Origin of the sequence: Streptomyces canus, from assembly GCF_001514145.1 — a bacterium.
Classification (GTDB): Bacteria; Actinomycetota; Actinomycetes; order Streptomycetales; family Streptomycetaceae; genus Streptomyces; species Streptomyces canus.
The window spans coordinates 1-230,686 of record NZ_KQ948665.1; the positions used below are offsets into that span (position 1 = coordinate 1).

General features: G+C 70.0%; 190 protein-coding genes, 5 tRNA genes, 2 pseudogenes and 2 riboswitches (1 of these 199 cut by a window edge). Of the genes and pseudogenes, 126 read left to right on the forward strand and 71 right to left on the reverse strand.

Annotation, left to right across the window (positions count from 1 at the left end; genetic code table 11):
• The coding region (locus AQJ46_RS28985) for a maltotransferase domain-containing protein (protein WP_159064059.1) at positions 1-603 on the reverse strand (603 nt) is incomplete at its 3' end.
• 211 nt (positions 604-814) lie between these two features.
• Positions 815-2,023 (reverse strand): S8 family peptidase, encoded by a 1,209-nt coding sequence (locus AQJ46_RS28990; protein ID WP_059208382.1) that lies wholly within the window; start codon positions 2,021-2,023, stop codon positions 815-817.
• Positions 2,024-2,315: 292 nt separating this feature from the next.
• Here AQJ46_RS28990 and AQJ46_RS28995 point away from each other — a divergent pair, with 292 nt between their 5' ends.
• Positions 2,316-4,934 carry a glycosyltransferase family 1 protein gene (locus AQJ46_RS28995; RefSeq protein WP_059208383.1) on the forward strand — a complete coding sequence of 873 codons (2,619 nt, stop codon included), beginning with the start codon at positions 2,316-2,318 and terminating at the stop codon, positions 4,932-4,934.
• 30 nt (positions 4,935-4,964) lie between these two features.
• Here AQJ46_RS28995 and AQJ46_RS29000 read toward each other — a convergent pair whose 3' ends face one another.
• From AQJ46_RS29000 to AQJ46_RS29030, 7 genes are all read right to left on the reverse strand, one after another.
• The gene (locus AQJ46_RS29000) at positions 4,965-5,474 is read right to left on the reverse strand and encodes a DUF1990 domain-containing protein (RefSeq protein WP_059208384.1); all 510 of its coding nucleotides are present in this window, start codon (positions 5,472-5,474) and stop codon (positions 4,965-4,967) included.
• 71 nt (positions 5,475-5,545) lie between these two features.
• Positions 5,546-7,213, reverse strand: a complete 1,668-nt coding sequence (locus AQJ46_RS29005; RefSeq protein ID WP_059208385.1) for a M4 family metallopeptidase — start codon at positions 7,211-7,213, stop codon at positions 5,546-5,548.
• A 291-nt stretch (positions 7,214-7,504) separates the two neighbouring features.
• Positions 7,505-9,562: a M4 family metallopeptidase gene (locus AQJ46_RS29010; protein WP_057616247.1), complete on the reverse strand. Its 2,058-nt coding sequence runs from the start codon at positions 9,560-9,562 to the stop codon at positions 7,505-7,507.
• Positions 9,563-9,798: 236 nt separating this feature from the next.
• A complete protein-coding gene (locus AQJ46_RS29015; RefSeq protein WP_059208386.1) occupies positions 9,799-11,577 on the reverse strand; it encodes an ABC transporter ATP-binding protein in 1,779 nt (592 codons plus the stop codon).
• Complete coding sequence (locus AQJ46_RS29020) at positions 11,574-13,265, reverse strand: ABC transporter ATP-binding protein (RefSeq protein ID WP_059208387.1); 1,692 nt, start codon at positions 13,263-13,265, stop codon at positions 11,574-11,576. The genes AQJ46_RS29015 and AQJ46_RS29020 overlap by 4 nt, the downstream gene beginning before the upstream one ends.
• A gap of 16 nt (positions 13,266-13,281) precedes the next feature.
• On the reverse strand, positions 13,282-15,141 hold the full coding sequence (locus tag AQJ46_RS29025) for an ABC transporter ATP-binding protein (protein ID WP_059208388.1): 1,860 nt from the start codon (positions 15,139-15,141) through the stop codon (positions 13,282-13,284).
• Positions 15,138-16,934, reverse strand: coding sequence for an ABC transporter ATP-binding protein (locus AQJ46_RS29030; RefSeq protein WP_059208389.1), 1,797 nt, complete (start codon positions 16,932-16,934; stop codon positions 15,138-15,140). Before AQJ46_RS29030 ends, AQJ46_RS29025 begins: the two co-directional genes overlap by 4 nt.
• Before the next feature lie 183 nt (positions 16,935-17,117).
• Between AQJ46_RS29030 and AQJ46_RS29035 the strand changes: the two genes are divergently transcribed.
• Genes AQJ46_RS29035 through AQJ46_RS29050 form a run of 4 tightly spaced genes read left to right on the forward strand, consistent with a single transcriptional unit; the run spans position 17,118 to position 20,652 of the window.
• The gene (locus AQJ46_RS29035; RefSeq protein WP_059208390.1) at positions 17,118-18,023 is read left to right on the forward strand and encodes an ABC transporter ATP-binding protein; all 906 of its coding nucleotides are present in this window, start codon (positions 17,118-17,120) and stop codon (positions 18,021-18,023) included.
• Positions 18,020-18,754 (forward strand): ABC transporter permease, encoded by a 735-nt coding sequence (locus AQJ46_RS29040; protein ID WP_059208391.1) that lies wholly within the window; start codon positions 18,020-18,022, stop codon positions 18,752-18,754. The genes AQJ46_RS29035 and AQJ46_RS29040 overlap by 4 nt, the downstream gene beginning before the upstream one ends.
• 25 nt (positions 18,755-18,779) lie before the next feature.
• A complete protein-coding gene (locus AQJ46_RS29045; RefSeq protein ID WP_059208392.1) occupies positions 18,780-20,024 on the forward strand; it encodes a sensor histidine kinase in 1,245 nt (414 codons plus the stop codon).
• Positions 20,014-20,652: a response regulator gene (locus AQJ46_RS29050; protein WP_059208393.1), complete on the forward strand. Its 639-nt coding sequence runs from the start codon at positions 20,014-20,016 to the stop codon at positions 20,650-20,652. The genes AQJ46_RS29045 and AQJ46_RS29050 overlap by 11 nt, the downstream gene beginning before the upstream one ends.
• A 28-nt stretch (positions 20,653-20,680) precedes the next feature.
• Here AQJ46_RS29050 and glgX read toward each other — a convergent pair whose 3' ends face one another.
• Positions 20,681-22,918 carry a glycogen debranching protein GlgX gene (gene glgX / locus AQJ46_RS29055; RefSeq protein ID WP_059208394.1) on the reverse strand — a complete coding sequence of 746 codons (2,238 nt, stop codon included), beginning with the start codon at positions 22,916-22,918 and terminating at the stop codon, positions 20,681-20,683.
• Positions 22,919-23,237: 319 nt separating this feature from the next.
• Between glgX and AQJ46_RS29060 the strand changes: the two genes are divergently transcribed.
• The 6 genes from AQJ46_RS29060 to AQJ46_RS29085 all read left to right on the forward strand — a co-directional run bounded on the left by AQJ46_RS29060 (position 23,238) and on the right by AQJ46_RS29085 (position 29,466).
• Positions 23,238-24,470: a L,D-transpeptidase gene (locus tag AQJ46_RS29060; protein WP_059208627.1), complete on the forward strand. Its 1,233-nt coding sequence runs from the start codon at positions 23,238-23,240 to the stop codon at positions 24,468-24,470.
• Positions 24,471-24,632: 162 nt separating this feature from the next.
• Positions 24,633-25,871, forward strand: coding sequence for a L,D-transpeptidase (locus tag AQJ46_RS29065; protein ID WP_208617003.1), 1,239 nt, complete (start codon positions 24,633-24,635; stop codon positions 25,869-25,871).
• 88 nt (positions 25,872-25,959) lie between these two features.
• Positions 25,960-26,727, forward strand: coding sequence for an enoyl-CoA hydratase/isomerase family protein (locus AQJ46_RS29070; protein ID WP_059208395.1), 768 nt, complete (start codon positions 25,960-25,962; stop codon positions 26,725-26,727).
• A gap of 157 nt (positions 26,728-26,884) precedes the next feature.
• The gene (locus AQJ46_RS29075; protein ID WP_079072469.1) at positions 26,885-27,493 is read left to right on the forward strand and encodes an ATP-binding protein; all 609 of its coding nucleotides are present in this window, start codon (positions 26,885-26,887) and stop codon (positions 27,491-27,493) included.
• A gap of 42 nt (positions 27,494-27,535) precedes the next feature.
• The gene (locus AQJ46_RS29080; protein ID WP_059208397.1) at positions 27,536-28,267 is read left to right on the forward strand and encodes a polysaccharide deacetylase family protein; all 732 of its coding nucleotides are present in this window, start codon (positions 27,536-27,538) and stop codon (positions 28,265-28,267) included.
• A 14-nt stretch (positions 28,268-28,281) separates the two neighbouring features.
• Positions 28,282-29,466: a YncE family protein gene (locus tag AQJ46_RS29085; RefSeq protein WP_059208398.1), complete on the forward strand. Its 1,185-nt coding sequence runs from the start codon at positions 28,282-28,284 to the stop codon at positions 29,464-29,466.
• On the opposite strand, the gene AQJ46_RS29090 is transcribed toward AQJ46_RS29085, so the two are convergent.
• A complete protein-coding gene (locus AQJ46_RS29090) occupies positions 29,437-30,117 on the reverse strand; it encodes a GNAT family N-acetyltransferase (protein WP_059208399.1) in 681 nt (226 codons plus the stop codon). The two genes, AQJ46_RS29085 and AQJ46_RS29090, sit on opposite strands and share 30 nt — an antisense overlap.
• 175 nt (positions 30,118-30,292) lie before the next feature.
• On the opposite strand from AQJ46_RS29090, the gene AQJ46_RS29095 reads away from it, so the two are divergent.
• Entirely contained in the window at positions 30,293-30,511 is a 219-nt protein-coding gene (locus AQJ46_RS29095) for an EF-hand domain-containing protein (protein WP_020121116.1), read from the forward strand.
• Between the two features lie 60 nt (positions 30,512-30,571).
• Here AQJ46_RS29095 and AQJ46_RS29100 read toward each other — a convergent pair whose 3' ends face one another.
• Both AQJ46_RS29100 and AQJ46_RS29105 read right to left on the reverse strand, forming a co-directional pair.
• Positions 30,572-31,360 (reverse strand): ABC transporter ATP-binding protein, encoded by a 789-nt coding sequence (locus AQJ46_RS29100; protein ID WP_059208400.1) that lies wholly within the window; start codon positions 31,358-31,360, stop codon positions 30,572-30,574.
• On the reverse strand, positions 31,357-32,982 hold the full coding sequence (locus AQJ46_RS29105) for a 2-isopropylmalate synthase (protein ID WP_059208629.1): 1,626 nt from the start codon (positions 32,980-32,982) through the stop codon (positions 31,357-31,359). Before AQJ46_RS29105 ends, AQJ46_RS29100 begins: the two co-directional genes overlap by 4 nt.
• A gap of 244 nt (positions 32,983-33,226) precedes the next feature.
• Between AQJ46_RS29105 and AQJ46_RS29110 the strand changes: the two genes are divergently transcribed.
• Entirely contained in the window at positions 33,227-33,904 is a 678-nt protein-coding gene (locus tag AQJ46_RS29110; protein WP_057616805.1) for a FadR/GntR family transcriptional regulator, read from the forward strand.
• Positions 33,905-33,944: 40 nt separating this feature from the next.
• Here AQJ46_RS29110 and AQJ46_RS29115 read toward each other — a convergent pair whose 3' ends face one another.
• From AQJ46_RS29115 to AQJ46_RS29125, 3 genes are all read right to left on the reverse strand, one after another.
• A complete protein-coding gene (locus AQJ46_RS29115) occupies positions 33,945-34,487 on the reverse strand; it encodes an MOSC domain-containing protein (RefSeq protein WP_057616280.1) in 543 nt (180 codons plus the stop codon).
• Positions 34,488-34,514: 27 nt separating this feature from the next.
• Positions 34,515-35,072 carry a glycoside hydrolase family 25 protein gene (locus AQJ46_RS29120; RefSeq protein ID WP_059208401.1) on the reverse strand — a complete coding sequence of 186 codons (558 nt, stop codon included), beginning with the start codon at positions 35,070-35,072 and terminating at the stop codon, positions 34,515-34,517.
• 328 nt (positions 35,073-35,400) lie between these two features.
• Entirely contained in the window at positions 35,401-36,138 is a 738-nt protein-coding gene (locus tag AQJ46_RS29125; RefSeq protein ID WP_059208630.1) for an AlkZ-related protein, read from the reverse strand.
• Positions 36,139-36,337: 199 nt separating this feature from the next.
• Between AQJ46_RS29125 and AQJ46_RS29130 the strand changes: the two genes are divergently transcribed.
• From AQJ46_RS29130 to AQJ46_RS29175, 10 genes are all read left to right on the forward strand, one after another.
• The gene (locus tag AQJ46_RS29130; protein WP_059208402.1) at positions 36,338-37,513 is read left to right on the forward strand and encodes an ATP-grasp domain-containing protein; all 1,176 of its coding nucleotides are present in this window, start codon (positions 36,338-36,340) and stop codon (positions 37,511-37,513) included.
• 47 nt (positions 37,514-37,560) lie between these two features.
• Positions 37,561-38,733, forward strand: coding sequence for an ATP-grasp domain-containing protein (locus tag AQJ46_RS29135; RefSeq protein WP_059208631.1), 1,173 nt, complete (start codon positions 37,561-37,563; stop codon positions 38,731-38,733).
• An 8-nt stretch (positions 38,734-38,741) separates the two neighbouring features.
• Entirely contained in the window at positions 38,742-40,163 is a 1,422-nt protein-coding gene (locus tag AQJ46_RS29140) for a coproporphyrinogen-III oxidase family protein (protein ID WP_159064061.1), read from the forward strand.
• On the forward strand, positions 40,160-41,389 hold the full coding sequence (locus AQJ46_RS55550; RefSeq protein WP_063803857.1) for an MFS transporter: 1,230 nt from the start codon (positions 40,160-40,162) through the stop codon (positions 41,387-41,389). Before AQJ46_RS29140 ends, AQJ46_RS55550 begins: the two co-directional genes overlap by 4 nt.
• Entirely contained in the window at positions 41,376-42,590 is a 1,215-nt protein-coding gene (locus tag AQJ46_RS29150) for an ATP-grasp domain-containing protein (protein ID WP_059208404.1), read from the forward strand. The genes AQJ46_RS55550 and AQJ46_RS29150 overlap by 14 nt, the downstream gene beginning before the upstream one ends.
• A complete protein-coding gene (gene speD / locus AQJ46_RS29155) occupies positions 42,587-42,976 on the forward strand; it encodes an adenosylmethionine decarboxylase (protein WP_063803860.1) in 390 nt (129 codons plus the stop codon). The genes AQJ46_RS29150 and speD overlap by 4 nt, the downstream gene beginning before the upstream one ends.
• On the forward strand, positions 42,973-44,286 hold the full coding sequence (locus tag AQJ46_RS29160) for a tryptophan 2,3-dioxygenase (RefSeq protein ID WP_059208406.1): 1,314 nt from the start codon (positions 42,973-42,975) through the stop codon (positions 44,284-44,286). The genes speD and AQJ46_RS29160 overlap by 4 nt, the downstream gene beginning before the upstream one ends.
• Positions 44,283-45,296: a methyltransferase gene (locus AQJ46_RS29165; RefSeq protein ID WP_208617005.1), complete on the forward strand. Its 1,014-nt coding sequence runs from the start codon at positions 44,283-44,285 to the stop codon at positions 45,294-45,296. The genes AQJ46_RS29160 and AQJ46_RS29165 overlap by 4 nt, the downstream gene beginning before the upstream one ends.
• 1 nt (position 45,297) lies before the next feature.
• A complete protein-coding gene (locus AQJ46_RS29170; protein WP_059208407.1) occupies positions 45,298-46,950 on the forward strand; it encodes an amidohydrolase in 1,653 nt (550 codons plus the stop codon).
• A gap of 115 nt (positions 46,951-47,065) precedes the next feature.
• Positions 47,066-48,223 carry a hypothetical protein gene (locus tag AQJ46_RS29175; RefSeq protein ID WP_159064062.1) on the forward strand — a complete coding sequence of 386 codons (1,158 nt, stop codon included), beginning with the start codon at positions 47,066-47,068 and terminating at the stop codon, positions 48,221-48,223.
• A gap of 141 nt (positions 48,224-48,364) precedes the next feature.
• Here AQJ46_RS29175 and AQJ46_RS29180 read toward each other — a convergent pair whose 3' ends face one another.
• Both AQJ46_RS29180 and AQJ46_RS55555 read right to left on the reverse strand, forming a co-directional pair.
• A complete protein-coding gene (locus tag AQJ46_RS29180; protein ID WP_225887417.1) occupies positions 48,365-49,729 on the reverse strand; it encodes a tyrosine-type recombinase/integrase in 1,365 nt (454 codons plus the stop codon).
• Entirely contained in the window at positions 49,695-51,512 is a 1,818-nt protein-coding gene (locus tag AQJ46_RS55555; protein WP_159064063.1) for a hypothetical protein, read from the reverse strand. The genes AQJ46_RS29180 and AQJ46_RS55555 overlap by 35 nt, the downstream gene beginning before the upstream one ends.
• A gap of 534 nt (positions 51,513-52,046) precedes the next feature.
• Between AQJ46_RS55555 and AQJ46_RS55560 the strand changes: the two genes are divergently transcribed.
• Positions 52,047-52,484, forward strand: a complete 438-nt coding sequence (locus AQJ46_RS55560) for a hypothetical protein (protein ID WP_159064064.1) — start codon at positions 52,047-52,049, stop codon at positions 52,482-52,484.
• Positions 52,485-53,054: 570 nt separating this feature from the next.
• On the opposite strand, the gene AQJ46_RS29190 is transcribed toward AQJ46_RS55560, so the two are convergent.
• Complete coding sequence (locus AQJ46_RS29190) at positions 53,055-53,417, reverse strand: hypothetical protein (protein ID WP_059208411.1); 363 nt, start codon at positions 53,415-53,417, stop codon at positions 53,055-53,057.
• Positions 53,418-53,557: 140 nt separating this feature from the next.
• Complete coding sequence (locus tag AQJ46_RS29195) at positions 53,558-60,793, reverse strand: RHS repeat domain-containing protein (RefSeq protein ID WP_059208412.1); 7,236 nt, start codon at positions 60,791-60,793, stop codon at positions 53,558-53,560.
• 351 nt (positions 60,794-61,144) lie between these two features.
• Between AQJ46_RS29195 and AQJ46_RS29200 the strand changes: the two genes are divergently transcribed.
• Complete coding sequence (locus AQJ46_RS29200) at positions 61,145-65,410, forward strand: ricin-type beta-trefoil lectin domain protein (protein WP_059208413.1); 4,266 nt, start codon at positions 61,145-61,147, stop codon at positions 65,408-65,410.
• A 521-nt stretch (positions 65,411-65,931) separates the two neighbouring features.
• Here AQJ46_RS29200 and AQJ46_RS29205 read toward each other — a convergent pair.
• The 6 genes from AQJ46_RS29205 to gcvT form a co-directional block, all read right to left on the reverse strand.
• The gene (locus AQJ46_RS29205; protein WP_059208414.1) at positions 65,932-66,366 is read right to left on the reverse strand and encodes a hypothetical protein; all 435 of its coding nucleotides are present in this window, start codon (positions 66,364-66,366) and stop codon (positions 65,932-65,934) included.
• Positions 66,367-66,552: 186 nt separating this feature from the next.
• A complete protein-coding gene (locus AQJ46_RS29210; protein WP_059208415.1) occupies positions 66,553-67,104 on the reverse strand; it encodes a type IV toxin-antitoxin system AbiEi family antitoxin domain-containing protein in 552 nt (183 codons plus the stop codon).
• A 261-nt stretch (positions 67,105-67,365) separates the two neighbouring features.
• Positions 67,366-68,733, reverse strand: a complete 1,368-nt coding sequence (locus tag AQJ46_RS29215) for an L-serine ammonia-lyase (RefSeq protein WP_059208416.1) — start codon at positions 68,731-68,733, stop codon at positions 67,366-67,368.
• Positions 68,734-68,789: 56 nt separating this feature from the next.
• Entirely contained in the window at positions 68,790-70,052 is a 1,263-nt protein-coding gene (gene glyA / locus AQJ46_RS29220; RefSeq protein WP_059208417.1) for a serine hydroxymethyltransferase, read from the reverse strand.
• Between the two features lie 14 nt (positions 70,053-70,066).
• On the reverse strand, positions 70,067-70,444 hold the full coding sequence (gene gcvH, locus AQJ46_RS29225) for a glycine cleavage system protein GcvH (protein WP_007384830.1): 378 nt from the start codon (positions 70,442-70,444) through the stop codon (positions 70,067-70,069).
• Positions 70,445-70,542: 98 nt separating this feature from the next.
• Positions 70,543-71,676 carry a glycine cleavage system aminomethyltransferase GcvT gene (gene gcvT, locus AQJ46_RS29230; protein ID WP_059208418.1) on the reverse strand — a complete coding sequence of 378 codons (1,134 nt, stop codon included), beginning with the start codon at positions 71,674-71,676 and terminating at the stop codon, positions 70,543-70,545.
• Between the two features lie 46 nt (positions 71,677-71,722).
• Positions 71,723-71,834: riboswitch (glycine riboswitch) on the reverse strand.
• A riboswitch (glycine riboswitch) is annotated at positions 71,835-71,931 on the reverse strand. It abuts the riboswitch before it with no gap.
• 169 nt (positions 71,932-72,100) lie between these two features.
• Between gcvT and AQJ46_RS29235 the strand changes: the two genes are divergently transcribed.
• From AQJ46_RS29235 to AQJ46_RS29280, 10 genes are all read left to right on the forward strand, one after another.
• A complete protein-coding gene (locus AQJ46_RS29235; RefSeq protein ID WP_059208419.1) occupies positions 72,101-72,775 on the forward strand; it encodes an AAA family ATPase in 675 nt (224 codons plus the stop codon).
• A 91-nt stretch (positions 72,776-72,866) separates the two neighbouring features.
• Entirely contained in the window at positions 72,867-73,661 is a 795-nt protein-coding gene (locus tag AQJ46_RS29240; protein WP_059208420.1) for an enhanced serine sensitivity protein SseB, read from the forward strand.
• A gap of 112 nt (positions 73,662-73,773) precedes the next feature.
• Positions 73,774-74,529 carry an enhanced serine sensitivity protein SseB C-terminal domain-containing protein gene (locus AQJ46_RS29245; RefSeq protein ID WP_107117361.1) on the forward strand — a complete coding sequence of 252 codons (756 nt, stop codon included), beginning with the start codon at positions 73,774-73,776 and terminating at the stop codon, positions 74,527-74,529.
• 336 nt (positions 74,530-74,865) lie between these two features.
• Entirely contained in the window at positions 74,866-75,864 is a 999-nt protein-coding gene (locus AQJ46_RS29250; RefSeq protein WP_057616312.1) for an ABC transporter permease, read from the forward strand.
• Positions 75,865-75,923: 59 nt separating this feature from the next.
• Entirely contained in the window at positions 75,924-77,672 is a 1,749-nt protein-coding gene (locus tag AQJ46_RS29255; RefSeq protein WP_059208633.1) for an ABC transporter substrate-binding protein, read from the forward strand.
• A 69-nt stretch (positions 77,673-77,741) separates the two neighbouring features.
• A complete protein-coding gene (locus tag AQJ46_RS29260; protein WP_059208422.1) occupies positions 77,742-78,749 on the forward strand; it encodes an ABC transporter permease in 1,008 nt (335 codons plus the stop codon).
• Positions 78,746-79,837 (forward strand): ABC transporter ATP-binding protein, encoded by a 1,092-nt coding sequence (locus tag AQJ46_RS29265; protein ID WP_059208423.1) that lies wholly within the window; start codon positions 78,746-78,748, stop codon positions 79,835-79,837. The genes AQJ46_RS29260 and AQJ46_RS29265 overlap by 4 nt, the downstream gene beginning before the upstream one ends.
• Positions 79,834-81,153 carry an ABC transporter ATP-binding protein gene (locus AQJ46_RS29270; RefSeq protein ID WP_059208424.1) on the forward strand — a complete coding sequence of 440 codons (1,320 nt, stop codon included), beginning with the start codon at positions 79,834-79,836 and terminating at the stop codon, positions 81,151-81,153. The genes AQJ46_RS29265 and AQJ46_RS29270 overlap by 4 nt, the downstream gene beginning before the upstream one ends.
• 97 nt (positions 81,154-81,250) lie before the next feature.
• Positions 81,251-82,642, forward strand: coding sequence for a M1 family metallopeptidase (locus AQJ46_RS29275; RefSeq protein WP_059208425.1), 1,392 nt, complete (start codon positions 81,251-81,253; stop codon positions 82,640-82,642).
• Between the two features lie 23 nt (positions 82,643-82,665).
• Positions 82,666-83,322, forward strand: a complete 657-nt coding sequence (locus AQJ46_RS29280) for a trimeric intracellular cation channel family protein (protein WP_059208426.1) — start codon at positions 82,666-82,668, stop codon at positions 83,320-83,322.
• Here AQJ46_RS29280 and AQJ46_RS29285 read toward each other — a convergent pair.
• On the reverse strand, positions 83,231-84,451 hold the full coding sequence (locus tag AQJ46_RS29285) for an alpha/beta hydrolase (RefSeq protein ID WP_059208427.1): 1,221 nt from the start codon (positions 84,449-84,451) through the stop codon (positions 83,231-83,233). The two genes, AQJ46_RS29280 and AQJ46_RS29285, sit on opposite strands and share 92 nt — an antisense overlap.
• 147 nt (positions 84,452-84,598) lie before the next feature.
• Here AQJ46_RS29285 and AQJ46_RS29290 point away from each other — a divergent pair, with 147 nt between their 5' ends.
• Complete coding sequence (locus AQJ46_RS29290) at positions 84,599-85,453, forward strand: thioesterase family protein (RefSeq protein ID WP_059208428.1); 855 nt, start codon at positions 84,599-84,601, stop codon at positions 85,451-85,453.
• 137 nt (positions 85,454-85,590) lie between these two features.
• Positions 85,591-85,974: a hypothetical protein gene (locus AQJ46_RS54415; RefSeq protein WP_059208429.1), complete on the forward strand. Its 384-nt coding sequence runs from the start codon at positions 85,591-85,593 to the stop codon at positions 85,972-85,974.
• A 75-nt stretch (positions 85,975-86,049) separates the two neighbouring features.
• Here the strand turns inward: AQJ46_RS54415 and AQJ46_RS29300 are convergent, their stop codons facing one another.
• The gene (locus tag AQJ46_RS29300) at positions 86,050-86,676 is read right to left on the reverse strand and encodes a TetR family transcriptional regulator (RefSeq protein ID WP_059208430.1); all 627 of its coding nucleotides are present in this window, start codon (positions 86,674-86,676) and stop codon (positions 86,050-86,052) included.
• 133 nt (positions 86,677-86,809) lie between these two features.
• Between AQJ46_RS29300 and AQJ46_RS56315 the strand changes: the two genes are divergently transcribed.
• The 3 genes from AQJ46_RS56315 to AQJ46_RS29310 all read left to right on the forward strand — a co-directional run bounded on the left by AQJ46_RS56315 (position 86,810) and on the right by AQJ46_RS29310 (position 88,512).
• Complete coding sequence (locus tag AQJ46_RS56315; RefSeq protein WP_167368235.1) at positions 86,810-86,974, forward strand: hypothetical protein; 165 nt, start codon at positions 86,810-86,812, stop codon at positions 86,972-86,974.
• 35 nt (positions 86,975-87,009) lie between these two features.
• Positions 87,010-87,276: a hypothetical protein gene (locus tag AQJ46_RS29305; protein ID WP_059208431.1), complete on the forward strand. Its 267-nt coding sequence runs from the start codon at positions 87,010-87,012 to the stop codon at positions 87,274-87,276.
• A 66-nt stretch (positions 87,277-87,342) separates the two neighbouring features.
• Positions 87,343-88,512 (forward strand): cysteine desulfurase family protein, encoded by a 1,170-nt coding sequence (locus tag AQJ46_RS29310; RefSeq protein WP_059208432.1) that lies wholly within the window; start codon positions 87,343-87,345, stop codon positions 88,510-88,512.
• Positions 88,513-88,780: 268 nt separating this feature from the next.
• On the opposite strand, the gene AQJ46_RS29315 is transcribed toward AQJ46_RS29310, so the two are convergent.
• The gene (locus AQJ46_RS29315) at positions 88,781-89,446 is read right to left on the reverse strand and encodes a helix-turn-helix transcriptional regulator (protein ID WP_059208433.1); all 666 of its coding nucleotides are present in this window, start codon (positions 89,444-89,446) and stop codon (positions 88,781-88,783) included.
• Between the two features lie 72 nt (positions 89,447-89,518).
• Here AQJ46_RS29315 and AQJ46_RS29320 point away from each other — a divergent pair, with 72 nt between their 5' ends.
• The 3 genes from AQJ46_RS29320 to AQJ46_RS29330 all read left to right on the forward strand — a co-directional run bounded on the left by AQJ46_RS29320 (position 89,519) and on the right by AQJ46_RS29330 (position 91,573).
• Complete coding sequence (locus AQJ46_RS29320) at positions 89,519-90,361, forward strand: aldo/keto reductase (protein ID WP_059208634.1); 843 nt, start codon at positions 89,519-89,521, stop codon at positions 90,359-90,361.
• Between the two features lie 26 nt (positions 90,362-90,387).
• Complete coding sequence (locus tag AQJ46_RS29325) at positions 90,388-91,014, forward strand: NAD(P)-dependent oxidoreductase (RefSeq protein WP_059208434.1); 627 nt, start codon at positions 90,388-90,390, stop codon at positions 91,012-91,014.
• Between the two features lie 82 nt (positions 91,015-91,096).
• The gene (locus AQJ46_RS29330) at positions 91,097-91,573 is read left to right on the forward strand and encodes a tautomerase family protein (RefSeq protein ID WP_059208435.1); all 477 of its coding nucleotides are present in this window, start codon (positions 91,097-91,099) and stop codon (positions 91,571-91,573) included.
• A 27-nt stretch (positions 91,574-91,600) separates the two neighbouring features.
• Here AQJ46_RS29330 and AQJ46_RS29335 read toward each other — a convergent pair whose 3' ends face one another.
• Entirely contained in the window at positions 91,601-92,185 is a 585-nt protein-coding gene (locus AQJ46_RS29335; RefSeq protein ID WP_059208436.1) for a TetR/AcrR family transcriptional regulator, read from the reverse strand.
• Between the two features lie 128 nt (positions 92,186-92,313).
• Between AQJ46_RS29335 and AQJ46_RS29340 the strand changes: the two genes are divergently transcribed.
• Genes AQJ46_RS29340 through AQJ46_RS55570 form a run of 3 tightly spaced genes read left to right on the forward strand, consistent with a single transcriptional unit; the run spans position 92,314 to position 93,947 of the window.
• Complete coding sequence (locus AQJ46_RS29340; RefSeq protein ID WP_059208635.1) at positions 92,314-92,745, forward strand: tautomerase family protein; 432 nt, start codon at positions 92,314-92,316, stop codon at positions 92,743-92,745.
• Complete coding sequence (locus AQJ46_RS29345) at positions 92,738-93,748, forward strand: zinc-dependent alcohol dehydrogenase (protein WP_059208437.1); 1,011 nt, start codon at positions 92,738-92,740, stop codon at positions 93,746-93,748. The genes AQJ46_RS29340 and AQJ46_RS29345 overlap by 8 nt, the downstream gene beginning before the upstream one ends.
• On the forward strand, positions 93,741-93,947 hold the full coding sequence (locus AQJ46_RS55570; RefSeq protein WP_159064065.1) for a hypothetical protein: 207 nt from the start codon (positions 93,741-93,743) through the stop codon (positions 93,945-93,947). Before AQJ46_RS29345 ends, AQJ46_RS55570 begins: the two co-directional genes overlap by 8 nt.
• 293 nt (positions 93,948-94,240) lie before the next feature.
• On the opposite strand, the gene AQJ46_RS29350 is transcribed toward AQJ46_RS55570, so the two are convergent.
• Both AQJ46_RS29350 and AQJ46_RS29355 read right to left on the reverse strand, forming a co-directional pair.
• A complete protein-coding gene (locus tag AQJ46_RS29350; protein WP_059208438.1) occupies positions 94,241-95,764 on the reverse strand; it encodes a multicopper oxidase family protein in 1,524 nt (507 codons plus the stop codon).
• Positions 95,765-95,963: 199 nt separating this feature from the next.
• On the reverse strand, positions 95,964-96,629 hold the full coding sequence (locus AQJ46_RS29355; RefSeq protein WP_059208439.1) for an N-acetylmuramoyl-L-alanine amidase: 666 nt from the start codon (positions 96,627-96,629) through the stop codon (positions 95,964-95,966).
• A 60-nt stretch (positions 96,630-96,689) separates the two neighbouring features.
• Between AQJ46_RS29355 and mnmA the strand changes: the two genes are divergently transcribed.
• Positions 96,690-97,814: a tRNA 2-thiouridine(34) synthase MnmA gene (gene mnmA / locus AQJ46_RS29360; RefSeq protein ID WP_059208440.1), complete on the forward strand. Its 1,125-nt coding sequence runs from the start codon at positions 96,690-96,692 to the stop codon at positions 97,812-97,814.
• A gap of 284 nt (positions 97,815-98,098) precedes the next feature.
• Here the strand turns inward: mnmA and AQJ46_RS29365 are convergent, their stop codons facing one another.
• A complete protein-coding gene (locus AQJ46_RS29365; protein WP_059208441.1) occupies positions 98,099-98,881 on the reverse strand; it encodes an alpha/beta fold hydrolase in 783 nt (260 codons plus the stop codon).
• Between the two features lie 37 nt (positions 98,882-98,918).
• Complete coding sequence (locus AQJ46_RS29370) at positions 98,919-99,242, reverse strand: DUF427 domain-containing protein (protein ID WP_057616345.1); 324 nt, start codon at positions 99,240-99,242, stop codon at positions 98,919-98,921.
• Positions 99,243-99,293: 51 nt separating this feature from the next.
• Here AQJ46_RS29370 and AQJ46_RS29375 point away from each other — a divergent pair, with 51 nt between their 5' ends.
• The 9 genes from AQJ46_RS29375 (at position 99,294) to gatB (ending at position 110,030) form a co-directional block, all read left to right on the forward strand.
• Positions 99,294-99,833, forward strand: a complete 540-nt coding sequence (locus AQJ46_RS29375) for an LOG family protein (protein ID WP_059208442.1) — start codon at positions 99,294-99,296, stop codon at positions 99,831-99,833.
• A 23-nt stretch (positions 99,834-99,856) separates the two neighbouring features.
• Positions 99,857-100,546, forward strand: coding sequence for an SDR family oxidoreductase (locus tag AQJ46_RS29380; RefSeq protein WP_059208443.1), 690 nt, complete (start codon positions 99,857-99,859; stop codon positions 100,544-100,546).
• 61 nt (positions 100,547-100,607) lie between these two features.
• Positions 100,608-101,609: a methionine synthase gene (locus AQJ46_RS29385; RefSeq protein ID WP_059208444.1), complete on the forward strand. Its 1,002-nt coding sequence runs from the start codon at positions 100,608-100,610 to the stop codon at positions 101,607-101,609.
• A gap of 15 nt (positions 101,610-101,624) precedes the next feature.
• Positions 101,625-103,817 carry an NAD-dependent DNA ligase LigA gene (ligA, locus tag AQJ46_RS29390; RefSeq protein WP_059208445.1) on the forward strand — a complete coding sequence of 731 codons (2,193 nt, stop codon included), beginning with the start codon at positions 101,625-101,627 and terminating at the stop codon, positions 103,815-103,817.
• Between the two features lie 272 nt (positions 103,818-104,089).
• Positions 104,090-106,330 (forward strand): putative bifunctional diguanylate cyclase/phosphodiesterase, encoded by a 2,241-nt coding sequence (locus AQJ46_RS29395; protein ID WP_059208446.1) that lies wholly within the window; start codon positions 104,090-104,092, stop codon positions 106,328-106,330.
• Positions 106,331-106,468: 138 nt separating this feature from the next.
• Positions 106,469-106,765 (forward strand): Asp-tRNA(Asn)/Glu-tRNA(Gln) amidotransferase subunit GatC, encoded by a 297-nt coding sequence (gene gatC / locus AQJ46_RS29400; RefSeq protein WP_007384860.1) that lies wholly within the window; start codon positions 106,469-106,471, stop codon positions 106,763-106,765.
• Between the two features lie 5 nt (positions 106,766-106,770).
• Entirely contained in the window at positions 106,771-108,264 is a 1,494-nt protein-coding gene (gene gatA, locus AQJ46_RS29405) for an Asp-tRNA(Asn)/Glu-tRNA(Gln) amidotransferase subunit GatA (protein ID WP_059208447.1), read from the forward strand.
• Entirely contained in the window at positions 108,261-108,500 is a 240-nt protein-coding gene (locus AQJ46_RS29410) for a hypothetical protein (protein ID WP_007384862.1), read from the forward strand. The genes gatA and AQJ46_RS29410 overlap by 4 nt, the downstream gene beginning before the upstream one ends.
• 15 nt (positions 108,501-108,515) lie before the next feature.
• Complete coding sequence (gene gatB / locus AQJ46_RS29415; RefSeq protein ID WP_059208448.1) at positions 108,516-110,030, forward strand: Asp-tRNA(Asn)/Glu-tRNA(Gln) amidotransferase subunit GatB; 1,515 nt, start codon at positions 108,516-108,518, stop codon at positions 110,028-110,030.
• A gap of 50 nt (positions 110,031-110,080) precedes the next feature.
• On the opposite strand, the gene AQJ46_RS29420 is transcribed toward gatB, so the two are convergent.
• Entirely contained in the window at positions 110,081-110,896 is an 816-nt protein-coding gene (locus tag AQJ46_RS29420; RefSeq protein WP_059208449.1) for an SAM-dependent methyltransferase, read from the reverse strand.
• Between the two features lie 140 nt (positions 110,897-111,036).
• On the opposite strand from AQJ46_RS29420, the gene AQJ46_RS29425 reads away from it, so the two are divergent.
• The 7 genes from AQJ46_RS29425 (at position 111,037) to AQJ46_RS29455 (ending at position 118,801) form a co-directional block, all read left to right on the forward strand.
• On the forward strand, positions 111,037-111,342 hold the full coding sequence (locus tag AQJ46_RS29425) for a hypothetical protein (RefSeq protein ID WP_059208450.1): 306 nt from the start codon (positions 111,037-111,039) through the stop codon (positions 111,340-111,342).
• A gap of 192 nt (positions 111,343-111,534) precedes the next feature.
• On the forward strand, positions 111,535-113,805 hold the full coding sequence (locus AQJ46_RS29430; RefSeq protein ID WP_059208451.1) for an MMPL family transporter: 2,271 nt from the start codon (positions 111,535-111,537) through the stop codon (positions 113,803-113,805).
• A complete protein-coding gene (locus AQJ46_RS29435; RefSeq protein WP_059208452.1) occupies positions 113,783-114,358 on the forward strand; it encodes a GNAT family N-acetyltransferase in 576 nt (191 codons plus the stop codon). The genes AQJ46_RS29430 and AQJ46_RS29435 overlap by 23 nt, the downstream gene beginning before the upstream one ends.
• A gap of 35 nt (positions 114,359-114,393) precedes the next feature.
• On the forward strand, positions 114,394-114,981 hold the full coding sequence (locus tag AQJ46_RS29440) for a hypothetical protein (protein WP_059208453.1): 588 nt from the start codon (positions 114,394-114,396) through the stop codon (positions 114,979-114,981).
• Positions 114,982-115,177: 196 nt separating this feature from the next.
• A complete protein-coding gene (locus tag AQJ46_RS29445) occupies positions 115,178-115,366 on the forward strand; it encodes a hypothetical protein (RefSeq protein WP_059208454.1) in 189 nt (62 codons plus the stop codon).
• Between the two features lie 137 nt (positions 115,367-115,503).
• Positions 115,504-118,650, forward strand: a complete 3,147-nt coding sequence (locus AQJ46_RS29450) for a helix-turn-helix transcriptional regulator (protein WP_225887423.1) — start codon at positions 115,504-115,506, stop codon at positions 118,648-118,650.
• A complete protein-coding gene (locus AQJ46_RS29455; RefSeq protein ID WP_057616374.1) occupies positions 118,598-118,801 on the forward strand; it encodes a DUF6191 domain-containing protein in 204 nt (67 codons plus the stop codon). The genes AQJ46_RS29450 and AQJ46_RS29455 overlap by 53 nt, the downstream gene beginning before the upstream one ends.
• A 9-nt stretch (positions 118,802-118,810) precedes the next feature.
• On the opposite strand, the gene AQJ46_RS29460 is transcribed toward AQJ46_RS29455, so the two are convergent.
• Positions 118,811-119,989, reverse strand: coding sequence for a PQQ-dependent sugar dehydrogenase (locus tag AQJ46_RS29460; RefSeq protein WP_079072475.1), 1,179 nt, complete (start codon positions 119,987-119,989; stop codon positions 118,811-118,813).
• A gap of 670 nt (positions 119,990-120,659) precedes the next feature.
• The gene (locus tag AQJ46_RS29465; RefSeq protein WP_059208456.1) at positions 120,660-121,658 is read right to left on the reverse strand and encodes an aldo/keto reductase; all 999 of its coding nucleotides are present in this window, start codon (positions 121,656-121,658) and stop codon (positions 120,660-120,662) included.
• A gap of 75 nt (positions 121,659-121,733) precedes the next feature.
• On the opposite strand from AQJ46_RS29465, the gene AQJ46_RS29470 reads away from it, so the two are divergent.
• The 6 genes from AQJ46_RS29470 (at position 121,734) to serA (ending at position 131,707) form a co-directional block, all read left to right on the forward strand.
• Positions 121,734-122,684, forward strand: a complete 951-nt coding sequence (locus tag AQJ46_RS29470) for a 2-hydroxyacid dehydrogenase (protein ID WP_107117354.1) — start codon at positions 121,734-121,736, stop codon at positions 122,682-122,684.
• A gap of 417 nt (positions 122,685-123,101) precedes the next feature.
• Positions 123,102-126,119: a putative bifunctional diguanylate cyclase/phosphodiesterase gene (locus tag AQJ46_RS29475; protein ID WP_059208458.1), complete on the forward strand. Its 3,018-nt coding sequence runs from the start codon at positions 123,102-123,104 to the stop codon at positions 126,117-126,119.
• 219 nt (positions 126,120-126,338) lie between these two features.
• The gene (locus tag AQJ46_RS29480; RefSeq protein WP_208617006.1) at positions 126,339-128,183 is read left to right on the forward strand and encodes an acetolactate synthase large subunit; all 1,845 of its coding nucleotides are present in this window, start codon (positions 126,339-126,341) and stop codon (positions 128,181-128,183) included.
• Between the two features lie 21 nt (positions 128,184-128,204).
• Positions 128,205-128,732 carry an acetolactate synthase small subunit gene (ilvN, locus tag AQJ46_RS29485; protein ID WP_057616386.1) on the forward strand — a complete coding sequence of 176 codons (528 nt, stop codon included), beginning with the start codon at positions 128,205-128,207 and terminating at the stop codon, positions 128,730-128,732.
• 111 nt (positions 128,733-128,843) lie between these two features.
• Positions 128,844-129,842: a ketol-acid reductoisomerase gene (gene ilvC / locus AQJ46_RS29490; RefSeq protein WP_059208460.1), complete on the forward strand. Its 999-nt coding sequence runs from the start codon at positions 128,844-128,846 to the stop codon at positions 129,840-129,842.
• A 275-nt stretch (positions 129,843-130,117) separates the two neighbouring features.
• A complete protein-coding gene (gene serA / locus AQJ46_RS29495) occupies positions 130,118-131,707 on the forward strand; it encodes a phosphoglycerate dehydrogenase (RefSeq protein ID WP_057616389.1) in 1,590 nt (529 codons plus the stop codon).
• A gap of 67 nt (positions 131,708-131,774) precedes the next feature.
• On the opposite strand, the gene AQJ46_RS29500 is transcribed toward serA, so the two are convergent.
• Positions 131,775-133,307, reverse strand: coding sequence for an MFS transporter (locus AQJ46_RS29500; protein ID WP_059208461.1), 1,533 nt, complete (start codon positions 133,305-133,307; stop codon positions 131,775-131,777).
• A 76-nt stretch (positions 133,308-133,383) separates the two neighbouring features.
• Here AQJ46_RS29500 and AQJ46_RS29505 point away from each other — a divergent pair, with 76 nt between their 5' ends.
• Complete coding sequence (locus AQJ46_RS29505) at positions 133,384-133,956, forward strand: TetR/AcrR family transcriptional regulator (protein ID WP_059208462.1); 573 nt, start codon at positions 133,384-133,386, stop codon at positions 133,954-133,956.
• A 48-nt stretch (positions 133,957-134,004) separates the two neighbouring features.
• On the opposite strand, the gene AQJ46_RS29510 is transcribed toward AQJ46_RS29505, so the two are convergent.
• On the reverse strand, positions 134,005-134,649 hold the full coding sequence (locus AQJ46_RS29510) for an HAD family hydrolase (protein ID WP_059208463.1): 645 nt from the start codon (positions 134,647-134,649) through the stop codon (positions 134,005-134,007).
• A 55-nt stretch (positions 134,650-134,704) separates the two neighbouring features.
• Entirely contained in the window at positions 134,705-136,081 is a 1,377-nt protein-coding gene (locus AQJ46_RS29515; RefSeq protein ID WP_059208464.1) for a PucR family transcriptional regulator, read from the reverse strand.
• A 145-nt stretch (positions 136,082-136,226) separates the two neighbouring features.
• Here AQJ46_RS29515 and AQJ46_RS29520 point away from each other — a divergent pair, with 145 nt between their 5' ends.
• The 3 genes from AQJ46_RS29520 to AQJ46_RS29530 all read left to right on the forward strand — a co-directional run bounded on the left by AQJ46_RS29520 (position 136,227) and on the right by AQJ46_RS29530 (position 139,949).
• Entirely contained in the window at positions 136,227-137,153 is a 927-nt protein-coding gene (locus AQJ46_RS29520) for a proline dehydrogenase family protein (protein ID WP_059208465.1), read from the forward strand.
• 250 nt (positions 137,154-137,403) lie between these two features.
• Entirely contained in the window at positions 137,404-139,035 is a 1,632-nt protein-coding gene (pruA, locus tag AQJ46_RS29525; protein ID WP_059208466.1) for an L-glutamate gamma-semialdehyde dehydrogenase, read from the forward strand.
• A 65-nt stretch (positions 139,036-139,100) separates the two neighbouring features.
• A complete protein-coding gene (locus AQJ46_RS29530) occupies positions 139,101-139,949 on the forward strand; it encodes an alpha/beta fold hydrolase (protein ID WP_059208467.1) in 849 nt (282 codons plus the stop codon).
• A gap of 34 nt (positions 139,950-139,983) precedes the next feature.
• Here the strand turns inward: AQJ46_RS29530 and AQJ46_RS29535 are convergent, their stop codons facing one another.
• On the reverse strand, positions 139,984-140,982 hold the full coding sequence (locus AQJ46_RS29535) for an NADP-dependent oxidoreductase (RefSeq protein ID WP_059208468.1): 999 nt from the start codon (positions 140,980-140,982) through the stop codon (positions 139,984-139,986).
• A 93-nt stretch (positions 140,983-141,075) separates the two neighbouring features.
• Here AQJ46_RS29535 and AQJ46_RS29540 point away from each other — a divergent pair, with 93 nt between their 5' ends.
• The gene (locus tag AQJ46_RS29540) at positions 141,076-141,972 is read left to right on the forward strand and encodes a LysR family transcriptional regulator (RefSeq protein ID WP_059208469.1); all 897 of its coding nucleotides are present in this window, start codon (positions 141,076-141,078) and stop codon (positions 141,970-141,972) included.
• A gap of 217 nt (positions 141,973-142,189) precedes the next feature.
• Positions 142,190-142,321, forward strand: coding sequence for a hypothetical protein (locus AQJ46_RS58500; protein ID WP_020121043.1), 132 nt, complete (start codon positions 142,190-142,192; stop codon positions 142,319-142,321).
• A gap of 52 nt (positions 142,322-142,373) precedes the next feature.
• On the opposite strand, the gene AQJ46_RS29545 is transcribed toward AQJ46_RS58500, so the two are convergent.
• Complete coding sequence (locus tag AQJ46_RS29545; RefSeq protein WP_059208470.1) at positions 142,374-143,930, reverse strand: purple acid phosphatase family protein; 1,557 nt, start codon at positions 143,928-143,930, stop codon at positions 142,374-142,376.
• Between the two features lie 153 nt (positions 143,931-144,083).
• Here AQJ46_RS29545 and AQJ46_RS29550 point away from each other — a divergent pair, with 153 nt between their 5' ends.
• The 6 genes from AQJ46_RS29550 to cimA all read left to right on the forward strand — a co-directional run bounded on the left by AQJ46_RS29550 (position 144,084) and on the right by cimA (position 152,972).
• Entirely contained in the window at positions 144,084-145,127 is a 1,044-nt protein-coding gene (locus AQJ46_RS29550; RefSeq protein WP_059208471.1) for a 3-isopropylmalate dehydrogenase, read from the forward strand.
• A 255-nt stretch (positions 145,128-145,382) separates the two neighbouring features.
• Positions 145,383-146,471, forward strand: a complete 1,089-nt coding sequence (locus tag AQJ46_RS29555) for a branched-chain amino acid aminotransferase (RefSeq protein ID WP_059208472.1) — start codon at positions 145,383-145,385, stop codon at positions 146,469-146,471.
• A gap of 223 nt (positions 146,472-146,694) precedes the next feature.
• Positions 146,695-147,720 carry a TolB-like translocation protein gene (locus tag AQJ46_RS29560; RefSeq protein ID WP_059208473.1) on the forward strand — a complete coding sequence of 342 codons (1,026 nt, stop codon included), beginning with the start codon at positions 146,695-146,697 and terminating at the stop codon, positions 147,718-147,720.
• Complete coding sequence (locus AQJ46_RS29565; RefSeq protein WP_059208636.1) at positions 147,720-149,786, forward strand: TolB-like translocation protein; 2,067 nt, start codon at positions 147,720-147,722, stop codon at positions 149,784-149,786. Before AQJ46_RS29560 ends, AQJ46_RS29565 begins: the two co-directional genes overlap by 1 nt.
• A gap of 56 nt (positions 149,787-149,842) precedes the next feature.
• Positions 149,843-151,057, forward strand: a complete 1,215-nt coding sequence (locus tag AQJ46_RS29570) for a TolB family protein (protein ID WP_059208474.1) — start codon at positions 149,843-149,845, stop codon at positions 151,055-151,057.
• A gap of 310 nt (positions 151,058-151,367) precedes the next feature.
• The gene (gene cimA, locus AQJ46_RS29575; RefSeq protein WP_059208475.1) at positions 151,368-152,972 is read left to right on the forward strand and encodes a citramalate synthase; all 1,605 of its coding nucleotides are present in this window, start codon (positions 151,368-151,370) and stop codon (positions 152,970-152,972) included.
• Between the two features lie 7 nt (positions 152,973-152,979).
• Here the strand turns inward: cimA and AQJ46_RS29580 are convergent, their stop codons facing one another.
• On the reverse strand, positions 152,980-153,468 hold the full coding sequence (locus AQJ46_RS29580) for a hypothetical protein (RefSeq protein ID WP_059208476.1): 489 nt from the start codon (positions 153,466-153,468) through the stop codon (positions 152,980-152,982).
• A gap of 121 nt (positions 153,469-153,589) precedes the next feature.
• Here AQJ46_RS29580 and AQJ46_RS59480 point away from each other — a divergent pair.
• Both AQJ46_RS59480 and AQJ46_RS29585 read left to right on the forward strand, forming a co-directional pair.
• Positions 153,590-153,830: pseudogene (locus tag AQJ46_RS59480) on the forward strand (hypothetical protein); the annotation flags it as partial.
• Positions 153,831-153,880: 50 nt separating this feature from the next.
• Positions 153,881-155,266, forward strand: a complete 1,386-nt coding sequence (locus AQJ46_RS29585) for a hypothetical protein (RefSeq protein ID WP_059208477.1) — start codon at positions 153,881-153,883, stop codon at positions 155,264-155,266.
• Between the two features lie 109 nt (positions 155,267-155,375).
• Here AQJ46_RS29585 and AQJ46_RS29590 read toward each other — a convergent pair whose 3' ends face one another.
• Both AQJ46_RS29590 and AQJ46_RS58505 read right to left on the reverse strand, forming a co-directional pair.
• The gene (locus tag AQJ46_RS29590; RefSeq protein ID WP_059208478.1) at positions 155,376-156,158 is read right to left on the reverse strand and encodes a S1 family peptidase; all 783 of its coding nucleotides are present in this window, start codon (positions 156,156-156,158) and stop codon (positions 155,376-155,378) included.
• A 146-nt stretch (positions 156,159-156,304) separates the two neighbouring features.
• Positions 156,305-156,742 carry a MarR family winged helix-turn-helix transcriptional regulator gene (locus tag AQJ46_RS58505; protein ID WP_059208479.1) on the reverse strand — a complete coding sequence of 146 codons (438 nt, stop codon included), beginning with the start codon at positions 156,740-156,742 and terminating at the stop codon, positions 156,305-156,307.
• A gap of 60 nt (positions 156,743-156,802) precedes the next feature.
• Between AQJ46_RS58505 and AQJ46_RS29600 the strand changes: the two genes are divergently transcribed.
• A complete protein-coding gene (locus AQJ46_RS29600; RefSeq protein ID WP_059208480.1) occupies positions 156,803-157,921 on the forward strand; it encodes an FUSC family protein in 1,119 nt (372 codons plus the stop codon).
• Between the two features lie 113 nt (positions 157,922-158,034).
• On the opposite strand, the gene AQJ46_RS29605 is transcribed toward AQJ46_RS29600, so the two are convergent.
• Entirely contained in the window at positions 158,035-158,589 is a 555-nt protein-coding gene (locus AQJ46_RS29605) for a YceI family protein (RefSeq protein WP_057616433.1), read from the reverse strand.
• Between the two features lie 134 nt (positions 158,590-158,723).
• Between AQJ46_RS29605 and AQJ46_RS29610 the strand changes: the two genes are divergently transcribed.
• The 3 genes from AQJ46_RS29610 to AQJ46_RS29620 all read left to right on the forward strand — a co-directional run bounded on the left by AQJ46_RS29610 (position 158,724) and on the right by AQJ46_RS29620 (position 163,071).
• Positions 158,724-161,051: a polysaccharide lyase 8 family protein gene (locus tag AQJ46_RS29610; protein WP_059208481.1), complete on the forward strand. Its 2,328-nt coding sequence runs from the start codon at positions 158,724-158,726 to the stop codon at positions 161,049-161,051.
• Positions 161,052-161,202: 151 nt separating this feature from the next.
• The gene (locus tag AQJ46_RS29615; RefSeq protein WP_059208482.1) at positions 161,203-162,822 is read left to right on the forward strand and encodes an acyl-CoA carboxylase subunit beta; all 1,620 of its coding nucleotides are present in this window, start codon (positions 161,203-161,205) and stop codon (positions 162,820-162,822) included.
• A 57-nt stretch (positions 162,823-162,879) separates the two neighbouring features.
• Positions 162,880-163,071 (forward strand): acyl-CoA carboxylase subunit epsilon, encoded by a 192-nt coding sequence (locus AQJ46_RS29620; RefSeq protein ID WP_057616439.1) that lies wholly within the window; start codon positions 162,880-162,882, stop codon positions 163,069-163,071.
• A 161-nt stretch (positions 163,072-163,232) separates the two neighbouring features.
• Here AQJ46_RS29620 and AQJ46_RS29625 read toward each other — a convergent pair whose 3' ends face one another.
• From AQJ46_RS29625 to AQJ46_RS29660, 8 genes are all read right to left on the reverse strand, one after another.
• A complete protein-coding gene (locus AQJ46_RS29625; protein ID WP_009314218.1) occupies positions 163,233-163,814 on the reverse strand; it encodes a GTP-binding protein in 582 nt (193 codons plus the stop codon).
• Entirely contained in the window at positions 163,795-164,385 is a 591-nt protein-coding gene (locus tag AQJ46_RS29630; protein WP_059208483.1) for a DUF742 domain-containing protein, read from the reverse strand. Before AQJ46_RS29630 ends, AQJ46_RS29625 begins: the two co-directional genes overlap by 20 nt.
• A 101-nt stretch (positions 164,386-164,486) precedes the next feature.
• The gene (locus tag AQJ46_RS29635) at positions 164,487-164,900 is read right to left on the reverse strand and encodes a roadblock/LC7 domain-containing protein (protein WP_007384910.1); all 414 of its coding nucleotides are present in this window, start codon (positions 164,898-164,900) and stop codon (positions 164,487-164,489) included.
• 10 nt (positions 164,901-164,910) lie between these two features.
• Positions 164,911-168,198: a sensor histidine kinase gene (locus tag AQJ46_RS29640; protein WP_059208484.1), complete on the reverse strand. Its 3,288-nt coding sequence runs from the start codon at positions 168,196-168,198 to the stop codon at positions 164,911-164,913.
• A gap of 400 nt (positions 168,199-168,598) precedes the next feature.
• Positions 168,599-169,174, reverse strand: a complete 576-nt coding sequence (locus tag AQJ46_RS29645) for a GTP-binding protein (RefSeq protein ID WP_007384912.1) — start codon at positions 169,172-169,174, stop codon at positions 168,599-168,601.
• Entirely contained in the window at positions 169,155-169,553 is a 399-nt protein-coding gene (locus AQJ46_RS29650) for a DUF742 domain-containing protein (protein ID WP_003973454.1), read from the reverse strand. The genes AQJ46_RS29645 and AQJ46_RS29650 overlap by 20 nt, the downstream gene beginning before the upstream one ends.
• Before the next feature lie 112 nt (positions 169,554-169,665).
• A complete protein-coding gene (locus AQJ46_RS29655) occupies positions 169,666-170,079 on the reverse strand; it encodes a roadblock/LC7 domain-containing protein (RefSeq protein ID WP_003993189.1) in 414 nt (137 codons plus the stop codon).
• Between the two features lie 9 nt (positions 170,080-170,088).
• Positions 170,089-173,844 carry a sensor histidine kinase gene (locus tag AQJ46_RS29660; RefSeq protein ID WP_059208485.1) on the reverse strand — a complete coding sequence of 1,252 codons (3,756 nt, stop codon included), beginning with the start codon at positions 173,842-173,844 and terminating at the stop codon, positions 170,089-170,091.
• Between the two features lie 564 nt (positions 173,845-174,408).
• Between AQJ46_RS29660 and AQJ46_RS29665 the strand changes: the two genes are divergently transcribed.
• From AQJ46_RS29665 to gltX, 3 genes are all read left to right on the forward strand, one after another.
• Complete coding sequence (locus AQJ46_RS29665; RefSeq protein WP_057616447.1) at positions 174,409-174,591, forward strand: hypothetical protein; 183 nt, start codon at positions 174,409-174,411, stop codon at positions 174,589-174,591.
• A 151-nt stretch (positions 174,592-174,742) separates the two neighbouring features.
• Positions 174,743-175,528 (forward strand): fumarylacetoacetate hydrolase family protein, encoded by a 786-nt coding sequence (locus AQJ46_RS29670; protein WP_057616450.1) that lies wholly within the window; start codon positions 174,743-174,745, stop codon positions 175,526-175,528.
• The gene (gene gltX, locus AQJ46_RS29675; protein ID WP_079072476.1) at positions 175,512-176,996 is read left to right on the forward strand and encodes a glutamate--tRNA ligase; all 1,485 of its coding nucleotides are present in this window, start codon (positions 175,512-175,514) and stop codon (positions 176,994-176,996) included. Before AQJ46_RS29670 ends, gltX begins: the two co-directional genes overlap by 17 nt.
• A 57-nt stretch (positions 176,997-177,053) precedes the next feature.
• On the opposite strand, the gene AQJ46_RS29680 is transcribed toward gltX, so the two are convergent.
• On the reverse strand, positions 177,054-177,338 hold the full coding sequence (locus AQJ46_RS29680; protein ID WP_057616454.1) for a type II toxin-antitoxin system RelE family toxin: 285 nt from the start codon (positions 177,336-177,338) through the stop codon (positions 177,054-177,056).
• Between the two features lie 96 nt (positions 177,339-177,434).
• Between AQJ46_RS29680 and AQJ46_RS29685 the strand changes: the two genes are divergently transcribed.
• From AQJ46_RS29685 to AQJ46_RS29710, 6 genes are all read left to right on the forward strand, one after another.
• Entirely contained in the window at positions 177,435-178,169 is a 735-nt protein-coding gene (locus tag AQJ46_RS29685) for an HAD family hydrolase (protein WP_059208487.1), read from the forward strand.
• Positions 178,170-178,260: 91 nt separating this feature from the next.
• Positions 178,261-178,332 (forward strand) — tRNA-Gln (locus tag AQJ46_RS29690).
• Between the two features lie 42 nt (positions 178,333-178,374).
• Positions 178,375-178,447: transfer RNA gene (locus AQJ46_RS29695), tRNA-Glu, on the forward strand.
• Positions 178,448-178,509: 62 nt separating this feature from the next.
• Positions 178,510-178,582: transfer RNA gene (locus AQJ46_RS29700), tRNA-Glu, on the forward strand.
• Positions 178,583-178,602: 20 nt separating this feature from the next.
• Positions 178,603-178,674, forward strand: a tRNA-Gln gene (locus AQJ46_RS29705).
• Between the two features lie 28 nt (positions 178,675-178,702).
• Positions 178,703-178,775: transfer RNA gene (locus AQJ46_RS29710), tRNA-Glu, on the forward strand.
• A 52-nt stretch (positions 178,776-178,827) separates the two neighbouring features.
• Here the strand turns inward: AQJ46_RS29710 and AQJ46_RS29715 are convergent.
• Positions 178,828-179,472: a MerR family transcriptional regulator gene (locus AQJ46_RS29715; protein ID WP_059208488.1), complete on the reverse strand. Its 645-nt coding sequence runs from the start codon at positions 179,470-179,472 to the stop codon at positions 178,828-178,830.
• Positions 179,473-179,552: 80 nt separating this feature from the next.
• Here AQJ46_RS29715 and AQJ46_RS29720 point away from each other — a divergent pair, with 80 nt between their 5' ends.
• Complete coding sequence (locus AQJ46_RS29720) at positions 179,553-180,065, forward strand: DUF4188 domain-containing protein (protein WP_059208489.1); 513 nt, start codon at positions 179,553-179,555, stop codon at positions 180,063-180,065.
• Positions 180,066-180,282: 217 nt separating this feature from the next.
• Here the strand turns inward: AQJ46_RS29720 and ndgR are convergent, their stop codons facing one another.
• On the reverse strand, positions 180,283-180,999 hold the full coding sequence (ndgR, locus tag AQJ46_RS29725; RefSeq protein ID WP_007384919.1) for an IclR family transcriptional regulator NdgR: 717 nt from the start codon (positions 180,997-180,999) through the stop codon (positions 180,283-180,285).
• A gap of 188 nt (positions 181,000-181,187) precedes the next feature.
• Between ndgR and leuC the strand changes: the two genes are divergently transcribed.
• The 4 genes from leuC to AQJ46_RS29745 all read left to right on the forward strand — a co-directional run bounded on the left by leuC (position 181,188) and on the right by AQJ46_RS29745 (position 184,519).
• Positions 181,188-182,612, forward strand: coding sequence for a 3-isopropylmalate dehydratase large subunit (leuC, locus tag AQJ46_RS29730; RefSeq protein ID WP_057616461.1), 1,425 nt, complete (start codon positions 181,188-181,190; stop codon positions 182,610-182,612).
• Positions 182,613-182,617: 5 nt separating this feature from the next.
• Positions 182,618-183,211, forward strand: coding sequence for a 3-isopropylmalate dehydratase small subunit (gene leuD / locus AQJ46_RS29735; RefSeq protein ID WP_057616463.1), 594 nt, complete (start codon positions 182,618-182,620; stop codon positions 183,209-183,211).
• Positions 183,212-183,509: 298 nt separating this feature from the next.
• A complete protein-coding gene (locus AQJ46_RS29740) occupies positions 183,510-183,740 on the forward strand; it encodes an SCO5555 family protein (RefSeq protein ID WP_007384922.1) in 231 nt (76 codons plus the stop codon).
• 137 nt (positions 183,741-183,877) lie between these two features.
• Positions 183,878-184,519: an HU family DNA-binding protein gene (locus tag AQJ46_RS29745; RefSeq protein ID WP_059208490.1), complete on the forward strand. Its 642-nt coding sequence runs from the start codon at positions 183,878-183,880 to the stop codon at positions 184,517-184,519.
• A 71-nt stretch (positions 184,520-184,590) separates the two neighbouring features.
• On the opposite strand, the gene AQJ46_RS29750 is transcribed toward AQJ46_RS29745, so the two are convergent.
• Together AQJ46_RS29750 and cofC are read right to left on the reverse strand one after the other, a co-directional pair.
• Positions 184,591-184,782 (reverse strand): hypothetical protein, encoded by a 192-nt coding sequence (locus AQJ46_RS29750; RefSeq protein WP_059208491.1) that lies wholly within the window; start codon positions 184,780-184,782, stop codon positions 184,591-184,593.
• Positions 184,783-184,791: 9 nt separating this feature from the next.
• Complete coding sequence (gene cofC / locus AQJ46_RS29755) at positions 184,792-185,430, reverse strand: 2-phospho-L-lactate guanylyltransferase (RefSeq protein WP_059208492.1); 639 nt, start codon at positions 185,428-185,430, stop codon at positions 184,792-184,794.
• Positions 185,431-185,585: 155 nt separating this feature from the next.
• Here cofC and AQJ46_RS29760 point away from each other — a divergent pair, with 155 nt between their 5' ends.
• From AQJ46_RS29760 to AQJ46_RS29770, 3 genes are all read left to right on the forward strand, one after another.
• Positions 185,586-186,350, forward strand: a complete 765-nt coding sequence (locus AQJ46_RS29760) for a lysophospholipid acyltransferase family protein (RefSeq protein ID WP_059208493.1) — start codon at positions 185,586-185,588, stop codon at positions 186,348-186,350.
• Positions 186,347-187,357: an NAD(P)H-dependent glycerol-3-phosphate dehydrogenase gene (locus tag AQJ46_RS29765; protein ID WP_059208494.1), complete on the forward strand. Its 1,011-nt coding sequence runs from the start codon at positions 186,347-186,349 to the stop codon at positions 187,355-187,357. The genes AQJ46_RS29760 and AQJ46_RS29765 overlap by 4 nt, the downstream gene beginning before the upstream one ends.
• A gap of 82 nt (positions 187,358-187,439) precedes the next feature.
• Positions 187,440-188,597: a D-alanine--D-alanine ligase family protein gene (locus tag AQJ46_RS29770; RefSeq protein WP_059208495.1), complete on the forward strand. Its 1,158-nt coding sequence runs from the start codon at positions 187,440-187,442 to the stop codon at positions 188,595-188,597.
• Between the two features lie 11 nt (positions 188,598-188,608).
• On the opposite strand, the gene AQJ46_RS29775 is transcribed toward AQJ46_RS29770, so the two are convergent.
• Positions 188,609-189,091, reverse strand: coding sequence for a DUF3515 domain-containing protein (locus AQJ46_RS29775; protein WP_059208496.1), 483 nt, complete (start codon positions 189,089-189,091; stop codon positions 188,609-188,611).
• 20 nt (positions 189,092-189,111) lie between these two features.
• Positions 189,112-189,345 carry an Lrp/AsnC family transcriptional regulator gene (locus AQJ46_RS29780; protein ID WP_057616476.1) on the reverse strand — a complete coding sequence of 78 codons (234 nt, stop codon included), beginning with the start codon at positions 189,343-189,345 and terminating at the stop codon, positions 189,112-189,114.
• A gap of 206 nt (positions 189,346-189,551) precedes the next feature.
• On the opposite strand from AQJ46_RS29780, the gene AQJ46_RS29785 reads away from it, so the two are divergent.
• A complete protein-coding gene (locus AQJ46_RS29785) occupies positions 189,552-190,520 on the forward strand; it encodes a thiamine-phosphate kinase (RefSeq protein ID WP_059208497.1) in 969 nt (322 codons plus the stop codon).
• Complete coding sequence (thiD, locus tag AQJ46_RS29790; RefSeq protein WP_059208498.1) at positions 190,517-191,317, forward strand: bifunctional hydroxymethylpyrimidine kinase/phosphomethylpyrimidine kinase; 801 nt, start codon at positions 190,517-190,519, stop codon at positions 191,315-191,317. The genes AQJ46_RS29785 and thiD overlap by 4 nt, the downstream gene beginning before the upstream one ends.
• Here the strand turns inward: thiD and AQJ46_RS29795 are convergent.
• The 3 genes from AQJ46_RS29795 to rpmB all read right to left on the reverse strand — a co-directional run bounded on the left by AQJ46_RS29795 (position 191,292) and on the right by rpmB (position 195,840).
• Positions 191,292-192,497 (reverse strand): FAD-dependent monooxygenase, encoded by a 1,206-nt coding sequence (locus AQJ46_RS29795; RefSeq protein WP_059208499.1) that lies wholly within the window; start codon positions 192,495-192,497, stop codon positions 191,292-191,294. The two genes, thiD and AQJ46_RS29795, sit on opposite strands and share 26 nt — an antisense overlap.
• Positions 192,498-192,532: 35 nt before the next feature.
• Positions 192,533-195,541, reverse strand: a complete 3,009-nt coding sequence (locus AQJ46_RS29800; protein ID WP_059208500.1) for a BTAD domain-containing putative transcriptional regulator — start codon at positions 195,539-195,541, stop codon at positions 192,533-192,535.
• Between the two features lie 113 nt (positions 195,542-195,654).
• A complete protein-coding gene (rpmB, locus tag AQJ46_RS29805; protein ID WP_007384934.1) occupies positions 195,655-195,840 on the reverse strand; it encodes a 50S ribosomal protein L28 in 186 nt (61 codons plus the stop codon).
• A gap of 260 nt (positions 195,841-196,100) precedes the next feature.
• On the opposite strand from rpmB, the gene AQJ46_RS29810 reads away from it, so the two are divergent.
• Positions 196,101-197,792, forward strand: a complete 1,692-nt coding sequence (locus AQJ46_RS29810; RefSeq protein ID WP_059208501.1) for a DAK2 domain-containing protein — start codon at positions 196,101-196,103, stop codon at positions 197,790-197,792.
• 13 nt (positions 197,793-197,805) lie between these two features.
• On the opposite strand, the gene AQJ46_RS29815 is transcribed toward AQJ46_RS29810, so the two are convergent.
• Together AQJ46_RS29815 and AQJ46_RS29820 are read right to left on the reverse strand one after the other, a co-directional pair.
• Entirely contained in the window at positions 197,806-200,745 is a 2,940-nt protein-coding gene (locus AQJ46_RS29815) for a hypothetical protein (RefSeq protein WP_059208637.1), read from the reverse strand.
• 17 nt (positions 200,746-200,762) lie between these two features.
• The gene (locus AQJ46_RS29820) at positions 200,763-202,589 is read right to left on the reverse strand and encodes an HSP90 family protein (RefSeq protein WP_079072477.1); all 1,827 of its coding nucleotides are present in this window, start codon (positions 202,587-202,589) and stop codon (positions 200,763-200,765) included.
• A gap of 168 nt (positions 202,590-202,757) precedes the next feature.
• On the opposite strand from AQJ46_RS29820, the gene recG reads away from it, so the two are divergent.
• The 8 genes from recG (at position 202,758) to mutM (ending at position 209,980) form a co-directional block, all read left to right on the forward strand.
• Positions 202,758-204,959 carry an ATP-dependent DNA helicase RecG gene (recG, locus tag AQJ46_RS29825; protein ID WP_059208503.1) on the forward strand — a complete coding sequence of 734 codons (2,202 nt, stop codon included), beginning with the start codon at positions 202,758-202,760 and terminating at the stop codon, positions 204,957-204,959.
• A gap of 40 nt (positions 204,960-204,999) precedes the next feature.
• Positions 205,000-205,587 carry a 16S rRNA (guanine(966)-N(2))-methyltransferase RsmD gene (rsmD, locus tag AQJ46_RS29830; protein WP_057616491.1) on the forward strand — a complete coding sequence of 196 codons (588 nt, stop codon included), beginning with the start codon at positions 205,000-205,002 and terminating at the stop codon, positions 205,585-205,587.
• Between the two features lie 26 nt (positions 205,588-205,613).
• Positions 205,614-206,093 (forward strand): pantetheine-phosphate adenylyltransferase, encoded by a 480-nt coding sequence (coaD, locus tag AQJ46_RS29835; protein WP_057616492.1) that lies wholly within the window; start codon positions 205,614-205,616, stop codon positions 206,091-206,093.
• 57 nt (positions 206,094-206,150) lie between these two features.
• The gene (locus tag AQJ46_RS29840) at positions 206,151-207,212 is read left to right on the forward strand and encodes an ATP synthase F0 subunit B (RefSeq protein WP_059208504.1); all 1,062 of its coding nucleotides are present in this window, start codon (positions 206,151-206,153) and stop codon (positions 207,210-207,212) included.
• A gap of 133 nt (positions 207,213-207,345) precedes the next feature.
• Complete coding sequence (locus AQJ46_RS29845; protein ID WP_059208505.1) at positions 207,346-207,990, forward strand: YceD family protein; 645 nt, start codon at positions 207,346-207,348, stop codon at positions 207,988-207,990.
• Between the two features lie 2 nt (positions 207,991-207,992).
• Entirely contained in the window at positions 207,993-208,166 is a 174-nt protein-coding gene (gene rpmF, locus AQJ46_RS29850; protein WP_006139588.1) for a 50S ribosomal protein L32, read from the forward strand.
• A gap of 19 nt (positions 208,167-208,185) precedes the next feature.
• Positions 208,186-209,013 carry a ribonuclease III gene (rnc, locus tag AQJ46_RS29855; protein ID WP_059208506.1) on the forward strand — a complete coding sequence of 276 codons (828 nt, stop codon included), beginning with the start codon at positions 208,186-208,188 and terminating at the stop codon, positions 209,011-209,013.
• Positions 209,014-209,119: 106 nt separating this feature from the next.
• The gene (mutM, locus tag AQJ46_RS29860) at positions 209,120-209,980 is read left to right on the forward strand and encodes a bifunctional DNA-formamidopyrimidine glycosylase/DNA-(apurinic or apyrimidinic site) lyase (protein WP_059208507.1); all 861 of its coding nucleotides are present in this window, start codon (positions 209,120-209,122) and stop codon (positions 209,978-209,980) included.
• On the opposite strand, the gene AQJ46_RS29865 is transcribed toward mutM, so the two are convergent.
• Positions 209,953-210,354, reverse strand: coding sequence for a winged helix-turn-helix transcriptional regulator (locus tag AQJ46_RS29865; protein ID WP_059208508.1), 402 nt, complete (start codon positions 210,352-210,354; stop codon positions 209,953-209,955). The genes mutM and AQJ46_RS29865 overlap by 28 nt on opposite strands.
• Before the next feature lie 78 nt (positions 210,355-210,432).
• Positions 210,433-211,512: a CAP domain-containing protein gene (locus tag AQJ46_RS29870; protein WP_059208509.1), complete on the reverse strand. Its 1,080-nt coding sequence runs from the start codon at positions 211,510-211,512 to the stop codon at positions 210,433-210,435.
• A 175-nt stretch (positions 211,513-211,687) separates the two neighbouring features.
• On the opposite strand from AQJ46_RS29870, the gene AQJ46_RS29875 reads away from it, so the two are divergent.
• The gene (locus tag AQJ46_RS29875; RefSeq protein WP_059208510.1) at positions 211,688-211,969 is read left to right on the forward strand and encodes an acylphosphatase; all 282 of its coding nucleotides are present in this window, start codon (positions 211,688-211,690) and stop codon (positions 211,967-211,969) included.
• Positions 211,970-212,351: 382 nt separating this feature from the next.
• Positions 212,352-212,555 (forward strand): hypothetical protein, encoded by a 204-nt coding sequence (locus AQJ46_RS29880; RefSeq protein ID WP_057616507.1) that lies wholly within the window; start codon positions 212,352-212,354, stop codon positions 212,553-212,555.
• Between the two features lie 182 nt (positions 212,556-212,737).
• Here the strand turns inward: AQJ46_RS29880 and AQJ46_RS57370 are convergent.
• Positions 212,738-213,022: pseudogene (locus AQJ46_RS57370) on the reverse strand (IS200/IS605 family accessory protein TnpB-related protein); the annotation flags it as partial.
• Positions 213,023-213,213: 191 nt separating this feature from the next.
• Between AQJ46_RS57370 and smc the strand changes: the two are divergent.
• Entirely contained in the window at positions 213,214-216,789 is a 3,576-nt protein-coding gene (gene smc, locus AQJ46_RS29885; RefSeq protein ID WP_059208511.1) for a chromosome segregation protein SMC, read from the forward strand.
• 180 nt (positions 216,790-216,969) lie between these two features.
• The gene (locus AQJ46_RS29890) at positions 216,970-218,388 is read left to right on the forward strand and encodes a sugar porter family MFS transporter (RefSeq protein WP_059208512.1); all 1,419 of its coding nucleotides are present in this window, start codon (positions 216,970-216,972) and stop codon (positions 218,386-218,388) included.
• A gap of 383 nt (positions 218,389-218,771) precedes the next feature.
• On the opposite strand, the gene AQJ46_RS29895 is transcribed toward AQJ46_RS29890, so the two are convergent.
• On the reverse strand, positions 218,772-219,743 hold the full coding sequence (locus tag AQJ46_RS29895; RefSeq protein ID WP_057616514.1) for an LLM class flavin-dependent oxidoreductase: 972 nt from the start codon (positions 219,741-219,743) through the stop codon (positions 218,772-218,774).
• Between the two features lie 230 nt (positions 219,744-219,973).
• Between AQJ46_RS29895 and ftsY the strand changes: the two genes are divergently transcribed.
• Complete coding sequence (gene ftsY / locus AQJ46_RS29900) at positions 219,974-221,167, forward strand: signal recognition particle-docking protein FtsY (protein WP_059208513.1); 1,194 nt, start codon at positions 219,974-219,976, stop codon at positions 221,165-221,167.
• Between the two features lie 93 nt (positions 221,168-221,260).
• On the opposite strand, the gene AQJ46_RS29905 is transcribed toward ftsY, so the two are convergent.
• Complete coding sequence (locus AQJ46_RS29905; protein WP_059208514.1) at positions 221,261-221,917, reverse strand: bifunctional DNA primase/polymerase; 657 nt, start codon at positions 221,915-221,917, stop codon at positions 221,261-221,263.
• Positions 221,918-222,351: 434 nt separating this feature from the next.
• Here AQJ46_RS29905 and nsdA point away from each other — a divergent pair, with 434 nt between their 5' ends.
• From nsdA to ftsH, 6 genes are all read left to right on the forward strand, one after another.
• The gene (gene nsdA, locus AQJ46_RS29910) at positions 222,352-223,857 is read left to right on the forward strand and encodes a transcriptional repressor NsdA (RefSeq protein WP_059208515.1); all 1,506 of its coding nucleotides are present in this window, start codon (positions 222,352-222,354) and stop codon (positions 223,855-223,857) included.
• Between the two features lie 313 nt (positions 223,858-224,170).
• Positions 224,171-225,505 (forward strand): ammonium transporter, encoded by a 1,335-nt coding sequence (locus tag AQJ46_RS29915; protein ID WP_059208516.1) that lies wholly within the window; start codon positions 224,171-224,173, stop codon positions 225,503-225,505.
• Positions 225,502-225,840, forward strand: coding sequence for a P-II family nitrogen regulator (locus tag AQJ46_RS29920; RefSeq protein WP_003997576.1), 339 nt, complete (start codon positions 225,502-225,504; stop codon positions 225,838-225,840). Before AQJ46_RS29915 ends, AQJ46_RS29920 begins: the two co-directional genes overlap by 4 nt.
• Positions 225,841-225,866: 26 nt before the next feature.
• Positions 225,867-228,320: a [protein-PII] uridylyltransferase gene (locus AQJ46_RS29925; RefSeq protein WP_059208517.1), complete on the forward strand. Its 2,454-nt coding sequence runs from the start codon at positions 225,867-225,869 to the stop codon at positions 228,318-228,320.
• Between the two features lie 84 nt (positions 228,321-228,404).
• Positions 228,405-229,952 carry a signal recognition particle protein gene (gene ffh, locus AQJ46_RS29930; protein ID WP_059208518.1) on the forward strand — a complete coding sequence of 516 codons (1,548 nt, stop codon included), beginning with the start codon at positions 228,405-228,407 and terminating at the stop codon, positions 229,950-229,952.
• Positions 229,953-230,038: 86 nt separating this feature from the next.
• A protein-coding gene (gene ftsH, locus AQJ46_RS29935) for an ATP-dependent zinc metalloprotease FtsH (protein ID WP_059208519.1) crosses the window boundary here: on the forward strand, positions 230,039-230,686 show its start. Its footprint extends 1,290 nt past the window's final position; only the first 648 of its 1,938 coding nucleotides appear in the window; it begins with the start codon at positions 230,039-230,041; the stop codon falls past the right edge of the window.

The following is a 230,686-nucleotide window of genomic DNA, read 5'->3' on the forward strand; positions in this document are numbered from 1 at the left end:
CGCGGCCGCGAGCCGGGCGGCGGCGGGCCGGGTGTCGTCGCGGAGGGCGCGGATGGCCGCGAGGATCACGCCGTTCCGGCCGTCGTCGGGCACGCCGGCGGCGGCCCGCTCGTAGAGCCGGGCGCCCTCCTCCAGGACCAGTTCGGTGTCCATGCCCGCCGGGATCTTGATCTGGGCGTGGTGCCGCCAGGTGGTGACGGGGTCGCCCCAGGCCTCGACGGTGAAGGTCCACAGGCCAGGGCTGCCGGCGGTGACGGTGGCGCCCCAGCGGTCGGTGCCAGGGGTCAGTTCGTGCAGGGGGGTCCACGGTCCGGCGCGGCCTTCCGGATCCTTCAGTACGACATTCGCGGCGACCGCGTCATGGCCCTCACGGAACACGGTGGCCGAGATCTCGAACGTCTCGCCGGTGACCGCCTTGGCGGGCCGGCGTCCGCGCTGGACGACCGGACGGACGTCGAGGACGGGTATGCGCCCGAGGGCCGGAGCCGGTACCGCTGGGGTGGAGGGTCGCTCCTGGCGCGGTGGTCCGGGGTCGACGGGACGCGTGGTGGACGCGTCGGTGCTGGACGTCGGGGGTGCTGACGAATGGTGCGTGGCGGGCATGACCGCTCCTGTCCGCGTCAACTTTGGGTGGGCGGATGGATGTGGGGAGGGGGTCCTGCGTGGCGTACCGGTGAACCTACCTGAGCCGTGTACCGCAGGAGCCTTCCCACCCTATTCGGGTAGGCAATCCAGCACTTTGTTAACTACTCACGCGTATGTCTTTACACAAAACAGGCCCCGTTCCAGCCGAACGGGGCCGCCTTGCGGACGCTTACCCCTGGGAACCGGGCACCTGGAGAAGTTTGTCCGGTGAACCCGCCCCCCGACCGGACACCTTCCCGGAGGCCGCCAGTTTCACCAGTGCTTTGCCGACCTGCGCCGGAGTGGCCTTCGGATGGCCGGCGAGGTACAGCGCGGCCGTGCCCGCCGCGTGCGGGGTCGCCATCGACGTACCCGAGTAGGTCGCCCTGGCGGTGTCGCTCGTGATGCCCGCGGAGGTGATCGAGACTCCTGGTGCGAACAGGTCGAGGGCGGATCCGTAGTTCGAGAAGCCCGCCCTGGCGTCCTTCGGGTCGGTCGCGCCGACCGTGATCGCCTGCGGTACGTCGGCGGGCGAGTAGAGCCCGGCCGGCAGGCCGTCGTTGCCCGCCGCGACCGCGTAGGTCACCCCGGACGCGATGGAGGTGCGGACGGCGGCGTCCAGCTGGGCGTTGTGGGGGCCGCCCAGGCTGAGGTTGGCGACCGCCGGCTTCCGCGCGTTCTTCGTCACCCAGTCGATACCGGCGATGACCTGGGCGGTCGTGCCCGCCCCCTTGTTGTCGAGAACGCGTACGGCTACCACCTTCGCCCCCTTGGCGACGCCGTACCCGGTACCGGCGATGGTGGCCGCCACATGGGTGCCGTGGCCGTTGCCGTCCCCCGCCGATCTGTCGCCCCCGACGAAGTCCCAGCCGTAGGCGGCCCGGCCCCCGAAGTCCTGGTGGGAGATCCGGATGCCGGTGTCGATCACGTACACCGTCGTCCCGGCGCCCGCGGACTCCGGCGAGGTGTAGGACCTGTCCAGCGGCAGCTTCGGCTGGTCGACGCGGTCCAGGCCCCAGGACGGGGGTTTCCTCTGGGTGCGCTCCAGGGTCACCCTGGTGTCCTGGACGACCGAGGCGACGCGTGAGTCCGCCGCGAGCCGCCTGGCCTGTCTCTCGTCGGCCCGGATCGCGTAACCGTTGAGTACCGTGCCGTAGGTATGGCTGATTCTCGCCCCGTACTTCTCGGCGAGGCCTTTTCCGGTCGCCGACGGAGCCTTCGTTCCCCCCTTGAGTGTCACCAGGTAACTCCCGCTGACGGAACCGGGCTCTCCGGCGCCGAGTATCCGCCCCATCGGTGCGGCGTGCGCGGGCAGGGTGATGGCCGAAAGTGCGGCAGCACAGCTCACCGCGGTCAGGCCCCCCACCCAGCGCAGACGCCGATCTCGCGTCCGTGCCATGGCTTGAGTTCCCCTCCTCAGCTCGGCGTACGGCAGCCGCGGTCCGCCGGGTGCACCCGGCGCCGGGCCGGCACGCCATGGGGAAGCCTCTCGTGCGGTGTGAAGTACCACAAGGACGCCTGCGGGGGTGGAATCGGCCATATCGGCTATGGGGGACGTGGGGAGGTTGCGGTGATTTCCGGACCGGTCCAGGGGCGCACCCCCACCACGGGCGACATCAACGCCGATACCGTTGTCGGAGACGACGACGCACACCGCCGTGCGTCCTCCAGCGAACGCGCTGAGGTGGCAAGTGAAGGCTATCCGTCGATTCACCGTCCGACCCGTACTGCCCGAGCCCCTCCGGCCGCTGAGTGACCTGGCGCGCAATCTGCGCTGGTCCTGGCATACGGAGACCCGCGACCTCTTCCAGTCCGTCGATCCGGAGCACTGGGCCGCGTCGGGCGGTGATCCCGTACGGCTGCTCGGCAGCGTGCGGCCCGCGCGGCTCGCCGAGCTCGCCGAGGACCGCCGCTTCCTGCGCCGGCTCACCGCGGTCGCCGACGATCTCCACGACTATGTCACCGGGGAGCGCTGGTACCAGACCCACACCGGTGAACTCCCCGCCGCCGTCGCCTACTTCTCGCCCGAGTTCGGTGTCACGGCCGCCCTGCCGCAGTACTCCGGCGGTCTGGGCATCCTGGCGGGCGACCATCTGAAAGCGGCCAGTGACCTGGGCGTACCGCTGATCGGCGTCGGTCTGCTGTACCGCCACGGCTACTTCCGCCAGTCCCTGTCCCGGGACGGCTGGCAGCAGGAGCACTACCCGGTCCTGGACCCCAACGAACTCCCGGTGGCACTGCTGAGGGAGGCCGACGGCACCCCCGCACAGGTGTCGCTGGCCCTTCCCGGCGGCAAGCAGCTGCACGCCCGGATCTGGCTCGCCCAGGTCGGCCGGGTGCCCCTGCTGATGCTGGACTCCGACGTCGAGGAGAACGACCTCGGCGAACGCGGGGTGACCGACCGGCTCTACGGCGGCGGCAGCGAACACCGTCTGCTCCAGGAGATGCTGCTGGGCATAGGGGGCGTCCGCGCCGTACGGACGTACTGCCGGCTGACCGGCCACGCGGGCCCCGAGGTCTTCCACACCAACGAGGGGCACGCCGGCTTCCTCGGCCTGGAGCGGATCGCCGAGCTCTGTGACCAGGGGCTGGACTTCGACGCCGGCCTGGAGGCGGTCCGGGCGGGGACCGTCTTCACCACGCACACCCCCGTCCCGGCCGGCATCGACCGCTTCGACCGGGAGCTGGTCGCCCGGCACTTCGGTGCCGACGCCGAGCTCCCGCGCATGGACGTGGGCCGGATCCTCGCCCTCGGCATGGAGACCTACCCCGGGGGCGAACCCAACCTCTTCAACATGGCCGTGATGGGCCTGCGCCTCGCCCAGCGCGCCAACGGCGTCTCGCTGCTGCACGGGCAGGTCAGCCGGGAGATGTTCTCCGGACTCTGGCCGGGATTCGACCCCGAGGAGGTGCCGATCACCTCCGTGACCAACGGGGTGCATGCCCCGACCTGGGTCGCGCCCGAGGTGTTCCGGCTCGGTGCCCGGCAGATCGGCGCCCAGCGCACCGAGGACGCGCTGACCGTCGGCGGCTCGGACCGCTGGGACGCCGTGGGTGACATCCCCGACCAGGACGTCTGGGACCTGCGCCGTTCTCTGCGGGAGCAGCTGGTGGTGGAAGTACGGGACCGGCTGCGGGCGTCCTGGCGGCAACGCGGCGCCGGTACGGCGGAGCTGGGCTGGATCGACGGCGTGCTGGACCCCGACGTCCTCACGATCGGATTCGCGCGCCGCGTCCCCTCGTACAAGCGACTGACCCTGATGCTGCGGGACCGCGACCGGCTGATGGACCTGTTGCTGCACCCCGAACGCCCGATCCAGATCGTGGTGGCGGGCAAGGCGCACCCGGCGGACGACGGCGGGAAACGCCTGGTCCAGGAGCTGGTGCGGTTCGCGGACGACCCACGGGTCCGCCACCGGATCGTCTTCCTGCCCGATTACGGCATGGCGATGGCGCAGAAGCTGTATCCGGGCTGCGACATCTGGCTCAACAACCCGCTGCGGCCGCTGGAGGCTTGCGGCACGAGCGGGATGAAGGCCGCGCTGAACGGCTGCCTCAACCTCTCCGTCCTGGACGGATGGTGGGACGAGTGGTTCCAGCCCGACTTCGGCTGGGCGATCCCGACGGCGGACGGCGTGGGGACCGACCCCGACCGCCGTGACGACATAGAGGCCGACGCCCTCTACGAACTCCTCGAACAGCGAGTGACCCCCCGCTTCTACGAGCACGGCCAGGGAGGCCTCCCCGACCGCTGGATCGAGATGGTCCGCCAGACGCTCACCCTGCTCGGCCCGAAGGTCCTGGCCGGCCGCATGGTCCGCGAGTACGTGGAACGCCTCTACGCCCCCGCGGCCCACGCCCACCGCACGATGACCCCGGACGTGGCGCGCGAGCTCGCGGAGTGGAAGTCCCGGGTGCGGTCGGAGTGGCACGGGGTGACGGTCGACCACGTGGAGACCACGGCCGCGACGACCACGGCCGAACTCGGCACCACACTGGGCCTCAGGGTCCACGTGGGCCTAGGCGCCCTGGGCCCGGACGACGTGGAGATCCAGGCGGTCTCCGGCCGCGTCGACGAGGAGGACCGCATCGCCGACGCGGCGACGGTCCCGCTGAAGTCGGTCGGCGGCCCGGACCCGGAGGGCCGGTGGGTCTACGAGGGCCCCCTGTCGCTGGACCGCACGGGCCCCTTCGGCTACACGGTCCGCATCCTGCCCTCACACCGACTGCTGGCGTCGGGCGCGGAGCTGGGGGTGGTGGCGGTGCCTTCGGAGGAGGTGGTGGAGGGGGCCGGGGTGCTCATGCGGTGAACCGCGGGAGCGCGGGCCGGGCTTCTCGGCTCAGCCCGCGTCCTCCCCGCCGCAGAGCTTCCGCAGCGCCGTCCCGCACTTCCGCGCATACGCGTGCTGCAAGCCCCGTGTAGCCGGGCCGCCTGCTCGGGAGTACCACTTGGCGGCGCGGCTGAATGCCGACACCGTCAGCCATACCGTGCCGTCGCCCGTGCGGTCGACGACGAAGGACTCCTCGCCGGATTCGGGGTGGCCGGTCAGCGTGCCGTAGGCCCAGCCCGCGCGGCGGTGTTCCTCGATCGTCCAGACGACTCGGCAGGGGGCCCTGATGACGCCCGCGAGGGTGACCGTGACGTCCACGTCGGGGGCCGCGCGGTCCGCGGTGGCGTCGATGCCCACGCCCAGGGCGCGGTGCATCTCCCAGGTCAGGACCGCTTCGGAGGCCTTCTGGAAGACGTCGTGACCCTCCCCTATGCGGGTGCGCACGTGCAGGGGGTGGAAGCCGGGCGGGCAGAAGCCGCTCCGCCGGGTCGCGCCGACGTCGTCGTACGTGAAGGACATGGGACCCAAGAGTAGGGCGGCACCCGGACATGCCTTCGTTCCGGGTACCGCCCGTCAGTCCCTCGGGACCACTAGCTCACGTTGACCGCGGACCAGGCCGCGGCCACCGCCTTGTACTCGGTGCTGGTGGAGCCGTACAGGGCGGACGCCGCGGAGAGCGTGCCCGTGCGCGCCGACTTGTAGTTGGTCGTCGACGTGAAGTACGTCGTCAGCGCCTTGTACCAGATCTGCAGGGCCTTGGCGCGGCCGATGCCGGTGACCGTGGAGCCGTTGGACGTCGGCGAGTTGTAGGACACGCCGTTGATCGTCTTGGCGCCGCTGCCCTCCGAGAGGAGGTAGAAGAAGTGGTTCGCCACGCCCGAGGAGTAGTGGACGTCCAGGTTGCCGACCGACGAGGACCAGGAGTCCGCCGAGCCGCCGTCCTTGCTGGGCTTGTCCATGTAGCGCAGCGGGCTGCCGTCGCCGTTGATGTCGATCTCCTCGCCGATGAGGTAGTCACCGACGTCGTTGGAGTTGTTGGCGTAGAACTCCACGCCCGTGCCGAAGATGTCCGAGGTGGCCTCGTTCAGGCCACCGGACTCGCCGGAGTAGTTCAGGCCCGCCGTGTTCGAGGTGACGCCGTGGCTCATCTCGTGGCCCGCCACGTCCAGCGAGGTGAGCGGGCTGACGTTGCCCTCACCGTCGCCGTACGTCATGCAGAAGCAGCTGTCGTCCCAGAACGCGTTGACGTACGCGTTGCCGTAGTGGACCCGGGAGTAGGCCGCGACACCGTTGTTCTTGATGCCGCTGCGGCCGAAGGTGGACTTGTAGAAGTCCCAGGTCTCCGCCGCGCCGTAGGCGGCGTCGACGGCCGCCGTCTGGTCGGTGGTGGAGCTGGAGGCGGCCCCGGTGCCCCACGTGTTGTCGGCGTCCGTGAACAGGGTGCCCGCGGACGAGCTGGTGCCGTGGGACTTGTTGTACGTCTTGTGGGTGCCGCGCGTGCCGTCGGTCAGCTGGTACGTCGAGCCCGACAGGGTGGTCTCCAGGCTGACCGTGCCCGAGTACAGGCTCTTGCCGGTGCCGGTCGCGTTCTCGATGCCCTGGTACTCGAAGAGCTTCTTGCCGGTGGCGGCGTCGGTGATGACGTGCAGCTGGTTCGGGGTGCCGTCGTCCTGGAAGCCGCCGACGATCGTCTCGTAGGCGAGGACGGGGGTGCCCGAGCCGGCCCAGATCACCTTGCGCGCGCCGTCCGCCGCGGTCTTGTCCGAACCCGCGGCCTTGGCGATGGTCACCGCCTGCTTCTCGGCCTTGGCGACGGTGACCTTCGGGGTCAGGGAGGAGACTCTGATGGTGGCCTTCGTCGCCTTGGAGACGCCCTCGGTCGCACCGGACTTCGACTCGTGGACGACCAGGTCGCCGCCGAGGACGGGCAGGCCGTCGTAGGTGCGCTCGTAGCGGGTGTGGACCGTGCCGTCGGCGTCCTTCACGACGTCCTTGACGACCAGCTTCTCCTTGGAGCCGAGGCCTATCTCCTGGGCCGTGGAGCCGGCCTCGGCCTGCTGCTCCTTGATGAGCGAGGTGCGCGCGGCCGCGGACAGCTGGACCGGGGTACCCGCGGGGGCGGCCTTGCCGGAGCTTTCCGCCGGGGTCACGGCGGCGGCGCTGCCGGTGGTCAGACCGGTGGTGAGCAGGGCTCCGGCCGCGACAGCGGTGGCGATGGCCAGAGTGGTGCGCTTGTGACGCGCGTAGAGGGGGGTCACACAAGCTCCTTCGTGGGGGAGCCCGGAGGGCGTGGGGTTGCCTACCGGGGTGGTTGTGAAGTTGTGCGGCGGTTGTGAGGAAGCGTGGCATCAAGGCGCGTACATGTCATGACCCTCAAGTGATGTTGGCCGAAAGTCGACCAACGGGTGAATATTGCAGCGATGTAAACCCAGTTGACCTGGGCAAAGCCCCAACAAGCCGTCAGTCATGGGATGGCAAAAGAGGGCGCCGCCCCGGGGAGTCGAACCACCGGGGCGGCGCCTGTCCGTGTGCCTGTCGCTCGTGCCGGCCTACGGGAAGGTGAGCTTCCAGCTGTTGATGTAGCCGGTGTCCTGGGCCGCGTTGTCCTGCACCCGCAACTGCCAGGTCCCGTTGGCCACCTCGGAGGAGGCGTTGACCGTGTACGTGGTGTTGAGGTTGTCGGTGCTGCCGCCGGTGCCGTACGCCTTCAGCGTGTACGCCGTACCGTCCGGGGCGATCAGCTGGACCCGGAGGTCACCGATGTAGGTGTGCACGATGTCGACCGCGACCGCGAGGTTCGAGGGCGCGTTGCCCGTGCGGCCGGACACGGTGATCGGCGAGTTGACCGCCGCCCCGTTGTCCGGAATCGATACGTCGGTGGTCGACTCGAACGAGGTGCCGCCACCGCCGCCACCGCCGGGACGCGAGCCCACCGCCACGCCCGCCCAGGCGTTCGCCACGGCCGTGTACTCGGCGCTCGTGGTGCCGTACAGCTCACCCGCCGCCGCGAGGGTGCCGGTGCGGGCGCCCGCGTAGTTGGTCGTGGTCGTGAACTTCGTGGTCAGCGCGCGGAACCAGATCTTCTCCGCCTTGTCCCGGCCGATGCCGGTGACCGGAAGGCCGTCCGCGGTGGGCGAGTTGTAGCTGACGCCGTTGATGGTCTTGGCGCCGCTGCCCTCGGACAGAAGGTAGAAGAAGTGGTTCGCCGGGCCGGACGAGTAGTGCACGTCGGCCGATCCGATGCCGGAGGTCCAGTTGTTGTACGACGCGCCGTCCTTGCTCGGCTGGTCCATGTAGCGCAGCGGGCTGCCGTCGCCGTTGATGTCGATCTCCTCGCCGATGAGGTAGTCACCGACGTCGGAGGAGTTGTTGGCGTAGAACTCGACGGCCGTGCCGAAGATGTCGGAGGTCGCCTCGTTCAACCCGCCGGACTCACCCGAGTAGTTGAGTCCCGCGGTGTTCGACGTGACGCCGTGGGTCATCTCGTGACCGGCCACGTCGATCGACGTCAGCGGGTGGGTGTTGCCCGAGCCGTCGCCGTACGTCATGCAGAAGCAGCTGTCCGACCAGAACGCGTTGACGTAGTTGTTGCCGTAGTGGACCCGGGAGTACGCCCCGACACCGTCACCGCGGATACCCGAACGCCCCTGCACGTTCTTGTAGTAGTCCCAGGTGAGCGCGGCGCCGTAGTGCGCGTCGGCGCCCGCGGTCTCCGTGTTGGACGCGCTGCCGTTGCCCCAGATGTCGTCGGGGCCCGAGAAGAGGGTGCCCGTCCCGGAGGTGCCGCGGTTGAGGTTGTACGTCTTGTGGCCGCCGCGCGCCCCGTCGGTCAGGTTGTACGTCGACCCGGACTGGGTGGTGCCGAGGGTGACCGTGCCGCTGTACATGGTGTTGCCGGTGCCGGTCTCGATGGCCTGGTACTCGTAGAGCTTCGCGCCGGTCGCCGCGTCCGTGACGACGTGCAGCTCGTTCGGCGTGCCGTCCTCCTGGAGACCGCCGACGACCGTCTCGTACGCCAGGGTCGGCGTGCCGTTGCCGGCCCAGATGACCTTGCGCGGGGCGCGGTTGACGTCGGGGGTCTTCGCGTCCGCCGCCTTGGCGGCCTTCAGGGCCTGCGTCTCGGCCTTGGCGGCGGGCAGCGCGGCCGTGGTCGTGGCGGGCCTGATGGCCTTCTGGGTGGCCTTGACGACAGCCTCGGTCGCCCCGGACTTCGCGGTCTCCACGACCAGGTCGCCGCCGAGGACGGGCAGCCCGTCGTAGGTGCGCTCGTAGCGGGTGTGAAGCGTGCCGTCGCCGTCCTTGACGACGTCACGGACGACCAGCTTCTCCTTGGCGCCCAGGCCGAGGTCCTTGGCGGTGTCCGCCTTGGTGGCGTTCGCCTCGCGTATCAGCTCGGCGCGCTGGGCGGGGGTGAGCTTGAGGGACTCGGCGCCCGGGATCACCTTGCTCGCGGCCGACGGTGCCTTCTCCGGGGCTGCGGTGGCGGCGCCCGACTGGACGGCCGCGGCGATCAGGGCCGAGACACCGACGAGGGCCACGGCAGCGGCCTTGCGGTGCAGGGAGTGGGGGGTGCGGGGGGTGCGTCTGTGGGAGGAACTGGCTCTCAACACTGACTCCTTCTGCGCGGCCGCGGATCGCGCGGCCAGGGGAGACCGGACGGTGGGTCGACCGTCCGGGCGGTACGCGGAACGAGGTGCAGGTGGCCGCGGATCAGAACACAGCGAGAGATCTGTGAGGTTGCTGTGAAGCGGCCGTGGGAAGCCTGGCACCGGAAAGCCCGTACTGTCAGGAGCGCGTCAGGAACTTGGCCGGAAATCGTTCGTTGTCCGGGAGTTCATGTTCGCTATACGGACTTTCCACCCTGGTCGGACACCGAGGGCCGGTCCCCGTGCCACGACCCCCACAGCGCCGCGTAGGCCCCGTCCGCCGCCACCAGCTCCTCATGCGTACCGAGCTCGGTCAGCAGGCCGTCCTCCATCACCGCCACCCGGTCCGCGTCGTGCGCGGTGTGCAGCCGGTGCGCGATCGCGATGACCGTGCGTCCTTCGAGTACGGCGGCCAGGGCGCGCTCGGTGTGCCGGGCGGTCGTGGGATCGAGGAGCGCGGTCGCCTCGTCGAGGATCAGGGTGTGCGGGTCCGCCAACACCACCCGGGCCAGGGCGAGGTGCTGCGCCTGCGGACCGTCCGTACGGCAGCCGTCCTCGCCGAGCGCGGTGTCGAGCCCCGCGGGCAGCTCCCGCACCCACCCGTCGGCTCCCACGGCGGCCAGGGCGGCCCACAACTCCTCGTCCCGGGCGCCGGGTTCGGCGATGAGGAGGTTGTCGCGGACCGTACCCAGGAAGACGTGGTGCTCCTGGGTGACCAGGACCACCTGGCGGCGCAGCTGCTCCGGGTCGAGACCGACGACCGGGACCCCGCCGACGGTCACCGAGCCGGAAGTCGGCGCGTCGACACCCGCGAGCAGCCTGCTCAGAGTGGTCTTCCCGGCGCCGGACGGGCCCACGACGGCCAGGCGCTCACCGGGGCGCACGGTCAGGTCGACGCCGTGCAGGACCTCGCCGCCGCGGCCGTAGGAGTAGCGCACGGCGGTGACGTCGATGCGGTCGTCGGCGGGGGCGGGGGAGTCCTCGACGGACGTTCGCGGGGCCGCGGCGAGGCCCTCCACACGGGCGAACGAGGCGCTGCCGGACTGGAGTTGCTCGACCCGCATCAGGATCTGGTCGAGGGGGTTGGCCATCTGACGCAGATACAGGGCAGCCGCGACGACCGACCCCAGGCTCAGCATGTCCTGCGCGTGCAGCACCTCGCCGACCATGAGTACACCGGCCACGGGCAGGACGTAAGAGACGTCCACCACCGGGAAGAACACACTGCGCAGGTAGAGGGTGTAGAGGCGGGTGCGGCGGGCCGTGTCGAGGGCGTCCCGGCTCGCCCGGACGCGCCGCTCCTCGAGTCGGAGCGCCTCGACCGTGCGGGCGCCCGACGCGGTGGCCGCGAGGATCTCGGCGACGTCGGAGGTGGCGGCGCCCTCGGCCAGGTAGCCGTCCCTCGCCCGCCGCAGATACCAGCGCACGACGAACCAGATGGGCAGCAGACCGAACACGCCGACGACACCGAGCAGCGGATCGAGGAAGAACACCGCGGCCAGCAGGAACAGGAACTGCAAGGAGTTGATGAGGAGTTCGGGTCCCGCGTCGCGGAGCGTGGCGCCGACGGCCGCGACGTCCGCGGTGCCCCGGGCGGTGAGGTCACCGGTCCCGGCGCGTTCCACGACGGAGGCGGGCAGGGCCAGGGTGCGCTCCACGAACTCCTCGCGGACGCGGGCGAGGGTGCGTTCGCCGAAGCGGTGACCGACGTAGCGGGCCCAGCGGGCGAGGAGGAGCTGTGTGCTCGCGCACACGACGAGGACGAGCGAGAGCCGGTCCACCGCGGCCACACCCTCACCGGCACGCACCTCGTCGATGATCCGGCCGAGCAGCCACGGGCCGGCCAGGCCGCTGACGGCGGCGAGTGCGTTCAGGGCGAGTACGGCGGTGAAGGCGCGGGCGTCTTTGTGGATCAGCCGGACGGACGCGCGCCGGACGGTGGCCTGGTCGGCGACCGGGAGGTGACCCCTGCTCATTTCATGACCTCCGCGTCTCGGGCGACCAGGGCGCGGTATCCCGGTTCCTCGGTGAGGAGTTGCTGGTGCGTGCCGGTCGCCGCGAGTTTGCCGTCGACCAAGTAGAGGACCGTGTCGGCGTGGTCGAGGACGAGGGGGGAGGTGGTGGTGACGGCTGTGGTGCGGCCTTCCCTGGTCTCGCGCAGGCGCTTGGCCACGAGGGCTTCTGTGTGGGCGTCCAGGGCGGAGGTGGGTTCTATGGCCAGGAGGATTTCCGGGTCGGCGAGGAGGGCCCTCACCAGCCGGATGCGTTGGCGTTGGCCGCCGGAGAGATTGCGGGCCTGGGCGTCCATCGGTGAGTCGAGGCCGTCGGGGAGGGCTTGCACGATGTCGTCCGCCACGGCTGCGTGCAGGGCGGCCGTGGGGTCGGAGTCCGCACCCGTGATCACCTCGCGCAGTGTGCCCGCGAACAGGTCCGCCTCGTGGTCCGCCAGCAGGATGTGCTCTCTGATCCGGTGCAGCCGGATCTCGTCCAGGGGGACTCCGGCCCAGGTCGCCTGCGAGGGGGTGTACCGGGCCAGGCGGTCCAGGACCGTCGCCGTGTCCGAAGGGCGCGCGCAGGCCAGTGCCGTCAGGCGGCCCGGGCGGATGCTCACCCCCGACTCCGGGTCGTGCAGAACCGAGGGCTCTGCGGGAGCGTCTCGCGTCCCCCGGTCCTCCAGGGGCTCCAGGCGCAGGAACCGTACGACCCTCCTCGCCGCCACCACGCCCCGGCTGAGCTGGTAGCCGCACTCCACCCAGAAGGCCACCGGGCCCACCAGGACCGCGACATAGCCGTACACCGCGACCAACTCGCCCACGGTGATCTCCCCTTGGGCCGCCAGGCGGGCCGCGAGCCAGGTCACCACGGCGAGGAACAGGGTGGGCAGGCCCACACCGAGGGCCTGGACCCAGCTGGTGACCGCGCCGACCCGGTAGCCCTGCGCTTGCAGGTGCCGGCTGTCGCGCTGGAAGGCGTCGGCCACCAGGCCCTTGCCGCCGAGGCCGTTGAGGACGCGCAGGCCGCCCGCGAGGTCGGCGATGCGGGAGGTGAGGACGCCCTGGCGGTCGCGGTACTCCGTCTCGGCGCCCTGGAGGCGGGACAGGAACGGGCCCACGAGGAGGACGATCGCCGGAATGCCGAGGAGGACCACGGTCGCGAGCACCGGGGAGACCGCGACCAGCAGGGCGGCCACCGTCAGATAGGCGACACACGCGCCGACGCCCGGGCCGACGACGGTCAGGGACTGGGCGATCGTCTGCACGTCGCCCACACCGATCGTGACGACCTCCCCGGCCCCGGTCCGGCGCGAGAGGGCGGCGCCGAGGCGGACCGCCTGCCCGACGACCACCTTGACCGTGCGGAAGTTGGCGTCCATCCGTACCCGGGTCATCGTGCGGTGCCGCATGATGCTCAGCCAGGCGTTGAAGGAGCCGACCGCGAACAGGGCGAAGCACCAGCCGGCGAGCGCCGCCCAGTCGCCCGGTTCCAGGCCCTCGTCGATCGCCTTCGCCATCAGATACGGCGTCGCCGCCAGCAGCACCATCCAGGAGCTGCCCAGCAGCGCCCCGGCGACCGACCGCCCGGGCTGGCAGCGGACCAGCCACCACAGATACCGCCAGCCGCCCCGGACGTCGGGCGTGCCGGGGTCCTCGTACGCGTCGATCACCTGTCCCCCTGTCGATTCACGCCAGGCTGTCCCGCCAGGCCCGGTGCAGATCCGCGAACCGGCCCGTGCCCGCGACGAGTTCGGCCGGTGTGCCGTCCTCGACGATCCTGCCGTGCTCCATGACCAGCACCCGGTCGGCGATCGCCACGGTCGACAGCCGGTGCGCGATCACCACGGCCGTACGGCCCTTCAGGACCGTCGCCATCGCGCGCTGTACGGCGCGCTCGCCCGGGATGTCGAGCGAGCTGGTCGCCTCGTCCAGGATCAGGACGGCCGGATCGGCGAGCAACGCCCGCGCGAACGCCACCAGTTGGCGCTGCCCCGCCGAGATGCGGCCGCCGCGCTTGCGTACGTCCGTGTCATAGCCGTCGGGCAGGGCGCTGATGAAGTCGTGCGCGCCGATCGCCTTCGCCGCCTGCTCGATGTCCTCGCGGGTGGCGTCCGGCCGGCCGATCGCGATGTTCTCGGCGACCGTGCCGGAGAACAGGAACGCCTCCTGCGTCACCATGACCACTCCGCGCCGCAGTTCGGGCACGGCGAGGTCGCGAAGGTCCACGCCGTCCAGGAGGACGCGGCCGTCCGAGGGGTCGTAGAAACGGGCGAGGAGTTTGGCGAGCGTCGACTTTCCGGCGCCGGTCGAGCCGACCACCGCGACCGTCTGCCCTGCGGGCAGGGTCAGATCGAAGCGGGGGAGCACCTCGCCGCCGGTGCGGTAGGCGAAGCGGACGCCGTCGAAGACGACCTCGCGGCCGGGGTGCTGCGACTCGAGGGCCGGGAGCTGCCTGGGTGTCACCGGCTCGGGCACGGTCGGGGTCTGGGCGAGCAGGCCCGCGATCTTCTCCAGGGAGGCCGCCGCCGACTGATAGGAGTTCAGGAACATCCCGAGCCGGTCGATCGGGTCGTACAGCCGCCGCAGATACAGCACCGCCGCCGCCAGTACACCTAGCTCCAACGAGTCCTGCGCCACCCGGTAGGCGCCCCACAGTACGATTCCCGCGACGGCGGTGTTGGCGACCAGCCGGGAAGTGACGACATAGCGGGCCATCTCCAGCAGCGCGTCGCCGTTGACCCGCTCGTGCCGCTTGTTCAGCACCGCGAAGTCGGCGTCGTTGGCCGCCTCGCGGCGGAACGCGCGCACCGGCCGGATGCCGTTCATCGTCTCCACGAACTTGACGATCACGGCGGCGATCGCGGTCGACCGCTTCCGGTACACCCGGCCCGCGCGCCGCCGGTAACCCCGCACGAGCAGGTACAGCGGCACGAAGGACGCCACCGCGACCGCGCCGAGGGCGAGATCCAGCCAGAGCAGCAGGGCGGAGATGTAGAGGAAGGACAGGATGACGGTGACGAGTTCCTGCAGGCCCTCATTGAGCAGTTCGCGCAGCGACTCCACGTCCGTCGTCGAACGGGAGATGAGCCGGCCCGAGGTGTACCGCTCGTGGAAGTCGATGCTCAGCGCCTGCGCGTGCCGGAAGATCCGGCCGCGCAGGTCGAGCAGCACGTCCTGGTTGACGCGGGCGGAGACCAGGATGAACGCGTACTGCAGCCCGCCGGAGGCCAGCGCGGACAGCAGATAGCCGGCGCCGACCGCGATCAGCGGGCCGTTGTCGTGGTCCCGGAACGCCGGAACCGCGCGGTCGATGGCGTACGCGACCAGCAGCGGGCCCGCCTGTACGGCCGCCTGCTGGAGCAGCAGCAGGAACGTGGTGAGGGTGACCCGCGCTTTCATCGGCGCGAGCAGGGAGCGCAGCAGGAGGGAGGTGGCGCGCGGGGGAGTGGGCAGCCGGTCGCGGTCGAAGGCGTCCACCGCGTCCTCGTGACGGGGGAGTTCCGGTTCGTCGTCCGCCGTGGGGGCCTTGGTGGTGGGGGCCGTCATCGGTTGTCCTCCGCTTCCCCGGTGCCGGACATGAGGTGGGCGTACTCGGCGTTCGTGCGCAGGAGTTCGTGGTGGGTGCCCACGGCGGTGATACGGCCGTCGGACAGCAGCGCGACGCGGTCGGCGAGCAGCACGGTCGAGGGGCGGTGCGCCACGATGAGCGCCGTGGTGTCCGCGAGGACGTCGCGCAGCGCGGCCTCCACGGCGGCCTCGGTGTGCACGTCCAGCGCGGACAGGGGATCGTCGAGGACGAGGAACCTGGGCTTGCCGACCACGGCCCGGGCGAGGGCGAGGCGTTGGCGCTGGCCACCGGAGAGGCTGAGGCCCTGTTCGCCGACCTGGGTGTCGGTGCCGTGGGGGAGGGCGTGTACGAAGTCCGCCTGCGCGACGGCGAGGGCGCGGTCCAGTTCCTGTTCGTCCATGCCCAGCAGGACGTTGTCCTTGACGCTGGCCGAGAAGAGGGTGGGTTCCTCGAAGGCGACGGCGACTTTTGAGCGCAGCTCTTCTCTGGACATGGCGGTGATGTCCTCGCCGTCCAGGGTGATGTGGCCGGATGTCACCTCGTGCAGGCGGGGGACGAGGGCGGTGAGGGTCGTCTTGCCGCTGCCCGTCGTGCCGACCAGGGCCATGGACTCGCCGGGGCGGATGTGGAGGTCGATACGGTCGAGGATGGGGGGTGAGCTCGCCGGTGCGTCGGGATAGCGGAACGAGACCGCGGAGAAAAGCATGCCGTCGTCGGCTGCGGGCCGGTGGGGGCTCGTCGCGCCGTTCCCCGCGCCCCTGCGGGGCGCGTCTTCCTGCTCCGGTGATTCATTGATCACTTCGAAGTAGCGCTCCGTCGCTGTCGCCGCCTCCTGGGTCATCGCCAGCAGGAAGCCGATCGACTCCACCGGCCACCTGAGCGCAAGTGCCGTCGACAGGAAGGCCACCAACGTGCCCGCCGACAAGTCCCCGTCGGCCACCTGTACACAGCCCAGAACCAGCGCGGCCCCGATGGCCACCTCGGGGAGGGTGGTGATGACGCCCCAGATCGTGGCCAGCAGCCCCGCCTTGCGCAGCTCGGTTCCCCGCAGCTTCCCGGACAATTCACGGAAGGCCCGTGCCTGGGAACGGTGGCGGCCGAAGCCCTTGATGATCCGGATGCCGAGCACGCTCTCCTCGACGACCGTCGTGAGGTCGCCGACCTGGTCCTGGGCGAGCCGCGCCACATGGTGGTACCGCTTCTCGAAGACCATGCACGTGATCACCACGGGGATGGCCGGACCCAGGATCACCAGCCCGAGCGTCCAGTCCTGGAGCAGCATGATGATCACGCCAACGGTGATCGTCACGCTGTTGACCAGCAGGAACGTCAGCGGAAAGGCGAGGAACATACGCAGGAGCATGAGGTCCGTGGTGGCCCGGGACAGCAGCTGGCCGGACGCCCAGCGGTCGTGGAAGGCCACCGGGAGGCGCTGGAGGTGCCGGTACAGGCCCGCCCGCATCTCCGCCTCGACGTGCGAGAGCGGTCTCGCCACCAGCCATCGCCGCAGGCCGAACAGCAGTGCCTCCGCGAACCCGAGCAGCAGCAGGTACAGCGCGCCGAGCCATACGCCCGCGGTGTCCCCGTCGGCGACCGGGCCGTCCACCATCCACTTCAGGACGAGGGGGATCACCAGCCCCGTACAGGAGGCGAGGACCGCCACGAACGCGGCGGTGACCAGCCGCGCGCGGGCCGGCCGGACATACGGCCACAGACGCAGCAGGGTCCTTGCCGCCGATCGGTCCTTGGTGGTTGCACGTGTCGTGGACATCAGCTGCGAGCCTACGGACCGGCACTGACAACGCCCACCGAGTTTTGGCCGGACCTCAATCGGCCGCTGGACCTACGACCTGCATGTTCGAGGGGTCGTACGGCCGCATCCACCGATCGGTTGATGCCGGGTCGAGCGCGACGGGCGATGTGGCGACGGGGTCCGTCCCGGGACGCTGATGCCATGTCCGTCATCGAAGTCAGCGAACTGCGCAAGTCCTACGGCGGCCGGGCCGTCGTCGACGGTGTCTCCTTCGCCGTCGAGGAGGGCGAGATTTTTGGAATTCTTGGCCCGAACGGCGCCGGGAAGACCACCACCGTCGAGTGCGTCGAGGGTCTGAGGATTCCCGACGCGGGCCGCGTGCGGGTGACCGGTCTCGACCCCGTCGCCGACCATGCGCGCGTGGCCCGCGTTCTCGGCGCCCAGCTCCAGGAGAGCGAACTCCAGGCCAAGCTCACCGTCCGCGAGGCCCTGGAGCTGTACACCGCGTTCCACGACAAGCCCCTCGACTGGCGCCCGCTCGCCGAGCGCCTGGGGCTCACCCAGAAGCTCACGACCCGGTTCGGCAAGCTCTCCGGTGGCCAGAAGCAGCGCCTGTTCATCGCGCTCGCGCTCGTCGGCAACCCCCGGGTCGTCGTTCTGGACGAGCTGACCACCGGCCTCGATCCGCGGGCCCGCCGCGACACCTGGGAGCTCATCGAGGACATCCGCGCGAACGGCGTCACCGTCCTGCTCGTCACGCACTTCATGGAGGAGGCGCAGCGGCTCTGCGACCGGATCGCCGTGATCGACAAGGGCCGGATCGCCGCCCTGGACACCCCGGCGGGCCTCATCCACCGCTCGGCGGGCGCCACCGTCATCAGCTTCACCCCGTCCGCCCCGCTCGACGCACACGACCTGAACACGCTGCCCGGCCTCGCCTCGATCGAGGACCGGGACGGCCGCCTCACCCTGTCCGGCACCGACGAGACCGTGAACGCCGTGATCACCCTGCTCGCCCGCCGGCACGTCACCGCCCACCAGCTCCGTGTCGTCGACGCCACCCTCGACGACGCCTTCCTCGACCTGACCCAGGAGGCCACGGCATGAACACCGCCGTACTGCGGACCGAGGTCCGACTCTTCCGCCGCGAACCGGGCGCCCTCTTCTGGATCCTGCTGTTCCCGACCCTGCTCCTGGTGATCCTCGGCTCGATCCCGTCCTTCCGGAACCACGAGGCCGACCTCGGCGGCCTCAGGACCATCGACGTCTACGTCCCGGTGGCCGTGCTCCTCGGTCTGATCGTCGGCGGCCTGCAGTCCATGCCACAGACCCTCACCGGCTACCGCGAGCGCGGCATCCTGCGCCGCATGTCCACCACCCCGGTCCGCCCGACCGCCCTGCTCACCGCGCAGATGACCGTCTACGGCGGCGCCGCCCTGGCATCCGCGCTGCTCGCCCTCCTCGTCGGGCGGTTCGCCTTCGCCGTACGACTGCCCGAGCAGCCGGCCGGATACCTGCTGGCCCTGGTGCCGGCCGTGCTGGTCGCCCTCGCGCTGGGCGCGGTGATCTCCGCGCTGTCCCGGACGACGAAGATCGCCGGTGCCATCGGGTCCGCCGTGTTCTTCCCGTCGATGTTCTGCGCGGGCGTGTGGGCGCCGGTGCAGACCATGCCGGACGTCCTCGCCCGGATCGTCGGGTACACCCCGTTCGGCGCGGCCGCCGAGGCCCTGAACCGGGCCGCGGCCGGCGACTGGCCGGGCTGGACCCACCTGGGCGTGCTCGTCGTGTGGACGGTGCTGCTCACGGCCGCCGCGTCGCGCTGGTTCCGCTGGGAGTGAGGGACGGGCCGTGCAGACTGGGGAGATGAACGCGTCGGACGCCAGGATCGACCGGTACTGGGAACGGCTGCACGTCTGGGGACCGTACGGGCTGCTCGGCACGAGTGTCGTCCTCGCGGTCGTCTCCGCGGGCATCATGGACGGTCCCGTCGACTGGTATCTCGTCGGGGCCATGGTCGTCGCCGCCATCGTCCTCCAGACGTGGTGGCACGGCACCCGGCACCGCCGCGTCAGGCGCGGCCGCAGCCCCTCCCGGGCCGGCACCGTGTACTACGCCGTGCGCTGGGCCATCGCCTTCGTGCTGACCTGGCTCAACCCGTTCTTCGCGTTCTACGCCGCCACCGGCTACATGGACGCCGACGAGCTGATCCCGGGCCTGTGGCGGCGGCTCGGACTGTTCGCGAGCGCGGTCACCGTGGCGGGCGCGCAGGCCGGCGGGCTGATGCCGGACAGCACGGCCCAGTGGCTCGGGTTCTCCGCGCTCCTGGCCGCCAACTTCGGCCTCCAGTCGGTGGTCGCCCACATCACCGAGCAGGAGGAGCAGCGCTCCCGCGAGCGCACCTCGACCATCGAGGCCCTGCAACAGGCGCTCGACGAGAACGCCGCCCTTCACGCCCAACTCCTCGTCCAGGCCAGGGAAGCGGGCGTCGCGGACGAGCGCCGGCGGCTCGCCGCCGAGATCCACGACACCCTCGCCCAGGGCTTGACCGGCATCATCGCCCAGCTCCAGGTGGTCGCGAACACGCCCGACGAGGGCCAGGCCCGGGAACACGTCCACCGCGCCATGGACCTCGCCCGGCACAGCCTCGGCGAGGCCCGCCGCTCGGTGCACAACCTCGCCCCCGTGGCGCTGGAGCACGACGGGCTGCCCCAGGCCCTGAAGAACACGGTCGCCGACTGGGGCGAACGGACCGGAATCCGCGCCGAGTTCACCGTCGCCGGAACAACCGAGCACCTTCACGACGAGCTCTCGGCCACCCTCCTGCGCATCGCCCAGGAAGCCCTCTCCAACGCCTCCCGGCACGCCCGGGCCGGCCGCCTCGGCGTCACCCTGACCTTCCTGGGCGACGAGGTCATCCTCGACATCCGCGACGACGGGGTCGGCTTCGATCCCCTCGCCGTTGCGCCCCGCTCCCGCACCGGCGGCTTCGGACTCGACGGCATGCGGGCCCGCGCCGAACGCATCGCGGGCTCCCTCACCGTCGAGTCCGAACCGGGCCACGGCACCGCGCTGTCGGCTCGCGTACCGTTGGTCCGCCATGACCAGTGACATCTCGGTGCTGATCGTCGACGACCATCCCGTCGTACGGGACGGTCTGCGCGGCATGTTCGAGTCCGCGCCCGGCTTCACCGTCCTCGGCGAGGCGTCCGACGGCGTCGAGGCCGTCGAGCGGGCGACCGCTCTCGATCCCGACGTGATCCTGATGGACCTGCGGATGCCGGGCGGGGGCGGGGTGGACGCCATCCGCGAGCTGACCCGCGCCCGGGCCCGGGCGAAGGTCCTCGTCCTGACGACGTACGACACGGACTCCGACACCCTGCCCGCCATCGAGGCGGGTGCGACCGGCTACCTCCTCAAGGACGCCCCGCGCGACGAGCTGTTCACGGCCGTGCGGGCCGCGGCGGCGGGCCGGACGGTCCTGTCCCCGGCCGTCGCCTCCCGCCTGGTCTCCGCTGTCCGCGCCCCCAGGGTCCCCGGCAACGAGCCTCTTTCCGCCCGTGAGCGCGAGGTGCTGGCCCTGGTCGCCAAAGGCACGTCCAACCGCGAGATCGCCCGCGAGCTGTTCATCAGCGAGGCGACCGTGAAGACCCATCTCACCCACCTGTACGCCAAGTTGGGCGTCAAGGACCGCGCGGCGGCGGTCGCGACGGCGTACGAGCGGGGCATCCTCGGCTAGCCGGCCAGGCCGGCGCGGTCCTGTCGTCTCACCCGGCCACCCGCAGCAGCAGCACCGCGCGCGCCGGAACCGTGATCGACGCCCCCGCCCGATGAACCACCCCCGGCGCCTCCTCCTGCTCCTCCCTCGACGTGTCGACGACGACCTCGTACCGCTCCGCCCACGGCGGCCCCGGCAGCAGGAAGCTCGCCGGCCGGTCCCCGGCGTGCAGGACGGCGAGGAAGCTGTCGTCCACGATCGGCGCGCCGCGTTCGTCCCGGCCGGGGATGTCCCGTCCCGACAGATACATGCCGAGCGTGCCGGCGGGGGCGTACCAGTCCCGCTCCGTCATCTCCGCGCCGCGAGCCGTGAACCAGGCCAGGTCGCGCAGGCCGTCCGCGGAGTGCGCCCGCCCCGAGAAGAACGCCCGGCGCCTGAGCACCGGGTGCCGATGGCGTAGTTCGATCAGCCGGGCGGTGAGGGCGAACAGGGCCTTCCAGCCGGGGTCCTCCAGCAGACCCCAGTCCACCCAGCTGATCTCGTTGTCCTGGCAGTACGCGTTGTTGTTGCCGCGCTGGGTGCGGCCCAGCTCGTCGCCGGCGACCAGCATCGGCACGCCCGTCGACAGCAGCAGCGTGGTGAGCAGGTTCCGCAACTGCCGCCGCCTGAGCGCCCGTACCCGCTCGTCGTCCGTCTCCCCCTCCGTCCCGCAGTTCCAGGCCCGGTTGTCGTCCGTGCCGTCCCGGTTGCCCTCGCCGTTCGCCTCGTTGTGTTTCCGCTCGTACGACACCAGGTCCCGCAGGGTGAAACCGTCGTGCGCGGTGATGAAGTTGACCGAGGCGTACGGTCGGCGCCCGCCCCAGGCGTACAGGTCGCTGGAACCGGAGAGGCGATACCCGAGATCCCGGACGTCCGGCAGGGCGCCCCGCCAGAAGTCCCGTACGGCGTTGCGATAGCGGTCGTTCCACTCCGTCCACAGGGGCGGGAAGGCGCCCACCTGGTAGCCCCCGGAGCCCACGTCCCAGGGCTCGGCGATCAGCTTCACGCGCCGCAGCACCGGGTCCTGGGCGATCACCGCGAGGAACGGGGACAGCATGTCGACGTCGTGCATGGAACGGGCCAGCGCGGCGGCCAGATCGAAGCGGAAGCCGTCCACGCCCATCTCCGTCACCCAGTAGCGCAGGGAGTCGGTGATCAGCCGTAGGACATGCGGCTGGACCACGTGCAGGGTGTTGCCGCAGCCCGTGTAGTCCGCGTAGCGCCGGGCGTCGGACTGCAACCGGTAGTACCCCCGGTTGTCGATGCCCTTCAGGGACAGCGTGGGCCCCAGCTCACCCGCCTCCGCCGTGTGGTTGTAGACCACGTCGAGGATGACCTCGATCCCGGCGGCGTGCAGTGCGCGCACCATGCGCTTGAACTCGCCGACCTGCTGACCCGTCGTACCGGAGGCCGCGTAGGCCGCGTGGGGCGCGAAGTAGCCGATCGAGTTGTAGCCCCAGTAGTTCTTGAGGCCGCGCCGCAGCAGGTGGTCCTCGTGCGCGAACTGGTGGACGGGGAGCAGCTCCACGGCCGTGACGCCGAGTTTCACGAGGTGCTCGATCGCGGCCGGGTGCGCCAGCCCGGCGTACGTCCCGCGCAGTTCCTCGGGGATGCCGGGGTGCAGCGCGGTGAACCCCCGCACATGCACCTCGTAGATCACCGAGTCGGCCCACGGGGTCTTCGGGCGACGGTCCTCGGCCCAGTCGTCGTCATCGTGGACGACCACGCCCTTCGGGACGTACGGCGCCGAGTCCCGGTCGTCCCGTACGGTGTCCGCGACCTGCTGCTGGGGCCAGTCGCGGACATGGCCGTACACCTCGGGCGGCAGGCTGAAGTCGCCGTCCACCGCGCGGGCGTACGGGTCGAGGAGCAGCTTCGAGGGGTTCCAGCGGCCGCCGGTCCACGGGTCCCAGCGGCCGTGCACCCTGAAGCCGTAGCGCTGGCCGGGCATGACACCGGGCACGAAGCCGTGCCAGATCTCGTGGGTGAGCTCGGTGAGGCGGGCCCGGGTCTCCTTGCCGGCCGCGTCGAACAGACACAGCTCGACCGCCTCGGCCCCGCCCGCCCACAGCGCGAAGTTGGTTCCCGCCACCCCGTCCGGACCGACCCGGAACCGGGCGCCCAGCGGCGTCGGCGCCCCGGGCCACACCGGTGCGGCGGGCGCCTTGCGCTGCGCGCCGTTCACCAGCGCGGCGGGGCGCTCCTCGGCGGCTTCGGTCACCGCCTCCTGCTCGGCTGCGCTGGACACCGGTCGGCCTCCCACGGCTCATGGAGCAACGCGGAAAAGGGCGCACGGCGTCCCGGCCGCGACACCCCCTCGCGTCGTTCTCCCCACTGTTCTGCCCAGCGCTTGCCTCGCACTCACGTTTCGCTGCGTTTGCTTGGGCCGGGCGCCCGAGGATATGCCAGGTCAGGTTGTGAGGCGGCTGCGGGGCGGTGTACGTCCGGTGGCGCAGTTCCTCGCGATCCCGAGGGGCGCGTCCGTGGTGCCGTAGTGCCAAAGAGTGGACGTGTCTGTGGCCGCCGACCTCACGTTTCCCCGGGTGGGCCCGGTCGTTGGGCTGGGTGTGAGGCAGAGACTAGGGCGCGCTCGGCGCGCAGGGGCCGTTCTGGCCGCCGTCATGACATGGGCAGGACTGCTGGCCGGAGTCGCCGGCTGTACGGCGGACGGGGGTGGCGGGATCGGCGGTGTCGGCGGATTCGGGAAGCCTCCCGCCCCCGAGGACGTGATCAGGGTCGCGCCCGACGACGGCACCAAGGGCGTGCCGCCCGAGGAGAGGCTGCGGGTCCGGGTCCCCAGCGGACGCCTCGAGTCGGTCACCGTCGTCAAGTCCCAGGACGCGCAGGACTTCCCGGTGCCCGGGCGCATCTCGGAGGACGGCCTGCGCTGGGAACCCGACGAGGCGCAGCTGGCGCTGGCCGCCAAGTACACCGTCGACGCGGTCGCCCTGGACGCACACGGCCGCCGCTCGGCCCGGCACACGACGTTCACCACCTATGTCCCCGAGGAACGTTTCATCGGGTACGTCAGCCCCGAGAACCGCTCCACCGTCGGCACCGGGATGATCGTCTCCGTGGAGTTCAACCGGGAGATCGAGGACCGCGCCGCCGTCGAACGCGCCGTACACGTCACCTCGAAGCCGCCCGTCGAGATCCGCCCGCACTGGTTCGGCAACGGCCGCCTCGACTTCCGTCCCGAGCGCTACTGGACGCCCGGCACCCGTGTGACGGTCGCGCTCCGACTCCGTGATGTGCAAGGGGCGTCGGGCGTCTACGGCCTCCAGCACCGGACCTTCTCCTTCACCGTCGGACGCAGCCAGATCTCCCTCGTCGACGCGGCCCGGCACACCATGCAGGTCAGACGGGACGGTGAACTGCTCGCCACCGTGCCGATCACCGCGGGCGCCCCGAAGACGACCACGTACAACGGCAAGATGGTCATCACCGAGATGCTCGAGGTGACCCGGATGAACAGCCGCACGGTCGGCTTCGGCGGCGAGTACGACATCCCGGACGTCCCGCACGCCCTGCGTCTGACCGACTCCGGCACCTTCCTGCACGGCAACTACTGGGCGCCCACCGCCCCCGGCAGGATCAATGTCAGCCACGGCTGTGTGGGCCTCAGGGACGTGAAGGGCGGCAGCTCGGACACACCCGCGGGCTGGTTCTTCGACCGCAGCCTGGTCGGGGACGTCGTCGAGGTCGTCCACAGCAATGACAAAAAGGTCGCTCCCGACAATGGACTCGGAGGATGGAATATGGGCTGGAAGGAGTGGAAGGCGGGCAGTGCGGTGAAGTAACCCGGCAGGGGGGCGGGTCGGCCCAACTTTCCGTTGAAGTTGGGACGGAATGGTGACCTTGGGCTCACACGATGCTCAAAACTCTGCGGTTAATATTCGCCAACGCGTTCGTGGAACGCGCTGGGGAGCGGGCCTGACCAGGCCCTTCGAGGGGAGAAAGACTTGAACGTGCGACCGATATCGGGGGCGTCGGTTGACGCGCGGGGGCGCGGGACCAAGGGGCTGCTGGCGCTGATACTCGGCGTTCTGCTGCTGGCCGTCACCGCCTGCGGCGGGGGAGATTCCGGATCCGGTGACGCCAAGGCCGAGAAGGGCGACTCGTCCGCCACCGAGACCAAGCAGTCCGAGGCGGTCGTCTCCATCACCCCGAAGGACGGGGCGAAGTCCGTCGACACCAGCGGCGCCCTCAAGGTCGGTGCCACCAAGGGCAAGCTGACCGAGGTCCAGGTCAAGGACGCCAAGGGCACCGCGATAGCGGGGAAGATAACCGGCGACGGCGCCTCCTGGATGCCGTCCACCCACCTCGCCTCCGGCACCGCCTACACCGTGCACGCGGTCGCGAAGGACGCCAAGGGCCGTACGGCGGCCGAGGACTCCAGCTTCACCACCCTGACTCCGAAGAACACCTTCACCGGCACGTTCACGCCCGAGGACGGTTCGACCGTCGGCGTCGGAATGCCGTTCTCCATCCGCTTCACCCGGGGCATCACCAGCCCCGCGGACGTCGAGAAGGCCATCACGATCAAGACCTCGCCCGCGGTCGACGTCGAGGGCCACTGGTTCGGCAACGACCGCCTGGACTTCCGTCCCGAGCAGTACTGGAAGGAAGGCACCAAGGTCACCGTCGACCTCAACCTGAACGGGGTCGAGGGCCGCGACGGCGTCTACGGCAAGCAGGACAAGACCGTCTCCTTCACCATCGGCCGCAACCAGGTCTCCGTCGTGGACGCCAAGAAGCACACGATGAAGGTCAGCCAGGACGGCAAGACCATCAAGACCATCAAGGTCACCACCGGCAAGCCCGGTTACGACACCTGGAACGGCCAGATGGTCATCAGTGAGAAGCTCGCGGTGACCCGGATGAACGGCGAGACCGTCGGCTACGGCGGCGAGTACGACATCAAGGACGTCCCGCACGCCGCCCGGCTGACCGACTCCGGCACCTTCATCCACGGCAACTACTGGGGCGGCGACGCCTTCGGCAACTACAACGCCAGCCACGGCTGCGTGGGCCTGCGTGACGTCAAGGGCGGTTATGACAGCGGTGTGCCGGCCGCCTGGTTCTTCAACCACTCACTGATCGGCGACGTGGTCGTGGTCAAGAACTCCGACGACGCGACCGTCGCGCCGGAGAACGGCCTCAACGGCTGGAACATGTCGTGGGAGAAGTGGAAGGCGTGAGCGGCGGCTTCTGAAGCACGGCTTGCGCGGTCCCGGTGTGAGGTACGGCACCGGGACCGTTGCCGTTAGTCGCCGTTAACCTGCTGGCATGACCGTGAATCTCGAAGTCGCCGAAGGCGTCGGCACCATCCGTCTCGACCGCCCGCCCATGAACGCGCTGGACGTGGCCACCCAGGACCGGTTGAAGGAGCTCGCCGAGGAGGCGACCCGGCGCGAGGACGTGCGTGCCGTGATCCTGTACGGCGGGGAGAAGGTGTTCGCGGCCGGCGCGGACATCAAGGAGATGCAGAACATGGACCACACCGCGATGGTCCTGCGCGCCCGCGCCCTGCAGGACGCCTTCACGGCCGTGGCCCGTATCCCCAAGCCCGTCGTCGCGGCCGTCACCGGGTACGCCCTGGGCGGCGGCTGCGAGCTCGCGCTGTGCGCGGACTTCCGGATCGCCGCGGAGAACGCCAAGCTGGGGCAGCCGGAGATCCTGCTCGGCCTGATCCCCGGCGCGGGCGGCACCCAGCGGCTCGCCCGGCTGGTCGGCCCGTCCAAGGCGAAGGACCTGATCTTCACGGGTCGTATGGTCAAGGCCGACGAGGCGCTGACGCTGGGCCTCGTGGACCGGGTCGTGCCCGCCGACGAGGTGTACGCCGAGGCGCACGCCTGGGCGGCCAGGCTCGCGCAGGGACCGGCGATCGCCCTGCGCGCGGCGAAGGAGTCGATCGACACCGGGCTGGAGACCGACATCGAGACGGGCCTCGCGGTGGAACGGAACTGGTTCGCCGGTCTGTTCGCCACGGAGGACCGCGAACGCGGCATGAAGAGCTTCGTCGAGGAAGGCCCCGGCAAGGCGAAATTCCTCTGAACCGCTTGCAATTGACGCGATGTCTGATCCGAGTCCCTCGATGGGGCGGTTTATGGGAGCCTTAACGCAACCTTAAGTCTGCCTTGTCGAGGGAGCCGGTCGATTGCCTCCCAGTGAGACTCCGCCGCAGGTCAGCAGGGCTGTCGAAGGCACCAAAGTGCCTTTGGCATATGCCGATCGACTCCGTCGGAACGACGCATTCCGGGGGGCGTATTCGTCAGGAACGGCCCCGGAGGGCGCTGTGGGCGGCCATGATGGGGGCATGGCGGGGCTGGAGGGTTTCGAACAGCCGCGGGGAGACGGCCGTACGACGGCGGCGCGCTGGTCTCCGGCGGTCGAGGACGAGCACGCACTGAAGGCGCTCGAACTGTTCGGAAATCCCACAGAGGCCGAGGTCGCGTTGCCGTCCCGGCCGGAGTCCGCGGCGACCGCGCGGCGCTTGACCCAGGTGATCGTTCTTCGGCACTGGGGCCTCACTCCGAAGATGACCGAGGACGCGGTGTTACTCGTGTCCGAACTGGTGGGGAACGCGGTGCGGCATACGGGCGCGCGGGTGTTCGGTCTGCGGATGCGGCGTCGTCGGGGGTGGATCCGGATAGAGGTGCGCGATCCGTCCCGGGGGTTGCCCTGTCTGATGCCGGTGCAGGAGATGGACGTCAGCGGGCGAGGGCTGTTCCTCGTGGACAAGCTCTCGGACCGGTGGGGCGTGGACCTGCTGCCTCGTGGGAAGACAACCTGGTTCGAGATGCGGGTGGCTGACAGGTAGTCGGTGGGTCGATCAGCGGCATTCTCTGACATAACCACTTAAATGGGGCGGGTGACCGCTACCGATCGTCGGGCAGTGCTGCTCGCCACCGCCGGGCTGGCGCTGGCCGCGGGATGTGCGAGCAGCAGTGGTGCCGTCGCCCATCCAGTCCGTTCCGCCAGCACAGCTCCCGCTCTCCCCGCCCAGCTCACCCACGGCCCCCGCGACCGCCCCCGGGTCGCCCTCACCTTTCACGGCGACGGTGATCCCGCGACCGCCCGCACCCTGCTCACCGAAGCCGAGAAGCACGGTGCCCGGGTCACCGTCCTCGCCGTGGGCACATGGCTCGACGCGCACCCCGACCTCGCCCGCCGCATTCTCGACGGCGGCCACGACCTCGGCAATCACACCCTGCGCCACCTCGACATCAACGCGATGTCCGAGACCGAGGCCAGAGAAGAGATCACCGGGTGCGCGGAACGGCTGAAGCGGCTCACCGGGTCGGTCGGGACCTGGTTCCGGCCCTCCCGCACGCCCGTCGCCTCACCCCTCGTCACGCGACTGGCCCAGGAGGCCGGCTACCCCCACGTCCTCTCCTACGACGTCGACTCCCTCGACTTCACCTCGCCCGGCGCCCCCGTCGTCGCCCGCAAGGTTCTCGCCGAGATCCGCGAAGGGTCCGTGGTGAGCATGCACTTCGGGTACGCCGACACGATCGCCGCCCTCCCCGTCGTACTGGAAGAACTCGACCGGCGCGGCCTGGCCGCGGTGACCACCACGGAGCTGTTCAGCTGATGCGCCCCACACCCATGAAGCGCCACCTCGTGAAGAGCGCCCTGATCGCGGTCGCCGCGTTCGTCGCCCTCGCCGCCTGCGGCACCGAGTCCAGGGACCGGGCGAACCAGGCCCTGGGCACCAAGGCGGCCGTGCCCGCCCCGGTCAAACCGGTGCGGAGGCCGGTCCCGGGGCTGCCCGGGATGCCGCCCCTCCTCGACCCGAAGGACGTGTACGCGGCCGACCGCCCCAACAGGCTGTCGCCGGTGGTCAAGGACTTCCCGTCGCGGGTCTATGTGCCCAACACCGAGTCCGACACGGTCTCCGTCATCGACCCGAAGACGTACGAGATCATCGAGACGATCCACGTGGGGCGGCAGCCCCAGCACGTCGTGCCCTCCTGGGACCTGAAGACCCTCTGGGTCAACAACAACCGCGGGCACACCCTCACACCGATCGACCCGAGGACCGGGAAGGCAGGCAAGCCGGTCGACGTGCACGACCCGTACAACCTCTACTTCACACCCAACGGCAAGTACGCGGTCGTGATGGCCTCCCTCGACCGCGAGCTCGTCTTCCGCGACCCGCACACCATGGAGCGGGTCAAGACCGTGCCGGTCAGCTGCTACGGCGTCAACCACGCCGACTTCTCCCTGGACGGGAGGTACTTCATCGTGTCCTGCGAGTTCAGCGGTGAGCTGCTGAAGGTCGACACCGAGAAGATGAAGGTGATCGGGCAGCAGAAGCTCCCCTTCGACGGGGCCATGCCGCAGGACGTCAAGGTCTCGCCCGACGGGAAGCGGTTCTACGTCGCGGACATGATGGCCGACGGGATGTGGGTCCTGGACGGTGACACCTTCGGCAGGCCGACACTGCTGCCCACCGGCAAGGGCACCCACGGTCTCTACGTCAGCCGCGACTCGCGCGAGATGTATGTCTCCAACCGTGGCGAAGGAACCGTCTCCGTCTTCGACTTCACCCAGAACAGGCTCACCAAGAAGTGGCAGCTCCCTCACGGCGGCAGCCCCGACATGGGCGGCGTCTCGGCCGACGGCAAGGTCCTGTGGCTGTCCGGCCGCTACAACTCCGAGGTCTACGCCATCGACACTCGCACCGGCGCGCAGCTGGCCCGCGTCAAGGTCGGCAGCGGCCCGCACGGGCTCGCCGTCTATCCGCAGCCGGGGCGGTACTCACTCGGTCACACCGGCATCTTCCGCTGAACCGCCGAGCACCCGCGGGGTCGTGGCGAGCAGCACCGCCTCCGCGCCCACCGGACGGTAACCGGCCGCCTGGAACGCCCGCATGCTGCGGGCGTTCCCCGGTGAGACCTGGGCCCACAGCGGTTCGGTGACGAGATGCCTGGCCGCGGTCACCAGCGCACGCCCCAGCCCCCGGTGCCGTACGTCCTCGTCCACCTCCACCGAGACCTCCAGGCGACCGCCGACCCCGCGCCCCGTCACCAGCACCCCGCCCTGCGCGGTCCAGGCCCGGATGTCGTCGCGCCGCCTGCGGGCGTAGGCGACCCGGGGATGGTTCGCGTCCTCGATCTCCTTCAGCGCGAGCGGCGCTCCGCCCGGCAGCGGGTCGGCGACCAGCATCGCGTCGATGGTCTCGGACCTGCGTCCGGTCCGGTCCAGGAGGGCGGTCAGGAACCGCGGGTTCAGCGTCGCGGCCAGCGCGTCGCAGTCCAGGCCGCGCAGGGTGGCGTGGACCCACTCGGGGTCCTCGTCGGTGAAGACGACCGAGTGTGCCGTGAAGGACAGCACGCCCGCGTCCCGGTGACATGCCTGCGGTACGACCGTCGTGCCGCCGTCCGCGGGCGGGAAGACACCGCGGGCCGCCGCGTCGAGAATGTCCCGCAAGGTCTCCATCACACCGCTCCTCGAGACGCCACCCAGTGGAAGACCCACACTCGCAGACATGATCGAGGACGGCACCGCGGTTTTCCCCGGGTGGTCGCCGCACCGGACGTCGGGGCGGGCGGCTAATCTGACCTGCGGCAGTAAGCCGGCAGGACACGACGAAGGCAAGAAAAGGGGCGGACCGGTGGCGCACATCGACATCGAGGAAGCACGCAAGCAGTTCGAGCGGATCGATGCGGACGGGGACGGCACCATCACCGCCGCCGAGTTCAAGTCCGCCCTGGCCCAGGGCGGCGACTGGAACGTGACCGAGTCGGTCGCCGAGGCGATCATCAAGAGCCGCGACCTGAACGGCGACAAGCTCCTGTCGTTCGACGAGTTCTGGGCCTTCCTGAACAAGTAGAGCCGACGGTGAGGGGGGCGCTCCGCGAGCTTCGGCAAGCTTCGGTGAGCGCCCCCTTCGTCATGCCCCGCCCCGGATCCGTACCGTCCAGCGACCGTCGTGGCGCTCAAGGACCAGCGGCAGGTCGAAGCACTTGCCGACCTGGTCACCGGTCAGGACGTCCGACGCCGGACCCTGCACGAGGACCCGGCCCTCGCGCAGCAGCATCGCGTGGGTGGTGCCGGCCGGGAGCTCCTCCAGATGGTGGGTGACCAGGACCGTCGCCAGTGCCGGATGCTCCCGGCGCAGGGCGCCCAGGGCCTCGATCAGCTGCTCCCGGCCCGGGAGGTCGAGGCCGGTCGCCGGTTCGTCGAGAAGGAGCAGCCGCGGCTCGGGCATCAGCGCGCGGGCGATGAGCGTACGGCCGCGCTGACCCTGCGAGAGCGTAGGCCAGCGGGCGTCGCCGAGGTCGGCGAGGCCGAGGGTGCCGATGAGCCGGGCGGCCCTGTCCCGCTGCCCCTGCGTCGGCCGCCAACGGGGGAGCGGGGCGACGGAGTTGGTCAGCCCGGTCAGCACGATGTCCCGGACCCGCAGGGGCTCGGTGAGCGGATGGCGCGGGTCGACGTGACCGACGTGGGCGCGCAGCTCCCGCAGGTCGACCCGGCCGAGCCGGCGGCCCAGCACCTCCACCGTGCCGCGGGTGGGGTGGACCAGGGCGCCGCACAGGCTGAGCAGGGTGGACTTGCCCGCGCCGTTGGCGCCCAGGAGCGCCCAGTGCTCGCCGGCCCGGACGGTCAGGGAGACCTCCTGGAGGATCGGCCTCCCGTCCCGGACGACATGCACGTCCTCGGCGCGCAGGACCTCCGTCACCGCATCGCCCGGTTCAGCGCGGACAGCACGGCCTGGACGCCGGCGGCCGGACCCACGCCGGCGCCCCAGGCCGTCGTACGGCCGTTGACGCGGCACTCGGCGTAGGCCGCCGTGCCGTCCTCGGCGAAGTCGACGACCTCGACGGCGTACCCGGCACCGGCGAGCGCGTCCACGAAGGCCGAGAGCGGACTGGTGCCGGTGCCCTCGTGGTCGCCGACGCGCTCGTCGCACTCCAGCGTGCCGACGAAGCGGTGGACGCCGGGCGCCTCCTCGTACGCCGTCCCGTCGTGCAGCCGGACCTCGCCCTCCCTCAGATAGGTGGCCCTGAACAGCTCGTACAGCTCCTTGGGACTCATCTCCCGGCCGCTCGTGTCGGTGGCCTCCTGGACGGCCCGGGAGAAGTCGGGGCGCATGCGGGGCGGCAGGTCGATGCCGTGGTGGGTGCGCAGCAGATACGCCGTTCCGCCCTTGCCGGACTGGGAGTTGACGCGGATCACCGCCTCGTACGTCCGCCCGATGTCGGCCGGGTCGATCGGCAGGTACGGGACCTGCCAGGGCTCCTCCGGGTGCCCGACCCGGTGCGCGAGGCCCTTGCTGATGGCGTCCTGGTGGGTGCCGGAGAAGGCGGTGTGGACGAGTTCGCCGGCGTACGGATGGCGGGGGTGCACGGGCAGCCGGTTGCAGTGCTCGACCGTCTCGCGGACGGCGTCGATGTCGCCGAAGTCGACCATCGGGTCCACCCCTTGGGCGTACAGATTCATCGCGAGGGTCACCAGGTCGACGTTGCCGGTGCGCTCGCCGTTGCCGAACAGACAGCCCTCCACCCGCTGGGCGCCGGCCAGCACGGCGAGTTCGGCGCAGGCGACGCCGGTGCCGCGGTCGTTGTGCGGGTGGACGGAGAGGATCACGGCGTCGCGGCGGGCCAGGTGGCGGTCGACGTACTCGATCTGGTCGGCGTAGACGTTCGGGGTGGCGATCTCGACGGTCGCGGGCAGGTTGTGGGTGACCGGGCGGTCGGGGCTCGCGTCCCACAGCTCTGTCAGTCCGTCGCACAGCTCCAGGACGAAGTCCGGCTCGGTGAGGTTGAAGGTCTCGGGGGAGAACTGGAAACGCACGGCTGTGCCCTTGAGGGCCTCGGCCCGCCGCGCCATGTGCTCGGCCGCCTCCCGAACGGTCCGCCACACCTCCCTCCGGTCCCGGCCCAGGACGACGTCCCGCCACACCGGTGAGGTTGCGATGTACAGATGGACGACGGCACGCGGCAGTCCGGCGATCGAGTCGAAGGTACGGTCGATCAGGTCGGTGCGGGCCGGAGTGAAGACGACGGGAGTGACGTCGTCGGGGACGGCCCCGCCGGTCACCAGATGCCGTACGAAGTCGAAGTCGGCGCGGCTCGCGGAGGGATAGCCGACCTCGATCTCCTTGAAGCCGGTGCGCACCAGCAGGTCGAAGAAGCGGCTCTTGCGGGCGGTGTCCATCGGCTCGGCGAGGGCCTGGTTGCCGTCGCGCAGGTCGACGGGGACCCAGAGGGGGGCGTGCTCGATGCGCGCGGAGGGCCAGCTCCGGTCGCTGACCGGGACGTTCACGCGGTCCTCGAAGGGGCGGTAGCGGTGGAAGGGCATGGGGCTGGGCCGCTGGGGGTTCCAGACGGAGGTCACGGTGGGTCCTTCGGCTCGGTCGGTCGACGGAGACCGGCAGCACGGCGTCCCGCGGCGGGGTGCCGGTCGCGTCAGGCCCCGCCGCGGCAGCCGAGAAGGAGCAGACCGCTGAGCGTCATGCCGGTAGGCTAGCCACCCCTCAGGTCCTCAGACAAGTGAGAATTCACCGAGTACCGTCCTTTGCCTCGTACGAGTGGGTGAACCGCAGATGCCGCTGGGCCCCGTCCGCCCCAGTCCCCTGGTCGAACAGGCCGCCGAGCGACTGCGCGCGCAGATCACCGCGGGCCACTGGCCCGTGGGCACCAAGCTGCCCGGTGAGACCACGCTCGCGAAGGAACTGGGCGTCGGCCGCTCCACGGTCCGCGAGGCCCTGCGGGCGCTGGCCGGGGCGGGGCTGGTGCAGCCGAGACAGGGCGCGGGGGTCTTCGTCACCGCGACGCGGACGGTGGAGGACTGGCCCACGCGGCTGCGCCGGGCCGCGGTCACGGACGTCTACGAGGTCCGCATGGCGGTGGAGGTCCACGCGGCCCGCCTCGCCGCGCGCCGCCGTACCCCGGAGGACGTGACGGCGATGGAACGCGCGCTGGAGGGCCGACGGGCCGCCTCCGCATCCTCCGACGCGGCCTTCGTCGACGCGGACATCACCTTCCACGCGGCGGTGGTCGCGGCCGCGCACAACCCCGTACTCGCCGACCTGTTCAGGGAATTCACTCCCGTCCTGCGCGAGGGCCTGATCGAGTTGCTGGCCCTGACCGCCCTGCGCGACGACGACCCCAACACCGCGGACGAGGCCCACGCGGCACTGGTCCGGGCGGTGGCGGACGGGGACGCGGAGGGGGCGGCGGAGATTCTGCGGGCGGAACTGGAGGATCCGTTCGCGGGCTGAGCGTCGGGGAGGAACCGCCGCCGTACCGGCCCCCGGGCGATCACACGATGTCGAGCGGCCGGTGCGGTCCGGCCGGCGGTTCGATCCCGATCGTGTCCCCGGGACGCACCACACCTCCCACCGCGACGACCCCCATGATCCCGGACTTGAAGCGGGCGCTCCCGTCCGGACCCCGTCCGACGACCTCCTTCAGCAGGCCCTTGCGGAAGCCGTCGATCTGCGCACACGGATTCCGCAGACCGGTCACCTCGACGACGGCCTGGTCGCCCAGGTGCAGCAGGGTCCCCACCGAGAGCCCCAGCAGGTCGACGCCCCGCGTCGTCACGTTCTCCCCGAGCTGCCCGGCGCCGACCTCGAACCCGGCCACGCGGAGCTCCTCGAACAACTCCTCGTGCATCAGGTGCACCTGCCGCAGGTTCGGCTGCGAGGGGTCCTTCTTCATCCGGAAACGGTGCTTGACCGTCGCTCCGCCATGAACATCCCCCTCCACGCCGAATCCGGCGAGCAGCGTGATGCTCTCGCGGTTCGGCTTGGTGAAGGAGTACGTCCCGTTGCTGCTGACCGCAGCTATCTTCCCGCCCATGAGGACAGCCTACGATCAGGGCGCCGGTCAGAAGTCGGTCGCCCACTCGCGCAGGGCCGCCTTGCTCGCGAAGTCGGCGACGTTCTTGTCCACGGGGTCCTCGGTGTACTGGTGGAAGCGCCACTTGGCCTTGATGCGGGGCTTGCCGGCCGTGACGTAGTCGGCGATCCAGAGCCCGTCGCCGGCGTACGACGTGTTGTCCACGTCCAACCAGTAGTGCCGGTTGCAGTACAGGACGACCCGGTTGTTCGGGCGGAGCTGCTTCACCTTGCGGATGAAGCTGTCCTTCTCCGCGTTGCTCGCGTGGGTGCCGTCGCCCGTCGTCTCCCAGTCGACCGCCAGGATGTCGCCCCCCTTCTCGGGGGCGTGTTTGACGAAGTACTCGGCCTGGGCGGTGAGATTGCCGGGCCAGAGGAAGTGGTAGAAGCCGACGACCAGTCCGGCGTCACGGGCGTGCTTGGTCTGCGCGGAGAGTTTCGGGTTGGTGTAGGAACGGCCCTCCGTCGCCTTGATGAAGACGAAGGAGAGGCCCTCCGTGCTGTAGGTGGACGACTGGTAGGCGCTGACATCGATGCCGCGGAGCATGTGGGGGCTCCCTGAAGTTTGGCTGGGGGGACGGTAGTTGATGATGCCCCACATGCCGGCGGAGGAACCTCGTCTGCGCGCGGGCGCCGGTCCGGGCGGCACGGCAACCTGCGCCGACCGCGGGACACGCCGTACTGGTCCGTTGTGGCCGGAATGGAGCGAATTGTCGATGGGGGGACGTGTCGCCACTGCTCGCTCGCGCCCCACGATCGCCAGACCGGCGACCAAACTGCGTTTGCGGAACAGCGAGGGGGTGATCACCGGACGGCTGCTGCGCCGCTTGGAGGCGAGGCGCCACTGGCCGCCTGGTTGGACCTCGATCCGTGCCTCAGGACTTGAGGCTCGCAGTGGCCCTTTCCCGCGTCCATCCGAAGGCACGGCACACGGCAGCGGGCTTCGCCTCGACCATCGTGTCGACGAAACGGGCCGCCGCCCGTGCGTCGCGTTCGGCGCGGCTGCCGTGCGACGGCACGGAAAAGACCCGTGCGGTCAGTTCGATGACGCAGCTGGCCCAGCCGGGGCCCTCCTCGACACCATAGTTGGTGATCAGCAGGCGACGGCCGAGCTCGGTCATCACCTGGTCGAACCTCTTGCCCGTCGCTCCGACGGCATCGCGCAGCGCGCGAGTCGGCATCGGCCCTTCGTCGAGGAGAAGGCCCGCCAGGCGGTCGGCCTCCTCGGAGAGGCCGGTCGCCGAGAGAACGTCGTCCTCCTTGCCCTCGAACTCGTAGAGGTCCGCGAGCAGTTGGGTGGAGAGCAGGGTCTGCTTGCCGGAAAGGTAGCGGCCCAGCCAGGCGCGGCCCTGGACGGGCAGCGTGTCCTTCCAGGTCCACATCGCCTCCAGGTCCGGTCCCCACCCGGAGGGGAGGCGGGGGAGGGATTCGTCGCGTGAGGCCTCGCGCAGAGACGGGTAGCGAGCGGCCCCTCCGCCGAAGAGCAGCGAGATGTCGACATCCTCGATGTACTCCTGCGCCTCCTCCAGGGAGCGCAGCGGAGGGCCGTTCTGCCACCAGCGTTCCCGGCGTGCCTCGGTGACGGTGCCGCCTGCCACTCGAAATCCCCCCATGCGCTTCACACCGGACTTCCCGACACCTGTCCGCGTCCACCATGTGGACATTCGCGATGTGAACCTACGCGCCACGCCGATGCAAAACAAGCCTTGCTTGTCGGCTGGGAGTTGATGAATGATCAGGCCCGCCGCGGACCACAGGTCCCGACAACTGGGGGAACTTATGGGGAAGTTACTGATGGTTGGGTGCGGCTGGATGGGCCGCCCCTATCTGGGTCGGGCCCACGCGCGTGGCTTGGACGTGTCGGTCTTGGACACCTCAGCCGCACTGGGGTGGGAGGAGACCAAGGCCGCTCTGGGCCCGGGCGACCAGGTGTACCCGGTGACGGCGACGGACGACGAGGGCTGGCTGGCCGCGGCCACCACCGCCCTGGCTGATGCACCGGTGGCGGGCGTGCTGGGCTTCTCGGAGCAGCACATCGTCGCTGCCGCGATGCTGGCCGAGGAGTTGGGCCTGCCGGGGCCCGGGGTGCGAGCCGCAGTCACTTCCCGCAACAAGCTGATGCAGCGCGAGGTGTTCGGCCGGGCAGGCCTCAACCAGCCCGAGTACCTGCATGCCCGGGACGCGAGGACTGCCGAGTCGTTTGCGGCCGGCCGCTACCCGGTGGTGCTGAAACCTTTGTCCAGCATGGGCAGTCTGGGCGTGAGGATCGCTGCCGATCCCCACGAACTGCGGGCCTGGGTGAACGAGCAGCCCGGGAAGGCCTCGTTCCTGGTCGAGGAGTACCTCGACGGTCCCGAGTTCAGCGTCGAGGCTCTGGTCGTCGATGGCGCGCCGGTCTTCGAAAGCGTCACCGCGAAGACAACGACTGTGGCGCCCTACCGGGTCGAGCTGGCCCACCACGTACCCGCTGGTCTCGACACGGGGGACCGGAAGGCGATCTCGACACTGTTGCGACAGGTGATCGGGGCGCTGGGCATGCGTACCGGCGTCGTGCATTTCGAGCTCATCCTTTGCTCCCGTGGCCCGCACATCGTGGAGATCGCCACCCGCACGCCCGGTGACTACCTGATGGACGTCATCCAGGCCGCCACTGACGTCGACCTCTACGACGCCGCGGTCGCAGCGGCCTGCGGACTCCCGCTCAACCTGCCGCCCGGCGTGGCAGGGATCCCACCGCGGGTGGCCTCGGTCTGGTTCCCGACGCCCCCGGCCGGCACGGTGAGCGCCATCGAGGGCGTGGAGCGGGTGGAGAAGCTCCCCGGCGTGGTGAAGATCGAGATCGATGTGGCACCAGGCGACGAGGTCCACGAGCTGCGCTCCTCGATGGACCGAGTCGGCATGGTGGTCTACCAAGCCCCCGACCGGCGGGAACTCGATGCAGTGCTGGCCCGTGTGCGTGACGAGCTGCGCATCGCGGTGACTGCGTGAGCCGGTCCCCGGCTCACGGGGGAAGCGTCGTCCTGGTGGACCCGGCCATGACCGGGCACCCGTTCAAGGACGCCTGCCGCCGTCGGGCTCTGCCGACCATCTCGCTGTACACCCTGGACGAGACGCTGCTCGCGTCCTACGACCCCGACTACCAGCTTGACGACGAACAGGTCGTGCACGCCGCGGACGCGGATGAGGCCGTCGGTCGGCTGACGGGGCGGATCCGCGCGGTTGTCCCGACCACCGAGCCGTCGGTGGAGATCGGGGACCGGCTGAGCGAGCTGCTCGGGGTGCCGGGGAATCCGGCGGTCACCGCGTCGGCCCGGCGCTCCAAGGCGGCGATGCGAAGACACGCCGTGGATTCGGGCATCAGGGTTCCCGCCTTCGAGGTCGTCTCCCGGGACCAGGTCGCCGAGGCCGCGTCCCGGATCGGCTTACCGGCCATCGCCAAGCCGCAGCGTGGTGCGGGCTCGCACGGGGTGACCGTTCTCCCGGCTCTGGCAGACGTGGATGACCTTCCGGCTCACGACCTGTTCGGCGGCGTGAACGAGGAATGGCTGGTCGAGGAGTATGTGCGCGGCCGGGAGATCGCCGTCAACTGCTTCAGCCAGGACGGCCGCCACCGGGTGCTGGACATGTGGGAGTACCGGCAGCCCGGCAGCAGCGACTACGACCAGCCGTACTGGGACCTGGTCCAGCTCCGCCCGGACGATCCGGACTGGCCGACCGCGGAACGCTTCGTCCTGGAGGCGCTGGACGCCTACCAGGTGTGGCTGGGTCCCAGCCACACGGAGATCAAGACGGATGCCGCCGGCCCCTGCCTGGTGGAGCTGGCCAGTCGCCTTCCCGGCGCGCACATGACCGACCACTGGCGCCTGCACAGCGCCATCCGTCCCTACGACGACACCCTCGCCGCCTACCTGGGCGAGGACACAGGGTTGCTTTCCCGCGACCTCGGATTCGATGCGGCGCTGGGCATCTGCTGCCTGCGCAACGACGAACGGCCCGGAGTGCTCACGGAGCTGGCCGGCCTGGACGAGGTCCGGCTGGCGGCCGGGGTCGACGCTGTTTACCCCTGCGTCGCTCCCGGCGACTTCGTGCCCCTCACCCGCGATCTCGGATCCCTCACCGCTTTCGTGCTCGTCCACGGCCGGGACGCGGCCGAGGTCGACGCCCTGCTGCGCACTGTCCGTCAAAGCGTGCGATTGGAACTCAAATGATCAACCTCATGCCCGGCAAGACCCTGATGAAGTTCGACCGTCAGCTCCCCTTCTACAACTGGCTCTACCCGATGAAGGGCCAGGAGCTGGACACGGTCACGCACCACGAATTCCACTCCGGGATGCGGACAGAGGGAGTTCGGTCTCGCGCGCTCTACTTCCACATACCGTTCTGCGACACGATATGTACCTTCTGCACGCTCAATCGGGGCCTGGGGAGCACCGGGGACGAGCAGATCGAGACGTACGTTCAGGCACTGCTCAAAGAGATCGCACTCAAGGGCCGTTACGCCGAGGCCACTTCGATACCGATCCGTGCGATCTTCTTCGGTGGCGGCACGCCGACCACGCTGACCGCCGGTCAGATCACCCGTATCGGCCAAGCCGTGCGCGACCACTTCGACCTCTCCAAGCTGCAGGAGTTCACCTTCGAGGCCGAAGTCAAGAGCGTGACCGAGGAGAAGTGCGCGGCGATGCGGGACATCGGCGTGGACAAGGTCCGGTTCGGCCTGCAGAGCTTCGACCCGCTGTACCGCGAACTGTTCAACATCACCGCGACGATCGAGCAGGAGTATGCCGCGGTCGAGCTCTTCAAGCGGTACTTCGAGCACACGAGCTTCGACATGATCTACGGGATGCACGGACAGACGTTCGAGCAATTCTCCCGTGACATCGAATACGCAACGAGTCTCGGTACTCCGACGATGGAGCTGTACCCCATCAGCAACGTCGTCACCCAGGCACCGCTCCACCACTCCTACGCGGCGCGCGACCTGAAGCCGCCGAGCTTCATCGACAAGATGGCCATGACCATCTACCTGAATCAGTACATGCGCGCCTCGGGGTTCCAGCAGCACAACGGGCACGGCTATGTCCGCCTGCCCGAGGGGCAGCGGCCGACGACACCCTTCATCTCGCGCGACTACCTCAACCTGTACAACACCCACACCTGGTCGTACCACGACGACGAGCTGATCGGTCTGGGCAACAGCGCCATCTCGCAGGTCGCCAACTACACCGTGATGAACGACGAAAACCGCGTCACGTACGTCAAGAACCTGCTGGAGAACGACGACGTGAAGATCAACCTCACTGTCGGCGACGGCATCCCCTACGAGCGGGGAATCATCCTGCATCTGCCCTACTTCGGCTGGCTCGACAAGAGCCGCATCGCCTGGGAGCACATCCCCGACGAACTCACCGGCAAGCTCGCCCTGCTGGTCTCCGAGGGAATGCTGGAGGAGGACGCGGAGGAGTTCCGGATCACCGAGCTGGGCTGGGTCTGGTACGCCAACATGATGTACTACCTCTCGCCGGCCTCGGACCAGAAGGTGCTGGACGAGTTCACCGCTCTCAAGCGCAGGACCAAGGGCCTCACCGACGGCGACGACCGCATGCTTCCCCTGCTCCCGATCGCTTCGGCCCAGTGAACGAGCCCGCCGGCAAGAAGGCTCCGCCACTGTGGCAGGTCGACGGTACGCAGGCGCTGCTCGCGGCCGGCTCGCTGCTCAACGCCATCGCGTTCTTCGCGGCCATGCCCTTCGCATCGATCTATCTGGCCTCCCACACCTCGTTGTCCGAGGTGTCCATCGGGGCCGTCGTCGGATCCATCGCGCTCGTCGCCTCGGTCGGCGGCGTCCTGGGCGGGATGCTCGTCGACCGCTTCGGCACCGTGCCCATGATGGTCCTGGGGCTCTCCGCGTATGTGGGCATCTACGTGGGACTCAGTGTGGTGGACGGGGCGGCCGCGATCGTCTGCCTGCTCCTGGGGCTGGGCGTGGCCCGCCTCTTCGTGGAGCCCGGCGGCAAGAAACTGATGTCGCTCGCGGCCGACGAGGACGGTCGTATCTTCCGCGTGCGCTACATGGTCCTGTGCTTCGGCGGCATCGTCGGTCCGGCGATCGGCGGAGTCCTCTACAACATCAGCGTCGTCGCGTTCTTCGCCGTTCCGGCCACGTTCTACACAGGCTACCTTCTGCTGATTCTGGCCCGCCGCAAGCGGCTTGCGGCGCTCGAGGGCGGCGCCGAGGACAGAAGTCCGCGCTTCCCGCTCCGCGCTGCTCTGCGCGACAGGCTGCTGCTCGCCGCGACGGCCGCCGGGCTGGTCATCTTCTTCGTGTTCTCCCAGTTCGAGTCGATGATTCCGCTGTATATCGCGGGCGAGTGGGGCGAGGACGCCGTGCGTTACTTCGCAGGCCTCTTCATCGCCAACGCCGTATTGGCGTTGCTGCTCCAGGTACCCATCGTGTGGCTGTCGCGGAAGGTGCAGCCAAACCTCATGGTCGTCATCGGCTGCGTCGGTTTCGCCCTGTCGTTCCTGTGCTTCTACGCCGCCGCTACCGAAGGCCTGTTCATGCTCTACCTGGGCATCGTCTTCTGGACCGTCGGTGAGGGCGTGCTGTTGCCGCTGCCCGACATCGCCGTCCACGAGATCGCGCAAGACGACCGCAAAGGCACTTACTTCGGCGTCGCCGAAATCCGCTACCTCGGGTTCTTCGCCGGCCCCTTCGTCGGCGGACTGCTGCTGGGCGGCGACGCCGTCTACTTCGTGGTGATGGCCCTGTCGATATTCGTGTGCGCGCCGCTGCTGATGTCGAGGCGCAAGACCGCGGTGAGCAACGGACGAACGGAGGTGACCGTCGGTGCGGACGTATGACGACGGCCTGATCCTGCTGGCGCACCGGATTCCAGCCCAGGTCACGCCGGTGGGCGAGTGGCTGGCCGAGGTGGCGGACCGGGTCGTGCTCATCACCAGTGAGGAGGCCGGGCCGGGATACGCCGGCCAGTTCGGCGAGGTGATACCGGTCGCCGACTACTCCGGTTCAGACGCCGTGATCGCCCATGTCGACCGGCTGTGCGCCAAGCACCCTGTGTCCGCCGTCGTCCACGGGACCGAGGATGACATCCTGCGGCTCGCCCGGGCGCGCGACCGGCACGGGATCGCCGGACTCACCGGGGCGGACGCGTTGGTCTTTCGGGACAAGCACGCCATGAAGACCGCTGTGGCCGCGGCCGTGCCGACGCCCCGGTTCCTCGCCCCCGCCGCAAACGCCGACGCCCAGGAGTTCGCAGAGCGGGCCGGCTGGCCGGTGGTCGTCAAGCCGCGGCTGGGCTACGGATCGCGTGGCGTCGCCGTGGTCCACGACGTGGGCGAACTGACGGCCCAGCTGTCCGGCCACGATCCGGACGACGTTCTGATCGAGGCTTACCTGCCGGGTGCTGTCCACCATGTCGACGGCTTCATGCAGGAGGGCAAGGTGCTCTTCGCCCTTCCCTCACGTTATGTCAACTCGTGTCTGTCCTTCGCGGACGGAGAGAGTCTGGGCAGTGCCCAGCTCGACGAGCACGACCCGCTCGGGGAGCGCCTCGTCGACTTCGCCGAGAGAGTCGTCGCCGCTCTCCCCCCGACCGGGTTCACCCCCTTTCACCTCGAGGTGTTCCTCCACGAGGACACGGAGGAGCTGTACTTCTGCGAGATCGGTGCGCGCCTGGGCGGGGGGCACGTGTACGAGACGCTCACCCTCAGCACGGGAGTCAACCCTGTCGAGCTCTGGTTCCGGGACCAGGCCGGGGTGAGCTGCGGCGACGTCCCCGTCGCCCGTGGACTCGAGTGCTACGGCTGGCTCCTCGTGCCCCCGCGCCGGGGCACTTTGGAGGAGATCACGGACATGCGCCTGCCCGATTCGGTGGTCCAGTGCCGCCTGCCCGACGAACTCCCCGCCGCCTACACCGGGGCCACGGCGTCGACGGACGCCGTCGTGTCGTTCGTCGTACGCGGCACCGACAACGCGGCGGTGGAAGCCGCTCTGCACGAGTGTGCGCAATGGGCCTCGGACGCTCTGCGGTGGTCGGTATGAGCGAGTACGCCTTCTCCGGGACCCATGTGCTGTGCGATGTCGTGGGCATCGCCGCAGAGCGGATCAAAGACAACGAGCTGATTCTCGAGGCCGTCAGGAAGGGCATCGAGGCCAGTGGGGCGGAACTGTGCGGGGTGCAGACCAAGGAGTTCGAACCGGTGGGCGTCACGGCGGTGTACGTCCTCGCCGAGTCGCACGTGTCGGTGCACACCTATCCCGAGCAGGGAGCGTTGTTTCTGGACGCCTTCACCTGCGGCACGCGCTGTGATCCGCAGCGCATCGTGGACATGGTCCTCGAAGCGCTCGGGTCGTGCGAGCACCGCACCAGCGTGCTGAGTCGTGGGGAGCCGGTCCGCGTCCTGGCTTCCGCGGGGTACGCCGCATGATCGGCGAGGAGGTCCGGGCGGCACACGAGGAACTCGTCCGGCGCGGCACGGGTCTGGGGGCGGCCTGTGAGGCCACCGCGGACGCCACCAGCCGTCAGCGGGTCGGCTCGGACGCGCATGCGGCCCTGGACGCCTGGGAGAATCGATTCCTCTCGTTATTCCCCTACACGGAAGTAGTCACGCACTTCCAGTCGGTGGGGCGCGCCCAGGCGGATCCGGCCCTGGTGCGGCGCCTCTCCTCCATCCCCGCGAACCGGCAGGACGCGTTCCTGGCGGCTTGGCTCCCGATGACCCGTGACCAGGAGACCGGAGGATACGTCACCTACGCGGGCCTGCGTCCGCACCTGCTGGCGACAGGAGCCGATCACGGCGAGGATGTCGATGCAGCCCCGCCGCACGGTGGCGGGCGCAACCGGCTCCGTTCCCGCCTGGACGAACTCACCGTGGCGGTCCTGGGCGACCTCCTCCGCACGGAGGCAGCGGCAGCCCGGTTGGGGGCACCGGTGCCCGCGGTCCGCACTCGTCTCCGAGCGACGGCGCGACTGCTGGTCCTGTCCGGCGAACTCGCCCCCGACTACCCGCTCGACCCGTCCGGCACCGCTGACGTAGCCGCGGCTCTGGCGCGGACGCAGGACTCTCTGGAGCCGCTGGCCGAGGCATCGGAACGCGCCGCGAAGACCGTCCTGGAGCTGGTGTCCCCCTTGCTGGCGCAGTCCGTTGCCCGTTCCTTGCTTCCGGTCACCCGCCTGCACGACGAGATCATGTTCATCCGCTCCATCCAGGTGTTCGAAGCGCTGTACGAGCAGATCGGACTGGCCGTCACCGAATCGCGCGACGCCCTCCTCGACGGGCGGCTCGACGAGGCGGCCGACGCCCTGGCCACCGTCACCGATCGGATGACCGTGCTCCCGGCCCTGTTCCGGCTTTTGAGCACCATGCCGGTCGAGTCGTTCGCGGTGATCCGCGGGTACACCAGCGGCCGCAGTGCGGTCCAGTCCCGCTCTTACCGGCGCATCGAAGCGGCGTGCGCGCCCCGCCCACCGTCCGGTGTCGAGGACGCCTTGTGGACCGGACCGACCCTTCAGGAGGTATGGACCGACGTCTGCACCCGCCCTGGCGCAGACCGGCTCACCGAGCAACTCAGGCGCCTGGACACGTCATGGCGCGGGATGAAGCGCAGCCACTGGGGCATCACGCTGCGCATCATCGGCGAGGTCCCCGGCACCGGCGGCACCGCCGGGGCCTCCTACTTGAAGACCACCTCCGAGGCACCGCTGTTCCCGGCGCTGAAGGGGAAGGGAGAACGTTGACAAAGGAAGAGGCAACCGCAGTCCGGCACAACGAGCTGCTCCGCCGCAAGATCATGGGATACCTGGTGTCCCGGTCCGTCTCCGCCGTCTGCGAACTCGGCGTCCCCGACCGCCTCGCGGATGGACCGTTGCCGGTGGCCGAACTCGCGCCGGCGGTGGGGGCACATCCCGGAGCGCTCGGCCGATTCCTCCGGGTGCTCGCCGGAGAGGACCTGTTCGACGAGGTGGCGCCGGACGTCTTCGGTCTCACTCCGCTCGGCACCCTGCTGTGTGCAAACACCCCGGGCTCGCTACGCGAGTTGGTGGAGCTGATGGGCGGCGAGGCCTACCGGGTCTGGGAGGCCGCGGATCACTCGCTGCGCACCGGGGAAGCCGCATTCCCCGCTGTCTTCGGTCAGCCCTACTTCGAGTGGCTCACCGAACACCCCGACGCCGCCAAGCGCTTCGACCAGGGGCAGGCCGGACTCGTCGAGCTGCGGTTGCTGCCGTTGCTGGGCCTCGACTGGTCCGGCGTCGGCACCGTCGTCGACATCGGGGGAGGCACCGGCGCTCTGCTGATCCGGCTGCTGACCGGCAACGCCCATCTGCGGGGAACGGTGTTCGACCTGCCCCATGTGGTGGCCGCCGCGGCCCCGGCGCTGGCCGACGCCAAAGTCGCCGACCGGGCCACCGTCGCCGAGGGCGACTTCTTCGAGCGGCTCCCGCGGGGCGCCGATGTCTACGTCCTGTCGCAGATTCTCCACGACTGGGCGGACCGTGACGCCGTGCGCATCCTGCAAAGGTGCCGCGAGGCCATGGACGCCGACTCCCGCCTGCTCATCGTCGAGCATGTGCTCCCGGACAACGCCGGGGCCGGCGCCGCGGGGCTGCTCGATCTGCACATGCTGGTGCTGCTGGGTGGCCAGGAGCGGACCCGGCCCCAGTGGGAGAGCCTGCTGGCCCGGGGCGGCTTCCGCCTCACATCCGTCACCGAGGGACCGCGGTCCTCGGTACTGGAAGCTCGGACATGACGTGACGGACATCGTTCTCACGGGCGGCCGAGTGATGGGTCATGAGCACGCGGACACGATCGTCCTGCGCGAGGACCGCGTACTCGCGACGGGCTGCGCGCGGGACCTGCTCACTGTGGCGGGCAAGGAAGCCCAAGTGGTACACACCGAGGGCCGGTTGGTCATGCCCGGCTTCCAGGACGCCCATGTGCATCCGATGGCGGCCGGAATGCTCGAGTCCTGGTGCGACCTGAGCGACGCCGTCGGCCTCGACGACGCGCTGATGCGGGTGGGTGCGTACGCCCGGCGGCACCCGGATCTCCCGTGGATCGTCGGGGGCGGCCTCACCTCGGCGTTCCTGCCCGATGGCACACCGGTGGCCGAACTGCTTGACACGGTCGTACCAGACCGGCCCGTCCATCTCCTGGGCTCGGACCTGCACGACGCGTGCGTGAACAGCGCGGCACTGACCAGCGCCGGCATCGGCGCGCATACGCCGGACCCGTTGTTCGGCGCCATAGGCAGGGACATCGGCGGCCGGCCGACGGGCCTGCTGCACGAGGCGGCGGCCGACCTGGTGGGGCGGCACGTCCCCCCGCCGGACCGAGTCACGCAGGAGAACGCACTGCTCACGGCTCAGCGTCTGCTGCACCGGTACGGCATCACCGCATGGCAGGACGCACTGGTCGGCCCCTATCTCGGCCTGCCCGACCCGCTCCCCGCCTACCTGGAGCTGGCCCGCCGGGGCGAGGTGACCGGCGCTGTGTCACTGGCATTGTGGTGGGACCCGTGTCGGGGACTCGAACAGATCGAGGAACTGCGTGAACGACGTTCACTGGCCCGCGTCGTGGGGCTTCCCGCCGAGCATGTGAAGATCATGCAGGACGGCATCTGCGAGAACGGATGGGCGGCGCTGCTCTCGCCGTATCTCGACAGGTCCGTCACCCCGCCAGGCCGGCTGGACGCCACGGAGCTGCGCGAGGCCGTGACCGCGTTGGTCCGGTCGGGGTTCTCCGTGCACTTCCACGCCGTGGGAGACAGGGCGGTGCGCGAATGCCTCGACGCCGTCGAGGCGGCGGGCCCCTCCTTGGGCCGGCGGCACCACATCGCCCACGTACAACTCGTCGACGACGCCGACCTGTCCAGGTTCGCCGAACTCGACGTGACGGCGAACGTGCAGCCGCTGTGGGCGGCGGAGATCCCGCACATGCGGAAGACCTACGAGCCGATGCTCGGCCCGCGCCGCGTGGACCGGCAGTACCCCTTCGCGGGTCTGACGCGGGCCGGTGCGCGGCTGGCGGCCGGCAGCGACTGGCCCGTCAGCAGCCCGAATCCGCTCTGGGGCGCCTACGTCGCGGCCACCCGGCTGCCGGCTCTGGCCAGCGCTCCTTGGATGGGACCGGACTACCGGCCGGCCCCGTTCAACCCGCAGGAGCGGATCGGCGTGCCGGAGATCCTCCGGGCCTACACGGCCGGCTCGGGCCATCTGCACGGGCGTTCGGCCACCCTGGCGCCGGGCTCCCCTGCCGACGTCGTGGTCCTCGACGTCGATGTGCTGCGGGAGGGACCGGACGCCTTGTGCGAGGCACAGGTGGACCTCACGATCGCCGGCGGCCGACTCGTCCACGACCGGCTGGCGGGACAGCAGCAGAACCCACCGGCGCGGGCCGCTTAACGGCCGAACAGCAGGAAGAAATCGACCACTTGACGGTGATGAGGTTCCGTCCCGCCGGGCGCCGCTTGCTCCGAGCGCTGCTCTGCGGGCCGTACATCTGGAGAGGAAAGCAGTCATGACGACGACCCAATTGTCCGTGCAGTCCCCCACGACCGGCGCCAGCACCCGGGTCGAGGGGTGGAATTGCGGACTTGTTACCCCCGAAGTCGTCTGGAAGGGAGTGATCGGCGCTGTCCGCGCAGTCATGGCGGGCGACGACCAGCGCGAGCTGATCAAGATCACCGTGGGCGGTGACGTGCTCTCCGACCATGCCGTGATGCCGGCTCCGGACGGCAGCGAATCGCCGGACGCGTGGCTGACCCGGATGCAGCAGAAGTTCGGCGCGGAGACCCCGATTCTGCTCTACGCGCGCGAACTGGCCTCCCACGAGAGGAGTCTGTTCGACCTGCTGGTCTCCGCCTTCGGCCGCCCGGTTTTCGAGGAGCACGGGCTGGTCCGGGGAAACATAGACATCGAGGTGTTTCTGGGCGAGTACCGCGCCACCCCTGGCGGCATTCACCGCGAGCAGTGCGGCAACAGCCACTTCGTCCTCCAGGGACGCAAGTACATGCATTTCTGGCACGGCGAGGACTGGATACCCGAGACCGCCGGCTGGCGGGCGGCGGAGGGCGACAACGCCATCGACCCGGAGGAGTACCTGCCCTCCCTGCAGGTGCCTGAGGTGGTCGACCGCGGCACCTCGCTGATCGCTTCGGCCGGTGAGTTCTTCACCTGGGACCCGGGAACCTGGCATGTGGCCGAGACGGTCGGCCCGGCCTTCGCCGTCAACATCGCGCGCTACACCAGGTCGTTCGTTCCCGGGGAGGGGGCCTATCCCTTCGCTGCGGAGCCCGACGGCCGGGTGAGCATCGAATGGCTCGAGGGCTATCGAGACTTCCTCGGCGGCAAGGCCGACCTGGCTGCGGCGCTGGCCGCTGCCTCCGCCTACGGGCTTGCGGGGGCGGATCCGGAGCACAAGGAGACCACCGATCCGCGCCGGGTGGCGGTCTCCAGCCATGCGCGCCGTCTGTGGTACGAGTCGCGGGGCTCCGTGCGGGTGGCCGCCCACGGCAGGAGCAGTGTCTTTTCCGCCTCCGTACTGCCCTGGCTGGTCGATCTCGCCGACCTGCCGTACGAAGCCATCTGTGAAGTTCCCGCCGACCCGGACACCCGCGCTCTCGCCCGGTTCCTGGTGGAGAACAACTCCTTGCGAGCCGTCCAGGGCTTGGCGTAAGGCCCGGCGGCCGGGGCGGGCCGGGCCGCGGTGCGGGAGTCGGGGAGAGTCCAGGGGACTTTGCGGGGACTCTCACGTCTGTACCAGGGACGTTCCCGACAGCGCTGAAAGAAACGAATACGCTGGTCAGGGCCTATTTCCCTAGCACTCGATGATGTTCACCGCCAGCCCGCCCCGGGCCGTCTCCTTGTACTTCACGTTCATGCTGGCGCCGGATGCGATGAGTTCCTTGACCTGCGGATTCAAGGTAAGTTTCTTGATCCACTCGGAGGCTGGGGACTTCTCGGGGACAAACTGCGGTTGATCTTGCTCCAGCCATGCGTCCATCGCGGCCAGGCCGCGCCGACCGGCCCCGGGCATGAAGTGAGCGTAGTGGTCGAGCGTGATCTTTGGAGAAGAGTGCCCCAGCCATGTGGACAGGCTGACGATCGACTCGCCCGCCTCCAGCTGCACGCTGGCATAGGTGTGCCGAAGGACGTGGAACATGTCCTCGCGCTGAGCCGCGTAGATGGGAGTCCGCCGGATCCGGCTGCCGTCCCGGCGGACCTTCTCGCCCACGGCCGTGATGAAACCGGCTGCTGCCAGGGCCGGCTTCCAGCTGCGGTCGTTCCATGTCCGGTAGTAGATGCGGTTGCCATGTGACGTCGTAAACACCAGCTGCACAGTGATGGGCTTCCGTTGCCGGGCCTCCAGGGCGTTGGTGGACGGCTCTGGGTTTCGCCACGGCAAGGTGCATGGGGTGGGCGGGAAGCGCCGGAAGTGGTCGCGTGCTCGGGCGGCGAGGTTGGGGGACAGCGGTATTTCGCGCGTCTTGCCGCCCTTTGGGAGGCAGAAGTACGGCCTCCCCTTGATGTCCCACCTGAGCTGGCGCCGGACGTGCACGACTTTCGCCTCGAAGTCGAAGTCGTCTTCGGCCAGACCAAAGGCTTCACCTTGGCGCAGACCGAGGCCGAGCCCGATATCGACCGCGAACTTGTAGCGGTCCTGAAGGTGGAGCCGGACAGCGTCCACGACCGTCCGCGTCCATGCCTTCGCCTTCTTCTCTGTACGCCGCGGAGGCTTGACGCTCTTGTGGACCTTGATCGGGTTCCGCAGCAGCCGCTTGTCGTCGACGGCGCTGTTGAGGATGGATGAAAGGTGGCCCCAGATCACCTCGGCGGTCGAGCTCTCGACCCGGGCCAGCAACTCGGCAGCGAACGAGCGCAGAGCCGAGGCGTCAATCTCCCGGAGGGCGAAGTCGCCCAGGATCGGAATGATGTGGTTCCAGATGCGGCTGCGCATGGGATCCGCAGTCGACGGCTCGTCCGTCCGGCTCGGCCACCAGTGGTCGATGATGTAGTTGGTGAGGGAGATCTCGCCGTCGCGTGGGTCGACGAACTCGCCCCGCCTGGTGTCGGTGTTCGCGGTGGCGAGCCACTGCTTGGCGTCCTCGCTGGTGTCGAAGGCGCGGTCCTGGACACCGGGAATCCCCTTAGCCACGTTCGCAGACCAGGGAGGCAAAACCAACTCCGCTCCGGGACACCGAAACTTCGCATGAATCGGCTTCGTCGTACGCGGCGAGTAGATTTCTCCTTTGTAGCTCATGGTCTGCCAGCCTTCTCCAGGCGCTATCGCTGAAAGGGAGTGAAATGCTGTGATGCGCCTTTTCTAGCGAATTGCCGATATCGTCGCGCAATGTGATCAACAGTTCCGCCTTCGTGTCTGGCGGACCGTCGATTGAGAGGCTTGCCCGGCCATCCCAGAGCTCGGTCAGTTTCGGACGCGCTGGAGTGGCAAACAGCCGGATACCTGCTCCCTCGGTGGTTTCACCTAGGCTCGTGTGAGGGTCGCAGATCGTAACCGAGAGTGAACCACTAACACCGGCTGCGCCCACCTCTGAGTTCAAAAGCGTAATGTCAACCTCGTGGGTGCCCACGGTGAGGTCCTCAAGGGCAAATATCAATTCATGCCCACCAGCTGGCCACTCAAGCACAATCGGGTGTCCACCATCGACGGTCACTGCGCACATTTCTGTGGCCCGATTGGATCGCACCGCGAGCAGGGCCGGCTCCCCGGCTAGCCACTCGACAGCACCTTCCCCGTCCCAGGAACCGGGTACGAGTCCGACCGGCCGAATCGATACATCTGTCACCACCGACAACTCGGCAGCCGCAAGCTTGGCAATTTCCGCTTCGTGGATTACTTCGGGCATTGCTAACTCGAAGGCGTGTATTCCGTTAGCCAGTGCTGTCGCTTCGTTAATGTACGGCACTGCGGGCGGTTTACTGTCGAGTTGGCCGACCAAGAAATATTCGTGGCCTGGTCGCACGAATTTTCCCTTGACCTCTATAGCCAGCCCACCCAGGAGCTTTCGGAAAACCCACCACGGGCCCTGCGTGATGGAGCAATTCTCTGCGATCAGACTGTTCACGACCGACGAACCCCGCTCCAGTTGGATGATCGGGTTCTCGGGTCGAGGCCATGCGGACAAGGCCACTTCGCCCGGGTACAGCATTTTTCCGCTGGGAAGCGGTTTCCGACGGCCCTCAATTTTTGGTCGGAGAGTCCGAAGTTCCTGGCTAACTTGGTTCTGCCGACCTTGCAGCGGTGTGAGATCAGGAAGGTCCAAGTAAGGGCGCCAGCCGCTGTCTTCCTGTCGTAGGAGAAGCTTCGGGTTGGCGGCAGCTGTGAGTGGCTGCGCTCGATTCACGGGCCCTGTACGCGAGTTGATGGGGAGAAAGCCCCTTGAACGTACCAAGTTGGCCGAGTGCTTGGCGCGGGTCAACCAGGTTCGTGATTGACGCTCGTTGGTTAGGTCATCGACAAGGCGAGTGAGTGTCGATTGCACCAAGTACGGGGAGCTCTCGTCGTCACCTGAGAGCATTGCGGCGGCCACCTGCCCGAGGAGGCTCTGGTTGCTGCAGAAAATCTGGAAACGCTCACTATATCCACCCGTGCGCGAAGCCAGGCACGCGCCCAGAGCGTTGGGATCGCTAAGAAGATTTGCGGTCAACACCGCGCGCGATTCAAACAGAAGCTGCGCCAACTGCCGTTGAAGATCGGCCGGTATGATGGCGTGGGTGATTGGCCAGGCAATGATGTTAAAGTTGGCCGCAAACCCTCCCTTCGGCTCGGCCCCGCCATAGTCGGCTGCGAATTGCTTGAACCACTGCTTTATGCGTTGGCGGTTAGTGGCCAAGCTCCAGCCAGGAGTGCTTTCCCAGCCCGGTGTCTGCTGGGCGAAGAGCGGCCAGTACTCATCGCCAACGTACCTATAGCCAATCTCTGCCGCATGTACTACAAACGGCAACCATCAAGTGCGGGAGCGAGTATCAAGTCCCTGACTGACAGCCCCACGCACCGCCGCTAGAAGCAACTCGAAGTCGCTACTGCTGAGGTCATGCTCCAGTGCAAAGACAGGAGCCGCCGGGTGCAGCGCCTGACGGTGTTCGTGGAGGGTCCGGAAGTGGTCATGCAATCGCATGTGCAGATACTTGAGAATCGCTACCGAACCGTCACGTGCCGTCCCCCTCACGCTTGGTGTCACCTCTCTCGGGTCTTGCTTTGCCGTAGAGACAGTGTCTGACAGAGCGCCGACGCTTAGGGGAGCGTCGCGCAAGATCGACTCCTGAGGGTGGTACCTCACGGTCTTGTGTGCAGCATCACCGGCAGGCGTCTAATGTGACAGGCGTGTCTCCTGACAGAGAGTACGCTGGAGATGGCGGAGCGTCGTGCGCCAGGACCCGCCGGCGGCTTCTGTTGAATCTCGCAGAGCGTCCTGTGGCTGGGGTAGGAGACCTCTGCACGTCGATTGCCTCCGTCGGCGTCACCTCCCAAGAGCAGCATGGACGACCTCAACGTCGACCACGACGACAATCTCCTTGCGCTCAGCGTGCCGGATCTCGTCGGAGACATCGACCAGGCGCACTGCGAGGCCGTCCAGCCCTGCGGCGGAAGGAGCGGCCAGGACTTCATCCAAGGGGGACTGCTCGGAAAGGAGCAGGTCGACGCGACGGTCTTGATACTGCAGTGCGTGGGGCACTCACATCTCGGTCAGGCGATGTCAGTTCCCTCTGGGGCACCAAAGCTCGTCAGAGTCGTGCTCGGCGATCACCTGGAACCTGTTGGCCACGGCGTGTGCGAGCGTCCTCTTCATCGAGCAACTGGAGCCGGTGAGTTTGAAGAGCATCGTGCCAGGCGTCAGCGTGATTCGATCCCCCTCGACTGGTTTTCCATCGGAGTCCACGACCCGTTGCCGGGCGCGCTGCTTTGGGGAGAATGAAGAGACGGCGCCGACCACCTGCTCGCATTGTTAGATGGTGACAACCCGGTCGCACGCAGGCAGTTGGGTCGTTGTCTGGGACTGGAGTGTCACCGGTGGCGACCGGGGGAGCGCAAGGGGAGCGCGGACGCCTTTAGACGGTGCAACACGGGGTACGAACAGCAGGACCGCGACAGGTGCTCTGATCTGGGAAAACGGGATCTGGTACGACCACGGGGCACAACCCGGCACGATCCCTATCGGTCTCGTAATGCGTAGGTCGGGGGTTGTGTTTCCGTGACCATGTTGCGGGCTTGAGTCTCTGAGCTGGCTTTTGCGTATCCGGGAGGGGCGGGTCGGGCCAACGCAATGAGGTTCGGTGGACGACCGGTGGACAGGCGTGCGTGACACTCCATCAGCGGCCTGTCGTTGCCCCTGGATCCACGAGGCGAAAATGAGAGCGTCTTCGATGCCGCGGTGGGAAGCAGCGGGACTGTCTGGTCCTGACAACTTCAGTTTCGGAGGGGGGACCTCTCCGAGGGCAGGGATGGTGGGCACGGCTGGGACGGGCGAGTCGGCCGGATGAGGCTTTCAGTGTCCGCGGGGGCGGCGGGAGATCTTCTGAGGGAGCTTTCCCGTCTTCCAGTAGCCGTCGAGAATCTTGAGCAGTCGCTCGGGGTCACGGAAGACCTCGGCGATCCGGTCGCCGTACTGCTCAAGGAGCGGGTCGCTTTCGACCGTCTTGCGGCCGGCACCCGTGAAGGACGACGAGTAGGCGTGACAGTTGCCGCACCAGAGGTAGTTGATCCAGGAAGGCTCGCTCCGCCCGTACTTCGTGTGGTGGTAGAGGCGCATGGTCGTGTGGCCGCAGATGGGGCAGGTCCGTTCGTTCACGGGCAGGTGCAACTGAGCGCCGAGGGCCTCGAGGTGGTGCTGGTCGTAGGGCCGGGTCATGGAGGGGGGACCTCTCTGAGGGGCAGGGGTGGTGGGCACGGCCGGGGCCGGCTGCGACGGGATTCTGTCTCGTCGCAGCCGGCCCGATGACGCTTCAGCTCAACGAAGCCGAGGCGCTCGAACTATTCGGAAGGGAGGTGTCACCCACCGCCCCCGGAAATCCTTCGCCACATCATCTGTCCGAAGTCCTCGGCGTCTTCCTCGGTGCCGGTGTCGCCGAAACCGGCCATCCGCTTCTGATGGTAGGTCTCGTGGAAGAAGGTCACCACGGCCTCCTTCATGTTCCGCAGACCCTTGTTCGACATCTCGATGATCGGCTTGCCGTTCGCTGCGCGGTTCGGCACCGGCCGGTAGTAAGGGGCCTGGTTGAGCCCGTGCGGGCTGTTGCCCTCGGCCAGGTCTCCGGTCCGGTGGTCGACGATCCGCTCCACGTGGACGACTTCGTAGTTGTCCCACTCGGAGCGATACCCCGCTCTGGCCAGCGTCTGCTTGAGCCTGCCGAGGCTCACCACCGGTCCCTGCGGGTACTCGTTCGGCTTCTTGTCGGGTTTGCTGCGGTAGGTGTTGCCCTGTTTCGACTCCGACCCCGGGCTCGGCTCGTCGCCGCTCCTGGCGCCGGACTTCCCGCTGCCACCCGGCTCCTTGCCGCCCTTGCCGGTGCCCGCCTTGGGTGTCGAGGGGGCGTCGCCGGACTTGGGCGTCGTAGGTGCCGGGTCGGCCGAGGTGGTGGTGGGCAGGTCACCGGAGAGCAGTCGCTTGACCGCACCGACGAAGTCCTCACCCTCCGACATGGCGAGCTTGACCGCCTTGACGGCCTTGATTCCGCCGCTGACCGCCTTGTAGGCGCCGTAGCCGTCGACGGCGAAGGTGCCGACCACGCCGGTCCACTGGCCGGACACGTAGGAGGTCGAGCCGGTGTCGACGCCGAAGAGGTTGGCCAGCGGGTGGTCGTCGACGTAACCGGTGTGGCCGAGCTGGAACGGCGTCTCGTTCGAGTAGCCCGTCCAGCCGTTGAACCACTGGTTGTCGCCGTTGGCGATGCCCGCGAACCCGTTCCAGCCGTCGGAGAGCTTGTTGACGCTCCACTGCCACGGGTCGCCGACGAAGCTGTCGCCCACGCCGCAGAAGAAGCTGCCGATCGAGCTGCCCCAGCCCGAGTACCAGGCCAGGCCGTCGGGATCGCTTCCCGAGACGGGGTTGCCGGCTCCGTAGCCGTAGCCGCCCATCTGGTTGGGGTCGTCGTTCTCGAAGACCGGGTCGACCGACAGGAAGCGGCCGGTGACGGGGTCGTAGTTCCGTGCGCCGAGGAGGTTCAGACCGGAGGTGGGATCAGCGGGCTTGCCCAAGTAGCCGTGGTTGTCCGCCCAACCGGTCGGCGCGGGGCCGCGCGGGTTGCCGTACGGATCGAAGGCACGCCGTGTGATGGCCAGTGTGCTGCCGTCCACCTGGAGTTGGGCGGTGCCCTGCGGGGTGGTCGGCTGGTAGCTGATGCCGCCCTTGCTGGAGCGGACCGTCGTCGTGCCGTCGGGGGCGCAGTAGTAGCGCAGTGCGGTGACGGCCTTGGTGGAGGTGTCGAGGCTGAGCTGCTCGTTGCCGCCGAAGAGGTAGAGCGTGTTGTTGCCCGGGCCACGCTGGATCAGCAGCTGGCCGTCGGCGTCGTAGAGGTAGCCGGTCTTCTTACCGTCGGTTGTGGTCGCGGAGGTCAGGCCCTCCTCGTTGTACTCGATCCCCTGACTGCCGGTACGGGCTCCCGTGGTGGTCCTGGTCTTGGTGTTGCCCGCGTCGTCGTACTCCGGGGTCAGGACGGAGGTGCCGGTGGTGGGGTTGCGGATGGTGACGGTGGACACCGCGTTGGGCTGCTTGGCGGGGGCCGTGCCGGCGCCCGGGTAGGCGAACGTCTGGGTGGTGTCCTTGGCCGCGTTGCCGGTCACGTCGTGGGTGACCTGCTGGGTGCGGTCTCCGAGCTGGTTGAACTGCCAGTCCGTCCAGTACGGGGCCGGTCCGCCGACGGTCGCCGGGCTGGGACGCGAGGTGGTGCACCGGGAGAGCTGGCCCGCGGTGGCCGTGGTGAGTCCCTTGGTGTCCGTCCAGGCGGTGGTCAGCCGGTCCTGCGCGTCGTAGGCGAAGCACTGGGTGTCGGCGGTGCGGTCCGTGCCGCCGCTGGAGCGGACGTCGGAGACCGCGGTGATGTTGCCGGCCTGGTCGTAGCCGTAGGTGGTGTCCGAGATCGGGTTGGCTGTGTTGGTCTGGAGGGTGACCCGGTTGGTGGCCAGCCGCCCGGTCGCCTGGTCGTAGGTCTGCGCGGTGCGCAGCTGCTTGGACGGGGTCCCGACAGTGGTCTGGAGGACCTCCCCGAGCGGGCTGTAGTTGACCGTGGCGACGTACGGCCGGCTGGGCGAGCCCATGCTGACCAGGCCGCCTTCGAGGTTGTAGCCGTAGCCGACGGTCTCGGCCGGCAGTCCGCCGTCGGCGCCGTACGTGGTGGCCGCCAGCAGGCCGACGTTGTCGGTGTAGGAGGCCTTGGCGGTGTAGGTGCCCGCCAGGGCGCCCTCGGCGTCAGGGATGACGGTCGAGGTGCTGGTCGGCTGGCCTACCGCGTTGTACGCGTCGATCTTCTGGACATAGGCGCTGCCGTTCTTGCCGCCGACGTAGCGGGTGGACGCGACGGGCAGGCCCTTGCCGAGCTCGTCGTAGGTCCACTCCGCCAGCAGCTTGTTCGGGTCCGTCGTGCCGTCGCCCGAGTACTGGGCCTTGCGTCGGCCCAGCAGGTCGTAGGCGAAGGACAGGGTCTGCTTGCGGGCGTCGGTGGTGCGGTCCAGCCGGCCCAGGTCGTCGTAGTGGGAGGTGGAGGTGCCGGCGTCCGGGTCGGTCTGGGAGATGACGCGGCCCTGCAGGTCGTAGCCGTAGGACCAGGTGTTCCCCACCGAGTCCTTGACGGTGTCGACCTGTCCTGTCGGCGTGTAGGTGTAGCGGGTGGTGATGTCCGCGGTTGCCGCTTTGCCGGCGGTCCCGGTCGACCAGAGCGCGGCGTTCGACGCGTCGTACACCGCGACGTTGTCGTCAGACTGCACCTTGAGGTAGCCGCCGGTGTGACCGGAGGTGCCGCTGGACCACAGGGTGGTCTTGCCGGTCGCGTCCAGGACCACGAAGTTGCCGTCGGCCTGCATGACCGCGTAGGCGCCCGGCTTGCCGGACGTCTTGGACGACCACAGCGTCTTGTCACCGGCCAGCGAGGTCAGCACCAAATTGCCGTCGGCCTGCATGGCCAGGCGGACGCCGGCGGAGACGAGCGAGGTGCCCGAGGCCAGCTTGGCGCCGCCGGTGAGCTTGCGGTCCGGCGTGGTGTCGCGCACCACCTTGGACGTGGTGCGGCCGAGCGCGTCCGTGTAGGTCGTGGTGACCTTGCCGCCCTGCGGCGGAGTGGTGTCGACCCGGTCGACGCCCCGGTAGTCGGCCGACGACTGGAACAGGGTGCTGGCGAAGGACACCATCGTCCGGGTGACCGGCCTGCCCTGACCGTCGTACGACGTGCGCGTCACCGACGGGCCCGTGCGGTTGGTCTCCGCCCACATGGTGCTGCCCGGGGCGTGATCCGCGTCGGAGTACGCCGCGATGTTGGAGACGGTCCACCCGTGCGAGTCGTAGTACGTCGAGGAGACGAGCCTGCCGGCCGAGTTGTCCGCCGGGGTCGACTGCGTCTGACGGGGCTGCAGTGTGCCGTCGTAGATGGTGACGGAGGTGCTGTAGGTGCCGTCCTCACGCAGGCCCTTGGTGGTGACCGAGGACGGTGTGGGGTTGTCGCCGGCGCCGTGCACGTCGTAGCTGTAGATCCGGTCGGGGGTCTCGCTGTCCCTGTCCCGGCCCGGCGACCAGACCTTCTCCCGCCGGCCGAGCGCGTCATAGGTCGCGTCGGTGACCTGCTTGTTGACGTCCACCGCGTGGGTGACCGAGCCGCGGCCCGGTGAGACCGTGCTGGTGGCCGTCCACTTCAGGGGGTTCGTCGTGGACAGGGTGGTGGGCAGGATGCCCGAAGTGGGCTCGTACGACGAGGTCGTGGTGTTGCCCGCCGCGTCCGTGTTCGCGACGACCCGGCCGTACTTGTCGTACGACATGCCGCCGAGCGTCTGGTACTTCGGGTCACCGCTCGCGTCGTACGAGGTGACTGCCTGGGTCGCGGTGACCAGGCCGAGCGAGTCGCCGTTCTGGCCGAGCTTGCCCAGGCTGCCGATCTTGTCGACCGAGCCGTCCCCGTCGTAGAAGATCCGCTTGTCGGAGAGGGGGGTGTCCTTGCCGGGGGTGGTGCCGCAGGGTCCGGCGACGCTGATGGTCTCCTTGGGGTAGACCAGCATCATCGGGTTGTCGGCGGGCGCGTCGGCGTAGGTCGTGGTGGTGCAGGTCTCCTGTTCGGGCTTGGAGACGTCGCCCTCGTCGTCGACCTTCCAGGTACGGCCCTTGTCGTCGAAGGTGGTGCTGGAGCGGGTGGTCCGCCAGGTGCCGTCGGAGAGCAGGCCCATCGTGCGGGACGAGGTCGCCGTTATTCGGCGTGCCGTCATGTCCGGCAGCGTGGAGAGCTTGTCGGGCTTGGGGTCCTCGGACGTCCACGCCGTACGGTCACGGGACGCGGTGACCTTGGAGGTGGGCGGCTGGGTCAGGGTTCGGCCCACGACGGTGCTGCCAGCCTTGGTGTAGGTCAGCGACTGGTAGGGGGTGCCGGCCAGCCAGGGGCTGTCGGTGATCTCCTCGTCCAGGGCGTTCTTGACCTTGACGCTGCGCTTGGACCCGTCGGCCTTGTAGTCGCCGTCCATGCCCTGGAGGTAGGAGACGCTGTTCTGGGTGACCGGGTCCGGTGCCGCGCCGGTGGTGGTGGTGACGGTGCGGAAGCCCCGGAAGTCGTTCCAGGTGCGGTGCTTGTCGTCGGTCAGGTCGGAGTCGTCCCGGTGCCAGGCCGCGCCGCCGCTGTAGGTGTAGTTGGTGACCTTGGCGGGTGAACCGGCCTTGGTTCGGTCGCTGTCGGTGACCTGCGCGACGAGCGTCTTGTGGAACCAGTCCTTGATGGGCTCGTTGCCGCCGGGCGTGTTCCACCACACCGGGTAGCAGGCCATGGTGTTGCTGTCGGCCGCGTCCGGCATGTTCTTCTTCTCCCGCGAGCACTCCGGCGCGCGGTAGGTGACCGCGACCGACTCACCGGTCTCGGTCTGCACGCTGGAGATCCGCGGGTGGAACAGCGGCGGGGCGGCCGGCGTCAGGCCGTCGACGCGGTTGTCCATCTCGATTCCGGCGAAGCTGACCGGGTCGAGGGTGATCGGCTTGTCGCCGCCCGCGGAGGTGTCCTTGCCGGTGTGGACGATGGAGGACAGCCACATCACGGACTGCAGCGAGCCGGTGCTCTTGGGGTCCTGGGTGTTGCCGGTGACCGGGTCGTAGGTGCCGCCCGCGTCGGAGAAGACCTGCTTGAGCTCGTAGCTGTCGACGTCCTGCCAGCCGGAGGCCGTCCGCACCGAGGTGTCGACGCCCTTGAGCCGATACGTCGTCCAGAAGGTCGGGCCGCTGGTCAGGCAGACGCCGTCGGTGTCGTCGTCCTTGGGCTTGTTCTTCCAGTCGGATTCGCAGTGCAGGTCGTAAGGGGTGTCCGGCCAGTCCTTCGCGGTCTTGGAGGAGAGGTTGTCCGCCTTGCAGACCGTGTCGGAGGTGGTGCAGCGCTGTGCGGTGCGGAAGACAACCTTGGCGGCAGGTTCGCGGCCCGCCCTCGCGTCGGCCAGCTGGTAGCCGTAGGAGATCCGGGTGAGGTGGCCGCCGCGGACGTACTTGGTGATCTTGCCACCCTTGTCGTCCTCGGCGACCTGGCCGTAGCCCATGTTGTAGTAGTTGGACTCGGTCGCCCAGTCGTAGCGCTGGACGTTGCCGTGCGGGTCGACGACGAAGTCGAGGTTGAACCGGTAGCCGACCGGCTTGTCGCACTGCGAGTCGTCGCCCTTGTCCGAGTCGTGGCAGGGGTCGCCCGACTTGGGGTGGTAGACCGGCACGCCCCAGGCGCTGTCGGTGGCGTCGTCGTCGGTGGTGCCGGGGGCGTGGTTCAGGCCCAGGTAGTAGGCGGTGCCGTCGGTCGTGGTGACCTTGAAGTACTCGCCGTCCCACAGGCCGTTGGCCGCTCCGGTGAGCCGCTGGATCCTGGTGCCGTCGTCGGCCTGGAGGTGGTACTCGCCGTCGGAGTCGCGGACCAGCTGACCGTTGTGGGTGCCGAGTTGGATGGTGGCGTTCCAGCCGCCCCAGCACTCGTCGCCGGAGTCCTCGATGCCCTGGTCGTTGCAGCTCTTGTAGGAGCGCTCGATGAACCCGGGGCTGTAGGACCAGCCGTCGCCGACCCAGGAGGACTGTGAGTTGCGGGCCGAGGTCTCGCCGTCGACCGACTGGGAGTCGTAGGACAGGCCGACGTTGGGCGCCTCGCCGCCGAGGGACGGGGGCACCGTGATCGGGTAGTTGTACGTGAAGGCGCCCGAGGCCGAGGAGGACCAGGCGCCCGAGGCGGAGAGCGAGGTGGCGCCGAAGTCGCCCTGCGAGCCCTTGCTGCCGGCCACCGCCGCGACCGCCATGCCCGAGGAGGCCAGGGCGCCGCGGCCTGCGGGTGCGGCGAGCCTGCCGGCCGGCTTGGCGGTGGCGGCGGGCACGGCGACGGTGCCGGTGACCTTGCGGGCGTGCGGGTCGTTGACCGACTCCAGCGGCGTGCGGGTACGGCAGGCCGTGAGCTGAGGGGTCGTCAGGGCGCAGGCGGGCATCGCCACCAGGTGCAGCCGGGAGGCCCAGCCGCCGCCGTAGGCCTGCTCGACGGCGCCGTAATCCACCGAGACGGAGACGCCGCCGGCGGCGGTGCGGTGATCGGTGCGCGAGAGGCCCACCAGCAGTCCGTCGACGCCGGCCTGCTTCGCCTTTGCGCGGTCGGCGAGTCGTACCTGTACCGACCGGGCCGCCTCGACCGGCACGCCGTGGCCGACGAGCGCGCGGGCGCCCGGGCCGATCGCCGACGGTGCGGCGGGCGACAGCGAGACGGGCAGCGAGGAGGCCTTCACCCTCCCGGGCGCCGCGGCCGCGGCCCGGCCGTGCACCTGGTGCGCCGTGCCGAGGTCGACGGTGGCGGTGCCGCCCGCGGGCCACTTCGGTGCCTTCACCCGGTGCCGGGCGAGCTCGTGGGCGCCGGGTGGCGGGGTGGGGTCCTTGACGCCGGGGTCGTCCGCGGGGTGCCCCGGAACCTTCGGCTGTTCAGGCAGCGGATCGGCCGCCCAGACCTCGTCCTTGTACTGGTAGCCGCCGACCACGACGTCGGCGACGGCCGGCTGAACGACCAGTGAGAAAGCGGCGGTTGTCGCGGCCCAGACAGTCACCCGCCGCAACCACGCCCGTTTCCGGGCAGGTTGAATTCCGCGCGGTCTTGCGCGCATGTGTAATCCCCCATGTAAGAAGTCCAGGAGCCGAATTGATCAGTGGTCAGCTGGCGGCTCGTCTGGTCAGACCGGAACCGTATTGCCATGACATGTGCGCAGCAATACCCTTCCTCAGCGGTCACACTGCTCACATCCTGAACATGGGTCCATCACAGGCCCTTCACGGCAGGGCATGGCGCGACCAAGTACCGCAATTCCGACATGCGGCGGCCCTCGGGGGGACGCGCTCTGTGAGAAGGACCACAGCGGCGCGCCGGGGGTCCCCGCCCACGCTCCTCGAAAGGGCGATTCATGGGGGAAACGACCCGCGTCCGGAGTCATCCGGCGCGCAGTCTGACACGCCGTCTGGCGCTGTCGGCGGCCGTCACCGGCCTGCTGCTCGGCGCCGTCGGCCCGGTCTCGGCGGCAGGCCCGCCCACGTCGGCGGCCGCCGACGGCGCGGACGGCTCACCGCTCGCGACCGCCAGTGCCGAGGCGGCCAGGACCGGACAGCCGGTCACCGTGGATCAGCTGACCACTGAGACCTCGGAGACCGTCGCCAACACGGACGGCACCTTCACTCAGACCACGCATCTCCAGCCGGCCCGCGTCCGCAAGGACGGTGCCTGGACGGACGTCGACGCCGGCCTGGCGCGGAACTCCGACGGCACCTTCTCCACCAAGGCCACCCCGTCGGCGCTGACCCTCTCCGGCGGCGGCGACGGACCGCTGGCCACCCTTGTCGACGAGGCCGGGCACCGGTTGTCGTACACGCTCCCGTTCCGCCTGCCCGCCCCGGACGTGAGCGGTGACAGCGCCCAGTACAGCGACGTGCTGCCGGGTGTGGACCTCAAGTTGACCACCACCGACCAAGGTGGCTTCCACGAGGTCCTGATCGTCCACGACGCCAAGGCCGCCGCCGACCCCGCTCTCGCCTCGCTCCGGCTGACCACCGGGACGAGCGACGGCGTGACCGTCGACGCCGACCGGGACGGCGGGGTGACCGCCACCGCGGCCGACGGCACTGCCTTGTTCAGCTCGCCCACCCCGATGATGTGGGACTCGTCCGGGGCGCAGGTGACCACCCCGGCGCAGAAGACGGCAGCCCGCCGCTCCGCCCGTGCGGCCGACACCCCGCCGACGCAGGGCACCACCGGCGACACGGCCTCGACCGCGGAGCAGCCGGGCAGCGGCGCACAGGTCAAGCCCATCGCCGTGACCAGCGAACCGGGCGCGCTCACCCTCACCCCGGACGCGGACCTGCTCGGCGGGAAGAGCACGGTCTGGCCGCTCTACATCGACCCCTACACCAGCCCGATCACGAGCAAGAAGAGCCACTTCATCACCGTCAAGGAGGGCTGCCCCTCGCAGAGCCCGTACGACGACGCGCAGGACAACGGCGAGGGGGTCGGCTACGAGCACTGGCGCAACTGCTTTGGCCTCAACCGGGCGTACTACGAGCTCAACATCGGCAACCTCACCAAGTCGATGGTGATCTCCAAGTCCGTCGTCCACCTCACCTCGACCTACGGCGCCTCCTTCGACTGCGACAACGAGACGGGCGTGCGCCTCGCGACGGTGTCGGGAATCAGCAAGAACACCGACTGGGACCACCAGCCGAAGCTCGCCGGCGACGGCTACATCGGTGGTACGCAGAAGGTCAAGAGTTCCAACCTGAGCCAGCACTGCGGCGACCACGACGTCAACTTCAACGTCACGGGCCAGATCAAGAAGCTGGCCGGCAAGGACGACAGCTGGACCTTCGGCCTGTGGGGCAACGAGTCCAAGTCCTCCACCAACTACGACTTCGTGCGGTTCGCGACCAACCCGTACCTGACCACGGTGTTCGACATCGCGCCCTCGGAACCGGACCGGCTGGGCACCACCCCGGCCACGATCAACCCGGCGAGCAACGGCTGCGACGGCGCGGCCGACGGCTGGATCGGTGAGTCGGGGCTCGCCGGCGACACCTCCGACATCACGCTGAACGCGCACCTGAACACCGACATGAGCGGGGTCAACCTCCGTGCCCGGTACGAGGTGTGGGACACCAAGACCGCGGACGACGACGGCGGCTCCACCAGCAAGAGCAAGCCGGTCAGCGGCTGGGTCAGCGACGGCGGCACGACCCGGGTCAACATCGGCTTCAAGGTGGCGGACGGCCACCAGTACGGCTGGCACGTCAGGGCCGACGACGACACGCTGATGAGCGGCTGGTCGCCGAACTGCTACTTCAAGATCGACCTCAGCGCGCCGAGCATCCCGTCCTTCACCGACTCGTCCGTCTTCCCGCCGCTCGGCGCCGACCAGGAGCCCACCGGCCACGCCGGTGACCAGGGCGTCAAGATCAAGGTGACCGCGAACGACCCGACACCCACCGGCTGCACCCGGGGCAGCTGCGTCAGCAGCGGCATCGACCGGTTCGAGTACTCGCTGGACGCCAACATCCCCGGCAGCGGCGCGACCAAGGTGGACGCCGTCGCCGGCACGGGCGGCACCGCCACCGCGGAGGTCCCGATCGTACTGAGCGCCGCCCAGTGGGGCGCGCACACGCTCTACGTCCGGGCGGTCGACAACGCGGGCAACACCCAGGGCACCGTGGGGCAGTACAGCTTCTTCGCCCCCTGGAACCCGAAGACCAAGGTCACCGCCGGTGACCTCGACGGCGACGCCGTCCCCGACCTCGCCGCCCCCACCCGCGACGGCGACCTCGTCCTGGTCCGCGGCAACGCCGATCCGGCCGCTCCCCCCACCACGATGTCGACCAAGGCGCAGAGCCCGGACGGCACCGGCTGGGACAACTATCTGGTCGCCCACCGCGGCACTGCCACCGGCAGCAACGTCGACGACCTGTTCGCCTACAACAAGACGACCCACGAGCTGTACCTCTACGCCAACGACGCCGTCACTCCCGGCGGGCGTGCCGGGCACTTCACCCTGACCCAGAACGTCGTTGCGATCCGCACCTCGGACTCTTGCCCCGCGAAGGGCTCGGACGGCACCTGGGACAACGTCACGCAGATCCTGGCGCCCGGCAAGCTGGCCCAGTACGCGGACGTTCCCGACTTGATCACCGTCGACAAGGGTGAACTCTGGTACTACCCGGGAACCTTCCAGGCCGGCTGCAACCTCGGCCAGGGCGTGAAGATCGGTACCGGTGACTGGTCCGACACCACCCTGCTCGCCCCCGGCACCGTGGGCGGCGTCCCGACCCTGTGGGTCCGTGACAACGCCACCGGCGCGGTCAGCAGCTTCCCGCTGACCTTCTCCGCAGGGGTGCCGACCAGCAAGCTGGCCGCCCCGCGGCACGCGCCGCTGGTCTCCGGCGTGCTCGACACCGGCAACAAGAACCTCTGCCTGGACATCGCCGGCTCTCGCACCACCAACGGCACCGCGGCGCAGGTGTACACCTGCAACGGCAGCGACGCCCAGAACGTCACCCTCGGCACCGACCACACCGTGCACGTCATCGGCAAGTGCCTGGACGTCACCAAGGGCGGCACCGACAACGGCACTGAAGTGCAACTATTCCAGTGCAACAACTCCGGCTCCCAGGAGTGGGTCCCGGGCCCGTACCAGGGCACGCTCAAGAACCCGCAGTCCGGCCGCTGCCTCGCCGACCCCGCCGGTAACCGCAACCCCCGCACCCAGGTCGTCATCTGGGACTGCAAGAACATCGCCGACCAGAAGTGGGCCGCCGACAACGGCAATGTGCTGCCCGCCGCCCAGCCGGTGCTCCCGGTCGGCGTCGGCGAGCAGGACTACCCAACCGTTGCCTCTCCGGGCGACGTGCAGGGCACCGGCTTCCCGGCGCTGTACGCCGCCTCCCGTTCCGGCCGGATGATCGAGTACCCGGGCGCCGCGGCCGACGGCGGCCTGGCACAGTTCACCGCCCCGGTGAGCATCGGTCACGTCCACCGGCCCGCCGACTGGTGGAAGCTGGACGGCACCGCCGACAGCGTTCGGCCCGCCAACGGCCTCACCCTGAACGGCGGTGCCGCCGTGACCGCCGATGCCGCACGGGGCAGCGCGCTCGCCCTGAATGGCAGCACCGGCTACGCGGCCACGTCGGGCACCGTGCTCGACACCAGCCGCAGCTACACCGTCTCGGCCTGGGCCAACCTCAGCAGCCTGAGCGGGAACTCCACCTTCGTCTCGCAGTCCGGCACCAGCGCCAACGGCCTCCAGCTGTACTACTCCAGCGGCGCGCATGGCTTCGCCTTCGGCCACGCCCACGCGGACAACACGGAGGGCGACTTCACCAGTGCGTACGGGCCCGACACGGGGGCACAGAGCCCGAAGACCAACACGTGGTTGCACCTCGTCGGCGTCTTCGACGCCGACACGCAGCAGTTGCGTCTCTACGTGAATGACGACCTGGCCGCCACCGCCGCCTACGAGGGGACGGTCTGGAACGCGACCGGGCCGGTGCAGATCGGGCGCAGGATCGCAGTGGGCCGCTACGGGGAGTACACCGCCGGCAAGGTGGCCGACGTACAGCTCTTCACCGAGGCACTCACTCCGGGCGGTGTCACCTCACTCGGCAGGAACCGCCCGGTTCCCACCCAGCTCGGCTGAGTCCGGGGTGTTGCACACGGCGCCCGCCCACCCATGGGCTGGGGGTGGGCGGGGCGCCGGGCCTGTCTCCTGGTGGCTCGCCTCGACGACGGTTCACAGGACGACGCTCCAGGCGGTCCCGCAGGCGAGGCCGCACCCATGCGGTGGCCAGGTGCCTCTGCTTCCACCACCCCCCCGGCCGGGCCGTCCGGAGGCCGTCGGGCCCGGCATCGCTGCTCTCCGCGCCAGGTCAGGACGTCAGCGGTGCGGCGTGTACTCGTGGACCGCGTCCAGAAGTTGTCGGGGGGTTGACCATGGCGTGCCCGGTGACGGTGGGCACGGTCTCGTTCCCGTCCGCCACGGAGCGGACGAACGCCGCTGCGTCTCGTCCCGCCAGATGTTCCGCCTGGTGTAGCGCAGGAGGGTGATGAGCAGGCTCAGCCGCAGGTTCATACAGAACACGCAGCCGGGCCTTCAGTGCATCACGACGCCGTCGCTTTCCTCGTACGGTGCTGCTGTCCCTGGCGGCTGGAACTGTCGGCCTAGTGGACGCAGGGGCCGGTGCCTCGGGGCATGGCCAGGATCTCGCGGCCGCGGTCCGGGGTGATCATCTGGCCCAGGACCGGGTCGGCGAACAGGGATATCGGGGCGATTTGGTCCTCGCACACCGGGTGCCACAGGCGTAACGCCGCACGGAGTTCGGGCCAGGCTTCGTCACACAGGCGGGCGCGGGCCGTGCGGACCTTGGCGGGGTCGGACAGTGGGTCGGGTTCGGGCCGCGGGCCGTCGTCCGCGTACAGGGTGACGACGATCGGCCCCGTACGGATCGGTGGCTCGTCGTGAGTCTGGAACGCCGGGTGCCCGGCGAGGCGGTCGACGACGGCGTGCACGGCCGCGTCGAACTCAGGCCCGCCGAAAGCGAGCCGGAAGCCCGGCTCGGCCGTCCGGGCCTGGTAGTCGGCGACGACCGCTCGCACAGGTGCGGGCGCGTACTCCTTGAGCCGCGGCAGGGGCCGCAGGGGGTGATGCGGCCAGGCGGTAGAGGAACCGTTCGAGGACGTACTCGACCATGACTTCGTCCGTGGACCGGCTGGTGCGGCGGGCCAGGTTGCGTAGATCGTTGCAGACGCGGCCGGCCGTGGTGTCACGGGTGGGGTTGGCCATCAGGCGAGCACCGCCTCAACGGAAGGGCGGATAACGGAGAGAGCGCCCAACTCGCGTGTGACATACGGGAGTTGGCTGACCCCGTCACGGCCGCTTCGACGCAGGTAGGGGCCAAGTGCGGAGAGAGCGAGGGTCTCACCGATGCGGCTTCGGTGGCGCATCGCGTCAACGACGCTGCGGGGGGTGTTGTACATGGGGATGGTCTCTCCGGGGGCTGCTTCGAACCGCTCGACGCCGAGAGTGAAGGTCGTTGGGGCGTACTGCGCCACTACGGTCGGCGGGTAGGAAATCGTGGGGCGGCGTGTGCCGCGCGGCACGGCGATGTGTACCGCTGCCGGGATGTCGTCGATCAGCTCGTGCAGGGCCAGGGCGGACTCGTCACACACGACAGCGCGAGGAGCCCGTGCGCACACAGCCAGCAGATCTGCGTGCGCGGTCTCCGGTGCGTCTGCCCGTCGGTAGACCCCCCGGGACAGTTCGTCTATCTCTCCCTTGGCAACCAAGGACGCCAGATCGCGAGAGGAGAGCAGGACCTGACGCGCAGTACTCATGTATCGAATGGTGCCCCTCTGGAGGCTTGAGGGGATCGATTTGATACATCCTGACGGCGGTCGGCGCTCAGGGCGGATCGGAACGGTGATCGAGGAAGTCACGAACCCCCAGGCCAGGCTTCCATCCTGTGAGATTTCCTGGGGACTTTTCGGGGACTTTTAAGCCTGTCCCAGGGACTTCTCGGGGATTTTCCGCCGAGTAAGCAGGGAAGGCCCCGACAGCACTGAAAGACACGAACGTGCTGTTCAGGGCCTGTTACCTCAGCACTCGATGATGTTCACAGCCAACCCGCCCCGCGCCGTCTCCTTGTACTTCACGCTCATGTCGGCCCCGGTCTCCTTCATCGTCTTGATGACCTTGTCGAGGGACACCTTGTGCGAGCCGTCCCCCCGCAGGGCCATCTTCGCCGCCGTGACCGCCTTGACCGCGGCCATGCCGTTGCGTTCGATGCAGGGGATCTGGACCAGCCCGCCGACCGGGTCGCACGTCAGACCCAGGTTGTGCTCCATGCCGATCTCGGCGGCGTTCTCGACCTGTTCGGGGGAGCCGCCGAGGACCTCGGCGAGGGCGCCCGCGGCCATCGAGCAGGCCGAGCCGACCTCGCCCTGGCAGCCGACCTCCGCGCCGGAGATGGACGCGTTCTCCTTGAAGAGCATGCCGATCGCACCGGCGGCCAGCATGAACCGGACCACGCCCTCCTCGTCGGCGCCCGGCACGAAGTTCATGTAGTAGTGGAGCACCGCGGGGATGATGCCGGCGGCCCCGTTGGTCGGGGCGGTCACCACCCGTCCGCCCGCCGCGTTCTCCTCGTTCACCGCCATCGCGTACAGCGTGATCCACTCCATGGAGTGCGCCAACGGATCGCCCTCGGCGCGGAGTTGGCGGGCGGTGACGGCGGCCCTGCGGCGCACCTTGAGCCCGCCGGGCAGGATGCCCTCACGGGACATGCCCCGCGACACGCACGCCCGCATGACCTCCCAGATCTCCAGCAGTCCGGTGCGGATCTCGTCCTCGGTGCGCCAGGCGCGTTCGTTCTCCAGCATCAGGGCGGAGATCGACAGCCCGGTCTCCTTCGTCAGCCGCAGCAGCTCGTCGCCGGTGCGGAAGGGGTACTTCAGCACCGTGTCGTCGAGCTTGATCCGGTCCGCACCCACCGCGTCCTGGTCGACGACGAACCCGCCGCCCACCGAGTAGTAGGTCTTCGACATGAGCTCGGCGCCCGAGGCGTCGTACGCCCACACCGTCATGCCGTTCGCGTGGTAGGGGAGTGTCTTGCGGCGGTGCAGGACCAGGTCGTCGTCGAAGGAGAAGGGGATCTCGCGCTCGCCGAGCAGCTTCAGGACGCCCGCGGCCTTGATCTCCGCCACCCGGTCGTCCGCGTTCTCCACGTCCACCGTGCGCGGGGAGGCCCCCTCCAGGCCGAGCAGCACCGCCTTCGGGGTGCCGTGGCCGTGACCGGTCGCGCCCAGGGAGCCATAGAGCTCGCAGCGCACCGAGGCGACGGAGGACAGCAGCTCCTCGTTGCGCAGGCGGCGGGCGAACATACGGGCCGCGCGCATCGGGCCGACCGTGTGGGAGCTGGACGGGCCGATGCCGATCGAGAACAGGTCGAAGACCGAGATGGCCACGGGCACTCCTTCAAAGAGGGTGGGGGCACACGTCGTCGGGTGCCCCCACCGTGGAACTACTTGTTCAGGCCGGGGTACAGCGGGTGCTTGTCGGCAAGGGCCTTCACCCGGGCCTTGAGCGACTCCACGTCGTACGACGGCTTCAGCGCCGAAGCGATGACGTCCGCGACCTCGGTGAAGTCCTCGGCCGTGAAGCCGCGGGTGGCCAGGGCGGGCGTGCCGATCCGCAGCCCCGACGTCACCATCGGCGGGCGCGGGTCGTTCGGGACGGCGTTGCGGTTGACCGTGATGCCGACCTCGTGGAGACGGTCCTCGGCCTGCCGGCCGTCCAGTTCGGACTCGCGCAGGTCGACGAGGATGAGGTGGACGTCGGTGCCGCCGGAGAGCACGTCGACCCCGGCCTCCCGGGCGTCGTCGGCCGTCAGACGCTCGGCGAGGATGCGCGCACCGTCCACCGTACGCCGCTGGCGCTCCTTGAACTCCTCCGAGGCCGCCACCTTGAAGGACACCGCCTTCGCCGCGATCACGTGCTCCAGGGGACCGCCCTGGAAGCCCGGGAAGACGGAGGAGTTCAGCTTCTTCGCGAACTCCTTCTTCGCGAGGATGATCCCGCCGCGCGGTCCGCCCAGCGTCTTGTGGGTGGTGGAGGTGACCACGTCCGCGTACTCGACGGGGTTCGGGTGCAGCCCCGCCGCCACCAGGCCCGCGAAGTGGGCCATGTCGACCCACAGATACGCCCCGACCTCGTCGGCGATCCGGCGGAACTCCGCGAAGTCCAGCTGCCGCGGGTACGCCGACCAGCCGGCGATGATCACCTTGGGCCGGTGCTCCTTGGCGAGCTTCTCCAGCTCGGCCATGTCGACGAGACCCGCCTCGTCCACGTGGTACGCGACCACGTCGAACTGCTTGCCGGAGAAGTTCAGCCGCATCCCGTGGGTCAGGTGGCCGCCGTGCGCCAGGTCCAGACCCAGGATCGTGTCGCCGGGCTGCGCCAGCGCGAACAGGGCGGCCTGGTTCGCGGAGGCACCGGAGTGGGGCTGCACGTTGGCGTACTCGGCGCCGAACAGCTCCTTCAGACGGTCGATCGCGATCTGCTCGGCCACGTCGACGTGCTCACAGCCGCCGTAGTAGCGGCGGCCGGGATAGCCCTCGGCGTACTTGTTGGTGAGGACCGAGCCCTGCGCCTCCATGACGGCGAGCGGGGCGAAGTTCTCCGACGCGATCATCTCGAGGGTGGACTGCTGACGGTCCAGCTCGGCGTCGACCGCGGCGGCGATCTCCGGGTCGAGCTCGTGCAGGGGCGTGTTCAGTGCGGACATCGGGTGCGGACTCCTCAGCCGGCGGAAAAGGCGGTGTACTCGTCGGCGGAGAGCAGGTCGGCCGGCTCCTCGGCGACGCGTACCTTGAACAGCCAGCCGCCCTCGAAGGGGGCGGAGTTCACCAGCGCCGGGTCGCTCACGACGTCCTCGTTGACCTCGGTGACCTCACCGGAGACGGGGGAGTACAGGTCGCTGACCGACTTGGTCGACTCCAGCTCGCCGCAGGTCTCGCCCGCGGTCACCGTGTCACCGACCTCCGGGAGCTGGACGAAGACGACATCGCCGAGCGCGTTGGCCGCGTGCTCGGTGATGCCGACCGTCGAGACGCCGTCCTCGGCGCCCGACAGCCACTCGTGCTCCTTGCTGTAGCGCAGCTGCTGCGGGTTGCTCATGGTCTGAATTCTCCTGTACGCGGGGGAGTGCTGATGAATGGGGGACTGCGGAAGACGTGCGTGAGCAGCGACTCTGTGCTCAGCATCACCTACGACGGCTACTTCTGACGCTTGTAGAACGGGAGCGCCACGACCTCGTACGGCTCGTGACTGCCCCGGATGTCCACACCGACACCCGCCGTGCCCGGCGTCGCGTGCGCGGGGTCGACGTACGCCATCGCGATCGGCTTGCCCAGGGTGGGGGAGGGGGCACCGGAGGTGACCTCGCCGATCACCTCGCCGCCCGCGACGACCGCGTACCCGGCACGCGGGACCCGGCGGCCCTCGGCGATCAGCCCGACGAGGACGCGCGGCGGCTCGTGGTTCGCGTTCTCCGCGGCCTCGCGCAGGGCCGCGCGGCCCACGAAATCGCCCTCCTTCTCGAACTTCACCACCCGCCCGAGGCCCGCGTCGAAGGGGGTGAGGGAGGTCGACAGCTCGTGCCCATACAGCGGCATGCCCGCCTCCAGGCGCAGCGTGTCCCGGCAGGACAGCCCGCAGGGGACGAGCCCGACGCCCTCGCCCGCCTTGGTCAGCGCCTGCCACAGCTCGACCGCGTGCTCCGGCTTCACGAACAGCTCGAAGCCGTCCTCGCCGGTGTACCCGGTGCGGGCGATCAGCGCGGGCACCCCGGCGACCGTGCCGGGCAGACCGGCGTAGTACTTCAGGCCGTCGAGGTCGGCGTCGGTCAGGGAGGCGAGGATCCCCGGCGCCTGAGGTCCCTGTACGGCGATCAGCGCATAGGCGTCCCGGTCGTCACGCACCTCGGCGTCGAAGCCGGCCGCGCGCTCGGTCAGCGCGTCCAGCACGACCTGGGCGTTGGAGGCGTTGGCGACCACCAGGTATTGAGAAGAAGCGGCCTCGGTGTCCGCGAGCCGGTAGACGATCAGGTCGTCCAGGATGCCGCCGTCGGCCTGGCAGATCATGGTGTAGCGGGCGCGGCCGACACCCACGGACGCGATGTTGCCGACGAGGGCGAAGTTCAGCAGCTCGGCCGCCTGCGGCCCGGTCACGGTGATCTCGCCCATGTGGGAGAGGTCGAAGAGCCCGGCCTTCGTGCGCACGGCGTTGTGCTCGTCGCGCTCGGAGCCGTAGCGCAGGGGCATGTCCCAGCCGGCGAAGTCGGTCATGGTCGCGCCCAGCGAGCGGTGCAGGGCGTCGAGCGCGGTACGACGGGATTCGGTGCTGCTCATCGGACGGTCGTCTCCCAAGGATCCAAGGCATGACGGGCGAGGGCTTTCCTCCCCATCTGTCATCGGAACCTGAGAGGTTCGCCCTGATCACGAAATGATCCGGGCTTGCACCGTGGGTGGAGCCGCCTTCGAGTCGGCGGCCCGCTTTTCAGATGTGCCTCGCCCGCGCGGTAACGGGGCCTGAGAGATTCAAGGGAGGGACTTGCTCCTTCGGCGCCCGGGTACACGTACCCAGGACTCTCCCGCGCGGATTCAAGCGGCCGGTATGCAGTTGGCGCGGACATCATTGCACGCCTCGCACGCGTCCGGCAGGGCGGCGTCTGTAACCAGCTTGTGGCGGTACGACTACAGAAAAGCGAGAGATCGTCCATTACCTTCTCTTTACGCTCGGTGGGGAGGGAGAACCCGACCCCGGAGGAGGACGATGACGGTGGACAGGACCACGGCGTACGCGACGACCTCGGGCATCGCGCTGCCGGAGCAGCCCGCGGCCCCGGCCGTCGAGCTCCGCGGCGCATGCCACACCCCGGTCGTCCGCGACCTGCGCGACCGCGCGGGCCGCAGTCCGCACGCCCTGCTCTTCGGCCCCAGGGACCTCGTCGTCATCACCGGCCTGCCCGGCAGCGGCAAGTCCACGCTGATGAGGCGTGCGGTGGGCGGGATCCGGATCGACTCCCAGGACACCCGCGACCGCTGGGACGGCCGGCTGTCCCGCTTGCTGCCGTACGCCGTCTACCGCCCCCTGGTCCGGCTCGCGCACTACGCCGGACTGCGCAGCGCCCTGCGCTCCGGCGAGGGAGTCGTCGTCCACGACTGCGGGACCCAGGCCTGGGTGCGCGGCTGGCTGGCCCGCGAGGCCCGGCGCCGGGGCGGCACCCTGCATCTGCTGCTGCTCGACGTCACGGCGGACACCGCGCTGGAGGGCCAGCGCGAGCGCGGCCGGGGCGTCTCGCGGTACGCCTTCCTGCGGCACCGGGGCGCGGCCGCCCGGCTGATCCGCTCCGTGGAGCGCGGTGACATGCCCCCGGGCTGCGGTTCGGCGGTGCTGATCGACCGGGACGCCGCGGACGTGCTGCGGCGGATCGGCTTCACGGGCTGACGCGGACGGGTTTGCCGGGCTGAGCCACCTTTCCACCGCACCCGCTAGCCTTTCAGCCACATCAGTAGGTTCACAGCAGGCGGTCAGACAGATGGACTTCCCGGCGGATCTTCCCGCGGACTTTCCGGCACCGGCACACCCGCACCCTCATCCGCACGGCGGATGGCCCGGCAACGAACTGGAGGAGGTGCTCTCGGCCTCCCTCGGCATGCCCTCGGCGGGCGGCCGGATCATCGAGGTGCTCGGCCGCAGCTTCGTCTGGATCCCTCTGCCGAACGGCGGCGGTCCGCACAGCGGTCCCCTCGACCTGCCCACCCTGGAGATCGGAGGCCAGGCCTTCGTCCCGGTCTTCAGCTCCGAGGAGCAGCTCCGCCAGGTCGTCGGCAGCCATCTGTCGTTCACCATCGCTCCGGCGGTCGAGTTCGCCCGCGGCCTGCCCCCGCACGTGGGCATCGCGGTGAACCCCGACGGAGTGGTCGGCGTCCCCCTTCCGCCCGCCGCGGTCGCCGACCTCTGCCGCGTGGGCCGCACCCCGCTGGACGGCCCCAACACCGGTGGCCGGGTCAAGCTCTACGAGCCGGACTGGCAGGACGACCCGGTCGACTTCCTGGCAGCCGCTTCGGCCGAGTTCGCGGCCACGGGGGTGGTCCGCACGGCTCGCCGCTGCCTGGCCGCGATCGAAACGGCCGACCCGGTGATGTTCGTGGGCGTCGAACTCTCCCAGTGGGAGGGCGATCTGCGCACGCTCCCGATGGACGCCCTCGGCAGGGCACTGGGGACGACTCCGGTCCGCTGGCCGGTCAACCTGGTTCTGCTGGACGTGGCGGACGATCCGGTGGGCCACTGGATGCGCGAACAGGTGCGTCCCTTCTATACACAGGGCTGACGGCGCACGGATCCCGAGCTCGTGGGCGCTTAAGCTGGTTTCCTACTCGGGGCAACTTTTCAAGAAGGGGCGATACAGGGTGAGCGCCACCACGACCGACCAGGTCGAGCACATGCTGCGCCAGGTGACCCCCGGGCGCTACGACGCCTACGAGGCACTGCTGCGCGCCCTGGCGACCCCCAACTCCGGCCAGATCTGGATGCTCCTGTGGCACGGCCAGGCCGGCTCCCCGGACGCCCAGTACGGAAACATGGAGGTCGACGGCTACGGCTACGCCCCCTGTGTGACCTCGGCCCAGGAGCTGAGCGCCAGTGGCTGGAACCGCTCGTACGAAGTGGTCGACGGCATCGACGTGGCCCGCACCCTCTACCCCGACCAGTACGGCCTCTGGCTCAACCCGCACGCCCCCGGCGGCGGCCTCGGCATCCCCTGGCTCGATCTGCGTCGCATCGCCACCGGCCTCGAGCGTCAGCCCGCGGGGCCGCTCAGGCTGTCGGAACCCGGCATCGAGATCCCCCAGTTCTACGCGCAGCTCGTGCAGAACGCCCACCGCACCCCGGCGGTCCGCTCACTGCGCCGCGCCTGGGTGCAGCCGGCGCTCGGGGCGCCGTATCTCGCGATCGGCCTGGACGTGTACGACACCAGCCCCTCAGCCGTGGACTCGGTGCGCGCGATGATGCAGCAGTCCATCGGCGCCGTCCCGGACGGGCTCCCGGTGTCGACCGTGGCGATGTCCGACGAGTACGACCCGGTGGCGCTGTGGATGCGCGCCGGCGCCCGTCCCTTCTACGACCGCGAGGCGCACGGAGCCCCCGCGCAGGCTCCGGCGGGCGGGTACGGCTACCCGTCGGCCCGTGGTGGTTACTGAGAGCTACTATCACCTGTTCGACTCGTCCACGTAACGGCCACATTTCTTCGCGCGTAGATAACGGCAGATCATCACGAAGATCGCCTGTTGTACCCTTTTGTCCCAACTCACATGCGTCCGAGAGGCGTTACCCGTTGTTCGGATAACGGAATCCCTCGTACTGCATCACGGTTACGCATACTTTCTTCGCCAGGCCTGGCGGGTGATCGCAGCGAAGCTGAAGACTCCCCAGGCAGACGCAGGATCAGACGTTCCCTGCGAGCTGAGCAAGTCGACAAAGCCGTAATCCACGGCAGGTGTAGGCCGGTCACCACCGGCGAGAGGGGTCGGGTCACTGTGACCGCACCGATCGAGACCACCGGGGCGCAGGCCGAGGCGCAGCCGGAGGCTGTCCTCGTCGGCGTCGACAAGGGGCAGATCGAGGGCCGTTCCCTGGGGCAGATCGCCTGGTCCCGGTTCAAGAAGGACAAGGTGGCGGTCGCCGGCGGCGTGATCGTCATCCTGCTGGTCCTCCTCGCGGTGCTCTCCCGGCCCATCCAGGCCATGTTCGGCCTCGACCCGAACGCCCTGCACCAGGATCTGATCGACCCCAACACCTCGCTGCCCAAGGGCGACTTCGGCGGCATGAGCTGGGACCACCCGCTCGGTGTGGAGCCGAAGTTCGGCCGCGACATCGCCACCCGCATCCTCGAGGGCTCGTGGGTCTCGCTGGTCGTGGCCTTCGGCGCCACGATCCTGTCCAACACGATCGGCGCCGTGCTCGGCGTGGTCGCCGGCTACTACGGCGGACGGGTCGACACGATCATCAGCCGGCTGATGGACACCTTCCTGGCGTTCCCGCTGCTGCTGTTCGCCATCGCCATCTCGGCCACGCTCCAGGGCGGTGCCTTCGGGCTCGAGGGCCTGCCGCTGCACATCAGCGTGCTGATCTTCGTGATCGGCTTCTTCAACTGGCCCTACCTGGGCCGCATCGTCCGAGGCCAGACGCTGGCCCTGCGCGAGCGGGAGTTCGTCGACGCCTCGCGCGGGATGGGGGCCAGGGGGCCGTACATCCTCTTCCGGGAGCTGCTGCCGAACCTCGTCGGTCCGATCATCGTCTACTCGACGCTGCTCATCCCGACCAACATCCTCTTCGAGGCGTCGCTGAGCTTCCTCGGCGTCGGCATCCAGCCTCCCCAGGCCTCCTGGGGCGGCATGCTCAACCAGGCCGTCGACTTCTACCAGGTCGACCCGCAGTACATGATCGTGCCTGGTCTGGCCATCTTCGTGACCGTCCTGGCGTTCAACCTGCTCGGTGACGGTCTCCGCGACGCTCTCGACCCGCGTAGCCGCTGACCCGCGACCGCGGTGAGAGTCCACCAGATTTCCGACAATTGAAGGGGAAGCAGACCATCATGCGAAGGTCAGCGCTGGCCGCAGTGGCGGCCATCGGCAGTGCGAGCCTGTTGCTCTCGGCTTGCAGCAAGGCCGATGACAACGGTGAAGACGGGAACAAGTCGGCTGGGGCCAACGCAGCGACCAAGGGTGTCGTCAACGCCTCCACCCAGAAGGGTGGGACGGTCACGTACGAGTACTCCGACGTCCCGGACTCCTTCGATCCCGGCAACACGTACTACGCCTACATGTACAACCTCAGCCGGCTCTACGCCCGCCCGCTGATGACCTTCAAGCCCGGTCCGGGCGAGGAGGGCAACACGCTGGTACCGGACCTCGCCGCGAGCGCGGGCCAGCCCAGCGACGGCGGCAAGACCTGGACGTACAAGCTGCGCTCGGGCCTGAAGTACCAGGACGGCACCGCGATCACCTCGAAGGACGTCAAGTACGCCGTCGAGCGCTCCAACTTCGCGCGTGACGTGCTCTCGCTCGGTCCGAACTACTTCCAGCAGTTCCTGGCGGGCGGCAAGGACTACAAGGGTCCCTACAAGGACAAGAGCGCCGAGGGCCTGAAGTCCATCGAGACGCCGGACGACACCACGATCGTCTTCAAGCTCAACACCGCCTTCCAGGAGTTCGACTACCTGGTCGCGACGCCGCAGACGGCGCCGGTCCCGCAGGCCAAGGACACCGGCATCGACTACGTCAAGAGCATCGTGTCCTCGGGCTCGTACAAGTTCCAGAGCTACGACGAGGGCAAGCAGGCCGTCCTCGTCAAGAACGAGAACTGGGACCCGAAGACCGACCCGCTGCGCAAGCAGTACCCGGACAAGATCGTCGTCAAGCTGAAGGTCAACGCCGAGACGATCGACCAGGACGTCCAGGCCGGTGACGCGATCGACCTCGGTGGTACCGGTGTCCAGGCCGCGACCCAGGCCAAGGTCGTCAACGACGCCAAGCTGAAGGCCAACACGGACAACACCTACGGTGGCCGTCTGGTCTACATGGCCATCAACACCCAGGTCGCGCCGTTCAACAACGTCGCCTGCCGCAAGGCCGTCGAGTACGCCGTCGACAAGGTCTCCGTGCAGACCGCCGAGGGCGGCCCGATCCGCGGTGACATCGCCTCCACCGTTCTGCCGCCGGACATCCCCGGCTACCAGAAGGCGGACGTCTACGCCACCACCGGCAACAAGGGTGACGTCGCCAAGGCCAAGGAGCAGCTGAAGGCCTGCGGCAAGACGACGATCAACACCAACATCTCGGCGCGCAGCGACCGTCAGCAGGAGATCGACGCGGCCACCGCGATCATCGCCTCGCTGAAGAAGGTCGGCATCAACGCCAGCCTGAAGCAGTACCCGTCGGGCAAGTACTTCACCGACTACGCCGGTGTCCCGACCTTCGACAAGAAGCAGAACATCGGTCTGCACATGATGCAGTGGGGTGCCGACTGGCCGGGCGGCTACGGCTTCCTCCAGCAGATTCTGAACGGTGGCGCGATCGGCGCCTCCGGCAACACCAACCTCTCGTACCTCGATGACAAGCAGATCAACGAGGCGCTGGCCAAGGCGATCGCCACCGAGGACGAGACCGCGCGCAACGCCCAGTACGCCGCGATCGACAAGCGTGCGATGGACCTGGCGGCGCTCGTTCCGCTGACCTACTTCAAGGTTCTGCTGTTCCGCCCGGACAACTACACCAACCTGGTGTCCTCGGCGGCCTTCAGCGGTCAGTACGACTACCTCAACATCGGCACGACCAAGAAGTAGCCCCGGAAGGCAGGTGAAGGCATTGGTGCCCGTGGGCCTCGCGGCCCGCGGGCACCAGCGCCGGTCCCCGTGATCTCGTACATCCTCCGTCGGACGTTCGCGGCAGTGATCCTGCTGCTGGTCGTCACCGCGGTCACCTTCGCGATCTTCTTCCTGCTGCCGCGGATGGCCGGCCAGACCGCCGACCAGCTCGCGCAGCAGTACATCGGAAAGAGTCCGACGAAGGCCGACATCGCCGCGGTCAAGCAGAACCTCGGTCTGGACGAACCCCTGTACGCCCAGTACTGGCACTTCATCAAGGGGATCGTGGCCGGCGCCACCTACGACCTGGGTCCCACCACGGCGCACTGTGACGCGCCGTGCTTCGGCTACTCCTTCAAGAACCACGTCGCGGTGTGGCCGCAGCTCACCTCGCGCCTTCCGGTGACCATCTCGCTGGCCGCCGGTGCCGCCGTCATGTGGCTGGTGTCCGGCGTGGTGATCGGTGTGATCTCCGCGCTCAAGCCGCGCAGCTTCTTCGACCGCGCCTTCATGGGCGTCGCGCTCGCCGGTGTCTCGCTGCCCATGTTCTTCACGGGCAACCTGGCGCTGCTGCTCTTCACCTACCAGTGGCCGATCTTCGGGCGAACCTACGTACCGTTCACCGAGAATCCGGCCCAGTGGGCCAACACACTCTTCCCGGCCTGGTGCTCGCTGGCGCTGCTGTACTCCGCCATCTACGCGCGGCTGACCCGCTCGGGCATGCTGGAGACGATGAACGAGGACTTCATCCGCACGGCCCGCGCCAAGGGTCTGCGGGAGCGCAGGGTGGTGGCCCGGCACGGGCTGCGGGCCGCGCTGACCCCGATCATCACGGTCTTCGGCATGGACCTGGGTCTGCTGCTCGGCGGCGCCGTGATCACCGAGACGGTGTTCTCGCTGCCCGGCATCGGCCAGTACGCGGTGCAGGGCATCACCGACAACGACCTGCCCCCGATCCTCGGCGTCACCCTGCTCGCCGCCTTCTTCGTCGTGATCGCAAATCTCCTGGTGGACCTGTTGTACGCCGCCGCCGACCCGCGGGTGAGGCTCTCGTGACCGAACTCTCCAAGACCGGTGCCGCCCTGGGCGAGCCGGCTCCCGGAAACGCTCCCGACGCCTTCCTCGCGGTCCGCGACCTCAAGGTGCACTTCCCGACCGATGACGGCCTGGTCAAGTCCGTCGACGGGCTCAGCTTCCAGGTGGAGAAGGGCAAGACCCTCTGCATAGTCGGCGAGTCGGGCTCCGGCAAGTCCGTCACCTCGCTGGCGATCATGGGCCTGCACCGGCTCGGGGCGCAGGGCAAGCACGTGCAGATGTCCGGCGAGATCTGGCTGGACGGCAAGGAACTCGTCTCCGCCGACCCCGACGAGGTGCGCCGGCTGCGCGGCCGGGAGATGGCGATGATCTTCCAGGACCCGCTGTCCGCGATGCACCCGTATTACACGATCGGCAACCAGATCGTGGAGGCGTACCGGGTCCACAACGACGTCAGCAAGAAGGTCGCCCGCAAGCGGGCGATCGAGATGCTCGACCGGGTCGGTATCCCCGAGCCGAACAAGCGCGTGGACGGCTACCCGCACGAGTTCTCCGGCGGTATGCGCCAGCGCGCGATGATCGCCATGGCGCTCGTCAACAACCCCGAGCTGCTCATCGCGGACGAGCCGACGACCGCCCTCGACGTCACCGTCCAGGCGCAGATCCTCGACCTCATCCGGGACCTGCAGAAGGAGTTCGGCTCCGCGGTCGTCCTCATCACCCACGACCTGGGTGTGGTCGCCGAGATCGCCGACGACGTCCTGGTGATGTACGGCGGCCGGTGCGTGGAGCGGGGCAGCGTCGACGACGTCTTCGAGCGGCCGCAGCACCCTTACACCTGGGGTCTGCTCGGCTCGATGCCGCGCATCGACCGGGAGACCTCCGAGCGGCTCATCCCCGTCAAGGGTCAGCCGCCGAGCCTCATCAACGTCCCCTCGGGCTGCGCCTTCCACCCCCGCTGCCCGTACGCGGACATCCCCAAGGGCGATGTCACCCGTACCGTGCGCCCGGAGCTCCAGCAGGTCGGCGGCGGGCACTTCTCCGCGTGTCACCTCTCGCCGGAGGACCGCACGCGGATCTGGACCGAAGAGATTGCGCCGAAGCTGTGAGTGAGACGAAGAAGACGGACGCGGACGTGACGGCCGCCCCCGACGAGCGCGAGATACTGCTCAAGGTCGAGGGCCTCCAGAAGCACTTCCCGATCCGCAAGGGCGTCCTCCAGCGCCAGGTCGGTGCGGTCAAGGCGGTCGACGGCATCGACTTCGAGGTGCGCAAGGGCGAGACCCTCGGCGTGGTCGGGGAGTCGGGCTGCGGCAAGTCGACCATGGGCCGGGTCATCACCCGCCTCCAGGAGCCGACCGGCGGTTCGATCCACTTCGAGGGCCAGGACATCACGCGGCTGAACGCGGCCGGGATGCGTCCGCTGCGGCGGGACATCCAGATGATCTTCCAGGACCCGTACGGCTCCCTGAACCCCCGGCACACCATCGGCGGAATCGTCTCGGCGCCGTTCCGGCTCCAGGACGTGGAGCCCGAGGGCGGGGTGAAGAAGGAGGTCCAGCGCCTGCTGGAGCTGGTCGGTCTGAGCCCCGAGCACTTCAACCGCTACCCGCACGAGTTCTCGGGAGGCCAGCGCCAGCGCATCGGCATCGCGCGCGCACTGGCCCTGAAGCCGAAGCTGGTCGTGGCGGACGAGCCGGTCTCGGCCCTCGACGTGTCGATCCAGGCGCAGGTCGTGAACCTGATGGACGACCTCCAGGAGGAGCTCGGCCTCACGTACGTGATCATCGCGCACGACCTGTCCGTCGTACGGCACGTCTCGGACCGCATCGCGGTGATGTACCTCGGCAAGATCGTCGAACTCGCCGACCGCACCGCGCTGTACGAGGCGCCGATGCACCCGTACACCAAGGCCCTGATGTCGGCGGTCCCGGTGCCGGACCCGAAGCGCCGTGGCGCCAAGTCGGAACGCATCCTGCTGCGCGGCGACGTCCCGTCCCCGATCTCCCCGCCCTCGGGCTGCCGCTTCCACACCAGGTGCTGGAAGGCCACGGAGATCTGCAGGACGACGGAGCCCCAGCTGATCGAGCTGCGCCCCGGCCAGCGCGTGGCCTGCCACCACCCGGAGAACTTCGAGGACCAGGCCCCGCAGGACACCGTGCTCCTGTCGGTGGCCAAGGAGGCGGCCTCGCTGGTCGCCGAGGAGGTCCTGGCGGAGTCTGCGGCAACGTCGGCGGCGGTCGCGGCGGAGGTGGAGGGCTCCCAGGAGGCAGAACCCTCCGAGACCTCGGCCGAGAAGCCCGCGGCCGAGGCCACGGCGGACGCCGAAGCCACGTCCGCGAAGACCGGCCCGGGAGCGAGGACCGCGCCCGCGACCGGCGTCCAGGAAGCGAAGGACGACGGTCAGGAGTCAACTGACGAGTAACGCATGACGAGTTGGCAAAGTCATGCACATGCCCGAACGGGAGAGTGAAGAGTCGTCCGTGTCCGACTGATCGGCACACGCTCGAAGGGACGACACGATGGGACTCTCCCGTTCGGCACGCTTAGGAGCCGTCGCTACCGCGGCGGCTTCCTTCTTTGTCATCGCGGCCTCGCCAGGCCCCGCCCCCGGTGCCCCCGGCATCGGCGACTCCTACTTCCCGCTCCTCGGCAACGGCGGCTTCGACGCCCGCCACTACGCCCTCGACGTGGCGTACAACCCGGACACCGACCGTCTGGACGGCCGTACGACACTCACCGCCCGCGCCACCCGGAACCTCTCCTCCTTCGACCTGGACCTCCAGAAACTCGAGGTCACGCGAGTCGAAGTGAACGGCAGACGCGCCCAGTTCACCCGCGACGGCGACGAGATCCGCATCACCCCGCGCCAATCCCTGCGCAAGGGCCACGACTTCACGGTCGCCGTCACCTACGGCGGTGTCCCCGAACCCCTCAGCGGCCCGATCGTCTTCGGCTCCGACTACGGCTGGATGAAGACCCCCGACGGCGTCTTCGTCGCCTGTGAACCCAACGCCGCCTCCACCTGGTTCCCGTCCAGCGACCATCCCTCCGACAAGGCCGCCTACGACATCCGCATCAGGACCCCCAAGGGCCTGACCGCGGTCTCCAACGGCCGGCTCGTGTCGACGTACGACAAGGGCGGCTCGACGTACACCCACTGGCGCGAGAAGAAGCCGATGGCGACCTACCTCGCGACCGCCACCATCGGGAAGTTCGACGTCCGCACCGGGAAGACGCCCGGCGGCATCCCCATCTACACCGCCATCGACCCGGTGCTGGAGAACAGCAACAACGTCGACGTGTACGGCGTGACCGCCGAGGCCACCGACTACTGGTCGCAGGTCTTCGGGCCGTACCCCTTCGAGGAGACCGGCGCGATCGTCGACGACATGCCGCAGGCGGGGTTCTCGCTGGAGGTGCAGTCGAAGCCGGTGTACTCGGCGGTGCGCAACGAGACCACGATCGTGCACGAGCTGGCCCACCAGTGGTTCGGCGACTCGGTCTCCGTCGCGCACTGGAAGGACATCTGGCTCAACGAGGGCTTCGCCACCTACGCCCAGTGGCTGTGGGCCGAGCACAAGGGCACCCGCAGCGCCCACGACTCCTTCCTCGCCGGCTACGACGCCCGCCCCGCCGACAACCCGTTCTGGCAGATCACCGTCGGCGACCCGCAGCGCGACACGATGTTCGCGTCCGCGGTCTACCAGCGCGGTGCGATGACCCTCCAGGTGTTGCGCGAACGGATCGGTGACAAGGCGTTCTTCAAGCTGCTGCCGGCATGGACCGAGCTTCACCGCTACGGCAACGCCGACACCGCCGACTTCATCCGCCTCGCGGAGAAGGTCAGCGGACAGCAATTGGACGACCTGTTCCGCACCTGGCTCTTCACGACGGGCAAACCTGCCCGGTAAAAGCCCCTGCGCAACAATGCGGTGTGCTCCAGCAACTGTTCAGCCCCTCCGTCCAGCACACGCTCGACCTCGTCGGCATCTTCGTGTTCGCCATCTCCGGCGCGCTGCTGGCCGTCCGCAAGAACTTCGACGTCTTCGGCATCGCCGTACTCGCCGAGGTCACCGCGCTGGGCGGAGGGCTGTTCCGGGACCTGATCATCGGCGCGGTACCGCCCGCCGCCTTCACGGACCTGGGCTACTTCGTCACCCCGCTGCTCGCCGCCCTGCTGGTCTTCTTCCTGCACCCGCACGTGGAGCGCATCCAGGCCGGTGTGAACGTCTTCGACGCGGCCGGACTCGGACTGTTCTGCGTCGCCGGGACGACGAAGGCGTACGAGTTCGGACTCGGCCTCACCCAGTCCGTCACTCTCGGTCTCGCCACCGCCGTCGGCGGCGGTGTCCTGCGGGACGTGCTCGCCAACGAGGTGCCCTCGCTGCTGCGGTGGGACCGGGATCTGTACGCGGTCCCGGCGATCGTCGGCGCCACCATGGTCGCCCTGTGCATCCGTTACGACGCTCTCTCTCCGTTCACCAGCGGGCTCGCGGCCCTCACGGCTTTCGTACTGCGCCTGCTCGCGATGCGGTTCCACTGGCGAGCTCCGCGGGCGTGGAACCGGCGCTCGACCGTGCGTGAGGAGTAGTGCCCGCCCGGCCGTGCAGCAGCCCCATCTCCTCGGTCAGCCACTGGAACACCGGGACCACCTGCGGACGCCACAACGCCATGTTGTGACCGCCCGCGCTCTTCGGGATGTACACGACGTGCACGGTGGTCGGCGCCTTCGCGATCTGTTCGAGACCGGTGGCCGCCTCGTAGCCGTCGCCCGGCTGGCCGGACTGGTAGAGCGCGATCGCGGGTGGGGTACGGGCCTCGCGCAGCAGCAGGTAAGGGTTGTTGGCGCGGCGCAGGGCGGGGGTCTCGGTGGCCAGCGAGTTGCGTTCGGCGATCGGGTCGTTGTAGCCCGACATGCTCACCGCGGCCCGGTAGCGGTCGGGGTGGGCGACGGCGAGCTTCGTCGCGCAGTGCCCGCCCGCCGAGTACCCGGCCACCGCCCAGCCCGCGGGACCGGCCTGGGCGCGGAAGTTGTCGGTGACCATCTTCGGCACGTCGACGCTGAGCCAGGTGTCCGCGTTCACCGTGCCCGTGATGTTGGCGCAGCCGGTGTCCACCCCGGCCAGCAGGTTCATGCGCGGGGCGACCAGGATGAAGGGCGCCACCCGGCCCTCCCGCATCAGCGGCCGCAACTGGTTGACCGCGTGCAGCGACCCGAACCAGGCCTTCGCCGAGCCCGGATAGCCCGACAGCAGTTCCACCACGGGGAACTTGTGATGCCGGTAGGCGGGTGTGCCGTACTGCGGCGGCAGCCACACGTAGACCTCGGCGTTCACGCCCGAGACCCGGCCCTTGAGCTGGGTCACCCGTACGCCGTGCATATCGGGACCGGTGGCCTTCGTGAAGTGCTGCTCGACCCTGGGCAACCGTTTCAGCGAGATGCCGCCGGTGCCGTCGGCGCCCAGGTTCGCGGCCTGCTGGACGTGGTTGCCGGTGCCGAGCAGGTCGGCCCAGTTGTCGTACAGGTTGTTCTGGTTGTTGACCACCGCGAAGACGAGGCCGACGGCCGTGCCCTGGGCGAACAGCACCATCAGCACGCGGGCGGCGGCGCGGGCGATCCGCGGGCCCCGCAGCCGCGACCACAGGGCGAGCGGCAGCACGAGGGCGACGACGGACAGCACGATCAGTGTGTAGAGGAACGCGGTCCCGGTGAGGCTCATGTCCCTGTAGAGGGGGATGCCGGGAGCTGGGTTTACGGACGAGTACGGACACTTACCGAAGAATTGCCCGCGTCTCACCTGGACCGGCCCTGTCGGGTGCCGCAAGGAAAGCTACCGCTTAGTAGTTAGTTGTTGTACCGTTCAGGCATGCCAGAAGCAGCCTCCGTCACGCGTGCCACCCTCGGCGACAGCGAGTTCGACCGGGACACCGCGGTCACCCGCCGCGCACCCGGCGTCTACGACATCGACCTCTCCGCGGGCTGGACGATCATCAGCGCCGTCAACGGCGGCTACCTGCTGGCGGTCCTGGGCCGCGCCCTCGCGGACGCCCTGCCGCACGCCGACCCGTTCACGATCTCCGCGCACTACCTGACCGCGTCCCAGCCCGGACCGGCGGTGATCCGCACGGACGTGGTCCGCACCGGTCGTACCCTCTCCACCGGCCAGGCCTCGCTCTTCCAGTACGACGAGGAGGGCAAGGAGGTCGAGCGCATCCGCGTCCTCGCCTCCTACGGCGACCTCGGCTCCCTTCCCGACGACGTCCGTACGACGGCGAAGCCACCCGCGATCCCGCCGATGGACCAGTGCTTCGGCCCCGAGGACGGACCGGCCCCGGTCGACGGCAGCTCGGCCATCGCCGACCGGCTGATGCTCAAGCTGGACCCGTCGACCCTGGGCTGGGCCCTCGGCGCCCCGTCCGGCAAGGGCGAGATGCGGTCCTGGTTCGGGCTCGCCGACGGCCGCGACGCCGACCCCTTCTCGCTGCTCCTCGCGGTGGACGCGCTCCCGCCCACCGCCTTCGAGATCGGCATCAAGGGCTGGGTGCCCACGGTGGAGCTCACCGTCCACATCCGCTGCCGCCCGGCACCGGGCCCGCTGCGCGTCTCCATCACCACCCGTAACCTCGCCGGCGGCTTCCTGGAGGAGGACGCGGAGGTCTGGGACAGCGCGGACCGGTTGGTGGCACAGTCGCGCCAACTGGCCAGGGTCAGGTTGCCCTGACCCACCCAGGGGCACGGATTTAGCCGCGCTTTGCCTTGCGCACAGGCGGGGGACAGGCCGGACTCAACGAAGGCTCAGGGGCCGTTGCGAGAGTTCCCGGCCTCAGGACTTCCTCATCCTCCCTGGAGCTGTCTCTCATGAAGCGTGTGCGTCTTCTCCCCGCCGTGGCCCTGCTGGCGCTCTCGCCCCTCGCCCTGGTGGCCTGTGGCTCGGGCGACTCGTCGTCGACCTCGAACAGCGGCAACTCGGGTCAGCAGCAGAACTGTCAGGCCCCGACCGGCAACGCCTCCGGAATGCCGAGCGGCGCCCCCTCGGGCGCTCCCACCGGCAACGCGACCGCGAAGCCGTCGGGCGCGCCCAGCGGCAACCCCTCCGGGATGCCGAGCGGCGGCCCCGGCGGCGGCCAGGGAGGCCAGGGTGGCCCCGGCGGCGGCATGGGTGGCTGCGGTGGTCCCGGCGGCGGCACGGCCCCGAGCGGCGCGCCCAGCGGAGCGCCGAGCGCGGCGGCGACGAAGAGCTGACCCCGACGTCGTACGACAGGGGGCGGCACTCCCGGTGAACGGGGGTGCCGCCCCCTGCGCGTTGCCGAACCGGCCCTAGTCCAGCCAGTGTTCGCGGCCGACGCTGATCAGCCGCAGCTGATGCTCCGCCACCTGGCAGACACGCTCCCGCTCCTCCGGGGACGCCTCCAGGGCCTCCAGGAACAGTGAGGCCGTGATCAGCATCTGGTCGACGTACAGGTTGGCCAGCATCAGCAGGTCGTCCTCGCTCCAGCCTTCGGACACCGGGTCCTTGGCCAGCTCGTCCTTCACCTCCTGCCCGAACCGGGCGAGTTGGTCCCGGATGGCCTCCCGGACCGGCTGGACTCCGCCATGTCGCTCCCGGGCGATAAAACGGACATGAGCGGGGTACGCGTCTACATGGCCGGCGATCAACTCGATGGCGCGCTTGATGCGTTGACCGTGGTCGTCGGCCGCGGACACCGTCGTCCGGATCATCGGGTGCAGGCTGCCCAGCGCCTCCTCGACCAGAGCCGCGCCGAGATCCGCGATGGAGCGGAAGTGCCGGTAGAAGGCGGTCGGGGCGACGCCGACGGCGCGCGTGACCTCGCGCAGACCCAGGCTGCTCAGGCTCTGCTCCTCCAGCAGGGCCAACGCCGCGTCCAGAAGCGCCTGTCGGGTCTTCTGCTTCTGTGCCTGCCGGATGCCGAGGGTGTGACTCATGTCATCCAGTTAACAACTGTTCTCCGTAATTGGAAAGCCGTATGACGCGCTAGACTCTGGAGTCAGTGAACAACTGTAACTACAACTGTTCACCCAAACGTAACGACAGTCATCTCGGAGGGGGATCCGTCCCATGCTGTTCCTCGTCGCCGCACTCATGCTGCTCGGCGTCGTCCTGGGCACCGTCGCCCACGCGCCGCTCACCTTCACCGCCGTCGCCGCCGTCGTGATCGCCGCCTGGCTGGGCATCTTCGCGCTCCGCGAGCGCTACTCCCGCCGCCACACCTCGGCCCACTGACCCCCGCCCCACCGTCCCCAGGAGCACTGATCACCATGCAGCTCACCGCGCAGGCCACCCCCCGCACCGGCGCCAGCGACGCCGACGGCATGGCCGTGGCGTCCTTCGTCCTCGGCCTCCTCGGCCTTCTCGTCCTCAATGTCTTCCTCGGCCCGATCGCCATCGTCCTGGCCTCGGTGGCCCTGTGGCGCGGCACCGCGCGCCGCGGCCGTGCCTACCTGGGCCTCGGTCTCGGAGTGGCCGACCTGCTGGTCCTGGTGGCGTTCATGCAGCTGGACAGCACGCCGTCCTGGAGCTTCTGAGCCTGCCGGCATCGGCCGGTCCTGGCCTGAGGGTGCTCACATGCGACCCGTAGAATCGGCGTCACCATGGCATACCTCGACCACGCCGCGACCACCCCGATGCTCCCCGAGGCGGTCGAGGCACTCACCGCGCACCTCGGCGCCACCGGCAACGCCTCTTCCCTCCACGCATCCGGCCGCAGAGCCCGCCGCACGGTCGAGGAATCCCGCGAGACCCTCGCGGAGGCGCTGGGCGCCCGGCCCAGCGAGATCGTCTTCACCTCGGGCGGCACGGAGGCCGACAACCTCGCCGTGAAGGGCCTGTTCTGGTCCCGGCGCGACGCGGACCCCGCAAGGACGCGGGTTCTCGCGAGCCCCGTCGAACACCACGCCGTCCTCGACGCCGTCCACTGGCTCGGCGAACACGAGGGCGCCACCGTCGAGTACCTCCCCGTCGACAAGTACGGCCGGGTCCATCCCGACGCCCTGCGCGCGGCGATCGCCCGCGACCCCGACGACGTCGCCCTGGCCACGGTCATGTGGGCCAACAACGAGATCGGCACGGTCCTGCCGGTCCGCGAACTCGCCGACGTCACCGCGGAGTTCGGCGTCCCGCTGCACGCCGACGCCGTCCAGGCCTTCGGTCAGGTCCCCGTCGACTTCGCCGCCTCCGGCCTCGCCGCGATGACGGTCTCCGGTCACAAGATCGGCGGCCCGTACGGCATCGGCGCCCTGGTCCTCGGCCGCGAGTGGACCCCCGTCCCCGTCCTGCACGGCGGCGGCCAGGAGCGCCACGTCCGCTCCGGCACCCTCGACGTCCCCGCCGTCGCCTCCTTCGCGGTGGCCGGCCGCCTCGCCGCCGAGCAGCGCGAGTGGTTCGAGCTCGAGATCGGCGCCCTGCGCGACGCCCTGGTCGAGGCGGTCCGTACGGCGGTCCCGGACGCGATCCTCGGCGGCGACCCGGCGCCGGGGGGCCGTCTTCCGGCCAACGCCCACTTCACCTTCCCCGGCTGCGAGGGCGACTCCCTGCTGCTGCTCCTGGACGCCCAGGGCATCGAGTGCTCCACCGGCTCCGCCTGCACCGCGGGCGTCGCCCAGCCCAGCCACGTCCTGCTGGCCACCGGCACCGACCCCGACCTGGCCCGCGGCACCCTCCGCTTCTCCCTCGGCCACACCTCCACCGAGGCGGACGTCGAGGCGGTCGCGAAGGCCATCGGCCCGGCGGTGGAGCGCGCCCGCGCGGCGGGGCTGACGTAACGCCGCCGCAGCAGGAACACTCGCCAAGCCACCCTTGTTCGTCAGCCGGCACGCAGAAGACGCTCGTCAGCGTCATGGACGTCACCCGGTACGTCCTGCTCGATGTCGAAGCCGGACGTTCCGGCCGGTGCTCGCCGCCCTCGACTCGTCGCTCGTTGGGCAGCGCAGTCGAAGTGCCGGGTGGACAAGCGCTGTCGGCCTGTCCACCCGCTGAACGGGATGGTGGTCGGCTGGAGCCCTATCCGAGCCTGTCAGTGGACGACGGTGATCACCCGAGGGCCAGGCCCATCTCGCCCGCGCGTAGTCCAGCCTGGAAACGGGAGCCCGCGTCGAGAACAACGAGCAGTTCGGCGACCCGGCGACGGTAGGTGCGCAGCGACATGCCGAGTTCCCGTGCGGCCGTCTCGTCGGTGGCGCCGGAGGCCAGGGCACGCAGAACCCTTGCGGTCTGGGCGTCGATCCGGGGCCATTCGGCGCTCAGGAAGGCAGCGAGATCGGTAGCGCTCTCCCATGCGGCTTCGAACAGCGCGTAGGCCCCGTCGACCAGGGCCGGCATGGCACTCATGGTGTAGGGGCGGCGTCCCTGGGCGGCCGGGACGGATGGCAGGGGGCTTGTGAGGATCATGGTTCGCCGGTCGATGAAGATGGTTCCCCGGGACAACGGGGCGACGGTGATCCGGATCCGCATGCCGTGTGCTGCCATCTCGCGCAGGGCTTCCCGGTCCCGCTCGTCAGCGAGCACGGCGGGGCTGTAGAGCTTGCGGGCCCGAACCGCCCCGTCACGACGCATCGTCAGGCGGGCAGCCTCACGAGCGCCGGGCCAGGTGTCGAGGTCGCGGGCGACGTTGGCCCATTCCGCGTGGTCCGACTCCGCCAACGGCTTGAGTCGCGCCCAGAGCTCGAGATCACCGCGAAGCGTCATGACCTGTGTCATGCGTCCATTGTGCCGGTGGCAGCAAAGTGCCACAGGCTCGTCGGTTGATGCCGGACCTTGCAGGCTGTGGCCATGAGCAACAGATTCCGCCTCGGCGGCGACCTGAACGTCAACAGGCTCGGCTTCGGCGCCATGCGCCTGCCGTCCAAGGACGGCATGGGCGGTCCCGCTCGTGACCCCGAGGCCGGCCGTGCCGTACTGCGGCGCGCCGTTGAACTCGGGGTCGACCACGTCGACACGGCCGACTTCTACTTCAGCGCCGGCGGTGTGGTGCGAGCGAACACCCTGATCCGTGAGGCCCTGCACCCCTACCCGTCCGACCTGGTCATCGCCACCAAGGTGGGCCCCGTCATCGGCCCCGACGGCCTCTCCCACGGTGCCCCGGGCGACATGCGTGGCTTTGTCGAAGCCAACCTCGATGGCCTGGGCGTGGACCGCCTCGACCTGGTCTACCTGCGCATCGGGGCAATGACACCCCCGCACGGTGAGTCCCTCGCCGAGCGCTTCGAGGCGCTCGCGGCGCTGCGTGAGGAGGGCCTGATCCGGCACCTCGGCCTCAGCAACGTCGACACGGGCCATCTCGCGCAGGCTCGTGCCATCGCACCTGTCACAGCCGTGCAGAACCACGCTGCCCAGGGCGACGAAGCGGACCTCCTGGCCGCATGCGAGGAGTCCGGAATCGCCTTTGTGCCCTTCTTCCCGGTGGGCGGCGGTCGGGAACTCGACGACGAGCGTCTGGCCAAGGTGGCGGCCCGGCACCGCGCCACCGTCCCCCAGATCGGTCTGGCCCGGCTGCTGGCCTCATCGCCGGTGGCCCTGGCCATCCCGGGCACGGGGTCCCTCTCCCACCTGGAGGACAACATGGCTGCCGCCGCGATCGTCCTCACCGACGAAGACCTCGCCGACCTCTCCTGACATCGCACACGAAAGAAGCCCCTGTCATGAAGCTGCTGATCCTCGGTGCGACCGGTCCCACCGGTCGTCATGTCGTCGACCTGGCCGTGCGATCCGGCGACTCGGTAACGGCCTTCGTCCGCAATCCGGCGGCTCTGGGTGACCTGACCGAGCAGGTCACCACAGTCACCGGCGACGCCACCTCGCAGCGCGACCTCGCCGCCGCCGCGGTCGGGCACGATGCGATCGTCTCCGCGCTCGGCAGGGGGAGCTCGGTGCGCGCCGACGGTCTCTTCACACGCGCCTCGGCGGCCGTGACAGGTGCGGCCGGGGAAGCGGGCGTCTCCCGCTTGGTGTGGCTGTCGTCATTCGGTGTCGGCCATACCTTCGGCTGGTCGAGCAGTGCGCAGAAGCTGATCTACGGCACGCTGCTGCGGTCGATCTACGCCGACAAGGCGATCGCGGACGAGAGCATCCGCTCCAGCGGGCTGGACTGGACCGTGGTGTACCCGACCAGGCTGACCCACGGCCCCGCCAAGGGCACCTACCGTGCGGACGACCGGCTGCCGATGAAGGGCAACCCGACGATCAGCCGTGCGGACGTGGCCGCCTTCATGCACACGGCGGCACAGGGCAACGAGTGGATCCACCGCACCGCCGTGATCTCCGACTGAGCGCCCACACCGCCTCCTATGACAGTCGTTATAGACAGGTGTAGTCTGCCGATGTCTATAACGACTGTCATAGGAGGATGTTGTGACGATCATTACCGTGAACGCCCCGAAGGGGCGCCTGGGTCTGGAGCAGCGCCGAGAGTTGGCCGAGACGCTGACGGACGCGGTACTGGTGCCCGAGGTGGGGCAGCCGGCTCCGGCCGCACGCGTCGGGTTCCAGGTGCACTTCGTCGAGCGCGAGCGGGACATGATGGCGATCGGCGGACGGCTGCTTTCGGACGCCGACCGGGAACTCGACGTGATGGTGATCGACATCGCGGTCATGGACGCCGCCTGGCAGCCGGACGTGCGAGCCCAGGTCATCGAGCGCGTCCTGGCCGCACTGGCGGTGGCTTGCGGACTGGCGGAGCCGTCACCGACGTGGTGGGTCAACTTCCGCGTGATCGACGAGGGCAGCTGGGGCTCGTCCGGGGGCGTGCTGTCCGTCCTCCCGCTCCTTGGCAGCGGGGTGTTCACGGAGCAGAGGGTCAAGGCCGTCCGCGCCGCGCTGGGTGTCTGAAGCCCGAGGCGTCGGGCGCGGGCCGGCTCAGCCCTTGATCGTGGCGAGGATCAGCGCCTGCAGTTGCTCCGCAGTGTGGTCGAGGGGCTCGATGCTGCGCTTGGCGCGGCACATGGCCACGGTCCCCTCCACGGCCGCGACGACGAGGGTGGCGAGCTGGACGGCCTGCTCGCGCTCGACGCCATGCTCGCGCAGCGAGGCGGACAGCAGGCTCTCCCATGCGGTGAAGACGTCGGCGGCGGCCACCACGGCGGGGGGCGTCTCGCCGGTGGGCGGTTCCTCGATGGAGACGGCGAGAACCGGGCAGCCCGCCCTGAAGTCACTGTCGACGACGATCTTGCGCCACAGGTCGAGGAACGCCCGCAGCCCGGCGACCGGCCCCGCCTCCAGCTCCTTGCGCAGACGGCGCGCGACCCACTCGCCCGTATGGCGGACGGCCTCGGTGGCCAACTGCTGCTTGCCTTCAGGGAAGTAGTGGTACGTCGAGCCGAGCGGCGCCCTGGCGTGCTTGGCCATCTCGCGGATGCTCGTCGCGTTCAGGCCGCGCCGGCTGATCATGTCGGCCGCACCGGCCACAATCCGCTCGCGTGCCGCCGGGCTGGGCTTGGTCACGTACACGATCCCTTCTGACCCACTGGATATAACGATCGTCATAGTCTAGCGTGACCGTGGCTTATAACGACTGTCATAGAACTGCGTCGTCGAGCGAAGAGTCGAACGAAACGAAGAGAGGTATGCCCATGCCGATGATCCGGCTCACGGCCCCGGCCGGCGCCCTGGCCGAACAAAGCCGCCAGAGCATCCAGCGCGACCTCGCCGCCGTACTGCTGCGCTGGGAGGGCGCACCCGACACGGCGTTCTTCCGCGCCCAGGCGTGGAGCTATCTCGTCGAAGTGCCGGAAGGCGCCCAGATCACCGCCGAGGACGACGCGCCGCGCTTCCTGGTCGAGGTCACCGTCCCGCAAGGAGCCCTGTCCGAGCGCCGCAAAGCGGGCCTGGTCGAGGAGGCGACGAAGACCGTCCTGGCCGCAGCCGGCCTCGGCCAGGACGACGCCCTGCGGGTGTGGGTGCTCGTGCAAGAGCAGCCCGACGGCACGTGGGGCGCGGGCGGCTCCGTCGTTCGCCATGCCGACCTGGTGGCACTGGCGAAGGGCCGGCGCGCCGATGCGTGAACTGACCTATGCCGCCCGGCGCACCGTCGAGTGGCGCGAGGCACCCGACCCGAAACCCCAGTCCGACCAGGAGGCGATCGTCGCACCGGTGGCCGCCACCTCCTGCGACGTCGATTCCTCCATCCTCGCCGGTCACGGCTTCATCGACCCGCCGTTCGCCCTCGGCCACGAGTGCGTCGCCCGGGTCGTCGAGACCGGCGACGCCGTCACCGCGGTCGCCCCCGGCGACCTGGTCGTCGTCCCCTGGTCCATCAACTGCGGCGCCTGCGAGCGGTGCCGGGCCGGACTGACCGCGCACTGCACCGCCGTCCCCTACATGGCGATGTACGGCGCACCGATCGGCGGCAATTGGGGCGGGCTCTTCTCCGACCTGGTCCGCGTGCCCTACGCCGACGCCATGCTCGTCCCGCTACCGGCCGGCCTCGACCCGGTCGCCATGGCCTCCGCCAGTGACAACTGGTCCCTGGCCTGGCGCCTGGTCGCCCCGCACCTCAAGGCCCGCCCCGGAGCACGCGTCCTGGTCGTCGCCCGCGGCAGCATCGGCCTGTACGTCTGCGACATCGCCCGCGCCCTCGGCGCCTCCGAAGTGCTCTACGTCGACCCCGACCCCGAACACCGCACCCTGGCCCGCGCGTTCGGGGCCGCCACCGCCGAGACCCTGGACCCGCTCCCCCAGGGCTACGACATCGCCGTCGAGGCCACCGGCCGCGTCGACCAGCTCGGCCTGACCGTCAAGTCCCTGAGCCCGGAGGGCATCTGCGAGTCGGCGGGCAACCATTTCCGCCCCGGCGAGCTGCCCCTGCTCGACATGTACCTCAACGGCGTCACGCTGCGCATCGCGCGCGACAACGTACGCGCCCACATCCCCCACGCCCTCGAACTCGCCGCCTCCGGCAGGGTCGCACCCGAAAAGGTGGTCTCCCACGTCATCGACTGGGAGGACCTGCCGACCGCGCTGCCGGAGAAACACCTCAAGCCGGTCTTCGTCCGGGCCGATGACTGACCCCATCCGGCCCGCACCCCACCAGCCCACCGCACCGAGATACCCGATGCGCACCTCCCTCACCGACATGCCACCCACCGGCCCTGGCACCGAACCCACGCCGGCGACAGCCGAGGAACTGGAACACCACAAGGCGGCCATCACCCGCCTCGGCCACGAACTGCGCGGCCGAGAAACGCTGCCCTGCTCGCGGCCCTGACCCATCTCGTCGTCGGCACGCTCGCCGACGCCCCGAGGTCACCCTCTGGCGCTCGGGCGTCGCCGTCCGCAACCTGCTTCTCGGGCTCGGTCTCGTCGCGCTCCACTCCGGCGAACCCACCGCGGGCCGCACCCTGATCCTCAACCTCTGCGCGTTCCTCATCGCCTCCGCGCTCGCCTTCGCCGCGTCCTTCCCGCGGCTGTGGCGCGGCGCGCCTGGCCAGGGGCTGCCGCCGGCACGTCCACTACCGGTGGCAGCCCGCTGACGAGGCTTGGAGAGACCGTCTGTTCCGGTCAGCTCTCCGTGACCATGAGGGAGGCCATCATCCCCTCGTCCTCGTGCTGGAGCAGATGGCAGTGGAGCATGTACATGTACGTGTCGTCGGCGAAGTCGGTGAACTCCATCGCGATCACGATCTGTCCGCCGCCGACGACCTCGAACGTGTCGTACCAGCCGAGGTCGACTCCTGTCGGCTCCTCACCGTTGATCGAGACGAGCTGGTAGGGCACGTCGTGCAGATGGAACGAGTGCTCCAGCTGGCTGGCGTTGGTGATCGTCCATATCTCCTTCGCGCCCAGCGTGGTGCTGATCATGGTCATGCTGGACATGCTGAGCCCGGCCGAGCCGTTGATCTTCATGGTCGCGCCCGTGTTGCTGAGGGTGATCGTGCGCGCCGTGAAGTCGGAGGTGTCGTACCGCTCGATGGTGTTGAGCGTGCTCGGCAGGTCGTCCGGGGTGTCGGTGCCGCCCGCCGTGACGGTGAGGAAGTCGTACGTACCGGAGCCGCCGCGGATCCAGCCCGTCGTGATGACGGCCTGGAGCGTGACGTCCTCGCCGACGTCCATGACGAACTCGGCGCGGGCGCCGGCCACCAGACGGATGGTGGTCACCTCGGCCGCCTCCGTCAGATAGCCCTGGTCCGTGGCGATCTGGGTGAGCGTGCCGCCGTCGCTGCGCTGGAGGGTGATGATGTCCGACGGTGAGGCGTTGAGCGCGCGGAAGCGGTTGCGGGTCTTGGTGGCGGCGAAGGAGAGCGTGGTGTCGTCGACGTTCTCGCCGTTCACCAGCAGCGGGAAGCTGAGACCGGAGCTGAGATAGCCGGTCTGGTCGTACTTGATGTCTCCGGCGCTGTCGACGGCCAGACACTGGAAGACGAGCGGGATGTCGTCGACGCCGTAGTCGCCGGGCAGTGCGGCGGACGTGTCGGAGTCGTCCTCGACGATGATCATCCCGGCCAGGCCATGGGTGGCCTGCTTGGCCGTGGTGCCCAGGGCGTGCGGGTGGTACCAGAGGGTCTTGGCCTCGTCCAGGACCGTGAAGGTGGGGGACCAGGTCGTCCCGGCGGAGAAGGCGTTCTGCGGGCCGCCGTCCATCTTGGGCGGGACATGGGCGCCGTGGAAGTGGACGGTGGTGTCCTCGGTGAGGCTGTTGGTGATGTTCAGCAGCACGGTGTCGCCCTTGGTCCACTTCAGGGTGGGGCCGAGGAATGACTGGTTGTAACCCGCGGTGCTGCTGGTGACGCCGCTGAGCACCTCGGCGGTGCCGGTCTGCGCCGCCAGGGTGAAGGTGGTGGTGCCGTCGGAGGTGGTGCCCTCCAGCAGGTCCGGAATGGTGAGGGTGCCGTCCGTCGCGGCGGCCGCCTTGCTGCGGGTGCCCTCGGTCAGCAGGGAGAAGGCGGCGCCTGCCGCCCCCACGGCTCCGAGGCCCACCCCGGCCATCCCGCCGAGGAACTTCCGCCGGTGCAGACCCTTCTTGTGGCCCCTGCTCTCCTTGGAGTGCTCGGGCTTGGCCCCCAGGCCGTCTGTGGTGTGTGTCATGGCCGGGGAGCCTCGACGTAAGAGCTGTGTGAGGACTGGGGTGAAGCTAGGCGCGAGCCCGGGAAGCTGTGAGGGCGGGGCCTGGATCAACTCCATTGAAAAAAACCAAGTTGACGGTCCGCAGGTCATGATCGGCATGCGGGACATGTCGGGCGGGCGGTCTTGGCCGCATGTTCATAACCAAGCGGAATGTTCTTGGCTAGGCCGAGGCACTGGGCACCTTCCGCACCAGCCGCATGTACCGCTCCCAGTCCCAGTGTTCGCCGGGGTCGGTGTGGTCCGTGCCCGGCACCTCCACATGGCCGATGATGTGCTCGCGGTCGACGGGTATGGCGTACCGCGCGCATATCCCCGCCGTGAGCCGCGCCGAAGCCGCGTACATCTCGTCCGTGAAGTCCTCGGGCCGGTCGACGAATCCCTCGTGCTCGATGCCCACACTGCGTTCGTTGTAGGCGCGGTTGCCCGCGTGGTACGCCACGTCCAGCTCGCGGATCATCTGCGTGACGTGCCCGTCCTTGCGGACGATGTAGTGCGCGGCCGCGCCGTGCCCCGGGTCCTGGAACACCTTCACCGCGCTGGCGAAGCTGCCCTGGGTGACATGGATGATCACCATGTCTATGCCGTAGTCGTCGGGTCGGTCCGCCCGCCGCCAGTTCGCGTCGGAGGCTGCCACCCACTGCGCGCCGCGGAAGTCGACCGCGCCCTGGACACGCGGTTTCTCCACACCCGGCGCCCGCCACCACAGGCGCGCCAACTCGTCGCGGGCCAGCACCGCCGAGCCCACGGCCGCCGCCGTCCCGCCGATGAGCAGGGCCCGTCGCCCGATGCGCCGGTCGCCGTCCGCGGATGCCTGTTTCTCCCCCATGTGATCGTCAACGGATACTCGTGGGCTTCGGTTCCCGCGTCCCCGTACCCTTGAGGGGTTATGACTGACACCACGCCGCGCCCTCTTCGTGTACTCGCCGCCATGTCCGGAGGAGTCGACTCCGCCGTCGCCGCCGCCCGCGCCGCCGAAGCCGGCCATGATGTGACCGGCGTCCATCTCGCGCTCTCCGCGAACCCTCAATCGTTCCGCACGGGCGCGCGTGGCTGTTGCACCATCGAGGACTCGCGCGATGCCCGCCGCGCCGCCGACGTCATCGGCATCCCGTTCTACGTCTGGGACCTCGCCGACCGCTTCCGCGAGGACGTCGTCGAGGACTTCGTCGCCGAGTACGAGGCCGGCCGCACCCCCAACCCCTGCCTGCGCTGCAACGAGAAGATCAAGTTCGCCGCCCTGCTCGACAAGGCGCTCGCGCTGGGCTTCGACGCGGTGTGCACGGGCCACTACGCGAAGGTCGTCACGCTCGCGGACGGCTCCCGGGAGCTGCACCGCGCCTCCGACATGGCCAAGGACCAGTCGTACGTCCTCGGTGTCCTGGACGAGAAGCAGCTGGCGCACGCCCTGTTCCCGCTCGGCGACACCGTCACCACCAAGGACGAGATCCGCGCCGAGGCCGAGCGCCGGGGTCTCGCGGTCGCCAAGAAGCCCGACTCGCACGACATCTGCTTCATCGCCGACGGAGACACCCAGGGTTTCCTCGCCTCGCGCCTCGGTAAGGCGGAGGGTGACATCGTCGACGAGTCGGGCGCGAAGATCGGCTCCCACGAGGGCGCGTACGGCTTCACCATCGGCCAGCGCAAGGGCCTCAGGATCGGCACCCCGGCCGCCGACGGCAAGCCGCGCTATGTTCTCGACATCTCACCGGTGAACAACACGGTGACGGTCGGCCCGGCCGCCGCGCTGGACGTGAACGCCCTGACCGCGATCAAACCCCGCTGGTGCGGCGCGGCCCCGACGGGCCCCGGCACCTACACGGCCCAGCTCCGCGCCCACGGCGGCGAGACCGAGGTCACCGCGGAACTGGTGGACGGCGAGTTGCGGGTGTCGTTCGCGGAGCCCGTCCGCGGGGTGGCCCCCGGCCAGGCGATCGTCCTCTACGACGGCACACGGGTGGTGGGTTCGGCGACGATCGCGACCACGGCGCGGGTGACGGCGGACGTGGCCTGAGACCCCGTCGCCCGCCAGGGTTGCCTGGCGGTGTAGGCGGGTGGGAAGGGCCGGCCCCGGTTGCTGTGTACAGGGGTGCCGCGCGCGGGTGCGTGGTCGGTGTCGGGCGGATCGTCCACCGGTGCGTGGCGCGTGCGCACGGCCCTGAGGTGTGTCAGGGTGCCACGCGCGCGTGCCCGCGGGCCTCGGGCGGGTCGCCCGGCGGTGCCGCCCGTACGCGCCGTCGCCACGGGCCCGCGCGTACGGGCACATCCCGCCACCCCCGGGTGCCGGGTGGCGGATGGTCAGGCCGCGAAGAACTCCGCCAGCACCGGTCCGAGGGCCGTCGGGTCCACCATGTGGGTCTGGCCCTCCAGGACGCGGTACGCGCCCTTCGGCGCCGCCTCCGCGACCGCCCTGGTGCCCTCGCGCATCCACTCGGGGCTCGCGCCGCCCGCAACCGCCAGCAACGGGACCGTGATCGAGGCCAGCCGGTCCCGGGGCACCAGACCGCCGGCCATGACCGAGTTGTCGTAGGCGAGCGTCGGGGCGACCGCCTCCATGCCGGGCCACATGGGGGACTGGCGGGCGCCCTGGATCATCCCCTCGCCCATGCCGGTGAGCCGCAGGAAGTGCTCCACCGCGTCCCCGCGCCGGCCCTCGGCGAGCGCTGCCGTCAGCTTCTCGGTGTACTCGGCGTTCCGCTCCGCGCCGCCGGCCAGGAAGTCGGCGTACGGCGTCTCGTAGACGGCGACCCGGCGCACCGGCAGTCCGCTCGCCGCGGCCTCCAGGACCAGCGCACCGCCGGACGAGATGCCGCACAGGCACGCCTCACCGCCCGCCGCCTCGATGAGCGCGGCGAGGTCCTCGACCTCACGGGCCACCGCGTACGGCGCCGTGTCGCCGCTCGCACCGCGGCCCCGGCGGTCGTACACGAACACGTCGAACCGCTCGGACAGCGGCACGGCCAGGGGCGCGACCGTGCCGCCCGTGGACATCGCGCCGCTGACGAGGATGACTGCCGGCCCGTGTCCGGTGCGTTCGTACGCGATCGGCGTGCCGTCGCGCGAGAGGGTCTTCTTGTCCATGCCTGTGGAGACTGCCGCACCGCACGGAAATCATCGGTCAGGACACGTCGACCTCGTAGAAACAGAGGTGGTCCTTGATCTCGGCGACGGCGGGCTTCGGCTCGGGATAGGACCACACCAGGTCGGGCGCGTCCGGCAGGGACCAATAGGACGCGGTGCCCTTGAAGGGACAGTAGGTGTGGGTGTCGGAGGGGGTCAGCAGGTCGAGTCGTACGTCCTCGGCGGGGAGGTAGTACCGCACGGGAGAGCCCGTCTCGCGCAGCACGAGGGGCCGTTCGCTCTCCGCGAGGACCTGGTCGCCGTGCACCACGCGCACGTGCTGGTCGGCTTGCTCGATGGTGATCGTGTGTCCTTCGGCCATACAGAGAAAAGCGCTCGCGGGCCCCCGGTTCTTCCCGCGTACGGTGACCACATGCGAATCTGCGTCTTCCTCTCCGCCGCCGACCTCGACGACCGCTACACGCGCCCCGCGCGGGAGTTCGCGAAGCTGCTGGGCAAGGGCGGCCACACGCTGGTGTGGGGCGGCTCGGACGTGGGCCTCATGAAGGTGGTCGCCGACGGGGTGCAGGACGCGGGCGGACGGCTCGTCGGGGTCTCCGTGGAGTTCCTGGCCGCCAAGGTCCGCCCGGGCGTCGACGAGATGGTCATCGCGAAGGACCTCGCCGAACGGAAGAAACTGCTCCTGGAGAAGGCCGACGCCGTGGTGATCATGGTGGGTGGCACGGGCACGCTCGACGAGGCGACCGAGATCCTGGAGCTGAAGAAGCACGGGCACACCGAGAAGCCGGTGGTGCTGCTGAACACGGCGGGCTTCTACGACGGGTTGAAGGAGCAGTTCCGCCGCATGGAGGACGAGGGGTTCCTGCCCCGTCCGCTCACCGATCTGGTGTTCTTCGCGGAGGAGCCGGTGGGGGCGCTGGCGTACCTGGAGGAGTCGCTCGGTACGCGCTGACGCCCTGATGCGAGCATGGCGGCATGGCTACACATGTGATCACTGGAGCGGGCTCCGGCATCGGTGCGGCGGTGACCCGCCGTCTGCACGCGCGCGGGGACGAACTCGTGCTGCACGCACGTGACGCGGGCCGGGCGAAGGAGCTGGCGGCGGAGTTCCCCGGGGCGCGGACCCTTGTCGGGGATCTGGCCGACCCCGACAAGCTGAGCTGGGCCTTCTCGCACCAGTCGCTGCCGGACCGGGTGGACTCCCTGCTGCACATCGCGGGTGTGGTCGACCTCGGCCCGGTCGGCGAGCTGACCCCGAAGACCTGGCGCCACCAGCTGAACGTCAACCTGATCGCTCCGGCCGAGCTGACCCGCCACTTCCTGCCCCAGCTCCGGACGGCCCGGGGCCATGTGGTGTTCGTGAACTCGGGCGCGGGGCTCAACGCGCACGCCGACTGGTCCGCGTACGCCGCCTCCAAGCACGGCCTCAAGGCCCTGGCGGACTCCCTGCGCCACGAGGAGCACGCGAACGGCGTCCGCGTCACCTCGATCTACCCCGGCCGCACGGCGAGCCCCATGCAGGCCAAGGTCCACCAGCAGGAGGGCAAGGACTACGACCCCGCGCGATGGATCGACCCCGAGTCGGTCGCCACGACGATCCTGACGGCGATCGACCTGCCGCGGGATGCGGAGATCAATGACCTGACGGTCCGCCCCGGTCGCTGACGGTTCGGTGGGGGCGAGAACCGTGCGAGAACCACGCCGGTCACCTACGTAGGCTTCACACGTGACCGCAGACCTTCGCTTCGCCCCCGCCACCGGCATCGGCTCCCTCCCCGGCGGCGACGCCCGTGAGGCCGCCAGGACCGCCACCGGCTCCTTCGAGGACTTCCCGTTCCTGCCCGAACTGCCCGCCCGCGGCCCCGGCGCCGACATGATCGGCCGTACCGCCGGAATGCTCGTCGAGCTGTACGCGCGCGTGGAGCCCAGTGGGTGGCGGATCGGGGACCGGCCGGGGCGGGACACCAAGCGGGCGCGGTCCTGGCTGGGCGAGGACCTCGACGCGCTGGAGGAGTTCACCCAGGGGTACGAGGGGCAGCTGAAGGTGCAGGCCGTCGGTCCCTGGACGCTGGCCGCCACGCTGGAGCTGCGCAACGGCGAGGTCGCCCTCTCCGACCCCGGCGCGTGCCGGGACCTCGCCGGCTCGCTGGCCGAGGGACTGCGCCTGCACCTGGAGGAGGTCCGCAGGCGGATTCCCGGGGCGCAGATCGTGCTCCAGCTCGACGAGCCGTCCCTCATCGGCGTCCTGCGCGGGCAGGTGAGGAGCGCCAGCGGGTACCGCACCCACCGGGCCGTCGATCGGCAGGTCGTCGAGGCCGGGCTGCGCGACGTCGTCGGGGTTCACGTGGGTGGCCCCGTCGTGGTCCACTCGTGCGCACCGGACGTCCCGTTCGCCCTGCTGCGGAGGGCGGGTGCGGCGGCGGTCTCCTTCGACTTCTCGCTCCTCACCGAGCGTGACGACGATGCGATCGGCGAGGCGGTGGAAGGGGGGACGAGGCTCTTCGCCGGTGTCGTGCCCGGGACGGACACGGCATTGTCAGACCCTGCCGGTAGCGTCATGGGTGTCAGGACGCTGTGGCGCAGGCTGGGGCTGCATCCGGGACTTCTCGCGGAGGCGGTCACGGTCACTCCGTCGTGCGGGCTCGCGGGGGCCTCCCCCGAGTACGCGCGCAAGGCTCTCGCCCACTGCGCCCAGGCGGCGAGGTCCCTCGCGGACAACCCAGAGTAACGGGAGGACAACACGGTGGCCGGCGACAAGCAAGCGGAGACGACGGTGCCCGCCGAGGCACGGGAGAAGCACGCGCAGCTCGCTGAGCAGATCGAGGAGCACCGCTTCCGTTACTACGTGAACGACGCCCCGGTCATCAGCGACGCCGACTTCGACAAGCTCCTGCGCTCCCTCGAGTCCCTCGAGGACGAGTACCCCGAGCTGCGCACCCCCGACTCGCCGACCCAGAAGGTCGCGGGGGCCTACGAGACCGACTTCACGTCCGTCCAGCACCGCTCCCGCATGCTCTCCCTGGACAACGCCTTCAGCGACGAGGAGTTGGCGGCCTGGGCCGAGCGGGTCGCCAAGGACGTCGGCACCACCGACTACCACCTGCTGTGCGAGCTCAAGGTCGACGGTCTCGCCGTCAACCTCACCTACGAGCACGGCCGCCTCACCCGCGCGGCGACCCGCGGCGACGGCCGCACCGGCGAGGACATCACGCCCAACGTCCGCACGATCGCCGAGATCCCGGACCGCCTCACCGGCGACAAGGTCCCCGACCTCGTGGAGATCCGCGGCGAGGTCTACTTCCCGATGGAGAAGTTCGAGGAGCTCAACGCCCGCCTGGTCGAGGCCGGCGACAAGCCCTTCGCCAACCCGCGCAACGCGGCGGCCGGTTCGCTGCGCCAGAAGGACCCGCGCGTCACCGCCACCCGCCCCCTCCACATGGTCGTGCACGGCATCGGCGTCCTGGAGGGCTTCAACGGCATGACCCGCCTCTCCCAGGGCTACGACCTCCTGAAGTCCTGGGGCCTGCCCACCGCCAAGCACAACAAGGTGGTCGACGGTCTCGACGGCGTCCGGGAGTTCATCGCGTACTTCGGCGAGAACCGCCACTCCGTGGAGCACGAGATCGACGGGGCCGTCGTCAAGCTCGACGAGATCCCCCTCCAGGGCCGCCTCGGCTCCACCTCCCGCGCCCCTCGCTGGGCGATCGCGTACAAGTACGCGCCCGAAGAGGTCAACACCAAGCTCATCAACATCCGCGTGGGCGTGGGCCGTACGGGCCGGATCACGCCGTACGCCCAGGTCGAGCCGGTGACGGTGGCCGGCTCGGAGGTCGAGTTCGCGACCCTGCACAACCAGGACGTCGTCAAGGCCAAGGGCGTCCTCATCGGCGACACCGTGGTGCTGCGCAAGGCCGGTGACGTCATCCCGGAGATCCTCGGCCCGGTGGTCGACCTGCGCGACGGCAGCGAGCGCGAGTTCGTGATGCCGAGCGAGTGCCCGGAGTGCGGTACGGGCCTGCGGCCCATGAAGGAGGGCGACGTCGACCTGCGCTGCCCCAACGCCCGGACCTGCCCCGCCCAGCTGCGCGAACGCCTGTTCTACCTCGCGGGCCGCAAGTCGCTGGACATCGAGCACTTCGGGTATGTCGCGGCCGCGGCCCTCACCAAGCCGCTGGAGCCCTCGGACCCGCCGCTGACCGACGAGGGCGACCTGTTCGACCTCACCATCGAACAACTGCTGCCCATCAAGGCGTACGTCCTCGACCAGGACAGCGGTCTGCCCAAGCGTGACCCGAAGACCGGCGAGGAGAAGATCGCCACCGTCTTCGCCAACCAGCAGGGCGAGCCCAAGAAGAACGCCGTCGCCATGCTGGAGAACATCGCGGCCGCCAAGGAGCGCCCGCTCGCCCGCGTCCTCACCGGTCTGTCGATCCGCCATGTCGGCCCGGTCGCCGCCGAGGCGCTGGCGCGCAACTTCCGCTCGATCGACCGCATCGAGCAGGCGAGCGAGGAGGAACTGGCGAACACCGACGGCGTCGGCCCGATCATCGCCAGGTCCCTCAAGGAATGGTTCGCGGAGGACTGGCACCAGGAGATCCTGCGCAAGTGGAAGGCCGCGGGGGTGCGCACGGAGGAGGAGGGCTCGGGGGAGGACGCGGGTCCGCGTCCCCTCGAAGGGCTCACCGTCGTCGTCACCGGCACCCTGGAGCGCTTCACCCGCGACGGGGCCACAGAGGCCTTGCAGACCAGAGGGGCGAAAGTCACCGGTTCGGTTTCGAAGAAGACGTCTTTCGTCGTCGTAGGTGACAATCCGGGGTCTAAGTACGACAAAGCGATGCAACTCAAGGTGCCCGTTCTGAACGAGGACGGCTTCGACGTGCTGCTGGAACAGGGCCCCGAGGCAGCCACCGATGTGGCGCTTCCCACGGAGGAGTAGCGAGCAGCGGAGGTTGAAGGCCACCCGATCGGCGCATACCAGATGCATACGGGTGGCCGGGGCGCATTCGGGCAACCGTCGACGACCGCTGCCCGTGGAAGCCTTCTGCGGCCTACTGTTGAGACATGCGCCTGCCGTGCCCAGCTGCGGTCGGGGCATCCCTTTGCTCCTGAAGAGCAAGGGGAAGGTTTTTCCAACGCGGCGCCGTCGAGGATTTTGTCGGGCGAACGAGCCGCGTGGCGTGGGCACCGCCGGCTGTGAGAGGGACGGGAATGGAACCGACCGAGAGCGCCGCCCCGGACTCACGGCTGCGCATGCGCCGGCTCACCGGCGCATGGCGGTCGAGCCGCTGGGCCGGGCGGCCTTCGGAGCGTCCGGGCGCGGAGCGGCGCGCCGCCGGACAGTACACCGCGGCCGGCGGCCCCGGTGCCGCACAGCTCACCGCCGAGCGCGCCCCCGGTATGCCGGACTCCGACCCCGACCGGCAGCTGTCCTGGCCCGCCCTGCCCACGGCGGTCGTCTCGGCGGCCGGCTTCGTGCTGGGCGCGGGCTTCTACCGGGCGTTCACCGGCGGCCACGCCCTCTTCCCGTCCGGCACCGTCGGCTGGTCGCTGGCCGTGCTGACCGGCGTCATCGTCGGCCATCTGGTCGCCCTCGGCCGGGCCCGCTGGTGGGGCGGCACCGGCTCGGGCGCCGCCCTGACCCTCGCCGTCCTGCTCCTGTACGGCTGGGTGCCCGCCGGGATGGTCAGCCTCACCGTCGTCCTGCTGGTCGGCATAGCCCGGCGCCACCGCTGGCGGCAGGGCATCCTGCACGGCGCGGTGGACATGCTCGGGATAGCCACCGGCGGCCTGGTCATCGCCGCGTTCGGTCAGTCGCCGTCCGTCGAGACCCCCTGGAACCCCGACACCTGGACCTTCTACACCGGTCCCGAAGTGGTCCTGGTCGCCATCGCCTACCTCGCGGTCACCCGGGCCCTGGGCTGGCACCTGCATTCCTCCCGGCACGCCGGTCTGCCCACCGTGGCCCGCACCGCCCTGGTCAGACAGGGCCTGGTCGCGGTCGCGCTGCTCGGCATCGCCCCCCTGGTCTGCGTGGTCGCCGCCGCCAAACCCGTGCTGCTCCCGTTGTTCGCGATCCCCCTCATCGCCCTCGACTCCACGCTGTGGATGGCCCGGGCCCGCGCCGAGGAGCAACTGCGCGACCCGCTGACCGGACTACCCAACCGCCAGTGGCTCCTGGAGCGCATCTGGTCCGCCCTGGACGACGCCGAGCGCATCGGCGCCCGGTCCGCCCTGATGCTCATCGACCTCGACCGCTTCCGCTCGGTCAACGACACCCTGGGGCACCTCGCCGGTGACCGGCTGCTCCTCCAGATCGCCGACCGGCTGCGGATCGCGCTGCCTCGCGGTGCGGAGGCGGCACGGCTCGGCGGCGACGAGTTCGCCGTCTTACTGCCGGTCGCCGACTCCACGACCTCCGCGACCCGGGTCGCCCGCAACCTGGTCGCGGCCCTCAGCTCCCCGCTCGATCTCGACGGGCTGACCCTCGTCCTGGAGGCCAGCGCCGGCGTCGCCGTCTTCCCCGACCACGCCGTGGACGCCGAGGGGCTGCTGCGGCGGGCCGACGTGGCGATGTACCAGGCCAAGCGGGACCGTACGGGCGTAGAGGTGTACGAGTCCAAGCGGGACTCCAACACCCCGGACCGGCTCGGGCTGCTCGGCGATCTGCGCCGGGCGCTGGACGCGCACGAGGTGCAGCTGCACTACCAGCCCAAGGTCCGCTTCGACGGACAGGTCGCCGGTCTGGAGGCCCTGGTGCGCTGGGTGCATCCGGAGCGCGGGAAGGTACCGCCGGACGAGTTCATCGCGATCGCCGAGTCGTCCGGACTGATGCCCCACCTCACCGAGTACGTCCTCGACACGGCTCTCGCCCAGGTCGCCGAGTGGCGGGCGCACGGCCTGTTCGTCCCGGTGGCGGTCAACGTCTCCCCGCGTGACGTCCACACCCCGGGCTTCGCCGGCTCGGTGGCCGCACGCTTGGCCCGGCACGGCGTCCCGGCGGGAGCCCTCCAGCTGGAGATCACCGAACACGTCCTCCTCGAGGACCCCTCGCGGGCCGCGGACACTCTCGCCGCACTGACGGGGCACGGCGTGAAGATGTCCCTGGACGACTTCGGCACGGGCTACTCCTCCCTGGTCCACCTGCGCCGCCTCCCCGTCAGCGAACTGAAGATCGACCGCTCGTTCGTGGCCAAGCTGGCCGTCGACACCGAGGACGCGGAGATCGTCCGCTGCACGGTCGACCTCGCGCACTCCCTGGGCCTCCTGGTCGTGGCGGAGGGCGTGGAGGACGACGAGACCTGGGAGCGGTTGCGCGACATGGGCTGCGACGCCGTACAGGGCTGGCTGGTCGCAGCCGCGATGCCCCCGGAGGAGACGACGGCGTGGCTCCTGGCCAGGGGCTCCCGAGGCTGGCAGAGGCCGAGGGCAGCGCTGCCGGCAGCGGAGTGACGCAGCAGCCCAGAGGTGCGAGAGGGCCCCTCAGGGGCGCGGGGAACCAACGGCGGGGGAAACCGTTTAACGGCCTGAGGCCCCCGCCCCATAGGATTGGCCCCAAACCACACGCACTCACCCCCAGAGGATCGCTGCATGCCTGGCATCACGCGCGAGGAGGTCGCCCACCTCGCACGGCTGGCGCGTCTGGAGCTGAAGCCCGAAGAGCTCGAGCACTTCGCGGGACAGCTGGACGACATCATCGGCGCGGTCGCACGCGTCAGTGAGGTCGCCGACCAAGACGTACCGCCGACCTCGCACCCGCTCCCGCTGACGAACGTCATGCGCGCGGACGAGGTCCGTCCGTCGCTCACCCCCGAGCAGGCGCTCTCCGGCGCCCCGGCCCAGGAGCAGCAGCGTTTCAAGGTGCCGCAGATCCTGGGGGAGGACTAATCGCCATGACGGACATCATCAAGCTCACCGCCGCCGAGACCGCCGCGAGGATCTCTTCCGGTGAACTCACGGCCGTGCAGGTCACCGAGGCCCACCTCGCCCGTATCGAGGCCGTCGACGAGAAGGTGCACGCCTTCCTGCACGTCGACCGCGAGGGTGCCCTCGCGCAGGCCCGCGCCGTCGACGAGAAGCGGGCCAGGGGCGAGAAGCTCGGCCCGCTGGCCGGCGTCCCGCTCGCGCTGAAGGACATCTTCACCACCGAGGGCATCCCGACGACCGTCGGTTCGAAGATCCTCGAGGGCTGGATCCCGCCGTACGACGCCACCCTCACCAAGCGGCTGAAGGCCGCCGACGTCGTCATCCTCGGCAAGACCAACATGGACGAGTTCGCCATGGGGTCGTCGACGGAGAACAGCGCCTACGGACCCACCGGCAACCCCTGGGACCTCACCAGGATCCCCGGCGGCTCCGGCGGCGGTTCCTCCGCCGCGCTGGCCGCGCACATGGCGCCCCTCGCCATCGGCACCGACACCGGCGGTTCCATCCGCCAGCCGGCCGCCGTCACCGGCACGGTCGGTGTGAAGCCGACGTACGGCGCGGTCTCCCGCTACGGCATGGTCGCCTTCTCCTCCTCCCTCGACCAGGGCGGCCCCTGCGCCCGTACGGTCCTGGACGCGGCCCTGCTGCACGAGGTCATCGCCGGGCACGACCCGCTCGACTCCACCTCGATCGACGCCCCGGTCCCGGCGGTCGTCGAGGCCGCCCGCAACGGCAGCGTCCAGGGCATGCGCGTCGGTGTCGTGAAGCAGTTCCGCGGCGAGGGCTACCAGGCCGGTGTCATCCAGCGCTTCGACGAGTCCGTCGCCCTCCTCAAGGAGCTGGGCGCCGAGATCGTCGAACTGGACTGCCCGTCCTTCGACCTCGCCCTGTCGGCGTACTACCTCATCGCGCCGTCCGAGTGCTCCTCCAACCTCGCCCGCTTCGACGGCCTGCGCTACGGCCTGCGGACCGGCGACGACGGCAGCCACTCGGCGGAGGAGGTCACCTCCCTCACCCGTGAGGCGGGCTTCGGCCCCGAGGTCAAGCGCCGGATCATGCTCGGCACGTACGCCCTGTCGAGCGGTTACTACGACGCCTACTACGGCTCGGCGCAGAAGGTCCGCACGCTCATCACGCGCGACTTCGAGAAGGCCTTCGAGCAGGTCGACGTGATCGTCTCCCCGACGACCCCGACCACCGCCTTCCCGATCGGTGAGCGCGCCGACGACCCGATGGCGATGTACCTGGCCGACCTGTGCACGATCCCGACCAACCTCGCGGGCAACGCGGCCATGTCGCTGCCGTGCGGTCTGGCGCCGGAGGACAACCTGCCCGTCGGCCTCCAGATCATCGCCCCGGCCCTGAAGGACGACCGTCTTTACAAGGTCGGCGCAGCCGTCGAGGCCGCCTTCGTGGAAAGGTGGGGGCACCCGCTCCTGGAGGAGGCACCGTCGCTGTGAGCAAGCTGACCAAGGCGAAGGACTTCAAGAAGTCCAAGTCCGGTACGTACCTGTCCATCGCCGGGACCGCGTTCGGCGCGATCGGCGTCGCCAAGCGGCTCAAGAAGGCCCGTGCCGAGAAGGACACGCTGGTCCTGATCGACGCCACCGTCTCCGCGGTCGCCATCGTCACCGGCCTCGCCATCCTGTACCGCGAGCTGAAGCGGCTGGGCGACGACGACGTCCTGCTGGGTTGAGAGGGAAGTTTCACCGTGACCACCACGACCGACCTGGTGTCGTACGAGGACGCTCTCGCGTCGTACGACCCCGTCATGGGCCTTGAGGTCCATGTCGAACTCGGCACCAAGACGAAGATGTTCTGCGGCTGTTCGACCGAGCTCGGTCAGGACGCCAACACGCAGACCTGTCCCACCTGCCTCGGCCTGCCCGGCGCGCTCCCGGTCGTCAACGCGATCGGCATCGAGTCGGCCATCAAGATCGGTCTCGCGCTGAACTGCGAGATCGCCGAGTGGTGCCGCTTCGCCCGGAAGAACTACTTCTATCCGGACATGCCGAAGAACTTCCAGACCTCCCAGTACGACGAGCCGATCGCCTTCAACGGCTACCTCGACGTCCAGCTGGAGGACGGCGAGACCTTCCGCGTGGAGATCGAGCGCGCCCACATGGAGGAGGACACCGGCAAGTCGACCCACGTCGGCGGCGCGACGGGCCGTATCCACGGCGCCTCGCACTCGCTCCTCGACTACAACCGCGCCGGTATCCCGCTCATCGAGATCGTCACCAAGCCGATCGAGGGTGCGGGTGAGCGCGCTCCCGAGGTGGCGAAGGCGTACGTCCGTGAGCTGCGCGAGGTCATCAAGGCGCTCGGTGTGTCGGAAGCCCGCATGGAGATGGGGCAGATGCGCTGCGACGTGAACCTGTCGCTGCGCCCGAACGGCACCGAGAAGTTCGGCACGCGTTCCGAGACGAAGAACGTCAACTCGCTGCGGTCCGTGGAGCGCGCGGCCCGTTTCGAGATCCAGCGGCACGCGGCCGTCCTGAGCAGTGGCGGGACGATCATCCAGGAGACCCGGCACTTCCACGAGGACACGGGGTCCACGACCTCGGGCCGCGTGAAGGAAGAGGCCGAGGACTACCGGTACTTCCCCGAGCCGGACCTCGTTCCGGTGGCCCCCTCGCGCGAGTGGGTCGAGGAGATCCGGGCGGCGCTCCCCGAGCTGCCGCTGGCCCGCCGCAACCGGCTCGTCGCCGAGTGGGGCATCACGGCCCTCGACATGCAGGCGATCCTCAACGCCGGCGCCCTGGACCCGATCGTCGCCACGATCGACGCCGGTGCCGACGCGGCCTCCGCCCGCAAGTGGTGGATGGGTGAACTCGCCCGCAGCGCCAACGAGTCCGGCAAGGCGCTGGACGAACTGGCCATCACGCCGCAGCAGGTCGCCCGGGTCACGGAGCTGGTCTCCAAGGGTGACCTGAACGACAAGCTGGCTCGCCAGGTCATCGAAGGCGTCCTCGCGGGCGAAGGCACCCCGGACGAGGTCGTCGACAAGCGCGGTCTGAAGGTCGTCTCCGACGAGGGCGCCCTGGGTGCCGCCGTCGACGAGGCCATCGCCGGGAACCCGGGCATCGCCGACAAGATCCGCTCCGGCAAGGTCGCCGCGGCCGGCGCCCTGGTCGGCGCGGTCATGAAGGCGACCCGCGGTCAGGCCGACGCGGCTCGCGTCAAGGAGCTGATCCTGGAGAAGCTGGGCGTCAGCGAAGGCTGAGCTTTGCGTGGCGTACGGCCCCGGAGGACATGTCCTCCGGGGCCGTAGCCTTACTTACGGCGTCCTACGAGCCGTACGAAGCCCAGTGTCCGGCCTTCGTCGGCGCGCACCAGGTCCACCGAGTCGCGGGCCATGTCGGCCATCCACGCGTAGGGGCTCTCCTCGGCGCAGACCTCGCTCCACAGCAGCCAGTCCTTCCAGCCGTCGGGCTGCCATTCGGCGGTCTCGACCTCGACGGCCCCCGTGCGCGTCCACTGGCGCCGCCACCAGTCGGCGGAGTGGAACGCCCAGAAACCGGGGTCCCAGAAGGGCTTGAGGTGCTCCGGAGGCTCGTCGCCCTCCAGTTCCTCCCGTACCGCGGGCATGACGACCCCGATCCGCCCGCCCGGCTTCAACAACCGGGTCAGCGTGGGCAGATAGAGGTCGTTGGTGCCGAAGTACTGGTACGCGTCGATGCTCACGATCGCATCGAAGCTGCCCTCGGCGAAGGGCAGGTCGTGTGCCTCGGTGTGCACGGGCAGCACCCGGTCGGCGAAGCCGGCCTCGGCGATGCGCTTCGCGTTCTCGTCGGGCTTGACCCACAGGTCGGCCGCGGTGACCTGGACGTCGTACTCCCTGGCCAGGAAGACCGAGGTCATCGCACGGCCGCAGCCCAGGTCGAGGACGCGGGCGCAGGGCCGCAGGGTGTCCAGGCCGAGGGCGGGCGCGAGCCACTCCAGCAGCCACAGCGCGTTCGGGCCCATCTGGTTCTCGATGACCCAGCGGGCGTCGTAGCTGTTGCTGCGCGGGTAGCGGGCCTGGGTCAGCCGCCGGGTGAGGTCCTCACTCGAGGTCCCTGTCATGGACGGGGTGATGTCGTCTGGCATCGGTGAACGGGCTCCTTGAGTCCGGGGAAACGGAAAGGGATACGGAGGAGCTCGGTCGGACGCTCAAACAACGCACCTGCTTCGGTCGGGGGCCGGACGGGCCCGGAGTCTCTCAGCGGAACACGCTACGCTCGCCCGCCATGAACGGTCCTGCGAATTCCGAGCCATCCGACATACAGGAGGAGTACGACGACCAGGTGCTGGACGCCCGGCGGGCCCGCTGGACGGCCTCCGGCACCGGCGCGTTGCTGGCCCTCGCCGGTCTGGCCGCGGCGGCGCTCCGGTTGAGCGGCTCCGCTCCCGCGCTGGTCCCGGCGGCCTACGGATTCGGCGCCGGGGTGTGCGCTCTCGCCGCGGTCCTGGGCTCCCGCGGGCGCACCCGCTGGGCTCTGTGGCTGCTGATCGCCGGCGTGATGGTGATGGCGCTGGGCGACCAGTTCGACTGACGTGACAGAGTGACCGTTACTGTCCTGTGATCTGTCTCCCACTCTTGTGAATAAACGCACGATCGCGATAAACGATCACTTTCCCCTGCGAGAGTGGTCCACGCATTGCTCATGCGTTCTTTGCGGGCTGTTCACACATGAAGGACTGTTCCCGGTCAAAGATCCACAATTCGCCTCCCCGGGAGCACGTTCGTGGCAGCCCTTGCACGCTGGTGTGTACGACGACGTCTGGTCGTCGTTCTCCTGTGGCTCCTCGCCCTCGGCGGGGTGAGCGCGGCCGCCGCCGTCACCGGCTCCGCGTACTCGAACGACTACGAGGTCCCCGGCACCGAGTCGGGCCGCGCCACCCAGCTGCTCCAGGACGGCTTCCCGCACCTCGGAGGCGACAGCGACACGGTCGTCTGGCACCTCGCATCGGGCTCGGTCCGGGACGCCGACGTCGAGCAGACGATGACCGCGACCCTGGACAAGATCGCGGACCTGCCCGGAGTGGCAACCGTCGTCAGCCCGTACGACGACGCGGGCGCCGGGCGGGTCAGCGCCGACGGACACACCGCGTACGCCACCGTGACCTTCGCCGACTCGGCCGAGGACATCGACGCTTCCGAGGCGAAGGCCGTGGTGGACACCGCCAAGGACGCAGAGGCCGACGGGCTCCAGGTGGAGCTGGGCGGCAGTGCCGTCGCCCTCACCGAGTCCTCGGGCGGGCATGTCGCCGAGATCGTCGGGGTGCTCGTCGCCGCCGTCGTGCTGTTCCTGGCCTTCGGCTCGCTCGCCGCCTCGCTGCTGCCCATCGCCACCGCTCTGGTCGGTGTGGGCACCGCGTACGCCGGGATCGGGCTGCTCGGGCATGTCATGACCGTCGCCGACTTCGCGCCCATGCTCGGCATGCTGATCGGGCTCGGCGTCGGCATCGACTACGCGCTCTTCATCGTCACCAGACACCGGCGCGGCCTCAAACGCGGGCTCAGCGTCGCCGAGTCCGTCGAGAACGCCGTCACCACCACCGGGCGCTCCGTCGTCTTCGCGGGTGCCACGGTTTGCATCGCCCTGCTGGGGATGCTGATCCTCCGGCTCGGCTTCCTCAACGGCGTCGCGATAGCCGCCTCCCTGACCGTCGTCCTGACGGTCGCCGCCTCCGTGACCCTGCTGCCGGCCCTGCTCTCCCTCATCGGCATGCGCGCCCTGAGCCGACGGGAGCGGCGCCGCCTGGCCGAGCACGGGCCCGAGCCGGAACTGCCGACCGGGTTCGCCCACCGCTGGTCCGCGTTCGTGGAACGGCACCCCAAACTGCTCGGCGGCATCGCCCTGCTGGTCATCACCGTCCTCGCCCTGCCCACCCTGGGCCTGCGCCTCGGCACCTCCGACCAGGGCAACGACCCGCGGTCCGCGACCACCCGGCAGGCCTACGACCTCCTCGCTGGGGGCACCTCCCGCGCGGAGCGTGGGGGAGGCTTCGGCCCGGGCGTCAACGGCCCGCTGACGCTGGTGACTCGTGTCGGCGGAGCCGAGGACAAGCTCCTCCTCGACAACCTCGACGCCACCCTCCGCACCACCGACGGCATCGCGTCCACCACCCCGGTGACCTACGACACCGGCGGCGACCTCGCCTACTTCACGATCGTCCCCGAGTCCGCCCCGCAGTCCCAGCAGACCAGCGAACTCGTGGACCGGCTGCGCACCGAGGTGCTGCCGCGCGCGGAGACCGGCACGTCACTCGACATCCAGGTCGGCGGGACGACGGCGTCGTACGACGACTTCGCGGACGTCATCGTCGGCAAGCTGCCGCTGTTCGTCGGCGTGGTCATCGGCCTGGGCTGTCTGCTGCTCCTTCTCGCCTTCCGTTCCGTCGGCATCCCGCTGAAGGCGGCCGCGATGAACGTGGCCGCCGTCGCCGCCGCCTTCGGAGTGGTCGTGGCGATCTTCCAGTGGGGCTGGGGGAGCGAGCTGCTCGGCCTCGGCCGCGCGGGCCCGATCGAGCCCTTCCTCCCCGTGATCATGGTGTCCGTGCTCTTCGGGCTCTCCATGGACTACCAGGTCTTCCTGGTCAGCCGGATGTACGAGGAATGGCTGGAGACCCGCGACAACCGGCGGGCCGTCCGGGTCGGCCTCGCCGAGACCAGCCGGGTGATCAACTCCGCCGCGGTCATCATGATCTCCGTCTTCCTCGCCTTCGTCCTCAGCGGCGACCGCGTGATCGCCATGTTCGGCATCGCGCTCGCCGCCGCCGTCGCCCTCGACGCCTTCGTCCTGCGCACCCTCCTCGTCCCCGCCCTCATGCACCTGCTCGGCGGCGCCAACTGGTGGCTGCCGGGCTGGCTGGACCGCCGGATGCCCCGCATCAGCATCGAACCTCCCGAGCGCCGCGCCGCGCATGAGAGGCTCACCGATGTCGTGGAGCAGGACGCCGTGGAGCAGATGGAGAGGGAGCGGGACGAGGATGTACGCGATATCCCTGGGTGACGACGGGGCCGAACTGCGGCCCCTGGAGCCGTGGCACGCGGAGGAGTTCCTGGCCAACCTGGAGCGGGGCCGGGAGTTCATCGGGCAGTTCATCCCCTTCGGCTCCCAGGCCGTCGACGTGGCCTCCGCACGCGAGACACTCCAGCGGTACGCCCGGATGCGCGCCGACGACACCGGCGGATACCACGGCATCTGGCTCGACGGAAAACTCGTCGGCGGAGTGCTCACCCTCAACTTCGACGCCGAGCAGGGAAACTGCGAGGTCGGCTGCTGGCTGGAGCCCGCCGCGACCGGCCGCGGACTGATCACACGGGCCATGCGGACACTGATCGACTGGGTGGTCGAGGAGCGCGGTGTCCACCGGGTCGAGTGGGTCGCCGCGTCGGGAAACACGGCCAGCATCAACGTCGCCCGGCGCCTGGGAATGACCCGCGACGGAGTCCGCCGTGAGGCCCACCCCTATCGTGGCGTACGGCACGACCTCGAGGTGTGGTCGATTCTCGCCCCCGAGTGGCGTGAAGCACGCGCGCGTGCAGCCCGGAACGATCATTAAGAACCCTCTCAGACAGGATCCGTACGGTGCCCGACATGGGAACGAAGACAGCTGACGAGACCGGCGCCGAGACGGGCGCCAAGGCCACGACCGACGAGGAGAAGGTGAGCGTCGCCAAGACCGACGAGGTGACGGAGGCCGAGGACACCTCGGCCGAGGACACCGCCGTCGACGAGATCGACGACGAGGACTACCTGCCCGAGGCCACCCGGGAGGAGGGCCCCACCGGGGTGGGCCAGGGCGCGGGTGCCGTGGTCTCCGCGGCGCTGGGCCTCGTCTCGCTCACCGGCAGCTGGGTCGGCACCGTGGCGTCCGCGCGGCAGTCGCTGGTCGGCCAGCTGCACGCGCAGACCGCGACGTCCTCCGACGTGGCGAAGCTCCTCGACGAGGGCTACGGCGACGCCTGGAAGGCCACCGCGTTCTGGGGCGGCGTCTTCGCGCTGATCGCGCTGGTCGTCGGTGTCGGAGTGCTGGCCCGGCCGGCCTTCGGCGCTCCCGGCAAGCCGCAGGCCACCTGGATCAAGTCCGTCGCCTGGGGCGGTGTCGCGCTCGGTGTCGTCGGCCTGCTCCTGGCCGTCCTCAAGTACACCGACCTTCTGCTGGACCTGCCTTCCGCGAGCTGAACAAGCGCAGGTCACGAGGGGTCTTAGGGCAGCCGTAGGTACCTTACGGAGGCCCTGAGGCCCCTCTCGTGCGTCTAAGGCCCCCGCGGCCCCCGAAGATGCGGAACTCTCCCGATGTGGCGGACCCCCCTCGGAGACGAAGGTAGAGGCATCGCAGAAAGCGAAGCCCGAAACCGACTCCGACAAGGACGACACCATGTACTCCGCATACGAGATCTCCCAGTACCGTTCCGCCGAACTCCGCCGCCAGGCCGAGCACGAGCGGCTCGTCCGCGAGACCCTTCGCGGCCGCCGCGCCGCCCGTCGCGAAGCCGCCGAGCGCACATCGGAGAGCGACTCGCATACCGGCCGCCCTCGGCGGCACCGGTTCCTCCGCACGGCGTGAGCGCCGGCAGGGAGGACGGCCGTACGGCTCTGTCCGTCCCCGCGGTCACCACCGCGGCCGTCCTCCCGGCAACCAGGGGCAGTTGGGGAACCGGGCCCGCCCCGAAAACCGGTGCCGCGCTGTCGGACCCGCGTGTAATGCTCGGGCCTGTGGAGACCAGGTCCGTCAGTCCCGTGTTCGTCGGCCGCACCGAAGAGCTGAACAGCCTGAACGAAACGCTCGCCCGCGCCACCGCGGGCGAGCCTCAGGCGTTGCTGCTCGGCGGCGAGGCCGGTGTCGGCAAGACCCGGCTCGTCGAGGAGTTCGCCACCGCCGCCTGCCGTCAGGGCGCGGTCGTCGCCCTCGGCGGCTGCGTCGAGATCGGCGCCGACGGCCTGCCCTTCGCCCCCTTCTCCACCGCCCTGCGCGCTCTGCGCCGCGCCCTGCCCGACGAACTGGCCGCCGCGGCCGCGGGCCAGGAGGAGGAACTGGCCAGGCTGCTGCCCGAGGTCGGCGAGGCCCTCCCCGCCCGGGGCGCCGGCCGGCACGACGAGGAGAGCCTGGCCCGCCTCTTCGAACTGACCGCCCGCCTCCTGGAGCGCGTCGCCGCCGAGCGCACCGTCGTCGTCGCCCTGGAGGACCTCCACTGGGCCGACGCCTCCACCCGTCACCTCCTGGCCTACCTCTTCCGCACCCTGCGCACCGGCCGCCTGGTCGTCCTCGCCACCTACCGCGCCGACGACATCCACCGCCGCCACCCGCTGCGCCCCCTGCTCGCCGAACTCGACCGGCTGCGCACGGTCCGCCGGATCGAGCTCGGCCGCTTCAACCGGGACGAGGTCAGCCGTCAGATAGCCGGGATCCTCGCCACCGAACCGAATCCCGCCCAGGTCGACGACATCTTCGAACGCTCCGACGGCAACGCCTTCTTCGTCGAGGAACTCGCCGTCTGCGCCACCGAGGGCTGCGGCACCGGCCTCACCGACTCCCTGCGCGATCTGCTCCTGGTCCGCGTCGAAGGGCTGCCCGAGAGCACCCAACGGGTCGCCCGGGTCGTCGCCGAGGGCGGCTCCACCGTGGAGTACCGGCTGCTCGCCGCCGTCACCCGGCTCGCCGAGGACGACCTCATCGAGGCGCTGCGGGTCGCGGTGAACGCCAACATCCTCCTTCCGGCACCCGACGGCGACGGCTACCGCTTCCGGCACTCCCTGGTCCGCGAGGCAGTCGCCGACGATCTGCTGCCCGGCGAACGCTCCCGCCTCAACCGCCGCTACGCCGAAGCCCTGGAGGCCGACCCCGCGCTCGTCCCCGCCGACGAGCGGGTCATGCGTCTGGCCAGCTACTGGTACCACGCCCACGACGCGGCCAAGGCCCTGCCCGCCGTCCTGGACGCCTCCGTCACCGCCCGCCGTCGGCACGCCTACTCCGAACAACTCCGGCTCCTGGAACGCGCGATGGAGCTGTGGGACACAGCCCCCGAGGACGTCAGGGCCGCCCTGCGCCCCGTCGACTACACCGAGGTCTACCCTCCCTGCGGCTGCGACCCGGCCACCACCGCGCTGCGCTATCTCGACCTGATGGCCGAGGCCGCCGTCGCCGGCCGCCTGGGCGGCGAACGCGAACGCGCCCTGAAAATCACCAAGCGGGCGCTGCACCTCCTGGAGGACGACGGGGACCCCCTGCGCGCCGCCTGGTTCTGGGTCCAGCGCTCCCATCTCGTCCAGGGGCTGGCCCGCGGCGACGGCTGGGCCGAACTGGCGACCGCCGAAGAGCTGGTGCGCGGGCTGCCGCCGTCCGAGGTGCACGCCGAGGTTCTGGCCAACGTGGCCAACTGGTCCATGGTCCACATTCCCGGCCCCGACGCCATCTCGGCCGCCGAACGGGCTGTGGAGTACGCGCACATGGTCGGCGCCCGTGAGATCGAGATGAACGCGCGGCTCACCCTCGCCGGCCTCATGGTGGAATCCGGCAGCGTCGGCACCGGCCTGGACGAGATGTACGAGGTCCTGCGGCGGACCCTCGACGACGACATCCCGAGCGTCGCCAGCCGCGCCTACGTCAATCTCCCCTCCTCCCTGGAAAGCATCGGCCGCTCCCGGGAAGCCGTGGAGGTCCTGCAGGACGGGCTCACCCACGCACGACGGCACGGCCTTTCCGACAAGGAGGCCTGGATCTGGGGAAACCTCGCCGAGTCCCTCTACTCCCTGGGGCACTGGGACCGGGCCGCGGAAGCCGCTTCGCAAGCCGAGCGCGTCGGCCAGAGCGCCAAGCCCCGCGGCTTCCACGCCGTGAACCGCGCCGCCCTCTCGCTCGCACGCGGCGAACTGACCGAGGCCGCACGGCAACTGGCCGCTGCACGCGGCTACTTCGGTTCCCACGACCAGGTCCCGCAACATGAACTTCCCCTCGCCGACATCACCACCGGCATCGCCGCCGCCGAGGGCCGCCTCCTGGACGCCCGCGCCGAACTCGAACGCGTCCTGGACGCTGGCTTCCCGCCCGGCACCCAGCGCTATGCCTGGCGCCTGCTGCTCACCGCCGCCACCATGGAGGCGGACGCCCTCGGCCTGCCCGTCGCCGAACAGGACCGCGCGAAGATCCTCCACCGCATCAGGGAGGCCGCCAGACCCCTCGCCACCAACGCACCCGTCTGGTTGGCCCACGAACGCTGGGTCCGCGCCGAACTGCTGCGCGCCGAGAGCGCCGACACCCCGGACCACTGGTACGAGGCCGTCACCGCCGTCGAGCCCTTGGAACGGCCCTACGACCTCGCCCGCGTCCGCCACCGGCTCGCCCAGGCCCTGCTGTCTGCATCCGGCGGCGCCGAGCAGCCCGACCGCGACCGGGCCACCGAACTTCTGCGCCTCGCCCACGCAGCCGCCGACCATCTCGGCGCCCGGCCCCTCGCCGACGCCGTCACGCTCCTCGCCCAGCGCGCCCGCCTCACCCTGACCGCTGCGCCGGCCCCCAGCCGGGACGACCCGGTCCGCTCCCTAGGCCTCACCGGCCGCGAACGCGACGTCCTGCGCCTGGTCGCCCTCGGCCGCACCAACCGCCTGATAGCCGAGGAACTCTTCATCTCCCCGAAGACGGCCAGCGTCCACGTCTCCAACATCCTGGCCAAGCTCGGCGTCTCCGGAAGGGGAGAGGCGGCGGCGGTGGCCCACCGGCTCGGGCTGTTCCCGGCCGAGGCTCTCCACGTGCCGATCACAGAGTGGGCGTACGGTGTAGGAGACCGGCAGGGGAGGCTGCATGTTCAACATGTTCGAGGAACTGTTCGCACCCGGCCGGAAGCACACCCGTGACGAGCAGAACCGGCTGGAGCTGACCCGCGAGGACGTCGGCGACGGTGACCCCGGACGCGGACCGATAGATCTCACGTCCGGGAAGGTCGTCGTCCGCCGGTCCAGGCCGGACGACGACACCGAGGAGCCCTCGCAGAGCGCGCCGGAATGACGGCTCCGGCTAGCTGACCTGTATCTCCAGGATCTTGTCGTCCCCTTCCTTGGGGCTGCCGCGGCCGTCGGTGTTGCTGGTGACGAGCCACAGCTTGTCGCCGCCCGCGGAGATCACCGTGCGCAGCCGGCCGTACTCCTCCTTCAGGAAGGACTGCGGGTCGGCGGAGGCCGCCGTGCCCTTCAGCGGGATGCGCCACAGGCGCTGGCCCTTGAGCCCGGCCATCCAGACGGAGCCCTCGGCGTAGGCGATGCCGCTGGGGGAGGCCTCGTCGGTGTGCCACTGGGCTATCGGGTTGTGGAAGTTCCTGTCGTCGGACTTGCCCTCGGCGGTCGGCCAGCCGTAGTTGTCTCCCGGCTTGATCGCGTTCAGTTCGTCCCAGGTGTCCTGGCCGAACTCCGAGGCGAACAAACGCTGTTTGGAGTCCCAGGCGAGGCCCTGCACATTGCGGTGGCCGTAGGAGTACACGGGGGAGTCCGGGAACGGGTTGCCGGGGGCCGGGTCGCCCTCCGGGGTCAGGCGAAGGATCTTGCCGCCCAGGGACTTGCGGTCCTGGGACAGGCCGGTGTTGCCGCTCTCGCCGGTGCTCGCGTACAGCATGCCGTCCGGGCCGAACGCGATCCGGCCGCCGTTGTGGATGAAGCCCTTCGGGATGCCCTTGAAGACGGTGTCGGGTGCGCCCAGTTGCTCACCGGACGTCTTCTGCTCGTCGTAGACCATGCGCACGACGCGGTTGTCCGAGTCGGAGGTGAAGTAGGCGTAGACCATGTGGTCCGAGGCGTATGCCGGGGACAGCGCGATGCCCAGGAGGCCCCCTTCGCCGGCCGCGGAGACGCCGGAGACCTGCCCCAGCTCCGTCTTCTTGCCGGACTGTCCGTCGACCCGGGTGATCGTGCCGTCGTCCCGTGAGGAGACGAGCAGGTCGCCGTCGGGGAGCGGGGCGAGGCCCCAGGGGGTCTTGAGGTCCTCGGCGACCGTGCGCACCACCTTCACCGAGCCCTTCGCCGGCGGGGTCGCCTCCGCGGCCTGCTGGGTGGGGGAGGACCCCGAGGCCGGACCGCTCGACGAGGCGCTGCCGGCGCCGTCGGGCGAGCCGCCTCCTCCTCCGCCGTCGGAGGAGCAGCCGGCCGTCAGCAGGAGCGTGGTCGCGGCCAGCACGGCCGTCACAGCTCGACGATGCACGATCATGGTCCCTTCGAAGCGGCGGGTTCTACCTGTCATACACCGCTCGCGCCTCCGAGGTTCCCGATCTCCCCGACCCGATGCGCACACCCGCCCCCACCAGTCCCGCGGCCCGTGCGCGTGCGCGGTCGGTGGACGAGCCGGCCTTACGGCGCTCGGGTGGCCGGCGGGTCTGCGGGCCGGCGGCTCGTGTGCGGTCGGCAGGCTGGTCTGCGGCGCGGGTGTCGTCTAGGGGTCTGCCGGTGGCGCGGGTCCCTGTGCAGTCGGCCGGCTTGCTGGTCCGTGGGTGGGGCATCGGCGTTGAGATGGGTGTGCCGGCCTTGCGGCGCTTGGGTGGCCGGTGGGTCTGCTCGACCCGCGGGCCCCTGCAGAGTTGGCGGCCGTGCTGGTGCGTGGGCCCGTGCGCCGTGGGTGGGGTGTCGCCGCTGGGGTTGCCGGCTCGCGGCCTGTGTGCCGCCGGCAGGCTGGGCTGCGGCGCAGGTGTGGTCTGGGGGCCTGCTCGTCCCGCGGACCGCGTCGCGCGTGTCGTCCGAGGGGCTGCTCGTCCCACGGGCCCCTGGCGCAGTCGGCAGAGAGCCGGTCCGCGGGTCTGAGGCCGCTGGGGTCTGCTGGTCCGTGGGTCGGGCGCTGCGGCTGGGTCTGCTGGTTTTTGGTGCGGGCCCCGTCGGCAGGGGCGCTAGTCCCACGACCCCTGTGCCGCCGGCAGTGCCGCCACCTCGGTGAGGTCCTGGGCGGTCAGTCGGAGGTCGGCCGCCGCCGCGTTCTCCGTCACCCACCGCTCCTGCTTGGTCCCGGGCACCGGGACCACGTGGGTGCCCTGGGCCAGCACCCACGCCAGCGCCACCTGTGCGGGGGTGACGCCCTCCCCGTGCCGGGCCGCGACGCGGCGCAGGCCGGAGATGATCGGCTGGTTCGCGGCCATCATCTCGGCGGTGAAGCGAGGGTGGCGGGCGCGGACGTCGTCCGGTTCGAAACCCTCGCCGGGGGTCAGGGTGCCGGTCAGGAAGCCATTACCGAGGGGCATCGCCGCCAGGAAGCCGATGCCGCGCGCCGCGCACCACGGCAGCAGCGTCCCCAGCGCCTCCGGCGACCACACCGACAGCTCCGCCTCCACCGCGCTCACCGGGAAGACCTGCTGGACCCGCTGCAACTGCCGGATCGTCGCGTCGTACAGCCGCCTGCCGGAGCGGCGCCCGCCTCGCGCACCCATCGCGCAGAGCCCCAACGACCGTACCTTTCCGGCCTGTACGAGCTCCGCCATCGCGCCCCAGGTCTCCTCGACCGGGACCTCGGGGTCCTCGCGGTGCAGCTGGTAGAGGTCGATCACATCGGTCTGGAGCCGCCGCAGGGAGGCGTCACAGGCCCGTTTCACATAGCCGGGGCGGCCGTTGGCCACGATGTGCTGTTCGCCCACCAGCAGACCGACCTTCGTCGACACGAAGGCGTCCTCACGCCGCTCCTTCAACACCCGGCCGAGCAGCAGCTCGTTGGTGAACGGGCCGTACATGTCGGCCGTGTCCAGCAGCGTCGAGCCCAGATCGAGCGCCCGGTGCACGGCCCTGACCGACTCGTCGCCCCGCTGCCGCGACCCGCTGTAGGCCCAGCTCATCGGCATGCACCCGAGTCCGACGGCTCCCACCGCGAGCGCCGCCGCGCCGATCTTCCTGCGCTCCACCTGCTCGTGACCCTCCCTCTTCCGGCCCCCAACCTAACCTCTGGGCTCCCAGGCGCCTGACATAGCCTCCTGACCATGAGTGCTGACGTGTGGCTTCCCATCCCGCCCGACGACATCGAGGGGCTCCCCGAGGGCCCCGACTACCACTTCTGGAACGGCGAGGAGGACTTCCCGGCTGACCCGGCCGACTGCGCGTACTACGTCGTCCCCTACATGAAGCCGCTCGATGTCGTCCTGCGGCCGATGCCCCACCTGAGCTCCGTCGAGGTCGTACAGACGCTGTCGGCCGGCGTCGACAACGTGGCACCGGGCCTGAGGCATCTGCGTCCCGGCGTGCGGTTGTGCAACGCGCGCGGTGTGCACGAGGCGAGCACCGCCGAGCTCACGCTCACCCTGGTCCTCGCCTCGCTGCGCGGGATCCCCGACTTCGTGCGGGCCCAGGACAAGGGGGAGTGGCGCGGCGGGTTCCGGCCCTCGCTCGCCGACAAGAACGTCCTCATCGTCGGCTACGGCTCGATCGGCTCCGCCATCGAGGACCGGCTCGTACCGTTCGAGGTCGCGCGGGTGGCGCGCGTCGCGCGCTCCGCGCGCACCACGGAGCGCGGCCCGGTGCACCCACTCACCGAACTGCCCGCCCTGCTCCCCGAGGCGGACGTCGTCATCCTGTCCACGCCCCTCGACGAGACCACGCGTCACCTGGCCGACGCCGACTTCCTGGCCCGTATGAAGGACGGCGCGCTCCTCGTGAACATCGCCCGCGGCCCGGTCGTCGACACCAAGGCGCTGCTCGCCGAACTGGAGACCGGCCGCATCACCGCCGCCCTCGACGTCACCGACCCCGAGCCGCTGCCCCGGGGACACCCCTTGTGGCAGGCGCCGGGCGTACTCGTCAGTCCCCATGTCGGAGGACCCACCTCCGCGTTCCTGCCGCGCGCCAAGCGCCTGTTGGTGGACCAGTTGACCCGCTATGTGAACCAGGAGCCCTTGCGCAACGTGATCCTTACGACGGGTTCCAAGAACGCTTAGACCCACGGAGTAACAGGCGCACAATCCGCTTCCGGTACCCTCCGCAACCTTCCGGACGCGGGCCGTGCCCGCATCACCGCTGGTCGTCACGGAGCGTAGAGGAACTATGTCCCTGAGTGACGAGACTGGTGTATCGTCCCGACAGGGGCAGCGCCACGCACCGTTCGGCGCCGGGGATGGACATTGCAGACTGTGAGGGGGGCGACGGGCGATGCACGGCCTATGGACCAACGATCCGACGCGGCGGGGCCGCCGGCTCCGACCCTGGCACACAGCCGCGCGCAGACGCGGCCACCACGCCGGTCACGGCGGTCACCACAGCGCTCATCACCGCAGGCACAGCAGCCGCAGGAGGCATGCGCACCCGGCGCACCCGGACCCCCGGGACCCCGGAGCGGTGCGGACCGGGAGGACCCGGTGAGTTCGCCCCCCTCTCCCACGACCACCTTCGACGGAGCGCTGCGGGCCCGGCCCGTGAGGGCGGCGCTGCTGCCCTCCCGGCCGCCGGTCCTCCGTGGCGGGTCGAGCCTGGTCCGCCAGCTCCTTCTCGCCCTGGTGTGCGCGGGATACGCCGTCGGTTCCGCGCTCGGCTGGGGCTCGCGCGAAGTCGCCCTGATCATGGGCGACTTCGGGCTGAGCGCCGCGGCGGGCACGGCCGCCGTGTCGTGCTTCCTCCACGCCCGCGACCGTCGGGTCCGCTTCCGGCAGGCCTGGCTGCTCTTCGCGCTCTCCTCCGCCATGGCGTCGCTCGGCAACCTGATCTGGGGGTGGTACGAGGTCGTCCTGGACCGGGAGGTGCCCAGCCCCAGCTACGCCGACCTGTTCTTCCTGTGCTTCGCGCCGCCCGCCATCGTGGGTCTGCTGGTCCTCGCCAAGCGCCCGGTGACGAAGGCGGGCTGGGTCTGTCTCGGCCTGGACTCCTGGCTGATCGGCGGCTCGCTCCTCACGCTCTCATGGAGCCTCGCTCTCGCCCAGGCGGCCAAGTCGGAGGGGCCCAGCGTCGCGCACACCGCACTGTCCCTGGCGTATCCGCTGCTGGACATCGCCCTCGTCAGCATGGTCCTCGCGCTGCACTTCCGGCGCTCGGCGGTCAACCGCACCGCGGTGAACACCGCGATCGGCGCGCTCGCCCTGACAGTGATGTGCGACGCCCTGTTCACCTCGCCGCTGCTCCACAACAACTACCGCTCCGGCCAGTTGCTGGACGCCGGATGGTTCGCCGGCTCCCTGCTCCTCGCGTACGCTCCCTGGGCCGCGCCCCGGCAGCCGGACGGCGACCCGCGGCGACCGGACGGGCGCACGCGCGTGGTGCACGAACACCTGCCCAGGCCGCGGTTCGGGATCCAGCGCCGCCCGTCCGTGCAGGGTGCGCAGGGAGTGCCGGGAGCCCAGGGCGGTGACCACAGCCGGTATCCGGTCACCCGGCCCATCACCGGTTCGCTGGCCGCCCTCACCCCGTATCTCGCCGCCGCCGTCTGCACGCTGGGGATCCTCTACAACGTCCTCAACGGCCGCAGCGTGGACCGCGTGGTGCTCCTCACCGGCGGCACTGTCGTGCTCGCCCTCGTGGTGCGCCAGGGCATCATGCTGCTCGACAACATCACCCTCACCCAGGAACTCGCGCAGAAGGAGAACCACTTCCGCTCCCTGGTGCAGGGCTCGAGCGACGTCATCATGATCGCCGCACCGAACGGCATCCTCAGGTACGTCTCCCCGGCTGCCGCAGGGGTCTACGGCCGCTCCGCAGAGGAGCTCGTGGGCACGGAACTGGCCGGTCTCATCCACCCGGAGGATCTGGGCTGCGTGGTGCACGAGGTGCGCCGTTTCCTCGCCGTCAGCCCTCTCGAAGAGCCCACCACCCGCATCGAGTGCCGCTTCCGGTCCGGCGACGGCGGCTGGCTCAACGTCGAGTCCACCGTCAACCGTCACCACGGCGGCCTCATCTTCAACAGCCGGGACGTGACCGAAAGAGTGCGCCTGCAGGCGCAGCTCCAGCACAACGCCGAGCACGACCCGCTGACCGACCTGCCCAACCGCGCCCTGTTCACCCGGCGCGTCCAGCAGGCCCTGTCCGGCCGCCGTTCCTCCGACCGCGGCACGGCCGTCCTCTTCATCGACCTGGACGGCTTCAAGGCCGTCAACGACACGATCGGGCACCAGGCCGGGGACGAACTGCTCGTCCAGGCCGCCCGCAGACTCCAGGACGCGGTCCGCTACGGGGACACCGCCTCCCGGCTCGGCGGGGACGAGTTCGCCGCACTGATCGTCGGGGACGGCACCCGCGACCGCACCGCCCGCGAGGGTCACATCCTGGAGCTCGCCGACCGCCTCAGGGTCACGCTCTCGCAGCCCTACCTCATCGACGGCAACGATGTCCGGGTCGCCGCCTCCATCGGCGTCGCCTTCGCCGAACCCGGCCTCGGAGCGGGCGAGCTCCTGCGCAACGCGGACCTTGCGATGTACCGCGCCAAGGCGGGCGGCAAGGGCCGCGTCGAGCTCTATGCGCCCCAGATGCAGCAGGACGTCGTACGGAAGGCGGAGCTGGCCACGCGCCTGCGGGCCGCGCTGCACGACGGCGAGTTCGCCCTGCTGCACCAGCCCGTCGTCTGTCTGGAGGACGGCCGGATCACCTCGGTCTCCGCCCAGGCGCGCTGGCGTTCCTCCCAGGGGGTGCTGTTCACGCCGGCCGAGTTCCTGCGGGTGGCCGAGGACAGCGACCGTACGCAGGAGCTGGGCCGCTGGATCCTGGAGGAGGCCGTCGAGCAGGCCGCCGAGCGGGCCGCGACCGGGCTCACCGTGCCCGTGGCGGTCCGGATGAGCGCCCAGCGGCTGCTGGACCGCTCGCTGCCCCTGGGCTCGGTGGAGGCACTGCTGACCCGGCACGGGCTGCCGTCGGGCTCCCTGGTCATCGAGCTCTCCGACACCGATCCCCGGGTCTCCCTGGACGAGCTGGAGCGCCGGCTGACCGCGATCCGCCGCGTCGGCGTCCGGATCGCCCTGGACGGTTTCGGCAGCGGCTACGCGGCGATCACCGCACTGCGCAGACTCCCCGTGGACGTACTGAAGCTCGACCGCAGTCTGGTCGAGGGTGTCGTGGAGTCCGCCAGACTGCACAAGATCACCAGCGGTCTGCTGAGGATCGCCGGAGACCTCGGCCTCCAGTCCGTGGCCGACGGCGTGGACCTCCCGGAACAGGTCGTCGCCCTGCGGGCGATGGGCTGCACCCACGGGCAGGGCATGGCATTCTCCGGACCGATGGACGAGTACCGGCTCCGCAGGGCGCTGGCCTCGGGCCACTATCCGGTGCCGCACGGCCCCGCCGAACCCGCGTTCGCGGGGGGCGGCGCGGAGGTGTACACCAGTGGGGTGACGGCGGTCCTCGGAGGCGGCACGGCCCTCCGCTCACATAATGAGACTCCCGTCCCACCCACTTGACACCACATGCGTGCCGGGGGGAGGGTCAGTGCCATGCGCACCCGAATTCTCGTACTTGGAAAGCGCGTCGGCTGACGCTGAGCCCTCGATCGCTCAGCGACCCCACCCGGCGCGCTCCCCTCGCTTGCCTTACGGCACGAGGGGTTTTTTGTTGCACAAGCACCAGTCGAACACCGCGCAAACTTCGCAAAAACCCTCAGCATCGAGAAGAGAATGACGATGACCGAGCAGGCCACCGGGGCCCATCCGCAGCCGCGGCCCCGATCCGGAGGACAGCAGTCCGCCCCCGAGCACGTCACGGGCGCGCAGTCCCTCATCCGCTCTCTCGAGGAGGTCGGCGCCGAGACGGTATTCGGCATTCCCGGCGGTGCCATCCTTCCGGCGTACGACCCGCTGATGGACTCCACCCGGGTGCGCCACGTCCTGGTCCGTCACGAGCAGGGCGCGGGCCACGCGGCCACCGGTTACGCGCAGGCCACCGGCAAGGTCGGCGTCTGCATGGCGACCTCGGGCCCCGGTGCCACCAACCTGGTCACCCCGATCGCGGACGCCCACATGGACTCGGTGCCGCTCGTGGCGATCACCGGGCAGGTGGCCTCCAAGGCGATCGGCACGGACGCCTTCCAGGAGGCGGACATCGTCGGCATCACCATGCCGATCACCAAGCACAACTTCCTCGTCACCAAGGCCGAGGACATCCCGCGGGTCATCGCGCAGGCCTTCCACATCGCCTCCACCGGCCGCCCAGGCCCGGTCCTGGTCGACATCGCCAAGGACGCCCTCCAGGCGAAGACGACGTTCTCGTGGCCGCCCGTCATGGACCTGCCCGGCTACCGCCCGGTGACCAAGCCGCACGCCAAGCAGATCCGCGAAGGCGCCAAGCTGATCACCCAGGCCAAGCGGCCCGTCCTCTACGTCGGCGGCGGTGTCATCAAGGCCGGCGCCACCGCCGAGCTGAAGGTCCTCGCAGAACTCACCGGAGCCCCCGTCACCACCACCCTGATGGGGCTCGGCGCATTCCCCGACAGCCACCCGCTGCACGTGGGAATGCCGGGCATGCACGGGTCGGTCACCGCCGTCACCGCGCTGCAGAAGGCCGACCTGATCGTCGCCCTCGGCACCCGATTCGACGACCGCGTCACCGGCAAGCTGGACAGCTTCGCCCCGCACGCCAAGATCGTCCACGCCGACATCGACCCGGCCGAGATCGGCAAGAACCGTGCCGCCGACGTGCCGATCGTCGGGGACGCCCGCGAGGTCATCGCCGACCTGGTGCAGGCCGTCCAGAAGGAGCACAGCGAGGGCCACCAGGGCGACTACAGCGCCTGGTGGAAGGACCTGTCCCGCTGGCGCGAGAACTACCCGCTCGGCTACGACCTGCCCGCCGACGGCTCGCTCTCCCCTCAGCAGGTGATCGAGCGGGTCGGACAGCTCGCCCCCGAGGGCACGATCTTCGCGGCGGGCGTCGGCCAGCACCAGATGTGGTCCGCGCACTTCATCCAGTACGAGAAGCCCGCCACCTGGCTGAACTCCGGCGGCGCCGGAACCATGGGCTACGCGGTCCCGGCCGCGATGGGCGCCAAGGCCGGAATGCCGGGCAACACGGTCTGGGCGATCGACGGCGACGGCTGTTTCCAGATGACCAACCAGGAACTGACCACCTGCGCCCTGAACAACATCCCGATCAAGGTCGCCATCATCAACAACGGCGCCCTCGGGATGGTCCGCCAGTGGCAGACCCTCTTCTACAACCAGCGGTACTCCAACACGGTGCTGCACAGCGGTCCCGAGGACGTCAACCCGGACGCCAAGGGCACACGCGTGCCGGACTTCGTGAAGCTGTCCGAGGCGATGGGCTGCGTGGGCCTGCGCTGTGAGCGCCCGGAGGACCTGGACAAGGTCATCGAAGAGGCGAACTCCATCAACGACCGTCCCGTCGTCGTCGACTTCATCGTCCACGAGGACGCGATGGTGTGGCCGATGGTCGCCGCCGGCACCTCGAACGACACGATCCTGGCCGCCCGGGACGTCCGCCCCGACTTCGGCGACAACGAAGACGACTGAGCGAGAGAGACGTAAAAGATCATGTCCAAGCACACGCTCTCCGTCCTGGTGGAGAACACCCCCGGCATCCTCGCCCGGATCGCCGCCCTGTTCTCCCGCCGCGGCTTCAACATCGACTCGCTCGCGGTCGGTGTCACCGAGCACCCCGAGATCTCCCGGATCACCATCGTGGTCAACGTGATCGAGGAACTGCCGCTGGAGCAGGTGACCAAGCAGCTCAACAAGCTCGTCAACGTGCTGAAGATCGTCGAGCTGGAACCCGGTTCCGCCGTTCAGCGGGAACTCGTTCTGGTGAAGGTGCGCGCCGACAACGAGACGCGCTCCCAGATCGTCGAGATCGTCCAGCTGTTCCGCGCCAAGACCGTCGACGTCTCCCCGGAGGCCGTCACGATCGAGGCCACCGGCAGCGGCGAGAAGCTGTCCGCGATGCTGAAGATGCTGGAGCCCTTCGGCATCAAGGAGCTGGTCCAGTCGGGCACCATCGCGATCGGCCGCGGTGCCCGTTCGATCACGGACCGCTCGCTGCGCGCGCTCGACCGCAGCGCGTAGGGCCGGGTACGGGCGGCTCCGGCCGCCCGTATACCGAGACCCGGAAACTTCATCTCAGCCCGCCGTCATACGGTGGGACGCAACACCTGCAGACCAAGGAGAGAACCCAAAGTGGCCGAGCTGTTCTACGACGCCGACGCCGACCTGTCCATCATCCAGGGCCGCAAGGTCGCGGTCATCGGTTACGGCAGCCAGGGCCACGCCCACGCGCTGTCGCTCCGTGACTCGGGTGTCGACGTGCGTGTCGGTCTGCACGAGGGCTCCAAGTCCAAGGCCAAGGCCGAGGAGCAGGGCCTGCGCGTGGTGACGCCGTCCGAGGCCGCCGCCGAGGCCGACGTCATCATGATCCTCGTCCCGGACCCGATCCAGGCCCAGGTCTACGAGGAGTCCATCAAGGACAACCTGAACGACGGCGACGCGCTGTTCTTCGGCCACGGCCTGAACATCCGCTTCGACTTCATCAAGCCCCCGGCGGGCGTCGACGTCTGCATGGTCGCCCCCAAGGGCCCGGGCCACCTCGTCCGCCGCCAGTACGAGGAGGGCCGCGGCGTTCCGTGTATCGCGGCCGTCGAGCAGGACGCGACCGGCAACGCCTTCGCGCTCGCGCTGTCGTACGCCAAGGCCATCGGCGGTACCCGCGCCGGCGTCATCAAGACGACCTTCACCGAGGAGACCGAGACCGACCTGTTCGGTGAGCAGGCCGTTCTCTGCGGTGGTACGGCCGCGCTGGTCAAGGCCGGTTTCGAGACGCTGACCGAGGCCGGCTACCAGCCGGAGATCGCGTACTTCGAGTGCCTGCACGAGCTGAAGCTCATCGTCGACCTCATGTACGAGGGCGGCCTGGAGAAGATGCGCTGGTCGATCTCCGAGACCGCCGAGTGGGGCGACTACGTCACCGGCCCGCGGATCATCACGGACGCCACCAAGGCCGAGATGAAGAAGGTCCTCGCCGAGATCCAGGACGGCACCTTCGCCCGTGAGTGGATGGCCGAGTACCACGGCGGTCTGAAGAAGTACAACGAGTACAAGACCGCGGACTCCGAGCACCTGCTGGAGACCACCGGCAAGCAGCTGCGCAAGCTGATGAGCTGGGTCGACGAGGAGGCGTAAGCGGAACGCTCCGCGACGGTGCCGCCGGCTCGGGGCGCCGTCGCGGGGCTCTGCCCCGGGCCCCGCTCCTCAAACGCCGGAGGGGCTGGATTCTGTCGATCGGCACGTCCGGGTGATCCTTCCACAGCGGCGCGGGATGTCCCTCTCCGCGCCACTACACTGCCGTATACATACGCGTCAGGCCCACAACGTCGTGCGTCTTCCACGCGGCAAGCATCCCTCCACCGCCTGCGGCCGTCGGGACGGCCGTCCGCAATGGACTTGTGAGGACTCACGTGAGCTCGAAACCCGTCGTACTCATCGCTGAAGAGCTGTCGCCCGCGACTGTGGACGCGCTTGGCCCCGACTTCGAGATCCGGCACTGCAACGGAGCGGACCGCGCCGAACTGCTCCCGGCCATCGCCGAGGTCGACGCGATCCTGATCCGCTCCGCCACCAAGGTGGACGCCGAAGCGATCGCCGCCGCGCACAAGCTGAAGGTCGTCGCACGAGCCGGCGTCGGCCTGGACAACGTCGACGTCTCCGCCGCCACCAAGGCCGGCGTGATGGTCGTCAACGCCCCCACCTCGAACATCGTGACCGCCGCCGAACTGGCCTGCGGTCTCCTCGTCGCCACCGCCCGCCACATTCCGCAGGCCAACGCCGCGCTGAAGAACGGCGAGTGGAAGCGCAGCAAGTACACGGGCGTGGAGCTCGCCGAGAAGACCCTCGGTGTCGTGGGTCTGGGCCGGATCGGTGCGCTGGTCGCCCAGCGCATGTCCGGCTTCGGCATGAAGGTCGTCGCTTACGACCCCTACATCCAGCCCGCCCGCGCCGCCCAGATGGGCGTCAAGGTGCTGTCCCTGGACGAGCTGCTCGAGGTCTCCGACTTCATCACCGTCCACCTGCCCAAGACCCCCGAGACCGTCGGCCTCATCGGCGACGAGGCGCTGCGCAAGGTCAAGCCGAGCGTGCGGATCGTCAACGCCGCGCGCGGCGGGATCGTCGACGAGGAGGCGCTGTACTCCGCCCTCAAGGAGGGCCGGGTCGCCGGTGCCGGTCTCGACGTGTACGCGAAGGAGCCCTGCACGGACTCGCCGCTCTTCGAGTTCGACCAGGTCGTCGCCACCCCGCACCTCGGTGCCTCCACCGACGAGGCCCAGGAGAAGGCCGGTATCGCCGTCGCCCGCTCGGTGCGCCTCGCCCTCGCCGGTGAGCTCGTGCCCGACGCGGTGAACGTCCAGGGCGGTGTCATCGCCGAGGACGTCAAGCCGGGCCTGCCCCTCGCCGAGCGCCTCGGCCGCATCTTCACCGCGCTCGCCGGTGAGGTCGCGGTCCGCCTCGACGTCGAGGTCTACGGCGAGATCACCCAGCACGACGTGAAGGTGCTGGAGCTGTCCGCCCTCAAGGGTGTCTTCGAGGACGTCGTCGCCGAGACGGTGTCGTACGTCAACGCCCCGCTGTTCGCCCAGGAGCGCGGCGTCGAGGTGCGGTTGACGACCAGCTCGGAGTCGGCCGACCACCGCAACGTCGTCACCGTGCGCGGCACGCTCGGCAGCGGCGAGGAGGTGTCGGTCTCCGGCACGCTGGCTGGTCCCAAGCACCTCCAGAAGATCGTCGCGGTCGGTGAGTACGACGTCGACCTGGCCCTCGCCGACCACATGGTCGTCCTCAAGTACGAGGACCGTCCCGGCGTCGTCGGCACGGTCGGCCGTATCTTCGGCGAGGCCGGCATCAACATCGCCGGTATGCAGGTGTCGCGGGCGATCGCCGGTGGCGAGGCGCTCGCCGTCCTCACCGTCGACGACACGGTGCCCGCGGGTGTGCTGACCGAGGTGGCCGAGGAGATCGGGGCGACGTCGGCCCGTGCGGTGAACCTGGTCTGACGCTTGACGACAGGAGGCTGGGCGGACCGGGAACTCCCGGTCCGCCCAGCCTCTTTCTCGTGCGAGCTCACGCGAGTGACTTCTCCGGTTCCGGCTCCGGCACCTCCGTGCGCACCTCGACGCCTCGCAGCGTCAGCGCCGCCAGGCCCGCCGCCGTGACCAGCAGCACCGCCCCGGCGATCGCCGCGCCCTGCAGTCCGCTGGTGAACGCCTCCCGGGCCGCCGTCGCGAGTCCCGGGAACCGGTCGGCCACCGCGAGCGCCCCGCCCAGCGTCTCCCGCGCCGCATCCGGCGCCGCATCCGGCATCTCGTGGCGGTAGACCGCCGTACCGATGGAGCCGAGGACCGCCATGCCGAGGGCGCCGCCGAACTCCGCGCCGGTCTCCATCAGGGAGGACGCCGAACCGGCCCGCTCCACCGGGGCGCTGCTCATCGCGAGGTCCGTGATCTGCGAGATCACGGTGACGACGCCGACGGCGAGGACACCGCACGCGGTCAGGACCAGCGCCATCGAGTCCGTGCCGGTGAAGGCCAGCAGCGCGTAGCCGACCGCGCCGATCGCGAAGCCGGCGGTGACGACGTGAGCGCGGTCGACCCCCTTCTGGACCAGCGAGGTCGCGAGCGGGGCCGCGGCGCCGATCGGCACCGAGGGCAACAGCGCCCACAGGGCCGCCTCCAGCGCGCTCTTGCCGAGCACCGACTGCAGGTACTGCGTGGTGAAGTAGGCCGAGCCCATCATCGCGAACGAGGAGATCAGGTTGAGCGCGACGGAGGGCCCGAAACCGCGGCCGCGGAACAGGGCCGGGGAGATCATCGGCGAGGCCGTGGTGCGCTGGCGGTGCACGAAGAGGACCGCGAAGAGCAGACCGACGGTGATCGAGACGACGTAACGGACGTTCCAGCCCTCGGACGGGATTTCCTTCAGGCCGTAGACGACCGGCAGCACCGCGGCCATCGACAGAGGGACGCTCAGCCAGTCGAACCGGCCGGGCGATGCGGCCTTCGACTCGGGCAGCAGGATGGGGCCGAGGACCAGGAGCAGCACCATCGCGGGCAGGTTGACCAGGAAGACCGAGCCCCACCAGAAGTACTCGACCAGCACACCGCTCATCACCGAACCGAGCGCGATCCCGGCCGTCATCACACCGGACCACATGCCGATCGCCTTCGCGCGCTGGCCGGGGTCGGTGAACATCGTGCGGATCAGCGCCATCGTCGACGGCATCAGGGTCGCGCCGCCGATGCCGAGGACCGCTCGGGCAGCGATGAGGGTCTCCGCGCTGTTCGCGTAGGCGGCGATCAGCGAGGCGGTGCCGAAGGCGACGGCGCCGATCAGCAGGAGCCTGCGGCGGCCGATGCGGTCGCCCAGGGAGCCCATCGTCATGAGCAGGCCGGCCAGGACGAAGGCGTAGATGTCGAAGATCCACAGCTGCTGGGTGCCGCTCGGCTCCAGGTCCGCGCTGATCGCCGGGATCGCGAAGTAGAGGACGGAGACGTCCATCGAGACCAGGAGCAGCGGAAGCATCAGGACGGCGAGGGCGGTCCATTCACGGCGGCCGGCGCGGCCGGACGGGGTGGTGGTGCTCGTCGGGTTCGTCATGACGGCGACTATACGAGCGTCTTAAACGCTTGTCTATGACGCTTGTATAAATCGCTTGTCTAGATAGGCTGAGCGCATGGGACATCGCGAGGATCTGCTCGAAGGCGCCAAGCGCTGCCTGCTGGAGAAGGGGTTCCTGCGGACGACCGCGCGGGACATCGTCAAGGAGTCCGGGACGAACCTGGCGTCCATCGGCTATCACTACGGCTCGAAGGACGCGCTGCTGGGGCAGGCGTACATCGCGTTGGTGGAGGACGTGTCCTTCGAGGGGGGCGACGGATTCACCGGTGCGCCCGGCTCGCTGGAGCGCTTCCGGGAGGTGTGGGCCAACATCGTCGACACCATGCGGGGGCCCGGCTCGCTGTGGCGGCTCAGCCTGGAGATCATGGGTATGGGTGACCAACTGCCCGAGGTGCGCGACCAGTTGGCGCGTGCGCAGCGCGAGGGTGGGCGGGGCCTGGTCTCCATGCTCATGGGCGTGCCGGAGGAGGAGGTGACGGACGAGACCGCCGACACCCTCGGCCGGTTCTATCTGGCGCTGATGACCGGACTCATCGGTCAGTGGGCCTTCGACCCCAAGAGCGCGCCCGACGCGGACACCCTCACCGAGGGCCTGCGGCAGGTCATCGAGGCCGCCACGCGCGAGTGATACGCCCCTCCCGCGTCTCCATCACCCGGTCCCGCGAAATGCCGTACGTCAATAATCGTCCCGACCGCCGGTCACGCGCCGGATGGCGGACGCGGTGTCCCGGGTGGTGAGGGTGGGCCGGTAGTCCGGTTCCGTCCACGGCCGGCCGGTCGAGACCCATACGCTCCGTGCTCCGACGCCCAGCGCGCCTCGGATGTCCGCAAGGGCCGAGTCGCCGATCATCCATGCGCCGTCGAGCGCGACTCCGGCGACGGCGGCCGCCGCGTGGAAGATCTCCGGCTCGGGCTTCCAGTGCCCGGCCGCCTCGGAGATCACCCAGCCGTGGACGAGCCGGTCGAGGCCGACGTTGCGGATCTTCGTCTCCTGCTGGACGGTCCGCCCGTTGGTCACGATCACGCAGGACCAGCCCTCGGCGCGGGCCTCGACGAGCGCCTCGCGGACCGGGTCGGACAGGGTGATCCGGTCGGCCGCGCCCAGGTCGAGGAAGTCCTGGGCGTCGATGCCGCCATACCGCTCGGACAGCGCCCGCGCGACCTCCCGCCGTGGTGTGTGGCCGCTCGCGTCGAGGGTCATCAGCCAGCCCAAGTCACCTTCGGGCAGGCCGTGTTCGGTGAGAAAGTCGATCGCGGCCGCGCGGAAGGCGGCGTCCCGGTCGACGAGGGTGTTGTCGAGGTCGATCATCAGCAGGGGCACGGGGATCAGTCTCCCCACGCCGCTCGCACGTCGAACGCGGCGATCACGGTGCCGCTTACAGCCGCGCCCCCTTGAGCGCCATGTGCAGCAGCAGCCGGTCCTCGCCGTCGTCCAGGTCAAGGCCGGTGAGCTGTTCGACGCGGGAGAGGCGGTAGTAGAGGGTCTGGCGGTGGATACCCAGTTCCGCGGCGGTGCGGCCGGCCTGGCCCGCGCAGTCGAGGTAGACCTCGGCGGTGCGGGCGAGTTCGCGGTGGGCGGGGGAGAGAAGGGGGCGTACGACGGGGTCGTGGGCCGTCTCCGGGGGCAGCGCGGTCAGCAGACGGTACGGGCCGATGCGCGACCACTCCGCGACCGGCCCGAACCCAGGTTCCGCAAGCGCGGCACGGGCCGCGGCCGACGCCTCCTGCCAGGCGGGGGCCAGCTCGGCAAGGCCCACACGAGCGCCGGCGACTCCGGCGGCCACGGCGCCTGGGGCTGGGGTGTGCCGTGGGGCGTCAAAGGCTGCCGTACTGCGCGCCGCCCCAGGGGCTGTGGTGTCCGCCGTGGCATCCGGGGTTTTCGTGCTGGGTGCCGCGCCAGGGGCTGCTGTGCCAGGCGTTACGCCGGGGACTGCGGTGTCGCCTGTCGCGCCTGAGGCTGCCATGTCGCCTGTTGCACCCGGTGCCGCCCGTTCCAGCAACCGCCCCGCCGCCGAGCTCGCCGGTGTCAGGGTGTCGGTCGCCCGTAGCCGTACCAGGACCGCCAGGGCCTGGCCCGTGACACCCCACGGCACCGTGCACAAGGCCGTCGCGTGCGGGACCGTACGCGACGACGGGGCGTCGTCCGGGTCGGCGGACGGCCATGGGGCGACGCACACCACGGTGTACGGGCCGTCGGCGCGGGGACCCAGCGCCGTGCGCAGGGCCGCCACCGCCATGTCGCCCTGCCAGCCGCGCTCGGCGGTCAGCACCGCCCGCAGCTCCCGGCTCAGGTCGGCCCCGTGCTGCGCCTCGTCCGCGAGCAGTGCGCCGATCCGGGCCGTCACCCGCATCGCCGCGTCCAGCTGCGGGTCGGTCGGGCCGGGATCGGAGTCCAGGAGCCAGACGTAACCGAGGACGACCCCCCGATGACGTACGGGCAGACAGATCCGCCCGCGATAGACCCCCGCCTCCGGAGTGGGCGGAATCCGCACCGGCCCGCTCGCCCTGGTGATGCCGAAGCCCTCGAACCACGTCCGGACCGCGGCCGTGGAGCGCCGGGTCAGGATCGAGCGGGTGCGGACGGGGTCCAGCGCCGACGGATCGAGGTCGCCCTCACTGTCGTACGCACCGAAGGCGATCAGCTCGAAGTCGCGGTTCTCCAGGGTCGCCGGCACGCCCAGGAGTTCCGAGATCTCGTCGACCAGCTCCTGGTAGTCACCTGCGCGGTGGAAAGCTGCGGCATCGGACGTCACTCGGGCATTCTCCCGCAATTCCGCGGTCCTTCATACATCTGTCTGAGATCTGCGGCACGGATGCGTGACAGCTGTCGATGGCCGACGATCGGGGGGATCCTTAGATTTCACGGTGGTTCTATCTGCTGGTTTGTGGAGGTGCCCCGTGCTGGGTCCCGTGATTCTTGCCGCGTCGCGCAGCGACCGGATGCGACGCCTGATCTCGGCGGCCCCGGTGACCAAGCGGGTCGTCGACCGCTTCATCCCGGGCGAGACGGTCGACGAGATCGTGCCGATCGTCCGCGAGCTGACCGACCGCGGTCTGGAGCTGACGATGGACGTCGTCGGCGAGGACATCACCACCCCGGAGCAGGCGGAAGCCGCTCGGGACGCCTATCTGGCGCTCATCGACCGGCTCAAGGCACTCGACCTGGGTACCAGGGCCGAGATGTCCGTGAAGCTGTCGATGTTCGGCCAGGCGCTGCCCGGGGGGCACGAGCTGGCTCTCGCGAACGTCCGGCCGGTCGTCGAGGCGGCCGCCGCCATCGGTACGACCGTCACGCTCGACGCCGAGGACCACACCACCCTCGACTCGATGTTCGCCATCCACGAGGAGCTGCGGAAGGACTTCCCGCAGACCGGCTGTGTGATCCAGGCCTACCTCTTCCGCACCGAGGCCGACGCCCGCCGGCTCGCCGGGGCGGGCAGCCGGGTGCGGCTCGTGAAGGGCGCGTACAAGGAGCCCGCCGAGGTCGCCTACCAGCAGAAACACGAGATCGACAAGGCGTACGTCCGGGTCCTGCGCATCCTGATGGAGGGCGAGGGATACCCGATGGTCGGCTCCCACGACCCACGCCTGATCTCCATCGCCCAGGAACTCGCCCGGCAGGCCGGCCGCAAGCCCGACGAGTACGAGTTCCAGATGCTCTACGGCATCCGCGGCGACGAACACCTGCGGCTGGCCGCCGAGGGCCACCGGATGCGCGTCTACACGGCCTACGGCACCGACTGGTACGGCTACTTCATGCGCCGACTCGCGGAGAAGCCGGCGAACCTGCGATTTTTCGTCCGCTCGATGATCAGCAAGGGGTGATGCGCTGGATGAGCCACGGCTGTCGGTCTCCGCGAAATTCGGAGGCCAACAGCTGCAGCCCTGCGGCCGGCTGAGCCGGACCCAGATCCGTGGAAAGGAGTTACGGATCTCGTGACTCCGCCCCCGAAGGGGCTTCTCACGGCTCGCTACAGCGAGACCGTGACGGTCAAGCCCTGACCGCTGCTCACCATACGCAACCGCTTCAGCTTCCTTGGGCTGAAGCCAGGGAATCACTCGGAAGAGGTAACCCATGGACGCTGTGACCCAGGTCCCCACCCCCGTCAACGAGCCGGTGCACGGCTACGCCCCCGGCTCGCCCGAGCGGGCCCGGCTGGAGGCCAGGCTCAAGGAGCTGGCCGAGAACCCGGTCGACCTGCCGATGACCATCGGCGGTGAGAAGCGGCTGGGCGGCGGCGAGGCCTTCCAGGTCGTGCAGCCGCACCACCACAAGGCCGTGCTGGGCACCTACCGCAACGCCACCCAGCAGGATGCCCAGGACGCCATCGACGCGGCGCTCGCCGCCGCCCCCGCCTGGCGCGCGATGTCCTTCGACGACCGCGCCGCGATCATCCTGCGCGCCGCCGAACTGCTCTCCGGCCCCTGGCGCGAGACGCTGGCCGCCTCCACCATGCTCGGCCAGTCCAAGACCGCCCAGCAGGCCGAGATCGACACGCCCTGCGAGCTGATCGACTTCTGGCGCTTCAACGTCAAGTACGCCCGTGACCTGCTCGCCGAGCAGCCTCCGGCCAACGCCCCCGGCGTCTGGAACCGCCTCGACCACCGCCCGCTCGAGGGGTTCGTCTACGCGATCACGCCGTTCAACTTCACGGCGATCGCGGGCAACCTGCCCACCGCCCCCGCCCTCATGGGCAACGTCGTGGTGTGGAAGCCGTCCCCGACCCAGACCCACGCCGCCGTGCTGCTCATGCAGCTCCTCGAGGAGGCCGGTCTGCCCAAGGGCGTCATCAACCTCGTCACCGGCGACGGCATCGAGGTCTCCAAGGTCGCCCTGGAGCACCGGGACCTCGCGGGCATCCACTTCACCGGTTCGACGAAGACCTTCCAGCACCTGTGGAAGACGGTCGGCGCCAACATCGAGAAGTACCGCACCTACCCGCGCCTGGTCGGCGAGACCGGCGGCAAGGACTTCGTCGTCGCCCATCCGAGCGCCGACCGCGCGATCCTCAAGACCGCCCTGACCCGCGGTGCCTTCGAGTACCAGGGCCAGAAGTGCTCGGCGACGTCCCGGGCCTACATCCCGGCGTCGATCTGGAACAGCGGTTTCCGCGAGGAGTTCGCCGCCGAGGTGGACGGCATCGCCATGGGTGACGTCACCGACCTGTCCAACTTCATCGGCGCGGTCATCGACGAGCGTGCCTTCGCCAAGAACAAGGCGGCGATCGACCGCGCGCAGTCGGACCCCACCTGCACGATCGTCGCGGGCGGTTCCTACGACGACTCGGTCGGCTGGTTCGTCCGCCCGACCGTCGTCGAGTGCACGGACCCGGCGAACGAGGTCTTCACCACCGAGTACTTCGGCCCCTTCCTCGCGGTGTACGTCTACGAGGACGACAGGTACGAGGAGATGCTGACCCAGATGGAGTCGGCGTCCGACTACGCGCTGACGGGCTCGGTGATCTCGTCCGACCGCGCGGCGGCCGCGTACACGATGGAGAAGCTGCGCTACGCGGCCGGCAACTTCTACATCAACGACAAGTCCACCGGCGCCGTCGTCGGCCAGCAGCCCTTCGGCGGCGGCCGCGCCTCCGGCACCAACGACAAGGCCGGCGCCCCGCAGAACCTCCAGCGCTGGACCCTGACCCGCGCCATCAAGGAGACGCTGGTCCCGCCCACCGACTACGGTTACCCGCACATGGGCTGACGGTCAGTCAGTCGTCAGCAGGGGCCGGGCTGTTGCCCGGCCCTTCGTGCGCGCACAATGCGGGCATGACCGCGATCACCGAGGACGGCGTACGACTGTGGGCCTCGCGTTCGGGTGAGGGCGACCCGCTGGTCCTGTGCCACGGCGGGCCGGGACTGTGGGACATGTTCGGCGACATGGCCGCGATGCTCGGCGACCGGGCCTCGGTGATCCGCTGGGACCAGCGCGGCTGCGGCCGCTCGCAGCGGTGCGCCGGACCGTGGACGACCGACCGGTTCGTGGCCGACCTGGACGTCGTACGACGCCACTTCGACCTGGACCGGATGGCGCTGCTCGGCCACTCCTGGGGTGCGCAACTGGCGTTGAGCTACACCCTTGCCCACCCTGAGCGGGTGAGCACGCTGATATACGTCAGCGGGTCGGGCATCGTGCCGGCGTCGCACTGGCACGCCCGCTACACGGACAACCTCGCCGCGCGCCTCGGCGAGGATCCCGAACGGTTCGCCCGCTGGCGGGAGTTGCCGAAGAGGGACCCGGAGCACGCGATCCTCCAGTGGACGGCCGACTTCGCGGACCGCGAGCACGCCCTGGAGCACGCCCGCCGGATGGCCGACCCCTGGTTCGACATCAACTACGAGTGCAACAAGGCCCTGAACGCCGAGACCGCGGATACCTGGGGTACCCCCGTCCTGCGGACCGGCTGCGCGTCCCTGGACGTCCCCGTCCTGATCATCGACGGCGCCGAGGACATCCGCCCGCGTTCGGCCGTGGACTCGCTGGAGGAGGCGTTGCCACGAGTACGGCGGGTGGTGCTGCCGAAGGCCGGTCATCTGCCGTGGGTGGAGGCCCCGGAGCGCTTCCGGGACGCCGTGGGGACCGTGCTCGGCCGTACGTCGAGGCCGGGGCGGAGGTGATCGCGCCCGCGTACATCACCCCGCACCGCCCACCTCACCCGCACCGCCCGCCCGCCCTCACCAGGATCTTCCCGGTGTTCCCACCGCGCAGCATCAGCAGGAACGCCTCCACGATCCGCTCGAAGCCGTCCACCACCGTCTCGTCGGGAACGAGCGCCCCGCTGACCAGATGCGGTACGGCGAACGCGTACAACTCCTCCTGCAGGTCCGCGTAGTCGCGCACCAGGAAGCCCTCGATGCGCAGGCTCTTCTCCACGACGTCCGCGTGGTCGAAGACGACCGGCGGCGTGTCCGGGGTGTTGTACTGGCCCACCGTGCCGACCCGGACCACTCGGCCGTGCTCCCTGAGCGCACCGATCGCCGCGCCCAGGTGCTCGCCGCCGACGTTGTCGACGAACACGTCGATGCCGTCGGGTGCGGCCTTCGTGAGGAGGTCCGCGACCGGGCCGGACCGGTAGTCGAACGCGGCGTCGTAACCGACCTGTTCGATCAGATGTCTGACCTTCGACGGTGATCCCGCGCTCCCGATCACCCTGCCCGCGCCCAGCAGCCGTGCGAAGCGGCCCGTCGCCGTGCCGACCCCGCCGGCCGCGGCGGAGACGAACACGTCGTCGCCCTCGCGGAGTCGGGCGATGCGGGTGAGGCCGACGTACGCCGTCAGGCCGGTACCGCCGAGAACGCTCAGATACGCGGAGAGCGGTACGCCCTCATGGAGCGGCAGGCGTCTGGTCTCGGCCGGGTTCACCACCGAGTGGGTCCGCCAGCCCTTCCGGTGGAAGACCAACTCGCCCTCCGGCAGGGACGGTTCGCGCGAGGCGACGATTCTGCCGAGCGCACGGCCCTCCAGCGGGGCGTTCAACTCGAAGTCGCCGTCCATCATTTCGCGGTGGTAGGGGTCGACGGACCAGTACAGGTTCTCGACGAGCGCCGTGCCGCGGGCGGGCTCCGGAACCCGGGACTCCACGAAGCGGAAGTGCTCGGGGGCCGGGAAGCCGGTCGGGCGGGCGGTCTGGTGCACGGTGAGCGCGGTCATGACTGGACGGTAGGCAGGAATGCGCGGGTGCGGGCAGAGGGTTGGGCTCATGGAACGGGCGGATCCATGAGCCGCCCTCATGGGGGGGCGGACATGAGCAGCGCTGTCGATCTCGCTCCGCAGGAGCTTCGTGTCCTGGTCGCGGTCGCCGAAGAAGGCGGCTTCTCGGCGGCGGCGGTCCGGCTGGGCACGACCCAGTCGGGCGTCTCGCACGCCGTGCGCGGCATCGAACGCAAGGTCGGCGTCGTGCTGTTCGAGCGGGGGCGGTTCGGTGCCCGGCCCACCCCGGCCGGTGCGCGGACGGTGGCGCACGCCCGCCGGGTGCTGCGGATGCTGGAGACCCTGGTCAGGGAGGCACGCGAGACACCTGGGGGCGAGATCGCCGGGCCGCTGCGCATCGCCGCGTTCCGCAGCGCGGCCCTGCACCTGCTGCCGCCCGTCCTGGAGCGGCTGTCCGCACGGCACCCGGGAATCGAGGCGACCGTCACCGTCGTACGGGAAATCGGTCCCGGAACGGCCGGGGAAGTGGCCGAAGGGCGGGCCGACCTCGGGATCGCCGGTCTCGGCACCAGCTCGCCGATCCCGCCGCAGCTCGTCGGGGACGTCCTCCTGGAGGAGCCGTACGCCCTCGTGCATCCGGCCGGGCATCCCGATCCGCGGTCGCTGCCGCTGGTCGACTGGAGGGAGAACTGCTCCTCGTACACCCGGCAGTGGTGGGCCGCGCAGGACTGGATCCCCGCCGCGACCGTCCGCGCCGAGGACGACGGGGCCGTGCTGTCGATGGTGGGCAGTGGGCTCGGTATGGCGATCATGCCCGCGCTCTCCCTCACCGCGGCCCCGCCCGGCACGGAGATCACCGACCTCGGACCCGGGCGGCCCACCCGTCGGGTCGGCTACGTCACCACCCCGGAGCTCGCCGCCACCGCGGCCGTCCGGGCGCTCGTGCGGGAGCTCAGGGCATCGGTGAAACCGCAGGTCAGTGGCGGGTGATCCACTCCGCCGTCTCAGATAGTAGGAAGTCCGAGTAATTGTGGAGACAGACCGGCCGTCCTCGCTTAGCTTTGTAGGAGCCGAACGTCTCGCTCGATCAAGCGAATGGCGGTCGTGAGCCGGGCCCCATGCAGGCAACCCCTGCGGTCCGCCGCTCCCCGCCCCCTCCGGCGTCTCGTTGTCCCCTTCCCTGGAAATTCGAAGGAGTCGATTTCTCATGGCCGAGACGACCGCCCGCCGTCGAGTCCGTCACACCTCCCGGACCAGCGAGTCCGACCGCAAGAACGCCGCCGCAGCCCTGCAGCGCGCCCTCGACCGCCGTGACAACGGCGGCTCGACCGGTCACTGACCGACCCCTCGAAGCCGGGAGCCGCACCCGAACGAGGTGTGGCGCGGGCCCGTCAGGCCCCGCGCCGCACCTCGAAGTGGTCGACGCGCTCCCCGTTCTGCGCGAGCGCCGACACCGTCAGCCGCGGCCGCGCCCCGCTCTCCGCCTCCACCGAGAGCAGCGAGAACCCGCGGTAGCGCACCCGCGACCACTCCACCGTCTCCTTCCGGGGCTGCTCGGACTTCGTCCACTGGAAGGTCTCGACGGACTCGTGGTCGTGCACGCGCCCCTCGTAGCTCTCCTTCACGCCCGCCGGGAAGCCGTACAGATCCCGGCCGCCCCCGCCGGCCGTCACGTACACGATCCCGTCCCGCGTCGGATCCGTGGCGCCGCCGACCGGCACCGGCCGGCCCACCTCGCCGCCGCGGATCGCGTCCGTCCGCTCGTACACGTGGTTGTGCCCGTTGATCACCAGATCCACCTGGTGCCTCTCGAACACCGGCAGCCACTCGGCGCGCACCCCGCCGTCGGAGGCGTGCGAGGACGTCGAGTACGCGCAGTGGTGGAAGTAGACGACCACGAAATCGATCCCCTTGGCCGCGCGCAGCTCGGCCAGCTTCTTCTCCAGCCACTTCGTCTGCTTCCCGCCCGTGTAACCGAAGTTGGCCTGGATCTCGTACGACACGTCGTTCGCGTCCAGCGCCACGACGCCGACGTTGCCGTAGACGAACGAGTACACGCCCGGCGCCGAGCGCGGGTCGAAGCCGCTGTCCGGGAGGGACCAGCGGGCGAGCTGGCCGCCGTAGCCGTCGGGCGAGTACCAGGCCTCCATGTCGTGGTTGCCGGTCGTCACCATCCACGGCACGCTCCGCGCGACCTCCTCGTTCTGCTTGAGGAACAGATCCCAGAAGCCCGGGTCGTAGCCGTCCGACGTCAGGCCCCGACCGTTGCCGTCGGCGTAGCAGATGTCGCCGGCGTGGAGGTGGAAGGCGGGCTTCTGGCGCAGCAGGAGGTTGTCGTTGGCGGCCGCGGCGGTGCCGACGCCCTGGTCGCCGAAGGCGGTGAAGACGAACTTCCCGGGGCTCGCCGGGGCCGTACGGAAGCTGCTGATGGTCGAGCGGCGGCTCGCGTCCGCCGGGTCGAAGCCGTCGTGGCCGACGCCGTAGTAGTACGTCGTGCCGGGGCGCAGGCCGTCCAGGGCCGTGTGCAGGTAGTACTGGTCGAGGGCGAGACGTACGCCGGTCTGCCCCGGGGTGTGCAGGTCGCGGAGCTCCGCCTCGATCTTCCGGCTCAGGTCGTCGGGCTTCAGGCCGACGCGGACGTACGGCTTCTTCACCGCGAGCGGGACCTGCCACGAGATCCGCATCTGCGTCCTCGGGTCGGCACCGAAGGCGAGATGGCGGCCGAAGGGGGCGACGGCGGAGCCGTGCACCGAGGCCGTGGGGGAGGGGGCGGTGGCCGGGCTCGAAGGGCTGTGGCCCGCGCAGCCGGTCAGCAGGCCGCCCGCGACCGCGCCCGCCGTCACCAGCGTGCGGCGCCGGGACAGCTTCGTCCGCAGGTACTCGTGCTGCTCGGCCATGGTCATCCGGCGCGCGAGGTGGGGCGGAATGCCGAAGTCGGGGAGGTCCATGGCTGTGAACTTCCCAGCGGACACCGACAACCGCCACACCTCCAGGTGAACGTGAGCCGAAGGACTGACGCCGGCCCGTGCGGGCGCTCCCGTGGCATGTCCGTATCGCGGACACGCCATGTCATCCCATGGGACGAGGAGTAGGGTTCCCGCATGTCTCGCAGCATCAATCTCGCAGTGATTCCCGGTGACGGCATCGGCCAGGAGGTCGTGGCCGAAGGTCTGAAGGTCCTCTCCGCCGTCCTTCCGCAGGATGTGAAGCTGGAGACCAAGGACTTCGACTTCGGCGCCCGCCGCTACCACGCCACCGGTGAGACCCTCACCGACGCCGACCTCGACGCGCTGAAGAAGCACGACGCGATCCTGCTGGGCGCCATCGGCGACCCGTCGGTCCCCTCCGGCGTGCTGGAGCGCGGCTTCCTGCTCAAGCTCCGCTTCGCCTTCGACCACCACGTGAACCTGCGTCCGTCGAAGCTGCTCCCGGGTGTCGACACGCCCCTCAAGGGCGAGCCGGCCATCGACTTCGTCGTCGTCCGTGAGGGCACCGAGGGTCCGTACACCGGCAACGGCGGCACCATCCGCAAGGGCACCGAGCACGAGGTCGCCACCGAGGTCTCCGTGAACACGGCCTTCGGTGTCGAGCGCGTGGTCCGTGACGCCTTCGCCCGCGCCCAGGCCCGCCCCCGCAAGAAGCTCACGCTGGTCCACAAGAACAACGTGCTGACCTTCGCCGGGCACCTGTGGACGAACACCTTCAACAAGGTGGCCGAGGAGTTCCCCGAGGTCACCACCGACTACATCCATGTCGACGCGGCCACGATCTACCTGGTCACCGACCCGGCCCGGTTCGACGTGATCGTCACCGACAACCTCTTCGGCGACATCATCACCGACCTCGCCGCGGCCGTCTCCGGCGGCATCGGCGTCGCGGCCTCCGGGAACATCAACCCGAGCGGCGAGTTCCCGTCCATGTTCGAGCCCGTCCACGGCTCGGCCCCGGACATCGCCGGCCAGGGCAAGGCCGACCCCACCGCCACGGTCCTGTCCGTCGCCCTGCTCCTGCGCCACCTCGGCTTCGAGGCCGAGGCCGCTCGCATCGACGAGGCGGTCACCGCCGACCTCGCCGAGCGCACCGGCAAGCCCGCCCGCAGCACGTCGGAGATCGGCGACGCGCTGGCCGTACGAGTAGCCGGCTGACCCGGGCGCGTCACTCGAAAAACCATTCGAAGCCGCCGGGTCACTCGTACCCGGCGGCTTTCGCATGTCCCCCGCCGGGTGCCACCATCATCCCCTGGGTCGCATTTCACGCCGTTTCTTCCTCGGCCCCCCGCTTGCGATAATCGAACGCGGAGCCGCGGAGTGAGGGAATGCTCGGACGTCCTAGCACTGGTCACTGACAGTAAAAGGGCGTGAGCGCGGCCCGTCACTACAACCGGTGAAGGACAACCACTCATGACGACGCCCACGATCGAGCTCAAGCCCTCGGCCTCGCCACTTTCCGACGCGGAGCGCGCGGCGATCCTGGCCCATCCCGGGTTCGGCCGCCACTTCACCGACCACATGGTGACGATCAAGTGGACCGAGGGCCGCGGCTGGCACGACGCGCAGCTCGTCCCGTACGGCCCCATCTCCCTGGATCCCTCCACCCACGTCCTGCACTACGGGCAGGAGATCTTCGAGGGCCTGAAGGCCTACCGCCAGGCCGACGGCTCGGTCGCCGTGTTCCGGCCGGAGGCCAACGCCCGGCGCTTCCGCAACTCCGCCCGCCGGATGGCGATGGCCGAGCTGCCGGAGGATCTGTTCATCGAGGCCCTCGACGCGCTGATCGGCCAGGACGCCGACTGGGTCCCGCCGCACGGCGGCGAGGAATCCCTCTATCTGCGGCCCTTCATGTTCGCCACGGAGGCCGCGCTCGGCGTCCACCCGGCCAACGAGTACCTCTTCATGCTGATCGCCTCCCCGTCCGGGGCGTACTTCGCCGGCGGGGTCAAGCCGGTCACCATCTGGGTCTCCGAGGACTACGTGCGCGCGGTCCCCGGCGGCACCGGCGACGCCAAGACCGGCGGCAACTACGCGGCCTCCCTCCTCCCGCAGGCCGAGGCCGCCGCGAACGGCTGCGACCAGGTCGTCTACCTCGACGCGGTGACCCGCACCAAGGTCGAGGAGTCCGGCTCCATGAACATCGCCTTCGTCTACGGCGACCGGATCGTCACGCCGTCGCTCACCGGCTCGATCCTCGAGGGCATCACCCGCGACTCGCTCCTCCAGGTCGCCCGCGACCTCGGGTACACCGCCGAGGAAGGTGTCGTCACCCTGGACCAGTGGCGCGCCGACGCCGCGTCCGGCGCCCTCACGGAGGTCTTCGCCTGCGGCACCGCCGCGGTCGTCACGCCGATCGGCCATGTCAAGACGAGGACGGACGCCTGGACCCACGGTGACGGCACGCCCGGCGAGGTCACCCTGAAGCTGCGCGAGGCGCTGCTCGGCATCCAGCGCGGTGTCAGGGAGGACAAGCACGGCTGGATGCACAAGCTGGGCTGAGCCAGCGGCCGTTCCACGGGCCCGTCCGGACGACGTCCGGGCGGGCCCGTCGCGTGTTCCGGTCACCTCCTCCACTGCTTCGGCTCCGCGCGGACGCGTGACCTTCCGCCCGGGTTGTACGCAATAAGGCCGATTGACCCTGCGGTCGATGGTGCGTTTGCCTCGTAGGGAGCCCTCGGCGCGGGGCCGGGGGTATGCGTCAACGGGGATCACAGGGGGGAACATGTCCGGAGCCGCCGCATGTCTTTTAGGCGCGGCCTTGCTCGTCGCGTTCACCGGTACCACCGCATCCGCCGCACCGCACGTCGACCGTGTCAGCACCGCCGCCGACGGAACCCAGGGCGACAGAGCCTCCAGTGCCGCGGTCACCACGCCGAACGGCCGCTTCGTGGCGTTCCGTTCGTCGGCGACCAACCTCGTGCCCGAGGGGATCACCCACCCGGGCACCTACTCCTACGTCCGTGACCTGAGAACCGGCGAGGTGACCAAGCTGGAGAACGCGCTCAGCACGCCACGGCTCAGCGCCGACGGCCGCTGGGCCACGTACATCGACTGGGGCAGCCGTCACATCAACGTCTTCCTGACCGACCTGACCAACGGCACGAGAACCCGGGTCGGGGGCGACGCCCAGGACAGCGCGGGCTCCCCGGAGATCAGCGCGAACGGCCGCCACGTCGCCTACCAGTGGGCCGGACACCCGCAGTTCCCGACCCGTATCGTCCTCTACGACCGGGTCGCCGGCACGACCGAGACCGTCAGCGCGGGCCCGGCCGACTCCACCCGGGACATGGACAACCCGTCCCTCAGCGGCGACGGCCGCCTCGTGGCCTACCAGGACAACGGCACCGGGGACGTGTGGGTCGCCGATCGCGTCACCGGTACGCAGACCGAGGTGGACGACGGCACCCGCTCGACCGTCGTGCAGCTGAGTGTCAACGGCCGTGTCCTCGTGATGGATTCGGCGGACGGCTCGTACGTACGCGATCTGCGCACGGACCGGGTCCGGCACTTCCCCGGCGTCCAGGTGCGGGCCGTCAGTCCCGACGGGCGCCGACTACTGCTCCAGGACGCGCAGTCGAACCTCTGGCTGCTGCACGGCGGACACCGCGAGCTCGTCGGAAACGGCGGTGCCGGCGACGGATCAATCTCCGACCGGGGCCGCTCGGTCGTCTACTCCACGGCGGGCGCGGACGTCGTCCCCGGTGACACCAATGGCGTGCACGACGTCTTCCAGTGGAGGTCCCGCTGATGTCCCGTGCCTCAAGAGCCCTGCTGGGAGCGGCAGTTGTCCTCGTCCTGGCCGGTACCACCGCCCAGGCCCACGCCCAGTCCCAGGCGCAGTCCCGTCCCGGGAAGTCGCCCACCCAGCGCGTGAGCACCGCCGCCGACGGCAGCCAGGCCGACGGATCCTCGAGCGACGCCGCGATCAGTGCCGACGGCCGCCATGTCGCGTTCGTGTCCGTCGCGTCGAGCTTCGGCTGCGCGGACTTCACCCCGTGCCTGTTCGTGAAGGACGTGGCCGACGGCGGGGTCACGAAGATCGACCTCGGCAGCGGCTACACCTACGGCTCACCGACGCCGAGCGCCGACGGAAGCCGTATCGCCTTCTCCGCGGGCACCCGTCTCCTGGCCCCCTATCTGTACGACCGCGCCACCGGCCGCGCGGAGAAGCTGTGGCCGCAAGCTCCGCCCGGCTTCAACGAGTTGGGCCGCGTGCAGTCGATGAGCCCGGACGGCACGCACGTCGCGTACACCATCGGAAACCGCAACGGCCCGGAGAACACCCGGCTCCTGTACGTCCGCGACACGGCCACCGGCAACGACGAACTGGTCTCACCGGCCGAGGAGGGCCAGAAGGCCGGGGCCTCGGTGAGCGGCGACGGGAAGCGGGTCGCGTACGGCGTCCGCGTCGACAGCGACGAGGATCCCGTCGACGTCTACGTCAAGGACCGCAGGACGGGCGAGCGGACCCAGGTGGACACGGGCCTCGGAGCCGCCTACCTGGTCAGCATCACCGCGGACGGTCGGCGCGTCCTCCTCGACGCCGAGAGTGGCCTGTACATCCATGACCTGCGCACCGGCGAGTCGCGGCGGGTGGCCGACGGACGGCCGCTCTCGGCCACGGCCGACGGCCGGTACGCCGTCGTCGCCGGCGAGGACGGCACCCGGGTGCGTGATCTGCGCACCGGTCTGCGCGGGGCCGCTCTGCCGCGGAGCGCCCAGGTGATGGACGGCGCGCTGGCCGCCAAGGGCCGTGCGGTGGTGTTCAGTTCGACGGCGTCCCACCTGGTGCCGGGCGACACCAACGCGGAGTCGGACGTGTTCGTCTTCTCCGGCGGGCTGCGCGGGAACCCGGCGCCGATGCCGTCCGTCACCGAGCGCATCAGCACGACCCGGGACGGGCAGCAGCGGGCCGGGGCGTCCTACGACCCGGCGATGGGGCAGGACAAGGTCGTCTCCTTCACCTCGGAGGGCGATGTCTTCGTGAACACCCCCAGCGGCGTCTCGCAGGTCAACTCGGCCGGCCAGAAACCGTCGTCCGAGGGCACCCCCTGCTACAGCGGACGCGAGGTCGGCTATGTGGCCCCCTACGCCCCCGACGGCGGCCCGGGGGTCCACATCCGCAACCGCGCGGTCGGCAAGCTCACCAGCCTGGGTTCCTACCAGGGCGTCCGCTTCACCTGGATGGGACAGCCCGTGGTGGACCCCACCTGCCAGTGGCTCACCTATGCGGCGACCCTGCCCGCAACCGACACCGACCCGGACCCGCAACCCCGCGTCTACCGCTTCAAGTTCAACGGCGGCGGCACCGACGTGGTCAGCGCGCCCACGGGCGGAGCGGCGGGCAACCCGTCGGTGAACTACAACGCCCGGTACATCGCCTTCGAGCAGGGCGGCGACGTCTACGTCCGTGACCTGGACACCGGAGCCCTGGAGAAGGCCGCCGAGCACGCGTCGGCGCCCTCCCTCAGTGCGGACGGCCGCAAGGTCGCCTACCAGCGGGGCCGCGACTCCTACGCCCGTGATCTCGACACCGGCATCACGACCCGGGTCGGCGGCACCCAGCCCTCGCTCTCGGGAGACGGCACCCGGGTGGCGTACACCGCGGGCCGTTCCGTCCACCTGCTTGAACTAGGCACCGGAAAGCGCCAGTTGGTCAGCGTCGACCGCTGGGGCGGCCGCAACGACCTCCCGGCCGGACACCCCTCTGTCAACGCCGACGGCACGGTCGTCGCATTCGAGTCGGCGTCACCCGATCTGGTGGAGGGGGACACCAACGGGGTGGCGGACGTGTTCCTGAGGACAGTGCAATGACGGACAGCGCAATGACGGACAGCGCAAGGCCAACGACCGATCACGGGGGAACAACCATGCATGGCAAGAAGCGCCTGGCAGCCGCGCTCCTGGCGGCCATCGCCACCGCGGCACTCACGGCTCCCGCGGCGAGCGCCGCACCCAGGGGCCCCTACACCGAGCCGGTCAGCGTCACCCCGGAGGGGAAGGCGGGCAACGGCGTCACCCGCACCGCGGTCATCAGCCGCAACGGCCGCCACATCGCCCTCACCTCGGACGCCGAGGACCTGGACCCCAACGTGCCGCACGGCGGTATGTACCTGCGCGACCCGCACACCGGCAAGCTCCGCTTCGCGGGCTTCGGGGGTCTGGTGGCGGTCCTGAACGACGGCCGCTACGTCTACGCCGAGTACGGCCCGGACTCCGCCGAGCTGTGGATCCACGACATCGGGACGGGCAAGCGGGTCGGGTTCGGCATCGAGGTCCCCGAGGGCTTCACCGGGCGGCCCGCCGAGATCTCCGTCAGCCCCAACGGCCGCTACGCCGTCTACACGCTCCAGGAGACCGCCGGGAACACCGATGTGGTCTTCCTGCGCGACCGCATCAAGGGCACCACCGAGCGCATCAGCCACCCCCGGCCCACCTGGGAGCCGCGCAACGCCTTCCGGCCGACGGTCAGCGACGACGGGCGCCGGATCGTCTACCAGTACACCTACGCGAACGGGCCGCGCGGCGACGACTGGGGCGACGTCTGGATGTACGACCGCGGCACGGGCGAGCACACCCAGATCGACCGCTCCTACGACGGCTCGCAGACCGAGCGGGAGTCGCTGAACCCGTCCATCAGCGGCGACGGCCGTACCGTCGTCTTCGAGTCCCGGGACACCCACCTGGTTCCCGACGACACCGACGTGAGCTGGAACGTGTTCGTGCACACCATCCGCACCGGCACCAACCAGCGCATCCACGGCACCCAGGGCGGTCCGGGCGAGGTCTACACCCGGAACGCGGCGATCAGCGCCGACGGCCGCTATCTCACGTTCATGTCGAAGGTGGCCGAGCCCGGCAGCCGGTACGGCGAGGAGTACCCCGTCTATCTGCGGGACCTGAAGAAGGGCACCACCACCCTCGTCACCCCGGACACCACCGGCGGCACCGCGACGGCCGACGTCCTGCCGGGCCGGATCGCCGACGGCGCCCGCCGGATCCTCTTCCAGTCCTCCGACCCGACGCTGATCCCGGCCGGCGACACCAACGACGGCACCGACGCGTTCGTACGACACCTCCGATGAGCTGCACAGTGCTCGCATCCTGAGACGGAGGGTGAGCACGGGGGCGGTCTGTGCCAGACTTCCCCCGTGCTCTCGTTCGCCATGATTATTGGCAGCAGGCGCGCCGGTCCGCAGTGACCGCCACGTACGACCAGGTACGGGCGGACACCGTCGTCTTCGACCCGCGCGCAGACCTCTCGCACCCGCGAGGGGTTTTTCGCTTTTTCTGGCCCACCCTCAGCCAGAAGCGAGAGCGCGAGGGAGTATGTGGAGGCGGTGGAGCCGGTCATTCCGGTACGACCGAGATCCAATCCACAGGAGCCTTGAGACCATGACCGCAACCAGCGAGCTCGACGATCAGTTCCACGTCTTCGACACCACCCTGCGCGACGGCGCCCAGCGGGAGGGCATCAACCTCACCGTCGCGGACAAGCTGGCCATCGCACGGCACCTGGACGACTTCGGCGTGGGCTTCATCGAGGGCGGCTGGCCCGGCGCCAACCCGCGGGACACCGAGTTCTTCGCGCGCGCCCGTCAGGAGATCGACTTCAAGCACGCCCAGCTCGTCGCCTTCGGCGCGACCCGACGGGCGGGCGCGAAGGCCTCGGAGGACCCGCAGGTCAAGGCCCTCCTGGACTCAGGCGCCGACGTGATCACCCTGGTCGCCAAGTCACACGACCGGCACGTCGAGCTGGCGCTCAGGACGACGTTGGACGAGAACCTGGAAATGGTCCGCGACACGGTGTCGTACCTGGTTTCGCAGGATCGCCGGGTCTTCGTCGACTGCGAGCACTTCTTCGACGGCTACCGCGCGAACCCGGAGTACGCGAAGGCCGTCGTACGGGCGGCCTCGGAAGCCGGCGCCTCCGTCGTCATCCTCTGCGACACCAACGGCGGCATGCTGCCGGCCCAGGTCCAGGCGGTCGTCGCGACCGTCCTCGCCGACACCGGCGCCCGGCTCGGCATCCACACCCAGGACGACACCGGCTGCGCGGTCGCCAACACCCTCGCCGCCGTGGACGCGGGCGCGACCCACGTCCAGTGCACGGCGAACGGTTATGGCGAGCGGGTCGGCAACGCCAACCTCTTCCCGGTCGTCGCGGCCCTGGAGCTCAAGTACGGCAAGAAGGTCCTCCCCGACGGCAAGCTGCGCGAGATGACCCGCATCTCGCACGCGATCGCCGAGGTCGTCAACCTCACCCCCTCCACCCACCAGCCCTACGTCGGCGTCTCGGCCTTCGCCCACAAGGCGGGCCTGCACGCCTCCGCGATCAAGGTCGACCCGGACCTCTACCAGCACATCGACCCCGAGCAGGTCGGCAACACCATGCGGATGCTGGTCTCCGACATGGCCGGCCGCGCCTCGATCGAGCTCAAGGGCAAGGAACTCGGCGTCGACCTCGGCGGCGACCGCGAGCTGGTCGGCCGGGTCGTGGAGCGGGTCAAGGAGCGCGAGCTCAAGGGCTACACGTACGAGGCCGCCGACGCCTCCTTCGAACTCCTCCTCCGCGCCGAGGTCCAGGGCAAGCCCCTCAAGTACTTCGGGGTCGAGTCCTGGCGCGCGATCGTGGAGGACCGCCCCGACGGCACCCACGCCAACGAGGCCACGGTCAAGCTCTTCGCCAAGGGCGAGCGCATCGTCGCCACGGCAGAGGGCAACGGCCCGGTCAACGCCCTCGACCGCGCCCTGCGCGTGGCCCTGGAGAAGATCTACCCCCAGCTCGCCAAGCTCGACCTCGTCGACTACAAGGTCCGCATCCTCGAAGGCGTCCACGGCACCCAGTCCACGACCCGCGTCCTGATCTCCACGTCGGACGGCACGGGGGAGTGGTCGACGGTGGGCGTCGCGGAGAACGTGATCGCGGCGTCGTGGCAGGCCCTGGAGGACGCGTACACGTACGGGCTGCTGCGCGCCGGGGTGGAGCCGGCGGAGTAACCACCGCTCAGCACGAGTCCTCGGCGAGCTCCTCGAACTCGCCGAGGCTCATGGCCCGGCCGTCGGCCCAGACCTGACCGGGCCTCAGGGCGGCGAGGTCGCTCGCGCGAAAGGTGACGGTGCCTGTGTACTCGTAGTTGAACTCGGCCTTCCCGAAGGCGAGTTCATAGGTGTACGACGGCACCGGCCGCTGCTCTCCGACCGCTCGGGCGTGCCAGGTGGCCGGCGGCGAGAAGAGCGGGAACTCGGCATCGGCGCCCCGCCGCTTGCCGGGCACCCGCCACCCGGACAGGTTCCGCTCGGACCCGTCCCCGGCCGGGGCGCCTTCGAGCGAGAGCCCCTGGATCAGATCGTCACCGCACGGCCGCAGCACCACGTCCGGCGCCCCGCCGTCGTCCACCCGCAACGCGACCAGCGGCAGGATCTCCGCCCCGCACCCGCTCAACAGCCCTACGGCGACGACCACACCGGCCACCGCGAAGACACCCCGCCTCATCGCCCCGCCCCCTTCACGCAGCCCTGCGAGCACATCACGGGCCGAACCCCCGCACGACCACCGTTGCGCACCGGTTGCGTTGCGGTCGTACAACTCGCCCGGGACGCAATGGCCGACGTGCCCCGAGGGCGCCGACGGGGTGGCCCCGCTCAAGGTACTCGGCGCCGCGGCCAGGGCCGCCGAACGGGCGGGCGCCGACGCGACGGGCCGCGCCCTCGTCACGAAGGCCCGGCTGATCGTCCAGCGGAAGGGCATCACCGCGGCCCTTCGCCAAGCCCTTCGCCGACGCCGATCACTCGCTGCTGACCGGCCACTACGGAGAGGCGGTGACGAAGCCGGCTCAGGCGTACAGGTCCGACTGAGAGCGGTGCCGAAGAGGTCGGTTTCGGGAGGCTTCGGGTAGCGTCGAGGTATGAAGGCCAGCGCGCAGGCCGTCGTACGGACCCGAAGCCTTCCGGGGCTGCTCCTCGCCCTGGCGGTCGCGGCCCTGTTCGTCCTGTCGCAGGGCGCCCCGACCGCCACCGCCTCGACGTCCGACACGAGCGTCTCCACCATCGGCCAGGCCCTCCGCGAGAGCCCCGTCTACGTCGATCCGGCCGCCGCGGCCCAGCTGTCCGCCAAGGACGCGGACGCGCTGGCGGACCGGATCACGAGGGCGGACAAGCCACTGTTCGTCGCGGTGCTGCCCGCCGACTACCCGAAGCAGGACCTCTTCACGAAGCTGCGCACCGCGACCGGCGTCACCGGCCTGTACGCGGTCCGCCTGGGCGACGCCTTCGACGCCCGCGCCGACGCCTCGGTCCTGTCGGGCCCGGCCGTACGGAACCTGGTGACGACCGTGCAGGGCGAGGACACCCGCGCCCAGCTGACCGACTTCACCGCCGCCGCGGTCACCAACATGGGCGGCTCGGCCCCGTCGACCTGGCAGACCTCCGACGACGGGGGCGGGGTCTCGAGCACGGCACTGATCACGGTCGGCGCGGTGCTCGTGGCCGGTGGGGCGGGCGCGTACACGCTGGTGCGGCGCAACCGGCGCCGGCACGCGGAGGAGCAGCGGGCCGCGCTGGAGAAGCTGCGGGTGGTGGTGGACGAGGACATCACGGCGTTCGGCGAGGAACTGGACCGGCTGGACTTCCACCCGGCCGAAGCGGGCGCCGACGATGTGATGCGCGCCGACTACGAGCGGGCCCTGGACGCGTACGAGCAGGCGAAGTCGCTCATGGGAGCGGCCACGAGACCCGAGGACGTGCGGGCGGTCACCCAGGCCCTGGAGGACGGCCGCTTCTCGCTGGCCCAGCTCGCGGCGCGCCGCGAGGGCCGTGCGCTTCCCGAGCGCCGGGTCCCCTGCTTCTTCGACCCCCGCCACGGTCCCTCCGTCACGGACGCCGGCTGGACGCCGCCGGGCGGGGCCGCGCGCGAGGTCCCGGTCTGCGCCGCGGACGCCACCCGCCTGGCCGACGGCCGGGACCCGGTGATGCGCGAGGTCGACACCGACCAGGGCCGCCGCCCCTACTGGGACGCGGGCCCCGCCTACGGCCCCTGGGCCGGCGGCTACTTCGGCGGCGGCCTCCTCCCCGGCCTGCTGGTCGGTACGGTCCTCGGCAGCATGATGGCGGCCCCGGCCTACGCGGCCGACTACGGCTCGGGTTACGGCGATTTCGGCGGCGGTTACGAGGGCGGCGACCTCTCCGGCTCGGACTTCGACTCCGGGGACTTCGGCGGCTTCGGGGGTGGCGGGGACTTCGGAGGCGGTGGCGATTTCGGTGGAGGAGGGGACTTCGGCGGAGGCGGCTTCTGACCGCTCGGGCTCATTCAGCCCCTCCGGCGTTTGAGGAGGGGGGCGAAAACCGCGGGCCCGGCGCCCAACGCACCGGACCCGCGAAAGACCGTACGAAACCCGCCTCACCTCACAGCGACGCGGCCGCCGAAGCGATCGCCGAGGCGAACGTGGACGCCTCGGTGTAGACCCCGGGCGCATTCGCCCGGGCGCACCCTATGCCCCAGCTCACGATGCCCACCTGGACCCAGGCGTTCGCCGAGTCCCGCCGGAACATGGGCCCACCGGAGTCCCCCTGGCAGGTGTCGACCCCGCCCGAGGCATACCCCGCGCAGATCTCCTCGTTCGCGATGAGCCCGCTGTACCCGCTGTAGCTCCGGCAGGTGGCGTCGCTCACGAACGGCACGGTGGCCTTCAGCAGATACCGCTGCTGAGCCCCGCCTTCGGTGGCCGCTCCCCATCCCGCGACCGTGAAGGTCCCGGTGTTGTACTGCGACGTCGTCGCGATCTTCAGCGTAGGAAGGTTGATCGGCGAGGCGAGCTTGATGAGCGCCCAGTCCTTGCCGTCACCGTTGTACCCGGGCGCCCGGTACACGTACGTCGACCTGACCTGTACCCGCCCGCTGCTGGACTGGAGGTCCGCGACCCCGGCGGTGGCGGTGATGCTGGTGTTCGCTCCCGTGCCGTTCACACAGTGCGCGGCGGTGAGCACGATCTGCTGGGTGTACAGCGCCCCGCCGCACCCCATGGACAGGCGCACCATGAACGGGAACTCGCCCTGCGCGGCTCGGCTGCCGCCGACGACGGGCGAGGGCGCGGCCTGCGCGGCCGACACGGGCTGGAGACTGGCCATCGCGAGCGCGACGGCTCCGACCGCCAGACATCTCTTGAGGGCCGTGAGGAGGTTCTTCAAGGTGATGCCTCTTCCAGGTGGGGGGTGGCTTTGACGAGTTCATGCCAAGTTGGGCATCAAAAGAAACGCCCAAGTTCTGACATGGGCTGGTCAAATCTGTTGATGGATTATGGGAATCCTGTGAACTCGCGCACAAGGGGTGCGATTCAGCCAGATGCGGGCGGCTCCAGGTCGGCGACCCGCTCCATCAACTCCGCGGCCAGCTCCAGCACTCCCCGCTCGGTCGCGCTCAGGGACGCCAGCGCCCCGGCCAGCCAGGCGTCCCGCTCGCCCATGTCCCGCTCCAGCGCCAGCCGCCCCGGCTCGGTGAGGGACAGCACGGACTGACGCCGGTCCACGGTGCCTGCCTCGCGAACCATCAGCCCGTCCGCCTCAAGTTCGGCGAAGACCCGGGTGAGCGACTGCGGCCGCTGTCGCAGCGCCGCCGCGACCTCGCCGGGGGTGGCGGGCCCGTGCCGGTGCAGATGCCCGAGCACCTCCAGCCGGCTCGGGGGGAGGCTGCCGTCACCGCGCTCCTGCCGGAGCCGCCGGTTCAGACGCACGACGCCCCGTCGAATGCGGGACGCGGAGGTGAGTGGGTCCATGGGGCAATCGTATGCGAATGCTTACTATCTCAACCCGCATCTCGCCCGTACTCTCGTCTAATGCCGCACAAACTCCTACGCAACGCGTACGAATCCGGGCTGACGATGGCAGCCGTGCTGCTCTGCTGGTCACTCGCCCTCTGGCTGGAGGCGGTCGCCGGACTGCACACCGACGCCCTCGTCCTCGCGGTCGCCCTGCCCCTGACCCTGGCCGGAACCCAGCGCGCCGCGGACACCCGCCTCCGTCTCACCGCGCTGGCCCTGCTGCCCGCGGCGGCGGCGGTCTCGATCCTGGTCGGCCGGTTGATCGCCGCGCACTACGTCATCGGCGCGGTGGTCTTCACGGCCGGGATGTCGGCCCCCGTCTGGATCCGCCGCTACGGCCGCGCCGCCACGAAGGCGGGCACCCTGATGACCCTCCCCTTCATCGCCCTCCTGGTCGTCCCCGGACCGGCTCTGCCGCCCAAGGCGCAGGGAGCGCTGGTGAGTTGGGGCTGGGCCGCGCTGATCGGGGTGCTGGCGGTGTCCTGCGTGTGGCTGGTGCAGGGGCTGGGGGACCGCTACGGTCCCTGGCGGCCCGATCCCGAGCCGCCGAACTCCCCACCCCGCCGTCCGTCCCGTCTCCGCCCGCGCCCGAGTACCCGCATGGCGGTGCAGTTGGCGGCCGCGATCGCCGCCGCCTTCGTCGCCGGCCGGCTCCTCTTCGACGACCACTGGCCCTGGGCGGTCCTGACGGCCTATGTCGCCGCGAGCGGCAACCGCGGCCGAACGGACGTCGTACGCAAGGGAATCGAACGCCTTGCGGGAGCCTGCGCGGGCACACTCCTGGCGGCCGGTGTCGCCACCGCCGGGGTCACCGGCCCGGCCTCGGTGGCCCTGATGTTCACGGTCCTGGCGATCGCCCTGTGGCTGCGCCCCCTCAACTACGCCTACTGGGCGGCCGGAATGACCACCGTCCTCTCGCTCCTCCTCGGCCGGCTCGGCCAGGACGCGACGAGCCTTCTGCCCACCCGCCTCGCGGCGATCGCGGTCGGCGCGGCGCTCACGGTGGCGTCCGCGTGGTGGGTCCTGCCGGTGGCGAAGCGGCGGGCGGCGGCCCGGGATGCCGTACGGCCGAGTGCCGGGACCGATCAGCGAGTTGCGCGACCGTCCGGGAGCGGTGCCGCTCAGGACACGTGACGGGCGAGGGCGTACCGCTTCCCGGCGGAGGGCCGGCTCGGGTGCAACCCGAGCCGCCGCAGTGCCTCATACTCACCCACACCGGCGACCGGTATCCGCCCCCGGCGACGGGGTCACGCGCTCTTGATCGCGGAGATGTCGAAGCTCAGCTTGATCTTGTCGGAGATCAGGACGCCGCCGGTCTCCAGGGCCGCGTTCCAGGTCAGGCCCCACTCGGAGCGCTTGATCTCCGCCTTGCCCTCGAAGCCCACGCGCTCGTTGCCGAACGGGTCCTTCGCGGCGCCGTTGAACTCGAGGTCGATGGTGAGCGGCTTGGTGGTGCCGAGGATCGTCAGGTCGCCGGTGATGCGGTAGTCCTCGTCGCCGAGCGCCTCCGCCTTGGTGGAGCGGAAGGTCATCGTCGGGAACTCCTCGATCTTGAAGAAGTCCGCGCTCTTGAGGTGCCCGTCACGGTCCTCCGACCCGGTGTCGATGCTGTCCATCTTGACGTCGATGGAGGCCGTCGACGCGGACGGGTCGCCGCCGTCCAGGTGCAGCGAGCCGCTGAACTCGTCGAACTTGCCCTTGACGTTGGTGACCATGGCGTGACGAACGGTGAAGCCGATCGTGGAGTGGGAGGCGTCGATCGTGTAGTCGCCGGTCAGCGCGGTCAGGTCGGTGTTCGTCATGACGTAGCTCCTTGAAGTGAGGATGTTGAACGTTGAACCACTCAACGCGAACGACCGTAGACCTATTCCATACAGGTTTCAACATCATCCGCGAAGTGTTGGCCTGATTGCCCGGTGGTGGTAGATGCCCCGGTATGAACCCGCAGCGCAGAGCCCTCGTGCGACCCACCCGCAGAGCCGTCTTACTCGCGGCGGCGCTCCTGGCCACCGCCGCCCCGCCCGCCCGCGCCGCCACAGCCGACCCCTACGACACCGTCCGTCGGCGCTGGCTCGACATCGCCCTCGGTACCGGCTACGACCCGGCAGCGCAGCCGTACGCCGCCCGCCTCGCCGAGACCGGCGAACGCGCCCGCGGCTTCCGCGCCACCATGGCCCCGACCCCCACCTCCCTCTGGCCCGGCCAGCCCTACGACCCCCCGGCCGGCATCACCCGGAGCTACGGCCGCCTGTGGACGATGACCCAGGCCTACGCCCAGCCGGGCACCGGCTGCACTGGTGACGAGACCCTCCTCGCGGACGTCCTCCGCGGCCTCGACCACCTCTCCGCCACCGTGTACAACCCCTCCACCACCCGCTACGGCAACTGGTGGGAATGGCAGATCGGCAGCCCACGCCTCCTCATGGACATCGCGGCCGCTCTGTACGACCACCTCGGTCCGGACCGCGTCACGGCGGCCTGCGCCGCCGTCGACCACTTCATCCCCGACGCCATGCTCACCGACTACTCCGGCACCTCCACCGGCGCCAACCGCGTCGACCTGTGCCGCTCCGTCGTCCTGCGCGGCATCCTCGGCAGCGCCCCCGACCGGATCGCCCTCGCCCGCGACGCCCTCTCGCCGGTCTTCCCGTACGTCACGAAAGGCGACGGCCTCTACGCCGACGGCTCCTTCGTCCAGCACACCTGGGTCGCCTACTCCGGCACCTACGGCCAGGTACTGCTCGACGGCCTCGGTCGCCTCTTCGCCCTGCTCGCCGGGTCCGAGTGGGAGGTGACCGACCCGCACCGGCAGACCGTCCTCGACAGCGTCGAGCGCGCCTACGCCCCGCTGATCCACGACGGACTGGTGATGGACAGCGTCAACGGCCGTGCCATCAGCCGCGGTCACCTCAAGGGCGACGACCGCCACGTCCTGCGCGGCGACCACTTCCACGGCCAGGGGATCATCGCCGCCATCGCGCTGCTGGCCGGCGGAGCGAGCGAGGAGGAGCGGTTCCGCTGGTACGGACTGGTGAAGGGCTGGATCGAACGGGACACCGTCACACCGATCCTGACGGCACCCCAGTTCGACGTGGCCGACCTCGCCCGGCTGCACGCGGTGGCCGCGTCCCCCGTCCCCGCCACCCCCGAACCCGTCGGGCACACGCTCTTCGCCGCCATGGACAGGGCCGTCCACTGCCGCCCCGGATTCGTCGCGAACATCGCCATGGCGAGCGACCGCATCGCCGCCTACGAATGCGGCAACGGCGAGAACCCGCGAGGCTGGCACACCGGCGCCGGAATGCTCTCCTGGTGGGCCGACGGCCGGGCCGACCAGTACACGGACTGGTACTGGCCGACCGTCGACTGGTACCGCCTCCCCGGCACGACCGTCTCCACGAAACGTCTTGCCGACCGGGCCGGCGGCGAGTGGGGCGAGCCCAAGCCGGACGTCCGCTGGGTCGGCGGCGCGACCGACGGTGAGTACGCGGCGATCGGCCAGCACCTGAAGGGACTGGAGTCGACTCTGCAGGCCCGCAAGTCGTGGTTCTGCGTCGCGGACGCGGTGATCTGCCTCGGCGCGGGCATCACCTGCACCGACGCCGTCCCCGTCGAGACCGTCGTCGACAACCGCAACCTGGGGGAGGGCGGGACCCAGTCCTTCGTACGGGGACGGGGCTGGGCGCACCTGGAGGGGCACGGAGGCTGGCTCGTCCCCGGCGACCTGCGCGCCCTGCGCGAGGACCGCACCGGCGCCTGGTCCGACATCAACACCTCCAGTACGACCGAACGACGCACCCGGCGCTGGCAGACCCTCTGGCTCGACCACGGCACCGACCCCGTGGACGCCTCGTACACCTATGTCCTGATGCCCGGGGCCTCCCGTCACGCCGTCGCCGCCCGCGCCGCCGACCGCCACTGGCTGTCGGTCCTCGCCAACGACAGCGTGTGCCAGGCGGTCCGCGTCGACCGCCTGGGGCTGACCGCCGCGAACTTCTGGCGGGCCGGCACCGCGGGTCCGCTCACCGCGTCGGCCGGGGCGAGCGTGATGGTCCGCCGCAGGGGTCGTACCGCTACGCTCTCCGTGGCCGAGCCACCCCGTTCGGGCGAACCGCTGGAGATCATCTGGAACCGTCCCGTGCGCTCGGTCGTACGGGCCGACGACACGGTGGAAATCCGCGCCACGGGCCGCCTGCTGCACCTGCGTGTCACCCCGGGGACGGCATGCGCCACGCATGGATGTGAGGTGACTCTCACGCCCTGACTTTGTCAGACCTCTACAAGCGGCAGCCCCCCTGAGCAGTCAGAACGCCTGCATGCCTCCCGGGTTCTGTTCAGTGGCACCAGGAAAACGGGCCGGAGACTGTGAGGAGTCGACGGCTCGCATTCCTCGCGGGTCTTCGTAAGGTCACTACATGACCGTTTTGGATGAGGCGCCGGGTGAGACGACGGGCGAGCTGACGGGTGAGCCGTCGGGTGAGCCGACGGACGCGCGCGGACGGGTGGCCGAACTGCACGTGATCCGTGCGGCGGCCCTGGCCGGCCCCAGCGAGAAGGCGACCGAGGCGCAGCACGCCAAGGGCAAGCTGACCGCACGGGAGCGCATCGAGCTGCTCCTCGACGCGGGTTCCTTCCAGGAGGTCGAGCAGCTTCGCCGGCACCGGGCGACCGGGTTCGGCCTGGAGGCCAAGAAGCCGTACACCGACGGTGTCATCACCGGCTGGGGCACGGTGGAGGGCCGTACGGTCTTCGTCTACGCCCACGACTTCCGCATCTTCGGCGGCGCGCTGGGCGAGGCCCACGCCACGAAGATCCACAAGATCATGGACATGGCCATCGCGGCGGGAGCGCCTCTGGTCTCCCTGAACGACGGCGCGGGCGCCCGTATCCAGGAAGGCGTCTCCGCCCTCGCGGGCTACGGCGGCATCTTCCAGCGCAACACCAAGGCGTCGGGTGTCATCCCGCAGATCTCGGTGATGCTCGGCCCGTGCGCCGGCGGCGCGGCCTACTCGCCCGCCCTGACGGACTTCGTCTTCATGGTCCGCGAGACGTCCCAGATGTTCATCACGGGACCGGATGTGGTGAAGGCGGTGACGGGCGAGGAGATCACCCAGAACGGCCTCGGCGGCGCGGACGTGCACGCCGAGACGTCCGGTGTCTGCCACTTCGCCTACGACGACGAGGAGACGTGCCTCGCCGAGGTGCGCTACCTGCTGTCGATGCTCCCGCAGAACAACCGGGAGAACCCGCCGCGCGTGGAGTCCGCGGACGCCGCCGACCGGCGCGGCGACGTGCTGCTCGACCTGGTACCGGCGGACGGCAACCGGCCGTACGACATGACCAAGGTCATCGAGGAGATCGTCGACGACGGCGACTACCTGGAGGTCCACGAGCGCTGGGCCCGCAACATCATCTGCGCGCTGGCCCGGCTCGACGGCCAGGTCGTCGGCATCGTGGCCAACCAGCCCTCCTCGCTCGCCGGTGTCCTGGACATCGAGGCGTCGGAAAAAGCTGCGCGCTTTGTCCAGATGTGTGACGCTTTTAACATCCCGATCGTCACTTTCCTGGACGTCCCCGGGTTCCTTCCGGGCGTCGACCAGGAGCACGGCGGAATCATCCGCCACGGCGCCAAGCTGCTGTACGCGTACTGCAACGCCACCGTGCCGAGGATCTCCCTGATCCTGCGCAAGGCCTACGGCGGGGCCTACATCGTCATGGACAGCCAGTCCATCGGCGCGGACCTCACCTACGCCTGGCCGACGAACGAGATCGCGGTGATGGGAGCCGAAGGTGCCGCCAACGTCATCTTCAGGCGTCAGATCGCCGAGGCCGAGGACCCCGAGGCCATGCGGGCCCGCATGGTCAAGGAGTACAAGTCCGAGCTGATGCACCCGTACTACGCGGCGGAGCGCGGCCTGGTGGACGACGTCATCGACCCGGCGGAGACCCGCGAGGTCCTGATCCGGTCCCTGGCGATGCTCCAGTCGAAGCACGCCGACCTGCCCTCCCGTAAGCACGGCAACCCTCCGCAGTAACCCCGCGGACCCTCCGCGACACCCTCGCGGAAACCTCTCTCACGGAGACTGTGACCTATGAGCACCCCTGACATCCGCGTCGAGAAGGGCCACGCCGAGCCCGAGGAAGTCGCCGCCATCACGGCGATCCTCCTGGCTCGCGCGGCGGCCGCCCCGTCGTCCACCCCGGCCCACCGAGCCCGCCCCAAGGCCGGCTGGCGCCGCCTGGAGCGCGAGGGCGGCTTCCGCGCCCCGCACAGCTGGCACTGAGCCCTCAGACAACGCCTAGGGCCCCCTCTCGACAGAGAGGGGGCCCTAGGCGTTGTCAGGGGCGCGGGGCTGTATCGATTTGCGGCTCCGCCGCGTGGGCGCGAGCAAGCACAGGGCTGCCCGCAGACGGCACACAACCGTCCGAGGCAGCCCCGTAGCCGTTACCGCAAGCGAGCCATCAACGCGTGCTCGACCAACGTGATGAGAGCGGACTTCGCATCTGCCCGGTGCCGCGCGTCCGTCGTGATGATCGGAGTGTCCGGCCCGATCTGCAGAGCCTCCCGCACCTCGTCCGGGTTGTACGGCTGCTGCCCGTCGAACCCGTTCAGGGCGATCACAAAAGGAAGCCCCGAGTTCTCGAAGTAGTCGACCGCCGGGAAGCAGTCGGCAAGGCGCCTCGTGTCAACGAGGACGATCGCACCGATGGCACCGCGGACCAGGTCGTCCCACATGAACCAGAAGCGGTCCTGACCGGGCGTACCGAAGAGGTACAGGATCAGGTCCTGGTCCAGGGTGATGCGGCCGAAGTCCATGGCGACCGTGGTGGTCGTCTTGTCACCGGTGTGGGTGAGGTCGTCGATGCCCGCCGACGCGGATGTCATCACGGCCTCTGTGCGCAGCGGGTTGATCTCCGAAACGGCCCCGACGAACGTGGTCTTGCCCACGCCGAAGCCACCCGCCACCACGATCTTCGCCGAGGTGGTGGAGCGGGAAGGACCGCCGCTAGAGCTTGCGAAGTCCACTGAGCACCCTTTCGAGCAGTGTCACGTCTGGCTGGCCGCCGGCGTTCTCGTCGCCGCCGGGCTGATGGATGGCGACCAGGCCCGCCTCCGCCAAGTCGGCGACGAGGATCCTGGCCACGCCGAGGGGGATGGTCAGCAACGCCGAGATCTCGGCTACCGACTTGATCTCCCGGCAGAGGTTGCAGATCCGCTGATGCTCGGGCAAATGGCCCTGCATCTGGTGCGGCTGCGCGGTGGTGTGCACCAGCGCCTCGATGGCGAGCTGGTAGCGCGGGCGGGTACGGCCGCCCGTCATGGCGTACGGGCGCACCAGGGGATTGCTGGCGCCTCCCGCGGGTGAAGGCTCAGGGGTGCGTCGCTGCGGCTGCACGGGCTGGATGCGCGGGGCGGGCGGCTGGTCGTACGGCGACGGCCCGGGACCCTGCGGGCCCTGGGGCGCGTACGGCTGCTGACGCCGCTGGCTGGGTGCGGAGGGGAAGTTGTAGCGGTTCGGGTTCTGGGAACCGTCGTTCTGACCCTGGCCAGGGCCGTACGACCAATTGCCAGATGAACCACCTGGGGGTGTTGCCACTTTCTCTCCTCCTCCGACTGTGCCGGGGCACCCATCACGCTGTGTGGAGCCGCGTCCCGAAACCTTACGGCCCCGGGACGCCAAAACGCACCGTCTGTCTGTCAGTTGAGCAAGCTGCCCTGGAGCTCCGCACGCAGATCGGGCGTCAGGACCGAACCGGCTCGGTCCACCAGGAGGGCCATCTCGTACCCAATGAGGCCGATGTCCGCCTCGGGGTGCGCGAGGACCGCGAGCGAGGAACCGTCGGATACGGACATGATGAACAGGAATCCCCGCTCCATCTCCACAACCGTCTGATTCACGGCGCCGCCCTCGAAGATGCGCGAGGCACCCGCGGTCAGCGAGGTCAGACCGGAGGCGACGGCCGCAAGCTGGTCGGCCCGGTCGCGCGGAAAGCCTTCGGACATCGCCAGAAGGAGTCCGTCGGCGGAGACCACCACGGTGTGGGACACCCCCGGGGTGTTGTCCACGAAGTTGGTGATCAACCAGTTCAGGTTCTGCGCCGCCTGGCTCATCGGGCTCACACTAACGCTCCTGGTTGTAGGTGCTGTCAGAACCGAAGCCCTGACCGTTCGTTTCACTGCCGGCGTTGCGGCCCCGCTGGACACCGCGACGCAGATTGCTCAGCCTGCCCCGGACGTCCTCGGGAGCACGGGAGACCGATGGGCCCCCCTGGGGGGTGGATTCGGCGGCTCCCTCGACCAGGTTGGCCTTGGGCACCCGCCGCGGCAGACCGGAGGAGGTGACCCCGCCCGCCTTGGGCTTCCGGAGCTGGGAGGCCTGCTGCCACCGCGCGTCGTTGGCCGAGCGCCAGGATTCGCCGCCGCCGTTGCTCTCCGGCGCGGAGGCCGACGGCTCCTGGGTCGCGTGCCGCGTGCCGTTCGAGCTGTTGGCGCCGCTTCCGGTGGAGCCACGGCGGGGGAGCCCGGCGTCGGTCATCTCGTGACCCACGGTGGCGGGGGCCGGCCCCGGACGTTCGAAGCCTACGCGGTCGCGCTCACTCACGTCAGCGGCCTGCACAGATTCCGCTTCCGGAGCGTACTGGTCCGGGTAGCCGTTCTGGTAACCGTCCGCCTGCGGCCAGTCATCCTGGTAGCGGCGCTCCTCGAATCCCGAGAAGGTCTCCGGCGCGGCCGCGTGCACCGGCGCGGGCTCCTCCTGGACCGGCTCCGTATAGGAGGGCTCCGGGTAGCCGCCGTTGGGGGAGAAGGTGTCGTTCTGCGGCAGGCCGCCGTTCTGCGCGAAGTACGGCTCGTCGTACGCCGGGCGCTTCGGCTCCTCGTACGCCGTCTGCCGCTGCTCCTCGTACGGCGCCTGCTGCGCCTCCTCGTACGACGTCTGCTGGTCGTACGCGGCGGGCTGCTGCTCCGGGAAGCCGCTCCGGCCGTTGTCGTAACCGGTCTGCGGGGCGCTCTGGGGAGCGTCGAACGCTTCGGTGTACGACGGGTTCGGACCCTGGAGAGCGGGCGGCTCGCCGCCGTTCTGGGACTCCAGGGCCGCGCGGCGCTCCTCGCGCATCAGGGAGCGGCCGACCGGGTCCAGCTCGCGTATGTCGTCCGGGACCTCGGAGTAGCGGCTGTCGTCGAAGCCGAGCTCCGCGGCCGTACGCATCGGCAGGCCGTTGTTGAAGTTCTCGCCGCCGAAGTTCTGCTCCGGGATGATCTGCGAGACCGTGAACTCGTCACGGTCCGGCTGGTGCTCGCCGCCGCCGCCGTGGGTGATCGCGTCCGGCAGCATGACCAGCGAGGTGGTGCCGGCCTGCTCGCCCGAGGGGCGCAGCTGGACGCGGATGCCGTGCCGGTCGGACAGCCGGCCGACCACGAACAGGCCCATGCGCTGGGAGATCGCGGCGTCCACGGTCGGCGGGTTGGCCAGCTTGTGGTTGATGTCCGCGAAGTCCTCGGCGGTGAGGCCGATGCCCTTGTCGTGGATCTCGATCATGACGCGGCCGTCGGGGAGACGGGTCGCGGTCACGCGGACCTTGGTCTGCGGGGAGGAGAACGTCGTGGCGTTCTCCAGGAGCTCGGCGAGCAGGTGCACGAGGTCGGTGACCGCGCGGCCGTGGATCTCGGCCTCCGGGACGCCGGACAGCTCGATGCGCTCGTACTGCTCCACCTCGGAGGAGGCGGCGCGCAGCACGTCGACCAGCGGGACCGGCTGGTCCCAGCGGCGGCCGGGCTCCTCGCCGGCGAGGACCAGGAGGTTCTCGCCGTTGCGGCGCATACGGGTCGCGAGGTGGTCCAGGCGGAAGAGGTTCTCCAGCTGGTCCGGGTCTGCCTCGTTGTTCTCCAGGTCGGTGATCAGGGTCAGCTGGCCCTCGATCAGCGACTGGTTGCGCCGGGACAGGTTGGTGAAGATCGCGTTGATGTTGCCCCGCAGCAGGGCCTGCTCGGAGGCGAGTCGTACGGCCTCGCGGTGGACCTGGTCGAAGGCGCGGGCGACCTCGCCGATCTCGTCCTTGGTGTTGATCGGGATCGGGGCGACCCGGGTGTCGACGCGGCCGGGGTCGGTGCGCGAGAGCTGGTCGACCAGCATCGGCAGGCGCTGCTCGGCGATGCCGAAGGCGGCGTTGCGCAGCTGGCGCATCGAGCGGGACATCTGGCGGGCGACCGCACCGGCCAGGATGAACGCGAGGAGCAGGGCGACCACGACGGCGGCACCCACGATGAACGCGTCGCGCTTGGCGTCGTCGGCGATGCTCGCGGCCTCGTTCACCGCGGTGTCGGCCAGGTCGGTCTCGATCTGGCGGTACGCGTTGTACTTGAGGGTGTTGACCGCCCACCAGTTCTCGGCGGTGATGCCGTCCTTGCCGAGCGCCTCACGGGCGCTCTCGTCCATCGACGGCAGCTGGGCGAGGCTGGAGACCATGTCCACGGGGTTGGACGGCGGCGGGACGTAGTTCGGGTTCTTGGCCGCCGCCTCCTTCGCGAGCGCCGCGCCCTCGGCCTGGATCTGCTTCTTCGCGGTGTCGAGCTTCGCCGCGTCGGCCTCGGTGCCGCCGCCGACGTACTCCTCGACGGCGATGCCCTCCAGATACGCGTACGAGGAGAGGGCGACCTTCTGGCTGGCGAAGCTGCTCAGCCCGGGGCCGGGCTTGATCAGCAGGTGCATGCCGATGGAGCGCTGCAGCGACAGGGCCGCCTTGGTGAGCTCGATGGCGTAGACGGTACGGCCGTAGCTGGTGATGTTGCCGGTGCCCAGGCCGAGCTCGTTGGCGAACTCCGTCAGCGGGTGCGCGATCTGGGTGTAGCCCTCTTCGGTCTTCACGCCGGTGAGCTTGGAGGAGGTGTAGGCGCCCGCGCGCAGCGTCTGGAGCCCTCCCTCGCCGTCCCGGAACAGCGTGAGGCGGCGCTGCAGGCCCGCCTTCTGCGGCATGTTCTGGGCGGCCTCGTCGAAGGCGTCCGCGGCCTCGTCGGTCTTCTTGCGGGCGGCGACGACCGTGGCGTTGTCCTGGCCCTGGCCGCTCAGCAGCGGGGCGGCGGTGCTGTCGCGCTCGTTGTAGAGGGCGTCGGCGTAGCTGAGGGAGGCCCGCACCAGACGGGCGGTGTTCTCCGCGTCCTCGGCCTCACGCCAGGTGTCGATCGAGCTCTTGACCTGGAAGCCGCCCATGACGAGGCCGACGATCACGGGTATGAGCAGGATCGCGTTCAGCCGGGTGGGCACCCGCCAGTTGCGCGGGGAGAACCGGCCACCGCTGGACGACGGCGCGGCCGTCGAGTCCGGACCGGGCACAGGGGCGGGCGCCGCTCCGCGCGGCGGCGGGGTGAAGTTGCCCCGGGCCGACGGCTCGGGACCGTTCTTGCTTCGCCTCACTCGACCAACAACCTCTCGGAGGGGTCGGCACCTACGTTGTGCCGCAGTCTCTCAGAGCCCAGTGTCATCGACTGATGAGTACGTCTTTGACTATTGGGCAGTTCACGCATTCCAGCACGACGGCCTCCGCACCACCAAACAGTGGTACGCGCGGATTCCGCGTGATGTAAGCCCCAGATAAAACGGTCATAAAGAACGAGCCCCGTCAAAAGACGGGGCCGTTGTGAGCGCAGCGAGACCGGCTGGCAACCACGCGTGGCCGTACCACCCGATTCCTCTGCCGAAACGTTATGAACGCCGGGGCCGGCCGTGTCAAAGACCACAGCCGGCTCCGGGACATCTACGACAACTGCCGTATGACGCTTTTGACTTGGGAGCAGATCGACACGCCTTCGGGGCGTTACCGCAGACGCGCCATGAGGGCGTGCTCGACCAGTGTGATCAGGGCACTCTTGGCGTCCGACCGGTGCCGGGCGTCCGTCGTGATGATCGGTGCGTCCGGCCCGATCTGCAGGGCCTCGCGCACCTCCTCGGGAGCGTACGGCTGGTGCCCGTCGAAGCCGTTGAGGGCCACGACGAAGGGCAGACCGCTGTTCTCGAAGTAGTCGACCGCGGGGAAGCAGTCGGCCAGCCGCCGGGTGTCGACCAGCACCACCGCGCCGATGGCACCGCGGACCAGGTCGTCCCACATGAACCAGAAGCGGTCCTGTCCGGGCGTACCGAAGAGGTACAGGATCAGGTCCTGGTCCAGGGTGATGCGGCCGAAGTCCATGGCGACCGTGGTGGTCGTCTTGTCACCGGTGTGGGTGAGGTCGTCGATGCCCGCGCTCGCGGACGTCATGACGGCCTCTGTGCGCAGCGGGTTGATCTCGGAGACCGCGCCGACGAACGTGGTCTTGCCCACGCCGAAGCCACCCGCCACCACGATCTTCGCGGAGGTGGTGGCCCGCCCCGCGTCAGAGCTTGCGAAGTCCACTGAGCACCCTTTCGAGCAGCGTCACATCGGGAGCGCCGCCGTTGTTCTCGTCGCCGCCCGGCTGGTGGATGGCCACCAGTCCGGCCTCGGCGAGGTCCGCGACGAGGATCCTGGCCACACCGAGCGGCATGGCGAGCAGGGCCGAGACCTCGGCGACCGACTTCACCTCACGGCACAGGTGGCAGATGCGCTGGTGCTCGGGGAGGAGCCCCATCAGCGCCGCCGGGTCGGCCGTGGTGCTGATCAGAGCCTCGATGGCGAGCTGGTAGCGCGGCCGGGTCCGGCCGCCGGTCATCGCGTACGGACGTACCAGCGGCTGGTCGCCCTCATCCTCGTACGGCTCCGCGTACGGATCATGAGAGGCGGTGGGCGGGGTCATGAATCCTCCGGGCGGGACAGCAAGTCGGTAGGGCAAGCCGTCTGAAGAGGCCGGTGGGGGGAGACTGTGGCGGCCGGACGGTGATTTGGTGAGACGGGTGGATCCGGGCGGGTCAGTGGAGCAGACTGCCTTGAAGCTCGGCTCGCAGGTCGGGCGTGAGCACTGCGCCCGCGCGGTCGACCAGCAGGGCCATCTCGTATCCGACCAGGCCGATGTCGCATTCCGGATGGGCGAGGACCGCGAGCGAGGAACCGTCCGAGACGGACATGAGGAAGAGGAATCCCCGCTCCATCTCCACGACGGTCTGGGCCACGCTGCCGCCCTCGAAGATCCGTGAGGCACCCGCCGTGAGCGAGGTCAGCCCCGAAGCGACGGCCGCCAGCTGATCGGCACGGTCGCGCGGGAAGCCCTCGGACATCGCCAGAAGGAGGCCGTCGGCGGACACGACGACGGTGTGGGACACCCCTGGGGTGTTGTCCACGAAGTTGGTGATCAACCAGTTGAGGTTCTGTGCCGCCTGGCTCATCGGGCTCAACTAACGCTCCTGCTGGTGAGTGGGGTTCGGGAAGCTGCCCGTCTGGCCGTTACCGCCGACCTGACGACCTTGCGCGATACCCCGACGGAGATTGGTCAGCCGACCGCGCACGTCGTCAGGCGCACGCGAGACAGCCGGACCGCTTTGGTGCTGTTGCTGCTGAGCCGTACCCGGGACGAGGTTCGCCCTGGGTACCCGGCGCGGCAGACCGGAGGTGGTGACACCGCCCGCGGCCGGCTGGCGGACACGTTCCGCCTGCCGGACGAGGTCGTCGTTGGGCGAACTGCGCCAGGCCGCGGAGGCCGCGGGCCGTTGCGGAGCGCCGGCAGAACTCTGTGGGGCCGCGGGAGCCTGCTGCTGCCGCGGGGCCTGAGCCGGGGAGGAGCCGTTGCCGTTGGCCGGCTGCCCCTGTCCCTGCTGCTGGCTGCCGTGGAACCAGTTGGTCTCGAGCGTGTCGTACAGCGGCGTCCGGCCGTCACCGGGACCCGCCGGCGGCAGCGCCTCCGGCTCCTGGCGGACCGGCCGCTGCTGCGGACGCGGCGGCATGGGCGGCCGCGGGGCGCCGAAGTCGGCGCCGTTGGCCTGGGGGCGCTCGAACTGGCCCGTGGACGCGGGGTCCTGACGGCCCGGCAGGGAATGCTGCCCGGTGGAACTGCCGTCATAGCCCGGCATCGCGAACTGGCCCGTCGAGCCGCTGTCGTACGCCTGCGGAGTCGCGAACTGCCCGGTCTGCGAACCGCTGTTCTGCCCGGGCGGAGTACCGAAGACGTCCGTGCGGACGAACTGGCCCGTGTTCTGAGGGCCGACCGCACCCGGACGGGGGAAGTCGCCCTGCGGACCGCCGGCACCCGGCCCCGGGAACTGGCCGGTGTTCTGCGGCGCGTCGAAGTCCGGCCGCGGGAACTCGGAGGTGCTCGCCGGACCCCGGTGGTCGTCGATCCGCGGCATCCGCGAGGTGGCGGCCGGGTCCTGCTCGTCGTGGCCGCGCGGGACGTCGAGCGAGGCGCGCGGCACCGGCGGCTGCGCGTTCTCGTCGCTCCAGCTCGGCGTGCGGGGCTGCTGGTTGCTGCCCGGCAACTCGGCCCGCGGACCACCGCGGCCCGGCAGCTGCGGCCGACGGCGCCGGCCGCCGGACTCGGGAGCCTGGCCGGCGTTCGGGGCCTGCGACTGCGGGGGAACGGTGCCCCGGCCGCCGCCGAAAGCGTCCTGACCGTTGAAGGCGTCCTGACCCGGACCGCCCGTGCCCGCGGCCTGGAGGCCCTGCGGAGCACCCGGTGCCTGGCCGCCGAACCCGGCACCGGCGGGAGCGGGCCGGCCCTGCGGAGGCGTACCCGGACCCTGCGGTCCTCGCGGTCCGCCCGGCGCACCGGGACGACCGCCCTGGCCACTGCCGGGCAGCGCGGCCCGCGGTCCCTGACCGGAGCTGAGCCGCCCGCCCGAGGGGGCACCGGCACCGAGGGCGCCACCGCCCGCACCGGGCGCACCGCCAAGGGCTCCGCCCTGGCCGCCGCCACGACGGGCCGCGGCCACACCGGCGGCGGCCTGAGCCGCCGCGGGGGTACCGGGCGCGCCCTGGCCGGGCTTGGGCTGCGGCTTCTTGCCGCCCTGGGCGACATCCACGGGCAGCATGACCAGCGCGGTCGTACCACCGGAGTCGGACGGGCGCAGCTGGATGCGGATGCCGTGCCGCTGCGACAGCCGGCCGACCACGAACAGGCCCATGCGTCGGGAGACGGAGACGTCCACGGTGGGCGGCGAGGCGAGCCGCTCGTTGATCGCGGCGAGGTCCTCGGGGGAGAGGCCGATGCCGGTGTCGTGGATCTCGATCAGCACGCGGCCGTCGGGCAGCGCGTGACCGGTGACCTTGACCTTGGTCTGCGGCGAGGAGAACGAGGTCGCGTTCTCCAGCAGCTCGGCGAGCAGGTGCACGAGGTCGTTGACCACGCGGCCGGCCACTTCGGTGGTCGGCACGGAGGCCAGCTCGATGCGCTCGTACTGCTCCACCTCGGACGCGGCGGCACGGAGCACGTCGACCAGCGGGACCGGACGGGTCCAGCGGCGGCCGGGCTCCTCGCCCGCGAGGACGAGGAGGTTCTCACCGTTACGGCGCATGCGGGTCGCGAGGTGGTCGAGCTTGAAGAGCGAGGACAGCTGGTCCGGGTCGGCCTCGCGGGACTCCAGTTCGGAGATGAGCGAGAGCTGACGCTGGATGAGGCCCTGGGAGCGGCGCGAGAGGTTGGTGAACATCGCGTTGACGTTGCCCCGCAGCAGGGCCTGCTCGGCGGCGAGGCGGACCGCCTCGCGGTGCACGTCGTCGAAGGCCGCGGCCACCCGGCCGATCTCGTCCCGGGAGTGCACACCGACCGACTCCACGGACGTGTCGACGTCCTGCGGGTCGGACTCGGAGAGCTGCTTGACCAGCTCGGGCAGCCGGTCCTGGGCGACCTTGGTGGCGGTCTCCTGGAGTCGGCGCAGCGAGCGGATCATGGACCGGGCCACGACGAAGGCGCCGACCAGCGAGACGCCGAGCACGAGCAGGATCAGCGCACCGGCGATGATCGCGTCGCGCTCGGTGGCGCTGCGCAGCTCGCGGGCCTTCTGCTCCATGTCCTCGAGCAGCGTGTGCTCGATGCGGCCCATCTCCTGGATCTTGGTCGAGCTGTCGTCGACCCAGTCCTTGTAGGAGCGCTTGTCCAGGTCGGCGAGGCCCCCCTGGCGGCCGAAGGCACGGCCGGCGTACTGGTCGGCGGCCTCGATGTTCGAGTTGCCGTCCTCGATGGGCTGCAGGAGCTCCTCGGCGTTGTTGTCGCCGTAGATGCTCCGGAAGGTGTTGAGGTCGGACGCCTCACTGTCGAGCGCACCCTGGCCGTACAGCCGGTCGGTCTCGGAGAGGCTGCCCAGTGTGCTCTTGTTGGCGGGCAGCGCCGCCGCGAGGATCGCGCGCTGGCTGGACGCGTACTCCTTGGCGGAGGAGAAGGCCGCCAGGGCACGCGTGCTCTGGATCATCTCCGGGTTGCTGGTCGCCTGGGCCATGTCCTGCGAGAGGTCGAGCAGGTGCGTGATCAGGCGGTGATAGGACTCCACCGTCTGCGTCGCGTTGCCCTTGGTCTCGTAGGCGTCGCTGCGGATCTTGCTCAGCGTGTCCAGGTCGCGGACGAGGCCGACGAGGCTGTCGCGGACGCCCTGGAGGTTGCCGTCCTTGCCGGCGGTGTCGATGTCCTCGGCGGCGTTGATGAAGTTGGTCGCGGCCCGGTCCGTCTTGTCCCGGTAGCCCTTGACCGTGATGTTGCTGGCCGTGGAGTCGTGCGCCAGCGGACCGGCCGACTGGTCGCGCTCGTCCTGGAGGGCCGCGGCCAGCTCGGTGGCCTGCTTCGTCATCTCCGTCAGCAGCTTCATGTTGTCGAGCTGCTGGATGTCGTCCATGGAGTCGTTGATGCGCAGCGCGCCCAGCGAGGTGGCCGCCACCACGGGGAGCGCGAGCAGCGACACCAGGCGCGTGGAGATGCGCCAGTTGCGCAGGGCTACGCGCGATCCCGGGCCGTTCGGGCCCTTCGCGGGCTTCGCCGTCGGCTTGGCCGGGGCCGCCGGGCCCGAGGACGCCGACGTGCCGAGGCGCCCGGGGCCGGAACCGCCGTCGACGGCCGGGCCCGGGTTCTGGGCGTGCTGGGGGGAGGAACTGCCGACATTGGGGCCAGTCCCGCCGTGCTGCTCCGGCTCGGCCGAAGCGCTGCCATCCCTCTTGAAACGTCCCTGCACTAGCGTCGCAACCTCTGGACCAGGCGCTCCTCCGCAGGACGGCGGAGCACGGTGTCGGCGTTGTGGGGAGCGCCCTGAATACGCACCCCGGGTGATCTGAGTGACCGGCGCTGCTCCCCCTTCTCACCGCCGCTCGGCGCTTCTCTGCGCCCCCTGTGCGCCGGTTCGATCCCGCGGCGGTCCGTGGAATTCCAGCACAGTGCCGGATCTCCAACAAGGTCCGAGGGTCAGACCGTGACCTACGTGACACCGCGTGAGGGCAGCGTCACGCGGTGTGGGAAGCGTTCCCGTCGATAACGGGCATAAGTCCGCGAGTCACCCTGCGGGGGTAGGTGTCCCAGTCGCCATGATCAGGAGCGGAATGATGGCTTCAGGGAGTCAATGTCCGTTTCGTAGGGGTGGGTTAAGACTGTGGATTGTCCGGTTTGCCCACAGGTCAGTGAGCAAACTCACACAGCGATCATGAGGTCTTCGCGGCTTCGGAGGGGAATGGCATGTTTAGCCTGGCGCTTTACAAGAAGGCTCCATCTGTCCAAACCACCACTGTCGAGGTCGAGTACAACCGTGAAGACGACGATGATGTTCCGGAACATTGCCAACCCGCGGCGCACGACGCTGGCGCACCTCGAGGACGCCGACGCACTGCAGATCCCGGAGCAGCCGGAGCACTCGCTCGCCCTCCCGGCCCAGACCGCCAACCCCCGGCGGACGGTCCTGATGGAGATCCCGGTCTCCGCCGCCAAGTAACCGTAGCGCGCCCGGATCACCGCCCTGCGGGCAGGTGGCCCGGGCGTATCACGCGAGGCACGGGCCTGTCCCAGAGCCTCGGGGCACCCCTCCCCGCGTTAGCCTGGAGCGTCAGACTCCAGCCGGCCGAGTAGAGGGGCGCCCAGATCCCGTGCGCATCGCCAGATTCTCCATCGACGGGAACGTCGCCTTCGGCGCGGTCGAGGGCGACAGGCCGGACGAGCTCGTCCTCGACATCATCAAGGGCATCCCGTTCGCGGACTTCGAGCTCTCCGGTACGAAGGTCCCGCTCAGCAAGGTCCGGCTGCTGCCCCCGGTGCTCCCCAACAAGGTCGTGGCGTACGGCCGTAACTACGCCGACCACGCGAAGGAACTCGGCAACGAGGTCCCGGACGTCCCCTTCGCCTTCTTCAAGCCCTCCACCTCGGTGATCGGCCCCGGCGACGAGATCCAGTACCCCTCCTTCTCGGCGGACGTCCACCACGAGGCCGAACTCGCCGTCGTCATCGGCCGTATGTGCCGCGAGGTGCCGCGCGAGCGCGTCAAGGACGTGATCTTCGGCTACACCTGCGCGAACGACATCACCGCCCGGGACGTCCAGAAGCGCGAGAAGCAGTGGGCGCGGGCCAAGGGCTTCGACACCTCCTGCCCGCTCGGCCCCTGGGTGGAGACGGACCTGGACCTGGAGACGGCCTCCGACCTGACGATCCAGCTCACCGTCAACGGCGAACAACGCCAGCTCGGCCGTACCAGCGAGATGATCCACCCGATCGAGGATCTGATCGTCAACATCTCCGAGGCCATGACGCTGCTCCCCGGCGACGTGATCCTCACGGGCACCCCGGCAGGCGTCGGGCCGCTCACCGTCGGCGACGAGGTCGCCGTCACCATCGAAGGCATCGGCACTCTCACCAACAAGGTTGTCAAGCGTGGCTAGCGCACCCGTCCGCGTACGTTTCTGCCCCTCGCCCACCGGTAACCCCCACGTGGGTCTGGTCCGCACCGCCCTGTTCAACTGGGCGTTCGCCCGGCACCACCAGGGCACGCTCGTCTTCCGCATCGAGGACACCGACGCGGCCCGCGACTCCGAGGAGTCGTACAACCAGCTGCTCGACTCGATGCGCTGGCTGGGCTTCGACTGGGACGAGGGCCCCGAGGTCGGCGGCCCGCACGCGCCGTACCGGCAGTCGCAGCGGATGGACCTCTACAAGGACGTCGCCGCCAAGCTCCTGGACGCCGGTCACGCGTACCACTGCTACTGCTCCCAGCAGGAGCTGGACACCCGTCGCGAGGCCGCCCGCGCCGCCGGCAAGCCGTCCGGCTACGACGGCCACTGCCGCGACCTGACCGACGAGCAGGTCGCCACGTACGTCGCCGAGGGCCGTACGCCCATCGTCCGCTTCCGTATGCCCGACGAGACGATCACCTTCACGGACCTGGTCCGGGGCGAGCTGACGTTCACTGCGGAGAACGTGCCGGACTACGGGATCGTACGAGCCAACGGGGCGCCCCTGTACACGCTCGTGAACCCGGTCGACGACGCGCTGATGGAGATCACGCACGTCCTGCGCGGCGAGGACCTGCTGTCCTCCACCCCACGCCAGATCGCCCTGTACAAGGCGCTGATCGAACTCGGCGTGGCGAAGTCCGTGCCCGCCTTCGGGCACCTGCCGTACGTGATGGGCGAGGGCAACAAGAAGCTCTCCAAGCGTGACCCGCAGGCCTCGCTCAACCTGTACCGGGAGCGCGGCTTCCTGCCCGAGGGCCTGCTCAACTACCTGTCCCTGCTGGGCTGGTCGCTCTCGGCGGACAAGGACATCTTCACCACCGACGAGCTGATCGCGGCCTTCGACATCGCGGACGTGAACCCCAACCCGGCGCGCTTCGACCTGAAGAAGTGCGAGGCGATCAACGCCGACCACATCCGTCTCCTGGACGTGAAGGACTTCACGGAGCGCTGCGCCCCGTGGCTGAAGGCTCCCTTCGCCCCGTGGTCCCCGGAGGACTTCGACGAGACGAAGTGGCAGGCGATCGCCCCGCACGCCCAGACCCGTCTCAAGGTCCTCTCCGAGATCACCGACAACGTCGACTTCCTGTTCCTGCCGGAGCCGGTCTTCGACGAGCCCTCCTGGACCAAGGCGATGAAGGAGGGCTCGGACGCCCTGCTGCGCACGGCCCGCGAGAAGCTCGAGTCCGCGGACTGGACCTCGCCGGAGTCCCTCAAGGAGGCCGTACTGGCCGCCGGCGAGACCCACGGACTCAAGCTCGGCAAGGCCCAGGCCCCGGTCCGCGTGGCCGTCACCGGCCGCACGGTCGGCCTGCCCCTCTTCGAGTCCCTGGAGATCCTGGGCAAGGAGACGACGCTGGCCCGCATCGACGCGGCGCTGGAGAAGCTGACGTCGTAACGCACGCACGCGTGAGGGGCGGCAACCGGGACTCCGGCTGCCGCCCCTCGGCCGCTCTCAGACCGCGTCGCTCTCGTCGATCAGGTAGGCGCTCTCGTCGAAGATCTCCAGCACCACGACGACCATGATCGCGCCGGCCACCATGTACTCCAGCATCACGCCGGGCGCCACATAGGCCTTACGCAGGTGCTCATCGGGCCCGAGCTGCGCGGTCGATGTCTTGCGGAACGGGTCCCGAGCCAGTATCCGCACGGCCTTGTCCAACTGGGCTCGACGCTCTCCGGGCAGGGCGTCGTACGTCGCCCGGGCCTCGACGGTGAACTGGACGCGGTACTCGGTCATGAGCCCAGTGTGCCAGTCCACCCCGCGTCGCTCGCCCGAGTCCTGAGGGGCCCCAATCGCCGGACGCGGCCCCGGACGCCGGGTTACCGTCGGATCATGAGCATTCGGGCCGTGGTCTGGGACGTGGACGACACCCTCTTCGACTACACGGGGGCCGACCGCATCGGAATGCGTCTGCATCTGACGGCCGAGGGGCTGCTCGAGGCGTACGAGAGCGTCGAGCAGGCCATCGTGCGGTGGCGGGCGATCACGGAAACCCAGTGGGCGCGGTTCTCGGCGGGGGAGGTCGACTTCCAGGGTCAGCGGCGGGACCGGGTGCGGGTGTTCCTGGGCGAGGAGCTGACCGACACGGAGGCGGACGCCTGGTTCCAGCGGTACATCGCGCACTACGAGACCGCCTGGGCCCTCTTCCCCGACGTGCTGCCCGCCCTCGACGCCCTCGCCGCCAGTCACCGACACGCCGTGCTGTCCAACTCCAGCATCCGCGTCCAGGACCACAAACTGCGCGTGCTCGGCGTGCACGACCGCTTCGAGGTCATCCTGTGCGCCGCCGAACTGGGCGTCTCCAAGCCCGAGGCCGGAGCCTTCCTCGCGGCCTGCGACGCCCTGGAGCTGGCCCCGCACCAGGTGGCGTACGTAGGCGACCACCCGGAGATCGACGGCCGGGGTGCCGCCGAGGCCGGACTGCTGTCGGTCTGGGTCGACCGCGACGGCAGTGTGCACGCCCATGTCCCCACCCCCGCCGGACCGCGGCGCATCGCCTCGCTCGCCGAACTCCCCGCGATCCTCGGCGCGGATAGTCGTTTTGGAGCCCCGTCCACCTTCAGGTAATGTTCTTCCTGCGCCGCCGGGGAGCGGGCCGAAAGGCCGGGATCCGGAGGAGCAAACTAGAACAAGATCCCCGTAGGGGCTTGAGTTCCAGTGGCCTATGGTGTAATTGGCAGCACGACTGATTCTGGTTCAGTTAGTCTTGGTTCGAGTCCAGGTAGGCCAGCTCGCAGAGCTCATCTGCAAAGGCGGAGATCAATTCCGCGAAGCCCCCGTTGTGTAGCGGCCTAGCACGCTGCCCTCTCAAGGCAGTAGCGCCGGTTCGAATCCGGTCGGGGGTACAGATCCTTCCCGGAGGGTCAGTCAGGGTCGCACCCGCTGACTCTCATGCAGGATCGCTAGGGCCCCCGTTGTGTAGCGGCCTAGCACGCCGCCCTCTCAAGGCGGTAGCGCCGGTTCGAATCCGGTCGGGGGTACGATTTAGTCTAAATCACCTTGGTCTATGGTGTAATTGGCAACACTACGGTTTCTGGTACCGTCATTCTTGGTTCGAGTCCAGGTAGACCAGCTCGGACCTGCGGAAACGCAGGCTCCACGCCCCCGTTGTGTAGCGGCCTAGCACGCCGCCCTCTCAAGGCGGTAGCGCCGGTTCGAATCCGGTCGGGGGTACGTAGAGGAAGGCCCTTCACTTCGGTGGAGGGCCTTCGCCGTGTCCGGGAGCTCATTCGAAGCCGTACCGCCGCGTCGACTCCTCCTCCTGGGCCAGCCGGTGCAGAGCCTGCAGCAGCGGCTCGTTGATGATCGCGCCCAGGATCGCGAACTCGACCCGCTCCGCCTCCGAGGGGTGCGTCTCCAGGTTGTCCAGGTCGAGGACGGCTGTCCGGTGCATCAACTCGGCGTACGGCGCGAGCTGTTCGGCCCCCCACGCATAGCCGAGCCGGCGGAACGCGGCCACCGTCACCACCAGCGAGCGGTATGCGGGGGAGATGGTGGTGAGTTGCTTGGCGTTCTCCCAGCCGAGCCGGTCCAGGAGTGCGATGACCTCCTGGTGCGCGGCCCGGACGTACTCGTCGTCCTCGTCCGGCTCGGGCACCTGCGGCAGGGCCCAGAGTGCCGCGCCGAGACGGATCGAGCGACCCAGGGAGTCGTCGTCCACGTGTCCGAGGACCTCGCGCACCTTCGCCACCGGCACCCGGCCCACCTGGATCATCGCGCGCACCAGCCGCAGCCGCCGTAGGTGCTCCTCGTCGTAGTCGGCCGTGGTGGCGTTGATCTGACGGCCCGGCGGCAACAGCCCTTCGCGCAGGTAGTACTTGATCGTCGCGGTCGACACACCGCTGTGCTCGCTGAGTTCGGCCAGGCGCATCTCTTGCACCCCCTCTCGGATACCGGCACTATCCAAACATGCCGCAGTCGGATAGTGCTGCTCGCCAACGAGGGGGTCCCATGGTCGGGAAGAAGGTCGCCGCAGGCCGCACCACCGCGTCCGCGGAGAAGGACGTGGTCGTCCTGCTGATCGGAATGCGCATCAACCACTTCTGGGCCGTGCACCACTGGGCCCCGGTACTCCTGGCCATGCCGCGGATGCTGCGGGAACTGCAGAAGGCTCCCGAGCGGGGGCTGCTCTCGCATGTACTGCTGACGGCCTCACCGCGGACGTACTACGTCGTCCAGTACTGGGAGTCGAAGGAGAAGCTGTACGCCTACGCGCACTCGCCTGAGATGTTCCACCACAGGGCGTGGGCGATCATCAACCGCAAGGAGAAGGCGGGGAGGACACGCCGGCACGTGGGGCTGTGGCACGAGGCGTACGTGGTGCCGGAGGGCTCCTACGAGTCGATCTACGCGGACATGCCGGCGTTCGGACTGGCGGCGGCGCATGGTCAGGTGCCGGTTGAGCGCAGGGGGCGGTCTGCCAAGGAACGGTTCGCCTACAAGTCCGGGAGCGTGACTCCCTGAGGGGCGCGGGGAACTGCGCGACGAGCCACGACGGCGGGTCGGACGGGCGACTGCCTGTGGTGGCAGATTCTCTGCGCCGTACGGGCTTCGGAGGGGAGCAGGTGCGGGCCCGTGGGGGCTGGTCGCGCAGTTCCCCGCGCCCCCGGGTGAGGCATCTTCCCGTCGGTCCAAGACCTGCCGCGGCGTTGAGGCCGGTCTCGTTCCGACGGGGTTCTCCTCAGCCCGTGCGGCGCAGTGCCTCGGAGAGGCGGGCGGCGGCGTCGATGACCGCCTGGGCGTGCATGCGACCCGGGTGGCGGGTCAGGCGCTCGATGGGGCCGGAGACCGAGACGGCGGCCACCACGCGGTTGGAGGGACCGCGTACGGGCGCGGACACGGACGCGACACCCGGCTCGCGCTCACCGATGGACTGGGCCCAGCCGCGGCGCCGTACGCCCGACAGGGCCGTGGCCGTGAAGCGGGCGCCCTGGAGGCCGCGGTGCAGGCGCTCCGGCTCCTCCCAGGCCATCAGGATCTGGGCCGAGGAACCCGCCTTCATGGTGAGCGTCGAACCGACCGGGACCGTGTCCCTGAGGCCCGACAGGCGCTCCGCCGCGGCGACGCAGATACGCATGTCGCCCTGGCGGCGGTAGAGCTGTGCGCTCTCGCCGGTGATGTCCCGCAGATGCGTGAGCACCGGGCCGGCCGTCGCGAGGAGGCGGTCCTCGCCGGCGGCCGCGGCCAGCTCGGCCAGGCGCGGGCCCAGAATGAAACGGCCCTGCATGTCGCGTGCCACCATGCGGTGGTGTTCCAGAGCCACGGCCAGCCGGTGGGCCGTGGGTCGTGCCAGTCCGGTCGCCGCGACCAAGCCCGCGAGGGTGGCCGGACCGGACTCCAGAGCGCTCAGGACAAGGGCTGCCTTGTCCAGAACGCCGACGCCGCTACTGTTGTCCATGAAACGATACTCACGTCTCACTCTGTGAAACGCAAGTTCCTTTTTTCGTGAGACGCGCAACCCTTGTAGACACAGCGGCCCGGTGACCGTACGGGCCTGGTGACGGGCGCCCGTGAACTGGGGCCGGGCGCCGTCTCCTCAAGATCTCTAGTTGGGCCGGTGGACGTTTGCCGGCCGGAGGGAAAGCGATGGGTAGGACACTCGCGGAGAAGGTCTGGGACGACCATGTCGTCCGGCGCGCCGAGGGCGAGCCCGACCTCCTCTTCATCGATCTGCACCTGCTGCACGAGGTGACCAGCCCGCAGGCCTTCGACGGTCTGCGCAAGAGCGGTCGCCAGGTGCGCCGGCTCGACCTGACCATCGCCACCGAGGACCACAACACCCCGACCCTCGACATCGACAAGCCCATCGCGGACCCGGTCTCCCGGATCCAGCTGGAGACGCTGCGCAAGAACTGCGCCGACTTCGGTGTGCGCCTGCACCCGCTGGGCGACGTCGAGCAGGGCGTCGTGCACGTGGTGGGTCCGCAGCTCGGACTGACCCAGCCCGGCATGACCGTGGTCTGCGGCGACTCCCACACCTCCACGCACGGTGCCTTCGGCGGCCTGGCGTTCGGCATCGGCACCTCCCAGGTCGAGCACGTCCTGGCCACCCAGACGCTGCCGCTGGTCCGCCCGAAGACCATGGCCATCACGGTCGACGGCGAACTGCCCGACGGCGTCACCGCCAAGGACCTGATCCTGGCGATCATCGCCAGGATCGGCACCGGCGGCGGCCAGGGCTACGTCCTGGAGTACCGCGGCTCCGCCATCGAGAAGCTCTCGATGGAAGCCCGCATGACCATCTGCAACATGTCGATCGAGGCCGGCGCCCGCGCGGGCATGATCGCCCCCGACCAGACCACCTTCGACTACCTCGAGGGCCGCCCGCACGCGCCCAAGGGCGAGGACTGGGACGCGGCCGTCGCGTACTGGAAGACGCTGAAGACGGACGAGGACGCCGAGTTCGACGCCGAGGTCGTCATCAAGGCCGACGAGCTGGCGCCGTTCGTCACCTGGGGCACCAACCCCGGCCAGGGCGCGCCGCTTTCGGCGGACGTCCCCGATCCTGCTTCGTACGAAGACGCTTCGGAGCGCCTCGCCGCCGAAAAGGCCCTGGAATACATGGGGTTGGAGGCCGGGCAGCCGCTGCGCTCCATCAAGGTGGACACCGTCTTCGTAGGTTCGTGCACCAACGGCCGTATCGAGGACCTGCGCGCCGCCGCCGAGCTCGTCAAGGGCCGCAAAGTCGCCGACGGCGTACGGATGCTGGTCGTTCCCGGCTCCGCGCGCGTGGGTCTGCAGGCCGTCTCCGAGGGCCTGGACGTCGTCTTCAAGGAGGCCGGCGCCGAATGGCGGCACGCGGGCTGCTCGATGTGTCTGGGCATGAACCCGGACCAGCTGGCCCCCGGTGAGCGCTCCGCGTCCACCTCCAACCGCAACTTCGAGGGCCGGCAGGGCAAGGGCGGTCGTACGCACCTGGTGTCGCCGCAGGTCGCGGCCGCGACCGCCGTGCTGGGCCACCTGGCTTCGCCCGCCGACCTGTCCGACGCCCCTGTCGCCGCTGGAGTCTGAGAGTCATGGAAGCATTCACCACGCACACCGGCCGGGCCGTCCCGCTGCGCCGTTCCAACGTCGACACCGACCAGATCATCCCTGCTCACTGGCTCAAGAAGGTGACGCGGGACGGGTTCGAGGACGGACTGTTCGAGGCCTGGCGCAAGGATCCGTCGTTCATCCTCAACCAGCCCGAGCGCAAGGGTGCGACCGTGCTGGTCGCCGGTCCCGACTTCGGTACCGGGTCCTCCCGTGAGCACGCCGTCTGGGCGCTGCAGAACTTCGGCTTCAAGGCCGTGATCTCGTCCCGCTTCGCCGACATCTTCCGCGGCAACTCGCTCAAGAACGGCCTGCTCACGGTGATCGTGGAGCAGAAGATCGTGGACGCGCTGCAGGAGCTCACCGAGAAGGACGCGACTGCTGAGGTCACTGTGGACCTCGAGGCCCGTGAGGTGCGTGCCGCGGGCATCACCGCCGCCTTCGAACTCGACGAGAACGCCCGCTGGCGGCTGCTGAACGGCCTGGACGACATCTCCATCACCCTCCAGAACGAGGCCGACATCGCCGCGTACGAGGCCAAGCGGCCCTCGTACAAGCCGCGGACGCTGCAGAGCTGACCCCGAGGGCGGGCGGACCACCCGGAACCCTCCTTCGGAGCAACTGAACAGGTCGAGTTTCGGCCACCTCAACACCCCCGCCGTACCCCCGATCAGCCCGATCGGGGGTACGGCCGTGTCTGCGCCCGTTCGGCCCCGCGCGATGCGACACGCCCGTTCAACTTCCCACGTTACGGCGGGTGTTGTCGGGGTACGCGTCCCTTGTAGCCGTGGCTTCCGGATGTGCCCGGAAGGCCGTTTGAGGCGGCAGTTGCACCCCTAGCAGGCGACAACTCGCCCCAGATGGCACAATCTGTGCATGGAACACGACGGCCAACTCGAGCTCTATGCGGCAGTCGCGGACCAACTCAAGGAAGCGCACGCAAGGGTGCGCGCACTGCAAGTCCCGGAGGGCGTACGGATGGCGCTGACCCGGAAGCTGCTGGTCATTACGGCCGCGGCCAAGCACGACGTCGTCGAAGCGACAAGGCGTCTGGAGGGGTTCATGGCCGACCTCGACGCGGGTCGAATCCCGGAAGAGGAACGCTGAACACGTCCAGAGCAGCCGAGTTCGTTGCGGCACAAGGGTGATAAGCCCGTTTCGTGTTTGATTTGCGGTATATATCTGCCTAACGTGCGAAAAAGCTTGAACACTTTCGTTCTGGCAATGTCTCCGAAGGGGAAGACGTGAACAAGGCGCAGCTCGTAGAAGCGATTGCCGACAAGGTCGGCGGCCGCCAGCAGGCCGCCGACGCGGTCGACGCGGTCCTGGACGCCATCGTCCGCGCTACGGTCGCGGGCGACCGGGTCTCGGTCACCGGCTTCGGTTCGTTCGAGAAGGTCGACCGGCCGGCCCGTTACGCCCGTAACCCCCAGACGGGCGAGCGGGTTCGGGTCAAGAAGACCTCCGTTCCGCGCTTCCGCGCGGGCCAGGGCTTCAAGGACCTGGTGAGCGGCACGAAGAAGCTCCCGAAGAACGACGTCGCGGTCAAGAAGGCGCCCAAGGGCAGCCTGACCGGCGGGGCTTCGGCGACGGTCAAGAAGGCGGCCGCGAAGAAGGCCACCGCCAAGACCGCTGCCGCCAAGAAGACCACCGCGAGGAAGACGACGGCCAAGAAGACGACGGCCGCCGCGAAGAAGACCACGGCGAAGAAGGCGCCCGCCAAGACCACGGCGACCGCCAAGACCACCGCCGCGAAGAAGACCACCGCCAAGAAGGCGACGGCCAAGAAGGCCCCGGCGAAGAAGGCGACCGCCAAGAAGGCCCCCGCCAGGAAGTCGACGGCTCGCACCACCACCGCCAAGAAGGCCACGGCCCGCAAGAGGTAAGGGCACAGGGCACTCACGCGCCGGGCCGGACTCCGCATCGGAGTCCGGCCCGCGGCGTGTGCACAGGGGGTTCAGAAGGTCAGGAGGGTCACCAGGGTGACCTTGTCCCCGTCCATCTCGATGCGCACGCGCTGTCCGGGACGCAGCAGCCTCAGACCGCCCGCGTCGAACGCCGGTGTGTCGAAGGGGACGGGGGTGCCGTCGTCGAGAAGTACCTGCCCGCTGCGGCTTTCGGGGTCGTACGTGTACGCGGTCGCCTGCATGGCCGCAGCCTACTGCCCGGGAATCAGCAACCGCGCCGCGGCGGCGGCCGTCCGGGGGCCCACGCCCAGGGCGAGCGCGGCCCGCAGGTCCTCGCCGGTGTCCACGTCCTGCCGTACGGAATCCACCCCGGTGAGGGGGAGTTCCGTCGCTCCCGAGGCGCGATGTCGTGCGCGGGAATCCGGACCGAAGGTCGGGCGCAATTCCGCGTCTTGTCGGGCCGCCAGCAGAGTGGTGCCGATTTCTGCGGCGTCCGCGAGAAAAGCGCGCGGGAATTCCGCGGCTGCGTCGAGGACCCGGGCCAATTCCAGGGGCCGCAGCGCCGGAAGATCGGCGTTCAGGGCCGCGAGGGCGCTGTCGGGACGCGTGGACCGTACGACGGCCGCCGCGTGCGCCAGGGCCGCGTTCAGGCCGCCCCGCGGCTCGTCGGGGACGATCCGGGCGCCGAGGGCCGCCAGTTCGCGGCCCGCCAGGGCGTCATCCGTGACGACCGCCACATCGCCGACCGCGGGGCAGGCCAGCGCGGCCGCCACGGTGTCCTGGGCGAAGGCGAGGGCCAGACCCGGGCGCACCCCGTCGTCGGCGGTGTCCGAGAGCCTGCTCTTGGCCCGCGCCAAGGGCTTGAGCGGGATGACCAACGTCCACTGCACGCGTGTTCCGTCCTTCTCTCGTGGCGGCCATTGTCACTCAGTCGTCACGCGGCCCATCTGGCGGTGTCGGTGGCGGGGCGTACGGTGTTCTCGACAGACCGGCGGCCTGGGGCGACACTTGTGCGGCCCCCCAGGCCCTAGAGGAAGGTGTCCGCGTGCCCCGCCGCAGAATCGGCTTCTGGTACCGCCTGGCAGCGGTGATCGCCAAACCGCCGCTCGTGGTTCTGATCAAGCGGGACTGGCGCGGAATGGAGCATATTCCGGCCGACGGCGGATTTATCACCGCGGTCAACCATAATTCGCACATCGATCCCTTCGCGTACGCGCACTTCCAGTACAACACCGGACGCGTTCCGCGATTCCTCGCGAAGAGCGGTCTTTTCAACAAGGGATTCATCGGCGCCATGATGCGCGGCACGGGGCAGATTCCCGTCTACCGCGAGACCACGGACGCGCTCAGCGCCTTCCGGGCCGCCATCGACGCCGTGGACCGCGGCGAATGCGTCGCGTTCTACCCCGAGGGCACCATCACCCGGGACCCCGACCAGTGGCCCATGGTCGGCAAGACCGGTGCCGCGCGGGTGGCCCTGCAGACCAAGTGCCCGGTGATCCCCGTCGCGCAGTGGGGCGCCAACGAACTGCTGCCGCCGTACGCCAAGAAGCTCCACGTGCTTCCGCGCAAGACCTCGCACGTCCTCGCGGGGCCGCCCGTGGACCTGTCGCCGTTCTACGGCAAGGAGATGACCCCGGACCTCCTGAAGGAGGCCACCGAGGTCATCATGGCCGCTGTCACCGCCCAGCTGGAGCAGATCCGCGGCGTGAAGGCACCCGAGGCGGCGTACGACCCGCGCCGCGAGCGGATCGAGCAGCGGCGCCGGACCCAGGCACAGAACGGCCACGAGGGGGAGAAGAGCAAGTGAGCAAGCCCGTCAAGGCGGCCGTCTTCGGTACCGGTTCATGGGGCACCGCGTTCGGCATGGTGCTCGCCGACGCGGGGTGCGAGGTCACCCTGTGGGCGCGGCGTCCCGAACTCGCGGAAGCCGTCAACTCCACGCGGACGAACCCGGACTACCTTCCCGGCGTCGAACTCCCGGAGAACCTCCGGGCGACCTCGGACGCCGCGGAGGCCGCGCGCGACGCGGAGTTGACCGTCCTCGCGATCCCCTCGCAGACCCTGCGCGCCAACCTCGCCGAGTGGACCCCCCTGCTCGCGCCCGACACCGTCCTCGTCTCCCTCATGAAGGGCGTCGAACTCGGCTCCGCCATGCGGATGAGCGAGGTGATCGAGGACGTCGCGAAGGTCGGCGCCGACCGCATCGCCGTGGTCACTGGACCCAACCTCGCGCGGGAGATCGCCGCCCGGATGCCGGCCGCCGCCGTGGTCGCCTGCACCGACGAGGCGGTCGCCCGGCGGCTCCAGTCCTCCTGCCACACGCCGTACTTCCGCCCGTACACCAACACCGACGTGGTGGGCTGCGAACTCGGCGGCGCCGTGAAGAACGTCATCGGCCTCGCCGTCGGCATCGCGGACGGCATGGGCCTCGGTGACAACGCCAAGGGCTCGCTCATCACGCGCGGTCTCGCGGAGACCACCCGGCTCGGACTCGCCATGGGCGCCGACCCGCTGACGTTCTCCGGACTCGCCGGTCTCGGCGACCTGGTGGCGACCTGCTCCTCACCGCTGTCGCGCAACCACACCTTCGGCACCAACCTCGGCAAGGGCATGACCCTGCAGGAGACCATCGCGGTCACCAAGCAGACCGCGGAGGGCGTCAAGTCCTGCGAGTCCGTGCTGGATCTGGCCCGCAGGCACGGCGTCGACATGCCGATCACCGAGACCGTCGTCGGCATCGTGCACGAGGGCAAGGCCCCGGTGGTCGCCGTCAAGGAGCTGATGTCGCGCAGCGCGAAACCCGAGCGACGCTGAGCTACGACCTCGTTTTTTGCCTCGTTCGCCGCGGGGGCGCACGCTGTATCCGGGCACTACCAACGGGTACTCTCAACGCGATATGAGCACCGAGAACCTCCCCCAGAGCCCTCAGCAGCCGCCTCGCAAGCCGCGCGTGGCCGTCGTGTTCGGCGGGCGCAGCTCCGAACACGGGATCTCCGTGGTCACCGCCGGCGCCGTACTGCGGGCCATCGACCGGACCAAGTACGACGTCCTGCCGATCGGCATCACCCGGGACGGCCGTTGGGCGCTCACCGCCGACGAACCGGAACGCATGGCGATCACCGAGCGCCGTACGCCGAGTGTCGAGGAACTCGCCGAGTCGAGCGAGGGCGGCGTGGTGCTCCCCGTCGACCCCGCGAACCGTGAAGTCGTCTACAGCGAGCCGGGATCGGTGCCCAAGGCGCTCGGCGAGGTCGACGTCGTCTTCCCCGTCCTGCACGGCCCCTACGGCGAGGACGGCACCCTGCAGGGCCTCCTGGAGCTCTCCGGCGTCCCGTACGTCGGCGCGGGGGTGCTCGCCTCGGCCGTCGGCCAGGACAAGGAGTACATGAAGCGGGTGTTCACCTCCTTCGGGCTCAAGGTCGGTCCGTACGTGGTGATCAGGCCGCGCGAGTGGCAGCGGGACGAGTCCGCGGCCCGCAAGAAGATCGTCGACTTCGCGGGCCAGCACGGCTGGCCGCTGTTCGTGAAGCCCGCGCGCGCGGGTTCGTCGATCGGCATCACCAAGGTCGACGACCTGTCCGGCCTGGACGAGGCGATCGCCGAGGCGCAGAGCCACGACCCGAAGATCCTCGTGGAGGCGGCGCTGCGGGGCCGCGAGATCGAGTGCGGTGTCCTGGAGTTCGAGGACGGACCGCGCGCGTCGGTGCCGGCCGAGATCCCCCCGCCGCAGGAGCACGCCTACTACGACTTCGAGGCGAAGTACATCGACTCGACCCCGGGGATCGTGCCCGCGCCGCTCACGCCCGAGGAGACGGCCGAGGTCCAGAAGCTCGCGGTCGACGCCTTCGACGCGGCCTCCTGCGAGGGCCTGGTCCGCGCGGACTTCTTCCTCACCGAGGACGGCGAGTTCGTGATCAACGAGATCAACACGCTTCCGGGCTTCACGCCGATCTCGATGTACCCGCAGATGTGGGAGAAGAGCGGGATCAGTTACCCGGAGCTGGTGGACAGGCTGATCGAGGCGGCACTGCGCAGGTCGACGGGGCTTCGCTAGCCGGTCGGCAGCTAGTCGGCGATCCCCTCGGGGATCGCCTTCTTCACGGCGGATGCCAGATCCACCAGGGGTGCCATGCCGTCGCCGGCGCGGTCCTTGGGGATCGTGACCTCGACATACGCCTTCCGCAGGGTCGTGGTGAACCGGAACGACCCGTCGTCCTGCTCCTCCAGCAGCCAGCCGACCCCGTTCGCATCGACCCCGTCGGCCTCCGGGTCGTCCATCTTCGAGGGCCGCTCGACACCGCACCGCAGTATGATCGCCGGGTCACCCCAGCCCGCGGTCAGCGCGGACGCGGGCTCGGGATCCCGACGGTCCTGGTCGTCGACCTTGGACGGCAGTACCCGGTCCAGTTCTCGGCAGAGCTTCGTGACGCCCGCCCCCGGCGAGGGAACCACCGCCGACGCGCTGTCGTCTGCGGAGGAGCAGCCCGCGACCGTGATCAGCAGGGCGAGCGCGGGCAGACCAAGAGGCCGGTGACGGAAGAAGTTCACCGGCCAAGGTTAGACGGGGGCTACAGATGGACGACCGGGCAGGTCAGGGTACGGGTGATGCCATCCACCTGCTGGACCTTGGCGACCACCAAGCGGCCCAGATCGTCCACGGTGTCGGCTTGTGCACGGACGATCACGTCATACGGTCCTGTCACGTCCTCGGCCTGGATGACTCCAGGAATCTTGCTGATCGTCTCGGCGACGGTCGACGCTTTGCCGACATCCGTCTGGATCAGGATGTACGCCTGTACCACGGAACCTCCAGGGCGGCCACGAGGATCATGTGGGGAAAAGGAACGCCACGGTATCGCGTCGCCGCTCGTCGCGGGGAGACCCGCGGCGGCGTGGACGCCCGCGCCGGGGTGCGGACACGACAGAAGTTCACGGTCCCCTCGACCGTATCGAGGACACTGATGACGCGCGACCGGGCACGGCACGGCACAGAAGGGGCGTAAGGGCAATGAAGGGCACTGTTGGTGAGCTCGGTGAGTTCGGGCTCATCAGGGAGCTCACCTCCCGTCTCACCACCACCCCGGCGGTCCGGGTGGGTCCCGGCGACGACGCCGCGGTGGTCGCCGCACCCGACCGCAGGGTCGTGGCGAGCACCGACATCCTTCTGGAGGGCCGGCACTTCCGCCGCGACTGGTCCACGGCCTACGACGTCGGCCGCAAGGCGGCCGCGCAGAACCTCGCGGACATCGCCGCCATGGGTGCCGTGCCGACCGCCCTGCTGCTCGGCCTGGTCGTGCCCGCCGAACTCCCCGTCACCTGGGCCTCGGAGCTCATGGACGGCCTGCGCGACGAGTGCCAGGTCGCCGGCGCGTCGGTGGTCGGCGGGGACGTCGTACGGGGAGACACGATCATGGTCTCCATCACCGCCCTCGGCGATCTGCGGGGCCAGGAGCCGGTGACCCGGGCCGGCGCCCAGCCCGGCGACCTCGTCGCGGTGACCGGCTGGCTGGGCTGGTCCGCGGCCGGGTACGCGGTGCTCTCCCGCGGCTTCCGCTCGCCGCGCGCGTTCGTGGAGGCGCACCGGCGCCCCGAGCCGCCGTACCACGCGGGCCCGGCCGCCGCGGCGCTCGGCGCGACCGCGATGTGCGACGTGAGCGATGGGCTGATCGCCGACCTCGGACACATCGCCGAGGCCAGCAAGGTCCGCATCGACATCCGTTCCGGCGCGATCGACATCCCCACCCAGATGAACGACATCGGGCAGGCCGTCGGTGTCGACCCCATGCAGTGGGTGCTGAGCGGGGGAGAGGACCACGCGATCGTGGCGACCTTCTCGCCGGACGTGAAGCTGCCGGCCCGCTGGAAGGTGATCGGCGAGGTCCTCAACCCCTCGGCCCTGCCCCAGGTGACGGTCGACGGGGCGCCCTGGACGAGCAAGGGCGGCTGGGACCACTTCGGCGGGGACATCGAGTCGTGAAGCCCCTGGTGCTCACGGTGGCCGGCTCCGACTCCGGCGGAGGCGCCGGGATCCAGGCCGACCTGAAGACCATGCTCGCGCTCGGCGTGCACGGCATGAGTGTCGTCACGGCCGTCACCGCCCAGAACTCCCTCGGCGTACAGGGTGCCTGGGAGCTGCCCGTCGAGGCGGTGCGGGCCCAGTACCGCAGTGTCGTGGACGACATCGGCGTCCAGGCCGTGAAGACCGGGATGCTCGCCTCGGCCGAACTCGTCGAGGCGGTGGCCGAGTTGCTCGGAGCCACGGACGCCCCGGCCGTGGTCGACCCGGTCGGCGTCTCCAAGCACGGGGACCCGCTGCTGGCCTCGTCCGCCCTGGAGTCCGTCCGCACGAAGCTGCTCCCGGTCGCCACCGTCGCCACCCCGAACCTCGACGAGGTCGCCCAACTCGCAGGCGTCCAGGTGGAGTCGGAGGATCAGCTGCGCGAGGCCGCCGCGGCCGTCCTGTCGTACGGACCGAAGTGGGTGCTCATCAAGGGCGGCCATCTCCCGGGCGAGGCCGTGGACCTGCTCACCGACGGATCCGAGGAGTACTGGCTCCGCGCATCCCGCTACGACAACCGGCACACGCACGGCACGGGCTGCACCCTCGCCTCCGCGATCGCGTCGCAGCTGGCGAAGGGGCAGTCCGTGCCGGAGGCGGTGACGGCGGCCAAGGAGTACGTCACCGGGGCGATCGCCGCCGGGTTCGCGCTCGGTGACGGGATCGGGCCCGTGGACCATGGCTGGGCACTCACACGGGGTACTCGGGGAGCTTGATGTTCGTCGCCGACTTCTCGGTGAGCCGCTTGAAGAAGGCGGCCAGCGGACGGGAGGCGAGCAGCCGGTACATCCGGTCCCGGCTGCGGATCCGCCGCTCGGTGGCCGGCGCGAAGAACGGGCCCGCGTTGCCCGAGGTCTTCTGGCAGCCCTTCGCGAAGTCCGCGATCCGCGCCTCGTAGGCCGCGAACGCCGTACGGTGGTCCCCACCCGCCAGGGCGAGTTCACCGGCGAGGACATACGCGCCGACGATCGCCACCCCGGTCCCCATCCCGCCCATCGTGGCCCCGTACCCCGCGTCCCCGAGCAGCGCCACGCGCCCCTGGGTGAGCCGGTCGACGTGGATCTGCGCGATCGCGTCGAAGTACAGGTCGTCGGCCGCCTCCAGTGCCTTCAGGACGCTCGGCCCCGCCCAGCCCGTCCCCGCGAACTTCTCGGCGAGGATCCGCTTCTGCGCGGCGAGGTCCCGGCGGTCGTACGACAGCGGCTCGGACCGGAAGACCAGCAGCGCGCCCGCGCGGTCCGGGTCGCCGTCGTAGTTGCCGAGGGCGATCGCGCGGCCGGGCTCGCTGTAGACCCGCCCGGTGCGGTCCAGGCCCAGGTCGTTGGGGACCTCGAAGCCGGCCACGTAGTGGTCGAGGAAGCGCAGATGGCGGGACTCGTCGCCGAAGACGAGGGAGCGGGTGTGGGAGTGCAGGCCGTCCGCCCCGATCACCAGGTCGAAGCGGCGGGGCTCGTGGGTGTCGAAGGTGACGTCGACACCGTCAGGGGTGTCGGTGAGCGTGGCGATGGAGTCGCCGAACAGGTACTCGACGCGGTCCCTGGTGCGCTCGTACATGAGGTGCGCGAGCTCACCGCGGAAGATCTCCACGTCCCCGCTCATCATGTCCGACGGCAGGTCCACCTTGGGGGTGCCGTGCGCGTCGACGACCACCTGCCGTCCCATGTGGGTCTGGCGGGCGTGGATCTCGTCCCAGATGCCCATCTCCTGGAGCACCCTGCGGTGGACGTGCCCCCGGAAGTCGACGGCGAAGCCGCCGCGGCGCAGCTCCGGCGCCTTCTCGACGACGGTGACCCGGGCGCCGTACCGAACGAGGTTCAGCGCGAGCGCCGGGCCGGCGACGCTGGCGCCGGAGATCAGGACGGTGAGGTGGCTGAGGTCGTGCTTCTTGTTCGTCATGCACGGCAGCCTCGGCGGAGCCGCTGACCGTGCTCCTACCGTTCGCTGACCGCCGCCGACCGCAGGGCGCGGCCCTGCCCGAAGGCCTTGTCATAGGCCTCCGGGGACATCTTTCGCCGTACGTCCTTCTTGGTCCGTACGACATCGGGGTCACCCTCGGCCGACCCGCCCCGCAGGCCCTCGGCGGCGCCCAGGAGTTCGGCCGCCCTCTCGGGGCGCGGCGCGACGGAGGCCAGGGCCTCGGCGATGGCTGCCAGGGCGAGGACGTCGGGGGCGTCCAGGGCGTGCGTGCGGGCCTGCTCGAACCAGTCGCGGGCCTGGTCGAGGTCGCCCTCGGCGGCGGCCGTGCGGCCGAGGCCTATGAGGATCAGGACGGTCTCGCCGACGCTGAACCAGTTCGCGGCACAGGCTTCCAGGGCGCTCTCGTAGTGCACGCGCGCGTGGTTCTCGTTCCCGGAGAGCCGGGCCGAGTCGCCCAGACCGCGCCGGGCGGCCGCCACCTTGTCCGGGGCACCCGCCGCGCGGGCCAGGTCGGCGGCACGCCTGAAGTGCGTCACCGCGTCCTCGGTGTCACCGCGGTACAGCAGCACGGTGGCCCGGGAGCACAGCAGGTCGGAGGTCTCCTCGGGTGCGTCCAGTTCCTGGACGTACTCCAGGCCCTCGTCGAACAGTTCGAGGGCGCGGGCGTACTCGCCGCGCCGCCCCGCGAAACCGCCCAGCGGATCGAGGCAGTTGGCCATGCCCCAGCGGTCACCGGTCGTACGGAAGCCGGCCAGGGAGCGTGCGAAGTACGCCTCGGAGGCTGTGGGATCGCCGGTGAACTGGGCCCGGTAGGCGTGGCCGAGATCCAGCAGCGCGCGGCTCCACGGCTCGTCTCCGATCTGCACGGTGAGCAGGTCGTCGTCCACCGCGTACAGCGGGCCGGTCGTCAGGGACCACAGGACCGTGGTGAACGGCAGCCGCAGCGGCTCGTCCAGGGTGTTCATGAGGGCGGACACGCGCGCGATGCGGTCGGGTTCGTCAGGGTCGTCGCCGCGCCCTGTGACGGTGTTCATCAGGCACAGGGCGTACTCCTCGGCCAGGTCCGGGGGTGGGGTGTCGCCGACCGCCGTCAGCAGGGCGCGGGCCAGAGACACCTGCTCGCCGTGCGGGGCGCGCAGCCGCCGGAACCAGGACAGGGCCGCCATCAGGCGCAGGGCTTCCTCGGGGGCCGTGGCGACGAGATGGCGCAGGGCAGCGTCCAGGTTGTCCCGCTCGGCGTCCAGACGGGCCAGCCAGGGGAGCTGGCCGCCACCGCGCAGAGCCGGTTCGGCGCGCTCGGCCAGCTCCAGGAAGTACGCGGCGTGGGCGTCCCTCAAGGTCCGCTCCCGGGAGCGCTGCTCGGCGGCGAACGCGCGGATCGTCTCCAGCATCCGGTAGCGGCCCTCGGACACCTCCAGGAACGACTTCTCCACCAGAGAGGCCAGCAGATCCTCCGGATACGGGGTCGCGCACACCGCCTCGACCGCCTCCAGACCGGCGCCGCCCCGGAAGACCGTCAGCCGGGACGCGAGCTCCCGCTCCTCGTCGTCGAGCAGGTCCCAGCTCCACTCCACGACGGCCCGCAGTGTTCGGTGCCGAAGTGCCTTGGAGCGGTCGCCGCGGGACAGCAGCCGGAACCGGTCGTCGAGGCGGTCCGCGACCTCGTCCGGGGTGAGGGTGCGCAGACGGGCCGCCGCGAGCTCGATCGCCAGCGGCAGCCCGTCGAGAGCCGCGCAGATGTCGGCCACGCGTGCGTGGCCCTCGAATCCGGGGCGGACGGCCCGGGCGCGGTCCAGGAAGAGCCGGACCGCGGGCTCCGGCGGCAGCGGCGGCACGGGCAGCACGGCCTCGCCGGTGATCCCGAGGGACTCCCGGCTGGTGGTGAGCACGCGAACCCCCGGGCAGGACGCGAGAAGCCGGGCTGCGAGGCCGGCGGCCGCTTCCACGAGGTGCTCGCAGTTGTCGAGCACGAGGAGCGCCTCACGGTCCTCCAGGGCGGTCAGCAGCCGGTCCATGCCGTCGCTCGCCGGCGTGCGGAAGCCGTCGCGCACATCGAGGGCGGTCAGGACGGCGTACGGAATCCGGGTGCCGTCGGTGAGCGGGGCGAGTTCGACGAAGCACGCGCCCGCGTGGGCCTGCGTGGCCTCGATCGCCAGCCGCGTCTTGCCCGCACCGCCGGGGCCGGTGAGCGTGACCAGCCGTGCCTCGGACAGGGCCCGGGCGATCCGGCCCAGCTCGGGCTCGCGGCCGACGAAGCGGGTGAGCTGGGCGGGAACGCTCCTTCGGTGCTCGGCCCGCCGCCCTCGGAGCAGCTCCAGGTGCAGGGTGGACAGCTCGGCCGACGGATCCGCGCCCAGTTCGTCGGCGAGTGTCCGACGGGCCTCCTCGAACACCGTGAGCGCCTCCGCGGGCCGTCCGTCCGCGTGCAGGGCCCGCATCAGCTGCCCGTACAGCCGCTCGCTCAAAGGATGGGCCGACAGCAGCGCCCGCAGCTCCGGTACGAGTTCGGGGCCGCCGCCGAGCGCCAGGTCCGCGTCGATCCGGTCCTGTACGGCGGCCAGCCGCAGCTGTGCCAGCCGGGCCCGTTCGGCGTGTGCGTCCGGCAGGTCGGGGAGGGCCGGGCCGCGCCACAGGGCGAGCGCGTCCCTCAGTACGGCCGCGGCCTGCCGATGATCTCCGGCGGTGAGAGCGGCACGTCCGGACACGGCACGCTCTTCGAACCGGTGAGCGTCTGTGGTGTCGGCGGCGGGGACGGCGAGGCGATAGCCGGCCGGAGTCGCCTCGATCTCCGCGTGCGGGGCCAGGCGTCTGCGGAGGCGGGAGATCTGCGACTGGAGGGCGTTGGCGGCCCCGGCGGGCGGCTTGGCGCCGTAGAGGCCGTCGGTGAGGCGCTCCACCGAGACCGTGCGGCCCGCGTCGAGGAGCAGGAGGGTGAGGAGGGCGCGGGGGCGGGGGCCGCCGGGGTCGATCGGCGTGCCGTCGTCGGTGCGGATGTCGAGGGGGCCCAGGATGCCGAAGCGCATTCACGGGATTCTGGCAGCTCGCCCCGGCCCGGGACATCGCAAAAAGCCGGCCCACCTGTCGGTGGACCGGCTCAGTGCAGCGAACAAGCAGTGGCCGCGCGCTTAGCTGTGCGTCAGCGCGAGACCTTGCCGGCCTTGATGCACGAGGTGCAAACGTTCAGGCGCTTCGGCGTCCCGCCGACCACTGTACGGACGTGCTGGATGTTCGGGTTCCAGCGACGGGACGTACGGCGGTGCGAAAACGACACGCTGTTGCCGAAGCCCGGCCCCTTGCCGCAGACGTCGCAGTTGGCAGCCACGGGTCACTCCAAAGACTTCAGATGCACTTACGGTTGGATCCCGGCAGCAAGCCGGGATCGAGATCGTAGGATCAGAGATCTGAGTGGCACTGCCAGGGGGAATGGCCCGATCAGGATCGGGCAACCGGAGCAGCATACAACGACTGCGCCAGTAGAACGAAACTACCATGGTTGACCAGGCACTCGCTCCCGGCCCTCTTCCGGTGGACACCCGCCCGGGGTCTACGCTGCGTCCAGTCCAGCAGCCCGAGGAGGCGCAGGTGGCACACGTGCCGCAGACATTCTTCGATGCTCTCGCGGTGCGCACCTGGTGTGGTCTGGCGCTGCGGGCGCTGGGCCGGGCGCGCGAGGAGATCGACGCGATCAACGTCTACCCGGTCGCCGACGGGGACACCGGCACGAACCTGTATCTGACGGCGGAGTCCGCGGCCGCGGCCGTGGAAGCCGTGTTCGACGGCCACGACGCCCACGGATCGGGGAAACCGGCCCTGGCCGACGCCGCGCGCGCGATGGCGCACGGAGCCCTCATAGGCGCCCGCGGCAACTCGGGCACGATCCTCGCCCAACTGCTGCGGGGCATGGCCCAGGTGCTGGCCGCCGACGGTGAGACGGCTCACACGGACGGCGAGGGACTCCGGCTCGCCCTGCGGCACGCGGCCGACTCCGCCCGCCAGGCCGTGGCCCACCCGGTCGAGGGCACGGTCCTCACGGTCGCCTCGGCCGCCGCCGACGCCGCCGGGGCAGCGGAGGGCGACTGCGGGACGGTCGCCCGGGCCGCCTACGACGGCGCGCGCGCCGCCCTCGCCGCGACACCCGGCCAGCTGGCCGTCCTGGAGCGGGCCGGCGTGGTGGACGCAGGCGGGCGGGGACTGGTGGCGGTGCTGGGGGCGCTGGTGGAGACGTTCACGGGGGAGGCGCCCAGGGCGGTGCCGGTGGTGAGCGGGACGTTCCCGGAAGCAGGTCCCGCCGAAGTGTCCGAAGCCGCCACGGCCGCCCCCGACGAGTGTGCCGACGCCCCGGGCACCGATGGCCCCGCCTTCGAGGTGATCTACCTCCTGGAGGCCGGCGACACGGCCGTCGCGCGGCTGCGGGAGCGGCTCGACGAGCTCGGGGACTCGCTCGTGGTGGTCGGCGGCGACGGCCTGTGGAACGTCCATGTGCACGTCGACGACGCCGGCGCCGCCGTGGAGGCGGGCATCGAGGCCGGGCGGCCGTACCGGATCCGCATCACGCACTTCGGGCTCGGTGACGTGCACACCACCGGCGCCGAACGGCAGCCCCGCGAGCGCGCCCAGCGGGCCGTCGTCGCCGTCGTGCCCGGCGAGGGCCTGGCCGGGCTGTACACCGAGGCCGGCGCGACCACCGTGCTCGCCCGCCCCGGGGAGCCGCCCGCGAGCGGGGAGCTCGTGGAGGCCGTACGGCGTGCCCACGCGCGCGAGGTCGTGCTGCTGCCCAATGACGCCGACCTGCGCCACACCGCGGCCGCCGCGGCCGAGCAGGCCCGCGCGGAGGGCATCCGGGTCGCGCTGATCCCGACGCGCTCCGCGGTCCAGGGCATCGCGGCGCTCGCCGTGCACGAGCCGGAACGCCGGTTCGACGAGGACGTCGTCCAGATGACCTCGGCGGCCGGCGCGACCCGCTACGCCGAGGTCGCCGTCGCCGAACGCCAGTCCTGGACCATGGCCGGCATCTGCCAGGCCGGCGATGTCCTCGGCCTCATCGACGGGGACGTGGCCGTGATCGGTTCGGACGTCACCGTCACGGCCGAGACCGTCCTCGACCGCATGCTCTCGGCCGGCGGCGAACTGGTCACCCTCGTCCTCGGCGACGAGGCCCCCGAGGCGGTCGCCGAGCATCTGGAGACGCGCGTACGGGAGTCGTACCTCGCCGTCGACACGGTGGTGTACCGGGGCGGACGGCAGGGAGCCGTGCTGCTCATCGGGGTCGAATAGCACCCCTGGGCGCTCAGCTGTCCTGCTCCTCCATGAGCCCCAGCATCTGCTCCGCCTCGGCCCGCCGGGTCCGCGCCGTCTCGTCGTCGCGGGCCTCGCCGGAGCCGTCCGTGCCGCCATAGGCGTCGAGCACCGCACGCGCGCGTGCCGCCGCCTCCGCCGGCCGGCTCAGGTCGGCCGCCAGCCAGCCCGCAGCGAGCTCGGCACCGGTCCGGGCGTCCAGGGCGTCGTCCCCGAGCGAGGCGAACACCACGATCGCCTCCACGACCTGGGCCAGCGACTCCTCCAGCACCGTCCGGATCGCGTCGTCCTCGGCGTCCTCAGGCACGGAACGGGCCAGCAGGTCCCCGAACTGCCGGTGGGTGTGCCCGAGTTCACCGACGAGCCGCTGCCACGACTGCTCCTCGGGCTGAGTCTCACCCAGCGCGACCTCGCACTCCCGGACCGCCTCCGCCATCAACTCCCGTGCCGTGTCCGCCCCGTCCTCGGCACGCAGCGCGAGCCACGCGCGGGCGCGCAGGGAGCGGATAAGCCCGTGGACGTTGCCGAGTTCACGCCACAGACCGCCCGCGCGCGCGTACGCCCGGTCCGCCTCGGCGGTCAGACCCGCGGCCCCGAGGGACTCGGCGGCGAGGTGGGCGAGGGTCGCGTGGTCGTGCTGCTCGGGCCAGTGCCGGGCGATCTCGGCGGCCTGCAGGCGCCGCTCGGCCGCCTCCCGGTGCTCGCCCAGCTCGCTCAGACAGTCACCGAGCCACCACTGCGTCTGTACGACCGCCCCGTCGCCGTGCGTCTCGGCGCTCAGGTCGGGCAGCGCCGACTCCAGCACCTCGGCGGCCTCGGCCCACCGGCCCTGCCGCAGCAGGAACCCGCCCAGCTGGTGCCGGGCCAGGGCACCCAGCGTCGGGCCCTCCCCGGCCTCGTCGGCCCAGTGGGCGGCCTCCAGGGCGTGTTCGGCCGCCTCCTCGTCGAGACCCCGGCCGCCGACGACCTCGGCGAGCTGGAGACGCAGCTGGGCCCGCCCGATCGCCTCCAGATGCGGGCCGCCGTGCTCGAGCGCCGCCCGCAGCGCCCGCTCGCTCCCCGCCGGATCGCCCAGGTGATGCAGGAGCCCGGCAAGCCGGGCCTCGTACTCCACCGCGAACCACGGCAGGCCCGCCTCCACGAACCCCGCCGCGGCCCACGTGAACAGCTCTGCCGCCGCCTCCGCGTCCCCGGCCCGCGAGGCCAGCTCCGCCAGCATCGCCTGCGCCTCGGCGACCCGCGCGGCGAGCCGTACGTCGTCCCCGGTCCGTCCCTCGACGAGGGCGAGCACCTCCCGCACGGCCTGCTCCGCCACCGGCAGGACCGCGTCCTCCTCGGTCTCGTGCACCCGCCGCATCAGGATGCGCGCCCGGGACATCAGCACCGACGCCGTCTGCCGTACGCCCGTGTCGTCCACGGAGTAGAGCGCGAGGACCTCGTCGTACAGCCCGGCGACCATGGTGAGCGCCTCGTCCACCTCGCCCGCCAGCGCGCGAATGTAGGCGGCACGCGCGCGTGCCGCGAGCGACTCGCCGGGGTCGCCCGCCTCCGTGTACAACTCGGCGGCCCGCTCGAACAGTTCGGTTCCCTCGGGGCCCCGGTCCATCGCCTCGTGGTCGGCGATCTCCGCCCGGTCGCGCGGGTCCAGCTCAACGCTCCGCGCGGCCCGCGCGACCGCCGCCCACGCCTCGACGGCGTTCGGCTGGAGGGTGTCCGACAGCCGCCGCGCCTCGGCGATCAGCGCGGGCAGACCGGGCTCCTGAGCAGTCACCGGGACCGGTGGCACGATCGCGGCTGCGGCGGCCGTCCGAACCGCCCGCACTCCCAGCGGCAGCCGCTCCACCAGCGGGCGCTGAGCCATGCGCGCGCGTGCCCGCTCGCTGACATGGGCCGTGCCGTTGCGCTCGTCGAAGCGGGCGGCCAGCGCGAGGGCCTCCGCGCGCGCGTGGGCGGCGAGTTCGGCCGCGGTCCAGGACCGGCCCGCGGGCCCCGGCACCGGCCGGTCGCCCAGGCCCAGCTCGGTCAGCCGGTCCATGAGCAGGGCCACCACGGCGGTGAAGTCCAGCCTGCTGCGCGGATGACCGTCGTCCGTGAAGTACGCGGGACGCTCCGCGAGCAGCTCCAGACCGCGCGCCTCGTTGCCGCTGAGGGCGCAGAACTCGACATGGTCCGCGTAGGCGCTGCGCATGCTCTCCATGGACCGCACGAGCCGAAAACCCCGCAGATGGTTGGCGCGCGCCTCGTCGAGGCGGCCCAGCCGCAGCAGCGGCGTCAGCGAGGAGGCGAGGACCGCGTGCGGCTCGTGGGCGCAGGTGAACTCGCCCTCCAGGACCGGCGCCCACAGCTCGAGCGCCTCCTCGTCCCGACCGCGCTGCGACTGCCACCAGCCCTGCTCGTGCAGCTCGCAGGCGTGACAGTCGGCCATGTCGTCCCGGTCGGCGGCCAGCCACGCGGCGTACGCGCGCTCGGCCCGTGCCAGGTCCCCGACATGCGCGGCCACGCTGTACTCGGCGCTGCGCACGGCCCGCTCGGAGTGCCCGGCCAGCCGGTAGCGGTGCTCCATCTCGCCGAGCCACTTCTCCATGGCGGCGAGCGGGATGTGCGGCTGGTCGAGCATGCCGGTCGTCATCCACTTGAAGACCCAGTGCAGGGAGTGCGTCTCGTACTCGTCGAAGTCCTCGGGCCGCTCGTCCCACATGCGCAGCAGCCGCGAGAAGGGGACGAACATCTTGGCCTTCTCGGAGCTGTAGTTGTAGACCTTCAGCTGGTGTCCGAGCGCCTCGATCACCGCGAGCGGGATGTTCAGCTTCTCGGCCTCGGCGAGCAGCTGCTCCGCGCGCGCGTTGCGGGCGGGCCCCTCCGGTTCCTCGGCGTTCTCCGCCATCGCCCGGCGCAGCGCGTCGAACCCCGTGACCCCGTGGTTGCCGTCCATCCCGTCGATCCCGCTCGTCACAGGCCCTCCTCGCCGTTCGTGGCCCACTCCAGCAGGCCCATGAAGGCCCGGTTCAGCAAGGCCGAGTCCGCGGGCCTGAGCGGGCGCTGGGCCATCAGCAGGGCCTGCCCGTACAGGGACTCGGTGGCGGTGCCGATCAGTTCCGGATCGCCGAGCGAACCGATCCGCCGTACCAGTGGGTTGAGATGGTTCAGCACGAGACGCGCGCGGGGGGCGCTGCCGCGCAGCGAGCCGAGGATGCCCGCCCACAGGTCGTCGGCCCGGTCCTCGGCCTCCGCCCGCGCCTGCTCGTGCCGGGCGTCCCGGTCGTCCAGGTGCAGCGCGGGCACGGACAGCGGCCGGAACGCACGCAGGACCACGTCACAGCCGAGCGGATCGAGCCTGGCCCGCGCGGCCGCCAGGAAACCGGCGAGCGCCAGCTCCTCGGCCGGGTCGACCAGATCCATGTGGGCGGTGACGGTGTCCGCGTCCAGCTCGGAGACGACCGTTCCCGGCCGCACCGAGGGCAGCGCCTCGACCAGGTCGCTGTCGTACGTGTAACCGCCGTTGACCACCCCGACGCCCTGTGCGGAGGCGATCGGCGCGACCTGCCGGTACTCCTCGACGGTCCGCGTGAAGTGCACCACCGGGTGCCGCTGCGCGAACTCCTCCAGCGACAGCCGCCCGTCGCTCGTCTCGAAGGGCAGCCACGGCAGCATCGTGCGCAGCATGTCCTTGTCATGCCGCGCGAGCGACTTCACGCCCAGGTGGTGCACGGACAGGAAGGCCGCGAGCCGTTCCGGGTCCCCGGCGGCGAGGCCCGTCAGCCACGACCGGATCCTTTCCCCGAGTGCCTCCCGTACGGCGGCCAGCGTCTCGTCCTCGTACAGCGACTCGCGCGAGGCCGTGGGACGCAGGCTGTCGGTGTCCAGGACGCAGCGCACGAAGAACGCCCAGTCCGGCAGCAGCTGTTCGGCCCGCTCGGTCAGCAGCATGCCCTTGAGATGGACGCGGTGAGTCGCCCGCTGGGCGGGGCTCATCGCCGACGGAAGGACGTAGGCCACGCCCCGGATCCCGGCGAGGGGCACGTTCAGCTCGATCGAGTCCAGCGGGGTGAAGCCGAACAGCTCGTGACAGTGCCGGGCCAGGGCCACCCTGCGGGTGGCGGGGGAGGGGTAGGGCCGGTCCCAGGGGGCGGGCAGGTCGGTGACCGCCTCGTCGCCGACCCGGACGTCGTACGGCAGCAGGGAGCCGAAGTCCCGCGCGAGCCGGAGGACCCGCTCCGGCGTGAGCCACTCGCCGGCGCCCGCCCGCGCGACCAGGTGCACGGTCGTCCCCGGCTCCGGACGGGCGTCGGGGGGCAGCGTCCGCACTTCGTACGAACCGTCGTCGCTCGCCGTCCACTCCACGGGCGGGGCGTCCGGTGTACGGGCGCTGCGGCTGACCACCCGGATCCGCTCGGCGACCACGAAACAGGCGAGCAGACCGATGCCGAACTGGCCGAGGAAGTCGGAGCGGGCCTCCTGAAGTCCCTCGGCCCGCTTGGAGCTGCGTCCGATGGTGGCCAGCAGGTTGTGCACGTCCGCCTCGGTGAGCCCCACCCCGGAGTCCTCGACCCTCAGGGCGCCGTTCTCGGCGTACAACCGCACACGGGCAGGGGCGTCCGGCTGTTCGGCCCGCCGGGCCGTGATCGCGTCCACCGCGTTCTGGAGCAGTTCGCGCAGATAGACCTTCGGGCTGGAGTAGAGGTGATGGGAGAGGAGGTCCACCAGACCGCGCAGGTCGACCTGGAACGTATGAGGTTGCTGAGGTACCTGGGGTGTCTGTGAGGTCTGGGAATCCATCGTCGCAGCGCCGGTGGGAGGAACGTTCGCGCGGCGCGGGGTCGGGCGGTCCCGGGTGGGGCGGGGATCCGCGGGGATGGCCGGAGCGCGCCATCCTAAGTCCCCAACCAGCCGTCTGACCAGGGGTTTCCTGGTATGTATACGGCAATGTCAGTGGTGTGGTGTGCAATGGATCTCGTGCCCGCACTGGAAGAACCGTTGAAGAAGGTGCTCGGCCCCGCCACCGCGAAGGTGATGGCCGAGCATCTCGGCCTGCACTCCGTCGGCGACCTCCTGCACCACTACCCGCGCAGATACGAGGAGCGGGGGCAGCTGACCCACCTCGCCGACCTGCCGATGGACGAGCATGTCACCGTGGTCGCCCAGGTCGCCGACGCCCGTCTGCACACCTTCGCCTCCGCCAAGGCGCCGCGCGGCAAGGGACAGCGGCTGGAGGTCACCATCACGGACGGCAGCGGCCGCCTCCAACTGGTCTTCTTCGGCCACGGCGTGCACAAGCCCCACAAGGAGCTCCTGCCCGGCACCCGCGCGATGTTCGCCGGCAAGGTCTCCCTCTTCAACCGCCGCCTCCAACTGGCTCACCCGGCCTACGAGTTGCTGCGTGGGGATGCTGAGGAAACGGTGGAGACCTGGGCGGGCGCTCTGATCCCCCTCTATCCCGCCACCGCCAAACTGGAGTCCTGGAAGATCGGCAAGGCGATCCAGACGGTGCTGCCGAGCGCCCAGGAGGCGCTCGACCCCCTCCCGGAGTCCCTCCGCGAGGGGCGCGGCCTGGTCCCCCTCCCCGAGGCACTCCTCAAGATCCACCGCCCGCACACCAAGGCCGACATCGCCGACGCCCACGCCCGCCTCAAGTGGGACGAGGCCTTCGTCCTCCAGGTGGCCCTGGCCCGCCGCCGCCACGCGGACGCCCAACTCCCGGCGGTACCGAGGAAACCCGCTCCGGACGGCCTGCTCTCGGCCTTCGACGACCGACTGCCCTTCACCCTCACGGACGGGCAGCAGAAGGTCTCCAAGGAGATCTTCGACGACCTGGCGACGGACCATCCGATGCACCGGCTGCTGCAGGGCGAGGTCGGATCGGGAAAGACCCTGGTGGCCCTGCGCGCCATGATCGCCGTGGTCGACGCCGGCGGGCAGGCCGCCATGCTGGCGCCCACCGAAGTGCTCGCCCAGCAGCACCACCGGTCGATCGTGGAGATGATGGGGGAGCTGGCCGAGGGCGGCATGCTGGGCGGGTCCGAGCAGGGCACCAAAGTCACGTTGCTCACCGGTTCGATGGGGACGGCCGCGCGCAGACAGGCCATGCTGGATCTGGTCACCGGTGAAGCCGGGATCGTGATCGGGACGCACGCGCTCATCGAGGACAAGGTGCAGTTCCACGACCTGGGCCTGGTCGTGGTCGACGAACAGCACCGGTTCGGGGTCGAGCAGCGGGACGCCCTGCGCGGCAAGGGCAAGCAGCCGCCCCACCTCCTCGTCATGACGGCCACGCCCATCCCGCGCACGGTCGCGATGACGGTCTTCGGTGACCTGGAGACCTCCGTCCTGGACCAGCTCCCGGCCGGCCGCTCACCCATCGCCAGCCATGTCGTCCCCGCCGCCGACAAGCCCCACTTCCTCACCCGGGCCTGGGAGCGGGTCCGCGAGGAGGTGGAGAACGGCCACCAGGCCTACGTCGTCTGCCCCCGCATCGGCGACGAGGAGGACGATCCGAAGAAGGCCAGGAAGTCCGCGGAGGACGAGGCCGAGAAGCGCCCGCCGCTCGCCGTCCTGGACATCGCCGACCAGCTCGCCAAGGGCCCCCTGAGCGGCCTGAGGGTCGAGGTGCTGCACGGCCGTATGCACCCCGACGACAAGGACGCGGTCATGCGCCGCTTCGCCGCGGGCGAGACCCACGTCCTGGTCGCCACCACGGTCATCGAGGTCGGCGTCAACGTCCCGAACGCCACGGCGATGGTCATCATGGACGCCGACCGCTTCGGCGTCTCCCAGCTCCACCAGCTGCGCGGCCGGGTGGGGCGCGGTTCGGCGGCGGGTCTCTGTCTCCTGGTCTCGGAGATGCCGGAGGCGAGCCCGGCCCGCCAGCGCCTGAACGCGGTGGCGTCGACTCTGGACGGCTTCGAGCTGTCCCGCATCGACCTGGAGCAGCGTCGGGAGGGTGACGTGCTGGGTCAGGCCCAGTCCGGTGCCCGGACCTCTTTGCGGGTCCTCGCCGTGATCGAGGACGAGGAGATCATCGCGGAGGCGAGGCAGGAGGCGACGGCGGTGGTGGAGGCGGATCCCGAGCTGACGGGATTTCCCGCCCTGCGCACAGCCTTGGACGCGCTCCTGGACGAGGAGAGGGAGCAGTACTTGGAAAAGGGCTGAGAAACTGGATCCGTAACCATCCCCCGAACAAGGACCGAAGATGACTCGCGTGATCGCGGGCAGAGCCGGCGGACGCCGCCTGGCCGTCCCGCCGGGCAACGGAACCCGTCCCACCTCGGACCGCGCGCGCGAAGGTCTCTTCTCCACCTGGCAGTCCCTCCTCGGCGGCCCCTTGGCGGGCGAACGGGTCCTCGACCTGTACGCGGGCTCAGGTGCGGTGGGCCTGGAAGCCCTCTCCCGCGGTGCGAGCCACACGCTCCTGGTCGAGGCCGACGCGAGAGCCGCCCGCACGATCCGCGAGAACGTCAAGAACCTCGGCCTCCCCGGCGCCGAGGTACGGGCAGGCAAAGCGGAACAGATCATTCAACAACCGGCACCGACAGAGCCGTACGACCTCGTTTTCCTCGACCCGCCCTACCGAGTCACAGATCACGATCTTCGCGAGATTCTCCTCACACTCCGTACCGAACACTGGCTAGCACCCGAGGCCCTGGTCACCGTGGAGCGCAGCACCAGAGGCGGAGAATTCCAGTGGCCGCCCGGTTTCGACGCGGTCAAGGCCCGTCGCTACGGCGAGGGAACGTTTTGGTACGGTCGCGCCGCCTCTACGTGCGAAGACGCACGATGACCGGACCGGAGAGCGAGGGATCTCAAGTGCGCCGCGCCGTCTGTCCCGGGTCGTTCGACCCGATCACCAACGGACACCTCGACATCATTTCCCGCGCCTCCAGACTGTACGACGAGGTCTACGTCGCGGTGATGATCAACAAGTCCAAGAAGGGCCTCTTCGAGATCGACGAGCGGATCGACCTGATCCGCGAGGTCACCGCCGAGTACGGCAACGTGATCGTGGAGGCCTTCCACGGCCTCCTCGTCGACTACTGCAAGGAGCGCGACATCCCGGCCATCGTCAAGGGCCTGCGCGCGGTCAGCGACTTCGACTACGAGCTCCAGATGGCCCAGATGAACAACGGCCTCTCAGGTGTCGAGACCCTCTTCGTCCCGACGAACCCCACCTACAGCTTCCTGTCCTCCTCGCTCGTCAAGGAGGTCGCGACCTGGGGCGGAGACGTCTCCCACCTGGTCCCGCCGCTGGTCCTGGAGGCACTCAACAAGCGCCTGCGCAAGGACTGATGGGACTACAGTCGTCCCGTCCGTCTCCAACACAGCTGTAGAGAGTGGCGAGCACAGGTGGACGTGCAGAAGAAGCTCGACGAGATCGTCTCCACGGTCTCCGGTGCCCGGTCGATGCCCATGTCGGCCTCGGTGATGGTCAACCGCGCCGAACTGCTCGCGATGCTCGAAGAGCTGCGCCAGGCCCTGCCCGGCTCCCTCGCGCAGGCTCAGGAACTGATCGGCGACCGCGAGCAGATGGTCGAGCAGGCCCGCCAGGAGGCCGAGCGGATCATCGGGCAGGCGCATGCCGAGCGCGGCTCCCTGATCTCCGACACCGAGGTCGCCCGCCGCTCCCAGGCCGAGGCCGACCGGATCCTGAACGAGGCCCGCCAGGAGGCCGAGGAGGTCCGGGCGGAGGCCGACGACTACGTCGACTCCAAGCTCGCCAACTTCGAGGTCGTCCTCACCAAGACCCTCGGCTCGGTCGGCCGCGGCCGCGAGAAGCTCCTCGGCACCGGCCCGGGCCTCGACGAGAACGGCTACGAGGACGAGGACGCCCCCGAGCGCAGCCACGACCCCGAGACCCTGCGCAAGGACGCCGACTCCTACGTCGACGTCAAGCTCGGCGCCTTCGAGGCCGTCCTCGCCAAGACCCTGGAGGCCGTCGGCCGCGGCCGCCAGAAGCTGCACGGCCGTATCGCCACGGACGACCTCGGCGCCCTCGCCGACGACACCTCCACCGTCCAGCACTCCAGCGACGCCGACTACCTGGCCGACCTCACCGCCCTCGCGGAGCAGGACGCCCGGGCCCTGGCCCGCGGCCAGTCCGAGCAGCCGGACTACGCCCAGCAGCCGGCGTACGGCTACCAGCAGCAGAGCGACGCCTACGCCGCCTATCAGCAGCAGCCCGCTCCCTACGCCCAGCAGGACCCGTACGGCTACCAGCAGGCCGATCCCTATGCCTACCAGGGATACGACCAGCAGCAGTACGACCCGAACCAGGCCCAGCAGGTCGAGCAGGTCGAGCAGGCCCACCAGGCGCAGCAGAGCTACGCCCTGGACGAGACCAGCCTCTTCGACACCGGCATGATCACGCCGGAGCAGTTGAGGGCGTACGAGCAGGGCCGCGGCCAGTAAGGGACCACCGGATTGGGCCGTGAGCGAAAGGTCCAGTATCCTGGCTCTTCGGTCGCGCGTACGTCCGCGATCAACGCTGCCCGGGAGCACCGAAGGGCGGCGAGACCTCTGAGCTCGAAGATCGAAAGCAGGAATGGCCCTGAACGCCCGCCTCGACCACCGCAACCCTCTCGTGTTCGACACACACGAGCTGGGGCGGCGTCCTGGCGCGCTGCAGCGCCTGACCCGTGAGATCGACGCTCCCAAGGATCTCGGTATCCAGGGAGTGATCGGAGTGCCGGAAGGCGCCCCGGTCGTGCTCGAACTCCGCCTCGAGTCGGTCATGGAAGGGGTGCTTGTCACAGGCACCGCCCGTGCACAGGCCGAGGGGGAGTGCGTAAGGTGTCTGGAGCCGCTTGAGCTGGAGCTCGAAGCGGATTTCCAGGAGATGTTCTCGTACCCTGACGCCGACGACCGTGGCCGCGTGAAAGCGGAACCGGCCGACGACGCCGAGGAAGACGAGGACAGGCTCTTCATCGAGGACGGCCTGTTCGACCTCGAACCCGTGCTGCGTGATGCGGTGGTGCTCGCACTGCCGATGCAGCCGGTGTGCCAGGACGACTGTCTGGGCCTGTGCTCCGAGTGCGGGGCACGGCTCACGGACGACCCGGACCACCACCACGACGCCGTCGACATCCGTTGGGCGGCACTGCAGGGACTCGCCGGTTCACTCGAAGACGGCGAGAAGGACGAGATGAGCGGCGCCGAACCGGGCGTCGACGAGAAGCAGGAGAAGTAGCCGTGGCTGTTCCGAAGCGGAAGATGTCGCGCAGCAACACGCGCCACCGCCGGTCGCAGTGGAAGGCTGCGGTCCCCACCCTGGTTGCGTGCGAGCGCTGCCACGAGCCCAAGCTGCAGCACATCGCGTGCCCTGCTTGTGGCACCTACAACAAGCGCCAGGTCCTCGAGGTCTGAGCGGCTGGTGAGAGGCACTGTGTCCACGCCGAAGAAGAACGCGGGCGACAACCAGGCCTCGTCCCACACGCTGTTGGAAGGGCGGCTCGGGTACAAACTCGAGTCCGCCCTTCTGGTGCGTGCGCTGACCCACCGTTCGTACGCGTACGAGAACGGCGGTCTGCCGACCAACGAGCGGCTGGAGTTCCTCGGGGACTCCGTGCTCGGCCTCGTGGTCACGGACACGCTGTACACCACCCACCCCGACCTGCCCGAAGGCCAACTGGCCAAGTTGCGGGCCGCGGTGGTCAACTCACGCGCACTGGCGGAGGTCAGCCGCGGGCTCGACCTGGGCGCCTTCATCCGGCTCGGCCGTGGTGGAGAGGGCACAGGCGGCCGGGACAAGGCATCCATCCTCGCCGACACCCTGGAAGCGGTGATCGGTGCGGTCTATCTCGACCAGGGTCTCGAAGCGGCCTCCGAACTGGTGCACCGCCTGTTCGACCCCCTGATCGAGAAGTCCTCCAACCTCGGTGCCGGCCTGGACTGGAAGACCAGTCTCCAGGAGCTCACCGCGACCGAAGGGCTCGGCGTGCCCGAGTACCTGGTCACGGAGACCGGCCCCGATCACGAGAAGACCTTCACTGCTGCCGCCCGCGTCGGAGGCGTCTCGTACGGCACCGGCACCGGCCGCAGCAAGAAGGAGGCGGAGCAGCAGGCCGCGGAGTCCGCCTGGAGGTCCATCCGGGCCGCCGCGGACGAGCGCGCCAAGGCGGTGGCCGAAAAGGCCGTCGAGGCCGTCGAGGCCGTTGAGGTCGTCGAAGCCGCCAAGGACGACGACGAAGGTCCGTCGTCCGTCTCCGCCTGACGCCTGGAAGCCCCAGCGCGTCCGGAAGAACAGCGCATTCGAGCGCCTGCCCCTGAACACCGGGGCGGGCGCTCGCTCATACACCGGTCCGTGACGGGGGAGCCCCATGCCCGAGTTGCCCGAGGTCGAGGTCGTACGGCGGGGCCTCGCGCGGTGGGTCGCCCACCGTACGGTCGCCGAGGCCGAGGTGCTGCATCCGCGCGCGGTCCGCCGTCACCTCGCCGGTGCCGACGACTTCGCGCACCGCCTGGGGGGCCGCCGCGTCGGCACCCCGAGCCGCCGCGGGAAGTACCTCTGGCTGCCCCTGGAGGACACGGACCAGTCGATCCTGGCCCACCTCGGCATGAGCGGCCAGCTGCTCGTCCAGCCGCACGCAGCACCCGACGAGAAGCACCTCAGGATCCGGGTGAGGTTCGCGGACGACGTGGACACCGAGCTTCGCTTCGTCGACCAACGGACCTTCGGCGGACTGTCGTTGCACGACAACACCCCGGACGGCCTGCCCGACGTCATCGCGCACATCGCGCGCGACCCTCTCGACCCGCTCTTCGACGACGAGGCCTTCCACCAGGCCCTGCGACGCAAACGCAGCACCATCAAACGGGCTCTGCTCGACCAGTCGTTGATCAGTGGAGTCGGCAACATCTACGCGGACGAGGCCCTTTGGCGCTCCCGCATCCACTACGAGCGCCCCACGGCGAACTTCACGCGCCCGCGCACGGCCGAACTCCTGGGCCACGTCCGGGACGTGATGAACGAGGCCCTCGCGGTCGGCGGCACCAGCTTCGACAGCCTGTACGTCAACGTCAACGGCGAGTCCGGCTACTTCGACCGGTCCCTCGACGCGTACGGCCGGGAGGGGCTGCCGTGCAAGCGGTGCGGTACGCCGATGCGCCGACGGCCCTGGATGAACCGGTCCAGCTACTTCTGCCCGAGGTGTCAGCGGGCGCCGCGCGTCACGTCGTAACGCTCGCGGGCGGCCAGGATGTCGTCCATGCGGCCCTCGACGAAGTGGATGAGGCCCAGCAGCCGCTCGGCGATCTCGCGGCCCAGCAGGGTCAGTTCGTAGTCGACCCGGGGCGGGTTGGTGGGCTGGGCCTCGCGGTGCACCAGGCCGTCGCGCTCCAGCGCCTGGAGCGTCTGGGAGAGCATCTTCTCGCTCACGCCGTCGACCCGGCGGCGCAGCTCGTTGAAGCGCAGCGAGCCCTCGTACAGCGCGCCGAGCGTGAGTCCGCCCCAGCGGCCCGTCACGTGCTCCAGCGTGCCGCGCGAGGGGCACGCCTTGGCGAACACGTCGTACGGGAGGTCCCGCGCCTCAAGGGGCTGCTGCGTGGTGTCCATATCACGAGCGTACTGGAATACAGCACTAACCAACAGATTGCACTAACCAGAAGTTAGCGCAATCTGCCTCGGGGGCCTCTAGTAGCCGAAGTCCTGCGTCCACCAGGGGCCGCCCGAACCGAAGACCACGCCCACGCCCAGTGTCTTGAAGTCACAGTTCAGTATGTTGGCCTTGTGGCCGGGGCTGTTCATCCAGGCCTCCATGACCGCCGCCGGGTCGGACTGGCCCCGGGCTATGTTCTCGCCGCCGAGGCTGGTTATCCCGGCCTGCGCGGCCCGGTCCCACGGCGTGGCGCCGCTCGGGTCGGTGTGGTCGAAGAAGCCCTGGTCGGCCATGGCCTTGCTGAAGGCGCCGGCGAGGTCGGCCAGCGCGCTGTTGGCGGCGACCGGGCTGCAGCCGACGTTCGCCCGCTCGGCATTGACGAGCCTGAGCACCTCGGCCGCCGCGGCGGCCTCGGTGGAGACCTCCACGGGCGCGGTGGTCTCCTTCTTCGCCGGCTCCTTCTCCTTCTGGGAAGGTGTCGTCTTCGGCTTCTTGCTCGGCGGGGCGGCCGGCTTCTTCGTCGGCTTCTCGGCCGGCGGGGCCGTCGAGGTCGAGGTCGAGGGGGAAGGCGAGGGTGAGGAGGCGCGGTCGGCGTCACGGCTCGTCGAGCTGCCGTCCTCACGGCTCTCGGCGCTGCCGGAGGTGCCGCCCTGCTCGGCGGGGGAGTTGGTCGGCGAGCCCGCCGCCTGTATATCGCCGCCGGTGGTGCTGCCGCCGCCGAGCTTGTAGTTGTCCAGGCCGGGCACCACACCGGTGGCGACCGCGACCGTGCCGATCGCGACGGCCGCCGAGACCCCGAGCAGCCCGGTCTTGACCGGCGTCACGAGGTTCCTCTTGCGCCGGCGGTGCGACCCACTGCGCCGGGAACCGTCGGCGGGCGTGTAGCCCTCGCCCCGGTAGAGCGCGTACTCCTCCTCCGACGCGAACAGGTAGGCGTCACTGCGCGCGTAGGGGTCGGGGTCCTCCTGGCCCCGGTAGGTCGCGGTGCCCGCCGAGGCGAAGTTGTACGAGTCCTGTGGGTCGTAACCGCTCCCGTAGGAGCTGTGTGTCGCTGTGACCCCCGTGGCGCGGCCCGTGGCGGCGCGGCCGGCGGCGGAGCGTCGGTGGCGTCCCATGTGCTTGCCTTCCTAGTCCTCGTGCTTGAGGTCGACGCGTCCCCCCGGGTCAACCAAAGTCACAAAACCCACACCATCGAGTGAGTTTCGTATGAGATTCATTGGCAGCGGACAGTACCGCATGGCGCCTGGGGAGGGAGTGCCCAGAGAGACATTGGCCGGTTAGGTTGCACCCATGAGCGAGGATGTACGACTGGTCGCCTGGGTGCGCGGACGCGTCCAAGGTGTGGGTTTCCGCTGGTTCACGCGGGCCAAGGCACTGGAGATCGGCGGCCTGAGTGGTTTTGCTCTCAATTTGGACGACGGACGTGTGCAAGTGGTCGCGGAGGGCCCGCGAAAGGGATGCCAGGGACTCCTCGACTGGCTCCTGGGTGACGACACGCCCGGCCGCGTAGAGGGTGTCACCGAGATCTGGGACACACCTCGTGGGGGTTACGACGGCTTCGCCATCCGATGAGACGTTTCTGTAAAACGGCCCAGGCGGAAGCGGAGGGACATGCCACTGGCACCTGCCCGAAGCAGAAAGTCGCTGGTGGTTGCCAAGAAGGCCGTGCCGTGGCAAGCTCCGCGGCTAAGACTGACCGTCACGTCCCGAGGGCCCCGAGGGAGCCGCAGCGCCGCCGTCTCAGGTCGCGCCGGACCGGGTTGTCCGCCAATACGGGGCGTGATCGTGTTGACCGTCAAACTTTTTGGTGAGACGCTGAAAGCACCCCGCGCACCTTAGCTGTTTGGCATGGATGAACAGCAGCATGAACTCAAGAGTGTCAAGCACCGCGGGTGCGAATCCCTCACGACCCACACCGCTTCGGTCGGTCACTCAGTGTGGAGGACCATCCATCATGGCAAAGGCGCTTCTCGGTTACGTCGGCGGCTCCGACCCTCGACTCCTCGCCGAGATGCGACGGCTCCAGCAGCGCGTACAGGATCTGGAATCCGAGCTCGTACGGATCCAGGCCGAGAACGACGCGCTCGCGGCTGCCGCTTCTCACGAAAGTCTCCTGGAGAGCATCGACGCACACCAGGCGGAGCCTGCGCTCACCTGATCACTGCATCGCTCCACGACAGCTCACGCAGTGGTTGGGCGGCCTGTATCAACCGCTAAGTTGTCAGAGTTTGCAAGGGACGCTTCGGCGTCCCTTCTTTCTTGCCCCCGTGCATCCTTTCACTCTCTTAACGTTTGGTGTGCCCTGCACGTTCAACGGTGAAACCGCGGGCAACAACGCGTTCATGGAGTGAGACACCGTTCCTGAAGACTGAGCGGGAGCGAGTCCTGTTGCCAGGACCCTTGCTCAGCCGGCGCGCATCGGGTGCGAGGTCCGGGAACGTGGGGGCGGGTTTCCTCACGCCGACGAATCTCCGGTCGGGCCTGGACGATCCGATGCCCCGCACCATCACTCCGGTGGGACGGGGGCGGTGTCGTCCGTCGCCTGATCGGGTGCCCGAGGGCGCGTCGCCCGACCGCGATGCTTGCCGCATCGTGCCGGGACATCTTGCGGGTTGTCGTGGTGAGGTCACCCATTCGACCCGCGAACTCCCGTTCCCTCCCGAAACCGCAGGCAGCACACCCCCGTCAGCGGAGCCTCTTGGCGTGCAGATGAACCACCGCATCCAGTACAGGCGCTCACCCGCGATCACCAGAAGTCACTTCTGCCAAGTGCATCGGCAGCACGTCCCAACCCCCGGAAGGTAGAGTCCAGCGGCGTGCACCTCAAGGCGCTGACCCTCCGAGGGTTCAAGTCGTTCGCCTCGGCGACCACGCTCCGGTTCGAGCCGGGTATCACGTGTGTCGTGGGGCCGAACGGCTCAGGCAAGTCCAACGTCGTGGACGCGCTCAGCTGGGTCATGGGCGAGCAGGGTGCCAAGTCGCTGCGCGGCGGCAAGATGGAGGACGTCATTTTCGCCGGCACCACCGGCCGCCCGCCGCTGGGCCGCGCCGAGGTGTCCCTGACCATCGACAACTCCGACGGCGCCCTGCCCATCGAGTACGCCGAGGTCACCATCACGCGGATCATGTTCCGCAACGGCGGCAGCGAGTACCAGATCAACGGCGACACCTGCCGCCTCCTCGACATCCAGGATCTGCTCTCCGACTCCGGCATCGGCCGCGAGATGCACGTCATCGTCGGCCAGGGCCAGCTCGACTCCGTCCTGCACGCCGATCCGACGGGCCGCCGGGCCTTCATCGAGGAGGCCGCCGGGGTCCTCAAGCACCGCAAGCGCAAGGAGAAGGCCCTCCGCAAGCTCGACGCGATGCAGGCCAACCTCGCGCGCGTGCAGGACCTGACCGACGAACTCCGCCGCCAGCTCAAGCCGCTCGGCCGCCAGGCCGCGGTCGCCCGCCGGGCCGCCGTCATCCAGGCCGACCTGCGGGACGCCCGCCTGCGGCTGCTCGCCGACGATCTCGTACGACTGCGGCAGGCGCTGCAGACCGAGGTCGCGGACGAGGCCGCGCTGAAGGAACGCAAGGACGCCGCCGAGCAGGAGCTGAAGAGGGCCCTCCAGCGGGAGGCCCTTCTGGAGGACGAGGTCCGGCAGCTCACGCCCCGGCTGCAGCGGGCCCAGCAGACCTGGTACGAGCTCTCCCAGCTCGCCGAGCGGGTGCGCGGCACGGTCTCGCTGGCCGACGCACGCGTGAAGAGCGCGACCTCGGCGCCGCCCGAGGAACGGCGGGGCCGTGACCCCGAGGACATGGAGCGCGAGGCCGCCCGCATCCGCGAGCAGGAGGCCGAGCTGGAGGCCGCCCTGGAGGCGGCCGAGCACGCCCTGGAGGACACGGTCGCGCACCGCGCCGAACTGGAGCGGGAACTCACCCAGGAGGAACGGCGACTGAAGGACGTCGCCCGCGCCATCGCCGACCGCCGCGAGGGCCTCGCCCGGCTGGGCGGCCAGGTCAATGCGGCCCGCTCCCGCGCCGCCTCCGCCCAGGCCGAGATCGACCGCCTCGCCGCCGCCCGGGACGAGTCCCAGGAGCGGGCGGTCGCCGCGCAGGAGGAGTACGAGGCGCTGAAGGCCGAGGTGGACGGCCTGGACGCGGGCGACGCGGAACTGGCGGAGCGGCACGACGCGGCGAAGCGACAGCTTGCCGAGGCCGAGGCCGCGCTGACGGTGGCCCGGGAGGCGGTCACGGCGGCGGAACGCAAACGCGCGGCGACGCAGGCCCGGCACGAGGCGCTGGCCATGGGACTGCGGAGGAAGGACGGGACGGGAGCGCTGCTGGGCGCGAAGGACCGCCTCACAGGCTTGCTGGGTCCGGCGGCGGAACTCCTGACGGTGACTCCGGGGCACGAGGCAGCCTTGGCGGCGGCGTTCGGCGCGGCGGCAGATGCCCTCGCGGTGACTTCCCCCTCGGCAGCGGCGGACGCGATCCGCCTGCTGCGGAAGCAGGACGCGGGCCGAGCGTCACTCCTCTTGGCAGGGGCCCCACAAGACGCGCCCTTTGGGGGCGCGACCAGCCACGACGCACCCGCGGACGCCGCACGGCACCACGCGGCAGATCTGGTCCGCGGCCCGTCCGACCTCATGCCGGCCGTCCGCCGCCTGCTCCACGGCATCGTCGTCGTCGGCACCCTCGAAGACGCCGAAGACCTCGTCTACGCCAACCCCCACCTCACCGCCGTCACCGCCGAAGGCGACCTCCTCGGCGCCCACTTCGCGCACGGCGGCTCCGCGGGCGCCCCCAGCCTCCTCGAAGTACAGGCATCCGTCGACCAGGCCGCCGCCGAACTCGAAGAGCTGGCCGTGCAGTGCGAGGAACTCAGCGAGGCCCAGCACGCGGCGGTGGCACACCGCAAGGAGTGCACGGCCCGAGTGGAGGAGCTCGGAGAACGCCGCCGCGCCGCGGACCGGGAGAAGTCGGCCGTCGCCCAGCAGCTCGGCCGCCTCGCCGGCCAGGCGAAAGGTGCCGCAGGCGAGGCCGAGCGGTCCACCGCGGCCGCCGCGCGAGCGCAGGACGCCCTGGAGAAGGCGCTCGAAGAGGTCGAGGAATACGCCGAACGGCTCGCCGTCGCCGAGGAGATGCCGGTGGAGGAGGAGCCCGACACGTCGGTACGGGACCGTCTCGCCGCCGACGGTGCCAACGCCCGCCAGACCGAGATGGAAGCCCGCCTCCAGGTCCGTACCCATGAGGAGCGGGTCAAGGGGCTTGCCGGACGGGCCGACTCCCTCGACCGTGCCGCCCGTGCGGAGCGAGACGCACGCGCGCGTGCCGAACAGCGGCGGGCCCGGCTGCGGCACGAGGCCGCCGTGGCACAAGCCGTCGCCTCCGGTGCGCGGCAGCTGCTCGCGCACGTCGAGGTGTCCCTCGCGCGCGCGGACGAGGAGCGGACCGCCGCCGACGCCGCCAAGGCGTTCAGGGAGCGGGAGCTGACCGCCGCGCGGAACACCGGCCGCGATCTCAAGTCCGAGCTCGACAAGCTGACCGACTCCGTACACCGCGGCGAGGTGCTCGGCGCCGAGAAGCGGATGCGGATCGAGCAGTTGGAGACCAAGGCGCTGGAAGAACTGGGTGTCGAACCGGCGGGGCTCATCGACGAGTACGGCCCCCACCAGCCGGTACCGCCCTCCCCGCCCGCCGAGGGCGAGGAGCTGCCCGACGATCCGGAGCATCCGCGCAACCAGCCGAAGCAGTTCCACCGCGCCGAGCAGGAGAAGCGGCTCAAGGCGGCCGAGCGGGCGTATCAGCAGCTCGGCAAGGTCAATCCGCTCGCCCTGGAGGAGTTCGCGGCGCTGGAGGAGCGGCACAAGTTCCTCAGTGAGCAGTTGGAGGACCTGAAGAAGACCCGCACCGACCTGCTTCAAGTGGTGAAGGAGGTCGACGAACGCGTCGAGCAGGTCTTCACCGAGGCCTACCGGGACACGGCCCGGGAGTTCGAGGGTGTCTTCAGCCGGCTCTTCCCCGGCGGCGAGGGGCGGCTCATCCTGACCGACCCGGACAACATGCTCACGACCGGCGTGGACGTCGAGGCGCGGCCCCCGGGCAAGAAGGTCAAGCGGCTGTCGCTGCTCTCCGGTGGCGAGCGCTCGCTCACCGCCGTGGCGTTGCTGGTGTCGATCTTCAAGGCCCGGCCCAGCCCGTTCTACGTCATGGACGAGGTCGAGGCCGCTCTCGACGACACCAACCTGCAGCGGCTGATCCGCATCATGCAGGAGCTGCAGGAGGCCTCGCAGCTCATCGTGATCACGCACCAGAAGCGGACCATGGAGGTCGCCGATGCCTTGTACGGCGTCTCCATGCAGGGCGACGGTGTCTCGAAGGTGATCAGCCAGCGGCTGCGCTGACCTCGATCGACTTCAAGAAGTGAACGCATGTGGCAGGAGTCTGTCTAAGTTCTCACATTTCCCTGCGTTTGAATTTGAGACTTGAAGGCATAAGGTCAGCAACGTTGGATTTACCTTCAGGTACCACCTATCTGGGGGCTGACCACACCGACAGCGTTGCCGGTGGCCCGAGGAGTAAACGTGACCAGCACAGCACAGGCATCCGAACCAGGAGCCCGGACGGCTCACCCCGATCATCTCGGGCACGTCATCTTCATCGCGGCGGCGGCCGCGATGGGCGGTTTCCTCTTCGGCTACGACAGCTCCGTGATCAACGGCGCCGTCGAGGCCATCCGGGGCCGTTACGACATCGGTTCCGCGGCCCTGGCGCAGGTCATCGCCATCGCCCTGATCGGCTGTGCGATCGGCGCGGCGACCGCGGGACGCATCGCGGACCGCATCGGCCGCATCCGGTGCATGCAGATCTCGGCCGTCCTCTTCACGATCAGCGCCGTCGGCTCGGCACTGCCCTTCGCGCTGTACGACCTGGCGTTCTGGCGGATCGTCGGCGGCTTCGCCATCGGTATGGCCTCGGTCATCGGCCCCGCCTACATCGCCGAGGTCGCCCCACCGGCCTACCGCGGTCGCCTCGGGTCCTTCCAGCAGGCCGCGATCGTCATCGGCATCGCCGTCTCGCAGCTGGTCAACTGGGGCCTGCTGAACGCGGCGGGCGGTGACCAGCGCGGCAAGCTGATGGGTCTCGAGGCCTGGCAGGTCATGCTCGGCGTCATGGTGATCCCGGCCGTCCTCTACGGCCTGCTCTCCTTCGCCATCCCCGAGTCCCCGCGCTTCTTGATCTCCGTCGGCAAGCACGAGCGTGCCCGGGAGATCCTCCAGGAGGTCGAGGGCGACAGGATCGACCTCGACGCGCGCGTGGCCGAGATCGAGAACGCCATGAAGAGCGAGCACAAGTCGACCTTCAAGGACCTGCTCGGCGGGAGCTTCTTCTTCAAGCCGATCGTCTGGGTCGGCATCGGCCTCTCGGTCTTCCAGCAGTTCGTCGGCATCAACGTCGCGTTCTACTACTCCTCGACGCTGTGGCAGTCGGTCGGCGTCGACCCGACGGACTCGTTCCTCTACTCCTTCACGACGTCGATCATCAACATCGTCGGCACCGTGATCGCGATGATCTTCGTGGACCGCGTCGGCCGCCGGCCGCTCGCTCTGATCGGTTCGGTCGGCATGGTGATCGGTCTCGCACTGGAGGCCTGGGCGTTCTCCTTCGACCTGGTCGACGGCAAGCTGCCGGCCGCGCAGGGCTGGACCGCGCTGATCGCCGCGCACGTCTTCGTCCTCTTCTTCGCCCTGTCCTGGGGTGTGGTCGTCTGGGTCTTCCTCGGCGAGATGTTCCCGAACCGGATCCGCGCCGCCGCGCTCGGTGTGGCCGCGTCCGCGCAGTGGATCGCCAACTGGGCCATCACCGCGAGCTTCCCGTCGCTGGCCGACTGGAACCTCTCCGCGACCTACGTGATCTACACGGTCTTCGCCGCGCTCTCCATCCCGTTCGTCCTGAAGTACGTCAAGGAGACGAAGGGCAAGGCGCTGGAGGAGATGGGCTGACGGCCCCCGCGAACCCGGGGGGAGGGGCCAACACCCCGCTGCCCTTCTCCCCGCACCCTCCGCCGCCCCCGGTCCGGCAACCGCCTGGACCGGGGGCGGCGGTTGTCCGTGTGGGGTCACCGGATGAGGACCCCGCCGCCGATCTCCAGGGCCGTTAGAGGTCCTGGTCGGCCAGCACGGGCAGGGCGCCGAGCGAGCGCACGAACTCCGAGCCCTACACCGTCGTACGCCACGACTCGAAGCCGCCGGACTGGTGGACGCCGTCCGGCACGTCAAGAATCCGCCGCTCGCCGTCCGGCTCCCGGACGAACACTTCCACCAATAAGCTCATGGGCTCCGTGGAGCATCGCCGAGTCCTCGTCGACCAGCGGACATCGCCCGGCTCAGCCGTTCAGCGCCGGAAGCACCCGTTCCGCGAACAACCGCAGACTCCGCCACCCCTCCTCCACCGGCATCCCGCCCGCCAGCGGATGCAGGACGAGATTGTCGAGCCCCTGCTCCACACACTCGTCCGGTGTCAGGATCCGGTACACGCCCTCCGCGCGCAGTTCCTCCACGCTCGCAGCGGCCGACCGCACCGCCGAGCGGATGTCGCCGGACTGCCAGGAGGCGTAGGTCCGGGCCTCGTGGAGGAAGTGCTCTCCGTGACGCGCCCACGCCTCGTCCGGGTTCTCGGCGATGTGCAGCAACGGTGTCTCGGCCGTCGGCATCATGGTCCAGCCCTCGGTGCCGTACTCGACGAGCCGCTCCTTGTAGTACGCCTCCAGTTCCGGGAGGTGGGCGCTGGGGAAGAAGGGGAGGCCCAGGCGGGCGGCCCGGCGGGCCGCAGCTTTGGAGGAGCCGCCGACCAGGAGGAGGGGGTGCGGGTCGGTGAAGGGGCGCGGGGTGATCCGTACCGTACGACCCCGGTACTCGAACTCCTCACCGGTCCAGGCCTTCAGCAGGGTCTCCAGCAGCTCGTCCTGGAGGCGGCCGCGCCGCCTCCACTCCACGTCGAACAGGGCGTACTCCTCGGGCCGGTACCCGATCCCGGCGACCGTCACCAGCCGTCCGCCGCTCAGCAGATCCAGTACGGCGATCTCCTCGGCCAGGCGGAGAGGGTCGTGCAGCGGGCCGATCACGGCGGAGACGGTGACCGCGATCCTCCGCGTCGCGCCGAACACCGCGCCCGCGAAGGCGAACGGCGACGGCAGCCAGTTGTTGTCGACGCCGTGGTGCTCCTCGGTCTGGACGGTGGTGATCCCGTGCTCGTCGGCATACGCGGCCATGTCCAGGGCGGCCCGGTAGCGGGCGCTGAGGGAGGCGGGCGTCGCGCCGGGCTCGACGAGGTTGAAACGGACGACCGTGACGGGCATGGGGGTCCCCCTTCACCGGGCGGGTGGTGCGGGGACGGTAGCTGACGAGGCGTCAGATTGCCATGGAGGCGGCACGCGCGGGCCGTAGGGCGCGTTCCGGATCAGATGACGGCGTAGGGAAGAGCTCGCGCCATGCGTTGATCCTACTAAAAGCCATTTTGTGTCTATTTCACCCGTGTGAAAACACGAGCTGGGTTCGGCCGCGACCCATGGCCGATACTGGGTGCGTTATGGAAACCGTCATCCTTGCTGTAGTCATCGCCGTGGTCGTGCTCGGTGTGCTCGGCGGGCTCGTCGTCGGCAGCCGGCGCAAGAAGCCGCTGCCTCCGCCACCCCCCGCCGCGCCCGACATCACCGCCCCTCCGGCCGAGCCGCACGTCGGCGACGAGGCCGAGACGCCGCGCGACGAACCGCGCCGGACCATAGAGGAGGTGGACCTCCCGGACGGCTCGGCGCCGCCCGTCGTAGAAGAGCTCCCCCCGACCGAGATCGAAGTCCCGGAGCCCACCGCCGGCCGCCTGGTCCGTCTGCGCTCCCGGCTCTCCCGCTCGCAGAACGCGCTCGGCAAGGGGCTGCTCACGCTCCTGTCGCGCGAGCACCTCGACGACGACACCTGGGAGGAGATCGAGGACATCCTCCTCACCGCCGACGTCGGCGTGGCCCCCACTCAGGAGCTGGTCGACGGGCTGCGTGAGCGGGTCAAGGTGCTCGGCACCCGCACCCCGGACGAGCTGCGCGGCCTGTTGCGCGCGGAGCTGCTCAAGCTGGTCGGCACCGAGGTCGACCGCACGGTGAAGACCGAGCCCGAGGAGCGCAAGCCGGGCATCGTGATGGTCGTCGGCGTCAACGGCACCGGCAAGACCACCACCACCGGCAAGCTCGCGCGCGTGCTCGTGGCCGACGGACGCAGCGTGGTCCTGGGCGCCGCGGACACCTTCCGTGCCGCCGCCGCCGACCAGCTCCAGACCTGGGGCGAGCGGGTGGGCGCCCACACCGTGCGCGGACCCGAGGGCGGCGACCCCGCCTCCGTCGCCTTCGACGCGGTGAAGGAGGGCAAGGCGATGGGGGTCGACGTGGTCCTCATCGACACCGCGGGACGGCTGCACACCAAGACCGGTCTCATGGACGAGCTCGGCAAGGTCAAGCGGGTCGTCGAGAAGCACGCGCCGGTGGACGAGGTGCTGCTGGTCCTGGACGCCACCACCGGGCAGAACGGCCTGGTGCAGGCCCGCGTCTTCGCCGAGGTCGTCGACATCACCGGCATCGTCCTGACCAAGCTGGACGGCACGGCCAAGGGCGGCATCGTGGTCGCGGTCCAGCGAGAACTGGGCGTGCCGGTCAAGCTGATCGGCCTCGGAGAGGGCGCCGACGACCTGGCGCCGTTCGAGCCGGGAGCGTTCGTGGACGCGCTGATCGGAGACTGAGACGCGGTACCCGCGGCGAGTGAGAAGCCGTAGATCGCGAAGAAGCGCCCGCCCCCAAGGTGCAGTTGGGAGCGGGCGCTTCGCTGTGTACGTCTACGCCTGTGACCGGTGTGCCACGTACGCCAGTGTCCCCAGCAGCAGGCGGGCCGCCGGCGGCTTCGTCGCGGTGTCCAGAGAAGGGGGCCGGAGCCACTGCACCGGCCCCAGGCCGCCCCGGTCCGACGGCGGAGCCGTGATGTACGTGCCGGAGCCCAGGCCGCGCAGGTCGAGGGGGGCGGCGTCGTCCCAGCCCATGCGGTAGAGGAGTTCGCTCAGGTCGGACGCGGCGCCGGGGGCGACGAAGAACTGGGCGCGGCCCTCGGGGGTCGCGGTCACCGGGCCGAGGGGGAGGCCCATGCGCTCCAGGCGGAGCAGGGCGCGGCGCCCGGCCGGCTCGGCGACCTCGATGACGTCGAAGGCGCGGCCGACGGGCAGCATCACCGAGGCGCCGGGGAACTCGGACCACGCCTTGGTCACGTCGTCGAGCGTGGCCCCGGCCGGGACCGGAGGTGCGAAGTCGAGGGGGTGGGCGCCGGGGTGACGGCAGTCCGCGCGGCCGCAGGAGCAGTCGCCGGCCGAAGCACGCGCACCCGGGACGACATCCCAGCCCCAGAGTCCGGTGAACTCGGCGACGGTGGTGCACTCCGAGGAGCGGCCGCGCCTGCGGGTACCGGAACGGATCTCCCGAATGCCGCCGATCGTGAAGCCCATGCCCCCTCCAACGGGTCCAGCGCGCCGGTGGTTACGCGACGGACGCGGCCAGTCACTCTCCGTTGCCACTTCCGGGCGATGTCGGCGCTCGGAGGTGCCCCGGGTGGTGCGCTGGGTCATGTGCGCCCCTGAGTGCACCGCTCCGCCTACCCCTGCTCGGTCTATGTCAAGTGAATCGTGTGGAGGCGACCGTAGGTTCATTCGAAGGGGTGGCGAATGGTGGCGTTTCCGGGATCGCCATGGCTGGACGCGTGATCGTAGGATTACTTTGAGTGCACGAGTCCTGGGGGCACATGCACTTGTGGGTATGCCGGAGGCAAGTCGGCTCCTCGTTCGAAGGCTGGCAACTGCCGGACGAACGGCCGTATTTACCGGCATTCTGATAAGGCTTGGCGCACTCGGCGACAAGTGGTCTCAGGGATGGGGGCGTTCCAGTGGGCGGCAACAGCGGAAGCGGGACGGGCGCCGGGAGCGCCGCGCAGAGCTCCTCTCAGGCCGACAAGCGCCCCAACGAGCTGCTCACCTCCTGGTTCGTGCGCAGCGGCTGGTCGAAGGGCGAGCTCGCCCGCCAGGTCAACCGCAGGGCCCGCCAGTTGGGGGCCAACCACATCTCCACCGACACCTCACGGGTGCGCCGCTGGCTGGACGGCGAGAACCCCCGCGAACCCATCCCCAGAATCCTGTCCGAGCTGTTCTCCGAGCGGTTCGGATGCGTCGTCTCCGTCGAGGACCTCGGACTGCGCGCCGCCCGCCAGTCACCGTCCGCCACCGGGGTCGACCTGCCCTGGACGGGCCCGCAGACCGTGGCCCTGCTCAGCGAGTTCTCGCGCAGCGACCTCATGCTGGCGCGGCGCGGCTTCCTCGGGACCTCGCTGGTCCTGTCCGCGGGCCCGTCCCTCATCGAGCCCATGCAGCGCTGGCTGGTCCCCGGGCCCGCCGCCACCCCGCACCGGGAACCCGACCCCGCCTCGTCCCGTCGTGTCGGCCGTCTCTCCAGGCCCGAGCTCGACCTCCTCGAGTCGACGACCGAGATGTTCCGCCAGTGGGACGCCCAGTGCGGCGGCGGTCTGCGCCGCAAGGCGGTCGTCGGCCAGCTGCACGAGGTGACGGACCTCCTCCAGGAGCCCCAGCCCGAGACCACCACCCGCAAGCTGTTCAAGGTCGCCGCCGAACTGGCGGAACTCGCGGGCTGGATGTCGTACGACGTGGGGCTGCAGCCCACCGCGCAGAAGTACTTCGTCCTCGCCCTGCACGCGGCCAAGGAGGCCGGCGACAAGCCGCTCGGCTCCTACGTCCTGTCCAGCATGAGCCGTCAGATGATCCACCTCGGGCGGCCCGAGGACGCCTTGGAGCTGATCCACCTCGCGCAGTACGGCAGCCGTGACTGTGCGAGCCCGCGCACCCAGTCGATGCTGTATGCGATGGAGGCCCGCGCCTACGCCAACATGGGACAGCCCGGCAAGTGCAAGAGGGCGGTCCGGATGGCCGAGGACGTTTTCGCCGACGCCGACGACTGGGACGAGCCGGACCCCGACTGGATCCGGTTCTTCTCGGAGGCCGAGCTGTACGGCGAGAACTCCCACTCCTACCGGGACCTGGCCTACGTGGCCGGTCGCAGCCCGACCTACGCCTCCCTGGCCGAGCCCCTCATGCAGCGGGCGGTGGAGCTCTTCTCCAAGGACGACGAGCACCAGCGGTCGTACGCACTCAATCTCATCGGCATGGCCACGGTGCATCTGCTCCGGCGCGAGCCCGAACAGAGCACCGTACTGGTGGAACAGGCCATGCACATCGCCAAGAAGGTGCGCTCCGAGCGCGTCAACACTCGTATTCGAAAGACGGTCGACACGGCTGTACGCGATTTCGGTGATCTCGCCGAGGTCGTGGATCTCACCGACAAGCTCGCCGTGGAACTCCCCGAGACCGCGGAAGCCGTCTGAATCCCCGGAACCCCGGCCGCGGCCGGCCCTCCCGAACTGCCCGACTCGGCTCCCCCATGCCAGGTCATCGGAAGGCCGACCGCGGCCGGTTTGACTCCTTGAGCGAAGGTTGCGCCACGATAACGATCGACGCGGCCCATATCTGCCAGTTCATCGACGCGTAACACGCAAGGCGTCTTCGTCACGGCGGCGAAACAACGAGGGGCTTCCACCGAAACCGCGCTGCGTCAATCTCATGGCGCATAACCGGCCCACCCCTCATTCCGCTCTGGCTTCGCCCGCACGGGGCCGTACCTACGACGAGGAGACGCCGATGGCACCAACCGCCATCACGCTCGCCGCAGACAAACTGTCTGTGGCCAACACAGGCTTCATGTTGATCTGTTCCGCCCTGGTGCTGATCATGACGCCGGGACTCGCCTTCTTCTACGGAGGCATGGTCCGGGTCAAGAGCACCCTCAACATGCTGATGATGAGCTTCATCAGCATGGGTATCGTCACCATCCTGTGGGTCGTCTACGGCTTCTCCATGGCGTTCGGTACGGACCACGGCTCGCTCATCGGCTGGGAATCCGACTTCTTCGGATGGACCGGCATCGACAAGGGCGACATCTGGTCCGGGTACACGATCCCGGTCCTCGCCTTCGCCGTCTTCCAGATGATGTTCGCCATCATCACGCCCGCCCTGATAAGCGGTGCGATCGCCGACCGCGTGAAGTTCTCCGCCTGGGCGCTCTTCGTGGCGCTGTGGGCGACGGTCGTGTACTTCCCGGTCGCCCACTGGGTCTGGGGCACCGGCGGCTGGGCCTTCGAACTCGGTGTGATCGACTTCGCCGGTGGTACCGCGGTCCACATCAACGCGGGTGCCGCGGCGCTCGGTGTGATCCTGGTCATCGGCAAGCGCGTCGGCTTCAAGCGCGACCCGATGCGCCCGCACAGCCTTCCGCTGGTCATGCTCGGCGCGGGCCTGCTGTGGTTCGGCTGGTTCGGCTTCAACGCCGGCTCGTGGCTCGGCAACGACGACGGCGTCGGCTCGCTGATGTTCGTCAACACGCAGATCGCCACCGCGGCCGCCATGCTCGCCTGGCTCGGCTACGAGAAGATCCGCCACGGCGCGTTCACCACGCTGGGCGCCGCCTCCGGCGCGGTCGCCGGTCTGGTCGCCATCACCCCGTCCGGTGGTGCGATCACCCCGATCGGCGCGATCTGCATCGGCGCCATCGCCGGTGTCGCCTGCGCCGCGGCCGTCGGCCTGAAGTACCGGTTCAACTACGACGACTCCCTGGACGTCGTCGGTGTCCACATGGTCGGCGGCGTCATCGGCTCCCTGCTGATCGGCTTCTTCGCCAGCGGCAAGGGCCAGTCCGACGTCAAGGGCCTCTTCTACGGCGGCAACGCGGACCAGCTCTGGAAGCAGTGCGCCGGTGTCTTCGCGGTCCTCGCCTACTCCCTGATCGCCTCCGCGATCCTGGCCTTCCTGCTCGACAAGACGATCGGCATGCGGGTCACTGAGGACGAGGAGGTCTCGGGCATCGACCAGGCCGAGCACGCCGAGACCGCATACGACTTCAGCGGTGCCGGTGGCGGCGCCGCCCGGACCTCCGTCACGGCCCCGGCCGACGACGCGGGCAAGAAGGTGGACGCATGAAGCTCATCACCGCCGTCGTCAAGCCCCACCGGCTCGACGAGATCAAGGAAGCCCTCCAGGCCTTCGGGGTCCACGGCCTGACGGTCACCGAGGCGAGCGGCTACGGTCGTCAGCGGGGCCACACCGAGGTCTACCGCGGTGCCGAGTACACCGTCGACCTGGTCCCGAAGATCCGCATCGAGGTCCTCGCCGAGGACGACGACGCCGAGCAGCTGATCGACGTCATCGTCAAGGCGGCCCGAACCGGCAAGATCGGTGACGGCAAGGTCTGGTCCCTGCCGGTCGAGACCGCCGTACGGGTCCGGACGGGCGAGCGCGGCCCGGACGCGCTCTGACCGAAGAAGAGAACTGGAGCTGCTGGGTGACGAGCACGGACGTGCAAAAGGACGTAGAGGACTCGGGACCCAGCGGCTACGCGGCGGCCCGGCTGCGCCTCCTCCAAGAGGGGGCGCGGTCCGGGCCGCCGCGCCGTTCGGCCCTCTCCGATCTGACGGACGAGTGGCTCTCGGGGCTGTTCACCGCGGGCGCCGAGGCACTGCGCGGGGTCTCCCTGATCGCCGTCGGCGGCTACGGCCGCGGCGAGCTGTCCCCGCGCAGCGACCTGGACCTGGTCCTGCTGCACGACGGCAGCGACTCCGGTGCGGTCGCCGCGCTGGCCGACCGCATCTGGTACCCCGTGTGGGACCTCGGTCTCGCCCTCGACCACTCCGTGCGCACGCCTGCGGAGGCCCGCAAGACGGCCGCGGAGGATCTGAAGGTCCAGCTCGGCCTCCTGGACGCCCGCCACATCGCCGGCGATCTGGGGCTGACGGCGGGCCTGCGGACGGCGGTCCTCGCCGACTGGCGCAACCAGGCCCCCAAGCGCCTCCCCGAGCTCCAGGAACTGTGCGCCGAGCGCGCCGAGCGCCAGGGCGAACTGCAGTACCTGCTCGAACCCGATCTCAAAGAGGCCCGGGGCGGCCTGAGGGACGCCACCGCCCTGCGCGCCGTCGCCGCCTCCTGGCTGGCCGACGCCCCGCGCGAGGGCCTCGACGACGCCCGGCGCCGACTGCTCGACGTCCGGGACGCCCTGCATCTGACGACGGGCCGCGCGACCGACCGGCTCGCGCTCCAGGAGCAGGACCAGGTCGCCGCCGAGCTCGGTCTGCTCGACGCCGACACCCTGCTGCGGCAGGTATACGAAGCCGCGCGGGTCATCTCGTACGCCAGTGACGTCACCTGGCGCGAGGTGGGACGTGTCCTGAGGTCGCGTGCCGTGCGGCCGCGGCTGCGCGCCATGCTCGGGGGCGGCAAGCCGGTGGCCGAGAGGTCGCCGCTGGCGGAGGGGGTCGTCGAGCAGGACGGCGAGGTGGTGCTCGCCCGCGCCGCGCGCCCCGATCGCGACCCCGTGCTCCCGCTGCGTGCCGCGGCCGCCGCCGCACAGGCCGGACTCCCGCTCTCCCTGCACGCCGTACGGCGCATGGCGGCCGGAGTGCGCCCCCTGCCCACGCCCTGGCCCGCCGAGGCGCGCGAGCAGCTCGTGACCCTCCTCGGCTCGGGCCAGCCCACCATCGACGTCTGGGAGGCGCTGGAGGCCGAGGGGCTGATCACCCAGATGCTGCCGGACTGGGAGCGGGTGCGGTGCCGTCCCCAGCGCAACGCCGTGCACATCTGGACCGTCGACCGGCACCTGATCGAGACGGCCGTCCGCGCCTCGGAGTTCACCCGGCGCGTCCACCGTCCCGACCTGCTGCTCGTCGCCGCACTGCTGCACGACATCGGCAAGGGCTGGCCCGGCGACCACTCGGTGGCCGGCGAGATCATCGCGAAGGACGTCGCCGCGCGCATCGGCTTCGACCGCGACGACGTCGCCGTACTCGCGGCGCTCGTACGGCATCACCTGCTGCTCGTGGACACCGCCACCCGGCGTGACCTGGAGGACCCGGCCACCGTGCGTTCGGTCGCCGAGGCGGTCGGATCACAGGGCACGCTGGAGCTGCTGCACGCGCTGACCGAGGCGGACGCCCTGGCCACCGGGCCGGCCGCATGGTCGTCCTGGCGGGGCTCGCTCGTCGCCGACCTGGTCAAGAGGGTGGCCGCCGTGCTCGCCGGGGACGACCTCGACGAGCCGGAGGCCGCCGCGCCCACCGCCGAGCAGGAGCGGCTCGCCATCGAGGCGGTGGCGACCGGCAGCCCGGTGCTGTCCCTGCGCGCGCAGACCGAGCCGCCGGCTCTCGTGGAGGGCCAGCCCGCCGGGGACCCCGAGCCGCTCGGCGTGGAGCTCCTCATCGCCGTACCGGACCAGCCGCGCGTACTGCCCGCCGTCGCCGGAGTGCTGGCCGTGCACCGGCTGACCGTCCGCACGGCGGAACTGCGGGCCCTGGACCTGCCCGACGGCGTCGAGGGCTCGGTGCTCCTGCTGAACTGGCGGGTCGCCGCCCAGTACGGCTCGCTGCCCCAGGCCGCCCGGCTGCGCGCCGATCTCGTACGGGCCCTGGACGGTTCCCTGGACGTCGCCGGGCGGCTGGCCGAGCGTGACGCCGCCTATCCGAGGCGCCGGGGTGTCGTCGCGCCCGCCGCACGCGTGACGGTCGCTTCCGCGGCCTCCCGGCATGCGACGGTGATCGAGGTGCGCGCCCAGGACGCCCCGGGACTGCTGTTCCGCATCGGGCGCGCGCTGGAGGACGCCGGGGTGCGGATGCGCAGCGCCCACGTGTCGACGCTGGGCGCCAACGCGGTGGACGCCTTCTACGTCACCGACGGCAAGGGCGTCCCGCTCGGGGCCGGAGAAGCGGCTTCCGTGGCCCGGAAGCTGGAGGAGACCTTGCGGGGCTGACCGGGGGATCCCGGCTACGTGTGTCGCCGGGATACCCTGGAGGGCGATTCCCAGCTGCCACCGACCCCGAGGACCGCGAGCGCCGTGTTCGATACTCTTTCCGATCGCCTCTCAGCGACTTTCAAGAACCTGCGCGGCAAGGGACGGCTCTCCGAGGCGGACATCGACGCCACCGCGCGCGAGATCCGGATCGCCCTCCTGGAAGCGGACGTGGCCCTCCCCGTCGTCCGGACGTTCATCAAGAACGTCAAGGAGCGCGCGCTCGGTGCCGATGTCTCGCGGGCGCTGAACCCCGCGCAGCAGGTCCTGAAGATCGTGAACGAGGAGCTCGTCACGATCCTCGGTGGCGAGACCCGGCGGCTGCGGTTCGCCAAGAACCCGCCCACCGTGATCATGCTGGCGGGTCTCCAGGGTGCCGGTAAGACCACCCTCGCGGGCAAGCTCGGCCACTGGCTGAAGGAGCAGGGCCACTCGCCGCTGCTCGTCGCCGCCGACCTCCAGCGTCCCAACGCCGTCAACCAGCTCAGCGTCGTCGCCGAGCGCGCCGGTGTCGCGGTCTACGCGCCCGAGCCGGGCAACGGCGTCGGTGACCCCGTCAAGGTCGCCAAGGACTCCATCGAGTTCGCGAAGTCCAAGGTCCACGACATCGTGATCGTGGACACCGCCGGCCGCCTGGGTATCGACCAGGAACTGATGCAGCAGGCCGCGGACATCCGCGACGCCGTCTCGCCCGACGAGATCCTCTTCGTCGTCGACGCGATGATCGGTCAGGACGCGGTCAACACCGCCGAGTCCTTCCGTGACGGCGTCGGCTTCGACGGCGTGGTGCTCTCCAAGCTCGACGGTGACGCCCGCGGTGGCGCGGCCCTGTCGATCCGGCAGATCACCGGCAAGCCGATCATGTTCGCGTCCAACGGCGAGAAGCTCGAGGACTTCGACGCCTTCCACCCTGACCGGATGGCCTCCCGCATCCTCGACATGGGTGACCTGCTCACCCTGATCGAGCAGGCGGAGAAGACGTTCAGCCAGGAAGAGGCCGAGAAGATGGCCTCCAAGCTGGCGTCCAAGAAGGGCCAGGACTTCACCCTGGACGACTTCCTGGCCCAGATGGAGCAGGTCCGGAAGATGGGCAGCATCTCCAAGCTGCTCGGCATGCTCCCGGGCATGGGCCAGATCAAGGACCAGATCAACAACCTCGACGAGCGGGACGTCGACCGCACGGCCGCCATCATCAAGTCGATGACCCCGGCCGAGCGCGCCGACGCCACGATCATCAACGGCTCGCGCCGCGCCCGTATCGCCAAGGGTTCCGGCGTCGAGGTCAGCGCGGTCAAGAACCTCGTCGAGCGGTTCTTCGAGGCCCGCAAGATGATGTCGCGCATGGCCCAGGGCGGCGGGATGCCGGGCATGCCGGGTGTCCCGGGCATGGGCGGCGGCCCCGGCCGCTCCAAGAAGCAGCCCAAGAAGGCCAAGGGCAAGCAGCGCTCCGGCAACCCGATGAAGCGCAAGCAGCAGGAGCAGGAGGAGGCCGAGCGCAAGGCCGCCCAGGCGGGCAGCGCCTTCGGCGTGCCCGGCCAGCAGGTCCCGCAGGACTTCGAGCTGCCGGACGAGTTCAAGAAGTTCATGGGCTGAGTTCCGTACGACTTCGAGGGCGTCCTCCCTGCCGGAGGGCGCCCTCAGCGCGTGCCGAGGCCCGAGGTCTGCCGTAACGTCCAGATATGAGCAATGCCGCTCCGGCGCGCAAAGCCCCCGACCAGCCCTGGCGCACCGAGGGCACCCCGGACGACGGACCACGGCCCCCGGGCGGGAGGCGGCCGCGCGGCCGCTGGTGGGGACTGGCCGTCACCGCGGTGATCGTCTTCCTGCTGGTGTACGTCGGGCTGAACTACCTCGGCGGGGGCGACGAGCCGACGATCTCCTACACGGAGTTCAGCAGACAGGTCGACGCGGGCAACGTCGACAAGATCTACTCCAAGGGCGACGCGATCCAGGGCCAGCTCAAGCAGTCCCGGGACGATCCCGACGGCGGCGGCGACTACACCAAGTTCAGGACCCAGCGCCCGGCCTTCGCCGACGACGCCCTCTGGCAGAACCTGAGCAGACACGACGTCACGGTCACCGCGCGACCGGTCGTGCAGCAGCGCGGTCTGCTGCCCAACCTGCTGCTCTCGCTGGTGCCGATCGTGCTGCTGGTCGCCGTGTGGATCTTCTTCGCCCGCCGGGTCGGCGGCGGGCTGGGTGGTGCGGGCGGCATGCTCGGGCGCAAGGCGCCACCCAAGCCGGTGGGCCTTCGGCCCGGCACCCAGCGCACCACCTTCGCCGACGTGGCCGGCATCGACGAGGTCAAGGGCGAGCTGGACGACGTC

Bases quoted from the DNA above. Each gene is read 5' to 3' on its own strand.
- AQJ46_RS29310 (WP_059208432.1), top strand. From the start codon at position 87,343: ATGGCATACCTCGACCACGCCGCGACCACCCCGATGCTCCCCGAGGCG.
- AQJ46_RS29610 (WP_059208481.1), top strand. From the start codon at position 158,724: ATGAACCCGCAGCGCAGAGCCCTCGTGCGACCCACCCGCAGAGCCGTC.
- AQJ46_RS29035 (WP_059208390.1), top strand. From the start codon at position 17,118: ATGTCCGTCATCGAAGTCAGCGAACTGCGCAAGTCCTACGGCGGCCGG.
- AQJ46_RS29580 (WP_059208476.1), bottom strand. From the start codon at position 153,468: ATGAGGCGGGGTGTCTTCGCGGTGGCCGGTGTGGTCGTCGCCGTAGGG.
- AQJ46_RS29685 (WP_059208487.1), top strand. From the start codon at position 177,435: ATGAGCATTCGGGCCGTGGTCTGGGACGTGGACGACACCCTCTTCGAC.
- AQJ46_RS29090 (WP_059208399.1), bottom strand. From the start codon at position 30,117: ATGGAGACCTTGCGGGACATTCTCGACGCGGCGGCCCGCGGTGTCTTC.
- AQJ46_RS29395 (WP_059208446.1), top strand. From the start codon at position 104,090: ATGGAACCGACCGAGAGCGCCGCCCCGGACTCACGGCTGCGCATGCGC.
- AQJ46_RS29070 (WP_059208395.1), top strand. From the start codon at position 25,960: ATGACCGTGAATCTCGAAGTCGCCGAAGGCGTCGGCACCATCCGTCTC.
- AQJ46_RS29050 (WP_059208393.1), top strand. From the start codon at position 20,014: ATGACCAGTGACATCTCGGTGCTGATCGTCGACGACCATCCCGTCGTA.
- AQJ46_RS29800 (WP_059208500.1), bottom strand. From the start codon at position 195,541: ATGCGCTTCGGCATCCTGGGCCCCCTCGACATCCGCACCGACGACGGC.
- AQJ46_RS29425 (WP_059208450.1), top strand. From the start codon at position 111,037: ATGAACGGTCCTGCGAATTCCGAGCCATCCGACATACAGGAGGAGTAC.
- AQJ46_RS29350 (WP_059208438.1), bottom strand. From the start codon at position 95,764: ATGACACACACCACAGACGGCCTGGGGGCCAAGCCCGAGCACTCCAAG.
- AQJ46_RS29795 (WP_059208499.1), bottom strand. From the start codon at position 192,497: ATGACGAACAAGAAGCACGACCTCAGCCACCTCACCGTCCTGATCTCC.
- gcvT (WP_059208418.1), bottom strand. From the start codon at position 71,676: ATGAGCAGCACCGAATCCCGTCGTACCGCGCTCGACGCCCTGCACCGC.
- AQJ46_RS29505 (WP_059208462.1), top strand. From the start codon at position 133,384: ATGGGACATCGCGAGGATCTGCTCGAAGGCGCCAAGCGCTGCCTGCTG.
- AQJ46_RS29240 (WP_059208420.1), top strand. From the start codon at position 72,867: ATGGACTTCCCGGCGGATCTTCCCGCGGACTTTCCGGCACCGGCACAC.
- ftsY (WP_059208513.1), top strand. From the start codon at position 219,974: ATGGAAACCGTCATCCTTGCTGTAGTCATCGCCGTGGTCGTGCTCGGT.
- AQJ46_RS29570 (WP_059208474.1), top strand. From the start codon at position 149,843: ATGCATGGCAAGAAGCGCCTGGCAGCCGCGCTCCTGGCGGCCATCGCC.
- AQJ46_RS54415 (WP_059208429.1), top strand. From the start codon at position 85,591: ATGAAGCGTGTGCGTCTTCTCCCCGCCGTGGCCCTGCTGGCGCTCTCG.
- AQJ46_RS29585 (WP_059208477.1), top strand. From the start codon at position 153,881: ATGAAGGCCAGCGCGCAGGCCGTCGTACGGACCCGAAGCCTTCCGGGG.
- AQJ46_RS29315 (WP_059208433.1), bottom strand. From the start codon at position 89,446: ATGACACAGGTCATGACGCTTCGCGGTGATCTCGAGCTCTGGGCGCGA.
- AQJ46_RS29015 (WP_059208386.1), bottom strand. From the start codon at position 11,577: ATGAGCAGGGGTCACCTCCCGGTCGCCGACCAGGCCACCGTCCGGCGC.
- AQJ46_RS29115 (WP_057616280.1), bottom strand. From the start codon at position 34,487: ATGGGCGGGAAGATAGCTGCGGTCAGCAGCAACGGGACGTACTCCTTC.
- AQJ46_RS29555 (WP_059208472.1), top strand. From the start codon at position 145,383: ATGACGACGCCCACGATCGAGCTCAAGCCCTCGGCCTCGCCACTTTCC.
- AQJ46_RS29340 (WP_059208635.1), top strand. From the start codon at position 92,314: ATGCCGATGATCCGGCTCACGGCCCCGGCCGGCGCCCTGGCCGAACAA.
- AQJ46_RS29365 (WP_059208441.1), bottom strand. From the start codon at position 98,881: ATGGACAAGAAGACCCTCTCGCGCGACGGCACGCCGATCGCGTACGAA.
- AQJ46_RS29300 (WP_059208430.1), bottom strand. From the start codon at position 86,676: ATGAGTCACACCCTCGGCATCCGGCAGGCACAGAAGCAGAAGACCCGA.
- AQJ46_RS29460 (WP_079072475.1), bottom strand. From the start codon at position 119,989: ATGATCGTGCATCGTCGAGCTGTGACGGCCGTGCTGGCCGCGACCACG.
- gatC (WP_007384860.1), top strand. From the start codon at position 106,469: ATGCCTGGCATCACGCGCGAGGAGGTCGCCCACCTCGCACGGCTGGCG.
- pruA (WP_059208466.1), top strand. From the start codon at position 137,404: ATGGACGCTGTGACCCAGGTCCCCACCCCCGTCAACGAGCCGGTGCAC.
- AQJ46_RS29470 (WP_107117354.1), top strand. From the start codon at position 121,734: ATGAGTGCTGACGTGTGGCTTCCCATCCCGCCCGACGACATCGAGGGG.
- AQJ46_RS29920 (WP_003997576.1), top strand. From the start codon at position 225,502: ATGAAGCTCATCACCGCCGTCGTCAAGCCCCACCGGCTCGACGAGATC.
- AQJ46_RS29120 (WP_059208401.1), bottom strand. From the start codon at position 35,072: ATGCTCCGCGGCATCGATGTCAGCGCCTACCAGTCGTCCACCTACAGC.
- AQJ46_RS29605 (WP_057616433.1), bottom strand. From the start codon at position 158,589: ATGACGAACACCGACCTGACCGCGCTGACCGGCGACTACACGATCGAC.
- AQJ46_RS29865 (WP_059208508.1), bottom strand. From the start codon at position 210,354: ATGGACACCACGCAGCAGCCCCTTGAGGCGCGGGACCTCCCGTACGAC.
- AQJ46_RS56315 (WP_167368235.1), top strand. From the start codon at position 86,810: ATGCTGTTCCTCGTCGCCGCACTCATGCTGCTCGGCGTCGTCCTGGGC.
- AQJ46_RS55570 (WP_159064065.1), top strand. From the start codon at position 93,741: ATGACTGACCCCATCCGGCCCGCACCCCACCAGCCCACCGCACCGAGA.
- recG (WP_059208503.1), top strand. From the start codon at position 202,758: ATGGATCTCGTGCCCGCACTGGAAGAACCGTTGAAGAAGGTGCTCGGC.
- AQJ46_RS29245 (WP_107117361.1), top strand. From the start codon at position 73,774: ATGCTGCGCCAGGTGACCCCCGGGCGCTACGACGCCTACGAGGCACTG.
- AQJ46_RS29600 (WP_059208480.1), top strand. From the start codon at position 156,803: ATGCCGCACAAACTCCTACGCAACGCGTACGAATCCGGGCTGACGATG.
- AQJ46_RS29285 (WP_059208427.1), bottom strand. From the start codon at position 84,451: ATGAGCCTCACCGGGACCGCGTTCCTCTACACACTGATCGTGCTGTCC.
- AQJ46_RS29380 (WP_059208443.1), top strand. From the start codon at position 99,857: ATGGCTACACATGTGATCACTGGAGCGGGCTCCGGCATCGGTGCGGCG.
- AQJ46_RS29450 (WP_225887423.1), top strand. From the start codon at position 115,504: ATGCTCGGGCCTGTGGAGACCAGGTCCGTCAGTCCCGTGTTCGTCGGC.
- AQJ46_RS29560 (WP_059208473.1), top strand. From the start codon at position 146,695: ATGTCCGGAGCCGCCGCATGTCTTTTAGGCGCGGCCTTGCTCGTCGCG.
- AQJ46_RS29440 (WP_059208453.1), top strand. From the start codon at position 114,394: ATGGGAACGAAGACAGCTGACGAGACCGGCGCCGAGACGGGCGCCAAG.
- AQJ46_RS29875 (WP_059208510.1), top strand. From the start codon at position 211,688: ATGAGCGAGGATGTACGACTGGTCGCCTGGGTGCGCGGACGCGTCCAA.
- AQJ46_RS29820 (WP_079072477.1), bottom strand. From the start codon at position 202,589: ATGGATTCCCAGACCTCACAGACACCCCAGGTACCTCAGCAACCTCAT.
- AQJ46_RS29200 (WP_059208413.1), top strand. From the start codon at position 61,145: ATGGGGGAAACGACCCGCGTCCGGAGTCATCCGGCGCGCAGTCTGACA.
- ilvN (WP_057616386.1), top strand. From the start codon at position 128,205: ATGTCCAAGCACACGCTCTCCGTCCTGGTGGAGAACACCCCCGGCATC.
- AQJ46_RS29435 (WP_059208452.1), top strand. From the start codon at position 113,783: ATGTACGCGATATCCCTGGGTGACGACGGGGCCGAACTGCGGCCCCTG.
- AQJ46_RS29375 (WP_059208442.1), top strand. From the start codon at position 99,294: ATGCGAATCTGCGTCTTCCTCTCCGCCGCCGACCTCGACGACCGCTAC.
- AQJ46_RS29000 (WP_059208384.1), bottom strand. From the start codon at position 5,474: ATGTCCTTCACGTACGACGACGTCGGCGCGACCCGGCGGAGCGGCTTC.
- AQJ46_RS29255 (WP_059208633.1), top strand. From the start codon at position 75,924: ATGCGAAGGTCAGCGCTGGCCGCAGTGGCGGCCATCGGCAGTGCGAGC.
- AQJ46_RS55560 (WP_159064064.1), top strand. From the start codon at position 52,047: ATGGACGACCTCAACGTCGACCACGACGACAATCTCCTTGCGCTCAGC.
- mutM (WP_059208507.1), top strand. From the start codon at position 209,120: ATGCCCGAGTTGCCCGAGGTCGAGGTCGTACGGCGGGGCCTCGCGCGG.
- AQJ46_RS29895 (WP_057616514.1), bottom strand. From the start codon at position 219,743: ATGCCCGTCACGGTCGTCCGTTTCAACCTCGTCGAGCCCGGCGCGACG.
- AQJ46_RS28990 (WP_059208382.1), bottom strand. From the start codon at position 2,023: ATGGCACGGACGCGAGATCGGCGTCTGCGCTGGGTGGGGGGCCTGACC.
- AQJ46_RS29870 (WP_059208509.1), bottom strand. From the start codon at position 211,512: ATGGGACGCCACCGACGCTCCGCCGCCGGCCGCGCCGCCACGGGCCGC.
- AQJ46_RS29905 (WP_059208514.1), bottom strand. From the start codon at position 221,917: ATGGGCTTCACGATCGGCGGCATTCGGGAGATCCGTTCCGGTACCCGC.
- AQJ46_RS29325 (WP_059208434.1), top strand. From the start codon at position 90,388: ATGAAGCTGCTGATCCTCGGTGCGACCGGTCCCACCGGTCGTCATGTC.
- AQJ46_RS29160 (WP_059208406.1), top strand. From the start codon at position 42,973: ATGATCGGCGAGGAGGTCCGGGCGGCACACGAGGAACTCGTCCGGCGC.
- ndgR (WP_007384919.1), bottom strand. From the start codon at position 180,999: ATGGACAACAGTAGCGGCGTCGGCGTTCTGGACAAGGCAGCCCTTGTC.
- AQJ46_RS29540 (WP_059208469.1), top strand. From the start codon at position 141,076: ATGAGCAGCGCTGTCGATCTCGCTCCGCAGGAGCTTCGTGTCCTGGTC.
- AQJ46_RS29740 (WP_007384922.1), top strand. From the start codon at position 183,510: ATGGAACACGACGGCCAACTCGAGCTCTATGCGGCAGTCGCGGACCAA.
- AQJ46_RS29880 (WP_057616507.1), top strand. From the start codon at position 212,352: ATGGCAAAGGCGCTTCTCGGTTACGTCGGCGGCTCCGACCCTCGACTC.
- AQJ46_RS29815 (WP_059208637.1), bottom strand. From the start codon at position 200,745: ATGGACGGCAACCACGGGGTCACGGGGTTCGACGCGCTGCGCCGGGCG.
- AQJ46_RS29550 (WP_059208471.1), top strand. From the start codon at position 144,084: ATGTCTCGCAGCATCAATCTCGCAGTGATTCCCGGTGACGGCATCGGC.
- gatA (WP_059208447.1), top strand. From the start codon at position 106,771: ATGACGGACATCATCAAGCTCACCGCCGCCGAGACCGCCGCGAGGATC.
- speD (WP_063803860.1), top strand. From the start codon at position 42,587: ATGAGCGAGTACGCCTTCTCCGGGACCCATGTGCTGTGCGATGTCGTG.
- AQJ46_RS29175 (WP_159064062.1), top strand. From the start codon at position 47,066: ATGACGACGACCCAATTGTCCGTGCAGTCCCCCACGACCGGCGCCAGC.
- AQJ46_RS29500 (WP_059208461.1), bottom strand. From the start codon at position 133,307: ATGACGAACCCGACGAGCACCACCACCCCGTCCGGCCGCGCCGGCCGC.
- AQJ46_RS29235 (WP_059208419.1), top strand. From the start codon at position 72,101: ATGACGGTGGACAGGACCACGGCGTACGCGACGACCTCGGGCATCGCG.
- AQJ46_RS29040 (WP_059208391.1), top strand. From the start codon at position 18,020: ATGAACACCGCCGTACTGCGGACCGAGGTCCGACTCTTCCGCCGCGAA.
- AQJ46_RS29355 (WP_059208439.1), bottom strand. From the start codon at position 96,629: ATGGGGGAGAAACAGGCATCCGCGGACGGCGACCGGCGCATCGGGCGA.
- AQJ46_RS29080 (WP_059208397.1), top strand. From the start codon at position 27,536: ATGGGGCGGGTGACCGCTACCGATCGTCGGGCAGTGCTGCTCGCCACC.
- AQJ46_RS29655 (WP_003993189.1), bottom strand. From the start codon at position 170,079: ATGAGCCAGGCGGCACAGAACCTCAACTGGTTGATCACCAACTTCGTG.
- AQJ46_RS29290 (WP_059208428.1), top strand. From the start codon at position 84,599: ATGCCAGAAGCAGCCTCCGTCACGCGTGCCACCCTCGGCGACAGCGAG.
- AQJ46_RS29110 (WP_057616805.1), top strand. From the start codon at position 33,227: ATGCCGCTGGGCCCCGTCCGCCCCAGTCCCCTGGTCGAACAGGCCGCC.
- AQJ46_RS29275 (WP_059208425.1), top strand. From the start codon at position 81,251: ATGGGACTCTCCCGTTCGGCACGCTTAGGAGCCGTCGCTACCGCGGCG.
- AQJ46_RS29680 (WP_057616454.1), bottom strand. From the start codon at position 177,338: ATGACCGAGTACCGCGTCCAGTTCACCGTCGAGGCCCGGGCGACGTAC.
- AQJ46_RS58505 (WP_059208479.1), bottom strand. From the start codon at position 156,742: ATGGACCCACTCACCTCCGCGTCCCGCATTCGACGGGGCGTCGTGCGT.
- AQJ46_RS29140 (WP_159064061.1), top strand. From the start codon at position 38,742: ATGCCCGGCAAGACCCTGATGAAGTTCGACCGTCAGCTCCCCTTCTAC.
- AQJ46_RS29545 (WP_059208470.1), bottom strand. From the start codon at position 143,930: ATGGACCTCCCCGACTTCGGCATTCCGCCCCACCTCGCGCGCCGGATG.
- leuD (WP_057616463.1), top strand. From the start codon at position 182,618: ATGGAAGCATTCACCACGCACACCGGCCGGGCCGTCCCGCTGCGCCGT.
- AQJ46_RS29445 (WP_059208454.1), top strand. From the start codon at position 115,178: ATGTACTCCGCATACGAGATCTCCCAGTACCGTTCCGCCGAACTCCGC.
- AQJ46_RS29105 (WP_059208629.1), bottom strand. From the start codon at position 32,982: ATGCCCTTCCACCGCTACCGCCCCTTCGAGGACCGCGTGAACGTCCCG.
- AQJ46_RS29535 (WP_059208468.1), bottom strand. From the start codon at position 140,982: ATGACCGCGCTCACCGTGCACCAGACCGCCCGCCCGACCGGCTTCCCG.
- rsmD (WP_057616491.1), top strand. From the start codon at position 205,000: ATGACTCGCGTGATCGCGGGCAGAGCCGGCGGACGCCGCCTGGCCGTC.
- AQJ46_RS29715 (WP_059208488.1), bottom strand. From the start codon at position 179,472: ATGCGCCTGGCCGAACTCAGCGAGCACAGCGGTGTGTCGACCGCGACG.
- AQJ46_RS29615 (WP_059208482.1), top strand. From the start codon at position 161,203: ATGACCGTTTTGGATGAGGCGCCGGGTGAGACGACGGGCGAGCTGACG.
- AQJ46_RS29320 (WP_059208634.1), top strand. From the start codon at position 89,519: ATGAGCAACAGATTCCGCCTCGGCGGCGACCTGAACGTCAACAGGCTC.
- cimA (WP_059208475.1), top strand. From the start codon at position 151,368: ATGACCGCAACCAGCGAGCTCGACGATCAGTTCCACGTCTTCGACACC.
- AQJ46_RS29125 (WP_059208630.1), bottom strand. From the start codon at position 36,138: ATGGGGGGATTTCGAGTGGCAGGCGGCACCGTCACCGAGGCACGCCGG.
- AQJ46_RS29045 (WP_059208392.1), top strand. From the start codon at position 18,780: ATGAACGCGTCGGACGCCAGGATCGACCGGTACTGGGAACGGCTGCAC.
- AQJ46_RS29210 (WP_059208415.1), bottom strand. From the start codon at position 67,104: ATGAGTACTGCGCGTCAGGTCCTGCTCTCCTCTCGCGATCTGGCGTCC.
- AQJ46_RS29130 (WP_059208402.1), top strand. From the start codon at position 36,338: ATGGGCCGCCCCTATCTGGGTCGGGCCCACGCGCGTGGCTTGGACGTG.
- AQJ46_RS29370 (WP_057616345.1), bottom strand. From the start codon at position 99,242: ATGGCCGAAGGACACACGATCACCATCGAGCAAGCCGACCAGCACGTG.
- leuC (WP_057616461.1), top strand. From the start codon at position 181,188: ATGGGTAGGACACTCGCGGAGAAGGTCTGGGACGACCATGTCGTCCGG.
- AQJ46_RS29620 (WP_057616439.1), top strand. From the start codon at position 162,880: ATGAGCACCCCTGACATCCGCGTCGAGAAGGGCCACGCCGAGCCCGAG.
- AQJ46_RS29135 (WP_059208631.1), top strand. From the start codon at position 37,561: ATGACCGGGCACCCGTTCAAGGACGCCTGCCGCCGTCGGGCTCTGCCG.
- AQJ46_RS29190 (WP_059208411.1), bottom strand. From the start codon at position 53,417: ATGACCCGGCCCTACGACCAGCACCACCTCGAGGCCCTCGGCGCTCAG.
- AQJ46_RS29085 (WP_059208398.1), top strand. From the start codon at position 28,282: ATGAAGCGCCACCTCGTGAAGAGCGCCCTGATCGCGGTCGCCGCGTTC.
- AQJ46_RS29635 (WP_007384910.1), bottom strand. From the start codon at position 164,900: ATGAGCCAGGCGGCGCAGAACCTGAACTGGTTGATCACCAACTTCGTG.
- AQJ46_RS29785 (WP_059208497.1), top strand. From the start codon at position 189,552: ATGAAGGGCACTGTTGGTGAGCTCGGTGAGTTCGGGCTCATCAGGGAG.
- mnmA (WP_059208440.1), top strand. From the start codon at position 96,690: ATGACTGACACCACGCCGCGCCCTCTTCGTGTACTCGCCGCCATGTCC.
- AQJ46_RS29915 (WP_059208516.1), top strand. From the start codon at position 224,171: ATGGCACCAACCGCCATCACGCTCGCCGCAGACAAACTGTCTGTGGCC.
- AQJ46_RS29025 (WP_059208388.1), bottom strand. From the start codon at position 15,141: ATGACGGCCCCCACCACCAAGGCCCCCACGGCGGACGACGAACCGGAA.
- AQJ46_RS29030 (WP_059208389.1), bottom strand. From the start codon at position 16,934: ATGTCCACGACACGTGCAACCACCAAGGACCGATCGGCGGCAAGGACC.
- AQJ46_RS29420 (WP_059208449.1), bottom strand. From the start codon at position 110,896: ATGCCAGACGACATCACCCCGTCCATGACAGGGACCTCGAGTGAGGAC.
- glyA (WP_059208417.1), bottom strand. From the start codon at position 70,052: ATGTCCGCACTGAACACGCCCCTGCACGAGCTCGACCCGGAGATCGCC.
- AQJ46_RS29530 (WP_059208467.1), top strand. From the start codon at position 139,101: ATGACCGCGATCACCGAGGACGGCGTACGACTGTGGGCCTCGCGTTCG.
- AQJ46_RS29750 (WP_059208491.1), bottom strand. From the start codon at position 184,782: ATGCAGGCGACCGCGTACACGTACGACCCCGAAAGCCGCAGCGGGCAG.
- AQJ46_RS29305 (WP_059208431.1), top strand. From the start codon at position 87,010: ATGCAGCTCACCGCGCAGGCCACCCCCCGCACCGGCGCCAGCGACGCC.
- AQJ46_RS58500 (WP_020121043.1), top strand. From the start codon at position 142,190: ATGGCCGAGACGACCGCCCGCCGTCGAGTCCGTCACACCTCCCGGACC.
- gcvH (WP_007384830.1), bottom strand. From the start codon at position 70,444: ATGAGCAACCCGCAGCAGCTGCGCTACAGCAAGGAGCACGAGTGGCTG.
- AQJ46_RS29770 (WP_059208495.1), top strand. From the start codon at position 187,440: ATGAGCACCGAGAACCTCCCCCAGAGCCCTCAGCAGCCGCCTCGCAAG.
- AQJ46_RS29480 (WP_208617006.1), top strand. From the start codon at position 126,339: ATGACCGAGCAGGCCACCGGGGCCCATCCGCAGCCGCGGCCCCGATCC.
- AQJ46_RS29720 (WP_059208489.1), top strand. From the start codon at position 179,553: ATGGTCGGGAAGAAGGTCGCCGCAGGCCGCACCACCGCGTCCGCGGAG.
- AQJ46_RS29565 (WP_059208636.1), top strand. From the start codon at position 147,720: ATGTCCCGTGCCTCAAGAGCCCTGCTGGGAGCGGCAGTTGTCCTCGTC.
- AQJ46_RS29455 (WP_057616374.1), top strand. From the start codon at position 118,598: ATGTTCAACATGTTCGAGGAACTGTTCGCACCCGGCCGGAAGCACACC.
- AQJ46_RS29845 (WP_059208505.1), top strand. From the start codon at position 207,346: ATGGCCCTGAACGCCCGCCTCGACCACCGCAACCCTCTCGTGTTCGAC.
- AQJ46_RS29650 (WP_003973454.1), bottom strand. From the start codon at position 169,553: ATGACCCCGCCCACCGCCTCTCATGATCCGTACGCGGAGCCGTACGAG.
- AQJ46_RS29345 (WP_059208437.1), top strand. From the start codon at position 92,738: ATGCGTGAACTGACCTATGCCGCCCGGCGCACCGTCGAGTGGCGCGAG.